General features: G+C 70.9%; 151 protein-coding genes, 3 tRNA genes, 4 pseudogenes and 2 riboswitches. Of the genes and pseudogenes, 97 read left to right on the plus strand and 61 right to left on the minus strand.

The features are described 5' to 3' along the window. The 6 genes and pseudogenes from BMX97_RS32185 to BMX97_RS18920 form a co-directional block, all read right to left on the minus strand. Positions 1–231: transposase family protein (locus BMX97_RS32185; RefSeq protein ID WP_143074655.1), on the minus strand; the 231-nt coding region annotated here is incomplete at its 3' end. A 102-nt stretch (positions 232–333) separates the two neighbouring features. Further along, positions 334–2,262, minus strand: a pseudogene (locus BMX97_RS34355) (diguanylate cyclase); the annotation flags it as partial. Between the two features lie 168 nt (positions 2,263–2,430). Further along, positions 2,431–3,717: an NAD(P)/FAD-dependent oxidoreductase gene (locus BMX97_RS18905; RefSeq protein ID WP_091752880.1), complete on the minus strand. Its 1,287-nt coding sequence runs from the start codon at positions 3,715–3,717 to the stop codon at positions 2,431–2,433. Between the two features lie 14 nt (positions 3,718–3,731). Next, on the minus strand, positions 3,732–4,463 hold the full coding sequence (locus BMX97_RS18910) for an amino acid ABC transporter ATP-binding protein (RefSeq protein WP_091752881.1): 732 nt from the start codon (positions 4,461–4,463) through the stop codon (positions 3,732–3,734). Next, the gene (locus tag BMX97_RS18915; protein WP_060845378.1) at positions 4,460–5,113 is read right to left on the minus strand and encodes an amino acid ABC transporter permease; all 654 of its coding nucleotides are present in this window, start codon (positions 5,111–5,113) and stop codon (positions 4,460–4,462) included. The genes BMX97_RS18910 and BMX97_RS18915 overlap by 4 nt, the downstream gene beginning before the upstream one ends. 16 nt (positions 5,114–5,129) lie before the next feature. Next, on the minus strand, positions 5,130–5,903 hold the full coding sequence (locus tag BMX97_RS18920; protein ID WP_091752882.1) for an ABC transporter substrate-binding protein: 774 nt from the start codon (positions 5,901–5,903) through the stop codon (positions 5,130–5,132). 103 nt (positions 5,904–6,006) lie between these two features. Here BMX97_RS18920 and BMX97_RS18925 point away from each other — a divergent pair, with 103 nt between their 5' ends. After that, positions 6,007–6,633 (plus strand): cupin domain-containing protein, encoded by a 627-nt coding sequence (locus BMX97_RS18925; protein WP_091752883.1) that lies wholly within the window; start codon positions 6,007–6,009, stop codon positions 6,631–6,633. Positions 6,634–6,840: 207 nt separating this feature from the next. On the opposite strand, the gene BMX97_RS18930 is transcribed toward BMX97_RS18925, so the two are convergent. From BMX97_RS18930 to BMX97_RS18940, 3 genes are read right to left on the minus strand one after another with little or no spacing between them, the layout of a single operon-like run. Further along, entirely contained in the window at positions 6,841–7,845 is a 1,005-nt protein-coding gene (locus tag BMX97_RS18930) for an ABC transporter substrate-binding protein (RefSeq protein ID WP_091752884.1), read from the minus strand. 29 nt (positions 7,846–7,874) lie between these two features. Further along, entirely contained in the window at positions 7,875–8,660 is a 786-nt protein-coding gene (locus BMX97_RS18935; RefSeq protein WP_060849145.1) for an ABC transporter permease, read from the minus strand. Between the two features lie 48 nt (positions 8,661–8,708). Continuing rightward, positions 8,709–9,536: an ABC transporter ATP-binding protein gene (locus BMX97_RS18940; RefSeq protein ID WP_177202282.1), complete on the minus strand. Its 828-nt coding sequence runs from the start codon at positions 9,534–9,536 to the stop codon at positions 8,709–8,711. A gap of 287 nt (positions 9,537–9,823) precedes the next feature. Here BMX97_RS18940 and BMX97_RS18945 point away from each other — a divergent pair, with 287 nt between their 5' ends. Beyond that, on the plus strand, positions 9,824–10,306 hold the full coding sequence (locus tag BMX97_RS18945; protein WP_091752886.1) for an MmcB family DNA repair protein: 483 nt from the start codon (positions 9,824–9,826) through the stop codon (positions 10,304–10,306). Positions 10,307–10,594: 288 nt separating this feature from the next. On the opposite strand, the gene BMX97_RS18950 is transcribed toward BMX97_RS18945, so the two are convergent. Then, on the minus strand, positions 10,595–11,170 hold the full coding sequence (locus BMX97_RS18950) for a PilZ domain-containing protein (RefSeq protein ID WP_244538524.1): 576 nt from the start codon (positions 11,168–11,170) through the stop codon (positions 10,595–10,597). 185 nt (positions 11,171–11,355) lie between these two features. Further along, entirely contained in the window at positions 11,356–11,961 is a 606-nt protein-coding gene (locus tag BMX97_RS18955) for a PAS domain-containing protein (protein ID WP_091752888.1), read from the minus strand. 475 nt (positions 11,962–12,436) lie between these two features. On the opposite strand from BMX97_RS18955, the gene BMX97_RS18960 reads away from it, so the two are divergent. Both BMX97_RS18960 and BMX97_RS18965 read left to right on the plus strand, forming a co-directional pair. After that, positions 12,437–13,249 carry a rhomboid family intramembrane serine protease gene (locus BMX97_RS18960; protein ID WP_091752889.1) on the plus strand — a complete coding sequence of 271 codons (813 nt, stop codon included), beginning with the start codon at positions 12,437–12,439 and terminating at the stop codon, positions 13,247–13,249. Between the two features lie 134 nt (positions 13,250–13,383). After that, on the plus strand, positions 13,384–13,815 hold the full coding sequence (locus BMX97_RS18965) for a CBS domain-containing protein (protein ID WP_091752890.1): 432 nt from the start codon (positions 13,384–13,386) through the stop codon (positions 13,813–13,815). An 18-nt stretch (positions 13,816–13,833) separates the two neighbouring features. Here BMX97_RS18965 and BMX97_RS18970 read toward each other — a convergent pair whose 3' ends face one another. Together BMX97_RS18970 and BMX97_RS18975 are read right to left on the minus strand one after the other, a co-directional pair. Continuing rightward, positions 13,834–14,886, minus strand: coding sequence for a patatin-like phospholipase family protein (locus BMX97_RS18970; protein ID WP_091752891.1), 1,053 nt, complete (start codon positions 14,884–14,886; stop codon positions 13,834–13,836). Positions 14,887–15,024: 138 nt separating this feature from the next. Beyond that, positions 15,025–15,516, minus strand: coding sequence for an Lrp/AsnC family transcriptional regulator (locus tag BMX97_RS18975; protein WP_091752892.1), 492 nt, complete (start codon positions 15,514–15,516; stop codon positions 15,025–15,027). Between the two features lie 121 nt (positions 15,517–15,637). On the opposite strand from BMX97_RS18975, the gene hppD reads away from it, so the two are divergent. Together hppD and BMX97_RS18985 are read left to right on the plus strand one after the other, a co-directional pair. Next, positions 15,638–16,768 carry a 4-hydroxyphenylpyruvate dioxygenase gene (gene hppD, locus BMX97_RS18980; RefSeq protein WP_091752893.1) on the plus strand — a complete coding sequence of 377 codons (1,131 nt, stop codon included), beginning with the start codon at positions 15,638–15,640 and terminating at the stop codon, positions 16,766–16,768. A 277-nt stretch (positions 16,769–17,045) separates the two neighbouring features. After that, on the plus strand, positions 17,046–18,773 hold the full coding sequence (locus tag BMX97_RS18985) for an ABC transporter ATP-binding protein (protein WP_091752894.1): 1,728 nt from the start codon (positions 17,046–17,048) through the stop codon (positions 18,771–18,773). Between the two features lie 43 nt (positions 18,774–18,816). On the opposite strand, the gene BMX97_RS18990 is transcribed toward BMX97_RS18985, so the two are convergent. The 8 genes from BMX97_RS18990 to BMX97_RS19025 all read right to left on the minus strand — a co-directional run bounded on the left by BMX97_RS18990 (position 18,817) and on the right by BMX97_RS19025 (position 26,268). Continuing rightward, positions 18,817–19,119 carry a hypothetical protein gene (locus BMX97_RS18990; protein ID WP_091752895.1) on the minus strand — a complete coding sequence of 101 codons (303 nt, stop codon included), beginning with the start codon at positions 19,117–19,119 and terminating at the stop codon, positions 18,817–18,819. Positions 19,120–19,524: 405 nt separating this feature from the next. Beyond that, positions 19,525–20,292, minus strand: a complete 768-nt coding sequence (locus BMX97_RS18995) for an SDR family oxidoreductase (RefSeq protein ID WP_091752896.1) — start codon at positions 20,290–20,292, stop codon at positions 19,525–19,527. Further along, positions 20,289–21,326 carry an ABC transporter substrate-binding protein gene (locus tag BMX97_RS19000; RefSeq protein WP_210187654.1) on the minus strand — a complete coding sequence of 346 codons (1,038 nt, stop codon included), beginning with the start codon at positions 21,324–21,326 and terminating at the stop codon, positions 20,289–20,291. Before BMX97_RS19000 ends, BMX97_RS18995 begins: the two co-directional genes overlap by 4 nt. Positions 21,327–21,331: 5 nt before the next feature. Continuing rightward, positions 21,332–22,081 (minus strand): ABC transporter permease, encoded by a 750-nt coding sequence (locus BMX97_RS19005; RefSeq protein ID WP_091752979.1) that lies wholly within the window; start codon positions 22,079–22,081, stop codon positions 21,332–21,334. Beyond that, positions 22,078–22,884, minus strand: coding sequence for an ABC transporter ATP-binding protein (locus BMX97_RS19010; protein WP_091752897.1), 807 nt, complete (start codon positions 22,882–22,884; stop codon positions 22,078–22,080). Before BMX97_RS19010 ends, BMX97_RS19005 begins: the two co-directional genes overlap by 4 nt. Next, positions 22,874–24,346 (minus strand): acyl-CoA reductase, encoded by a 1,473-nt coding sequence (locus tag BMX97_RS19015; RefSeq protein WP_210187655.1) that lies wholly within the window; start codon positions 24,344–24,346, stop codon positions 22,874–22,876. The genes BMX97_RS19010 and BMX97_RS19015 overlap by 11 nt, the downstream gene beginning before the upstream one ends. 11 nt (positions 24,347–24,357) lie before the next feature. Then, the gene (locus BMX97_RS19020; protein ID WP_091752981.1) at positions 24,358–25,434 is read right to left on the minus strand and encodes a LuxE/PaaK family acyltransferase; all 1,077 of its coding nucleotides are present in this window, start codon (positions 25,432–25,434) and stop codon (positions 24,358–24,360) included. A gap of 117 nt (positions 25,435–25,551) precedes the next feature. Continuing rightward, a riboswitch (TPP riboswitch) is annotated at positions 25,552–25,654 on the minus strand. Between the two features lie 47 nt (positions 25,655–25,701). Further along, the gene (locus tag BMX97_RS19025) at positions 25,702–26,268 is read right to left on the minus strand and encodes a TetR/AcrR family transcriptional regulator (RefSeq protein ID WP_091752982.1); all 567 of its coding nucleotides are present in this window, start codon (positions 26,266–26,268) and stop codon (positions 25,702–25,704) included. Positions 26,269–26,422: 154 nt separating this feature from the next. Between BMX97_RS19025 and BMX97_RS19030 the strand changes: the two genes are divergently transcribed. Next, a complete protein-coding gene (locus tag BMX97_RS19030) occupies positions 26,423–26,833 on the plus strand; it encodes a RidA family protein (protein WP_091752898.1) in 411 nt (136 codons plus the stop codon). Here the strand turns inward: BMX97_RS19030 and BMX97_RS19035 are convergent. The 4 genes from BMX97_RS19035 to BMX97_RS19050 all read right to left on the minus strand — a co-directional run bounded on the left by BMX97_RS19035 (position 26,799) and on the right by BMX97_RS19050 (position 33,122). Further along, positions 26,799–27,551: a GntR family transcriptional regulator gene (locus BMX97_RS19035; RefSeq protein ID WP_244538515.1), complete on the minus strand. Its 753-nt coding sequence runs from the start codon at positions 27,549–27,551 to the stop codon at positions 26,799–26,801. The two genes, BMX97_RS19030 and BMX97_RS19035, sit on opposite strands and share 35 nt — an antisense overlap. A gap of 632 nt (positions 27,552–28,183) precedes the next feature. After that, the gene (locus BMX97_RS19040; RefSeq protein ID WP_091752900.1) at positions 28,184–29,539 is read right to left on the minus strand and encodes an NCS2 family permease; all 1,356 of its coding nucleotides are present in this window, start codon (positions 29,537–29,539) and stop codon (positions 28,184–28,186) included. Beyond that, positions 29,530–32,277: a molybdopterin-dependent oxidoreductase gene (locus tag BMX97_RS19045; RefSeq protein WP_091752901.1), complete on the minus strand. Its 2,748-nt coding sequence runs from the start codon at positions 32,275–32,277 to the stop codon at positions 29,530–29,532. The genes BMX97_RS19040 and BMX97_RS19045 overlap by 10 nt, the downstream gene beginning before the upstream one ends. After that, the gene (locus BMX97_RS19050) at positions 32,274–33,122 is read right to left on the minus strand and encodes an FAD binding domain-containing protein (protein WP_091752902.1); all 849 of its coding nucleotides are present in this window, start codon (positions 33,120–33,122) and stop codon (positions 32,274–32,276) included. The genes BMX97_RS19045 and BMX97_RS19050 overlap by 4 nt, the downstream gene beginning before the upstream one ends. A 297-nt stretch (positions 33,123–33,419) precedes the next feature. On the opposite strand from BMX97_RS19050, the gene BMX97_RS19055 reads away from it, so the two are divergent. Further along, a complete protein-coding gene (locus BMX97_RS19055; protein WP_091752903.1) occupies positions 33,420–34,310 on the plus strand; it encodes a hypothetical protein in 891 nt (296 codons plus the stop codon). A gap of 139 nt (positions 34,311–34,449) precedes the next feature. Beyond that, positions 34,450–35,502, plus strand: a complete 1,053-nt coding sequence (locus BMX97_RS19060; protein ID WP_091752904.1) for a DMT family transporter — start codon at positions 34,450–34,452, stop codon at positions 35,500–35,502. Between the two features lie 147 nt (positions 35,503–35,649). On the opposite strand, the gene BMX97_RS19065 is transcribed toward BMX97_RS19060, so the two are convergent. The 3 genes from BMX97_RS19065 to BMX97_RS19075 all read right to left on the minus strand — a co-directional run bounded on the left by BMX97_RS19065 (position 35,650) and on the right by BMX97_RS19075 (position 42,162). Then, positions 35,650–37,938 (minus strand): putative bifunctional diguanylate cyclase/phosphodiesterase, encoded by a 2,289-nt coding sequence (locus tag BMX97_RS19065; protein WP_091752905.1) that lies wholly within the window; start codon positions 37,936–37,938, stop codon positions 35,650–35,652. A gap of 649 nt (positions 37,939–38,587) precedes the next feature. Beyond that, positions 38,588–40,015 carry a PepSY domain-containing protein gene (locus BMX97_RS19070; protein ID WP_244538516.1) on the minus strand — a complete coding sequence of 476 codons (1,428 nt, stop codon included), beginning with the start codon at positions 40,013–40,015 and terminating at the stop codon, positions 38,588–38,590. Positions 40,016–40,026: 11 nt separating this feature from the next. Continuing rightward, positions 40,027–42,162 (minus strand): TonB-dependent receptor, encoded by a 2,136-nt coding sequence (locus BMX97_RS19075; protein ID WP_091752907.1) that lies wholly within the window; start codon positions 42,160–42,162, stop codon positions 40,027–40,029. Positions 42,163–42,426: 264 nt separating this feature from the next. After that, a riboswitch (cobalamin riboswitch) is annotated at positions 42,427–42,628 on the minus strand. Positions 42,629–42,846: 218 nt separating this feature from the next. Between BMX97_RS19075 and BMX97_RS19080 the strand changes: the two genes are divergently transcribed. From BMX97_RS19080 to BMX97_RS19105, 6 genes are all read left to right on the plus strand, one after another. Next, entirely contained in the window at positions 42,847–44,061 is a 1,215-nt protein-coding gene (locus BMX97_RS19080; protein ID WP_091752908.1) for an ABC transporter substrate-binding protein, read from the plus strand. A 109-nt stretch (positions 44,062–44,170) separates the two neighbouring features. Then, positions 44,171–44,998, plus strand: a complete 828-nt coding sequence (locus tag BMX97_RS19085) for an aldo/keto reductase (RefSeq protein WP_091752909.1) — start codon at positions 44,171–44,173, stop codon at positions 44,996–44,998. A gap of 68 nt (positions 44,999–45,066) precedes the next feature. Next, entirely contained in the window at positions 45,067–45,504 is a 438-nt protein-coding gene (locus BMX97_RS19090; RefSeq protein WP_091752910.1) for an acyl-CoA thioesterase, read from the plus strand. Further along, positions 45,501–45,905 carry an ACT domain-containing protein gene (locus BMX97_RS19095; RefSeq protein ID WP_091752911.1) on the plus strand — a complete coding sequence of 135 codons (405 nt, stop codon included), beginning with the start codon at positions 45,501–45,503 and terminating at the stop codon, positions 45,903–45,905. The genes BMX97_RS19090 and BMX97_RS19095 overlap by 4 nt, the downstream gene beginning before the upstream one ends. Before the next feature lie 182 nt (positions 45,906–46,087). Next, positions 46,088–46,294 (plus strand): hypothetical protein, encoded by a 207-nt coding sequence (locus tag BMX97_RS19100; RefSeq protein ID WP_091752912.1) that lies wholly within the window; start codon positions 46,088–46,090, stop codon positions 46,292–46,294. Between the two features lie 11 nt (positions 46,295–46,305). Beyond that, entirely contained in the window at positions 46,306–47,070 is a 765-nt protein-coding gene (locus BMX97_RS19105) for a sulfite exporter TauE/SafE family protein (protein ID WP_244538517.1), read from the plus strand. A gap of 106 nt (positions 47,071–47,176) precedes the next feature. Here the strand turns inward: BMX97_RS19105 and BMX97_RS19110 are convergent, their stop codons facing one another. Next, a complete protein-coding gene (locus tag BMX97_RS19110) occupies positions 47,177–47,743 on the minus strand; it encodes a hypothetical protein (protein WP_143074654.1) in 567 nt (188 codons plus the stop codon). A 323-nt stretch (positions 47,744–48,066) separates the two neighbouring features. Here BMX97_RS19110 and BMX97_RS19115 point away from each other — a divergent pair, with 323 nt between their 5' ends. From BMX97_RS19115 to BMX97_RS19130, 4 genes are all read left to right on the plus strand, one after another. Continuing rightward, positions 48,067–48,276: a hypothetical protein gene (locus BMX97_RS19115; protein WP_091752914.1), complete on the plus strand. Its 210-nt coding sequence runs from the start codon at positions 48,067–48,069 to the stop codon at positions 48,274–48,276. Positions 48,277–48,390: 114 nt separating this feature from the next. After that, positions 48,391–49,152: a LamB/YcsF family protein gene (locus BMX97_RS19120; protein ID WP_091752915.1), complete on the plus strand. Its 762-nt coding sequence runs from the start codon at positions 48,391–48,393 to the stop codon at positions 49,150–49,152. Positions 49,153–49,157: 5 nt separating this feature from the next. Next, positions 49,158–49,880 (plus strand): 5-oxoprolinase subunit B family protein, encoded by a 723-nt coding sequence (locus BMX97_RS19125; RefSeq protein ID WP_091752916.1) that lies wholly within the window; start codon positions 49,158–49,160, stop codon positions 49,878–49,880. Beyond that, on the plus strand, positions 49,877–50,932 hold the full coding sequence (locus tag BMX97_RS19130; protein ID WP_091752917.1) for a 5-oxoprolinase subunit C family protein: 1,056 nt from the start codon (positions 49,877–49,879) through the stop codon (positions 50,930–50,932). Before BMX97_RS19125 ends, BMX97_RS19130 begins: the two co-directional genes overlap by 4 nt. Before the next feature lie 82 nt (positions 50,933–51,014). Here the strand turns inward: BMX97_RS19130 and pip are convergent, their stop codons facing one another. Continuing rightward, on the minus strand, positions 51,015–51,971 hold the full coding sequence (gene pip / locus BMX97_RS19135; protein ID WP_091752918.1) for a prolyl aminopeptidase: 957 nt from the start codon (positions 51,969–51,971) through the stop codon (positions 51,015–51,017). Positions 51,972–52,082: 111 nt separating this feature from the next. After that, positions 52,083–53,345 carry a serine hydroxymethyltransferase gene (glyA, locus tag BMX97_RS19140; RefSeq protein WP_091752919.1) on the minus strand — a complete coding sequence of 421 codons (1,263 nt, stop codon included), beginning with the start codon at positions 53,343–53,345 and terminating at the stop codon, positions 52,083–52,085. A 130-nt stretch (positions 53,346–53,475) separates the two neighbouring features. Here glyA and BMX97_RS19145 point away from each other — a divergent pair, with 130 nt between their 5' ends. Next, the gene (locus BMX97_RS19145) at positions 53,476–54,387 is read left to right on the plus strand and encodes a LysR substrate-binding domain-containing protein (protein ID WP_091752920.1); all 912 of its coding nucleotides are present in this window, start codon (positions 53,476–53,478) and stop codon (positions 54,385–54,387) included. Here BMX97_RS19145 and BMX97_RS19150 read toward each other — a convergent pair. The 8 genes from BMX97_RS19150 to BMX97_RS19185 form a co-directional block, all read right to left on the minus strand. After that, positions 54,380–54,901 carry a GNAT family N-acetyltransferase gene (locus BMX97_RS19150; RefSeq protein WP_091752921.1) on the minus strand — a complete coding sequence of 174 codons (522 nt, stop codon included), beginning with the start codon at positions 54,899–54,901 and terminating at the stop codon, positions 54,380–54,382. The two genes, BMX97_RS19145 and BMX97_RS19150, sit on opposite strands and share 8 nt — an antisense overlap. Positions 54,902–54,933: 32 nt before the next feature. Beyond that, the gene (locus BMX97_RS19155; protein ID WP_091752922.1) at positions 54,934–56,451 is read right to left on the minus strand and encodes a PAS domain S-box protein; all 1,518 of its coding nucleotides are present in this window, start codon (positions 56,449–56,451) and stop codon (positions 54,934–54,936) included. 276 nt (positions 56,452–56,727) lie between these two features. Beyond that, entirely contained in the window at positions 56,728–57,072 is a 345-nt protein-coding gene (locus BMX97_RS19160) for a DUF3088 domain-containing protein (RefSeq protein ID WP_091752923.1), read from the minus strand. Positions 57,073–57,099: 27 nt separating this feature from the next. Beyond that, positions 57,100–57,678 carry a cytochrome b gene (locus tag BMX97_RS19165; RefSeq protein WP_091752924.1) on the minus strand — a complete coding sequence of 193 codons (579 nt, stop codon included), beginning with the start codon at positions 57,676–57,678 and terminating at the stop codon, positions 57,100–57,102. 138 nt (positions 57,679–57,816) lie between these two features. After that, positions 57,817–58,584, minus strand: a complete 768-nt coding sequence (locus tag BMX97_RS19170) for a TetR/AcrR family transcriptional regulator (RefSeq protein ID WP_244538518.1) — start codon at positions 58,582–58,584, stop codon at positions 57,817–57,819. Positions 58,585–58,731: 147 nt separating this feature from the next. Then, entirely contained in the window at positions 58,732–59,562 is an 831-nt protein-coding gene (gene proC / locus BMX97_RS19175) for a pyrroline-5-carboxylate reductase (RefSeq protein ID WP_280142807.1), read from the minus strand. After that, positions 59,559–60,062: a type III secretion system chaperone family protein gene (locus BMX97_RS19180; protein WP_091752925.1), complete on the minus strand. Its 504-nt coding sequence runs from the start codon at positions 60,060–60,062 to the stop codon at positions 59,559–59,561. The genes proC and BMX97_RS19180 overlap by 4 nt, the downstream gene beginning before the upstream one ends. A gap of 303 nt (positions 60,063–60,365) precedes the next feature. Beyond that, a complete protein-coding gene (locus BMX97_RS19185; RefSeq protein ID WP_091752926.1) occupies positions 60,366–60,662 on the minus strand; it encodes an accessory factor UbiK family protein in 297 nt (98 codons plus the stop codon). A gap of 254 nt (positions 60,663–60,916) precedes the next feature. On the opposite strand from BMX97_RS19185, the gene BMX97_RS19190 reads away from it, so the two are divergent. Both BMX97_RS19190 and BMX97_RS19195 read left to right on the plus strand, forming a co-directional pair. After that, the gene (locus BMX97_RS19190) at positions 60,917–61,633 is read left to right on the plus strand and encodes a response regulator (protein WP_048427182.1); all 717 of its coding nucleotides are present in this window, start codon (positions 60,917–60,919) and stop codon (positions 61,631–61,633) included. Between the two features lie 34 nt (positions 61,634–61,667). Continuing rightward, positions 61,668–63,014 carry a sensor histidine kinase gene (locus BMX97_RS19195; RefSeq protein WP_244538519.1) on the plus strand — a complete coding sequence of 449 codons (1,347 nt, stop codon included), beginning with the start codon at positions 61,668–61,670 and terminating at the stop codon, positions 63,012–63,014. Positions 63,015–63,044: 30 nt separating this feature from the next. On the opposite strand, the gene ruvA is transcribed toward BMX97_RS19195, so the two are convergent. After that, a complete protein-coding gene (gene ruvA / locus BMX97_RS19200) occupies positions 63,045–63,671 on the minus strand; it encodes a Holliday junction branch migration protein RuvA (protein ID WP_060849083.1) in 627 nt (208 codons plus the stop codon). A 564-nt stretch (positions 63,672–64,235) separates the two neighbouring features. After that, complete coding sequence (locus BMX97_RS19205) at positions 64,236–65,612, minus strand: glycosyltransferase family 2 protein (RefSeq protein ID WP_177202278.1); 1,377 nt, start codon at positions 65,610–65,612, stop codon at positions 64,236–64,238. A gap of 884 nt (positions 65,613–66,496) precedes the next feature. Here BMX97_RS19205 and BMX97_RS19210 point away from each other — a divergent pair. The 4 genes and pseudogenes from BMX97_RS19210 to BMX97_RS19225 form a co-directional block, all read left to right on the plus strand. Next, positions 66,497–66,813, plus strand: a pseudogene (locus BMX97_RS19210) (transposase); the annotation flags it as partial. A gap of 326 nt (positions 66,814–67,139) precedes the next feature. Further along, positions 67,140–67,903: pseudogene (locus BMX97_RS33805) on the plus strand (DDE-type integrase/transposase/recombinase); the annotation flags it as partial. Positions 67,904–68,277: 374 nt separating this feature from the next. After that, positions 68,278–68,354, plus strand: a tRNA-Pro gene (locus BMX97_RS19220). 25 nt (positions 68,355–68,379) lie between these two features. After that, positions 68,380–68,688: an ETC complex I subunit gene (locus tag BMX97_RS19225; protein WP_060849082.1), complete on the plus strand. Its 309-nt coding sequence runs from the start codon at positions 68,380–68,382 to the stop codon at positions 68,686–68,688. A 114-nt stretch (positions 68,689–68,802) separates the two neighbouring features. Here BMX97_RS19225 and BMX97_RS19230 read toward each other — a convergent pair whose 3' ends face one another. Beyond that, positions 68,803–69,402 (minus strand): ActR/PrrA/RegA family redox response regulator transcription factor, encoded by a 600-nt coding sequence (locus tag BMX97_RS19230; RefSeq protein WP_091752930.1) that lies wholly within the window; start codon positions 69,400–69,402, stop codon positions 68,803–68,805. Between the two features lie 42 nt (positions 69,403–69,444). Continuing rightward, positions 69,445–70,821 carry an ActS/PrrB/RegB family redox-sensitive histidine kinase gene (locus tag BMX97_RS19235; protein ID WP_091752931.1) on the minus strand — a complete coding sequence of 459 codons (1,377 nt, stop codon included), beginning with the start codon at positions 70,819–70,821 and terminating at the stop codon, positions 69,445–69,447. A 342-nt stretch (positions 70,822–71,163) separates the two neighbouring features. Here BMX97_RS19235 and phaZ point away from each other — a divergent pair, with 342 nt between their 5' ends. After that, entirely contained in the window at positions 71,164–72,441 is a 1,278-nt protein-coding gene (gene phaZ / locus BMX97_RS19240) for a polyhydroxyalkanoate depolymerase (RefSeq protein WP_091752932.1), read from the plus strand. A 190-nt stretch (positions 72,442–72,631) separates the two neighbouring features. Beyond that, complete coding sequence (locus BMX97_RS19245) at positions 72,632–73,375, plus strand: M48 family metallopeptidase (protein WP_091752986.1); 744 nt, start codon at positions 72,632–72,634, stop codon at positions 73,373–73,375. A 30-nt stretch (positions 73,376–73,405) separates the two neighbouring features. Here the strand turns inward: BMX97_RS19245 and BMX97_RS19250 are convergent, their stop codons facing one another. After that, on the minus strand, positions 73,406–73,792 hold the full coding sequence (locus tag BMX97_RS19250; protein WP_091752933.1) for a hypothetical protein: 387 nt from the start codon (positions 73,790–73,792) through the stop codon (positions 73,406–73,408). Between the two features lie 306 nt (positions 73,793–74,098). Here BMX97_RS19250 and BMX97_RS19255 point away from each other — a divergent pair, with 306 nt between their 5' ends. The 4 genes from BMX97_RS19255 to BMX97_RS19270 are packed head-to-tail and all read left to right on the plus strand — an operon-like array spanning position 74,099 to position 78,874. Then, the gene (locus tag BMX97_RS19255; protein ID WP_091752934.1) at positions 74,099–74,596 is read left to right on the plus strand and encodes an invasion associated locus B family protein; all 498 of its coding nucleotides are present in this window, start codon (positions 74,099–74,101) and stop codon (positions 74,594–74,596) included. Positions 74,597–74,616: 20 nt separating this feature from the next. Next, positions 74,617–75,270, plus strand: a complete 654-nt coding sequence (locus tag BMX97_RS19260; protein WP_244538520.1) for a hypothetical protein — start codon at positions 74,617–74,619, stop codon at positions 75,268–75,270. Between the two features lie 8 nt (positions 75,271–75,278). Further along, on the plus strand, positions 75,279–77,252 hold the full coding sequence (locus tag BMX97_RS19265) for a glycosyltransferase family 2 protein (RefSeq protein ID WP_091752935.1): 1,974 nt from the start codon (positions 75,279–75,281) through the stop codon (positions 77,250–77,252). After that, positions 77,249–78,874: a glycosyltransferase family 2 protein gene (locus BMX97_RS19270; RefSeq protein ID WP_091752936.1), complete on the plus strand. Its 1,626-nt coding sequence runs from the start codon at positions 77,249–77,251 to the stop codon at positions 78,872–78,874. The genes BMX97_RS19265 and BMX97_RS19270 overlap by 4 nt, the downstream gene beginning before the upstream one ends. A 453-nt stretch (positions 78,875–79,327) precedes the next feature. Here BMX97_RS19270 and purC read toward each other — a convergent pair whose 3' ends face one another. Beyond that, the gene (gene purC / locus BMX97_RS19275; protein ID WP_048429422.1) at positions 79,328–80,122 is read right to left on the minus strand and encodes a phosphoribosylaminoimidazolesuccinocarboxamide synthase; all 795 of its coding nucleotides are present in this window, start codon (positions 80,120–80,122) and stop codon (positions 79,328–79,330) included. A 364-nt stretch (positions 80,123–80,486) separates the two neighbouring features. On the opposite strand from purC, the gene BMX97_RS19280 reads away from it, so the two are divergent. Continuing rightward, positions 80,487–81,269 carry an HpcH/HpaI aldolase family protein gene (locus BMX97_RS19280; protein ID WP_091752937.1) on the plus strand — a complete coding sequence of 261 codons (783 nt, stop codon included), beginning with the start codon at positions 80,487–80,489 and terminating at the stop codon, positions 81,267–81,269. Here BMX97_RS19280 and BMX97_RS19285 read toward each other — a convergent pair. Beyond that, complete coding sequence (locus BMX97_RS19285; RefSeq protein ID WP_091752938.1) at positions 81,266–81,946, minus strand: alpha/beta hydrolase; 681 nt, start codon at positions 81,944–81,946, stop codon at positions 81,266–81,268. The genes BMX97_RS19280 and BMX97_RS19285 overlap by 4 nt on opposite strands. An 80-nt stretch (positions 81,947–82,026) precedes the next feature. Further along, positions 82,027–82,728: a DNA-3-methyladenine glycosylase family protein gene (locus BMX97_RS19290; RefSeq protein ID WP_091752939.1), complete on the minus strand. Its 702-nt coding sequence runs from the start codon at positions 82,726–82,728 to the stop codon at positions 82,027–82,029. A gap of 6 nt (positions 82,729–82,734) precedes the next feature. On the opposite strand from BMX97_RS19290, the gene gluQRS reads away from it, so the two are divergent. Both gluQRS and BMX97_RS19300 read left to right on the plus strand, forming a co-directional pair. Further along, positions 82,735–83,577, plus strand: a complete 843-nt coding sequence (gluQRS, locus tag BMX97_RS19295; protein ID WP_091752940.1) for a tRNA glutamyl-Q(34) synthetase GluQRS — start codon at positions 82,735–82,737, stop codon at positions 83,575–83,577. A 118-nt stretch (positions 83,578–83,695) separates the two neighbouring features. Then, positions 83,696–84,364 (plus strand): DJ-1/PfpI family protein, encoded by a 669-nt coding sequence (locus BMX97_RS19300; protein WP_091752941.1) that lies wholly within the window; start codon positions 83,696–83,698, stop codon positions 84,362–84,364. 18 nt (positions 84,365–84,382) lie between these two features. Here the strand turns inward: BMX97_RS19300 and BMX97_RS19305 are convergent, their stop codons facing one another. From BMX97_RS19305 to BMX97_RS19315, 3 genes are all read right to left on the minus strand, one after another. After that, positions 84,383–86,425 (minus strand): M23 family metallopeptidase, encoded by a 2,043-nt coding sequence (locus BMX97_RS19305; RefSeq protein WP_091752988.1) that lies wholly within the window; start codon positions 86,423–86,425, stop codon positions 84,383–84,385. A 292-nt stretch (positions 86,426–86,717) separates the two neighbouring features. Beyond that, positions 86,718–86,794, minus strand: a tRNA-Pro gene (locus BMX97_RS19310). A gap of 87 nt (positions 86,795–86,881) precedes the next feature. Next, positions 86,882–86,958 (minus strand) — tRNA-Pro (locus BMX97_RS19315). A gap of 246 nt (positions 86,959–87,204) precedes the next feature. Between BMX97_RS19315 and BMX97_RS19320 the strand changes: the two genes are divergently transcribed. The 46 genes from BMX97_RS19320 to BMX97_RS32935 all read left to right on the plus strand — a co-directional run bounded on the left by BMX97_RS19320 (position 87,205) and on the right by BMX97_RS32935 (position 129,036). Next, entirely contained in the window at positions 87,205–88,893 is a 1,689-nt protein-coding gene (locus tag BMX97_RS19320) for a histidine kinase famiy protein (RefSeq protein ID WP_091752942.1), read from the plus strand. A gap of 149 nt (positions 88,894–89,042) precedes the next feature. Further along, a complete protein-coding gene (locus tag BMX97_RS19325; protein ID WP_244538527.1) occupies positions 89,043–90,395 on the plus strand; it encodes an esterase-like activity of phytase family protein in 1,353 nt (450 codons plus the stop codon). Between the two features lie 523 nt (positions 90,396–90,918). Continuing rightward, positions 90,919–91,452 carry a 50S ribosomal protein L10 gene (gene rplJ, locus BMX97_RS19330; protein WP_091752944.1) on the plus strand — a complete coding sequence of 178 codons (534 nt, stop codon included), beginning with the start codon at positions 90,919–90,921 and terminating at the stop codon, positions 91,450–91,452. A 51-nt stretch (positions 91,453–91,503) separates the two neighbouring features. After that, complete coding sequence (gene rplL / locus BMX97_RS19335) at positions 91,504–91,881, plus strand: 50S ribosomal protein L7/L12 (RefSeq protein ID WP_060849032.1); 378 nt, start codon at positions 91,504–91,506, stop codon at positions 91,879–91,881. Positions 91,882–92,235: 354 nt separating this feature from the next. Next, positions 92,236–96,360: a DNA-directed RNA polymerase subunit beta gene (gene rpoB, locus BMX97_RS19340; RefSeq protein ID WP_091752945.1), complete on the plus strand. Its 4,125-nt coding sequence runs from the start codon at positions 92,236–92,238 to the stop codon at positions 96,358–96,360. A 150-nt stretch (positions 96,361–96,510) separates the two neighbouring features. Then, on the plus strand, positions 96,511–100,716 hold the full coding sequence (gene rpoC / locus BMX97_RS19345) for a DNA-directed RNA polymerase subunit beta' (protein ID WP_091752946.1): 4,206 nt from the start codon (positions 96,511–96,513) through the stop codon (positions 100,714–100,716). Between the two features lie 433 nt (positions 100,717–101,149). Then, on the plus strand, positions 101,150–101,521 hold the full coding sequence (rpsL, locus tag BMX97_RS19350) for a 30S ribosomal protein S12 (protein WP_048429408.1): 372 nt from the start codon (positions 101,150–101,152) through the stop codon (positions 101,519–101,521). A gap of 132 nt (positions 101,522–101,653) precedes the next feature. Continuing rightward, positions 101,654–102,124, plus strand: a complete 471-nt coding sequence (rpsG, locus tag BMX97_RS19355; protein WP_060849029.1) for a 30S ribosomal protein S7 — start codon at positions 101,654–101,656, stop codon at positions 102,122–102,124. 57 nt (positions 102,125–102,181) lie between these two features. After that, entirely contained in the window at positions 102,182–104,257 is a 2,076-nt protein-coding gene (gene fusA / locus BMX97_RS19360; protein WP_091752947.1) for an elongation factor G, read from the plus strand. Positions 104,258–104,376: 119 nt separating this feature from the next. Then, positions 104,377–105,567, plus strand: a complete 1,191-nt coding sequence (tuf, locus tag BMX97_RS19365) for an elongation factor Tu (RefSeq protein WP_060845678.1) — start codon at positions 104,377–104,379, stop codon at positions 105,565–105,567. 80 nt (positions 105,568–105,647) lie between these two features. Next, positions 105,648–105,956, plus strand: a complete 309-nt coding sequence (gene rpsJ / locus BMX97_RS19370) for a 30S ribosomal protein S10 (RefSeq protein ID WP_048465591.1) — start codon at positions 105,648–105,650, stop codon at positions 105,954–105,956. A gap of 51 nt (positions 105,957–106,007) precedes the next feature. Further along, positions 106,008–106,748, plus strand: coding sequence for a 50S ribosomal protein L3 (gene rplC / locus BMX97_RS19375; protein WP_060849027.1), 741 nt, complete (start codon positions 106,008–106,010; stop codon positions 106,746–106,748). After that, a complete protein-coding gene (gene rplD / locus BMX97_RS19380; protein WP_060849026.1) occupies positions 106,748–107,368 on the plus strand; it encodes a 50S ribosomal protein L4 in 621 nt (206 codons plus the stop codon). The genes rplC and rplD overlap by 1 nt, the downstream gene beginning before the upstream one ends. Then, the gene (locus tag BMX97_RS19385) at positions 107,365–107,661 is read left to right on the plus strand and encodes a 50S ribosomal protein L23 (RefSeq protein WP_048425815.1); all 297 of its coding nucleotides are present in this window, start codon (positions 107,365–107,367) and stop codon (positions 107,659–107,661) included. Before rplD ends, BMX97_RS19385 begins: the two co-directional genes overlap by 4 nt. 25 nt (positions 107,662–107,686) lie before the next feature. Further along, the gene (rplB, locus tag BMX97_RS19390; protein WP_060849025.1) at positions 107,687–108,523 is read left to right on the plus strand and encodes a 50S ribosomal protein L2; all 837 of its coding nucleotides are present in this window, start codon (positions 107,687–107,689) and stop codon (positions 108,521–108,523) included. Between the two features lie 12 nt (positions 108,524–108,535). Then, entirely contained in the window at positions 108,536–108,814 is a 279-nt protein-coding gene (gene rpsS / locus BMX97_RS19395; protein ID WP_048425817.1) for a 30S ribosomal protein S19, read from the plus strand. A 1-nt stretch (position 108,815) separates the two neighbouring features. Beyond that, a complete protein-coding gene (gene rplV / locus BMX97_RS19400; protein WP_048425818.1) occupies positions 108,816–109,199 on the plus strand; it encodes a 50S ribosomal protein L22 in 384 nt (127 codons plus the stop codon). Positions 109,200–109,209: 10 nt separating this feature from the next. Then, positions 109,210–109,944 carry a 30S ribosomal protein S3 gene (rpsC, locus tag BMX97_RS19405; RefSeq protein WP_048425819.1) on the plus strand — a complete coding sequence of 245 codons (735 nt, stop codon included), beginning with the start codon at positions 109,210–109,212 and terminating at the stop codon, positions 109,942–109,944. A 40-nt stretch (positions 109,945–109,984) separates the two neighbouring features. Then, the gene (gene rplP / locus BMX97_RS19410) at positions 109,985–110,398 is read left to right on the plus strand and encodes a 50S ribosomal protein L16 (protein ID WP_048425820.1); all 414 of its coding nucleotides are present in this window, start codon (positions 109,985–109,987) and stop codon (positions 110,396–110,398) included. Between the two features lie 14 nt (positions 110,399–110,412). Beyond that, a complete protein-coding gene (gene rpmC, locus BMX97_RS19415; protein WP_048425821.1) occupies positions 110,413–110,628 on the plus strand; it encodes a 50S ribosomal protein L29 in 216 nt (71 codons plus the stop codon). Positions 110,629–110,641: 13 nt separating this feature from the next. Next, positions 110,642–110,896, plus strand: a complete 255-nt coding sequence (gene rpsQ / locus BMX97_RS19420; RefSeq protein WP_060849024.1) for a 30S ribosomal protein S17 — start codon at positions 110,642–110,644, stop codon at positions 110,894–110,896. Positions 110,897–111,181: 285 nt separating this feature from the next. After that, positions 111,182–111,550: a 50S ribosomal protein L14 gene (rplN, locus tag BMX97_RS19425; protein ID WP_048425823.1), complete on the plus strand. Its 369-nt coding sequence runs from the start codon at positions 111,182–111,184 to the stop codon at positions 111,548–111,550. Then, the gene (gene rplX, locus BMX97_RS19430) at positions 111,550–111,867 is read left to right on the plus strand and encodes a 50S ribosomal protein L24 (protein WP_048425824.1); all 318 of its coding nucleotides are present in this window, start codon (positions 111,550–111,552) and stop codon (positions 111,865–111,867) included. Before rplN ends, rplX begins: the two co-directional genes overlap by 1 nt. Continuing rightward, entirely contained in the window at positions 111,860–112,426 is a 567-nt protein-coding gene (gene rplE, locus BMX97_RS19435; protein WP_048425825.1) for a 50S ribosomal protein L5, read from the plus strand. The genes rplX and rplE overlap by 8 nt, the downstream gene beginning before the upstream one ends. A 40-nt stretch (positions 112,427–112,466) precedes the next feature. Further along, complete coding sequence (gene rpsN / locus BMX97_RS19440) at positions 112,467–112,772, plus strand: 30S ribosomal protein S14 (protein ID WP_060849023.1); 306 nt, start codon at positions 112,467–112,469, stop codon at positions 112,770–112,772. Positions 112,773–112,788: 16 nt separating this feature from the next. Beyond that, positions 112,789–113,184, plus strand: coding sequence for a 30S ribosomal protein S8 (gene rpsH, locus BMX97_RS19445; RefSeq protein ID WP_048425827.1), 396 nt, complete (start codon positions 112,789–112,791; stop codon positions 113,182–113,184). A gap of 36 nt (positions 113,185–113,220) precedes the next feature. Further along, the gene (gene rplF, locus BMX97_RS19450; RefSeq protein WP_048425828.1) at positions 113,221–113,754 is read left to right on the plus strand and encodes a 50S ribosomal protein L6; all 534 of its coding nucleotides are present in this window, start codon (positions 113,221–113,223) and stop codon (positions 113,752–113,754) included. A 9-nt stretch (positions 113,755–113,763) separates the two neighbouring features. Continuing rightward, complete coding sequence (gene rplR / locus BMX97_RS19455) at positions 113,764–114,126, plus strand: 50S ribosomal protein L18 (protein WP_048425829.1); 363 nt, start codon at positions 113,764–113,766, stop codon at positions 114,124–114,126. A gap of 158 nt (positions 114,127–114,284) precedes the next feature. Then, positions 114,285–114,866, plus strand: a complete 582-nt coding sequence (gene rpsE, locus BMX97_RS19460; RefSeq protein WP_048425830.1) for a 30S ribosomal protein S5 — start codon at positions 114,285–114,287, stop codon at positions 114,864–114,866. A gap of 12 nt (positions 114,867–114,878) precedes the next feature. Next, positions 114,879–115,070: a 50S ribosomal protein L30 gene (gene rpmD / locus BMX97_RS19465; protein ID WP_048431924.1), complete on the plus strand. Its 192-nt coding sequence runs from the start codon at positions 114,879–114,881 to the stop codon at positions 115,068–115,070. Positions 115,071–115,080: 10 nt separating this feature from the next. Then, positions 115,081–115,569 (plus strand): 50S ribosomal protein L15, encoded by a 489-nt coding sequence (rplO, locus tag BMX97_RS19470; protein WP_091752948.1) that lies wholly within the window; start codon positions 115,081–115,083, stop codon positions 115,567–115,569. A 132-nt stretch (positions 115,570–115,701) separates the two neighbouring features. After that, positions 115,702–117,039, plus strand: a complete 1,338-nt coding sequence (gene secY, locus BMX97_RS19475) for a preprotein translocase subunit SecY (RefSeq protein ID WP_058617275.1) — start codon at positions 115,702–115,704, stop codon at positions 117,037–117,039. Positions 117,040–117,292: 253 nt separating this feature from the next. Further along, positions 117,293–117,892: an adenylate kinase gene (locus BMX97_RS19480; protein ID WP_091752949.1), complete on the plus strand. Its 600-nt coding sequence runs from the start codon at positions 117,293–117,295 to the stop codon at positions 117,890–117,892. 208 nt (positions 117,893–118,100) lie between these two features. Continuing rightward, entirely contained in the window at positions 118,101–118,469 is a 369-nt protein-coding gene (gene rpsM / locus BMX97_RS19485) for a 30S ribosomal protein S13 (RefSeq protein ID WP_048425835.1), read from the plus strand. Between the two features lie 148 nt (positions 118,470–118,617). Further along, positions 118,618–119,007 (plus strand): 30S ribosomal protein S11, encoded by a 390-nt coding sequence (gene rpsK / locus BMX97_RS19490; RefSeq protein ID WP_015928609.1) that lies wholly within the window; start codon positions 118,618–118,620, stop codon positions 119,005–119,007. A 64-nt stretch (positions 119,008–119,071) separates the two neighbouring features. Next, complete coding sequence (locus tag BMX97_RS19495) at positions 119,072–119,956, plus strand: MBL fold metallo-hydrolase (RefSeq protein WP_244538521.1); 885 nt, start codon at positions 119,072–119,074, stop codon at positions 119,954–119,956. A 118-nt stretch (positions 119,957–120,074) separates the two neighbouring features. Beyond that, on the plus strand, positions 120,075–121,094 hold the full coding sequence (locus BMX97_RS19500; protein WP_048425836.1) for a DNA-directed RNA polymerase subunit alpha: 1,020 nt from the start codon (positions 120,075–120,077) through the stop codon (positions 121,092–121,094). 150 nt (positions 121,095–121,244) lie between these two features. Beyond that, the gene (gene rplQ, locus BMX97_RS19505; protein ID WP_048425837.1) at positions 121,245–121,667 is read left to right on the plus strand and encodes a 50S ribosomal protein L17; all 423 of its coding nucleotides are present in this window, start codon (positions 121,245–121,247) and stop codon (positions 121,665–121,667) included. 127 nt (positions 121,668–121,794) lie between these two features. After that, positions 121,795–122,058 carry a PepSY domain-containing protein gene (locus BMX97_RS19510; protein ID WP_060849019.1) on the plus strand — a complete coding sequence of 88 codons (264 nt, stop codon included), beginning with the start codon at positions 121,795–121,797 and terminating at the stop codon, positions 122,056–122,058. Between the two features lie 166 nt (positions 122,059–122,224). Then, positions 122,225–123,484, plus strand: coding sequence for an aspartate aminotransferase type Ic (locus BMX97_RS19515; protein WP_091752950.1), 1,260 nt, complete (start codon positions 122,225–122,227; stop codon positions 123,482–123,484). A gap of 368 nt (positions 123,485–123,852) precedes the next feature. Then, complete coding sequence (locus tag BMX97_RS19520) at positions 123,853–125,256, plus strand: alpha/beta hydrolase (RefSeq protein WP_091752951.1); 1,404 nt, start codon at positions 123,853–123,855, stop codon at positions 125,254–125,256. After that, positions 125,253–126,806, plus strand: a complete 1,554-nt coding sequence (locus BMX97_RS19525) for a GMC family oxidoreductase (RefSeq protein ID WP_091752952.1) — start codon at positions 125,253–125,255, stop codon at positions 126,804–126,806. The genes BMX97_RS19520 and BMX97_RS19525 overlap by 4 nt, the downstream gene beginning before the upstream one ends. After that, a complete protein-coding gene (locus BMX97_RS19530; protein WP_091752953.1) occupies positions 126,803–127,681 on the plus strand; it encodes an SDR family oxidoreductase in 879 nt (292 codons plus the stop codon). Before BMX97_RS19525 ends, BMX97_RS19530 begins: the two co-directional genes overlap by 4 nt. Positions 127,682–127,877: 196 nt before the next feature. Next, positions 127,878–128,432 (plus strand): DNA starvation/stationary phase protection protein Dps, encoded by a 555-nt coding sequence (gene dps / locus BMX97_RS19535; protein ID WP_060849014.1) that lies wholly within the window; start codon positions 127,878–127,880, stop codon positions 128,430–128,432. 197 nt (positions 128,433–128,629) lie between these two features. Further along, complete coding sequence (locus tag BMX97_RS19540) at positions 128,630–128,890, plus strand: hypothetical protein (RefSeq protein ID WP_091752954.1); 261 nt, start codon at positions 128,630–128,632, stop codon at positions 128,888–128,890. A gap of 2 nt (positions 128,891–128,892) precedes the next feature. After that, positions 128,893–129,036: a hypothetical protein gene (locus tag BMX97_RS32935; RefSeq protein WP_177202281.1), complete on the plus strand. Its 144-nt coding sequence runs from the start codon at positions 128,893–128,895 to the stop codon at positions 129,034–129,036. Positions 129,037–129,044: 8 nt separating this feature from the next. Here BMX97_RS32935 and ilvN read toward each other — a convergent pair whose 3' ends face one another. From ilvN to BMX97_RS19565, 5 genes are all read right to left on the minus strand, one after another. Continuing rightward, on the minus strand, positions 129,045–129,587 hold the full coding sequence (ilvN, locus tag BMX97_RS19545; RefSeq protein WP_060849013.1) for an acetolactate synthase small subunit: 543 nt from the start codon (positions 129,585–129,587) through the stop codon (positions 129,045–129,047). A 21-nt stretch (positions 129,588–129,608) separates the two neighbouring features. Continuing rightward, positions 129,609–131,387 carry an acetolactate synthase 3 large subunit gene (locus BMX97_RS19550; protein WP_091752955.1) on the minus strand — a complete coding sequence of 593 codons (1,779 nt, stop codon included), beginning with the start codon at positions 131,385–131,387 and terminating at the stop codon, positions 129,609–129,611. Between the two features lie 256 nt (positions 131,388–131,643). Further along, entirely contained in the window at positions 131,644–132,189 is a 546-nt protein-coding gene (locus BMX97_RS19555) for a biotin transporter BioY (protein WP_091752956.1), read from the minus strand. After that, positions 132,176–132,835: an energy-coupling factor transporter transmembrane component T family protein gene (locus BMX97_RS19560; protein WP_091752957.1), complete on the minus strand. Its 660-nt coding sequence runs from the start codon at positions 132,833–132,835 to the stop codon at positions 132,176–132,178. The genes BMX97_RS19555 and BMX97_RS19560 overlap by 14 nt, the downstream gene beginning before the upstream one ends. Further along, positions 132,832–133,506 (minus strand): energy-coupling factor ABC transporter ATP-binding protein, encoded by a 675-nt coding sequence (locus BMX97_RS19565; RefSeq protein ID WP_091752958.1) that lies wholly within the window; start codon positions 133,504–133,506, stop codon positions 132,832–132,834. The genes BMX97_RS19560 and BMX97_RS19565 overlap by 4 nt, the downstream gene beginning before the upstream one ends. Positions 133,507–133,742: 236 nt before the next feature. Here BMX97_RS19565 and BMX97_RS19570 point away from each other — a divergent pair, with 236 nt between their 5' ends. The 10 genes from BMX97_RS19570 to BMX97_RS19615 all read left to right on the plus strand — a co-directional run bounded on the left by BMX97_RS19570 (position 133,743) and on the right by BMX97_RS19615 (position 149,804). Continuing rightward, positions 133,743–134,234: a chemotaxis protein CheW gene (locus BMX97_RS19570; protein WP_091752959.1), complete on the plus strand. Its 492-nt coding sequence runs from the start codon at positions 133,743–133,745 to the stop codon at positions 134,232–134,234. An 8-nt stretch (positions 134,235–134,242) separates the two neighbouring features. Beyond that, positions 134,243–135,676 carry a CheR family methyltransferase gene (locus BMX97_RS19575; protein WP_244538522.1) on the plus strand — a complete coding sequence of 478 codons (1,434 nt, stop codon included), beginning with the start codon at positions 134,243–134,245 and terminating at the stop codon, positions 135,674–135,676. Then, positions 135,676–136,269 (plus strand): chemotaxis protein CheW, encoded by a 594-nt coding sequence (locus BMX97_RS19580; RefSeq protein ID WP_091752960.1) that lies wholly within the window; start codon positions 135,676–135,678, stop codon positions 136,267–136,269. The genes BMX97_RS19575 and BMX97_RS19580 overlap by 1 nt, the downstream gene beginning before the upstream one ends. Positions 136,270–136,304: 35 nt before the next feature. Then, on the plus strand, positions 136,305–137,981 hold the full coding sequence (locus BMX97_RS19585; protein ID WP_091752961.1) for a methyl-accepting chemotaxis protein: 1,677 nt from the start codon (positions 136,305–136,307) through the stop codon (positions 137,979–137,981). Between the two features lie 31 nt (positions 137,982–138,012). Next, entirely contained in the window at positions 138,013–140,328 is a 2,316-nt protein-coding gene (locus tag BMX97_RS19590; RefSeq protein ID WP_091752962.1) for a hybrid sensor histidine kinase/response regulator, read from the plus strand. Positions 140,329–140,345: 17 nt separating this feature from the next. Beyond that, positions 140,346–141,398, plus strand: coding sequence for a chemotaxis-specific protein-glutamate methyltransferase CheB (gene cheB / locus BMX97_RS19595; RefSeq protein ID WP_177202284.1), 1,053 nt, complete (start codon positions 140,346–140,348; stop codon positions 141,396–141,398). A 107-nt stretch (positions 141,399–141,505) separates the two neighbouring features. Then, positions 141,506–143,248 carry a response regulator gene (locus BMX97_RS19600; RefSeq protein WP_244538528.1) on the plus strand — a complete coding sequence of 581 codons (1,743 nt, stop codon included), beginning with the start codon at positions 141,506–141,508 and terminating at the stop codon, positions 143,246–143,248. Next, positions 143,245–145,158: a response regulator gene (locus BMX97_RS19605; protein WP_091752964.1), complete on the plus strand. Its 1,914-nt coding sequence runs from the start codon at positions 143,245–143,247 to the stop codon at positions 145,156–145,158. Before BMX97_RS19600 ends, BMX97_RS19605 begins: the two co-directional genes overlap by 4 nt. A gap of 204 nt (positions 145,159–145,362) precedes the next feature. Next, positions 145,363–146,589, plus strand: a complete 1,227-nt coding sequence (locus tag BMX97_RS19610; protein WP_091752965.1) for an efflux RND transporter periplasmic adaptor subunit — start codon at positions 145,363–145,365, stop codon at positions 146,587–146,589. Positions 146,590–146,633: 44 nt separating this feature from the next. Continuing rightward, on the plus strand, positions 146,634–149,804 hold the full coding sequence (locus tag BMX97_RS19615; protein WP_091752966.1) for an efflux RND transporter permease subunit: 3,171 nt from the start codon (positions 146,634–146,636) through the stop codon (positions 149,802–149,804). 155 nt (positions 149,805–149,959) lie between these two features. Here BMX97_RS19615 and ilvC read toward each other — a convergent pair whose 3' ends face one another. Next, positions 149,960–150,979 carry a ketol-acid reductoisomerase gene (ilvC, locus tag BMX97_RS19620; RefSeq protein ID WP_091752967.1) on the minus strand — a complete coding sequence of 340 codons (1,020 nt, stop codon included), beginning with the start codon at positions 150,977–150,979 and terminating at the stop codon, positions 149,960–149,962. Between the two features lie 214 nt (positions 150,980–151,193). On the opposite strand from ilvC, the gene BMX97_RS19625 reads away from it, so the two are divergent. Then, positions 151,194–151,742 carry a DUF924 family protein gene (locus BMX97_RS19625; RefSeq protein ID WP_091752968.1) on the plus strand — a complete coding sequence of 183 codons (549 nt, stop codon included), beginning with the start codon at positions 151,194–151,196 and terminating at the stop codon, positions 151,740–151,742. Between the two features lie 20 nt (positions 151,743–151,762). Here the strand turns inward: BMX97_RS19625 and BMX97_RS19630 are convergent, their stop codons facing one another. Together BMX97_RS19630 and BMX97_RS19635 are read right to left on the minus strand one after the other, a co-directional pair. Then, positions 151,763–152,410 (minus strand): glutathione S-transferase family protein, encoded by a 648-nt coding sequence (locus BMX97_RS19630; protein ID WP_091752969.1) that lies wholly within the window; start codon positions 152,408–152,410, stop codon positions 151,763–151,765. Between the two features lie 183 nt (positions 152,411–152,593). After that, on the minus strand, positions 152,594–153,421 hold the full coding sequence (locus tag BMX97_RS19635) for an FTR1 family iron permease (protein ID WP_091752970.1): 828 nt from the start codon (positions 153,419–153,421) through the stop codon (positions 152,594–152,596). Between the two features lie 399 nt (positions 153,422–153,820). Between BMX97_RS19635 and BMX97_RS19640 the strand changes: the two genes are divergently transcribed. Next, entirely contained in the window at positions 153,821–154,609 is a 789-nt protein-coding gene (locus BMX97_RS19640) for a transporter substrate-binding domain-containing protein (protein ID WP_091752971.1), read from the plus strand. 101 nt (positions 154,610–154,710) lie between these two features. On the opposite strand, the gene BMX97_RS19645 is transcribed toward BMX97_RS19640, so the two are convergent. Then, complete coding sequence (locus tag BMX97_RS19645; RefSeq protein ID WP_091752972.1) at positions 154,711–158,262, minus strand: molybdopterin cofactor-binding domain-containing protein; 3,552 nt, start codon at positions 158,260–158,262, stop codon at positions 154,711–154,713. Beyond that, positions 158,259–158,825 (minus strand): (2Fe-2S)-binding protein, encoded by a 567-nt coding sequence (locus tag BMX97_RS19650; RefSeq protein WP_210187656.1) that lies wholly within the window; start codon positions 158,823–158,825, stop codon positions 158,259–158,261. The genes BMX97_RS19645 and BMX97_RS19650 overlap by 4 nt, the downstream gene beginning before the upstream one ends. A gap of 225 nt (positions 158,826–159,050) precedes the next feature. Here BMX97_RS19650 and BMX97_RS19655 point away from each other — a divergent pair, with 225 nt between their 5' ends. From BMX97_RS19655 to BMX97_RS19670, 4 genes are all read left to right on the plus strand, one after another. Further along, complete coding sequence (locus tag BMX97_RS19655) at positions 159,051–159,284, plus strand: type II toxin-antitoxin system Phd/YefM family antitoxin (protein WP_091752974.1); 234 nt, start codon at positions 159,051–159,053, stop codon at positions 159,282–159,284. A gap of 8 nt (positions 159,285–159,292) precedes the next feature. After that, positions 159,293–159,664, plus strand: a complete 372-nt coding sequence (locus BMX97_RS19660; protein WP_244538523.1) for a type II toxin-antitoxin system VapC family toxin — start codon at positions 159,293–159,295, stop codon at positions 159,662–159,664. A 176-nt stretch (positions 159,665–159,840) separates the two neighbouring features. After that, positions 159,841–160,605 (plus strand): histidine phosphatase family protein, encoded by a 765-nt coding sequence (locus BMX97_RS19665; RefSeq protein WP_091752976.1) that lies wholly within the window; start codon positions 159,841–159,843, stop codon positions 160,603–160,605. Further along, positions 160,602–161,492 carry an NAD(P)H-hydrate dehydratase gene (locus tag BMX97_RS19670; protein ID WP_091752977.1) on the plus strand — a complete coding sequence of 297 codons (891 nt, stop codon included), beginning with the start codon at positions 160,602–160,604 and terminating at the stop codon, positions 161,490–161,492. Before BMX97_RS19665 ends, BMX97_RS19670 begins: the two co-directional genes overlap by 4 nt. A 55-nt stretch (positions 161,493–161,547) precedes the next feature. Here BMX97_RS19670 and BMX97_RS19675 read toward each other — a convergent pair. After that, positions 161,548–161,920, minus strand: a pseudogene (locus BMX97_RS19675) (methyl-accepting chemotaxis protein); the annotation flags it as partial.

A 161,920-nucleotide genomic window follows, 5' to 3' on the forward strand; every position in this document is an offset into this window, starting at 1 on the left:
GTCGTTGAGGGTATCGTGGGCGGGCAAGCCGCGCGCGTAAGGCAGAAAGCGACGCAGGAAGTCCAGGCGCTGGTCACCCCACAGCCGGATCTCGACGAAATCGTCCATGCCGCAGAGCGTGGCGCACAACACCAGCAGCAGGATCTCGGGCAGCGGGTAGATCACCCGCCAATGCTGGCGCGGATCCTCCAGGGCGGAGAAGTGGTCGAGGATCGACAGCGATGACGGCATGGGGCCTCGCAGAACGCCAAGCCCCAGGTGAACCACCATCCTCCGCCTCGCGCAGCCCAAACCCGCACCGAGGCTGAAGCGATTGCCCTGGCCGTTCCGCCCCGAGGCCTTGACCTGGTAGAGTGCCACGTCGGCCCGGCGCTGCAGCTCGGCGGTGGTGACCTCGCCGGTCTCGGTCGTCGCGATGCCGATCGAGGTGCCGATGCCGACCTCGTGGCCCTGGACCTCGAACGGCACGCGCAGGAGCCGCACGATCCGCTCGGCGAGCGCCGCGATCCCGGCCGGGTGGGAGGGCGCGCAGCGCATCACCGCGAACTCGTCGCCGCCCAGGCGCCCGACCAGGGCCGTGTCGCCGACGGCCTCCTTCAGGCGCAGGCCCACCTGGCGCAGCAGCTCGTCGCCGACCGCGTGGCCGTAGGTGTCGTTGACGTCCTTGAACCCGTCGAGGTCGAGGCAGAGCACGCTCACCGCCTCGTCCGCGGCCCGCCCGGCCAGCGCCGCGTCCACGCGCTCCTGCATCCGGGCGCGGTTCGGCAGCCCGGTCAGGGCATCGTGGCCGGCCATGTGGGCGATGCGCTGCTCGGCCCGGCGCTTCTCCGTCACGTCCTCGTGGGTGCCGAGCCAGCCGCCGCCGGGGACCGCCACGTGGACGATCGCGATCGCCCGCCCGTCGGGCAGGTCGCATGTATGGCTGGCGGAGACGCCGGCCGCGATCGCCGCGGGGGCGCCGCCGGCGGTGCGGCTGCAGGCCGTCACCAGCGCGTTCGCCGGCCCGCCATCCCTGCCCAGATGCTCGAGCAGGGCGGCCACCGGCGTGCCGCGCCGGCGCAGGGCGTCCGGCACGGCGTGCATCCGCGCGTAGCGCGCGTTCATCACGATCAGCCGGTCGTCGCGGTCGAACAGGCACAGGCCCTGGGTCATGTGGTCGAGGGCGATGCGGAACTGGGCCTGCTGGGCGTTCAGCTCCTGCTCGCCGCGCTCGCGCGCCTCGGCCGCCGCCCGGGCGGCCTCCGATTCGGCGAGGCGCACCTGGGCCCGCGCCTGGCGCAGGCCGAGCAGCACCATCCCGGCGAGGCCGAGATCGAGCACCAGGGCGCCCGCGCCGATGAGCCAGGCCTGCTGGCGCCAGGCGGCGAGCCCGGCCTCCGTGGTGCGGCTGACGCTCAGGATGAGCGGAAAGCGCGCCAGCGACCGGGTGGCGGCGATGCGGTCGCGCCCGTCGATCGGGCTGATCGTGCGGATCACGCCGCCGCTCGGGCTCGTGAGCGCGATGCGCAGGGCGGCGGCGTCCATGTAGCTCCGGCCGATGCTGCCCTCGCGCTGGGGATGGCGCACGAGGAGCGTGCCGTCGTCGCGGAAGACGGAGATCACGTAGTCGCCGGCCGGGGCGATCGCCGCGTAGAGGCGCTCGAGGTAGCCGAGCTCGACGGCACCGAGCACGAGGCCCAGGAACGCGCCGTCCGGCGCGCGCACCTTGTGGGCGATGTAGATCGTCCAGGCGCCGTCGCCGCGATTCTGGAACGGGCGGCTGATCGTCCGGTCGAGCGTCGGATCGGTCGCCATGGCCCGGAAATAATCCCGGTCGGCGATGTTGACCGCCGGGATCGGCCAGTAGCGGCTGAAGTTCAGGAGGCTGCCGTCGCGGTCGATCACCGTGACGGCGTTCGCCTGCGGCAGGGCGGCGATGCGCGTCCGCAGCGCCTCGTGCAGGGCCGGCCGCCTGGCCAGGGCGACGTAGTCCTCCGGGCGGGAGACCCCCGAGGCCTTGAACTCGCCGATCACGGTGTCCTGGACCAGCTCGATCGCCTGCAGCGCCCGCTCGGCCTGGTCGGCGAGGACGGTGGAAAGGCCGACGAGGTTGCGCTCGGTGTCGGCGACCGCCTGGTCGTGCAGGTCGCGCACGAGCAGCCCGGAGCCGGCGGCGATCACCGCCGCCAGCAGGCCGGCGGACACGGCCATCATCCAGAAGGAACGTCCGCGCTGGGCCGGGGCCGGCGCTGTCGTGTCGGTCGTCGGGCCCACGAGTCTCATCTGGTCGACATGGTCGCGGAGATGAGGCCGGTGTGCGCACGGGAAGTTTAAGAAGCCGTGAAAACGCCCGCGATCGTCCACCGGTCCAAGAGTTTCTTTAGAAAACCCTCAGATCGCGCCGTCCTCCGGACACGGGCGGCGGAGCGACCTCGCCGGGGGCGTCGGGTCCTACAGCCCTCCATCCTGCAGCCGGTACCAGGCCACCACCGCGGCGGCGTAGAGCCGGTGCAGGCCGTGCAGCGGCAGGGGCGTGATCGGGCTCGGGGCGAGCGGCAGCGCGTCGGCATCGTCCCGGGCGACGAACCGCGCGATCGCCTGACCCATCCGGGTCTGGAGGCCGACGCCGCGGCCCTGGCAGCCGATGTCGATGAGGAGGCCGGGCTCGGGGGCGTGCAGATGGGGCAGGTAGTCCCGGGTCACCGCGACCCGCCCGCACCAGCGATGGTCGAAGCCGATCCCGGCGAGCTGCGGGAAGAGCTTGGGGACGATCCGCTCCAGATGGGCCCAGTCCGCCGCCCCGCGCGGCTCGCGGAACGGCCCGCGCCCGCCGAGCAGCAGCCGCCCGGTATGGTCGAGGCGGAAATAGAGCAGCAGCTTGCGGGTGTCGGAGGAGACCTGGCCCTCGGGCAGCACCGTGCGGCGCAGGTTGTCGGAGAGCGGGACCGTGGCGACCTGGAAGGAGTTGGCGGCGATGATGGTCTGGCGGAGCTTCGGCCACAGGTCGCCGGAATAGCCGTTGGTGCACAGCACCACCCGCTCGGTGGTCAGGCTCGGGCCGCGGCCCGTCCGCACGGTCCAGGTCGTCCCCCGGCGCGACAGGCCGGCGACCGGGGTGTCGGTGTGGAGGACGGCACCCGCCGCGAGCGCCGCCTTCGCGAGGCCGCGGGCATAGGCGAGGGGCTGCACCGCGCCGCCGCGCCCGTCGAGCCAGCCGCCGCGATAGCGCTCGGAGCCGATCAGCCGGTCGGCCTCCGCCTTGTCGAGGAGGCGGGTCGGCGCCCCGCGCCGCGCCCATTGCTCGGCCCGGCGCTCGGCCTGCGCCAGCCCCTCGTCGGTGTGCGCGCCCTGGATCCAGCCGGTGCGGGTCCGCGGCACGTCCATCCGGTGCCGGTCGATGAGGTCGAACACCGCATCCGCCGTGCCGGCCCCGAAGGCGGCGAGGCGCTCGCCGCGCTCAGGCCCGAACATCGCCACCAGCTCGTCGGGATCGTGCTTGAGGCCCGGGATCACCTGGCCGCCGTTGCGGCCCGAGCCGCCGAAGCCGATCTCGCGGGCCTCCAGCAGCACCGGCTTCAACCCGGCCTCGGCGAGGTGGAGCGCCGTCGACAGGCCGCAGAACCCGCCGCCGATCACTACCACGTCGGCCCGGCCGGATTCCGTCAGCGGTGCGGTCGCCGGCGGGGGAGGGGCGGTGGTGGCCCACAGGGCGGGTCCGAGGGGGAAGGGCTCGGTCATCGGGGAACGCCTCGTCACAACGGGTTCAGCACGCGCCGCAGGAAGTCCTGGGTGCGGGGCTGCTGCGGGCGCCCCAGCACCTCGCGGGCGGCGCCCTCCTCGACGATCACCCCGCCGTCGAGGAAGAGCACCCGGTCGGCGACCTCGCGGGCAAAGCCCATCTCGTGGGTGACGACCACCATGGTCATGCCCTCCTCGGCGAGCCCGCGCATCGTGCCGAGCACGTCGCCGACGAGCTCGGGGTCGAGGGCCGAGGTCGGCTCGTCGAACAGGATCGCGTCGGGCCGCATGGCGAGAGCCCGGGCGATGGCGACCCGCTGCTGCTGCCCGCCCGACAGCTGGGGCGGGTGGGCGTCCTCCTTGCCGGCGAGCCCGACGCGGGCGAGCAGCGCCCGGCCGCGCTCGGTCGCCTCCCGGCGCGGCTCGCCCTTCACGTAGATCGGCCCCTCGACGACGTTCTCGAGCGCCGTGCGGTGCGGAAACAGGTTGAAGCGCTGAAACACCATCGAGACCTGGACCCGCACGGCCCGGATCGAGCGGTCGGCGCGGTCGACCCTCTGGCCGTTCACCGTGATCGTCCCGCCGTCGTAGGATTCGAGCCCGTTGATGCAGCGCAGGACCGTCGACTTGCCCGAGCCCGAGGGGCCGATGACGCAGACCACCTCGCCCCGGTCGACCCGCGCGGTGATGCCCTTCAGGACGGGCAGCGCCCCGAAGGACTTGCGGACGTCGTCGAGCACGATCATCGCCGGCGGGCCTGCTTCTCGAAGTGGCGCACGATCAGGATCAGGGGCAGGCTCAGGGTCAGGTACATCAGGGCGACCAGCGAGAAGACGCTGGTGTTCTTGAACGTCGCCGAGGCGACGAGCTTGCCCTGGAGCGCCAGCTCGGCGACCGTGATGGTCGAGGCCTGGGACGAGTCCTTCAGCATCATGATCATCACGTTGCCGTAGGGCGGCAGCGCGGTGCGGAGGGCCTGCGGCAGCAGCACCCGCCGCATGGTCAGCCCCCAGCCCATGCCGATGGTCTGGGCCGCCTCGACCTGGCCCTTGTCGATCGCCTCGATCGCGGCGCGGAAGTTCTCGGCCTGGTAGGCCGAGTAGGCGAGGCCGAGGCCCAGCACCGCCGCCTGCACCGCCGAGAACGACAGCCCGTAATCCGGCAGCACGAAGTAGATGTAGAACAGCTGCACGATGATCGGGATGCCCCGGATCACGTTGATGAAGGTCGCGGCGAAGAACGAGAGGGCGCGCACGCCCGAGACCCGCATCATCGCCCAGACGAGGCCGAGCGCGGTCGAGACCACGAGCGAGCCCGCCGTGATCAGGATCGTCAGCCAGACGCCCTGGAGCAGGATCGGCAGGAACTCGCGGGCGTCGGACAGGAAGCCGTCCATGGGATCGCGCGTCCGCTCAGGACGGGTTCACGGAGGGCTGCAGGCCCCACTTCTCCAGGATGCGCGCGAGCTCGCCGTTCTCCTTGATCTTGGACAGCCCCGCGTCGATCTTGGCGAGCAGGGCCTTGTCGTCCTTGCGCAGGCCGATGCCGACCGAGCCGACGACCACCGGCTTGTACGAGGCGACGAGGTGGGCGTTGGGGAAGTTGCCGCTCTTGAGGTTGTAGGCGGCGATCGGCGCGTCGGCGAAGATCGCCTTGACCCGGCCGGCATTCACGTCCCGCAGCATGTCCGGGAAGGTGTCGTAGACCTTCACCTCGCCGAACTGGCCCGACTTCTTCAGCGCGTCGACGAAGGCGGTGCCGACCTGGGCGCCCACGGTCTCGCCCTTGAGGTCGGAGAATGCCGTGTAGGCCTTCGTGTCGGCCTTCGGCACCACCAGGCCCTCGCCGTAGGTGTAGACCGGAGCCGAGAACGCGATCACCTCCTGGCGCGGCGGGGTGATGAACATCGCCGCCGAGATGACGTCGATCTTCTTGGCCGTCAGCGCCGCGATCAGCGTCGAGAACTGGAACGGCTCGATCTGCACCGAGAAGCCGGCTTCCTTCCCGATCGCCGTGATCACGTCCACCATCACGCCCTGGATGGTGTTGGTCTTGGTGTCGAGGAAGGTGAACGGCACCCCGGTCGGCGTCGAGCCGACCCGGACGGTCTCCTGCGCCAGGGCCGGCCGGGACAGGGCCCCCGCGAGCACCAGGGCCGCGCCCGCGGCCATCATCAGACGCTTCATCGTCCCCGCTCCCGTGCCGGGCGGCTTCGATGCCGCCGCGAAATTTCATTGACATGAACATCAGGGCATAATTCGCTGCATCACGCAATCCGATTTCACGCACATGAAACAGGCGACAGCCGGACCACGGAATGGGCAGGTTGCCCGGCAGGCAGCCGGGCCGATCGCGGCCGACCTCGCGGTCGGGCAGCGGCTGCGCGCCCTGCGCCAGGCCCGCAACCTGTCGCTGAAGGCGGTGGCGGCGGCGACCGGGCTGTCGATCGGCTACCTCAGCCAGGTCGAGCGGGGCCTGTCCTCGCCCTCGCTGCGGGTGCTGACCGGCGTCGCCGACCTCCTCGGCATCGGCCTCGGCGCCCTGTTCGACGGACCCGGCGCGGGCGGGGCCGAGGGGTTCGTCACCCGGGCCGGGGAGCGGGCGGCCCTCACCCTCTGGCGCGCCGGCATCACCAAGCAGCTGCTGACGCAGGGCGACGGGGCGCTCAGCCTTTTCCTGATGCAGCTCGCGCCGCTCGCCGGCACCGGGGACGAGCCCCTGGTCCATGACGGCGAGGAGGCCGGGCTGGTGCTGGAGGGCGCCCTCGTCCTGACGGTCGAGGGCACGACGGCGGAGCTCCAGGCCGGCGACAGCTTCCGCTTCGCCAGCCGGCGCCCGCACCGCTACCGCAACCCGCACCCCGACCGGCCGGCCGCGGTGCTGTGGGTCAACGCCGTGCCGCGGGCGGGGGAGTAGGGGCCGGAGCGTCACCCGATCGCACGGCGACCGGTCGACGCTCCAGGTCTCCAGTTTCGCAGCATTTTCTTTCGACGAACCGGTAACCGCGTCGTCGGAAAATGCTTTAGAGAGCTTCACGATCGCGTTGCAATCGCGAAGCTCTCTACGTCTTTGTTTTGTCGCATTTTCTCCGACGAACCGGTTTCCACTTCGTCGGAAAATGCTCTAGCCCATCGCCCGCTTGACGAACCGGTCCTCGACGGTGGTGGCGAGGTCGATCTTGGCGCTCTGCAACTCGGGATCGAGGGTACGCACCAGTTCCAGCACGCTCGCCATGCCCTCCTGGGTCGGGATGCCGGTGCGGGAATAGCTCTCGAGCGAGTTCTTCACCGCCTGCACGTAGAGCGGCTTGTCGCCGAAATGGTAGGCCGGCGGCACCGTGTCGGCGATCTCCTCGGGCGAGGCGGCGACGATCCACTTGAGCGCCTTGGCGAAGGCGTTGACGACCTTCTGGGTCGCGGCGGGGTGGTGCTCGATCCAGTCCTGCTTGGTGTAGACCACCGCGGCCGGGTTCGGGCCGCCGAACAGCGCCCGGGTGCCGGCCTCGGTGCGGGTGTCGATGATGACCGTGATGTCGCCGTCGGCCTCGAGCTTGGCGATCACCGGGTCGAGGTGGGAGATCGCGTCGATCTCGCCCTTCTTCATCGCCGCGATGGCGCCGGCGCCGCCGCCGACCCCGATCAGGGCCGCGTCCGAGGCCTTCAGCCCGGCCTTGATCATCGCGTACTGGGCGGTGAGCGAGGTCGAGGAGCCCGGCGCCGTCACGCCGATCTTGCGGCCCTTGAGGTCGGCGGCCGACTTCACCGTGCCGGCGAGGTCCTTGCGCACCCCGATCACGATGGCGGGGAAGCGGCCGAGCTCGCACACGGCGCGCACGTCCTGGCCCTTGGCCTGCATGCGGATCGTGTGCTCGTAGGCCCCGGTCACCACGTCGACCGAGCCGCCGATCAGCGCCTGGAGCGAGCGGGCGCCGCCGCCGAAATCGTTGATCTCGGCCTCGACGCCCTCCTCCTTGAAGTAGCCCTTCCGCTCGGCGATCGTCAGCGGCAGGTAGTAGAGCAGCGGCTTGCCGCCGACGCCGATGCGCACCTTCACGGTGTCGGCCCGGGCCGGGGCGGCGGGGGCGAGCGCCAGGGCGGCGGCGCCGGCGAGGAAGCTGCGGCGTTGCATGGGTGGTGTCCTCCCGTTGTTCCGGTCTCTCAGCCCTGGCCGCCGGCTTGCGGGCGCCAGACCAGGAGGCGGTTCTCGATCAGGGTGACGACCGTGTCGATCACGACGACGAACACGGTCAGGATCAGCATCCCGGCGAAGACGCCGGTGACGTCGAACACGCTCTCGGCCTCGTGGATCTTGTAGCCGAGGCCGGCCGAGGAGCCGAGATACTCGCCCACCACCGCGCCGACCAGCGCGAAGCCGACCGCGGTGTGCAGCGAGGAGAACATCCACGTCAGCGCCGAGGGCCAGTAGACGTGGCGCAAGAGCCCGCGCTCGCTCATGCCGAGCATCCGGGCGTTGTTCAGCACCACCGGGCTCACCTCGCGCACGCCCTGGTAGACGTTGAAGAACACGATGAAGAAGACGAGCGTGAAGCCGAGCGCCACCTTCGACCAGATGCCGAGGCCGAACCACAGGGCGAAGATCGGCGCCAGCACCACCCGGGGGAGCGCGTTCGCCGCCTTGATGTAGGGGTCGAACACCGCCGCGAGCAGCGCGTTGCGGGCGAACAGGAACCCGAAGGCGATGCCGCCGGCCGCGCCGAAGACGAAGGCCAGCACCGTCTCCTGCAGGGTGATCCAGAGATGGCCCCAGATCTCCGGGTTCGTCATCTCCATCCAGGTCCGCTTCAGGACCTCGACCGGGGTCGAGAAGAAGAACTGGATCTGCTTGGGCGCGCCGAGGATCGGGTAGACGGTCAGCACGTGCCAGATCGCGAGGCCGATCAGGCCGACGAGGATCTGCAGGGCGAGGAGGCCCAGGCGGTTCACGGGGCGGTTCACGGCAGGAATCTCCGATGAGGCGTCACGCCAGGGTCCTCACGCCGGACCGCTCGCGTAGGCGCGGGAGACCTCGACCCGCAGGCACGACCAGATCTCCTTGTAGAGGGCGTGGAATTGCGGCTCGAGGCGGATCTCGCTGATGTCGCGCGGGCGGGGGAGATCGACCTTGAACTCGCCGACGATTCTCGCGGCCGGGCCGGCCGAGAGCACCACCACCCGGTCGGACAGCGCGATCGCCTCCTCGAGGTCGTGGGTGACGAACATCACCGCCTTGCGGTTGGCCGCCCACAGCTCCAGCAGCAGGTTGCCCATGATCTGCCGGGTCTGCGCGTCGAGCGGCCCGAACGGCTCGTCCATCAGCAGGATCTCGGGATCGCGGATCAGCATCTGGGCGAGCGCCACGCGCTTGCGCTGGCCGCCCGAGAGCATGTGCGGATAGCGGTCGACGAAGGTCGCGAGCCCGACCTTGCCGAGCCAGTCGCGGGCCCGCGCCAGGGCTTCGGCGCGCGGCACGCGCTGCGGCTCCAGCGCCACCGCGACGTTGTCGAGGGCCGTCTTCCACGGCATCAGGGCGTCGGCCTGGAAGAGGTAGCCGGCGCGGGCGTTGAGCCCCGAGAGCGCCGAGGAGAAGACCGTGACGCTGCCCGAGGCAGGCTTGAGCAGCCCGGCGGCGGCGTTGAGCAGCGTCGACTTGCCCGAGCCCGTCGGCCCGACGATGGCGACGAACTCGCCCGGCATCACCCCGAGGTCGATCCCCTCGACGGCGACGTAGCGCTTGCCGCCCTTGAGGGTGAAGGCGATGCTGACGGTCTCCAGGCGCACCGCATCGCCGTGGGCGAGTGCCGTGCCGCCGACCAGGCGCATGCCGGACCGCCCTCCCTTACGCCCCTCGGCGGCGCGCTGCCCCACCATGCGTCCCGTCTCCCTCCCGTCGTCCCGGCCGTCTCGCGCGGCTCCCGGACGCGGCCGACCATCGGCGAGCGGGCCCGCGAGATCAACCACTCCATCCGTCGCGTATCCCGGTTTCGCGCCGGCCGACGGGGCCGGCACCTGCGACACGGGCCGCAGGTGACAACACCGCCCGAAGCTGGTCGGATGCCGTTCCCGATTCGATCTCGTTTGCAACCCGTCAGCCGGTCCGTTCCACAGCCTTGTCCGCCGCCCTCGCCCTCTCGCTCCCCGTCGACCGCCGCCAGTCGCCGACCGCCCTCGGCGTCCAGCGCGGCGTGCGGCGCCTCTTCGCCGAACTCGGCTTCGTCACGATCCCGGAATTCACCCTGGCCAACGGCCGGCGCGCCGACCTGATCGCGCTGGGGACGTGCGGCAAGCTGACGATCATCGAGATCAAGTCGAGCGTCGCCGATTTCCGCGCCGACCGGAAATGGCCCGACTACCGCGACTTCTGCGACCGCTTCTACTTCGCGGTGCCGGAGACCCTGCCGGTGGAGATCCTGCCGGACGACACCGGGCTCATCATCGCCGACGCCTTCGGGGCGGCGATCCTGCGCGATCCGCCCGAGCATCCCCTGGCCGGCGCCCGCCGCAAGGCCGTGACCCTGCGCTTCGCCCACGCGGCGGCGGGCCTGCTCCACGCGCTGGCCGATCCGGGCTCGATCCGGGAAGGGGCGCTGTAGGACTCGGCAGATTTGCGTTGTCGGGCCAACGCTTCGTCCGCTCAGATCTTTGCTTCGTCGGAGGCTTCTGCCGCGAAGCCGGCGACCACTCTTACGAAATCCGTCTAAGTGCACCTCACAAAACTCCCGCCGCCATGTCGCCGCCACAGCAAGCCGAGGCGGTGATCGGGAGTTTTGTGAGAGACACTAAGCAGACTTGCGTTGGCAGGCCAACACTTCGCCCGCTTAGATCCTTGTCTTGTCGCAGATTTTAGGCGCCGAACCGGTAACCACGTCGGCGAAATCTGCTTAGAGCACCAGATTCTCGTCGAACCGGTCCGGCGAGAGCGGCAGGCGGAACTCGATCGCGGCGCCGCCCTTGAACCGGCGCACCACCCGGCCGGGCGTGCGCCCGACGGTCAGGGAGATATCGAGCGGCAGGTCGACTTCGCAGGCCACCGCCGCGCCCGACAGCGAGATGTCGACGATGCGCGCGGCGATCTCGCGGCCGCCATCGAGATGCAGGGTGGTGAGGGCGCGGCGCGGCACCACGCGCTCGTGCCGGCGGTCCTCCGGCAGGCCGAGCTCGGTCCGGTTGGCGAGCCAGGTCAGCTGCGAGGCGATCTTGTCACGCTTGTGCGTCGTGGCGTTGATCGTCACGGCGATCCCGTCCGGCAGGATCCGGGCCACCGTCCCCTCGATCCGCCCGACATGCTCGAGGTAGATCACGATGCGCTCGCCGACCGTGCCGCCGACCGCGCAGGTCAGGCGCACCCCGCCGGGGGACATGTCGATGGTCTGGCAGGGATATTCCTGCCGATCGGACAGCATGTAGCGCCCGAGGAGCGCCACCGCGACGCGGGTGTGCCGGCGCTGCTCGGCCATCGCGCGCAGGGACAGGGCACGCGCGATCACCGAGGCCGGCCGGACCGCGGTGCCGCTCGGCGCGCCCTCCGCGGCGCTGCCCGTCGCGCTCGCCCCCACGCTCGCCATGACGCTCGACTCTCCCGGTCCGGAACCCGCCGCCCCGGACGATCATGCGTTCGAGTGGTTAACGAACCGCCGTGCCGTCAGGCCCGACCGCCGTGATGCACCACGAAGCGCTTGCGCCGCTCGGGCCCCGGCTCGTCGTTGGCCGCCGGCGGAGGGGATGCCAGCGGGGCGGCGATCGCCGCGTTGGCCTCCCCGGTAAGGATCCGCAGCGACACGGTGCGCAGGGCCACGATCGGGCGCAGGCCGAGCCAGGTCGGGATCACCGCCGGCGAGAGCGAGCCGATCACCCGGACCTGGGTCTTGCCGCGGTGGCGCAGGGGCAGGAGCAGCAATTCGAGGTCGAGGGTCTCGCCGGCCTCGGTCACCCCGACGAGCCCGACCACCACGCCGGCGGTCTCCTGGATCACCACCTCCACCAGCCGCCAGGGATCCGCCGCCGGGGCCTCGCCCCACAGGCCGCCGAAGGAGAGGCCCCGCAGCTCGGCCCCGAACAGGGCGCAGAGCCGCGTGCCGGCGAGGCGCACCGTGGCGGCCTGGGAGGCGGCGTCGATCTCCAGGATCAGGCTGTCGGCCAGCACGTGGCGGATCTCCCCGGGCTCGATCTCGCCCCGCTCCGGCGCCGCGCGGGCGCCGCGCAAGCCGTTCCAGTAGGCGTGGAGCATGCGGCTGGTCGGGTGCTTCATGGCGTCTCGGTCTGGCACGGTCGGGCGGACGGGCGGTCCCAGGGGGCTACCGGAGGTTGTCCCATCTCGGGACTGCCACCGGCGCGGCTGATTCGGTGGAGCAGACCCTATGCCGAACGCGAAGGGCGCGAGAGCGTAAGGTTCGGTTAGGGTTACCGGCCTCATGCTGTTGCGTTTGTCCCACACCCGGGCGATTGTGGAGAACGATGGCGGATTGGGGCTGGCCGGGCGCATCGCGGCGCCCTAAGCCCGCCCGCATGCAAAGGGATGAGGGCCGGATCCGGCCCGCGTCGTCACGGTCCTGACGACGTTCCGCGCGCGGCCGCGACGCGGCAGGCGCGATCATCCTCTTCGGGGAGAGCGGCAACGCTCTCCCTTTTTTTTCGGCCGCCCGGTCGTCTTTTCCCGGGTGCCCGCCAAGCCGCGGCGGCGCCCGCCCTTGCGGACGGCCCCCGCGCCCCGCAATGGTGCCCGCATGGATGCCACCCCCGACCTCCCGCGACCGCCGCGCGTGCCGGTGTTCAACATGCCCGCCGTGGTCACCGCCTCGGTCGGGATCCTGGTGCTGATCCACGCCGTGCGGCAGGTCCTGCCGGACGTCTGGGACATCACCCTGCTGCTCGACCTCGCCCTGATCCCGGCGCGCTGGACCCTCGCCCTCGATCCGGGCCGGGCCGCCGACGTGCTGCGCGCCGCCGCCGAGGGGGATGGCGGCGGCGTCGAGCTGCGCAAGGCCTTCGCCGCCTACCTGGTGGCGGACGCCGACGGGATGCCCTGGACCTTCGTCACCTACGCCCTCTTGCACGGCTCCTGGGCCCACGTGCTCCTCAACAGCGTCTGGCTCGCGGCCTTCGGCTCCCCGGTGGCGCGGCGCTGCGGCGCCTGGCGCTACGGGGTGATCGCGCTCGCGGCGACCGCCGCCGGCGGCCTGCTCCATGTCCTGATCGACCCCTTGAGCACCGTGCCGCTGATCGGCGCCTCTGCGGGCGTGTCGGGGCTGATGGCGGCGGCGGTGCGCTTCGCCTTCCATCCGCCCGAGCCCGCCGGCGCCGGCGCGGTGCCCTGGCAGCGCCCGGTGCCGACCCGGCTGCAGACGATCCCCGAGCTGTTCCGCAATCGCTCGGCGGTGGTGTTCCTCGTCATCTGGTTCGTCACCAACCTGTTGTTCGGCCTCGCCGCCCTGCCGCTCGGCCTGAGCGACGCGCCCGTCGCCTGGGACGCGCATCTCGGCGGCTTCGTCGTCGGGTTCCTGCTGCTGCCCCTGGTCGAGCGCATCGGGCGGCGCTGAGCCCGGCGGGGGTTGTTTCCCTTCGACTTCCGGGGTGCTTGCGTCCCGCGTCCCGCGGTCACACACTCGGCCTCGCAACCGAGAGTCCCGCCCGGACCGTCACGGCCGGCGGGGCCCGACCCTGGGAGGTGTTGATGACCGTCGCGCGCATCCTGTCGCAGAAGGGCCGCACCGTCGTGACCGTGCAGCCCCACCGCACCCTGGCGGAGGCCGCCGCGCTCCTGACCGAGAAGGGCATCGGCGCCCTGGTGGTGAGCGATGCCGGCCAGACCGTCCTCGGCATCCTGTCGGAGCGCGACATCATCCGGGCGGTGGTCCGCGGCGGCGGCGGAGCGCTCGAGGCACCGGTCTCCCGGCACATGACCGCCAAGGTGATCTGCTGCAGCCGCGCCAGCGCCGTCGACGAGGTGATGGAGCTGATGACCGACGGCCGCTTCCGTCACGTCCCCGTGGTCGAGGACGGCCGCCTCGTCGGGCTCGTGTCGATCGGCGACGTGGTCAAGCACCGGATCGAGTCGGTCGAGGCCGAGCACCAGGCGATGCGCGAGTACATCGCCACCGCCTGATGCCCGCCGGCGGCCGCGTCACGCCGGCGTGACGGCGGCCGCGATCATCTCGTGGATCTCCGGCAACATCCGCCGGGTGGCCTGGCGGCCGAGCTCGATGCACTCCTCGGCGCGGTGGAACTCGAACAGGCCCATCTGGGCGAGCTTCGGGTTGATCATCACGTCGGGCGGGTCGCCGGCCAGCCGCGAGCGCGAGATCCGGTCCTGCGTGATGTTGAAGGCGTCGACCATCACGCTGGCGATGCCGCTCGGCGCGCCGGATTCCGGGCGGGGCTTCGGCTTCGCCCGCCGCCCGCCGATCAGCGGCCAGCGCCGCGCCTCCTCGGCCGGCGCACCGGCGGCCTCGGCAGCCGCCTCCATCACCGCGTCCGCCCCTTCCGCCCCGTGCGACTGGATCACCGTGCCGCGCACCCGCATGTCGCCGTTGAGGTTGACGCAGAGCACCACGTCGGCCCCGAGCGCGCGCGCCGCGGTGACCGGCACCGGATTGACCAGCGCCCCGTCCATCAGCCAGCGCCCGGCGATCTTCACCGGATCGAAGATGCCGGGCAGCGCGTAGGAGGCCCGCACCGCCTCGACGAGGCCGCCGCGGGTGAGCCAGATCTCGTGCCCGGTGCCGAGCTCGGTCGCCACCGCCGCGAAGGTGAGCGGGAGATCCTCGATGCGGGCGCTGCCGAGGTCGCGCTCGAGCAGCCGCCGCAGGCGCTCGCCGGCGATCAGCCCCGAGCCGCTGATGTGGAAGTCGAGCAGGCCCATCACCCGGCGCTTGGTCAGGGTGAGGGCGAAGTCGCGCAACTCGCCGAGCTTGCCGGCGGCGTGGCAGGCGCCCACCGCCGCCCCGATCGAGCAGCCGGCCACCACGTCGATCGGGATACCGGCCTCCTGCAGCACCTCGATCGCCCCGATATGGGACCAGCCCCGGGCGGCCCCGCCGCCGAGCGCCAGGCCGACCTTGGCCCGCCGGGGCCGCTCGGGCTCACGCAGGGGAGGAACACCCGCGGCACCCAGCACGCCGTCCGCTGAGCGCCGCACGGGCGCGCCGGAGAAGAGTGCGATGCCGTCCCACATCATGGCGCCTGACCTCCGCCGGGCTTGTCCCGGATCGCAGTGTGGCCTGGAACCATCAAGCGTTCGTCAACGGTGGAGGTTGCATCGCCCTTTCGTTGGGGAATCGGGTGCGTGAGGATCGGGAGGCCCGGGACGGCGGGATCAGGCGGAGGAGGGCCCGCGCGGCAGCGGCAGGGCGGCCGCCTCCTTCAGCGTGTCGAGCACCACCGCGGAATGGACGTGCGCCACGCTCTCATGCGGCAGGAGCACGTCGTTGATCACCGCCGAGAGCGCCTTCAGGTCGGGCACGATCAGCTTGAGCAGGTAGTCGCTGTCGCCGGTCATCACGTGGGCCTCCAGCACGCAGTCGAGGCCGCGGACCAGCTCGGCGAAGCGGCGGGCGTTGTCGCGGTTGTGGGTGGCGAGCGCCACCTTGGTGAAGACCGTGACGGTGAGCCCGAGCGGCTCCGGGGCGAGCTCGGCCCGGTAGCCCCGCACCACCCCGCGCTCCTCCAGCCGCAGGCGCCGGCGCGAGCACTGGCTGGCCGAGAGGTGGACGCGCTCGGCGAGCTCCTGGTTGCCGAGGCGCCCGTCCTCCTGCAGCGCCGCGAGGATCTTCAGGTCGAACCCGTCGAGGGTGAGAGGATCGGTCATCGCCGGGCGTCTCCATGCACGATCCGTGCGCGGAGGCCGGGTCGGCGCCCGGATTTCGCACGCCCCGCGCGGGCCGTCCATGCTCTGATGGGGATCACGAACGCAGAGGAGGACGCGAACGATGGGCCCCTATCCGCACGACGCCCCGGCCGCCCAGGTCACCGTCGCCAACCCGATGGGCACGGACGGGTTCGAGTTCGTCGAATACGCCCATCCCGAGCCGCAGGCCCTGCACGACCTCTTCCGCGCCATGGGCTTTGCCGCTGTGGCGCGCCACCGCACCAAGGCGATCACCGTCTACCGCCAGGGCGACGTGAACTACCTCGTCAACGAGGAGCCCGGCAGCCACGGCCACCGCTTCGTCGCCGCCCACGGCCCCTGCGCCCCGTCGATGGCGTTCCGCGTCGTCGACGCCAAGGCCGCCTACGAGCGGGCGCTCGCCCACGGCGCCGAGCCGGCCGACCCGGCGGAAGGGGGCAAGACCCTCGACGTGCCGGCGATCAAGGGCATCGGCGGCTCGCTGCTCTACTTCGTCGAGACCTACGGGCGGAAGGGCTCACCCTACGAGGCCGAGTTCGATTGGCTCGGCGCGCGCGACCCCAGGCCCGAGGGCCTCGGCCTGTTCTACCTCGACCACCTGACCCACAACGTGCATCGCGGCCGGATGGGCGTCTGGGCCGGGTTCTATGAGAAAATCTTCAACTTCCGGCAGATCCGCTACTTCGACATCGCCGGCAAGCAGACCGGCCTGTTCTCGAAGGCGCTGACCTCGCCGGACGGCAAGATCCGCATCCCGATCAACGAATCGGCCGACGAGAAGAGCCAGATCGAGGAATACCTGCACGCCTATAACGGCGAGGGGATCCAGCACATCGCCTGCGGCTGCCGCGACATCTACGCGACGATCGAGGCGCTGCGGGCGGGCGGCGTCGCCTTCATGCCGGCGCCGCCGTCGGTCTATTACCGCCGCGTCGAGACGCGCCTGCCCGGCCACGGCGAGCCGCTGGAGCGGATGGAGCGGAACGGCATCCTGATCGACGGCGAGGGCGTGGTCGAGGGCGGGATGACCAAGATCCTGCTCCAGCTGTTCTCGGCCAACGCCATCGGGCCGATCTTCTTCGAGTTCATCCAGCGAAAGGGCGACGACGGCTTCGGCGAGGGCAACTTCAAGGCCCTGTTCGAGTCGATCGAGGAGGACCAGATCCGCCGCGGCGTGCTGGCGGATCACGGGCCGCGCGACGCGGCCGCCTGAGGTCGATCCGGGCTTCGTCGAAGAGCCGGGCATCGCCGCAGATCAGGCATGGCCCCGTCCCCCGGCCCGGGAGACGGGGCCTTCGTTTGCTTATATCTGGAATAATAACGAAGAAGGTGAGGGCGGACCTCCGCCCGGCCTGTCATTAGCCGGCGTCGGCGATCCGGGCCGGGGCGACTTCATGGCGCGAGCCGTCGCCTTGTCGCGCGGGCGGGTTCCCGCCTATCAGAGGCCCGCGCGCCGGCCCCGGCCCGCGTCCCACCGCCACCGGACCGTCATGCTCAAGGCCTTCCTCGCCTATTACCGGCCGTACCGGACCCTGTTCCTCGTCGATTTCGGCTGCGCCATCCTGTCGGGCCTCCTCGAGCTCGGCTTCCCGATGGCGGTCAAGGCCTTCGTCGACGTGCTGCTGCCGCGCCAGGACTGGAGCCTGATCCTGCTCGCCGCCGCGGGCCTGGCGCTCCTCTACGTCGCCAATGCCGGGTTGATGGTGGTGGTGACCTATTGGGGCCACGTGCTCGGCATCAACATCGAGACGACGATGCGCTCGCGCGCCTTCGACCACCTGCAGACGCTGTCGTTCCGGTTCTTCGACAACCAGAAGACCGGCCATCTCGTCGCCCGGGTGACGAAGGACCTGGAGGAGATCGGCGAGGTCGCCCATCACGGGCCCGAGGACCTGTTCATCGCCGTGATGACGCTGTTCGGCGCCTTCGGACTGATGCTGTACGTCCATCCGCCGCTGGCCCTGATGACCGCCGCGATCCTGCCGGTCATCGCCTTCGTCACCGTGCGCTACGGCGGACGGATGACGCAGAACTGGCAGGCGCAGTACGGCCGGGTCGGCGCCTTCAACGCTCGCATCGAGGAGAATGTCGGCGGCATCCGGGTGGTGAAGGCCTTTGCCAACGAGGCCCACGAGCGCCGCCTCTTCGCCGCCGACAACGAGCGCTACCGCGCCACCAAGCTCGACGCCTACAGGATCATGGCGGCGAGCCTGTCGCTCAACTACCTCGGCATGCGCCTCGTCCAGATCGTGGTGCTGCTCGGTGGCGCCGCCTTCGTGGTGCGGGGCGATCTCAGCCCCGGCGGCTTCATCGGCTTCCTGCTTCTCGTCGGGGTCTTCTACCGGCCGCTGGAGAAGATCAGCGCGGTGGTCGAGACGTATCCCAAGGGCATCGCGGGCTTCCGGCGCTACATGGCGCTGCTCGCCACCGCCCCCGACATCGTCGACCGGCCGGGCGCGGTGCCCGCGCCCCCCTTGCGCGGCGAGATCCGGTTCGAGGGCGTGCGCTTCGGCTACGGCGACGGGCGCGAGGTCCTGAGCGGCGTCGACCTCGCGGTCCGGGCCGGCGAGACCGTGGCCTTCGTCGGGCCGTCGGGGGCCGGCAAGACCACCCTGTGCTCGCTGGTGCCGCGCTTCTACGACGTCGAGGGCGGGCGCATCACCCTCGACGGCCACGACATCCGCGACCTGACGCTGGCCTCCCTGCGCGGCCAGATCGGCATCGTGCAGCAGGACGTCTTCCTGTTCGCCGGCACGATCCGCGAGAACATCGCCTATGGCCGGCTCGATGCGAGCGAGGACGAGATCCGGACGGCGGCCCACCGGGCGCGCCTCGACACCCTGATCGCGACGCTGCCCGACGGCCTCGACACGGTCGTGGGCGAGCGCGGCGTCAAGCTCTCCGGCGGGCAGAAGCAGCGCCTGGCGATCGCCCGGGTCTTCCTGAAGAACCCGCCGGTCCTGATCCTCGACGAGGCGACTTCGGCGCTCGACACCCAGACCGAGCGCGAGATCCAGCAGGCGCTGGCCGAGCTGACGCAGGGGCGCACCACGCTCGTCATCGCCCACCGCCTCGCCACCATCCGGCATGCCGACCGCATCGCGGTCGTGTCGGGCGGGCGCATCGTGGAGCAGGGCTCGCACGACGCCCTGGTGGCGGCGGACGGCGCCTATACGCGCCTGCACGCGGCGCAGGGCGAGGCGATGGCCGCGGAGTGATCCGCGGCCGTTCGATCGCGACGCGACCGGACGGGAAACGGCGTCAGTGCGCCGAGGTGTGGAGGGCCCAGACGTCCTCCTCGACGTCGAGCAGGGTCTCGTGGACCTGCCGCGCCAGGGCGAGCGCAGCCTCGTCGCTCGTCGCCGGGCCGGAGAAGCGGGCGATCACCGCCAGCATCTCGACCGTCAGCCCCTGCCGGAACCGGGCGAAGCCGCCCGGGCATTCCGCCTCGTAGGACAGGGCGAGGTCGCGCAGGACATGCGCGAGGAGGTCCGCCGCCGGGGCAGCGGCGGGAGCGGAGGCGCGGCTCTCGGCAGCCGGCAGCAGGTCGAGCGTCGAGATCATGCGGGCACAGATAGGGCCTGCAACGCCCGAGCAACATTCGGGCGTACAGCCTAGGTCTGACGGCATAAGACATCGCACCGGATCGTGCCCGGTGGCGCCTGCGTCGATCTGCATGGGCGGGTGCGTGCACGAAGCGTGGAACGGCCCCTGCCGTTGGGTTGAACACCACACCGCATCAATCGTGTCAATGCATCTGACGCAGCTATGATCGGAATGGACCTTTCCAATACCCGCGGCCGGTCCGGCGCTGCTCCCGTCCCGGATTGTCCAGTTCCCGACACTTGATCGGTTGCTTGCCCGGGTCGACGCGACTGCAACCCTCGCGTGACGGTGGGCGGCGGTGGGGAGATCCGGGGAATCGTCCCGCCCGCGCCGCGCCGCGCCGCTCCGCCCGGGGCCCCGGCCTCACCCCATCACCAGCCCGCCGTCGACGGTGAGCACCTGCCCGGTCATGAAGCGGCTGTCGTCGTGGGCGAGGAACAGCACCGGCCCGGCCACGTCCTGCGGCGTCGCGAGGCGGCGCAAGGGGGTCTGGGCGATCAGCGCCTCGCGCACGGCCTCCGGGGTGTCGCGGCTCGCCTGCGTCGGGACGACGAGGCCCGGCGCCACGCAGTTGACCCGCACGCCGACCGGCCCGAGCTCGGCCGCGAGGTTGCGGCTGAAGCCGACGAGCGCCGCCTTGGCGGTGGTGTAGTCGTGGTAGGGGATGCTCGGGCGCGCCACGAGGTCGCTCGCGAGGTTGACGATGCTGGCGCCGCTGCGGCGCGTCAGCAGCGGCAGCAGAGCGTGGACCACCTGGTAGGCGCCCCGCACCGTGCCGTCGAACTGGCGCTGGTAGGCCTCCCAGGGCAGGTCGCGGAAGCGGATGCGGTGGTCCGGATCGAAGCGGTAGGGGGCGAAGGCGTTGTTGACGACGGCGTCGAGACGCCCGACCTCCTCGCCGATCCGCGCGGCGAGCTCCGCCACCGCGGCGGGATCCGTCACGTCGGCGGCGACCGGAAGCGCCTGCCCGCCGAGCGCGCGGCAGCGATCCGCCACCGCCTCGGCGCCGGCCGCGTCGCTGCGATAGTTGACGATCACGATCGCGCCCTCGGCGGCGGCGGCGGTGGCGATGGCGGCGCCGATGCCCCGGCTCGCCCCCGTGACCAGGATCGCGCGGTCGCGAAACCTCACGGCGTGCCCTCCTTCGCAGGGCTCGCGGCGCTCTCCTTGCCGGGGATCAGGTCGGTCTTGACCACCTGGCCCATGTCGAGGGCGCGGGCGACGAGGCCGAGGCGCCGGAAGGTGTCGGCGCCCTGCTGCAGGACCGGCAGGTCGAAATGGCCCAGGCCCTCGCGCTCGGTCGTCGGCGACACGCTGGAGAGGTTGCGCAGGCGGATGACCTCGCGGTTGATCGCCTCGTCGCGGCCGTTGATCGCCCGAGTCACCGCGAGGCGGGCCGCCTCGTCGGGCCTGGCGATCATCCAGGCCGCCGAGTCGCGGTAGGCGGCGAGGAAGCGCTTCAGGAGCGGCTTTCTCGCCTCGTAGTCCTTGCGCGTCACCACGAAGATGTCGCTCGGCAGGTTGAGGTGGTCGCGCACCTCGATCACGTCGACCTCGCCGAGGCCCTTGGCCCGGCCGACGAGGAGTCCGGTATCGGTGGCGGCGGTCGCGTCGACCTGGCCCTGGATCAGGGGGGCGAAGTTGAGGAGGCCGGTGACCTCCACGGTCACGTCCGATTCCTTCAATCCCGCCGTCGCGAGGAGCAGGAGCAGGTGCTGGCGGGTGCCGCTCGCCAGGCTGTAGACGCCGACGCGCTTGCCCTTGAGGTCGGCGATGGTGCGGATGCCGCGGCTCTTCGGCGAGACGACGTTGAACACGTTCTGGGGATAGATGTCGTAGACCGCCACCAGGTCCGCGCCCTTGTCGAGGGCGAGGTAGAACGAGGCCGGGTCGGTGAAGGCGATGTCGGCCTGGCCCGCCAGCACGGCCTGGATCGCCGAGCCGCCGCCATTGCCCGGGACGTAGTCGAGGGCGATGCCGCGGGCCTTGAACAGACCGTGATCCGGCTCGGCGAGGAGGTTGGTGATCTCGCTGATCGGCTGGCTCCAGCCGCCGACCGTGACCTTGTCGAGGCCTTGCGCGGCGGCCGGGGGGCTGAGCCCCGCGAGAGCGAGCGCCGCGAGGGCGAGGAACGGCAGGGCATGCAGGCAACGGGGAAGCTTCACGACACTCAACCTCTCGGGTAGCGACGCAGGATCAGGGATTCGAGGGCGCGTGCGGCCTCGTAGACCGCCATCCCGAGGGCGGTGATGACGACGAACAGGGCGAGGATCAGGCTCGAATCCATCGTGCTCTGGGCGGCGATGATCGCGGCGCCGAGGCCCTGGCGCCCGCCGACGAACTCGCCCACCACCGCCCCGACCAGGGCGAGCACGATGGCGACCCGGAACCCCGCCAGGATCACCGGCAGGGCCGAGGGCAGCTTGAGCCGCCACAGGGTCCGGGCCCGGCTCGCGCCGAGCATCCGGAACAGCTCGCGCTTGCCCCCGTCGACCTGGTCGAGCCCGGTCAGGGTATTCTCGAGGAGCGGGAAGAAGCAGATCAGCGCGGTGATCACCACCGTCGGGGTCAGGCCGAAGCCGAACCACAGGATCAGGAGCGGGCCGAGCGCCAGCTTCGGGACCAGCTGGCTCGCCAGCACGTAGGGGTGGAGCACCCGGTGGAGCGCCGGCCACTCGGCGAGCAGGATGCCGGCGCCGAGGCCGAGGCCCGTCCCGGCGGCGAGCCCGAGCGCCATCTCGGTCGCCGTCACCCGCAGGTGCGGCCAGAGCCGGCCCGAGGCGACCTCGCCCCACAGGGTCTCGGCGACCGAGGAGGGCGGCGGCAGGACGAGGGCCGAGATCGCGCCCACGCGGCACCACGCCTCCCAGGCGCCGAGGAGCGCGACGAGGAGCAGGGCGGAGGCGAGGCGCGGCCTCATGCGGCGCACCCCGCGGCGGGGGAGGGGGCGTCCATGGCGGGGACGTCCATAGGGAGGGCGTCCATGGCGGCGCGCAAGGTCCGGCAGGCGGCGCCGAACGCGGCGGCGTAGCGGATGCCCGGGGGACGGGGCCGCGGCAAGGGGACCGCCGCCTCGTGGACGAGGCGCCCGGCCGCCATCACGCCGACCCGGTCGCCGAGATACGCTGCCTCGGCGATGTCGTGGGTGACGAACAGGGCCGCGGTGCCGCGCGCCGCGCAGAGCCGCAGGAGGTCGTCCTGCAGTTCCTCGCGGGTGAGCGCGTCGAGCGCCGCGAAGGGCTCGTCGAGGAGCAGGAGGTCGGGCGCGCCGATCAGCGCGCGGGCCATCGCGACCCGGCTCTGCTGCCCGCCCGACAGGGTGGCGGGGTGCCGGCCGGCGAGGGACCCGAGCCCCATCGTCGCCAGGAGGTCGCGGGCGGCGTCCCGGTCGGCCGCGCTGGGGCGGCGCTTGAGCGAGACCGGCAGCAGCACGTTGTCGAGGACGCTGAGCCAGTCGAGCAGGGTCGGGGCCTGGAACACGAAACCGACCCGCGGCGCCGGCCCGCGCACGATCGTCCCGCCGACCCGCACCTGCCCCTCGTCCGGCACGATCAGCCCGGCGGCGATCTTGAGGAGCGTGGTCTTGCCGCAGCCGCTGCGGCCGAGCAGGCAATGCACCGCCCCGGGGGGAATCGCCCAGTCGACCCCGTCCACCGTGGCGGCGACGTCACCCGGGAAGCGGTAGCGCACGCCCGTGAGCGCGAGGGTGGCGTCACTCGGCATAGGGCGCGACATCGTCCGCCGCGGCCTCGGCACTGGCCTCGATCTCCGTCACGGTGACGAGGTCGAGCAGGCTGAAGCGGCCGTCATGGTGCCAGCCGGCCTCCGGCGCGGTCATCCGGCCGAGCGCGGTGATGCGGGTGACCCCGGCCGCCGCGAGGTCTTCCGCCAGGGAGAACAGACGGGCGGGGGCGGCGGCGAGGCCCGCGCTCTGGAGATAGGCGCGGTGGGGCGCCACCAGGGCCGGCACCTCGGCGAGGTCGTCGACCGCCACCACCGCGACGGTGCGGTTGAGGCCGGACGGGCTCAAGGGCGCGGGCGCGTCGAGATGGACGACGCTCCAGGAATCCTCCGGATCGCCGAGGAGCACGGTGCCGGCGTCGTCGAGCGCCCGCATCTCGTGGCCGCTGCGCCAGGCCGCGATGGCGGCGCCCTCGCCCGGATCGAGGTGCCGGCGCGGGTGGCGGGCGGCCAGCGCCGCCAGCGCGTGGGCGAGGTGGCGGGCGAACTCGTCCGGCGCCACCGGCCCGCCGCGCTCGACGAACAGCATCTGCGGCGCGTAGCAGCCCTGCTGCTCGTAGCGCACCACGTCCAGGGCGGCGGCCAGCGCCGCGGCGCCGGCCCGGCGGCTGTCCAGCGCCTCGCGGCCGATCATGGCAAAGCCGATGCGGTGGCCGTGCGGCAGGAACCGGGTGGAGACCGGCACCCTGGCGCGCAACGCCGCCAGGGTGGCATCGCCGCCATACGCCATGACGCAGTCGGCGGCGCCGAGGAACGTCGCCTCGACGCCGCCCTCGCCGCCCTTCCACCAGGTCATCGCCAGGCACTCGCCGAGTTCGGGATCGGCCTCGGCGATCGCCCGCGCGAACCAGCCGGCGGTGAGCGGTTCGGCGGAGGCGAGCTTGCCGACCGTGCCGGCCTTGACCAGCAGCCCGGCGACGAGGCTCCACAGCGGCAGGGCCGGAACGTTGCCGGCCCAGACGTGCAGCAGCAGGTCGGGCCCCCGCGCCCGCACGAACCCGCCCTTCACCGCCGGCCGGAAGCCGTCGAGCACGCCCGGATCGGAAAAGTCCTCGGCGAGGAAGCGCAGGAGCTGCGGCCGCCGAAAGGTCTTGAGGTAGCGCGTCAGGCCGAGCCGCACGGTCTCGGCATCGTAGCCGGTGACGACCGGCAGCAGCGCCTCGGCCTTGCGGCGCGAGGGGTGGGTGCGGTCGAGGAGGCAGGCGCTCGCCCGGTCGATCGCCGCGACGATGCGGGCGGTCTCCATGCCCCGCAGGGTATCCTGTGCGCGGGCCCGGATATGGGCGCAGAGCGACCGGGCCCGGGTCTCGTCGAGCACCGGCAGGGCGACCGCGACCGTCTCGCCCCAGGCCCGGTGCACGACGACCCGCCGGCCGGCCATGCCGGCGAACGGCCCCGGCAGGTAGCCGGCCTCCTCGACCGCGCTCATCCCGCAATCGCTCATGCCTTCGTCGTTCATCCTTGCGCGGCGGCCAGGAACTCGGCCACCGCGACCGAGCAGCCGCGGGAGGCCGAGCCCTCGACCCGGCCGAGCAGCCGGAAGCCGCCCGGCACGATCACCCCGGCATCCTCGGTCAGGATCGCCGAGACCGAGTTGAAATGGGCGAGGTCGTGGTGGACCAGCACGCCGGTCTCGCCCTCGGGCAGGTCCCGGCCGGTCAGCGGATCGACGACGCGACTGCGGATCCAGTGCGGGCCGGACTTCACCGGCGGGCAGACCGCGTTGCCGTCGTCGTAGAACTGGGTGCTCAGCTCGGTCATGCCGTACATGTTGAGGCAGGCCTCGCGGGGCACTCCGAAGGTCCGCGAGAGTCCGTCGTAGAAGGCGTCGGGCTCGATCTCCCGCGACTGGCCCTTGAAGCCGCCTGTGTCGAACAGGAAGCTGCCGGGCGGCAGGGCGATGCGGCGGCCCTGCGCCGCGAGGGCGTCCATCACCGGCACGAAGGCGTAGGTCGCGCCGAGCAGCGCATAGGGCTCGCCCGAGGCCTCCGCCTCCGCGAGCGCCGCCAGCAGCCCGTCGAGGTCGAGCCCGCCGGGGCCGACGAAGACCGCGCTGTCTGGCGTCCCGAAACGCGCCTTGGCCAGGGCCAGGTAGTGGGCGAGCGACGAGTTCGGGAGCGTCGCCTCGTCGGGAAACAGCAGGCCCATGCGGATCGTGTCGCGCCCACGCATCACCCGGGCGGCGAAGCCCGCGAGCATCGAGCGGTCGTAGACCGCGAGCGTCGGGTGGTAGCTGCGGCCGCGCCCGCTGCCGGTGGTGCCGCTCGTCATGAACACCCGCTCGGCCTCGTCGGCCGGGCAGCAGCTCAGGGTGAGGTCCTTGAACGCCTTGATCGGGACCGCCGGGATGTCGCGCCAGCGCCGCACGCTGAGCGGCGTGCGCCCGCGCGCCTGGGCGAAGCGGCGATAGGGGGCGTTGTGCGCGTACTGGTGGGCGAAGAGCCGCAGCGCCATCGCCTCGAACTCCGCCTCGTCCGCCCCCGGCCGACCGATGAAGTCGACCAGGGCCTCGACGATCTCCGCTTGCGACATCACGGCCACCTCGCGCCCCATCGTGGGCGTCGGCCGTGCCGGGCGTGAGATCCTGCGCGAAAAGACGGCTGGCGGCAGCGCCCTCGTGGCGGCGCCATGGCGGCCGTGCCGGTCCCGCATCCCTCCGCCGGCATGACCCGGATCAGGTTCATAGGGTCACCGCGGCGCCCGGACGGGTCCGGGCCGGCGGAATCTCAGCCTCCTCGCGAGGCTCCCCTGGGAAGGCCGGACAGTGGGGGGCGGGGGGGCGGGTGTCAAGGCGAGGCCTTACGGCCGCGCCAGCCCCTCGGCGAGGCGCCGGAAGGCGTCGAGGGCCTTGGCCAGGGTCGCCTCCGGGGCGTCCGACGCCGCGACCCAGAGGGCGGCGTGGAGCGAGGCGCCGTTGAGGAGGCGCGCCGCCGCCTCCGGGTCGACGGGGGGGATCGCGCCGCCGGCGACGAGCGCCCGGATGCGGCGCGTCGTCTCGGTGAGGCACGCATTCTGGCTCGGCCAGGTCGAGGGATCGCCCAGCACCGCCGGCCCGTCGAGGAGCACGATGCGCTGGATCTCCGGCTCCAGCGCCATCTCGATATAGGCCCGGTACTCGTCGAGGAGGCCCTGCCACGGGGTCTGCGCCCGCTCGCCGACGACGGCCAGGCGCGCCGCCATCTCGGCGTCGATCCGGTCGATGACCGCCTGGAGCAGGCCCTTCTTGTCGCCGAAATTGTGATAGAGCGCGCCGCGCGTCAGCCCGGCCGCGGCGGTCAGGTCGTCCATCGAGGACGCGGCGAAGCCCCTCGCCGCGAAAGCCTGCCGGGCGGCCTCGATCAGCCTGGCCCGCGTCTCCTCCATCATCTGCGCGCGTCGTCCCGCCACCCGATCCGCCTCCATCGGCATACGCCGCGCATGTCATTTGGCATACGTCGCGTATGTGAATTGACATACGGCGCGTATCCATGCTCAATCGCATACGGCCCGTATATCAAATCGCGGTCCGGAGGAGCAATCCATGGCGCAGACCCGTTCGACCCGCGACGCGATCGTCCCGCCCGGCCGGCAGGCGCTCTACGACAAGCACCGCTACTCGGCGGCGATCCGCTCCGGCGACTTGCTGTTCGTCTCCGGCCAGGTCGGCAGCCGCGAGGACGGCTCGCCCGAGCCGGATTTCGAGGCCCAGGTCGCCCGTGCCTTCGCGCGGCTCGACGCCGTGCTGGAGGCGGCAGGCTGCACCTTCGACGACGTGGTCGACGTCACGACCTTCCACACCGACCCGGAGGCGCAGTTCGACGCGGTGATGCGGGTGCGCGACCGGGTGATCGGCGCGCCGCCCTACCCGAACTGGACCGCCGTCGGGGTGACGTGGCTCGCGGGCTTCGCCTTCGAGATCAAGGCGATCGCGCGGATTCCGGCGCGCGGCTGAGGCCCGGAAGGTCGGGGGCCTCGCGCATCGCCGTCCGGCCGCGCTCCAGGATGCGGACGGGATCGCCGAAATGGGCGTCCATCTCCGCCTCGGTCTCGTCCGGGTGTCCGTCGCCGATGAAGCGGGCGAGGCGCTCGTGCTCCTCGATGAGCGCGCGGTTCTGGCGATAGCCCGCCATCATGAGCCGCAGACAGAGGCGGGTCTCGGCCTGGAGCGTGTTGTAACCGCGCGACAAACGCTCGCTCCGGGCCTCCTCGACGATGCGCCGGTGGTAATGCAGGTCGAGGTCGGCGATCTCGGCCCAGTCGCCGCTGCCGAGGAGAACGGCCATCCGGTCGGTCAGCCCCATCAGCTCGTCCGCGAGGGCGATGCGGCGCGGATCGGCCATCACCCGCCGGATCGCCGCGATCTCGAGGGATTTGCGGGTGAAGTAGATGTCGACGATGTCGTCGTCGGCGAGATCGACGACGAAGACCCCGCGATGGGGCTCCGCGCGCAGGAGGCCCTCCTGGACCAGGCGCTGGATCGCCTCGCGCACGGGGCCGCGGCTCACGCCGAACTGGCCCGCGAGCGCCATCTCGTTCAGCTGCCCGCCCGCCGGAAACTGCCCGTCGAGGATGGCCGCCCGGATCTCCGAGGTGAGCTGGCCGGCCAGCGTGCTCCGGACGACGCGGCGCAGGCCCTTCGTCCGTTCGGGCGCTTCCGGGGCATTCGACACGATGATGGCTCTTCCGCTCCACGGGTCCCGGGGACGGGCGATCCGGCCCGAGCCGTCCCGCCGAAAGCCGCCCCGCCAAGTTGCCCCGCCAAGCTGCCCCGGGCGATACAGCACGAAGCGGGGGCTCCGTCGAGCATACAGGGAGCCTGCGCCCCGGTCTCCCGGTGGAAACCCCGGCGGGGTGTCTCGCGCCGGGGAAGGCGCTCCCGGACGGAACATCGGCCTGCGGGCAGGCGATCACCCGCACCATCGCATCCCGCACCGCCCTTCTCCGGTGGTCTCCGCGGGACCTCACGACCCGACGCGGGCAGCGACCCCCGTCCGGCTCGTCACGGGCGGCTCCACCGATGGGGGCCGCCGTGCGCGTCGAGCCGGGTGGAGAGATCGAGCAGGGCGGGCGTGGCGGTGGCGACGGTGCGCACCGCACGCCGAACCTCGCTGCCCTCGGCCGGGCGGATCGCTTGGCGCCGACGGTGTCCCCGTGGACGTCGAGGGCGGCGGCGCGGGCTCCCGTAGGACTCAGATCCAAACGACGCGCTCCGGGCTGGCCCGAGGACCGGCCCGAGACGCAAGCGAGGGGACCGACGAGGACCCAGGATCCAACCCATGGGGTTCGGGGACGGCGGCGCTCCTCAATGTGCGCTGCCGGTCGCCACGAACTTGAACAGGAACACGCCCGCGATCACCCACACCACCGGCTTCACCTCCCGGAAGCGGCCGGTGAGCAGCTTGATCACCGCATAGGTGATGAAGCCGAAGGCGACGCCGTTGGCGATCGAGTAGGTGAAGGGCATCAGGAGCGCCGTCACGCAGGCCGGCAGCACCTCGGTCAGGTCGTCCCAGTCGAGATCGACCAGCTCGTGCAGCATCAGGCAGGCGACGTAGAACAGGGCCGGCGCCGTGGCGTAGGCCGGGACCGAGCCGGCGAGCGGCGCGAAGAACAGGCAGGCCAGGAACAGGACCGCCACGGTGGCGGCGGTGAGCCCGGTGCGCCCGCCCTCCTCGACGCCCGACGCGCTCTCCAGATACGCCGTGGTGCTCGACGTGCCGAGGAGCGAGCCGACGAAGATCGACGAGGAATCGGCCATCAGCGCCTTGTCGAGGCGCTCCATCTTGCCTTGCGTGAGCAGTCCCGCCCGGTTGGCGACGCCCATCAGCGTGCCGGTGGCGTCGAACAACTCGACGAGGAAGAACACCAGGATCACGTTGAGGAGCCCGCCCGACAGCGCGCCCTTGATGTCGAGGGCAAACAGCGTCGGGGCGATCGAGGGCGGCAGCGAGGCGACGCCCTGGAAGGTGTTGTCGGCGACGATGAAGCTCAACGCCGTGACGGTCAGGATGCCGGCGAGCAATGCGCCGCGCACCTTGCGCACCGACAGCACCGCGACGATCAGGAAGCCCAAGACCGCCAGCACCGCGCTCGGCTTGTGCAGGTCGCCCAGCGTCACGAAGGTCGCGGGGCTCGCCGCCACCACGCCGGCGCTCTTCAGCGCGATGATCGCCAGGAACAGCCCGATGCCGACCGTGATGGCGATGCGCATCGACCGGGGGATGCCCTCGACGATGATCCGGCGCAAGCCCGTCAGCGTGACGACCATGAAGAGCAGGCCGGAGATGAACACCGCGCCGAGCGCCGCCTGCCAGGTGTAGCCCATCTGGAGCACCACCACGTAGGCGAAGTAGGCGTTGAGCCCCATGCCCGGCGCGAGCGCGATCGGGTAGTTGGCGTAGAACGCCATCACCAGGGAGCCGATCGCCGCGACGAGGCAGGTCGCGACGAACACCGCACCCTTCGGCATCCCGGCATCGCCCAGGATGTTGGGATTGACGAAGACGATATAGGCCATCGTCAGGAAGGTGGTCAGCCCGGCGAGCAATTCCGTGCGCACGGTGGTGCCGTGGGCCGAGAGCGCGAAGGTGCGCTCCAGGAACCCGCCTCGGGAGGAACCGCCCGGCCCGGTCAGGCCGTCGTCGCGCTTCAGGTCCATCGCTTCTCCTCGCCGCTCTGGGTCGTGGTGCCGATCTGCCGGTAGATCCGGTCGGGTGCGAAGGGCGTCGCGGTCAGCCGCGCGCCGGTCGCGTCCCGGATGGCGTTGGCGAGCGCCGCCGCCACGGGGTTGAACGGGCTCTCGCTCATCGACTTGGCGCCGAGCGGCCCGATCCGGTCATGGGTGTCGGCGAAGATCACCTCGGTGCGGGGCACGTCGGCGATCGCCGGGATGTGGTAGGTGCGGAAGGTCGGGGTCGCGACCCGGCCCTCGGCGTCGATCGCCAGGTCCTCGTACAGCGCGGCGCCGAGCGCCTGGGCGACGCCGCCCTCGATCTGGCCGCGGCACTGGACCGGGTTCATCACCCGCCCGGCATCGGCGGCGTGGACGCTTCGCAGGAGGCGCACCTCTCCGGTCTCGGGCCGCACCGCGACCTGGAAGCCCTGGACGTTGAACGCCACCGAGCGCGGGCTGCCGTCGGCGTGTCCCACGGCCTCCGCGGGTCCGAGATCGGCCAGGGGTATCCGGGCCTCTCCCGCGATGACCGCATCGCCGTCGAGCCGGCAGGCGGCGGGATCGACCCCGAGCCGGGCGGCGGCGCGCGCCCGCAGCAGCGCGGCCAGGCCGTCCGCGGCGCGCCACGTCGCCTGGCCGGCGACCACGATGCCGGTGCTGCCATAGGCGCCGGTATCATGCCCGACCGCATCGGTGTCGCCCTGGCGCAGGACGATGCGGTCCGGCGTGGTGGCGAGAACCTCCGCGGCGATCTGGCCGTGCACCGTCGAGGTGCCGTTGCCGAACTCCACCGTGCCGACGCGCAAGACGTAGCGCCCGTCCTCGATCGCGATCCGCGCCTCGGCGAAGTGGCCCCGCGGCGGGATGGTGTCGATCATGGACAGCGCCATGCCGGCTCCCGTGCGCCAGCCCGGCGGCGCCGGAGGCGGGGGCACGGCCAGGGCCTCGGCGACCCGGTCGAGGCACTGGTCGAGGCCGTAGCTGCCGTACCGCACGTCGTGCGGCTCCAGGCTCGTCGAGACCATCGGGTCGCCGGGGCGGACCACGTTGCGGCGCCGCAGCTCGAACGGATCGAGGTTCAGCGCCCGGGCGAGCTCGTCCATGGCGGATTCGACCGCGAAGATGGTCTGGCTCAGCCCGTACCCGCGGAAGGCGCCGGCCGGCAGGGTGTGGGTGTGGACGGAATAGCCGTCGACCCGCTTGTTGGCGCAGCGATAGACCGCGATCACCTCGTTGCAGCCGTGGTGCAGCACGCCGCCGGCATGGTTGCCGTAGGCGCCGGTATTCGACAGCACCTGGAGGTCGATCGCCGTCAGGGTGCCGTCGGCGCGCGCGCCGAGGCGCACCCGCACCCGCATCGGGTGGCGGGTGGTGGTGGCGGTGAACTGCTCGGTGCGGGTCAGCTCCCAGCGCACCGGCCGGCCGGTGGCGAGGACGGCGAGCGCCACCAGGTCCTCGGTCAGCATCTCCTGCTTGCCCCCGAAGCCGCCGCCGACCCGGCCGCACTCGACCCGGACGTTTTCGCGCGGGAGGTCGAACAGGGCGCAGAGGGCGTCGCGGGTGAGAAACGGCACCTGGGTGCTGGAGCGGATGACGAGGCGCCCGTCGGCGTCGCGCCAGCCCATCGCCGCATGGGTCTCGAGATGGGCGTGCTGGACCCGCTGCGAGCGGTAGGTGCCCTCGTGGACCACGTCGGCCGCCGCGAGTCCCGCCGCGACGTCGCCGATCTCGCCATGCGCCTCGGCGGCGAGGTTGGGGTGGGGATGGAGCGGCGGCGCGTCCTCGCCCGTCGGCCGCGCGCCGTGGACGAGCGGCGCGCCGGGGTCGAGCGCCCGCTCGGGATCGAGGCAGGCCGGCAGCACCTCGTAATCGACCCGAAGCGCTCGGCAGCCGGCGGCGGCGGCGGCCTCCGTCTCGGCGAGCACCGCGGCGACGCGCTGGCCGACGAAGCGCAGGACGGGATCGAGCACCCGCGTGTCGCTGGCGTCGTCGGCGGGGTTCTGGTGCCGGGCGGTGGAGAACAGCCGGTCCGGCGCGTCGGCATGGGTCAGCACCCGCACGACGCCCGGCACCGCCAGCGCGGCGGCGGGATCGATGCCCACCACCCGCGCATGGGGGTGGGGCGAGCGCAGCACCTTGAGGTGGAGCGCGCCCGGCAGGTCGTGGTCGAGGGTGTAGCGGGCGCGGCCGCTGACGATCGCGGCGCTGGCCGGGGCGGGGGCGACGTGGCGGCACGGCGGCGCGGCCGGGCCGTCGCGGCCCTCGATCGCGGATGCGATCCCTTCGATCGCGGATGCGATCGACAGATAGCCGGTGCAGCGGCACAGGTTGCCCTTCAGCGCCGCCGGCAGGTCGCGGCGCTGGCCCTGGTCGAGGGCGGCGGCGGTCATCACCATGCCGGGGGTGCAGAACCCGCACTGGAACCCTTGCGCGGCGACGAAGGCCGCCTGGACCGGATGGAGCGCGTCCGGCACGCCGTCGCCGGGGGCGCAGGGGCCGGCGAGGCCCTCGACCGTGGTGACCTGCCGCTCCGCCGCCCGGAAGGCCGGCACTAGGCAGGAATGCAGCGGCTCGCCGTCGAGATGGACCGTGCAGGCGCCGCAATCGCCCGCGTCGCAGCCCTTCTTGACGCCGAACCAGCCGAGTTCCCGCAGCAGGGTGCGCAGGGATTGGCCGGGCCGGGGCGCGACCTCGTGGCTCGTCCCGTTGACCGTCAGCCTCATGGCGCCCCTCCTGCGGCGTTCCCCGCGGCCTCTCCCGCCAGCTCGGCCCGGACCTCCTCGGCGAGGAGCCCGGTGACGTGGCGGCGCCAGTCGGGCGCGCCGTGGACGTCGTCGTACCAGAGCCCGTCGGGGATCGCGGCGGCGAGCGCGTCGCGCAACGCCTCCGCCCCCGGCGGGCCGGGCAGGTCGATCCGCACCGGGCGCCGGGTCGCCGCCGTCACCGTGAGGGCGAAGGCACCCGACGGATCCAGGGTGGCGATCGCGAGCGCGCCCGAGCGGCCGTTGGGGCTGAGCGACAGGCGCCGGAAGGCCGTGCGGCGGGCGAGCGCCGCCGCCGGCAGGTCGATCCGGCGCAGGATCTCGCCGGGGCCGAGCGCCGTCTCCTGCGGCCCGAGCACGAGGTCGCGGACGGGAAGGCGCCGCTCGCCGCCCTCCGGCGTCCAGATCAGGCCGGTCCCGTCGAGGGCGACCGTCAGGGCGATCATCGGCCCGGCCGGCAGCGCCAGGCACAGGTTGCCGCCGACGGTCGCGGCGTTCCAGACCTTGAACGAGCCCAGCAGCGCCCGGCAGCACTGACCGATCAGCGGGGCGGCGCGGAACGGCGGCGGGAGCACGAGCCGGTCGAGGGCGGCGATGGTGCAGGTCGCGGCGATCCGCAAGCCCGACGCATCCACCGCCAGCGGCTCCCAGCCGAGGGAAGGCAGGTCGACCAGCCGGGCGATCCCGTCCTGCGGCTCGGAGAAGAGCCAGGTCCCCCCGGCGAGCCAGGCGTCGCCCGGCCGCCAAGGCGGCAGCATGTCCCGGGCGCGGGGCGCCACCACCTCCGTGATGCTGTCGAGGTCCATGCGGGGTTCCTGCGATCCTCCCGGGGCGCGGCCCCGGCGGGGGCCTCCCTCACCATAAGGCAAGATCCTGTCCAGCGCGGCTGCGGCGTGGCGGCGTCCGCCGCCCGGCGCCGATCCTGAGCCGGCGAACATCAATTCACGAGATCGCGTTAACTATCCGTCAGCAATCTGTTTGACTCTAACAGTTCGTTAATACATTTTTCACGCATACCGAATGACGAACAGGTCGGCGCCATGTCCACCCTCGACAAGTTTAATTTAAATTATACTGTGCCGTCGGCAACCGAGGCGACAGACATGGAAACGAGCTACCCGAACGTCATCGATGCTCACGCGTCGGCGCCGGAGGCGGCTGAACTGACGGGGTCCAGTTCGACCCAGCGGCAGGGCCGGGGCTCCGGCCGGCCGGCTCAACCGCGCGGCAAGTCAAACGGCAAATTCAACCACAAGTCTGCGGCATCCAGGCCGGTCGACGCCGACGCGATCATCAAGGCGTTCAATACCTGGGCGTTCAAGCGCGAGCAGCCCGGCAACCCCGAGCGGCTGGTGCCGGCGGTCGATGCGGCGGCGCGTGCCGGGCGTCCGGTCGAGTTCGTCCTGTACTGGGGCAAGGGCCCGCGCGCCGAGATCGCCGCGCCGGACCTCGCCTGCCTCGACTATCTCGGCCAGCTCGCCGAGCGGGTGCGCCAGGTCTACGCACCGGGCGCGATCTTCCGGCTGATCTTCACGGACACCCATGCCACGCTGAACGGCCATCCGGCCGCGGCGATGAATGCCTATTTCGACGCCATCGATGCCGCCGCCCAGGCCCGCGGCTTCGCCAGCACCCGGCTCAGCGACGTCGTCGCCTTCGCCCGGGAGATCGGCGCTGGCACCGCCGAGGAGGAGCCGTCGGGCGAGATCCTGGCCAGCCTGATCGCCTGCGCGGCCAAGTGGTACCGCGGCGAGGGCTCCACCGAGCAGGGCGCCCTCGACTACCACCGCATGAACATGGTCGAGAAGCGCGCCGTCGCGGCGGCCTTCCCGGAGGCCCTGTTCGTCACCTTCAACGGCAGCGAGTTCCGGGACCTGTTCCCGGCCACGATGCCGATCTTCTACATGTACTCCCTGCGCCGCGGCGTCGGGGTGAAGCCCTGGTTCATGGACGCCCAGCCGGACGCCCAGCCAGCCGCGCAGACGACCGCCTGACCCGGCGACGGCCTCGCCAAGCAGATTCCGAAGTGGTTGCCGGTTCGGCGCCGAAAATCTGCAACAAAACAAGAGCCTAAGCGGGCGAAGCATTGGCCTGCCAACGCAAGTCTGCTCAGAGAGCCCCGGAGAAGCCCCCATGCAGAGCGCCGCCCGCCCCCAGGCCGCGGGGCGTCCCGACGTCGCCGGGCGTCCCGCCGACAACGTCCCCCTTGGCATCGCGCTCATGATCGGCGCGACCGTGCTGCTGACCCTGTCGAACGCGTTCTCGAAGCACCTCGTCGCGCATTATCCCGTCGGCGAGGTGATGTTCCTGCGCTCGTCGATCGCCTTCGGGCTGGTCTGCGCCTTCATGCTGCCGGCCACCGGCCTGTCGGTGTTCCGCACCGCCAAGCCCCGGGCCCACGTCGCCCGCGGCCTGTCGCAGGCGATCTCGCAGACGCTGACGGTGCTGGCGCTCGGCCTGATGCCGCTCGCCGGGGTCACGGCGATCGGCTTCTCGGCGCCGCTCTTCGCCGCCGTGGTGGCGATCCTCTGGCACAAGGAGGCGTCGGACCCGGTGCGCTGGGCCGTGCTTGTGGTGGGCTTCCTCGGGGTGCTCGTGGTGACCAATCCTGGCGCCGACTCGCTCCAGGTCGGCGCCCTGTTCGCGCTCGGCAACGCCGTGATGTACGGCACCGTCACGGTGGCGGTGCGGGGCATGGCCAAGACCGAGAAGCCCGGCACCCTGCTGATCTGGCAGATGGCGGTGATGACCGCCGCGCACGCCGCGCTGCTCGCCTTCGGCTTCCGCTGGCCGAGTCTGCCCGATGCCGCCCTGTTCGGGCTCCTCGGCGCCTCGAATGTCGGCGCGCAGTATCTCTGGACCCGGGCCCTGTCCGCGGCGCCGGCCACCGCGGTGTCGCCGTTCTACTACCTGATGCTGGTCTGGGGCATGGCCCTCGGCTATCTCGCCTTCGGCGAGGTCCCGAACCTGCACCTCGTCGTCGGTGGCGTGATCGTGGTGGCGGCCGGCGCCCTGCTGCTCTGGCACGAGACCTGGCTGCGGCGGGGGCACGAGACGCGGATGCCCCGCTGGCCCGCGGGCTGGATGCGCCGGCGCGACGGCGGGCCCCTGCGCCTGTCCCGCCCCGAGGTCCATCGTCTGCACAGGCCCGCGGCACTCGGCCTGTCCCGGGATTTCGCGGCCTGAGCCGGGGGCGCTGTTCCCCACGGCGATCCTGCGGCGGACCGGCCGCCGGTTCGGCGCAGGATTGTCGCCGCCCGCCCGGACGGACGCTTCTACGGGGACTCGGCGACCCCTAAGTGACGGGTCCGCCTTCCAGCTGGCAGGGGCCGATCACGCCGCCCGCGTCGCCGCGCGCCGCTCCTCGGGGCGCCAACGGGTGATCAGGGCCTGCGCCTCCTCGGCCGGGACCGGACGGCTGAACAGGTAGCCCTGGACCTCGTCGCAGCCGAGGAGCGACAGGACGTGCTGCTGGTCGGCGGTCTCGACCCCCTCGGCGGTGGTGCGCATGCCGAGCGCCCGGGCGATGTCGATGACCGCCCGGATGATCGCCGCGTTCTGGGCCCCGGAGCCGAGGCCGGTGACGAAGCTGCGGTCGACCTTGATGCGGTCGAAGGGGAAGCTCCTCAGGTAGTTGAGCGAGGAGTAGCCGGTGCCGAAATCGTCCATGGCGATGTGGAGGCCGAGCGCCTTGAGGTCGCGCAGGATCGCCAGCGTCGCCTCGCCGCTGTCGAGCAGCATCTGCTCGGTGATCTCGAGCTCGAGGCGGTGGGCCGGCAGGCCGGTCGCCTCCAGTACGCCCCGCACCATCCCGACGAGGTCGGGGCCGGCGAACTGCACCGGCGACAGGTTCACGGCGATCTTGAGCCGGTCGGGCCAGGTCGCGGCGCGACGGCAGGCCTCGGTCAGCGACCACTCGCCGATGGCATGGATGAGGCCGCATTCCTCGGCGATCGAGATGAAGGTCGCGGGCGGCACGTTGCCCCGCGCCGGGTGGCGCCAGCGCGCCAGCGCCTCGAACCCGGCGATCTCGCCGGTCTTGAGGATCACCGAGGGCTGGTAGTGCAACTCCAGCTCGTTCCGCTCGATCGCCCGGCGCAGGTCGGCCTCGATCTGGCGCCGGTCCTCGAGCCCCACGCTCATCTGCCGGTCGTAGAACAGGAAGGTGCCGCGTTTGCCCGCCTTCACGGCGTAGAGCGCGAGGTCGGCGGCGATCAGGAGGTCGTCGGCGGTCCCGCCGTCCCCGGGCGCGACCGCGATGCCGATGCTCACGCTCGAGCGGATCTGGTGGCTGCCGATCTCGAAGGGCGCCAGGACCGCCTCGGCGATGCGCTCCGCCAGGGCCTCCAGGGCCGCCCGGTCGCCGAGGCCCGGCACCAGCAGGGCGAACTCGTCGCCGCCCAGCCGCGCCAGCACCTGGCCCGGCGCCAGGGCGGCGGCGAGCCGCTCGCCCACCGCCTGCAGCAGGTCGTCGCCGATCTTGTGGCCGAGCGTGTCGTTGACGAGCTTGAAGCGGTCGAGGTCGAGGAACATCACCGCGTAGGGCGCGGCATCGGGGAGATTGCCCCTGGCCGCCTCGGCTTCGAGGGAGGCGCGGAACACCCGGCGGTTCGGCAGGTCGGTGAGGGGATCGAGCGAGGCGAGGCGCGCGACCCGGGCCTCCGCCTCCGAGCGCTTGGCCTCGATGCGCAGGAGCTTCTCGACCGCGATCCCGACGAGCAGGGTCAGGATCGCCGCCACGATGGCGTCGATCCGCAGGGCCGATTGCGCGTCCTTGTAGATCTCGACCTCCGGTACGCTGACGCTCACCCAGAGGGGCTGGTCGCGCACCTTGCGGATCGTCACCATCCGGTGCTGGCCCTCGTCGGGCATCGCGAGGGTGAAGGTGCCCGAGCGGCCGGAACGGATCTTCTGGAAGGTCTCGGTCCGCGACAGGTCGGCGCCGACCCCGAACCCGCCGCCGACGCCGCCGCTCGAGCGCACCACGCCGTCGCTGCCGATGAGCGAGATCGCGGCCGGGCTGCCGAGGTCGATCTTGTCGTAGAACTGGGTCAGGTGGCTGGGGTTGAGCGAGGCCACCACGACGCCGCCGAACCGGCCGTCCGGCCCCAGGAAGCGGCGGCTGACCTGCACCGAGACCCGGCCGCTCGCCCGCCCGATCACCGGGCGGCTGATGTAGAGGGCGTCGTCGGGGCTCTCGACGTGGGTGCGGAAATGGTCGCGGTCGCTGAGGTCGGTCGCCGGCGGCGGCTGCGGGCCGACATTGGTCGCCCGCATCACCCCGTCGCGACCGATGATCGCCACCTGCACGATGATCTCGCTCAGGAGGTCGGTCGTGTTGACGATCGTGCCGAAATCCTCGCGGCCGGCGCGGCTCTCGATGCTGCGCCGCATGTAGAGCAGCGCCTTGTCGATCTCGCCGATCGAGCGCAGCACGTTCTCCTCGAACACCATCGCGAAGTTGTGGGTGGTGCGCTCGGAATCCTGCAGCGCGCCGCGCAGGTCGTTGACGTGCTTGGCCCCGACGCCGAGCCAGAGCAGGACGACCACGATCGTGCCGAGGATCACCGGGCCGCGGCGCTCCGCCAGGAACCTGGGAAATTGCTTGAGGTACACCGCCATCCCGGCTCGTCCAGCGCATTCGTCCGGCCGAGCATGCACGGCGAACGTTATCGAGATCTGAATACGATCGTCCTATTCCGACATTTTCGCCTGTCCGTACAAAGGCATAGCTTTTCGGAGCGAGGGCCCCGGCGCCGAACGGGCTGGATTATCCCGCGTCTCCGTCCCGTATAGCCGCGTCCATTCCGGTCCAGGGCGGCGCGGCGACCGCCCGCGGCGCGTCCTGTCGCCGGATCATCGTCGCCTCGCCAAGTCGAGGCGGGGTGTTGCAACCGATGGTAGTGGAAAGCATCATGCCTTCGTCGGCGTTGCAAGGCCGCGAGAGGGTGGATCCGGTCGCTCTGGTCTCGGCTGTTCGGTTTCGCCCCAGTCGATCGCCCGGCGCGCGAGGCCTCGCCGCGGCGTCTGCACCCGGCGATCCGCCGGTTCGACACGAGTTTTTCCCCTTCGACTTGATCGCCTGTCCCGCCGGCGGGTCCAGCGTATTCGCATGAAGAGGCGAGTGCCGATCGTCCCTGCCTCGGTCATCCGGGCGTCTCCGGCCGGTTCTGGCAAATGAACATTCGGCTGCGGGTGCGGTCGATCCCGTCGCCGGCTTCCGATCGGCACCGACGACGGACAAACCCCGGCCGCGGGATCGGGTCGGGTCTCAGGCCCGGCGGCGGCGCAACCGGCGCCAGCCGAGGACCGTGCCGCTCGTCGCGACGACGAGGCCGAGCGCCGAGAGGGCGACGATCAGCGCCAGGCGCACGGCTGGGCTCCGGGCGAGGGGGCCGGCATCGAGGGTGTGGAGCGCGTCGAACAGCCAGCGGTTCGCCCGGCCGCTGCGGTCGGTCCGCCCCAGGATCGCCCCGGTGGCGGGGTCGAGGTGGAACCAGGTCCCGGCCGGGTCGTCGAAGGCGAGGCGCAGGACCGGCAGGGTCGGGGCGCCGTGGCGGTCGTACCAGTAGGCGTCCGGCGCCTCGAGGCGAGTGACCTCCCGCAGCCGGGCCGCCGGCAGCATCGCCCGGCCGGCGGCCACGATCGCCTCCGAGGTCAGCGCGGTGCCGCAGCACGGCGTGGTGCCCCCCGGGCCGGAGGCCAGGATGACGGGGCGCCCGCCGATCCAGGCGAAATCGAGCGCGACGGTCCCGGCGGGAGCCCGCGCCAGGGCGTCGAGGCCGAGCGGGAAGACCGGCGCCGCCTGCCCGGCATAGGCCGCCCGCATGGCGGCGTCGGGGCCGCGCGGCCCGAACCAGCCGCGCGGGTTCATCGACAGCCAGCCGCTGACGAGGAAGGTGACGACGACGAGGCCGCCCGCCACCCCGGCGAGGTGGTGCCAGGCGGCCCAGCCGCGATAGGGGGTCAGCCGGCCGCGCATCAGCCGCACGAAGCCCAGCACGTAGCCGCTCACGCCCGCCGCGAGCGCGATGCCGGAGACCCACAGCACCACGTCCTGCCACAGGCCCGCCCGCGCGCGCAGCGGCGTCAGGTAGATCCAGTGCGTGACGGCACCCGGCCAGTTCCACACCCGCTCGGCCCGGGTGGTGTCGAGGGCGAGCTCGCCCGTCGCCGCCGACAGGTAGAGTTCGGTCCCGGCCGGATCGCCGAGGGCGACCACGCGGAACGGCCGCAGGGGGTCGTAGCGCGCCGTCACCGTCCACTGGTCGCGGGTCACGGTGCCGAGATCGGCGACGGCGCGCGCCGCCGGATGGATGGCGGCGAGCGCCGCCGCGTCCGCCGCCGTCAGTTCGGGCACCGGATCGCCGGTCACCGCCGACAGGGCCTGCCGACGCCCGTCGGTATCGGCGATCCAGTAGGCCGGCGCGCCGCCCCGCATCGCCAGCGTCAGCCGGGCCGGGTAATGCGCGAGGCCCGCCCGCTCCAGGGCCGCCCGAGGGGTGACCCGCACCGAGGCGAGGTCGAGCGGCGGCAGGGCGCCCAGCCGCTCGCCCTCGGTGAGGGCCGGGAAGCCGACGCACAGCATCACCAGGCCGGAGCCGAACCAGAGGAGGATCAGGAGCCCGGTGGCGATGCCGAGCCAGCGATGGCCGAGATGCAGCCACCGCTTCAGCCGCTTGACGGCCGCCTTCGCCACCCTGCCGCGCATCAGAACACGACGTGGTAGGCGAGCTCGACCGAGCGCGGCCGGCCGAGCAGCCAGGAATTGGTGTTGCCCGAGACCGCGTAGATCTGGTCGGTGAGGTTGTAGCCGCGCAGCGACAGGCGCGAGGTCGGGGTGACCTGCCAGTCGAGCGTCGCGTTCACCAGCGTGTAGGCCGGCCGCTTCACCGTGTTGGCGAAGTCGCTGAACACCGGCCCGACATCGTTGACGCCGAGCCGCGCCACCCAGCCCGGCGCGAAGGCGTAGCTGAGCCAGACGTTGGTGACCCGCTGGGGCACGTCGACCGGGACCTTGCCGGCGAACGACACCAGGCCCGCATCGGTGTTCTGCGAGAAGCTGTCGTAACGCGCCCTGAGCAGGGCGGTGTTGGCCTCGATGCGCCAGGCGTCCGAGAGCTGGTAGGCCAGCGCCACCTCGACGCCGCGGGAAGACTGGCTGCCGACCTGCGCCACCTCGGTCGGCCGGTCGGGGATCGGCGAGAGCAGGTTGTCCTTGGCGATGTGGTAGGCCGCCACCGTCCACTCGCCGCGCCCGCCGTCGAACAGGCCCTTGGCGCCGGCCTCGACCTGCTCGCCGGTGGCGAGCTGGAACTGCGCTTGCGGGACGCTGGTGGTGATGAGGCTGCCGAGCGGATCGGCGGCGGTGGCGTACTGGGCGTAGAGCGCGAAGTCCGGCACCGGGGTGTAGACGGCGCCGACCCGGAAGCTCGTCGAATCGAACGTCTTCTCGAAGCGGCTGCCGGCCAGCGGCCGGCTCACCGCCACCGTCGGGGCGTCGTAGCGCACCCCCGTCACCAGGGCGAGCTGGGGCGACAGCTCGAGCCGGTTCTCGGCGAAGACCGAGGCCTGGCGGGTCCGCGACACGATGTCGGTGCGGGTGCCCGCGACGTTGATGAAGGTGCCCGGGACCGGGTTGAACGGATCGACCGTGCTCTCGCCGCCGAACGGCGCGTTGCTGTCGCGCCGGAAGGCGATGTAGTTGACGTCGAAGCCGACGACCGTCGTGGTCTTGAAGCCGAACAGGCTGCTCCGGAGCGTCGCGTCGAGGCGGTTGCCGATCTGCTCCTCGTGGTGGAGGATCTCGATGTAGTCGCTGCGGCCGATCAGGCCGGTCGCCGGCTGGTAGGTGTATTGCTCGACGTCGCGCCAGTGCCGCTCGGTCGAGAGCCGGTAGGCGGTGTTGCGCACCGTGATGTCGGCGCTCGGGTTCCACTCGGTGCGCAGCTGCGTCCAGTTGTCGAACCAGGCGATCTGCGAATCCCGGATGTTGTAGTTGATGAAGCGCAGGCGGTCGGGCACCCGGTTGCCGACGAGCGGCGAGCCCCAGTAGCGGGTCGGCTCGTTGTAGCCGAGGTCGTGCGAGAGCGTGACGCTCAGGTCGGGCGTGACCTGCCAGGTCATCGCCGCCGAGAGGGCGAGGTTGCGGAAGTCGCCGTCGGGCTTGACCCAGCCGTCGGCCCGGTTGCCGCTGAGGTTGATCCGGTAGGCCAGGTCCTCGCCGACCGGCCCGCCGCTGTCGAGGGCGAGCCGCGCCACGCCGTCGGAACCGATCGCCGCCCGCGCCTCGCCGAGGGCGGTGAAGACCGGCTTCTTCGGCACCACGTTGATGATCCCGCCGATCGCGCCCTCGCCGTAGAGCACCGAGGCGGGCCCGCGCAGAACCTCGATCCGCTCCGCCGACCAGGTGTCGAACGGGAAGGTCACGGTGCCGACCCCGACATAGAGCCGCGTGCCGTCGTAGAGCTGCTGCACCGAGCTCGGCCCGACGAAGCCGCGGCTGGCGAAGGAGAGGTTGCCGTTGCCCGGGGCGGCGACGCTGGTGATGCCGACGGCGTTCTGGGTCACCGCCTCCTCGACGGTGTTCTGGCCCCGGGCCCGGATCGTCTCGCCGGAAATGACGTCGAGGCTCGCCGGGGTCTCGAGCGGGGTGAGGCCCAGCCGGCTGCCGGAGCGCGCGGGCGTCGCGAGGTTGAGGCCGGGAGCGGCGACCTCCCGGTTCCGCCCGCCCGCCACGTCGATGGCATCGAGGGGCAGGTCCTCGGCGCCCGCGGGCGCGGCGGCGAGGAGCGGGGCGGCGAGGACGGCGACGGGAGCGAGGCGGCGGGCGCGACGGGGAGACATGCGGGTTTCCGGAGGAGGCGTGCGCACCGTCCGTAATGGACTCATCCAAAAATGTAACGTTATAAAGTTACATTCTCGCCATCCGGTCCGTCGCCGTGACGGGACGGCGCGCAGAGGGCGCGCCGCATCAGCGGATCGGGGGAGGACGGCGGGGGACATGGCGGGACGGGACGCGGCTGTGGCACGTCACCGCGAACGACGGCGCAACGGGGACCTTTCGCCCCCGTCCCGACACCCATCAGGACACCCCGCCCGACGTGCTCGCGTGTGACCACGGCTGACGGCAGGTCTCCTGGCTCACGGGTCGTCGCCTGCCATCGTCTTCCCAGGAACCGTGTCGGGTCCCCAGTGACATGAGTGATGGAAGGCTCGCCGCTTACAGTTGCGGGGGCAGCCGCGGCTTCGGGCGAACCCTCACCGCGTTCCCTTTTGATCCCCGGAGGGAACCGTCGGCGTAAAGCTTAGCCATTCGGCAACGAAGGAGCAACCGTCGTCGACGCGCGAGCGACGCGGAAGGCGATAACGGACGGCGCGACGGACACCGCCGATGCAACCCCCGGCTTTCTCAACCACGCCGCGCGATCCCGCATCGACGCCGCCCCGCACCCCTGACATACAGAGGCCCGAACGGCTCGATCGGGCCGCGAACAAGATCTGACAAAAGCTCCCTGGGAGGATCCCCCGATGTCGTTCCGCTCTCGGGCCGCCGGTCTCGCCGGCCTCGCCCTGTCGCTCGCGCTCGGCACCTCCGCGCTGGCGCAGGATTCCAAGGCGCCGATCAAGGTCGGCGTGCTCAGCGACATGAGCGGGCCCTTCGCCGACCAGGCCGGCACCGGCTCGGTCACGGCCGCGCAGCTCGCGGTGGAGGATTTCGCCAAGGAGGCCGGCGAGCTGAAGGTCGAGGTCGTCTCGGCCGACCACCAGAACAAGCCCGATATCGGGCTCGCCACCGCCCGCCGCTGGCTCGACCAGGAGGGCGTCTCGACCATCGTCGACCTGCCGAACTCGGCGGTCGCGCTGGCGGTCGCGAACCTGATGCGCGAGCGCCACCGGGTGGCTTTGGCCTCGAGCGCGCTCACTTCCGACCTCACCGGCAAGGCCTGCGCGCCGACGACCGTGCAGTGGGTGTCCGACACCTGGGCGCAGGGTTCGGCCACCGCGCGCGCCGTCGCCGGCCGCGGCGGCAAGTCGTGGTACTTCGTCACCGTCGACTACGCGCTCGGCCACGCGCTGGAGCGCGACGCCACCGTGGCGCTGAAGGCCGTCGGCGGCACCGTGAAGGGATCGACCAAGCACCCGCTCAATGCCGGCGACTTCGCCTCGCCGCTGCTCTCGGCCCAGGGCTCGGGCGCGCAGGTGCTGGCGCTCGCCGATACCGGCGCCGACATGATCAACGCCGTGAAGCAGGCGGCGGAGTTCGGGTTGATGCCCCAGATGCGGCTCGCCGCCCTGTTCGTGCAGCTCTCCGATACCCATGCGCTGGGCCTCAAGGCGGCGCAGGGGCTCCAGCTCGCCAGCGCCTTCTACTGGGACCGCACCGACGGTACCCGCGCCTTCGCCAAGCGCTTCGCCGAGCGGATGAACGGCCGGATGCCGACCGAGAATCACGCCGGCGTCTATTCCTCGACCCTGGCCTACCTGCGGGCGGTGCGCGACGCCGGCACGATCGAGGGCGAGAAGGTCGTGGCGGCGATGCGCGAGAAGCCGATCAACGATCCGCTCTTCGGCACCGTGACCGTGCGCCAGGACGGCCGCGCCGTGCACGACGTGTTCCTGTACGAGGTGAAGAGCCCGGCCGAGAGCAAGGGCCCGTACGACTACTACAAGCTCCTCGACACCGTGCCGGGCGACCAGGCGTTCCGGCCGATGGCCGAGGGCGGCTGCCCGCTGGTGAAGTAGGCGGGACGCGCCCGACCGCCGCCTCGACTTCGGCGGGGCCCGACCCAGATCAGGGGCTCGCACCCCTGCAGGGGCGCGAGCCCCTGTCAGGCCCTGCCGAGAGTGTCCCATGTCCGACGCCGTCCTGACCCTGAACGACGGGAAGCGCATCCCCCAGCTCGGCTTCGGGGTGTGGCGGCTCGAGAACGAGGAGGCCCCGGCGATCGTCGGGGCGGCGCTCGAGGCCGGCTATCGCTCGATCGACACCGCGGCGGTCTACGGCAACGAGGCCGGGGTCGGCCGCGCCATCGCGGCCTCGGGCCTGGCGCGCGAGGAGGTCTTCGTCGCCACCAAGGTCTGGAACGACCGCCACGGCTACGACGAGACCCTGCGGGCCTGCGAGGACTCGCTCGCCCGCCTCGGCCTCGACCACGTCGACCTCTACCTCGTCCACTGGCCGGTGCCGCAGCGCGGCGCCTATCTCGACACCTGGCGCGCCCTGATGCGCCTGCGCGAGGACGGCCGTGCCCGCTCGATCGGCGTCTCGAACTTCACGATCGAGCACCTGACGCGCGTCATCGACGCCACCGGCTCGACGCCGGCGATCAACCAGGTCGAGCTGCATCCGCGCTTCCAGCAGGCCGCCCTGCGGGCCTTCCATGCCGAGGCCGGCATCGTCACCGAAGCCTGGGCGCCGCTCGGCCGCGGCGGGGTACTCGACGATCCGGCGATCCGGGCGATCGCCGAGAAGCACGGCCGCACCCCGGCCCAGGTCGTGCTGCGCTGGCAGCTCGACATCGGCAACGTCGCGATCCCGAAATCCGCGACGCCTGCCCGCATCCGCGAGAACCGCGATGTCGCGGGATTCACCCTCGACGCCGACGACCTCGCGCGGATCACGGCTCTCGACGACCCGGCGGGCCGGATGGGGCCGGACCCGGAGACCTTCGGGGCGTGAGGCCGGCTTGATCGGCGGCGCCGGGCCGGCCTAGGCTCGACCCCCGATCATCATCGAGAGACAGCCCTTTGAGCGGCCGTACGCCCCCCGAGACCCGCGCCGCGTACCGGCGCTTCGTGCCGATCACCACCCGCTGGGCCGACAACGACGTCTACGGCCACGTCAACAACGTGGTCTATTACGCGTTCTTCGATACGGCGGTGAACAGCGTGCTGATCGCCGACGGCGCTCTCGACATCGCGAAGAGCGCGGTGATCGGCCTCGTGGTCGAGACCGGTTGCCGCTACTTCCGCTCGATGGCGTTTCCCGACCGGGTGACGGCGGGAATCCGGGTCGCGCATCTCGGCACGTCGAGCGTGCGCTACGAGGTCGGGCTGTTCCGCGAGGACGAGGAGGCGGCCTCTGCCCAGGGGCACTTCGTCCACGTCTACGTCGACCGGGCGACGCAGCGCCCGGTGCCCCTGCCGGCGGAGCTGCGCCGGGTGCTGGAATCGCTCACCGCATGAGCGGCGAGACCGACCTCGCGCGGCTCCTCGCCGGGATGCGGCCGGAGCGGCGGCCGGGCAGCTACGTCTTCGTCACACTGCCGGACGGACGGGTGCCGGCGGGGCTCGACCCGGTGATGCGCTTTCGCGAGGCCGAGGGGACGACCCTGATCCTGACCGGGGACGAGGCCGCGCGGGCCGGGCTCGCCGGCGCCTTCCCGTGCGGCTGGATCACGCTCGCGGTGCATTCCTCCCTGTCGGCGGTCGGCTTCCTCGCCGCCGTGACGGAGCGCCTCGCGGAGGCCGGCATCGCCGTCAACGCGGTCTCGGCCTTCCACCACGACCACCTCTTCGTCCCGGTCGCGCGGGTGGACGAGACGATGGCGCTGCTGCGCGACCTCGCCGGGCCGTCCCGGCCCTGATGCGACCGGCGTGCTCCGGCGGTCCCCTCGGACTGCGAGCCGCCCCGGGCCTGTAGCCGCCCCGGGCCTCTGGCCCGCACGGGCCTGTGGCCCGCACGAAGGCAACATTCGTCCCTTACGGCTTGTTACCCCCTTCGGCGCCGCCCAAGCTCGCGGGCGTCGCAACCGGAGGACGTTCATCCATGCCGCCGCGCATCCCGCTCAGCTCAGGTGGCCCCGGCCCGCTCGGGCTCGTCGCCCTCGCCCTCGCGATCCTCGCCGCCGGCCTCCTCCTCGAAGGGCATCCGGTCGACGCCTCGGTCCTGCCGCGGGTCGGGGCGCCGGAGATCGTCGTTTCGCCGCTGCCGAGCCAGGAATCGATGCTCCAGGACCTGGCCGGCCGCGATTGACCGGACCCGCCGTGACCGACCTCCTCGCCGGTACCGCCGGCCCGCTCGGCTGGGTGGTGATCCTCGCCACCTTCCTCGTCGCCGGCTTCGTCAAGGGCGTGATCGGTCTCGGCCTGCCGACGGTGGCGGTGGGGCTGCTCGCCACCGTGATGAGCCCGGCCCAGGCCGCGGCGCTGCTGATCGTGCCGTCCTTCGTCACCAATCTCTGGCAGCTTCTCGCCGGCCCGCGCTTCGGGGGCCTGGCGCGCCGGCTCTGGCCGATGATGGCGGCCATCGCCGTCGGCACCGTGGCGAGCGCCGGGCTGATCGCCGGGGCACGCGGTCCGGGGCCGGCGAGCGCGCTCGGAATCGCCCTCGTCGCCTACGCGCTCACCGGGCTCGCCGGCCTGTCGCTGCGGGTGCCCGCCCGGGCCGAGCCCTGGCTGTCGCCCCTCGTCGGGCTCGCCACCGGCCTCGTCACCGGGGCGACCGGGGTCTTCGTGATCCCGGCCGTGCCCTACCTCCAGGCGCTGAACCTCGACCGGGACGGGCTGATCCAGGCGCTCGGCCTCTCCTTCACGGTCTCGACCGTGGCGCTCGCCGCCGGCCTCGCCCGGGAGGGCGCGCTGCCGCTCTCCGCCGGGGCGGCGTCCCTCGTCACCCTGGCGCCGGCGCTCCTCGGCATGGCGGCCGGGCAGTGGCTGCGCGGCCGGGTCTCGGCCCCGACCTTCCGGCGCGCCTTCCTCATCGGCCTGCTGCTCCTCGGCACTCATCTCGCCCTGCGGCCGTGGCTGTGACGCGACCGGCGGCGCCCGATGGCGTCGCAACCGGGTGCTGCTCCACGTCCCTGATCCTACGGCATGTTCCATCGACGAGCCGGAACCCGCCTCGCCGGAGGATGGTCTAATCGTCCTCGTCGTCGAGGGGACGCAGGATCTGCATCCGCCGGCCGGCCGCGTCCTCGATCGTTGTGCGGCGCATCACCAGGTAGCCGCCGTCCCGAGCATTGCGAATCCGGTCGGCGCGGGCATCGATCCAGAGATCGGTGGGGCCCTGGAGATCCGGCGGCGGGGCATACCGCACCGGCCGGGGCGCGGCGGTTCGGGGCGGTGCCCCGGCGACGCGCCGGGCCGGCGATGCCGTGGCCCCGCGCGTTGCCCGCGCGGCGATCCGCGGCGGGCCGGCGCGCCGCTGCGCGGCCAGGCGCTCCCGCCCGGCGGGACGCGCCACGGCGGCACGGGGCTTCGCGACGGTCCGGGGTTTGGCCGCGAGGTGCGGGCTTCCGGCCGTCGCCGGCGCGGCGGGTCCCGCCGCCTGCGGGAGAGCCGGCGCTTCGACGGGCTTGACCGGCGGGTCGCTCCACGGACGGGAGCCGGATCGATCCCGATCCGGACCCTGGGCCAGCACCGGCATCCCGCACAGGAGGCCGAGCACCAGGGCGAGGCCGAGGCGGCGCATCCCGTCACGCATGATCGCACCTCCGGGTCGGCGGGCGAGGCCCGCCGGGCTCCGCGGCCGAGCCCGGTCGTTCGCGTCCCGGCCGTGTCCGGGAAAGGTAGCGGGCCGAGCCGGGGCCGTCCATTGCCAGGGACTAACGAATACTGCGGTCCGGGCGCAGAAAACTGTTTCTCCGCAATCCGGGATGCGGCATTGGGTCCTTGGGAATTTGTTAACCACACTCTTCCAGGCCGCACCGCAGGCGCTATATCGCGCGCGATTGAGTGGCAGGCGATGATTCGATCGGGCCCACCGCTTGCCACCCCGAGCTCATGACCTCACCGGGACCGACACCGATGATCCAGTTCGAGACGAATGCCTCCGTTGCGGGACAGCCGGCGGCCCGCGGCGCGTCATTCGAGGCCAGGCTGCGCCGCGCCGCCGTGATGCTGACGCTGATGGTCGGCGTGCCGCTGGTCCTGGTCTGGTTCGGGCTGATCGGCTGGGGCGTGCTCTGGCTCGCCCGCAACGCGCTGGAGCTGTCGGTGAGCGCCCTCACGCTCTGACGGGGCCCCGGAACGGCGGCGGAAACAACCCGGGCCGGCGCGGCCCGCGGGTTGCAGGGACGTGGACGCGGTGCCAGGAACAGAGGGCCGCAACCGTCCGCCCGGAGGCCCGCCATGCTGTCCATCGACCTCAACTCGGACCTCGGCGAGGGTTTCGGCGATTACCGCTGCGGCGACGACGCGGCGATGCTCGATGTCGTGACCTCGGCCAACGTCGCCTGCGGCCTGCATGCGGGCGATCCCGAGATCATGGCCCGCACCTTCGCCATCGCCCGCGAGCGCGGCGTCGCGGTCGGCGCCCATCCGGGCTACCCGGACCTATGGGGCTTCGGCCGCCGGGTGCTGCCCTTCACCCCCGGCGAGGTCGAGCGGCTGGTCGCCTACCAGGTCGGCGCCGCGGCCGGGCTCGCGGCCTATGCCGGCCACCGCCTCACCTACGTCAAGGCGCATGGCGCGCTCGCCAATCTCGCGGCGGTCGAGCGCCCGGTGGCGGATGCCATCGCCAAGGCGGTCAGGGCCGTCGACCCGTCGTTGTCGCTGCTCGCCATCGCGCTGACGGCCCAGGTCGCGGCCGGGGAGGCGCAGGGCCTCGACGTGCATCAGGAGATCTTCGCCGATCGCGGCTACACCGAGGCCGGGCTCCTGATCCCCCGCAGCCAGCCCGGCGCGATGATCACCGACGAGCGCGAGGCCGCCGACCGCGTGCTCGCGATGGTGCAGGAGGGAGCGATCATCGCGGCGAGCGGCCGGCGCCTGCCGACGCCGATCCGCTCGGTCTGCGTCCACGGCGATTCCGCCCATGCGGTCGCCACCGCCCGTGCCGTGCGCGCCCGGCTCGAAGGCGCCGGCGTGCGCCTCGCCCCGTTCCGGGCCTGATCCCGATGGAGAGCCCCCGCCTCCTGGATGCCGGCGAGGCCGCCCTGGTGGCGGAGTTCGGCACCACCGTCGACCCGGCGATCCACGACCGGGTGCTCGCCCTCGACGACGCGCTCCGCGCCGCGCCGCCAGACGGTCTCACCGAGACGGTGCCGACCTACCGCTCGCTGATGATCCACTACGATCCCGTGATCCTCGACCGCGACGACCTCGCCGCCCGGGTGACGGCACTGGCGGCCGGGCCCGCCTCGGCCCGGCCCGGCGCCGCCCACTGGACCCTGCCGTGCTGCTACGACCCGGCCTGCGCCGAGGATATCGGCGCGATCGCCCAGGCGACCGGGCTCACGGTCGAGCGCGTCGCCGCGCTTCACGCGGGCGCCGCGTACCGGGTCTACATGTACGGCTTCGCCCCGGGCTTCGCCTATCTCGGCGGGCTGCCGCAGGAACTGGCGGTCTCCCGCCGCGCCACACCGCGCCCGCCGCACCCGGCCAATGCCCTGCTGATCGGCGGCGGGCTCGCGGCTGTCGGCACCTTCCCGATGCCGACCGGGTGGTACGTGATCGGGCGCACGCCCGAGCGGCTCTACGCGCCGCAGCGGCCCGAGCCGTTCCCGGTCGCGGTCGGCGACACGCTCCGGTTCGAGGCGATCGACGCCGCCACCTTCGCGGATCTCGAAAACCGCGCCGCCGCGGGCGAGATCGTCGCCCGGCGCCGGGAGGCCGCATGACTTCGCGTCTCAGCATCCTGTCGGCCGGTCCCGGGGTGACGCTTCAGGATGGCGGCCGCCACGGCTACCTGCGCTACGGCATCACCGCCGCCGGGCCGATGGATCCGCTCGCCCACGCCACCGCCAACCGGGCGCTCGGCAACCCGCTCGGGGCCACCGCGCTCGAAGTCTCCCTCGGCGGCGTCGAGGTGACGGCGGAGGGCGGACCGCTCGGGATCGCGGTCGCGGGCGGCGCCTTCCGGCTCGCCCTCGACGGCGCACCCCTGCCGCCGGCCTGCGCGCTGACGCTCCACCCCGGCCAGAGCCTCGTCGTGCGGGCGGGCCGGGTCGGGGCGTGGGCGTATCTCGCGGCGGCGGGCCGGTTCGACCTTCCTCCCACCCTCGGCTCCACCGCCACCCATACCCGCTCCGGCTTCGGCGGGCTCGACGGCCGGGCCCTGCGGGCCGGCGACCGGCTGGCGGTGCGCGACGCCCGCCCCGGCCCGACCGATCCCCACGCCCTCACGGCCCCCTGGCTCGACCGGCCGCCGGAGGAGATCCGGGTGGTGCTCGGCCCCCAGGACGATTTCTTCTCGGACGACCAGATCGCCGCCTTCCTGGCCGGGCCCTGGACGGTGACCACCAAGGGCGACCGGATGGCCTGCTTCCTCGACGGGACGCCGCTCACCCACGCCAAGGGCTACAACATCGTCTCGGACGGCATCGCCATGGGGGCGATCCAGGTGCCGGGGGAGGGCTGGCCGATCGTCCTGATGGCCGATCGCCAGTCCACCGGCGGCTATCCCAAGATCGCGACCGTGATCGGACCCGATCTCGGGCGGCTCGCGCAAGCCCAGGGCGGCACGCGGATCCGCTTCCGCGCCGTCGACCGCGCCGAGGCGGTGGCGGCGCGCCGCGCCGAGGCGCAGGCGCTCGCCGGGCCGGTGGCGATGGAGCCCTTGATCCGCACCGATTTCAGCGCCGAGTTCCTGCTCGGGCGCAACCTGATCGGCGGCGTGGTGGATGGGGACGTTATTCCTTGGGAACAAAATCTTATCAGCTTGACCGTATAACTAACCGCTTCCGCCCCAAAATCGACCAGTAGGACGGAATGTGCACGCCCCGAAACCGGATGTTCGCAGCTTCAGCGCAAGCTCAGACCGCGAACCGATCCGTTGCACGGATGAGTTGGTCGAGGATGCCAGGCTCAGTGGTAGCGTGGCCAGCACCCTCGACGATATGGAATGAAGCATCCGGCCAAGCCTTGTGCAAGAGGTAGGCGTTCTTGACTGGGCACGGCATGTCGTATCGACCGTGGACGATCGCGCCCGGTATGCCCTTCATCCGTCCCGCATCACGCAGGAGCTGCCCGTTCTCCATCCAGCAGTTGTGGACGAAGTAATGGTTCTCCAGCCGAGCAAAGGCGAGGGCGAAGTGTCCATCGGCGTAAGCTGCCGAGAAGTCCGGGTTGGGCAGGAGCGTGATGGTCTCGCCTTCCCAGATGGTCCAAGCCTTCGCGGCTTCGATCTGAACGTCCGGGTCGTTGGAGGTCAGCAGCTTCCTGTAGGCCGAGATCATGTCGTCGCGATCCGACATGGCGACCGGAGCGATGAAGCGCTCCCACTTCTCGGGGAATATCTCCGACACGCCGAACTGATAGTACCAGTCTAGTTCGGCTCGCGTCAGCGTATAGACGCCGCGCAGGATCAGTTCGCTAACCCGTTTCGGATGAGTCTGCGCGTAGGCCATGGCGAGCGTCGAACCCCACGAGCCGCCAAGCACCAGCCATCGTTCCACACCCATGTGCTGGCGCAGCCGTTCCATGTCCGCCACGAGATGCCAGGTCGTGTTGGCGTCCAAGCTGGCATAAGGGGTCGAACGACCGCATCCCCGCTGATCGAACAGAAGCACATCGTACCGACTTGGATCGAAGAGGCGCCGGTAGATGGGATTGATCCCGCCACCCGGTCCTCCGTGCAGGAACACGGCTGGCTTGCCTCCTCGAGTCCCGACACGTTCATAATAGACCATGTGCCCGTCTCCTACATCGAGCGCGCCCGACTCGTAGGGTTCGATCGGAGGATATATGGTTCGAGCTAAATCAGCCGACATTGTCGGTTTTATCCTCCTGGATTATCGTTCCGTCTGGTGCAAGCAATAAGCAAGTGGTCTGGAAATATTCATCGACAGCCTTCCGGGCGGCCAAGATGACAGGGTTTGACACTAGCCGTAGATCGGAAACCTCCGGCACAGCGCCAGGACCTCCTCCCGGATCGCCGCAAGCCCGGCCGCGTCGTGCGGCGCTGCCACCACCCGGGCGATCCAGCGGCCGACCTGCCGGAACTCGTCGGTGCCGAAGCCCCGCGCCGTGCCGGCATTCGAGGACAGGCGCAGGCCCGAGGGCGCCTCGGGCGGGCGGGTGTCGAACGGGATCTGGTTCTTGTTGACCGCGAGCCCCGCGGCCTCGAGCGCCTTGGCGGCGACGTCCCCGGTCACGCCCTGGGGCGAGAGGTCGACCAGCATCAGACCGCAATCGGTGCCGCCGGCGACGAGGCGCATCCCGGATGCCGCGACGCTCTCGGCGAGCGCCCGGGCATTGTCGAGGACCGCCTGGTTGTAGGCCCGGAACTCGGGCCGCAGCGCCTCGCCGAAGCAGGCGGCCTTGGCGGCGACGGCGTGCATCATCACCGAGCCCTGCACGCCCGGGAAGACCCCGTAGTTGATCCGGTCCGACAGCGCGGCATCGTTCCACAAGACCAGCCCGCCCCGGGCCCCGCGCAGGGACTTGTAGGTGGTCGAGGTCACGATGTGGGCGTGCGGGAACGGGTGCGGGTAGAGCCCGGTGGCGACGAGACCGGCGAAATGCGCCATGTCGACCATCAAGAGCGCTCCGACCTCGTCGGCGATGGCCCGCAAGCCCGCGAAGTCCAGCGCCCGCGCATAGGCCGAGCCGCCGGCCACGATCATCTTCGGATTGTGCGCGCGGGCGAGCGCCGCGACCGCCTCCAGTTCCACCCGCTCGCTGTCGCGCGCCACGCCGTAGCGGACGATGGTGTAGTCGCGCCCCGTCAGGGTCGCCGGGTGGCCGTGGCTGATATGGCCGCCGGCCTCGACGCCCATCGACAGGATGGTGTCGCCGAGCTTCAAGAGCCCGAGGAAGACGCCCGCATTGGCGTTCGAGCCCGAATGCGGCTGCACGTTGGCGAAACGGCAGCCGAAGAGCCGCGTCGCCCGCTCCACCGCCAGGGCCTCGATGGCGTCGGCATGCTCGGCGCCGCCGTAGTAGCGGGCGTAGGCCAGCCCCTCGACGGTCTTGTTGGTGAGGACCGAGCCCTGCGCCTCCAGCACCAGCCGCGAGACGATGTTTTCCGAGGCGATCAGCTCGATCCCGTCCCGCTGCCGGGCGAGCTCTCCCCGGATCGAGGCGGCGAGTGCGGGGTCGGCGTCGAGGCCCCGGTCGAAATAGCCGTCGTGGAGGAGGCGCATGGTCGGGGGCTCGCTCGGTATCCGTCTGGTCCCGACTGTCGGGCTTGCCGGGCCGGCCCGCAAACGGGATAAGCTTGGGCTGAGGCCAAGCTTTCCTTGGCCTCGGGATCACCCTGCCGAAGGCTTCGCGATGGACCAGGGCGGCCGGCCCTCATCCCCCTCCCTCAACGCCCTGCGGGCCTTCGAGGCCGCGGCGCGGCACGGCGGCTATGTCGGCGCGGCGCGGGAACTCCACGTCACCCCGGCGGCGATCGGCACCCAGGTGAAGGGGCTCGAGGCCTGGCTCGGCCGGCCGCTCTTCCACCGCCTGCCGAACGGCCTCGTCCTCACCCCGGAGGGGCGGGCGGCCCTGCCTGCCTTGAGCGCGGCCTTCGATGCGCTCAACGGAGCGGTGCGGGGGATGCGAACGATCGGCCGGCCGCGCAGCCTGACGCTCGCGGCTTTGCCCTGCATCGCCCAGCTCTGGCTCGCGCCCCGGCTCCCGGCGCTCCAGGCCGCCTTCGACCTCGACGTGACGATCCTCACCCGGGACGAGCAGCCGGACTACGCCCGCGACCTCGTCGATCTCGGGCTCTACGTCGCCGAGGCGGCGCCCGCCGGCTGCGCTTCCGTGGTGCTCGCCCGCGACGACCTGTATCCGGTCTGCACCCCGGCCCTGGCGGCGGGCCTGCATCACCCGGACGACCTCGCCGGGGCGACGCTGCTGCACGATTCGGTCTGGCGCGGGGACTGGCCGCGCTGGCTCGCCGCGCACGGGCCCGGGGCGCTGCGGCCGGCCCGGGAGGCGGCGTTCTCGCTCTACAGCCTCGCCCTCGACGCGGCGCTCGCCGGCAGCGGCGTCCTCATCGGCCACAGCGTGCTCGTTGCCGGCGCGCTGGCCGACGGGCGCCTCGTCGCACCGTTCGGCGACCGGGCGGTGGCGGGGCCGCCGCTGCGGCTGGTCGTGCCGGCGGGCGGGGAGGGGGCGCGGCTCGCCCCGGTGATCGGCTGGCTGTGCGGGGCGGACGGATCCGGCCGGCGCGACGCCCCGCCGGTCACATGACCTTCTCGAACCGGAACGCCTCGCCGTCGCCGGGCAGGTCGCTCTGCCCGGGCCCATGCGGGTCCGGGTGATGCGCGCCGAAGAACTCGACGATCCGGAAGCCGCAGACGTTGACATAGAAGTGGATGTTGCGCTTCTCGAAATACGGCGTGTGCGTCTCCCAAACCCGCGTCTGCGGAAAGTGCCGCTCGATCGCGAACCAGGCGCGGCGCCCCAGGCCGCGTCCATGCGCGCCGGGCGAGATGAAGAACAGGTCGAGCGCGTTGCGGTGCGTCTCGCGATCGATCGTCACCACGGCGCCGCCGACCACCCGACCCTCGTGCCGGATCCGCAGGACGACGGCGCCCGTATGCGCGAGCGTGGCGTCGAGGTCGTCGTCGGAGGGAATCGGGCCGTCCGGCAGCGCCCCGAACTCCGCCACCACGGCGATCGCGAAGGCCTCCTGCAATTCCCGCTTGAAGGCCGGAAGATCGTCGGGATGCGCGGGGGCGAGGGTCAGCGTGCCGTTCGTCATGCCCCGCTTCTAGACCATCGCGGCCTCGCCCGTCAGGACGGGGGGCAGGCGGTCCGGCTCAGGTCGCGGTCGGTCCGGTCGTGTGCTTTCCCCACCGTCGGCAGCGGCGCCTCGACGGTCGCCACCACGCCGCGCGGGCGGTACTCGACCTCGGCCGTGCCGCCGAGCTCGGAGGCGAGCACCCGCTCGATCATTCGCGAGCCGAAGCCGCGGCGGGCCGGCTCGACGACCGGCGGGCCGCCGATCTCCTCCCAGCGCAACCACAGCCGGCCCGGGTCCGAGCCGTCGACGATGTCCCAGTTGAGGATCACCCGGCCCTGCGCGTTCGAGAGCGCGCCGTACTTCACGGCGTTCGTCGCCAATTCGTGCAGGGCCATCACGAAGGCCAGGGCCAGCCGCGGCGGCAGGCGGACGGGCGGACCGCCGGTCTTGAACCGGGTGCCCTGGCCGGTACGGAACGGGCGCAGGGACTCCTCGACGATCTCGGCCAGCGTCGCGCCCTCCCAGCTCTCGCGGGTGAGCACGTCGTGGGCGGCCGAGAGCGATTGCAGGCGCGCGTTGAAAGCGAGCCGCGCCTCGGGCAGGGAGGTGGCGTGGGTCAGGGTCTGGTTGGCGATCGACTGGATCGTCGCCAGGGAGTTCTTCACCCGGTGGTTCAGCTCCTCGGCCAGCAGCGCCCGGTGCTCCTCGCCGCGCTTGCGCTCGGTCACGTCGAGGGTCACGCCCGCCATGCTGAGCGGCTCGCCGTCGGCGTCGTAGAAGGGCTGGCCGCGGATCTCGAGCCAGCGCACCTCGCCGTCCGGCGTGCGGACCCGGTACTCGATATCGTGGTCGCTCCGGTTCTCGATCGACTCGCGGATCGCCGCCTGCATCCGGTCGCGGTCCTCCGGCAGGATCGCGGCGATCAGGTCCTCGAAGGTGAACGGGTCGCCCGGCTCGCGGCCGACGTCGATCTTGAACCGGTCGGAGGCCACGAGCCGCATGCCGTCGAGGTCGAGGGTCCAGGAGCCCAGCCGCGACGCCTTGAGGATGAAGCGCAGCCGCTCCTCGCTGCGTCGCAGGGCCTGCGAGCGCCGCTCGATCTGCTGCTCCAGGGCATCGCGGTCGCGCTGCAGGCGCACCAGCCGCTCGCGCTCCAGCGTCACGTCGAACTGCGAGGCGAAGAAGTAGGTCAGCTGGCCCTCGTCGTCGAAGACCGGCGAGACGAGTAGGCGGTTCCAGAACGTTTCGCCCGACTTCTTGTAGTTCTGGAGGTCGACCTCGATCGAGACCCGGCGCTCGATCGCGTCGCGCACCCGGGCGACGTCGTCGCGGTTGGTCTCGGGCCCCTGCAGGAAGCGGCAGTTGCGGCCCATGATCTCGTCGCGGGCGTAGCCGGTGAGCTTCGAGAAGGCGTCGTTGACGAAGACGATCGGGTTGTCGGCCTGGTGCGGATCGGTGACCAGCATCGGCATCCGCGTCGCCCGCACGGCCGCGGCGAACGGATCGGAGCTCGCGCCGACCCGTGTCAGCTCGGCGGCGATGCGGTTCTCTTCGCGGCGGTCGGTCACGCGTCCATCGCCCCTTGTGCGTCCATCGGAAGGTGCACGCCTGCCATCATCTCATGAGCAGCCGTCCGGTTCGACGCAACGCTCCGGACCGCTGCAAAAACGCGCATCTGGAGCCATTGGTTCAATCGTGCGCGATGGAATTTCGTGGGGCACGGGCCATCGCCGGTGTCCTTCGGTCAAGTCGTCGGGGCGGTCGTGGCGCGTTCCTGATCCACCCCGCAAGTCCACCGCGCAAGTCCACCGCGCAAGTCCACCGCGCCCGGACGGCCGCGGCACCTACGGATGCGCCTCCGGAAACCCGTGCCGCGCGTGGAGAGCGTGCAGGATCGCATCCTTGTCGTCGACGAAGCGCAACGCTCCCCGGCGGCCGGTGGCGAGGGCATCCGGGGCGTCGGGGGCGAGCACCAGCACGGGCAGCCCTTGGTGCGCTTCGCCGAGCTGCGCGACGAGGGCCTCCCGCGGCCGCGGCCAGGGCAGTCGCGTCACGTCGAGGCGCCGCGCCAGGTCGGGAAAGCCCGCCAGCACCCCTTCGATCAGCGCGCAGTGCCAGCAGTAGAAGCGCCGGCCCGGCAGGGCCGGGTCGGTGAAATCGGGGGCGAGCAGGTAGAGGTGGTCGCGCATCCGGGTCGATCCTCGAGGGGCCGAGGCTCAGACGTCCTGGCGCGGCAGCATCCGGTCGAGGAGGGCGTCGCGGCGCACGATCAGGTGCCAGGCGGTGGCGAGCAGGTGCAGCGACACCAGGGCGTAGACGGCGTACTGGCCGGCGAGGTGGATCTGGTCGGCGAGGTCGGCCACCGCCTTGTTCTTCTCGATGAAGGGCGGGATCGGGAACAGGAAGAAGTACTGCGTGGTGTTGCCGGCGGCCGCCGACAGAACGAAGCCGCTCGCCGGCATCAGCAGGAACACGGCGTAGAGCAACCAGTGGTTGACCCGGCCGAGCAGGGCCAGGCCCGGCGGCACGAAGGCCTCCCGCGGGGCCGGGTGCCAGGCCCGCCACAGGATGCGCAGGGCGACGATGGCGAAGATCGTGATGCCGACCGACTTGTGCAGCTGGAAGAAGAACCCCTTCGACGGGCTCGCCGGCAGGCTCGTCGCCACCCAGGCCAACGGCAGCACCGCCAGCACGAGGGCGGCGGTGAGCCAGTGCAGGGCCTGCGCGACGGGGGTGTAGCGCGGCTGCTCGACACGAGCGATCGTCGCCGGCGCGCGGGGGAACGGGTCGAGCATCCGAACGGGTCCTCGGGGATCGCCGCCGCGGGCCTGCGGCGGTCGTCCCGTCAGGCTAGACCGCTGGCGACCCACGGTCACCCTGGAATGTCTCGAAAGTCCCCAGGCGAGAGGCGCGGCGCCTCCGGGCGTCCGGCGTCAGATCGCCGCCGCCGGGTCGCCGCCGAGGGGGTTGCCCTCGTCCTCGTTGCGGTCGTCGTCCCGGCCGCGCCGGCGACGGCGGCGGCCGCCCTCGGCGAAGGACTGGGCCAGCGCCCGGAGCGGCGCCGTCAGGCGGCGCACGTCCTCGGCCCGCTCCATGAAGCGCTCGCCGTTGCGGATCTCGCGGTCGAGCGCCGCCATGGTGCGGGCGAGCGCCGGGTCCTCGTCCTCGAGCCACACCTCGGTCACCCGGGCGAAGGCGATGACGACGCCCTGGAGCTTGACGCGGCCGAGCGGGCCCTCGGTGCTGATCCCGGCCGAGGCCAGCATGAAGCGCTGCGAGTTCAGCGCCACCTGGTTGAGGGCGGCGAGCGACAGCGGATCGCCGCGCAGCGCGAAGACGATGCGGCGGAGCGCCGGCTTGTAGGGGTCCATCGCGTCGAGGCGGCGCATCAGCACGTCGAACAGCCGCTCGCGGGTCGGCTCGTCGTCGAGGTCGTCGCTGGCGCCGTCGAGCACCTGCTTGTCGATCATCCGGGCAAAGCCCCCGAGCACCGCGCCCTTAGAGGGGTAGCATTCGCGGAACTCGGCCAGGCTCACCCCGGCCTCGCGAGCGATGTCGCCGATCTCGATGTCGTTCCAGGGCTGCTCGGCGGCGAGGCGCATCAGCACCTCGACGATCGCCTCCCGCGGCGGCAGGCGGGTGGCGTGCGGCGTGTCGCCGGCGCCGTCGTGCTCGCCGGTCGTCTTGGGGTTGCGGGCCATTGGGGGCGCTCCGATACCGTAGGCTGACGGGCGCGCGCACCAGCCGTCGGGGCCGGGCCCGCCGCCGTCACCCCCTATCTAGGGACCGCACCGCTCGACGGGCAGGGGCCCGCGGCGACGCGGCAGGGCGCGGTTGCGGTGGGCGTGTCAGCCCGCCAGTTCCTCGGCCCGGGCTTTGGCCGCCGCCACGGCGTCGCGCATCAGCGGCGCGAGGCCGTCCCCGGCCATCAGCACCCCGAGGGCCGCCGCCGTGGTGCCGCCCGGCGAGGTCACGTTCTGGCGCAGCGTTCCCGGCTCCTCGGCGCTCTGCCCGAGGAGCTCCCCCGCTCCGGCCACGGTCTGGCGGGCGAGGCGGTCCGCCACCTCCGCCGGCAGCCCGGCGGCGACGCCCGCCGCCGCCAGCGCCTCTGCGAGGAGAAACACGTAGGCCGGCCCCGAGCCCGAGACCGCCGTCACGGCGTCGATCAGGTCCTCGCTGTCGAGCCACTCGACGAGGCCGACGCCGGACAGGAGCGCGTGGGCGGTGCGGCGCTGGGCCTCGCTCGTCTCCGGCGAGGCGGCGGCGCCGGTCGCGCCGCGGCGGATGCTCGCGGGCAGGTTCGGCATCGCCCGCACCACCGCGCGGGCCCGCGGCAGGCGGTCCTTGAGGTTCGCGATCGTCTTGCCGGCCAGCACCGAGACCACCAGGGTGCCGGGTCCGGCCAGCGCCGCCACCGCGGCGGCCGCGGCGTCGAGCCCCTGCGGCTTGACCGCCAGCACCAGGGCCTCGGGCTCGCCGGGCTCGGCCGGGTTGAGCGCGACGCCGTGGCGCTCGCACAACGCCACCATGGCGGGGGCGGGATTGGGGTCGATCACGGCGGCATGCGCGCCGGGCAGCCCGTCGGCGAGCCAGCCCTCGAGCAGGGCGCCGCCCATCTTGCCGGCGCCGACGAGGACGAGCGAGGCCGGCAGCGCCGCCCGGGAGCCGGCCTCGCTCACGCCTCGCCCTCGGTCTCGAACAGCACCGCGTCCAGCGCCTCGCGGGCGGTCTTGCCGGCCCAGATCACGAACTGGAACGCCTGGAAGTAGCGCTCGCAGGCCTCGACCGCGGTCTTCAGCATCGCTTCGCACTGGCCGTTCGTCGGCTCGGCGCCGCCGGTGAGCACCAGCGAGTGGCGGAACATCACCACGTGCTCGCTGTTCCAGAGGTCGAAATGACCGACCCAGAGCTGCTCGTTGACGAGCGAGACGAGGCGCAGCACCTCGTTGCGGCGCCGGTCCGGCACCTTGAGGTCGAAGGCGGAGGCGACGTGCAGCGCCTCGACGTCCTCGATCCAGGTGAAGGCGACGTGGTACTCGGCCCATCGTCCGGCCACCGCCACCGACATCTCGTCGGTCTCAGCGCGATCGAAGATCCAGTCCCGGAGGGAGGCGAGGCGCTCGACGACATCGAGCGGGTGCTCGGCGCGGGTCAGGTCGTCGATGGTGAGCTGGGTCATGGCGATCCAAGTTTGGCTCGTCCGAGCGGGATACAGCTACGTCAGCGGACGCGGCGGGTGTCGTCGTCAAGGCAGATCGCGACCCGGGCACGGTCAGGACGTGCCGGCGATAAGCTTAAGTTCCGACTTGTCTCCCCCTGGGCGACGGCGAATCAGTGCGTGACCCACTATAGCCCGGGCGAGTCGAGGGACTCAAAGCGGAAACCCGCGGGGCCGGCGGCAGGCCGCCGGCTATCCACCGAAGCTTCCTGTGCACAAGCGCCGGGCCTCCGGCGCCTGTCGCACGGTTCCGTGGCAGCGGCCTCAGGCGGTCGCGGCGCCAGGCCCGGCAGCCTTGGCACGGGCGGTGGGCTTGTTATCGGCCGGCTTGGCCTCCAGCGCCGCGACGCGGGCGGTGAGCGCCTCGTTCTGGGCGCGCAACGACGCGACGAGATCGCGCAGAACCTCGACCTCCTCGCGGGTGGCGACGTCCATGTCCCGCAGCATCCGCTCGATCTGCGCCTTGACCACGGTCTCGGCCTCGCGGCGCACGCCCTGGGCGGCACCGGCCGCGTCGGTCATCAGGCGGGCGAAGTCGTCGAACAGGCGATTCTGCTGCATGGGAAAAGATCCTGTGAGGGCGGGTCCGGCGCCCAGCACTAGTGCATTTCCCGGCAAAAGGGGCCCCGGCCGGACGAGAAATGCGCGTGCGGGCTTCGTCCTCGCCCGGGAATGCGGCACCATGACGGAAGCGGCGCCGTGCCGGGCATCCCGGAGCCGGTGTCTCGCGACGGTATCGCCGGGGGCGGCCAGCAACACACGGATGCACTTCGATGGCTTCAAGCAAAAGCCGGACTGCGGCATAAGGCGATCCCGTGAGCACGACACCGCACATCCTGATCGTCGAGGACGATCGCGAGATCAGCACGCTGGTCGCCCGCTACCTCCGCGGCAACGATTGCCGCGTCTCCATCGCCGGCGACGGCCGCGAGATGGATCGGCTGATGGCCGATTCCCGCGTCGACCTCGTCGTGCTCGACCTGATGCTGCCGGGGGAGGACGGGCTGTCGATCTGCCGGCGCCTGCGCGCCGCCTCCGGCATCCCGATCCTGATGCTCACCGCCAAGAGCGAGGAGATCGACCGGATCGTCGGGCTCGAGATCGGGGCCGACGACTACCTCGCCAAACCCTTCAACCCGCGCGAGCTGCTCGCCCGCATCCGCGCCATCCTGCGCCGGGGCGCGGCCGCGCCGGGACGCGACGACGAGGGCGTGCGCCGCCACGCCTTCGGGGGCTTCGTCCTCGATGCGGGCCTGCGCCAGCTCCTCAACCCGGAGGGCGCGCAGGTCGCGCTCACCGGCGCCGAGTTCGACCTCCTGCACGCCATGTGCCTGCGGCCGGGCCGGGTGCTCTCCCGCGACCAGCTCCTCGACCTGACGCAGGGGCGCGCCCCCGGCCCGTTCGAGCGCAGCATCGACGTGCTGGTGAGCCGCATCCGCCAGAAGATCGAGCGCGACCCGCGCAACCCCGAGATGATCAAGACCATCCGCTCCGGCGGCTACCTGTTCACGCCCGAGGTGGTCTCGACATGACCCGGCGGGCACCGGCATGAGGCGGTGGGGGCCCGTGCCGGGCCGCATCGCCGGGCAGCTCGCCCTCCTGGTGGTGGCGGCGATCGTGGTCACCCACGTCGTCGTCACGGTCGCCTTCCTGCTGCTGCGCCCGGAGCTGCGCCGCTCCGACGAGCGGCCGAACGCGCTCGCCAACCGCCTCGTCACGGTGGTCCACATGGTGGCGGCGGCGCCGGCGGAGGACCGGACCGACGTGGTGGCGGCAGCCCGCCGCAGCGCCTCGGCCCTGCACCTGACCCTGCTGCCGTCCAACGAGCCGAACGCCCCCCCGGCCGCCAGCGCCGAGGTGCCGGAGATCACCGGCCTGCGGGCGGCCCTGGGGGCGGGCTACGGCGTCTCGGCCGAGCACATGCCCGGCGGCGCCCTGCACCTGCGCATCGCCGGGCCGGCCGGCCTGCAGCTCTCCGCCGACCTGCCGCCCCTGCCGCTGCCGCACCCGCCGCTGACGAGCGCGGTGCTGATCACCCTGGTCTTCCTCGCGCTGTCGCTCACGCTGCTGTCGATCTGGGCGACGCGGGCGCTCACCGCGCCCCTCGCCCGGCTCGCCGAGGCCGCCGAGGCCTTCGGCACCGCCACCGAGGCCCGGCCGCTGCCCCAGCACGGCCCCGAGGAGGTGCTGGCGGTGTCCCGGGCCCTCGGCCGGATGCGCGATCGGGTGCTGCGCCTCATCGACGACCGCACCCACATGCTGGCGGCGATCAGCCACGACCTGCGCACCCCGATCACCCGCCTGCGCCTGCGGGCGGAATTTCTCGACGACGAGGTCCTGCGCCGGCAGTTCCTGCGCGACCTCGACCAGATGAACGCGCTGGTCGAGGCGGCCCTGTCCTTCGTGCGCGACGGCCAGTCGCGCGAGGGCCTCGGCCTCATCGACCTCGGCTCGGTGGTGCAGACGGTCTGCGACGGCTTCGCCGATATCGGCGAGGCGGTGCGGGCCGAGGAGGTGCAGAGCGAGGATCTCCGCCCGGCCCTGGTGCGCGGCTCCTCCGGCGAATTGCAGCGGGCGCTGACCAACCTCATCGACAACGCGGTCAAGTATGCCGGCGGCGCCACCGTGCGCCTCGTCGAGGCGGGGCCCGGCCGCATCGCGGTCGAGATCCTGGACGACGGCCCGGGCATCCCGGAGGCGGAGCGCGCCCTGATGCTCCAGCCCTTCGTGCGCGGCGACCGCGCCCGCACCCTCAACGAGGCCGGCGGCTTCGGCCTCGGCTTGTCGATCGCGAGCGCCATCGCCCAGTCGCATGGCGGCACGTTCAGCCTCGAGAACCGGGAACCGCAGGGCTTGCGCGTCCGCCTCGAACTGCCCCGGGCCCCGGGCGCGCCGGTGCGCCAGGCGGCCTGACGGGACGCCCGTCCGGACGGCCCCGGTGCGTCAGCGGGCCAGTTCGCGCAAGCCCAGGCGGATCAGGGTCTTGGCCTCCATCCCGGCCGCACCCTCGCCCGCGCCCTTGAGCGCCGCGGCCACCGCCGCCGAGGCCTGGACCTGGGCGTAGCCGAGATTGACCAGCGCCGAGATCGCGTCGGCCACCGGCTGGGGCGCGGTGTTGGCCTCGACCGCTCCGCTGAGCTGGATCAGCGCCGGATCGACGGGCGAGAAGGCCGGGGCCTTGTCCTTCAGTTCGGCGACGAGGCGGGCGGCGAGCCGCGGGCCGACGCCGGGCGCGCGGGCGACCGCGCCCTTGTCGCCGGTGGCGATGGCGGTGGCGAGGTCGCCCGGCTCCATCACCGAGAGCACGCCGAGCGCGACCCGGGTGCCGACGCCCTGCACGGTCTGGAGCAGGCGGAACCACTCGCGCTCCGCATCGGCCCGAAAGCCGTAGAGGCGGATCATGTCCTCGCGCACATGGGTCTCGATCGCCAGCTCCGCCGCCTCGCCGGTGGAGGGCAGGCGCTGCAGCGTGCGGGCCGAGCAATGCACCACGTAGCCGACGCCGTGCACGTCGAGGATCACGAAATCCTCGCCGTAGGAATCCACGACGCCCTTCAGCTTGCCGATCATGCCGTCCCGTCTCTGGCGGATCGCCCGGGCGGATTGCCCTGAGCGGACCCTGGCTCGGCCCTTACCCAGCCCGGGCCGGACCCACAAGGTGGAGCGATGCGGCTCGTCGCCCCGCCGACGGCGCTTCGCCCTAACCGGCAGGTCCGGATGGCATCGACCCTCAAGGCGGGCCTACCGCTGCGAGTCGTTCGCCACTTCGGTGTTTCGTCCCGGCCAGGGGCGGACGAAACGGCACCATCGCGGATCGCCGGCCTCGGTCAAGCCCCAGGCGGCGAGGCCATGATCCGTGCATAGTAGACCACTGCCGAGATACTTTCGCCTTGAAACGATCTCAAGCGGGCCCGCGCCCGGTAGGGCGGCCGCCCTCTCTGGGTTGTTCGATGACCCAACCCAGGATTCGGGAATGGAGACGAGGATTTGGTGTAACGGCCGGTGGTGTAACCGGGATCGCGAGGAGACGCGCCACGCACGGCACGTGGCCCCGCGAGTCGGTGAAACGCGCGCCTCTCGAATCGGTCTCGATCCCCGACGCTTCCGCGATCCTGGGCGGACTCTAGCTGATCTTTAGGCTTCGGAATACGTTCCAAAAATTTGTACTTTGTCAAGATGAAGCAATGTTGTTTCTTGCAGAGATAGCCTCACGAGGCGTGCTCGGACAGGAGCCTCGAGGCGAACAATCAGGGGATTGCCGTCTACGCCGCCAATCGGCACTTCCCAGTCATGAGAATGGATCAAATCATAATGAATTCCGTCGCCCGAGATTTCGATCACGAGACTTCTCAATCGCTTGATAGCACCTGGCTCGTCAAGTCTATTGAAAACGCGAAGTTCCGTGATATCACAAGTATGTTGCAGATCTGCCTGCCACCACGGACTGCGTTCTTCCGAAGTCGAGTGGCTATACGTCCCGGTTGGATGGCCTCTCAGCACACCGGCAGCGTCAGCCTCCAGGCTGCTTGGGTCGCGGGACCATTGTGAAACGGAGCTTTGTGTCGCAGCCGCTGACTCGGCGAGGTTCGCGCCTCTCGCAGGCGGCACGACAACGATATCATGGCTGCTTTGTGCTCTCTTGTCCCAGTAATTCACAAGACTATTGTCTTCGACTGCATTGATTTCGTTCAGGATATCAATATATCGCCCATTGCGACGCACCTCTGCCCACATGACCTGCCCGGTAAAATTCCCAACAGTTCCGCGGTCGACGCGAATCTGAAAATCCTCTTCCGATCTCATACAATAATGATGAATGATCGCGACGGACATAATTTTTTCTTGACGCCCGTCTTCTGCCAGAAATGCGATCGCAGCATCGGGAAAATTGTCGTAGTAATTGATCATATTTTCATTGATGACATTAATAACCCGACCGCCGCCGGTGGCGAATTTGTACCATCCATGCCAGAAATGCTTTGCGTGGAGCGCCTCGATTTCGAGCATCTCATCACGAACAAAGGCGGTACGGAAAATATTTTTTGTATATGGGTGTATAATATTACATCTTTTGTTGTAAGATCTCAATACGCTTTTATTGGTTCTGGTCTTAAATCCGGAAGTTCCAAAATAAATCCAATTAAAGTATATTGAAAAAACATCCTCATCGTATCTGTCGGTGAATTCCTTGATTGTCGCACCTCTCAAGTTCAAAAATTCATCAATGTCAATGAATGTCGCCCATCGAGTTTGATGGCGAAAATTTTGCAAAAAATGCCGATAGATAAAGGCTTGTTGCCCAAGATAAGGATAGTGCTTGAGTGTAACGAGCGGTTTTTCGGACCTTATATATGGAAGAAGAACTGGAAATATCTCTTCGAAATCATCATCATTGGAATATAGATAAATATGATCAAACCCGAGGGAAAGATGGTACTCGACCCATTCGACGATATATGATCTCTCCCACCGCGCGCAGGCAACGACTGCATGTTCGTATTTGTAGTTCATCTTTTTCATTTGCCTTTTGAAGTCAGCCTGATCGATAGGGCATGTATGCAATCAAAATATCTGCTAATTGCAAATATATTGCCTATTTCATGGTATATTAATTGACAAAATTACCACTATATATTAGGTCGTGATTATAATTACATATATTTTTTCGTCCCCAATTAACGAAATAATGCTTATTTATTCACCAAATGCCTTTTTAGCTGCTGATTTACTAAAGCGGCTTTTCGCCGTTTAGCGTGATTTGCAGTGCCTGTAAAGGTCTAGAGCCAGATGGGGTGGCGTGCTTCTGAGACACAGCGCATCGCCGTGAGGGCATGTCTCCTTGGCAGAGGGCAGGCTTCGGTGCCATTCACGGCGATAGATGTTTTCTAATCAAGCGGCTGTTGTGGGTGAAGGTAGCGGCGCGATGCCAAGCCGAATGAAGACCGGCGGAGGAGCTGCCTGCAAGACGCGGCTCGGTGGCTGGCGCCATCGCTGACGCTTCAAAGTCTTGCTGGGGCATGTATCGCCCGGCGTGGGTTGTCACATGCTGAGTGGAGACGCAAGTCAAGTGCGTAGGTAGGTTTCTTTGCGAGTAGATAGTCTTCAGGAGAAACAACATATAGCAGAAATTTAAATATAAATGAGTGATAAAATCATAAATATATTTGATATATATGACATATTATATTGAATATTATAGAAAAAGGATTTAGATCTTATAATAAATTATATTTAATTATATCATTTGCAGCCATTAGTAAGATTGTGCAAATTATGGTCAGCCCCATAGGAGTCGTCCGCTCTGAAGTATGGCTTTGAGCCGACAGAGGACGGACGCGATGGGAACGAAGAAGCACAAGTCGGAAGAGGTGGTAAGCAGGCTGCAGTAGGCGGACGTGCTGGTCTCGTAGGGGCGGAGCGTGGCTGATGCGATCCGGGCGAGCGGCGTGACCGAGATCGCATATTATCGCTGGCGCAAGGAGCTTGGCGGGTTCAAGTCCGACCAGACTCGCCTGATGAAGGAACTGGAGACCAAGAGCCAGCAGATGCGCAGAGCGATCGCCTATTTCACGCTCGACAAACTGATCCTGCAGGAGGCCGCCGGGGGAAACTTGTGAGCCCGGCGTGCCGACGCGCCTGCATTGAGCATGTCCGGGACGTCCTTCAGGTTCCCAAGCGGCGCGCTTGTCGCGCCCTCGGGCAGCATCCCTCATTCTGAGCCTGTCGACGGGTTGATGCAGCGCAAGGTGCTGTGGGAGAGAGACGATGAGAGCCTGTTTGACCGATCGACATGCTCTATCCCACGAGCAACCTCATCCTGAGGTGTCGGCAATCGGAGATCGCACGCGATCTGTGATCGACTGACCTCGAAGGAGGGCTCCAGAAGCCTTCGAGATCACTGGATCCCTGTTTCGAGGCTTAGCGATCTTCGATCGCCCGCGATCTATGATCGCCAGCACCTCAGGATGAGGTGGAGGGTAGGATAGAAAATCCCCTCGCGATTGTGCCGTCGCAAGTCAAACAGGCTCTGAGACGGTGTTGCTGGCCAACCTGGTCGAGTTGGCGCGTCGGTATGGCCGCTACAGCTACCGCAAGATCGCCGCCTTGCTGCGGGCGGCTGGCTGGTCAACGACAAGCGGGTCGAGCGTCTGTGGCGGCAGGAGGGGCTGAAGGTGCCAGCCTGCCAGCCCAAGAAGGGCCGGTTGTGGGATGGGAATGACGCCTGTGTCCGACTGCGGCCAGGGCACCGCGAGCACGTCTGGTCCTACGACTTCGTCGAGGCGCGCACGCATGACGGCCGCAAGGTCCGCCTGCTGAACGTCATCGACGAGTTCACCCGCGCGTGCCTGGACATCCGAGTGGCGCGTGAGCTCAAGGTCCGGGACGTGATCGGTGTGCTCCCGGACTTGTTCATCATGTGCGGCGTGCCTTTGCACGGTCGCTCCGACAAGGGACCGGAGTTCATCGATCAACCCGTGCAGAAGTGGATCGCCACCGTCGGCGCAAAGACGGCTTACGTGACGCGTGGCTCACCATGGGAGGGCGGCTACATTGAGAGCTTCGACGCGATTCTGCGGGACGAATTGCTGAATTGAGCGATACTCTACTCTCTGCGGGGGCTTGGATTCTGATCGAGAGCTGGAGCAAGGCCTTACAACGGGGTTTGGCTGCACGCCACCCTGGACTCCCGCCCGCCAGCCCTGCAGGTGTTCGTCCCCGCCCTGACCGCTTGGCCGGCTGCGCTCGCCCGATCGGCATCGCCGGCCAAGCTACCCGTGGCGGAAAGGCCCACGGTCCACTAAGATTCCTCTCGGGCCACCTCGTTGGGGCTGATCTCGACCCCACCGGCTTCGACGGGTCAGCGAGACAGGCAAAGGTCGCCCCGTCGAGCGCGTCGTCGGTGAGGAGCTTCTGCTTTTTAGGCCTCTCCGCCGGTCATCGGTCTCCCATATCGGGAACATGTTCGGCATCACCGAATGAGGACGGTGTTTGATAGGATAAGGGGAGATGGCTTGCTTCCGGACGTCCTAACTCGGTTGGTTAGGCCCAAGGAACAGGCAAAGAACGTCTTCTGGGACTTTGCGCGCCGACAGGGTTTTTTCGAGCACCCTGGCGCCCCTTCCGCCTTGCCGCTCGGCTTGCGCCACAGAGGGGATTCCACTAGGAAACGAGGCAGCGGGGCGTAGCGCAGTCTGGTAGCGCATCTGGTTTGGGACCAGAGGGTCGCTGGTTCGAATCCGGCCGCCCCGACCATCCTCTCCATGGATCAGAGCCCGCGATGTCGACCGCCCGCATCTTCCGCCCTGCCAAGGATCCGAGCCAGTCCGGCCTCGCGCGGACCAAGCAGTGGACGCTGGAGTTCGACCAGACGAGCCCGCGGGAGACCGAGCCGCTGATGGGCTGGACCTCGTCCTCGGACATGCTGCAGCAGGTGCGGCTCGAGTTCGACACCAAGGACGAGGCGATCGCCTACGCCACCCGCGAGGGGATCGCCTACCGGGTCGAGGAGCCGCAGGAGCTCCTGCGCCGCGGCCTCTCCTACTCGGACAATTTCAAGTACAACCGCACGATGCCCTGGACGCACTGACGGGATCGCGCCCGGGGGCCGGTCCGGCCGCTGGCGGCGGGTCTGCGGGCCATGAATGAAGAGAGCCCGGCGCCTCGCGGCACCGGGCTCTTCTCGTGTCCGCCGCCATCCGGGTCAGCGCGGGGCGCGCTTGGCCAGGATGCGCTGCAGGGTGCGGCGGTGCATGTTGAGGCGCCGCGCCGTCTCCGAGACGTTGCGGCCGCACAGCTCGTAGACCCGCTGGATGTGCTCCCAGCGCACCCGGTCGGCCGACATCGGGTTCTCGGGCGGGTCGGCCCGCTCGCCGGGCTCGGCCATCAGGGTGCCGTGGATCTCGTCGGCGTCGGCGGGCTTCGCCAGGTAGTCGAAGGCGCCGAGCTTCACCGCGGTCACCGCGGTGGCGATGTTGCCGTAGCCGGTGAGGATCACGCCGCGGGCCTCGGGCCGGCGCTCCTTCAGGCGGGCGATCACGTCGAGGCCGTTGCCGTCGCCGAGCCGCATGTCGATCACCGCGAAGGCCGGCGGCTGCACGTCGACCGCCGAGACGCCCTCGGCCACGCTTTCCGCCACGTGGACCCGGTAGCCCCGCGCCTCCATGGCCCGGGCCAGGCGGGTCGAGAACGGCTTGTCGTCGTCGACGATCAGCAGGCTGCGATCGGCGTGGTTGAGGAGGGCATCGCCCTCCGGGATGGTGCCGGGCGCGGCCTCCGGACTGAGTGTTCCGTACTGCGTCATCAATCGACGCTCCTTCAACTTTCGATCAGCAAGTTCAGGACTTTATATAGGAACGCCGGACGCCTGCGTCAGGGGTGCGGCGCCCCCCGCACCCGGGTTTCGGAGGCCTTTGGCCTCCCTCTCGAAAATGTGACGTGCCCAACCGATCCGCACCACGGCCCCGGTCGAGGGATCGACCGCGTTGGTGAGCGACAGCTGGGCGCCCGAGCGCTCGATCAGGGTCTTGGCGATGAACAGGCCGAGGCCGAGGCCCGTTCCCCCGTCGGTGCCGATCTTCGCGGCGCTGCGGGTGCTGACATAGGGCTCGCCGACCCGCAGCAGCACGTCGGGGGCGAAGCCCGGCCCGTCGTCGCGGATCTCGAGCGTGACCCGGTCGGCGCTCCAGCGCGCCTCGATCGACACGCAGCTCTCGGCGAAGTCGATCGCGTTGTCGACGATGTTGCCCAGCCCGAACATCACCCCCGGGTTGCGCCGGCAGGCCGGCTCCGGCCCTTCGCCCTTGGTGATCACGTCGAGAACGATGCCGAGGGCGCGCTGGGGCGCCACCAGTTCCTCGACGAGGTGGCTGAGGGTGATGGTCTCGATGAAGCCACCCTGGTCGGCGTCGAGCGAGGTGAGCTTGGCGAGGATGCCGCGGCAGCGCTCGACCTGGTCGCGCAGGAGCGCCAGGTCCTCGGCGACGCTCGGGTTCGCCGAGGGGCCGAGCTGGCGGTCGAGCTCCTTGGCCACCACCGTGATGGTGGCGAGCGGCGTGCCGAGTTCGTGGGCGGCGGCCGCCGCCAGCCCGTCGAGCTGCGACAGGTGCTGCTCGCGGGCGAGGACCAGCTCGGTCGCGGCGAGCGCCCGGGCGAGCTGGCGCGCCTCCTCGGCGACCCGCCAGGCGTAGACCCCCGTGAAGGCGGTGCCGAGCAGGATCGCGGTCCAGACGCCCGAGACGTACAGGAACGGCAGCTCCAGGGTCTCGCCGGCGAACCACGGCAGCGGCCGGTAGACGAGGGCCAGCATCGTCGAGAGGCCGACGGCGAGGAGCCCCAGCGCCAGGGTGTGGGCCGGGGGCAGCGCGGTGGCGGAGATCAGCACCGGCGCCAGGAAGAGCAGCGCGAACGGGTTCTGCAGCCCGCCGGTGAGGAAGAGGAGCGCGGCGAGCTGGATGATGTCGAAGGCGAGGAGCAGCACCGCCGCATCGTCGCTGAGCCGGTGGCTCGCCGGGTAGCGGATGCGCAGCGTCAGGTTGAGCCAGGACGAGGCCGCGACGACCAGGAAGCACCAGCCGAACGGCAGGGGCAGGCCGAGGCCGAGATGGGCGCCGGCCACCGCGGCGCCCTGGCCGGCCACCGCCAGCCAGCGCAGCCGCACCAGGGTGTCGAGGCGCAGGTGGCGGGCGTCCCGCACGGGATCGGTCTGCGAGGTGTCGAACATGGCCGAGACGATAGTGCGCCGCCGACCAAAGCCCAGGGCGGGACGGCGGAAACCCTCGCGGCCGCGACGCGTTCCTTGAGGGCTGCCGCGGCCTGCCCGGCGGGCAGGTCGACGACCGGGTACGCCGGGGACGGCCGGCGCGACTGCGCCCCCCGCATCGCAAGCTTGCGGGATACCCGCGGTAGTTGGGGTAAAAAGGGCACAGTGACGGGTTTCGACCGTTTCGTTTTCCCGAGATCTTGCCCTTCAATACCGATACTCTATTGTCTGGCTCCCAGTTGGGACAGGCGTCTCCTGGCGGCGGGTGCGCGCGTCGCTGGGTCAATCGTGGACGGTGGCGTCATGGATCTCTCGTATTTCTGGTATGAAGCAGCGCACTGGATGTTGACGCCCGCCCGGGCGGCCGCCGACGCCACGCAGCTCGTGTTCAAGAACCCCGCCAACCCGATCACCTACACGTCCTACGGGCGCACGGTCTCGGCCGCCTGCGAGATGTTCGAGCGCACCACGCGGCGCTACGGCAAGCCGGCCTTCAACCTGCCCACCACCACCGTCGAGGGGCTGGTCACCGACGTGACCGAGCGGGTGGTGTGGTCGAAGCCGTTCTGCCAGGTCATCAAGTTCGACCGCGCCCTGAAGCGCCCGACGGCCCAGGCCCAGCCGAAGGTGCTGGTGGTGGCGCCGATGTCGGGCCACTACGCCACGCTGCTGCGCGGCACCGTCGAGGCGATGCTGCCCGCCCACGAGGTGATGATCACCGACTGGATCGACGCCCGCATGGTGCCGCTCGAGGCCGGCCGCTTCGACCTCGACACCTACATCGACTACCTGATCGAGATGTTCCAGGCCTTCGGCCCGGACCTGCACGTCATCGCGGTGTGCCAGCCCTCGGTGCCGGTCTTCGCCGCCGTCGCCCGGATGGAGGCCGACGGCATGCCCGGCGTGCCGACCTCGATGACCCTGATGGGCGGCCCGATCGACACCCGCCGCTCGCCCACCGCCGTGAACTGCCTCGCCGCCGAGCGCGGCTCCGAGTGGTTCAAGCGCAACTGCATCACCGTCGTGCCGCCGGGCTATCCCGGCACCTGGCGCGAGGTCTACCCGGGCTTCTTCCAGCTCTCCGGCTTCATGGGCATGAACCTCGACCGTCACCTGACGGCCCACTGGGACATGTTCAAGCACCTGGTGCGCGACGACGGCGATTCGGCCGAGAAGCACCGCGACTTCTACGACGAGTACCTGTCGGTGATGGACCTGACGGCGGAGTTCTACCTCCAGACCGTCAACACGGTGTTCGTCGAGCACGCCCTGCCGAAGGGCGAGATGCGCCACCGCGACAAGACGGTCGACCCGACGGCGATCCGCCATTGCGGCATCCTGGCGGTGGAGGGCGAGAAGGATGACATCTCGGGCGTCGGCCAGACGCTCGCCGCCCTCGACCTGACGCCGAACCTGCCCGCGGAGCGCAAGAGCTACTACCTGCAGCAGGGCGTCGGCCATTACGGCGTCTTCAACGGCTCGCGCTTCCGCGCCAACATCGCCCCGCGCATCTCCGCCTTCATGCACGAGATGCAGGGCACCGCGCAGGACGGGCAGGGGGACCTGCGCCAGGCGTCCTGAGCGGCCGGAGGCCACTCGCCCGTTTCGATCCTCGCCTCCCGGCGCCCGACGGCGCCGGGATTTTTCGTCGGGTGCCCCGATGCCGTCGTCGCCCGCCCGCTCCCTGCGCGCCTGGTTCGCCGGCCTGCTCGCGCGGGTGGGACGCGGCGCGGCCCTGGCACGCCGGGGTCCTTCCCCCTACAAGGGCGGGATGCGAGTCGCGCTCCTGCGCCGGTCGGCGCCCGAACCCTCCCACCTCACGGTCGTCCACGCCGGCACCAGCTACCCGGTCGCCCTGCGCCGCCGCGCGGCGGCCCGGCGCATCACCCTGCGGGTGTCGAGCGCCACCGGCGAGATCGTCCTGACGCTGCCCGAGCGCATCGATCTCGCCGCCGCGCAGCTTTTCGCCGAATCGCACGGCGCCTGGATCGCCGCCCGGGTGGCGAAGCTGCCCGAGCGCGTCGCCTTCCTGCCCGGCGCCGTCGTGCCGTTGCGCGGCGTGCCGCACCGCATCCTGCACTGGTCGACCACCTCGGGCGCCACCGTCGCCACCACGGCGCCGGACGGCGCCCCGGTGATCGCGGTCTCCTGCGGGGAGCCCCACGTGGCGCGGCGGGTGCGCGACTTCCTGGAGGCCGAGGCGCGGCGCGACCTGACGGAGGCGGTGGCGCGCCATGCCGGCGCGCTCGGCCGTGCGCCCCGGCGCCTGACCGTGCGCGACACCCGCAGCCGCTGGGGCTCGTGCTCGGCCGCCGGCCACCTGAACTTCTCCTGGCGCCTGATCATGGCGCCGCCTTCGGTGCTCGACTACCTCGCCGCCCACGAGGTGTCGCACCTCGCCGAGATGAACCATTCGGACCGCTTCTGGGCGATCGTCGCGCGGCTCTACCCGGGCTACGACGAGCCCGAGGCCTGGCTGAAGCGGCACGGCACCGGGCTGCACCGCTACGGCTGACGGCCCCGACGCCCGCGGGGCCTCGCGAGGTCAGCCCTTGGTGCGCACCACCACCACGCGCTCCGCCGGCCAGGTCGGGCGCGGATCGACGTGCCCCGGATAGAGCGTGCGCGGCGCGATGCTGTCGCACAGCTCGCGCTGGCGCAGGATGATCTCGCCGTTCTCGCCCCGGCGCCGGATCACGCCGCCGTCGCGGCAGAAGCCGGCGATCTCGGCCGAGCGCGACGCCCGGCGCCCGCGCGGGTTGCGGGGCACCGGCGGGTGCTCCACCGTCAGCGTGGCGTCCCGGTTGAGCGAACGCTCGACATAGGTGGTCTCGTCGACCGGTAGCGGCTCGGCCGCCGCGGCTCCGGAGGCCAGCGCCGCGGCACCGGAGGCCAGGACCAGGAGGGCGAGGGAGGTGGCGGGAAGTCTCATCGGGGCGGCATCTCGCTGGGAAGGGGAGAGCGGGCGGGGTACGGGGAACGGGGCTCCTCGTGCTCCCGCTCCGTATGGGCGGGAACCGTGCGAAACCCCTAACGGCCGGAGAGCGCCGGGGGCATCGCCGCCCACGATAAAGCTAAGCCTGCTCGCGTGCACGGGTTCCGTCCGCCGGGCCCGGATCGGCGCCTCGGCTTGACAGCATCCTTGCCCCGTGGTCGGAACGCCCCCGGACCGGCGCGTGGCCGGGGCAGCGGAGCGGTGAGCGGCGTGGGAGACAGCGTGCGACGGATCGGACGCCGGGTGCGGGCCGCCGCCCTCGGGCTCGCCCTCGGTGCGGGCCTCGGCCTGCCGGCCGGCGGCGCCCTGGCGCAGGGCGCGGTCAAGCAGACCTTCGACGACTGGCAGCTGCGCTGCGAGACGCCCGCCGGCGCCAAGGCCGAGCAATGCGCCCTGGTGCAGTACGTCGCCGCCGAGGACCGGCCGAACCTGTCCCTGGTGGTCATCGTGCTGAAGACCGCCGACAACCGCGGCACGCTGCTGCGGGTGGTGGCGCCGCTCGGCGTGCTGCTGCCCTCGGGCCTCGGCCTCAAGGTCGACCAGGCGGAGATCGGCCGCACCTCGTTCGTGCGCTGCCTCTCCACCGGCTGCGTCGCCGAGGTGGTGATGGACGACAAGCTCATCACCCAGCTCAAGACCGGCCAGCAGGCCACCTTCATCGTCTTCCAGACGCCCGAGGAAGGGGTCGGCATTCCCCTGTCCCTCAAGGGGTTCAAGGACGGCTTCGACAGCCTGAAGTGATCGACGATCGGGAGAGGACCGTGACGGCTCGTTGTCTCCGCACACTCCGCCCCGGCGCGCTGGGTCTCGGCACGCTGGGCCTCGGCACCCTGGGCCTCGCCTTGGCGCTGGGGACGCTCGCCGCCCCGGCGCGGGCCCAGACCGCCGCGCCGCAGGAGGAGGGCAACCCCTTCGTCAACATCTTCAAGTATGGCAGCACCACGAAGCCGCCGGAAGCTCCGCCGAGCCTCGACGACGTCTACTGCCCGACCATCGACGTCACCGAGGGCGGCTCCTCGCTCCAGACCCTCGCCGGCGGCACGGTGCGCACGCAGATCCGCCTGGGCCAGCTCAGCCGCGCCTGCCGGCCGGGACCGAACGGCGGCACGGTCGTCTCGGTCGGCGTCCAGGGCGTCGTCCTGCTCGGCCCCGGCGGCGCCCCGGGCCGCTTCAACGCGCCCGTCACCATCACGGTGAAGAACGGCACCCAGATTCTCGCCCGGCGCACCCACCAGGGCGCCGTGACGATTCCCGCGGGCCAGGCCAGCGGCACCTTCACGGTGGTGGAGGACGGCATCGTCGTGCCGGCCGCCCTGGCGAAGGACTTCGACATCGAGGTCGGCCTCGGCGGCGTGGCCAAGCCGGCCCGGGCGCCGCGGCGCAAGCCCGCCGCGACGCCGCCGGCCGACGGTTGACCGCCCGGGTGGCATCCGATTCCTGCCGCCTCGTTCCCCATCCGGACCCGGACTTCACCCGCGCGCTGATCCCCGGGCGGCCGGCGGCCGGGCGCTGGCTTTCCCTCGACATCGCCCTCGACCGTTTCGCCGACCCGGTCCGCCCGCTCCTGCGCTTCGCGCGCGCCGATGGCGGCCACGAGGATGCGCTGCTGCCGGGCGCGGTGCTGGGGCGCGCCACCTGGCTCGGCCCGGTGCCGCCCGGCACGACCGCCATCCTGCTCGCCGCCCCGGCGGAGGGTTTCCGGGTCGCGGCGCGGCTCCTGTCCCGCCCCGCCATGCTGGCGCTCTGCGCCCGTCGGCGCCCGGACAAGCTGCCGGTCGCGCTCTACCAGTGGCTGCGCCGCGACGCGCGCCGCCTGCGCAACACCCTGCGCATCGCCGCCGGGGTGATGCCGATCGACCGCTACCCGGCCTGGAGGGCGGCCCGCACCCGGCCGGCCGAGCCCGGCTTCGACCGGCCGCCGTCCGGTCCGCTGCCCCGCCTCGGCCTGATCCTGGAGGCGGCACCCGAGGAGGCGCCGGCGGTGCGCCGCACGCTCGCCGCGCTCATGGCCCAGGATCACCGCGACTGGTGCCTCGCCCTGCGCTGGCGCGGCCCGTCGCCCGCCGGAATGCCCACCGATCCGCGGATCTCCGGCGATGTCCTGCCGGCGGGCCTCCCGGTCGGTCACCTGCGGCCCGGCGACGAGCTGGTGCCCGACGCGCTGACCCATCTCGCTGCGGCCTTCGCCGGCGAGGCGCCGGCCGACCTCGCCTATGCCGACAGCGAGACCGAGACGCCCGGCGGCCCGCGCCCGGCCCTCAAGCCGGGCTGGAGCCCGGACCTCGCCCTGACGACGCTCTATCCGGGCCGCCCGCTCCTGGTCGCCGCCGGTCTCGCGGCGCGCAGCGGCTGGAGGCCGGACGAGGGCGCCCGCGCGCTCCTCCTCGCCGCGACGCTGGCGGGGCCCGAGCGGGTCCGCCGCATCCCCCGCATCCTCTGCCGCACGGTGCCGGACGCGCCGGACCCCGACGGCCACGCCGCCGACCTCGCGCGGGCGCTGCACCGGGCGGGTGCCCCGGCGGTCGTGGCGCGCCGGGGCGACGTCCTCGACCTCGACTGGCCCTTGCCCGAGCCCGCCCCCCTGGTCTCGGTGATCGTGCCGACCCGCGATCGGCCGGACCTGCTGCGCGTCGCGGTCCGGGGCGTCCTGCATGACACGGACTATCCGGCGATCGAGCTCGTCATCGTCGACAACGGCTCGACCGATCCGGCGGTGGCGGCGCTCTACGCCGAATGGGCGGCGGACCCCCGGGTGCGCCGCCTCGACCGGCCGGGTCCGTTCAACTTCTCGCGCCTCGTCAACGACGGCGCCGCCGCCAGCCGCGGCGCGGTCCTGGTGCTCCTCAACAACGACGTCGAGGTGCTGCATCCCGATTGGCTCTCCGCGATGGTGCGCCAGGCCCTGCGGCCCGGGGTCGGCGCCGTCGGCGCCAAGCTCCTGTTCGGCAGCGGCCGGATCCAGCATGCCGGCGTGGTGGTCGGGCTCGGCGGCCGGGCCGGGCACATCCTGCGCAACCGTCCGGCCGACACGCCGGGCCACCTGCGCCGCCTCACCGTGGCGCACGAGGTGGCGGGCGTGACCGCCGCCTGCCTGGCAGTGGCGCGCGACAGGTTCGAGGCGGTCGGCGGCCTCGACGCCGAAGCCTTCCCGATCGACTTCAACGACATCGATCTCTGCCTGCGCCTCGGGGCGCGGGGCTGGACGTCGATCTGGACCCCGCGGGCGGCGCTCGCCCACCACGAATCGGTCAGCCGCGGCCCGAGCGTCGGCCCGGCCCGGGCCCGGTTCGAGGCCGAGGGCGACCGGTTCGCGGCCCGCTGGCGGGCGGTGATCCGCGACGACCCGTACTATCACCCGGCCTTCTCGGTCACGACCTTCGGGGAGGAACTGGAATGAGGCTCCCGCCTCATCCGGCCTTCGACATCCTGCGCTTCGCGCAGGGCGAGCCCGGGCCCGCCCGGCGCTGGCTCGTCCGGCTGCTCCTGGCGCTGAAGCGCCCGGGCGAGGCCCGGGACGTCGCCCGCGCGCTCCTCGCGGGCAAGCGCGTGCGGGCCCGCGACCGGGCGGCGATCCTCTGGGGCAGCCGCCACACCCTCCGGCCGCTGCCGCCGCTCCCGCCGGACGGGGACGAGGCGAGCCTGGATCTGCGCGTCGCGACCCCGGCCGAGATCCTGTCGGGCGGCGCCGGCACCGCCGCCCTCGTCGTGCTGACGGCACCGGGCCACCGGCTCGTGCCGGGCGCCACCACCGCGATCGCCGAGGCGTTCGCGGCCGATCCCGGCCTCTTTGCTCTCTACGGCGACGCGGTGGTCCTCGGGGCCGGGGGCGAGCCCCGGTTGCCGGTGCTGCGCCCGGCCTTCGATCTCGACTACCTGCTCGCCGCCGACTATGTCGGCCCGGTGGTCGCGGTCCGCCGGACGGCCCTGGACCGCCTCCGGCTCGATCCCTCGCTCCCGGGCGCCGAGGCCGCCGACCTGCTGCTGCGGCTCGCGGCCGAGGACCCGTCCGCCATCCGCCACCTTCCGCGCCTCCTCTCGACCTGGTCGCCCGCTGCGGCCCCCCCGCCCGAGGGCTGGGCGTCGTCGCGCCGGGCGCTGGCCGAGCGCCATCTCGCGGGCGCCGGCCGGGTCGAGGCCGCGGGCGGTCTCCTGACCCTGCGCCGCGACCTGCCCGCGCCGCCGCTCGCCAGCCTCGTCATTCCGACCCGCGACCGGGTGGAACTGCTGCGAGCCTGCATCGAGAGCATCCGGGCCCACACCGACTGGCCGTCCCTCGAGATCATCGTCTGCGACAACGACAGCCGCCACCCGCGCACGCTCGCCTATCTCCAGCGGCTCGCCGGGGAGGGGGTCAGGGTGCTGCCCTGTCCGGGCCCGTTCAACTTCGCGGCGATGAACAACCGGGCCGCCGCCGAGGCCAACGGCGCGCTCCTGGTCTTCGTCAACAACGACGTGGTGGCGCATCGCCCCGACTGGCTGCGGCGGATGGCCGAGGAGGCCCTGCGGCCGGAGGTCGGTGCGGTGGGCGCGAAGCTCCTCGACGTGCGGGAGCGGATCCAGCACGGCGGCATCGTGCTCGGCACCGGCGGCCTCGTCACCCATGCGCACCGCCATTTTTCCGGGACGGCGCCAGGCTACCTCGCCTCGCTCCGGGTCACGCACCGGGTCTCGGCGGTCACGGCGGCCTGCCTCGCGGTGGAGGCCGAGAAATTCCGGGCGGTCGGCGGCTTCGACGAGGCGGCCTTCGCGGTCGACTTCAACGACGTCGACCTCTGCCTGCGCCTCGACGCGGCCGGCTACCGGACCCTGATGGTGCCGGGCGCGGTGCTCCACCACCACGAGGCGGCGAGCCGGCGCTGGAATCCGGAGGCCCGCCTCCGCCACGAGGCCGAGGTGGCGGCGCTGCGGGCGCGCTGGGGGGAGCGGCTCGCCGCCGATCCCTGGTACCACCCGGGCTTCGATCCGCGGGCGGGGACGTATGTGCGGCTACGCGAGTGGGCGGGGGCGACATCGCGGTGAGGCCGGCCCCGGCCGGATCGATCCGGGACGAGGCGAGATTTCCCACCTCTCCGTGGGCGGCAAAGGAGATGACGCGGGAAGTCCCCCTCTCCCCGCGGGCGGGGAGAGGGCCGAACCTCTGTTCAGGAGGTGAGGCGAGCTGCGAACCGCAGGTTCGCCGCGAGGGTGAGGGGGTGTTTCCGGAGGAGCCTCACCCGTCGGCACCCCCTCACCCTCGCTTCGGCTTTCGCCTGCGCTTGTTTCATCGACAACGAGGTCGATGAAACCCTCTCCCCGCCCGGCGGGGAGAGGGGACGGCCCGTGTCTCGTGTCCCCGAACGGCCCCGCCCCGTGCGACAGGCGGGCACCTGATCCCGACTCCGTCATCGAAATCGCCTGCCGCCCAAACGGCGACGGGGCCGCTCCCTTTCGGAAGCGACCCCGTCACATCGGACCGGACGGTCGTGGAGGCGCCTACTGCACCAGGCGCGGCCCCCCGGTCTGCACCTTCTCGTTCTCGCCCAGGATGCCGAGGCGGCGGGCCACCTCGGAATAGGCCTCGATCAGGCCGCCGAGGTCCTTGCGGAAGCGATCCTTGTCGAGCTTGTCCTGGCTCTTGATGTCCCAGAGCCGGCAGGAATCCGGGGAGATCTCGTCGGCGACGACGATGCGCATCATGTCGCCTTCCCAGAGCCGGCCGGTCTCCATCTTGAAGTCGACGAGGCGGATGCCGACGCCGAGGAAGAGACCCGACATGAAGTCGTTGACCCGGATGGCCAGCGCCATGATGTCGTCGATCTCCTGCGGGGTCGCCCAGCCGAAGGCCGTGATGTGCTCCTCCGACACCATCGGGTCGTTGAGCTGGTCGTTCTTGTAGTAGAACTCGATGATCGAGCGCGGGAGCTGGGTGCCCTCCTCCAGGCCCAGCCGGGTCGCCAGCGAGCCGGCCGCCACGTTGCGCACCACCACCTCGAGCGGGATGATCTCGACCTCGCGGATCAGCTGCTCGCGCATGTTCAGCCGACGGATGAAGTGCGTCGGCACGCCGATGTCGTTGAGGTGCTGGAACACGAACTCGGAGATCCGGTTGTTCAGCACGCCCTTGCCGTCGATCACCTCGTGCTTCTTGGCGTTGAAGGCGGTCGCGTCGTCCTTGAAATGCTGGATGAGCGTGCCGGGCTCGGGACCCTCGTAGAGGACCTTCGCCTTGCCCTCGTAGATGCGACGGCGGCGGTTCATAGGCGTGTACCGTGGTTTGAGGAAGTCCATGGGGCCGAGGCTCCTGACGACGTGTGGGACCCGCGGCGCGGCGACCTCTCAGGAGAAGGTCGGGCCGGGGGATGCGTCGAGCGGGGGCGTCCCGGCGGCCGGCGGTAAAATACCCGAACCGCGAAGGCAGCACAACGCGTTGGCCGGAGCGCCCGGGAGGCGCCCGGCCGCCGCTGCGATGGATGGCGGTCGTTGGTCGCGACGATATGCGCACGGCGCTGCCCCGATGCAAGCGTGGCCGGAGGGGGCGGCATGTCGCGGGCGCGGGCGCCGTGCCTCGACGCCGCCGCCCGGCCTGACCTAAGCTCGCCCCCGCGGGCCGCGGCGAACGCGCGGCCGGCCAACCAGACCGGGAGGGACCACGATGGCGGAACGGGGTGGAGCGGTGGCCGCGCTGGCGGCGCGATTCCGCGAGGGCAAGCCGCTGATCACGGCCTGGTGCGGGATTCCCGAGCCCCTCGTGGCGGGGCTGCTCGCGGCCGAGGCGTTCGACGCCGTCACCCTCGACATGCAGCACGGCGCGCACGACTTCGACAGCATCAACCGCACGATCGCCCTGGTGGCGGCCCGCGGCAAGCCGACCCTGGCGCGGGTGCCGGTCGGCGGCTTCGCGACCGTGTCGCGGCTCCTCGATGCCGGGGTCTCGGGCGTCATCGCCCCGATGGTCAACACCGTCGAGGATGCGCGCCGCTTCGCAGGCCTCGCCAAGTACCCGCCGATGGGCGAGCGCAGCTGGGGGCCGAACCCGGCGCTGGCGCTCTCGGGCCTGGCGCCCGAGACCTACCTGCGCGAGGCCAACGGGATCTGCCAGACCCTCGCGATGATCGAGACCCGGGAGGCGCTCGCCGCCCTCGACGACATCCTGGCGGTGGACGGGATCGACGGCATCTTCATCGGCCCCTCCGATCTCTCGATCGCGCTGTCGAACGGCGCCGGCCTCGATCCGGACGGCACGGCGGTGCGCGACGCGCTCAAGCACGCCATGGCGCGCACCCGGGCGGCGGGCAAGCGGATCGGCATCTACGCCCTCTCGGCCGCCCGCACCCGCGAGCTGATCGCCGAGGGCTTCGACCTGATCGCGCTCACGGGCGATTCCGCCCTGCTGCGGGCCGGCGCCCAGGCGGCGCTCAAGGAGGCGCGGGGCTAACCGCGCCGCGCGGCTCGCGCGAAGCCCGCGGCGATGAACTGCCCGGCATGGTGCAGGGCGCCGTCGTCGATGCCGTGACCGATCCCGGCGGAGAGGTGCCACTCCGCCGGCACGTCGGCGGCGGCGAGCGCTTCCGCCGACAGAAACAGCGCGTCGACCGGGATCACCTCGTCCTGGTCGCCGTGGGCGAGCAGCACCGGCGGCACCGCGGTGACCGCCGGCGCCAGGCTCTCTGGGCCCTTGCCCTCTTCCATGACCAGCATGCCGGACAGGCCGACCACCGCCGCCACCGGGGCAGGACGGCGCAGGGCGACGTGCAGCGCCATCATGCAGCCCTGGCTGAAGCCGACCAGCGCGAGCTGATGCGGCCCGAGGCCGTGCGCCGCGAGCTCCGCGTCCAGGAAGGCGTCGAGCGTCGGCCCGGCCCGGTTCACGCCGCGCCAGCGCTCCTGAGGGTCGCGGAAGGTGAGCGAGAACCATTGCCGCCCGAAGCCCTGGATGCAGGGCTCGGGCGCGTGCGGCGCCACGAAGGCGGCGTCGGGCAGGAGCGGCTGCCATTCCTGCGCGAGGTCGATCAGGTCGTTGCCGTCGGCGCCGAAGCCGTGCAGCAGCACGACGAGCTGGCGCGGCGCGGCGCCGGAACGGGGCATCAGGCGCGGGCCGGTGAGGATCGGCATCGGGGATGGGCTCCGGTCGGTCAGAGGAAGAAAGGCGTGTCGCGCTCCGTCACGAAGACAGGGGGCGCCGTCGCGCGCCTTCAGGGAGACAACGGCGCGCCGTCGCGCGCCTTGGCCACGCGGTAATAGGCCCACAGGACCTTGGCGGCGACCCCGCGCCACGGGCGCCAGGCGTCGGCACGGCGCGTCAGCGCGGCGGCGCTCGGCCGGGTCTCCAGCCCGTCGGCGAGGCGCACGGCCTCCTGGAGGGCGAGGTCGCCGGTCGGGAAGGCGTCCGGGTGGCCGAGGCAGAACAGCAGGTAGACGTCCGCCGTCCACGGGCCGATGCCGTGCACCGCTACCATCAGCCGGTGGGCCTCGTCCGCCGGCAGCGCGTGCAGGGTGTCGAGCGGCAGCGTGCCGTCGAGGATTGCCGCGGCGGCGGCCCGCAAGGTGCGGATCTTCGGCGCCGAGAGGCCGGCCTCGCGCAACAGGCCGTCCGGCGCGGCCGCCAGGGCCTGCGGCGTCAGGTCCGGCAGGCGGGCGATGAGCCGGCCCCAGATCGCCGCGGCGCTCGCCGTCGAGATCTGCTGGCCCACCACGATGCCGGCCAGGCCCGCAAAGCCCGGCGGGCGCTTGCGCAGGACCGGTGCCGCGCCCTCCGCGGCGAGCCGCGCCATCACCGGGTCGAGGGCGGCGAGCGCCGCCACGCCCTCGCGCAGCACCGCCTCGGAATCGAGGAGCGGCCCGGTGACGCCGGCGGCGTCCGGGCTTATGGCTGGGAAAGTCCTCGTCGTCCGCATCCCGCCGTGTCGCCTCCCCGCCTGCGCTTCGCCCCGAGCCCGAACGGGCGCCTGCATCTCGGCCACGCCTATTCGGCGCTTCTCAACGCGGAGATGGCCCGGGCGCTGCACGGCACGCTGCTCCTGCGCATCGAGGACATCGATCCCCAGCGCTGCCGGCCGGAGCTGACCGAGGCGATCCTCGCCGATCTCGCCTGGCTCGGCCTGGGCTTTCCGGAGCCGGTCTGGCGCCAGTCCGCCCGGATGTCCACCTACCGCGCCGCGCTCGAGGCGTTGCGCGCGCGGGGCCTCGTCCATCCCTGCACCTGCACCCGCCGGGAGATCCAGGCCGCCGCCGGCAGCCTGCGCGACCCCGACGGGGCGCCGCTCTATCCGGGCACCTGCCGGGACGGGCCGGTCCCCGACGGCCCCCATGCCTGGCGCCTCGACATGGCGCGGGCGCTGGCCCTCTGCCCGGGCCCCTTCGCCTACACGGCCTTCGCGCCGGGGGAGCCGGAGACGGTTCGGATCGCCGATCCCGCCCGCTGGGGCGACGCGGTCGTCGCCCGCAAGGACGTGCCGACGAGCTACCACCTCGCTGTAGTCCTCGACGATGCCGCGCAGGGGATCACCCACGTCGTGCGCGGCCGGGACCTCGAAGCCGCCACCGACCTCCACGTCCTGCTGCAGCGGCTCTTCGGCCTGCCGACCCCGCGCTACCACCATCACGACCTCATCCGCGACGAGGCCGGCGACAAGCTGTCGAAGAGCCTGCGCTCGGAGGCGCTGGCGGCGTTGCGCGAGCGGGGGGTGAGCGCGGGCGAGGTGCGGGCGCGGCTCGGCTTCGGCGAGGCGCCGTCCCACGGGTGAGCCGGGGAGCGAGGGGCGCCGCCGGCTTTCTGCGAGGACGGATCGGTTCCCACCTTGGAAGCGCTTGCGGCCTCCCACGGCGCGTACGATCCTGCCGCCCAAACGGGAGGCACGCCCCTTGTCGCTCAGCTTCGGTATCCTCGTCTTCCCGCAGGTCCAGCAGCTCGACCTGACCGGGCCCTACGAGGTCTTCGCCTCGGTGCCCGACAGCGCCGTCCACCTGATCTGGAAGGACGGCGAGCCGGTGCGCTCGGCCACCGGCATCCCGTTCGTGCCGACCGCGACCTTCGCGACCTGTCCGCCCCTCGACGTGCTCTGCATCCCGGGCGGGGCCGGGGTGAACCCGCTTCTCGAGGACGAGGCGGTGCTGGATTTCGTGCGGGCCCGCGCCCGCGAGGTCCGCTACCTCACCTCGGTCTGCACCGGCGCGCTGGTGCTCGGCGCGGCCGGGCTGCTGACGGGCAAGCGCGCGACGACCCACTGGTACGCGCACGACTTCCTCGCCCGCTTCGGCGCCGTGCCGGTGCAGGACCGGGTGGTGCGGGACGGCACCCTGATCACCGCCGGCGGCGTGACCTCGGGCATCGATTTCGGGCTCGCGGTGGTGGCCGAACTGCTCGGCCGCGAGGAGGCCGAGACGGTGCAGCTCACGCTGGAATACGCGCCGGCCCCGCCCTTCGGCGCCGGCACCCCGGCGGAGGCGCCCCCCGCGGTGCTGGAGCGGGCGAGGAAGCGGCTCTGCGGTTCCCGGGCGGCCCGGGAGGCGATCATCGGGCGGATCACCTGAGCCCGCGAAGGCGCAGGGTCAGCGCATCGCCTCGCGCTGCGCCAGGGTGGTGGGCGCGCCGGATTTCTGGATCAGCCCGTCGATCTGGTCGCGCTGGCGCCGGAACTCGGCGAGCAGCCGACCGTCGAGCTCGCGGCCGCGGGGCACCCGGATCTTCATCGGGTCGACGAAGTGGCCGTTGATGATGACTTCGTAGTGCAGGTGGGCGCCGGTCGAGAGGCCGGTCGAGCCGACATAGCCGATGATCTGGCCCTGGCGCGCCTTGGTGCCGGTGCTGACGCCGCGGCCGAACCGGGACATGTGGTTGTAGGTGGTGACGTAGCCGTTGGCGTGCTGGATCTCGACCCGGCGGCCGTAGCCCGAATCCCAGTCGGCCTTGATGACCGTGCCGTTGCCGGCCGCGAAGATCGGGGTGCCGATGCGGATCGACCAGTCGACGCCGGTATGGAGCTTGGCGTAGCCGAGCACCGGGTGGCGGCGGTAGCCGAAGCCCGAGCTCATGTTGCCGTCGGCCACCGGCTTGCGCAGCAGGAACTTCTTCAGCGACCGACCGGCCTCGTCGAGGTAGTCGACGCTGCCGTCGTCCGGCGACTGGAACCGATAGATCCGCCGCGCCTCGCCGCCGAGGTTGAGCGCCGCGAACAGGATGTCAGGCCGCTCGGCCGAGCCGCCGGCCTCCTCGTCGTAGGTGTAGAACAGCTCGATCCCGTCGCCGGGGGCGACGCGGCGCTGGAAGTCGACGTCGTAGCCGAAGATCCGCACCAGGTCCTCGACGGTCGAGCGCGGCAGGTCGTAGCGCGCCGCCGTCTCGTAGAGGCTGGCATAGAGGCGCGCGCCCGTGCCCTCCTCGTCGTCCTCGGCCTCGGGCTTGGCGGCGGGCTTCTGGGCCACGCCCTCCGGCACCGGCGGGGCCACCGACACGAAGCCGCCGCGGTCGTTCATCGCGGCGATCGCCTCGACGCCCGACTCGCCGTAGAGGATCACCCGGGTGAGCTGGCGCGGGTCGCCGAGCTTGGGGCCGGGCCCGATCTGCAGCCGCATCTGCTGGCCCTCGCCGACCGCGCCGGACCGGACCCGGGTGCCCAAGGCCGCCAGGATCGGGCGGATCTGCTCGTCGAGGCCGCCATTGGCCTTGAGCACGCCCTCCAGGGTCTCGCCGCGCTTGATCGCGACGTCGCGCTCCTCGACCAGCGGCGCGTCGCGCTCGCGCTCCATCTTGGCGAGGTCGGTGACGTTCTCGCGCATCACCCGGACCTCGATCGATTTGAACGGGCCGGACGCGCCGCCGAAATCGGCCGTGCCGTCGAGGCCCGGCAGGGTCGTCATGCTGCGCAGCGTGCGCGAGAGCATCAGCTGCGGGGCGATGGGGAGCGCCGCGCGCCGCCCGGCCTCGGCGGCGAGGCGCCGCTCCTCCTCGATCTGCGCCGCCACGTCCTCGTCCGAGAGGGCGGGGGAGCCGGCCGGCACCGCGAGGTCGCCGAGGTCGCGCTTGACCACCGAGACCTCGGCGTCCGGCGCGTCGGCCGTCGCCGATTGGGCATCGGGCGCGCGCTCGAGCCCCGGATCGCTGAAGAACCGCATCGGGTCGAAGGGCGGGATGTCGGTCGCCGCCATGCCGGCGGTGGTCGAGAGCGCGGTGGCGATCCGCACGAAGGGCCGGACCTTGATGATCTCGCGCTCGCCCGCCCGCAGGGTGACGGGCGCCTTGAAGCTCTGCTTGGCGAGCGCCACCATCGGGTTGCGCACCAGCCGGTCGCCCTTGCGGGTGAGGTTGGTGCCGCCCTCGCTCGCCACCGGGCGCGGGGCCACCGCCACCGCCTGCGGCAGCTCCGCGAAGGTGACCTCGCCCTGGAGCGAGACCCAGATTGCCGAGCCGATCAGGCCGGCACCGGTCATGCCGGTGAGCACGCAGGCGGCGAGCCAGCGCAGGTTCACGTCCCGGCGGTCGGCCCGCGGCGAGGCGGCGCCCGTGAGGTCGAGGGGCGGCTCGCGGCCGGGATCGGCCGACCGGCCGCGCGGCGCCTGCTGGGATCCGACCGGGTCGAGGCGCGCGCGCTTCACCGTCACTCCTTACGCCTTCTCGTATCGGTGCCGCGACACGGCGCGATCTGGCGCCGCGGGGCCGGGCAGGGAGCGCTCCGCGCTGCCGCGACCATGCGTGGGCGACGCCTGGAAATCAACGGCGGGCGGGGCCGGCTCCCCAGGGGGATCCAGCCGGCTTCCTCGTCGGTCTCTCCGGCGCCAGGATGTCAGGATTGAGGCCGTTCCGCGGTCGGCGCCCGCAGGCAGGCATCGACGGCACCTCGCGATACGCGATCGGCGGGGAAGGGGTAATGCGATAGGCGGGAATGATTGGTCGGAGTGGCAGGATTTGAACCTGCGACCCCCACGTCCCGAACGTGGTGCGCTACCAGACTGCGCTACACTCCGACGCGCCCGAAGGCACGGGTATCATATCGTCACAGCATCTTGTTCAGATGTCTGTTGTCTCGGGAAGACTCAGGCTCGCGAGAGCGCTGGTCGGAGTGGCAGGATTTGAACCTGCGACCCCCACGTCCCGAACGTGGTGCGCTACCAGACTGCGCTACACTCCGAACGGTCGGCCGCCGGCCGACGAGGGGGCTTATAGCGAGGGCCTCCGGGGGCCGCAAGGCCGTTCGTGCGGCCCGGCCGAGTTTCTTGAAGCCGGCTCGGGTTCCGGGGTGCGGTCCCTCCCGGGCGGCCGGAGGGAGGAGCGAGGCGGGGAGGGTGCAACGGGCGCGGGCAGGAAAACCTTGCACGATCTGGTCTCGCCCCCCATTGTCGCGGCTCATAGGGACGGTCGATACCGGCGGGATGGCGTGAGCGAGGACGATCGGGCCGGGCCGATGCAGGCCGGGATGGCGGAGCCGGGCGAGAGCCACTCCGCCGAGGCGCCGTCCCTGGCGCATCTGAAATCGGCGACGATCCGCCAGCCCGGTCTCGACGACCGCGGCAGCGTGTTCTTCGCCGCGATCGAGATGACCCGGATGCCGATGATCCTGACCGATCCCCGGCAGCCCGACAACCCGATCGCGTTCGCCAACCGGGCGTTCCAGGACCTCACGGGTTACACGCAAGCCGAACTGATCGGCCGCAACTGCCGCTTCCTGCAGGGGCCGGAGACCAGCCGCGAGACCGTGGCCGAGCTGCGCCAGGCGGTCGCCGAGCGCCGGGCGATCGCCACGGAGATCCTCAACTACAAGCGCGACGGCTCGCCGTTCTGGAACGGCATCTTCATCGGCCCGGTCTTCGATGAGGCCGGGGAGATCGTCTACTTCTTCGCCTCGCAGCTCGACGTGACCCGGCGCCGGGTCTCGGAGCAGGCGTATCGCCAGGCGCAGAAGATGGAGGCGATCGGCCAGCTCACCGCCGGCCTCGCCCACGACTTCAACAACCTGCTGCAGGTCGTCACCGGCAATCTCGAACTGGCCCGGGGCTCTGTCACGAGCGAGCGGGCGCAACGCCAGCTCGCCAACGCGGCCGGCGCGGCGGAGCGCGGCGCGAAGCTGACGAAGCAGCTCCTGTCCTTCGCCCGCAAGGCGCGGCTCGAGCCGCGCCCGCTCAACCTCAACGCCCTGGTGCTGGCCTTCGCCGAGGTGGCGGAGAGCACGCTCGGCCGCAACGTCTCGGTGCGCCTCGACCTGATGCCGCGGCTGCCCGCCGTCACCCTCGACCGCACCAACCTCGAGATGGCGCTCCTCAACGTGCTCATCAACGCCCGCGACGCGATGCCGGCGGGCGGCACGGTGACGATCTCGACCGCGCCCGTCCACCTCAACGGCAACGGCAAGGCCCGCGCCCTGCCGCCCGGCGACTACGTCGCGCTCCGGGTCCGCGACGAAGGGGAGGGGATGCCGCCCGGGGTCGCCGAGCGGGCGACCGAGCCGTTCTTCTCGACCAAGGGCCCGGGCAAGGGCACCGGCCTCGGCCTCGCCATGGCGCACGGCTTCGTGCAGCAGTCGCGCGGCCGGCTGGAGATCGAGACCCGGCCGCGGTCCGCCGAGGCCGAGGGCGGCACCACCATCACGATGCTGTTTCCCGCCGGCCACGGCGCCTCGACCGAGGAGGAGCCCGCCGAACCGAAGGCGGTGCTGCGGCGCGGCGACGAGACCGTGCTGGTGGTCGAGGACAGCGACGACGTGCGGTCGCTCGCCCGCGAATACCTGGAGAGCCTCGGCTACGGCGTGCTCACCGCCCGCGACGGCGAGGAGGCACTCGAGATCCTGGGGCGCGAGGCGCGCATCGACCTCCTGTTCTCGGACATCGTGATGCCGGGCAGCGTCAACGGCCTGGTCCTGGCCGAGCGGGCCGGGCGCCTGCGGCCGGACCTGCCGGTGCTGCTCACCACCGGCTACAACGAGGACCTGGTGGCGCAGGGGCCCGCGACCCCGACCATGGACGTGCTCGGCAAGCCCTACCGCAAGGCCGAGCTCGCCGACCGCATCCGCTCCGCCCTCGACCGCGGCGCGAGGCGGATGCCGGCCCCGGGCGAGCCGCATCACGGCTGAGGCTGCGCCCGGATCGCACAGGCGCCGCCTGTCGTCACTGCCTGTCGTCACCTGCCTGACATGGGAGATCCGCAAGGAACGGGCGCGCTTAAAAGCCGCCCGAGGATTTTTTCATGCCGCGCCGTTCCGTTCTCGCTCTCACGCTGCTGATGTCGGTCGCCACCGCCGCCCTGGCGCAGACCCCGCAGGGTCAGGCGCAGCCCGCGCAGGCTCAAGCCGTCCCGACCTTCCCGGCGACGCTCGCCGGCCACGCGGTGCTGCCGGCCGATGGCGTCGCACCGCTGCCGGCGGACGCGCCCCGGGACCTCGCGACGCCGGGCAAGTTCACCACCGGGCGCCGGGTCGAGGCGGTCGGCACGGTCGAGGCGCAGTCGATGGGGCGGACGACCAGCATGAAGCTGCCCCTGCGCGGCCAGCCGCTCCAGGGCCATTCCGGCATCAAGCACATGCCGGACGGCACCTACTGGGTACTGACCGATAACGGCTTCGGTACCAAGGCGAACTCGCCCGACGCGATGCTGTACCTCAACCGCTACCGGATCGACTTCGACAAGGGCGGCGTCGAGCGCGTCGAGACGATCTACCTGCGCGATCCCGACCGGAAGGTGCCGTTCCGCATCGCCAACGAGGCGACCGAGAGCCGCTACCTCACCGGCAGCGACTTCGACCCCGAGAGCGTCCAGTTCGTCGGCGACCGGATCTGGATCGGCGACGAGTTCGGCCCGTTCCTGATCGAGGTCGACCGCAGCGGCAAGGTGCAGGCGGTGGTCGAGACCACGGCCTCGGGCAAGCCGGTGCGTTCCCCCGACAACCCGGCGGTCACCACCCCGGCGATGCCGGGCGGCACGGTCGCGTTCAACGCCCGCCGCTCCAAGGGCTTCGAGGGCATGGCGGCCTCGCCGGACGGGAGCCGGCTCTACGCGCTGCTGGAGGGCCCGCTCTGGGACGCCGACGCCAAGGCGTTCGAGACCCGCGACGGCAAGGAGGTGCTGCGCATCCTCGAATTCGACACCAAGGCCCGGGCCTGGACCGGCCGCTCCTGGCTCTACCCGCTGGACGCGAACGGCCACGCCATCGGGGACTTCAACCTGATCGACGCCACGACCGGCCTCGTGATCGAGCGCGACGACGGCGAGGGCACCGCCGACAAGGCCTGCCCGGCCGGCCAGAAGGGGCCGGACTGCTTCTCGGTCCCGGCCCGGTTCAAGCGCGTGTTCAAGATCGAGATGACCGACGCCAACCAGGGCGGACCGGTGCGCAAGATCGGGTCGATCGACCTGATGCGCATCGCCGACCCGGGCAAGAAGGCGCGCAAGCCCCTGACCGACGGGGCGCTCGCCTTCCCGTTCTGGACCATCGAGAACGTCGACCGGGTCAACGACACCCACATCGTCGTCGGCAACGACAACAATCTGCCGTTCTCGGCGAGCCGCGACCCGCACCAGGTCGACGACAACGAGTTCGTGCTGCTGGAGGTGGGCGACTTCCTGAAGGCGAGGTAGGAACGAGGACCCGGAGCCGGGGAACTCCCCTGCGACCGAATTTCCTCCCGGGCGGGCCGGATTTTCCCGTCCCGGGGTCTTGGCAGGCGGATTGCACGCCGCTATAGACCCGGCTCCACGTTTCCAAGTTCGAAAGGATTGGGCCGACCGGCCCGTCCTTGAGAGAGGCTCCCGGGCGACCGGGTGGCCGAAGTGGCCGGAAGGGCTCAGGGGGGAAACCCCTCGCGCCCCGTCCGGCCATGTCCTGTCCGAGACTGCAGGCGCCGGTTCGCCGGCTTAATAGCCGCCTGCACAGACGGGGAAGACCGAATTTCACCGCCCCACAGCCCATCCGGGCCGGCGGGGCGTCGGTTTGAACCAATCTCACCCGAGGCGCGGGGCCGCGAGGTTCTTCGTATCGGGGGCAGGGCCGTGAAAGCGTCGTTCAGGACGTCGCGGTCTTCTCGCAAGGCCCCGGCTCATCCTGGGCGGCAACTGCAACCGGCGGGGCCCATCCGGGTTCCGCCAACCGGAGAGAGCCAAGGTGGACAGAGCAGCAAAAGCTGATCTCGTCTCGACGCTCAACGGGGTGTTCACCAACACCTCCGTCGTCGTCGTGGCCCACTACAAGGGCCTCACGGTCGCCGACATGCAGAAGCTGCGCTCGCAGATGAAGCAGGCCGGCGCCACCGTGAAGGTCGCGAAGAACCGCCTCGCCAACATCGCTCTCGAAGGCACGGACGTCGCCTCCATCCAGCCCCTCCTGAAGGGCCCGACCCTGCTCGCCTATTCGAGCGATCCGGTCGCGGCCGCCAAGGTGGCGGTGGACTTCGCCAAGGCCAACGACAAGTTGGTGATCCTCGGTGGAGCCATGGGGACGACCGCCCTGAACCCGGACGGCGTGAAGGCCCTGGCCTCGCTGCCGTCCCTCGATGAGCTGCGCGCCAAGCTCGTGGGCCTTGTCCAGGCTCCCGCGACGAAGATCGCCCAGGTCGTCAACGCGCCGGCCGCCAAGCTCGCGCGCGTGTTCGGGGCCTATGCCAAGACCGGCGACGCCCAGGCCGACGAAGCGGCCTGACGGGCTGTTCGAGTCGAAACCGTTCAAACCGACAACATCAGGAAGTGAAAAATGGCTGATCTTGCCAAGCTCGTCGACGACCTGTCCTCGCTGACCGTTCTCGAGGCTGCCGAGCTCGCGAAGATGCTCGAGGAGAAGTGGGGCGTCTCGGCGGCTGCCGCCGTCGCCGTCGCCGCTGGCCCGGCCGGTGGCGCCGCTGCCGCCCCCGTCGAGGAGCAGACCGAGTTCACCGTTGTCCTGGCCTCGGCCGGCGACAAGAAGATCGAGGTCATCAAGGAGGTCCGCGCGATCACCGGTCTCGGCCTCAAGGAGGCCAAGGACCTGGTCGAGGGCGCTCCGAAGCCGGTCAAGGAGGGCGTGTCCAAGGACGACGCCGCCAAGCTCAAGGCCCAGCTCGAGAAGGCCGGCGCCAAGGTCGAGCTCAAGTAAGACGGTGGCGGGCCTTCCGGCCCGCCCCGCGCTCCGGATCCGGCCTCGGCCGGTCCGGGGCCACCAGCCCGCGGGCCTCGCGCTCGCGGGCTATGGTCGCTTCAAGTGCTTCTCATGAAACTCCCGCTGCGCCGACGTGGCCACAAGCGAGCGACGACGGTGGTCGGGAGTTTCATGAGGGACACTTGGCGCACCCCCTCGGGATCCGGGGCCCGGATCACCATATAGGTTTCAAGGGATGCGGGCGGCCGATCACGGGCGGCCCGCGCGGTCACGGCAGGTCTGATGCGGGTCCGATTCGGCCGGCGTCCCACCGGGGCCGTATAAGCGGTGGATGAGGAGCGAGGTCAACCCATGGCCAACACGCTGGTCGGTCGCAAGCGCATTCGCAAGTTCTTCGGCAAGATTCGGGAAGTCGCCGAGATGCCGAACCTCATCGAGGTCCAGAAGGCGTCATACGACCAGTTCCTTATGGTGGACGAGCCCGAGGGCGGGCGCGCCGACGAGGGCCTGCAATCGGTCTTCAAGTCCGTCTTCCCGATCTCCGACTTCTCCTCGACCGCGCTCCTCGAGTTCGTGAAGTACACGTTCGAGCAGCCGAAGTACGACGTCGACGAGTGCCGCCAGCGCGGCATCACCTTCGCCGCGCCGCTCAAGGTGACGCTGCGGCTGATCGTGTTCGATGTCGATCCCGATACCGGCGCCAAGTCGGTCAAGGACATCAAGGAGCAGGACGTCTACATGGGCGACATGCCCCTGATGACGGAGAACGGCACCTTCATCGTCAACGGCACCGAGCGCGTCATCGTCTCGCAGATGCACCGCTCGCCGGGCGTGTTCTTCGACCACGACAAGGGCAAGACCCACTCCTCGGGCAAGCTCCTGTTCGCGGCGCGCATCATCCCGTATCGCGGCTCCTGGCTCGACGTCGAGTTCGACGCCAAGGACATCGTGCACGCGCGCATCGACCGCAAGCGCAAGATCCCGGTCACCTCGCTGCTCTTCGCGCTCGGCCTCGACGGCGAGGAGATCCTCTCGACCTTCTACAACCGCGTCGCCTATGTGCGCGACGGCCACGACTGGCGCGTGCCCTACGACGCCGAGCGGCTGAAGGGCTTCAAGGCCACCACCGACCTCATCGACGCCGAGTCGGGCGAGGTGGTGCTCGAGGCCGGCAAGAAGCTGACCGCCCGCGCCGCCCGCCAGATCGCCGAGAAGGGCGTGAAGGCGCTGCGCGCCACCGACGAGGACCTGATCGGCCAGTACATCGCCGAGGACATGGTCAACTACAAGACCGGCGAGATCTACGCCGAGGCCGGCGACGAGATTAGCGAGAAGGTCCTCAAGGGCCTGACCGACGTCGGCATCGAGGAGATCCCGGTCCTCGACATCGACCACGTCAACATCGGTCCCTACATCCGCAACACGCTCGCGGTCGACAAGAACTCGGCCCGCGAGGGCGCGCTGTTCGACATCTACCGGGTGATGCGCCCGGGCGAGCCGCCGACCCTCGACACCGCCGAGGCGATGTTCCACTCGCTGTTCTTCGACGCGGAGCGCTACGACCTCTCGGCCGTCGGCCGCGTGAAGATGAACATGCGCCTCGACCTCGACGCGGCCGACACCGTGCGGACGCTGCGGCGCGAGGACATGCTGGCGGTCGTCAAGGCGCTGGTCGACCTGCGCGACGGCAAGGGCGAGATCGACGACATCGACCACCTCGGCAACCGCCGGGTGCGCTCGGTCGGCGAGCTCATGGAGAACCAGTACCGCCTGGGCCTCCTGCGCATGGAGCGCGCCATCAAGGAGCGGATGTCGTCGGTCGACATCGACACCGTGATGCCGCAGGACCTGATCAATGCGAAGCCCGCGGCGGCCGCGGTGCGCGAGTTCTTCGGCTCGTCGCAGCTGTCGCAGTTCATGGACCAGACCAACCCGCTCTCCGAGGTGACGCACAAGCGCCGCCTGTCGGCGCTCGGCCCGGGCGGTCTGACCCGCGAGCGCGCCGGTTTCGAGGTGCGCGACGTGCACCCGACCCATTACGGCCGCATCTGCCCGATCGAGACGCCGGAAGGCCCGAACATCGGCCTCATCAACTCGCTCGCGACCTTCGCCCGGGTGAACAAGTACGGCTTCATCGAGACCCCGTTCCGCCGCGTGCGCGACGGCGTGGTCACCGACGAGGTCGCCTACCTGTCCGCCATGGAGGAGGCCAAGTACCACGTCGCCCAGGCGAACGCGGTGATGGACGAGAACCGCAAGCTCACGGAGGACCTCGTGGTCTGCCGCCGGGCGGGCGAGGTCATCGTCGTCGGCCCCGAGCGGGTCGACCTGATGGACGTGTCGCCGAAGCAGCTCGTGTCGGTCGCCGCGGCGCTGATCCCGTTCCTCGAGAACGACGACGCCAACCGCGCGCTGATGGGCTCGAACATGCAGCGCCAGGCGGTGCCGCTGGTTCGCGCCGACGCGCCCTTCGTCGGCACCGGCATGGAAGCGGTGGTGGCGCGCGATTCGGGCGCCGCCATCGGCGCCCGGCGCGCGGGCATCATCGACCAGGTCGACGCGACCCGTATCGTCATCCGCGCCACCGACGAGGCCGACGCCTCGAAGCCCGGCGTCGACATCTACCGGCTGCAGAAGTTCCAGCGCTCCAACCAGTCGACCTGCATCACCCAGAAGCCGCTCGTGCGCGTCGGCGACGTGGTGAAGAAGGGCGACATCATCGCCGACGGTCCCTCGACCGAGTTCGGCGAGCTGGCGCTCGGCCGGAACGTGCTCGTCGCGTTCATGCCGTGGAACGGCTACAACTTCGAGGACTCGATCCTGCTCTCCGAGCGGATCGTGAAGGATGACGTGTTCACCTCGATCCACATCGAGGAGTTCGAGGTGATGGCCCGCGACACCAAGCTGGGTCCGGAGGAGATCACCCGCGACATCCCGAACGTCTCGGAGGAGGCGCTCAAGAACCTCGACGAGGCCGGCATCGTCTATATCGGCGCCGAGGTCCACGCGGGCGACATCCTGGTCGGCAAGATCACCCCGAAGGGCGAGAGCCCGATGACGCCGGAGGAGAAGCTTCTGCGCGCCATCTTCGGCGAGAAGGCCTCGGACGTGCGCGACACCTCGCTGCGGGTGCCGCCGGGCGTCACCGGCACGATCGTCGAGGTCCGGGTGTTCAACCGCCACGGCGTCGACAAGGACGAGCGCGCCCAGGCCATCGAGCGCGAGGAGATCGAGCGTCTCGCCAAGGACCGCGACGACGAGCAGGCGATCCTCGACCGCAACACCTACGCGCGTCTCGGCGACCTGCTGGTCGGCCAGTCGCCGGTGGCGGGGCCGAAGGGCTTCAAGAAGGAGACCACGCTCACCCGCGAGCTCCTGACCGAGTACCCCCGCTCGCAGTGGTGGCAGTTCGCCGTCGTCGAAGACCGTCTCATGACCGAGATGGAGGCGATGCAGAAGCAGTACGACGAGTCGAAGAAGCGCCTCGAGCAGCGCTTCCTCGACAAGGTCGAGAAGCTGCAGCGCGGCGACGAGCTGCCCCCCGGCGTCATGAAGATGGTCAAGGTCTTCGTGGCGGTGAAGCGCAAGATCCAGCCCGGCGACAAGATGGCGGGCCGGCACGGCAACAAGGGCGTCGTCTCGCGCATAGTGCCGATCGAGGACATGCCGTTCCTGGAGGACGGCACCCACGCCGACATCGTGCTCAACCCGCTCGGCGTGCCGAGCCGGATGAACGTCGGTCAGATCCTCGAGACGCATCTGGGCTGGGCCGCCGCGGGCCTCGGCCGGCAGGTCTCGCAGGCCGTGGACGCGTACCTGCGCACCCACGACATCGAGCCCCTGCGCGAGCGGATGAAGGCGATCTACAGCGAATCGGAACTGGCCGGCCTGACCGACCAAGACCTCGCCGAGGTCGGCAACAACCTGCGCCGCGGCGTCCCGATGGCCACCCCGGTGTTCAACGGCGCCAAGGAAGCCGACATCGAGACGATGCTGGAGATGGCCGGCCTCGACCGGTCGGGCCAGTCGACGCTCTACGACGGGCGCACCGGCGAGCCCTTCGACCGCAAGGTCACGGTCGGCTACATCTACATGCTGAAGCTGCACCACCTGGTGGACGACAAGATCCACGCGCGCTCGATCGGCCCGTACTCGCTCGTCACCCAGCAGCCGCTGGGCGGCAAGGCGCAGTTCGGCGGCCAGCGCTTCGGCGAGATGGAGGTGTGGGCCCTCGAGGCCTACGGCGCCGCCTACACGCTGCAGGAGATGCTGACGGTGAAGTCCGACGACGTCGCCGGCCGCACCAAGGTCTACGAGGCCATCGTGCGCGGCGACGACACCTTCGAGGCGGGCATCCCCGAGAGCTTCAACGTGTTGGTGAAGGAGATGCGGTCGCTCGGCCTCAACGTCGAGCTGCTGTCCTCCAAGCGCGCGGCGAACGACCAGCTCGAGGCACCCCCGGAGGCGGCCGAGTAGGCCTGCCCCGATACGACCGACTAAAGACGGCGGCGGGGTCCTCTTCACGAGGGCCCCGGCCGCCGAAGCCCGTTTCCCTCAGACGGCGGCCCGAATTCCCAGGCTCTTCGCCCGGCCCTTCGCGGCGCCCCGTCAGCCAAGGAGCAGATCATGAACCAAGAGGTCATGAATCTTTTCAACCAGCAGGCTCAGCCTCAGAGCTTCGACCAGATCAAGATCTCGATCTCGTCGCCTGAGAAGATCCTGTCCTGGTCCTACGGCGAGATCAAGAAGCCCGAGACCATCAACTATCGCACGTTCAAGCCGGAGCGTGACGGCTTATTCTGCGCCCGGATCTTCGGGCCGATCAAGGACTACGAGTGCTTGTGCGGCAAGTACAAGCGCATGAAGTACAAGGGCGTGATCTGCGAGAAGTGCGGCGTCGAGGTCACCCTCGCGCGCGTGCGCCGCGATCGCATGGGCCATATCGAGCTCGCCGCGCCCGTCGCCCACATCTGGTTCCTGAAGTCGCTGCCGAGCCGCATCGGCCTGCTGCTCGACATGGCGCTCAAGGACCTCGAGCGCATCCTGTACTTCGAGTCCTACGTCACCATCGAGCCGGGCCTCACCCCCCTGAAGGAGCGTCAGCTCCTCTCGGAGGAGGAGTACCTGCGCGCGCAGGAGGAGTACGGCGAGGACAGCTTCACCGCCATGATCGGCGCGGAGGCGATCCGGCGCATCCTACAGGAGCTCGACCTCGACAAGATCGCGGCCGACCTGCGCGAGGAGATCGCCACCACCACCTCGGAGCTGAAGCCCAAGAAGCTCCTGAAGCGCCTCAAGATCATCGAGGCGTTCCAGATGTCGGGCAACCGGCCCGAGTGGATGATCCTGACGGTCGTCCCGGTGATCCCGCCGGACCTGCGCCCGCTCGTGCCCCTCGACGGCGGCCGCTTCGCGACCTCGGACCTCAACGACCTCTACCGCCGCGTCATCAACCGCAACAACCGCCTGAAGCGGCTGATCGAGCTGCGCGCGCCGGACATCATCATCCGCAACGAGAAGCGGATGCTGCAGGAGGCGGTCGACGCGCTGTTCGACAACGGCCGTCGCGGCCGCGTCATCACCGGCGCCAACAAGCGCCCGCTGAAGTCGCTCGCCGACATGCTGAAGGGCAAGCAGGGCCGGTTCCGCCAGAACCTGCTCGGCAAGCGCGTGGACTATTCCGGCCGCTCGGTCATCGTGGTCGGCCCGGAGCTGAAGCTGCACCAGTGCGGGCTGCCCAAGAAGATGGCGCTCGAGCTGTTCAAGCCGTTCATCTACGCGCGCCTGGACGCCAAGGGCTTCTCGGCGACGGTGAAGCAAGCTAAGAAGCTCGTCGAGAAGGAGAAGCCGGAGGTCTGGGACATCCTGGACGAGGTGATCCGCGAGCATCCCGTGATGCTGAACCGGGCGCCGACGCTCCACCGGCTCGGCATCCAGGCCTTCGAGCCGAAGCTGATCGAGGGCAAGGCGATCCAGCTGCACCCGCTGGTCTGCGCCGCGTTCAACGCCGACTTCGACGGCGACCAGATGGCCGTGCACGTCCCGCTGTCGCTCGAGGCGCAGCTGGAAGCGCGCGTCCTCATGATGTCGACGAACAACATCCTGCATCCCGCGAACGGCGCGCCGATCATCGTGCCGTCGCAGGACATCGTGCTCGGCCTGTACTACCTGTCGATCGTCGCCGACGGCTCGCCGGGTGAGCACAAGCCGAACGATCCCAAGAACCCGATGCGGGGCGTGTTCGGCGATTTCGGCGAGCTCGAGCACGCGCTCGCGGCCCGCACCGTGACCCTGCACACCAAGATCAAGTGGCGCTGGAAGGGCCTGGATTCCGAGGGCAACGAGGTCTCGCGGATCTACGACACCACCCCGGGCCGCGTGATCCTGTCGAGCGTGCTGCCGCGCCACAAGCGCGTTCCCTTCGACGTCGTCAACAAGCTGATGACGAAGAAGGAGATCTCGGCGATGATCGACACCGTCTACCGCCATTGCGGTCAGAAGGAGTCGGTGATCTTCTGCGACCGCATCATGGGTCTCGGCTTCATCCACGCCTTCCGCGCCGGCATCTCGTTCGGCAAGGACGACATGGTGGTGCCGGACAACAAGTGGTCGATCGTCGACGAGACCCGCACGCTCGTGAAGGATTACGAGCAGCAGTACCAGGACGGCCTGATCACCCAGGGCGAGAAGTACAACAAGGTCGTGGACGCCTGGGCCAAGTGCTCCGACCGTCTCGCCGGCGAGATGATGAATCGCATCTCGTCCGTGCAGAAGGACGAGCACGGCGCCGACAAGCAGGTCAACTCGATCTACATGATGAGCCACTCGGGCGCCCGCGGCTCGCCGGCGCAGATGAAGCAGCTCGCGGCGATGCGCGGCCTGATGGCCAAGCCCTCGGGCGAGATCATCGAGACCCCGATCATCTCGAACTTCAAGGAAGGCCTCGACGTTCTCGAGTACTTCAACTCGACCCACGGCGCCCGCAAGGGCCTCGCCGATACCGCGCTCAAGACCGCCAACTCCGGCTACCTGACCCGCCGCCTCGTCGACGTGGCGCAGGATGCGGTGATCCGCGAGGTGGATTGCGGCACCGAGAACGGCATCCGGATGCGCGCGATCATCGACGCCGGCCAGGTCGTGGCCTCGCTGGCGACCCGCATCCTCGGCCGCGCGACGGCCGAGGACCTGGTCGCCAACGACGGCTCGATCATCGTCGCCAAGGGTGAGACGATCGAGGAGAAGCACCTCGAGCCGATCACCAAGGCCGGCATCCAGGAGGTGAAGATCCGCTCGGTTCTGGTCTGCGCGACCCGGAACGGCGTCTGCGCCACCTGCTACGGGCGCGACCTCGCCCGCGGCACGCCCGTCAACATGGGCGAGGCCGTCGGCGTCATCGCGGCGCAGTCGATCGGCGAGCCGGGCACCCAGCTCACGATGCGCACCTTCCACATCGGCGGCGCGGCCCAGATCGCCGACTCGTCCTTCATCGAGTCGAGCTTCGAGGGCACGGTCCGGATCCGCAACCGGGGTCTTGCCCGCAACTCGGACGGCGATCTCGTCGCGATCGGCCGCAACGTCGCGGTGGTGATCGTCGGGCCGGATGGGACCGAGCGGGCGGTCCACCGCCTGCAATACGGCGCCCGCGTCCGGGTCGACGAGGGCGACGCGATCAAGCGCGGCCAGCGCATCGCCGAGTGGGATCCCTACACCCGGCCGATCCTGACCGAGATCGACGGCATCGTGGCCTACGAGGACCTGATCGACGGCCAGTCGATCACCGAGACGACCGACGAGTCGACCGGCATCGCCAAGCGCGTCGTCATCGACTGGCGCGGCTCGGCGCGGACGGCGGACCTGCGTCCGGCGATCGCGGTCCACGACCAGAACGGCCGGGTGCAGAAGCTGCCGCGCGGCTCGGATGCCCGCTCGATCCTGCCGGTCGAGGCGATCATCGGCGTCGACCCGGGCACCCGGGTCAAGGCCGGCGACATCCTCGCCCGCGTCTCGACCGACAGCGCCAAGACCCGCGACATCACCGGCGGTCTGCCGCGGGTGGCGGAGCTGTTCGAGGCGCGCCGGCCGAAGGACGCGGCGATCATCGCCGAGAAGTCCGGCACGATCTCGTTCGGGCGCGACTACAAGAACAAGCGCCGCCTGAGCCTGACCCCGCACGACGGCTCCGAGCCGGTGGAGTACCTGATCCCGAAGGGCAAGCACATCCACCTGCAGGACGGCGACGTGGTCGAGCTCGGCGACTTCATCGTCGACGGCAACCCGGCGCCGCACGACATCCTGGCGATCAAGGGCGTGGAGGAGCTCGCGGCCTACCTCGTCAACGAGATCCAGGAGGTCTACCGGCTCCAGGGCGTGTCGATCAACGACAAGCACATCGAGGTCATCGTCCGGCAGATGCTGCAGAAGGTGGAGATCACCGACGGCGGCGACTCCGAGATCCTGACGGGCGACCAGATCGACCGGATGGAGCTGGCCGAGTTCAACGAGAAGCTGCTCGCCGAGGGCAAGAAGCCGATCCAGGGCGTCCCGGTCCTGCTCGGCATCACCAAGGCGTCGCTGCAGACCCGCTCGTTCATCTCGGCGGCCTCGTTCCAGGAGACCACCCGCGTCCTCACCGAGGCGGCGGTCAACGGCAAGGTCGACAACCTCGAGGGCCTGAAGGAGAACGTCATCGTCGGCTCGCTGATCCCGGCGGGCACCGGCGCGATGATCGCCGACATCAAGTCGATCGCGCGTCGCCGCGACGGCCTGATCATGGCCCAGAAGTCGGCGGAGAGCGGCGCGGCGGTCGCCGAGCGCCTCCCGGCGGCCGAGTAGGGCAGGGGCCTCCCGGCGGGCACCGTGCCCGCCGCACGGTCGAAACAGAGGCCGGCGCCCCGCGAGGGGCGCCGGCCTTTTCGCGTAAGCAGCCAAGCTTTAAAGGAAAGTTTCCGCTTGACGCCCCGGCCACCAGCCCGTAATAGGCCCTCCTACTGAACGGCTGGCCGTAGGCGACAGCTGATCGACGTGCCCCTCGTGCCTCGATCCAAGTCTCCTAAACGCGACCGAACTTCAAGCGACTGACACGTGTCAGACCGGCATGATCGCTGGGGCTTGTCCTCCGGTGGTCCTCTGCTCGCATGGCGCGCCAAAGGCTGGTTTCAGCCTGGGGCGCGATTTGCGTTGCGCTCCATTCCGGAGCGACGGTCGTTCAGACGAGATTTGAGAAACGACGGTCGCCAGGACGGCGACGCGTTGCGAGAGGAATGGCATGCCGACGATCAACCAGCTGATCGCCAATCCGCGGAAGGCGCAGAAGGCCCGCAACAAGGTGCCGGCTCTCGATGCCTGCCCGCAGAAGCGTGGCGTCTGCACCCGCGTCTACACCACGACCCCGAAGAAGCCGAACTCGGCGCTGCGTAAGGTCGCCAAGGTCCGCCTGACCAACGGCTTCGAGGTCATCGGCTACATCCCGGGCGAGGGCCACAACCTTCAGGAGCACTCCGTGGTGATGATCCGCGGCGGCCGCGTGAAGGACCTTCCGGGCGTGCGCTACCACATCCTGCGCGGCGTGCTCGACACCCAGGGCGTCAAGAACCGCAAGCAGCGTCGCTCGAAGTACGGCGCCAAGCGTCCGAAGTAAGCCTGTCCGACGTCAGTCGAGATACGGACCGGTACTCTATCGCCTGTCCTGCAAGGATGTCGCCGGCAACATGCTCAGGCGGCCTGCGCGGGGCACAACAGTTGATTTTTAGACGTCAAGACGGAGCGAGCGATGTCCCGCCGCCACAGCGCCGAGAAGCGCGAGATCATTCCCGACGCCAAGTACGGCGACATCGTCCTCACCAAGTTCATGAACTCGGTGATGTACGAGGGCAAGAAGTCGGTCGCCGAGACCATCGTGTACGGCGCGTTCGACATCATCGAGGCCCGCGCCAAGGCGAACCCGATCGAGGTGTTCCGCGCCGCTCTCGAGAACGTCGCTCCGGCGATCGAGGTCCGCTCCCGCCGCGTCGGCGGCGCGACCTACCAGGTCCCGGTCGAGGTCCGCACCGAGCGCCGCCAGGCCCTGGCGATCCGCTGGCTGATCCAGGCCGCCCGCTCGCGCAACGACCGCACCATGGTCGAGCGCCTGTCGGCCGAGCTGCTCGACGCCGCCAACAACCGCGGCAACGCCGTGAAGAAGCGTGAGGACACCCACCGGATGGCCGAGGCCAACCGCGCGTTCTCGCACTACCGCTGGTAAAAGCCGCTTCGCCGCCGCCCGTCTGGTGCGGCGGCCCCTACCTTCAGGAGCCCCCCGATGCCCCGCACGCACGCGATCGAGGACTACCGCAACTTCGGCATCATGGCCCACATCGATGCCGGCAAGACCACGACGACCGAGCGGATCCTCTACTACACCGGCAAGTCCCATAAGATCGGCGAGGTCCATGAGGGCGCCGCCACCATGGACTGGATGGAGCAGGAGCAGGAGCGTGGCATCACGATCACCTCGGCTGCGACCACCTGCTTCTGGCGCGACAAGCGCCTGAACATCATCGACACCCCCGGCCACGTCGACTTCACCATCGAGGTCGAGCGTTCGCTCCGCGTGCTCGACGGCGCCGTGTGCGTTCTCGACGGCAACCAGGGCGTCGAGCCGCAGACCGAGACGGTGTGGCGCCAGGCCGACAAGTACGACGTCCCGCGCATCGTGTTCGTCAACAAGATGGACAAGATCGGCGCCGACTTCTTCAAGTGCGTCGCCGACATCATCGACCGCGTGGCCGGCAAGCCGGTCTGCCTGCAGCTGCCGATCGGTTCCGAGAGCTCCTTCAAGGGCGTGATCGACCTGATCAAGATGAAGGCGATCGTGTGGTCGGGTGAGGCGCTCGGCGCCAACTACTCCGAGGAGGAGATCCCGGCCGACCTCGCCGACCAGGCTGCGGAGTACCGCACCAAGCTGGTCGAGGCCTGCGTCGAGATGGACGACGACGCCATGGCGGCCTACCTCGACGGCACCGAGCCGGACGAGGACACCATGCGCAAGCTCGTGCGCACGGCGGTGCAGCGTCGCGCCTTCCATCCGGTGCTGTGCGGCTCGGCGTTCAAGAACAAGGGCGTGCAGCCCCTGCTCGACGGCGTCGTCGACTACCTGCCGTCTCCCGCCGACCGCGGCGAGATCAAGGGCATCGACTACAAGACCGAGGAAGAGACGATCCGGCGTCCGCTCGACTCCGATCCCTTCTCCATGCTCGCCTTCAAGATCATGGACGATCCCCACGTCGGCACGATCACCTTCTGCCGCGTGTACTCGGGCAAGGTCGATTCGGGCGCGAACGTCATCAACTCGACCCGCGACAAGAAAGAGCGGGTCGGCCGCATGCTCCTGATGCACGCGAACAACCGCGAGGACATCAAGGAGGCGTTCGCCGGTGACATCGTGGCGCTCGCGGGTCTCAAGGACACCCGCACCGGCGACACGCTGTGCGATCCGGTCAAGGCCGTGATCCTCGAGAAGATGGAGTTCCCGGAGCCGGTCATCGAGATCGCCGTCGAGCCCAAGTCCAAGGCGGACCAGGAGAAGCTCGGCATCGCGCTCTCGAAGCTCGCCGCCGAGGATCCGTCCTTCCGGGTCTCCACGGACCAGGAGTCGGGCCAGACCATCCTGAAGGGGATGGGCGAGCTCCACCTCGACATCAAGGTCGACATCCTGAAGCGCACCTACAAGGTCGAGGCCAATATCGGCCAGCCGCAGGTCGCGTACCGGGAGAAGCTGACCAAGCGCACCGAGATCGACTACACCCACAAGAAGCAGACCGGTGGTACCGGCCAGTTCGCGCGGGTGAAGTTCGTGGTCGAGCCGAACGAGCCGGGCGCCGGCTACGCGTTCGAGTCGAAGATCGTCGGTGGCTCGGTGCCCAAGGAGTACATCCCGGGCGTCGAGAAGGGCCTCAACAGCGTGCTGACCGCCGGTATCCTGGCGGGCTTCCCGGTGGTCGACATCAAGGTGGAGCTGGTCGACGGCGCCTACCACGAGGTCGACTCCTCGGCGCTGGCCTTCGAGATCGCGTCGCGGGCCGCGCTCCGCGAGGCGCTGCAGAAGGGCGGCTCTGTCCTGCTCGAGCCGGTGATGAAGGTCGAGGTCGTGACCCCGGAGGACTATACCGGTTCGGTCATCGGCGACCTGAACTCCCGCCGCGGCCAGATCCAGGGCCAGGACATGCGCGGCAACGCGAACGTCATCAACGCGATGGTGCCGCTCGCCAACATGTTCGGCTACGTGAACCAGCTGCGTTCCTTCACCCAGGGCCGCGCGAACTTCACGATGCAGTTCGACCACTACGAAGAGGTCCCGCGCGGCGAGGCCGAGAAGGTGGTTGCCAAGTACGCCTAAGGCGAAACGACGCTTGATGAGACGGCCCGGAACCGGGCCGGCTCTCAGCTTCCGGTGCCCGCCCGGGTGGGCACCGATCCAGACACTTACGCACGCATTCGATCGACGGAGTATTGGCGATGGCCAAGGAAAAGTTTTCGCGGACGAAGCCGCACTGCAACATCGGCACCATCGGTCACGTCGACCATGGCAAGACCTCGCTGACCGCGGCGATCACCAAGGTGCTGGCCGAGTCCGGCGGCGCGACCTTCACCGCCTACGACCAGATCGACAAGGCGCCGGAGGAGAAGGCGCGCGGCATCACGATCTCGACCGCCCACGTCGAGTACGAGACCCCCAACCGCCACTACGCGCACGTCGACTGCCCCGGACACGCCGACTACGTGAAGAACATGATCACGGGCGCCGCCCAGATGGACGGCGCGATCCTGGTCGTGTCGGCGGCCGACGGCCCGATGCCGCAGACCCGCGAGCACATCCTGCTCGCCCGCCAGGTCGGCGTGCCGGCGCTGGTGGTGTTCATGAACAAGGTCGACATGGTCGACGATCCGGAGCTGCTCGAGCTCGTCGAGCTCGAGGTGCGCGAGCTGCTCTCGAAGTACGACTTCCCGGGCGACGACATCCCGATCACCAAGGGCTCGGCACTGTGCGCGCTCGAGAACCGTGAGCCGAAGATCGGCCACGAGGCGGTGCTCGAGCTGATGAAGACGGTCGACGCCTACATCCCGCAGCCGGAGCGTCCGATCGACCTGCCGTTCCTGATGCCGATCGAGGACGTGTTCTCGATCTCGGGCCGCGGCACGGTGGTGACGGGCCGCGTCGAGCGCGGGATCGTCAAGGTCGGCGAGTCGGTCGAGATCGTCGGCATCCGCCCGACCACGACGACGACGGTGACCGGCGTCGAGATGTTCCGCAAGCTGCTGGACCAGGGCCAGGCGGGCGACAACGTCGGCGTGCTGCTGCGCGGCACCAAGCGCGAGGACGTCGAGCGCGGCCAGGTCGTATGCAAGCCGGGTTCGGTGAAGCCGCACACCCGGTTCAAGGCCGAGGCGTACATCCTGACGAAGGAGGAGGGCGGCCGCCACACGCCGTTCTTCACCAACTACCGTCCGCAGTTCTACTTCCGGACGACCGACGTGACCGGCGTGTGCCAGCTCCCCGAGGGCACCGAGATGGTGATGCCGGGCGACAACGTGACCATGGACGTCACGCTGATCGTGCCGATCGCCATGGAGGAGAAGCTCCGCTTCGCCATCCGCGAGGGCGGCCGTACCGTCGGCGCCGGCGTCGTCGCCTCCATCACCGAGTAAGCGTCCAGGCGCTTCCACGAGCGGACAGGTGACGGGGCGGGCCTCGTGCCCGCCCCATCCCGTCGCGAGGTAGACATCACATGAACGGCCAGAACATCCGTATTCGCCTGAAGGCGTTCGATCATCGCATCCTGGATTCGTCGACCCGCGAGATCGTCTCGACGGCGAAGCGGACCGGTGCCACCGTGCGCGGGCCCATCCCGCTGCCGACCCGGATCGAGCGCTTCACCGTCAACCGCTCGCCCCACATCGACAAGAAGTCGCGTGAGCAGTTCGAGATGCGCACCCACAAGCGCGTGCTCGACATCGTCGATCCGACGCCCCAGACCGTGGACGCGCTGATGAAGCTCGACCTCGCCGCTGGCGTCGACGTGGAGATCAAGCTCTAGGCGATCCCGAGGGATCGCTTAGAGCTTCACTAGGCCGCGCGGGGGAGAACCATGCGCTCAGGAGTCATTGCACAGAAGGTCGGCATGACCCGCGTCTTCACGGACGCCGGCGAGCATGTTCCGGTCACGGTGCTCAAGGTCGATCAGTGCCAGGTGGTGGCCCACCGCACGGTCGAGAAGAACGGCTACGTCGCGCTCCAGGTGGGCGTCGGCAAGGCCAAGGTCAAGAACGTGTCCAAGGCCCAGCGCGGCCACTTCGCCGTCGCGAAGGTCGAGCCTAAGCGCAAGCTGGCCGAGTTCCGCGTCACCGAGGATGCGATCATCCCGGTCGGCGCCGAGATCACCGCGGACCACTTCCTGGAGGGTCAGTTCGTCGACGTGACGGGCACGACCACCGGTAAGGGCTTCGCCGGCGGCATGAAGCGCTGGAACTTCGGCGGTCTGCGCGCCACCCACGGCGTGTCGATCTCGCACCGCTCGATCGGTTCGACCGGTGGCCGTCAGGATCCGGGCAAGACCTTCAAGAACAAGAAGATGCCGGGTCATCTCGGTGTCGAGCGGGTCACGACCCAGAACCTGCGCGTCGTGCGCACCGATGTCGAGCGCGGCCTCATCCTGGTCGAGGGCTCGGTCCCGGGCGTCGACGGCGGCTGGATCTTCGTCCGTGACGCCGTGAAGCGCAAGCTGCCGGCCGACGTGCCGATGCCGGGCAAGTTCCGCGAGCAGACCTCTGCTCCGGCGGACAGCCAGGTCGAGGCTCCCGCGGCTCCGGCCACCGAGGAGAACGCGTGATGAAGTTCGAGATCACCACGCTCGACGGCGCCGAGGCCGGCTCGGTCGAGCTCGACGAGGCCATCTTCGGCCTCGAGCCCCGTGCCGACCTGCTGCAGCGCTGCGTCCGCTGGCAGCTCGCCAAGCGCCAGGCTGGTACCCACCAGACCAAGCAGCGCGGCGAGATCGCCCGTACGACGAAGAAGCTGTACAAGCAGAAGGGCACCGGCAACGCCCGTCACGGCGCGGCCTCCGCTCCGCAGTTCCGCGGCGGCGCCCGGGCTCACGGCCCGGTCACCCGCTCGCACGCCCACGACCTGCCCAAGAAGGTCCGGGCGCTGGCGCTGCGCCACGCGCTCTCGGCCAAGGTCAAGAGCGCCGAGCTGATCGTCATGGACGACGCCCGCCTCGATGAGGGCAAGACCAAGGCGCTCAAGGAGCGCTTCGGCAAGCTGGCTCTCTCGAACGCCCTGATCATCGGTGGCGCCGAGCTCGACCAGAACTTCGCCCGTGCGGCCCGCAACCTGCCGCAGATCGACGTCCTGCCGGTGCAGGGCATCAACGTCTACGACATCCTGCGCCGCGAGAAGCTCGTGCTGACCCGCGCCGCCGTCGATGCGCTGGAGGCGCGATTCAAATGAGCGCTGATCCGCGCCACTACGACGTGATCGTCTCCCCGGTCATCACCGAGAAGGCGACGAACCTCTCGGAGCTCAACAAGGTTGTGTTCCGGGTGGCCCCGAAGGCCACGAAGCCGCAGATCAAGGAAGCGGTCGAGAAGCTGTTCGAGGTCAAGGTGAAGAGCGTCAACACGCTCGTCACCAAGGGCAAGGCCAAGATGTTCCGCGGTCAGCGCGGTCAGCGTTCGGACGTGAAGAAGGCGATCGTCACCCTCGAAGAGGGCCAGACGATCGACGTCACGACCGGGCTCTGAGGGAACGGCGTAAGGAAACAAGCCAATGGCTTTGAAGACATTCAAGCCGGTCACGCCGAGCCTTCGCCAGCTCGTGATCGTGGACCGTTCGGAGCTCTACAAGGGCAAGCCGGTCAAGGCGCTGACGGTGGGCAAGTCGTCCACCGGCGGCCGCAACAACCTCGGCCGCATCACCGTCCGCTTCCGCGGCGGTGGCCACAAGCGGACGCTGCGCCTCATCGACTTCAAGCGGCGTGAGCACGCCGGCAAGGTCGGCACGGTCGAGCGGATCGAGTACGATCCCAACCGCACGGCGTTCATCGCCCTCGTCAGCTACGAGGGCGGCGCGCAGAGCTACATCCTGGCTCCGCAGCGCGTGAAGGCCGGCGACAAGGTCGTCTCGGGCGACCAGGTCGACATCAAGCCCGGCAACGCCATGCCGCTCGGCAGCATGCCGGTCGGCACGATCGTGCACAACGTCGAGCTGAAGATCGGCAAGGGCGGGGCGATCGCCCGGTCCGCGGGCAACTACGCCCAGATCGTCGGCCGCGACCAGGGCTACGTCACGCTGCGCCTGAACTCGGGCGAGCAGCGCTTGGTGCACGGCCAGTGCTACGCCACGGTGGGCGCGGTCTCGAACCCCGACCACATGAACATCTCGCTCGGCAAGGCCGGTCGGAACCGCTGGCTCGGCAAGCGCCCGCACAACCGCGGCGTCGCGATGAACCCGGTCGACCACCCGCACGGCGGCGGCGAGGGTCGCACGTCGGGCGGTCGTCATCCGGTCACGCCGTGGGGTGTCCCCACCAAGGGCAAGAAGACCCGCTCGAACAAGCGCACCGACACGTTCATCGTGTCGAGCCGCCACAACCGCAAGAAGTAGGGGCGTCGTCCCATGGCACGTTCAATCTGGAAGGGGCCGTTCATCGACGGCTACCTCCTCAAGAAGGCGGACGCCGCGCGCGGCGCGAGCCGCAACGAGGTGATCAAGATCTGGAGCCGTCGCTCCACGATCCTTCCGCATTTCGTTGGCCTGACCTTCGGGGTCTACAACGGGCAGAAGCACATCCCGGTCTACGTTTCCGAGGAAATGGTCGGTCACAAGTTCGGCGAGTTCTCGCCGACCCGTACCTTCCACGGTCACGCGGCCGACAAGAAGGCGAAGAGGCGCTAAGATGGGCAAGGCAGCAGCACCCCGCGCGCTCCCCGAGAACGAGGCCAAGGCCGTGGCGCGCATGCTGCGCGTCAGCCCGCAGAAGCTGAACCTCGTGGCTCAGCTCATCCGCGGCAAGAAGGTCTCGCACGCGCTCGCCGACCTGCAGTTCTCGCGCAAGCGGATCGCGGTCGACGTCCGCAAGTGCCTCGAGAGCGCCATCGCCAACGCCGAGAACAACCACGACCTGGACGTGGACGATCTCGTCGTGAAGGAGGCCTATGTCGGCAAGGCGCTGGTTCTCAAGCGCTTCCACGCCCGCGCCCGCGGCCGTGGCGCCCGCATCCTGAAGCCGTTCGCGAACCTCACCATCGTGGTGCGCGAAGTTCCGGCCGAAGTTGCCTGAGGAGGAATCGATGGGACAGAAAGTCAATCCGATCGGTCTTCGGCTCGGCATCAACCGGACCTGGGACTCGCGCTGGTACGCCAACAAGGGCGAGTACGCCCGCCTGATGCACGAGGACGTCGCGATCCGCAAAGCGCTGCTCAAGCAGCTCAAGCAGGCCGCGGTCTCCAAGATCGTCATCGAGCGCCCGCACAAGAAGTGCCGCGTCACCATCCACTCGGGCCGCCCGGGCGTGGTGATCGGCAAGAAGGGCGCGGACATCGAGAAGCTGCGCAAGCTGGTCAACTCGATGACCAAGGCCGACGTGACGATCAACATCGTCGAGGTGCGCAAGCCCGAGATCGACGCCACCCTGGTGGCCGACTCGATCGCCCAGCAGCTCGAGCGCCGCGTCGCCTTCCGTCGCGCCATGAAGCGCGCCGTGCAGTCGGCGATGCGTCTGGGCGCCGAGGGCATCCGGATCAACTGCGCCGGCCGCCTCGGCGGCGCCGAGATCGCCCGGCTCGAGTGGTACCGCGAGGGCCGCGTGCCCCTGCACACCCTGCGCGCCGACGTCGATTACGGCACGGCCACGGCGTTCACGACCTACGGCACCTGCGGCATCAAGGTGTGGGTGTTCAAGGGCGAGATCCTCGAGCACGACCCGATGGCCCAGGACAAGCGCGCGCACGAGGAGGGCGGCCGTTCGGGCGGACGTCGCGACCGTGAGCGCGGCGAGCGCGGCGGACGGGACGCGGCGGCCTAAGGGCCGCCCGTCTCCCGCCCTTCAGTTTTGAGAGGCTGCCATGCTGCAACCCAAGAAGACGAAGTTCCGCAAGCAGTTCAAGGGCCGCATCCACGGCGCCGCGAAGGGCGGAACCGATCTGAACTTCGGCTCCTACGGCCTCAAGGCCATGGAGCCGGAGCGGATCACCGCGCGTCAGATCGAGGCGGCCCGCCGCGCGATCACCCGCGAGATGAAGCGTCAGGGCCGGGTCTGGATCCGGATCTTCCCCGACGTCCCCGTGACCGCGAAGCCGACCGAGGTCCGCATGGGCTCCGGTAAGGGCGCGCCCGAATACTGGGCCGCCCGCGTGCATCCGGGCCGCATCATGTTCGAGATCGACGGCGTGGCCGAGGACATCGCCCGCGAGGCGCTGCGCCTGGGTGCCGCCAAGCTGCCGGTCCGCACGCGCTTCATCCAGCGCATCGCCGACTGAGGAGAATATTCGAGATGAAGTCGAGCCAGAGGCTGTCTGACCTGAGCGCGCTGTCGCCGGATCAGCTCGGCGAGGAGCTCCTGAACCTGAAGAAGGAGCAGTTCAACCTGCGCTTCCAGCGGGCCACGGGTCAGCTCGAGAACGTCGCCCGGGTGCGCGAAGTGCGCCGCGACATCGCCCGCGTCCGCACTCTGCAGCGCCAGAAGACGCTGCAGGCCGCGCAGGGCTAAGGGAGTTACCACCATGCCGAAGCGCGTGCTGCAGGGCGTCGTCGTCAGCGACAAGCAGGACAAGACCGTCGTCGTGAAGGTGGAGCGTCGCTTCACCCATCCGGTGATGAAGAAGACCATCCGCCGGTCGAAGAACTACCACGCCCACGACGAGAACAACGTCGCCAAGGTCGGCCAGACGGTGTTCATCGAGGAGTCGCGGCCCTACTCCAAGCTCAAGACCTGGAAGCTGGTCGAGGGCGAGGCCGCCGCGACCGTCGAGGCGTAAGTCGGGGGCCTGCGGGCCCGCGACGCCTCGGCCGGGCCGGGGCGCCCTTCGTGGCGCCCGGGCCTTGCCAGGACGGCCGATCCGTTGTAGACGGCCGGCCTCCACCGAAACATGAAGGGCGTGTGACGCGCCCCTCATCGCGTTCGTTGACCGCGCCAGCGCGAGCAATCGCGCTGCAGCGCGGTCTTTTAATGGACGGGGACGCGAGATCCCCATCAGGCTGCCGTCCGCCGGGCAATCGTGCCCGACGGAGACCTGCCTGAAACAAGGAAAGGGCGTTAGGCCGTGATCCAGATGCAGACGAATCTGGACGTCGCCGACAATTCCGGCGCACGTCGCGTGATGTGCATCAAGGTGCTCGGCGGTTCCAAGCGCAAGTATGCCGGCGTCGGCGACATCATCGTGGTGTCGGTGAAGGAGGCTATTCCGCGGGGCCGCGTGAAGAAGGGCGACGTCATGAAGGCGGTCGTCGTTCGCACCGCCAAGGACGTCCGTCGGGCCGACGGTTCGGTGATCCGCTTCGACCGCAACGCGGCGGTGCTGATCAACAACCAGAAGGAGCCGATCGGCACCCGTATCTTCGGACCGGTGCCGCGCGAGCTGCGTGCTCGCAACCACATGAAGATCATCTCGCTGGCGCCGGAGGTGCTGTAATGGCTGCGAAGGTGAAGAAGGGCGACAAGGTCGTCGTCCTGACCGGCCGCGACAAGGGTCGCACCGGCGAGGTCATCCAGGTGATGCCGAAGGAAGACCGGGCGCTCGTCCGGGGGATCAACCTGGTGAAGCGCCACACGCGCCAGACCCAGACCTCCGAGGGCGGGATCATCTCCAAGGAGGCGGCGATCCACCTGTCGAACCTGGCGGTCGCCGACCCCAAGGACGGCAAGCCCACCCGGGTTGGTTTTCGCATTCTGGAAGACGGGCGCAAGGTTCGCTTCGCGAAGCGCTCGGGAGATCTGATCGATGGCTGAGGCGCTCAAGGACGGGTACACCCCGCGGCTCAAGAAGCACTACGAGGAAGTGGTGCGTCCCAAGCTGATCGAGGAGTTCGGCTACACGAACCCGATGCAGGTGCCGACGATCGAGAAGATCGTCGTCAACATGGGCGTCGGCGAATCGACCCAGGACTCCAAGAAGGCGACCGTCGCCGCCGAGGACCTCGGCCTGATCGTCGGCCAGAAGCCGGTCATCACCCGGGCCCGCAAGGCGATCGCGACCTTCAAGGTCCGCGAGAACATGCCGATCGGCTGCAAGGTCACGCTGCGCAAGCAGCGGATGTACGAGTTCATGGATCGCCTGATCACCATCGCGCTGCCGCGCGTGCGTGACTTCCGCGGCCTGAATCCGAAGTCGTTCGACGGGCGCGGCAACTACGCCCTCGGGATCAAGGAGCACCTGGTGTTCCCCGAGATCAACTACGACAAGGCCCAGAACACCTGGGGCATGGACATCGTCGTGGCGACCACCGCCAAGACCGATGCCGAGGCCCGGGCGCTCCTGAAGCACTTCAACTTCCCGTTCCGGCAGTGAGGGCCGCCCGCCCCCATACGCGGACACTGGAGAGCTAGATATGGCTAAGACGAGCAAGATCGAAAAGAACAAGCAGCGGCGGGAGCTGGTGAAGCTCTACGCGCCGAAGCGCGAGGCGCTTCTGGCGACCGCCAACGACGAGTCGCTGTCGATGGAGGAGCGCTTCGAGGCGCGCCTCAAGCTGGCGGAGCTGCCCCGCAACTCCAGCGCGACCCGCATCCGCAACCGGTGCGAAATGACCGGCCGTCCCCGCGCTTACTACCGTAAGCTCGGCATCTCCCGCGTCGCGCTCCGCGACCTGGGATCCCGGGGTCTGATCCCCGGCCTGGTCAAGTCCAGCTGGTAAGGGGAGGGCGCCACAGATGATCAACGATCCCGTGGGCGATATGCTCACCCGCATCCGCAACGGCCAGATGCGTCGTCGCAACGTCGTGCAGACCCCCGGCTCCAAGCTGCGGGCGCGCGTCCTCGACGTCCTCAAGTCCGAGGGCTACATCCGCGACTACGCCACGACCGATTACGGCAACGGGCGCACCGAGTTCGCGATCGAGCTCAAGTACTTCGACGGCCAGCCGGTGATCCGCTCGATCGAGCGCGTCTCCAAGCCGGGCCGCCGGGTCTACTCGTCGGTCGATACCCTGCCGCGCGTCGCCGACGGCCTGGGCATCACCATCGTCTCCACCCCTCAGGGCGTCATGGCCGACCACGAGGCGCGCGAGCGCAACGTCGGCGGCGAGGTGCTCTGCAAGGTCTTCTGACCTGCAGACCCTGACAGCCGAAAAGGAAAGACGAGCATGTCCCGCGTAGGCAAGAAGCCCGTGACCGTCCCGGCCGGCGTGACCGCCACCGTCGACGGCCAGAACGTCAAGATCAAGGGCCAGAAGGGCGAGCTGCAGTTCCGGGTGCCCGACCAGGTGTCGGTCGCGCACGAGAACGGCGCGATCTCGGTCCAGCCCCGGTCGCAGTCCAAGGAGGCCCGCGCGATGTGGGGTCTCTCCCGCGCCCAGGTCTCGAACCTGGTCGAGGGCGTCACCAAGGGCTACGAGAAGAAGCTCGAGATCAACGGCGTCGGCTACCGCGCCGCGGTCGCCGGCAAGGTTCTCAAGCTGTCGCTCGGCTACAGCCACGACATCGAGTACGCGATCCCGGAAGGGATCTCGATCGCCACGCCCCGGCCGGTCGAGATCATCGTCACCGGGATCGACAAGCAGCGCGTCGGCCAGGTCGCGGCGGAGATCCGCGATTATCGCGGCCCCGAGCCCTACAAGGGCAAGGGCGTCAAGTACGCCGGCGAGTTCATCTTCCGCAAGGAAGGCAAGAAGAAGTAAGGACCGCCGATGTCTCGCAAAATCGAACTGCTCGACCGGCGGCGCGCGCGCGTCCGGCGGGCGATCCGCAAGGCGGCCAACGGTCGTCCGCGGCTCTCGGTGTTCCGCTCCTCCAAGCAGATCTACGTCCAGGTCATCGACGACGCGACCGGCCGCACGCTGGCCGCCGCCTCGAGCCTGGAGAAGGACCTGCGCGGCCGTCTCAAGACCGGCGCCGACAAGGCCGCCGCGACCGAGGTTGGCAAGCTGGTGGCGGAGCGTGCCAAGGCGGCCGGCGTGAGCCAGGTCATCTTCGACCGCTCGGGCTACCTCTATCACGGCCGGGTCAAGGCCCTGGCCGACGCGGCCCGCGAGGGCGGCCTGGACTTCTGATCCCGCGGCAGGGGAGGGCGCCTCGCGGCGCCGCCCCGCCCGGGCTCGGCACGATGTCCCATGAGGCGAGGGGGCCGATGAGGCTCCCTCTCTCGTTCCGGCGGATCGAAACTTTGCGAGCGGGACCGCCGCCCGCGTCAGTCAAATGGACATGACACATGGCACGTGAGCGTGAGGGTCGTCGCCGCGACGACCGTGAGGAGCGCGACAGCGAGTTCGTGGACAAGCTCGTCCACATCAACCGCGTCGCCAAGGTGGTGAAGGGCGGCCGTCGCTTCGGTTTCGCGGCGCTCGTCGTCGTCGGCGACCAGAAGGGCCGCGTCGGCTTCGGTCACGGCAAGGCCCGTGAGGTTCCCGAGGCCATCCGCAAGGCGACGGAAGCCGCCAAGCGCGGTCTCGTCCGTGTGGCGCTCCGCGAGGGCCGTACCCTGCACCACGACGTCCAGGGCCGTCACGGCGCCGGCAAGGTCATCCTGCGCGCCGCTCCGGCCGGTACCGGCATCATCGCCGGCGGCCCGATGCGCGCCGTCTTCGAGACGCTGGGCATGCAGGACGTCGTGGCGAAGTCGCTCGGCTCCTCGAACCCCTACAACCTCGTGCGCGCCACCTTCGACGCGCTGAAGAACGAGGATTCGCCCCGTTCGGTCGCGGCCCGCCGCGGTCTCAAGGTCTCGGCCCTCCAGGCCCGCCGTCGCGACGCCGACTCGGCCGCCTCGGCCGATTCCGCCGACGCGGCGTAAGGGAGGCACGAGATGGCTGAGAAGACCGTCCGCGTGCAGCAGATCGGCTCGCCGATCCGCCGCGAGGCCAGCCAGCGTCAGACGCTGATCGGCCTGAAGCTGAACAAGATGCACCGCATCGCCACGCTCGAGGACACCCCGTCTGTCCGCGGCATGATCGCGAAGGTGCATCACCTCGTGCGCGTTCTCGACGACGCGGCGTGAGGAGGGCATCATGAAGCTCAACGAAATCCGTGACAACGAAGGCGCAACCAAGAACCGGATGCGCGTCGGCCGTGGTATCGGCTCCGGCAAGGGCAAGACCGGCGGCCGCGGCGTGAAGGGCCAGAAGGCGCGCTCCGGCGTCGCCATCAAGGGCTTCGAGGGCGGCCAGATGCCGCTCCACCGTCGCCTGCCCAAGCGCGGCTTCAACAACCCGGGCGCGACCGACCTGAACGCGGTCAATATCGGTCGCATCCAGCAGGCGGTGGATGCCGGCAAGCTGGACGTCTCGGCTCCCGTGACCGTCGAGTCGCTCATCGCCGCCGGCGTGGTCTCCAAGGCCCGCGACGGCGTGAAGATCCTCGGCGTGGGCGAGCTCACCGCGAAGCTGACCTTCCAGGTCTCCCGGGCGTCGAAGTCGGCGGTCGAGGCGATCGAGAAGGCCGGCGGCTCGGTGACCCAGTCGCTCGCCGCCGCCGACGACGCGGTTGCGTCGGCCTAAGGCACACTTTAAGTCACCGATCATCGGCGGCGGCCCGTGCTTCCAGCGCGAGGCCGCCGCACGTGTTTTGGGGGATGCTCGTGCATCCCAGACCGCGCTCGTCGCGGACCCGACCCCGAGGACGCTTAACCCATGGCCTCTGCAGCCGAGCAGCTCGCCGCCAACCTCAACTTCGGCGCCATCGCCAAGGCCGAAGAGCTCAAGAAGCGGATCTGGTTCACGCTTGGCGCCCTGATCGTCTACCGGCTCGGGACCTACATCCCGCTGCCCGGCATCGATCCCGATGCGCTGCGCCAGAGCTTCGCCAACGCGCAAGGCGGCGTGCTCGGCCTGTTCAACATGTTCTCCGGCGGTGCCGTCGAGCGCATGGCGATCTTCGCGCTCAACATCATGCCGTACATCTCGGCCTCGATCATCGTGCAGCTGCTCACCTCGGTGGTGCCGTCGCTCGAGGGGCTGAAGAAGGAGGGCGAGTCCGGCCGCAAGGTCCTCAACCAGTACACCCGCTACCTCACGGTGGTGCTGGCGATCTTCCAGGCCTGGGGCATCGCGGTCGGCCTGCAGAGCTCCGGCGGCATCGTGCAGGATCCCGGGCCGTTCTTCCTGGTCTCGACCGTCATCACGCTGACCGGCGGCACGCTGTTCCTGATGTGGATCGGCGAGCAGATCACGTCGCGGGGCATCGGCAACGGCTCCTCGCTCATCATCTTCGCGGGCATCGTCGCCCACCTGCCCTCGGCCATCGCCGGCACCCTCGAGCTCGGCCGCCAGGGCGCGCTCTCGACCGTGGTGATCCTCGGCGTGGTGGTGATGGCGGCGGCCGTCGTCTACTTCATCGTGTTCATGGAGCGCGCCCAGCGCCGCCTCCTGATCAACTACCCCAAGCGCCAGGTCGGCAACCGGATGTACGAGGGCCAGACCTCGTTCCTGCCGCTCAAGCTCAACACCTCGGGCGTCATCCCGCCGATCTTCGCCTCCTCGCTGCTGCTGCTGCCCGCCACCGCCGCGAGCTTCCAGACCGATCCGAACGGCACCGGGATCATCGCCACCCTGGCGACCTATCTCGGCCACGGCCGTCCGCTCTACATGCTGCTCTACGCGGCGCTGATCATCTTCTTCGCCTTCTTCTATACGGCTGTCGTGTTCAACCCGCAGGAGACGGCGGACAACCTGAAGAAGCATGGCGGCTTCATCCCGGGCATCCGGCCGGGCGAGCGCACCGCTGAGTTCATCGACAAGGTCCTGTCGCGCATCACGGTGATCGGCGCGGCCTACCTGACGGTGATCTGCCTGATCCCGGAGATCCTGGTCTCCTACGCCTCGCTGCCGTTCTATTTCGGCGGCACCTCGCTGCTGATCGTGGTCTCGGTGACCATGGATACGGTGGCGCAGGTCCACGGCCACCTGCTGGCGCACCAGTACGAGGGCCTGGTTAAGAAGGCGAAGCTGCGCGGCGCCCGCCGGCGCTGATCCCGCGGTCCGCCCCCGCCCGGGCCCGTCCCGGACGGTGGACGGCCGCCCCTGCGAGACCGCCCTTGCGCCGGAGCCCGGCTCTGGCGCATGGTCGCGGGCCTTGCGCCCTCCGGGCATGCGTCGACGGGGGTCGGCGCCTTAGCGCATGGTCGGATTTCGGGTGCAACCGATCCCGGGCTACAACGAGCAGACAGGCCGCGCCGAGGACGAAGGATCCCAGGCAGAACGCGGCGAAGGGGAGAGACAGGTTATGCGGATCATTCTGCTCGGCCCGCCTGGCGCCGGGAAGGGCACCCAATCGGCGCGCATCGTCGAGCGGTTCGGAATCCCGCAGCTCTCGACCGGCGACATGCTGCGCGCCGCCGTCGCGGCCGGCACCCCGGTCGGCCTCAAGGCCAAGGCCCTGATGGAGAGCGGGGCCCTCGTCTCCGACGAGATCGTGATCGGCATCGTCGCCGACCGGATCGAGGAGGCGGATGCCCGCTCGGGCTTCATCCTCGACGGTTTCCCGCGCACGGTCGCCCAGGCGGTCGCCCTCGAGACGATGCTGTCGCAGAAGGGCCTGCGCCTCGACGCGGTGGTCGAGTTCAAGGTCGACGAGGACGCGCTGGTCGGTCGCATCGCCAAGCGCGCCGCCGAGACCGCCGCCCGCGGCGAGCCGGTACGCAAGGACGACACGCCGGAGGTGTTCAAGACCCGGCTCGAGGCCTACCGGGCCCAGACGGCGCCGCTCTCGGCCCATTACGCCGGCACCGGCCTCCTGCAGCAGGTCGACGGCATGGCGCCGATCGACGAGGTGACGAAGCAGCTGGAGGCCATGCTGGCCCCGTTCCAGGCCGTGTCCGCCTGAGGGCGGCTCGCGGTTGACAAGCCGGCGCGCCCGCGCTAGTGGGCGCTCCTTCGTTCAGACCCGGACGGCCCGGCGTGCCTCTCTGGAGGCCGCTCCGGGCCGATTTGCCGTCGGGACGGCGCGCAGGGGCCGGGCTCCACCGGACGCGCGCGACACCCAGAAGCATCGTCCCGGCCGCGGCCGCGGACGCGATGGAGAGCAGGACACCATGGCCCGTATTGCCGGCGTCAACATCCCGACCAACAAGCGCGTCGTCATCGCGCTCCAGTACATCCACGGCATCGGCGCCAAGAAGGCCGAGGAGATCACCGAGAAGGTCGGTATTCCGGCCGAGCGCCGCGTGAACCAGCTCACCGACGCCGAGGTGCTGCAGATCCGCGAGACGATCGACCGCGACTACGTCGTCGAGGGCGACCTGCGTCGCGAAGTCTCGATGAACATCAAGCGCCTGATGGATCTCGGCTGCTACCGCGGCCTGCGTCACCGCCGCAACCTGCCGGTCCGCGGCCAGCGCACCCACACCAACGCCCGCACCCGCAAGGGCAAGGCGAAGCCGATCGCCGGCAAGAAGAAGTAAGCCGCGATCCGCGTAGGATCGGCGGGTCCCGGGCCTCGGGCCCGGGGCCTGCCCGACACTGGCGGCGCGTCAGCGCCGCTCACGACACCCGCAAGACACGTCCCGAGCGCCTGGCACCACGGGCGCGCCTGAAGGATCGAAAGACAGTATGGCCAAGGAAGCAACCCGCGTCCGCCGTCGCGAACGCAAGAACATCGTGTCGGGCGTCGCCCACGTGAACGCCTCGTTCAACAACACGATGATCACCATCACGGATGCCCAGGGCAACACGATCTCGTGGTCGTCCGCCGGCGCCATGGGCTTCAAGGGCTCCCGCAAGTCGACGCCCTACGCCGCCCAGGTCGCCGCCGAGGATGCCGGCCGCAAGGCCGCCGAGCACGGCATGCGCACGCTCGAGGTCGAGGTCTCGGGCCCCGGTTCGGGCCGCGAGTCGGCGCTGCGCGCGCTGCAGGCCGCGGGCTTCACGGTGACGTCGATCCGCGACGTGACCCCGATCCCGCACAACGGCTGCCGTCCGCGCAAGCGTCGCCGCGTCTGATCGTCCCCACGTCCCGGGGGGCCCCTCGCGGGCTCCCCGGCCGACGGCCCGCGAAGAGGATTGCGTGTCGATAGCCCCCACCGCCGACTTCGCCCGGCCCGGCGTCCTTCCCTGGACGCTGGGCGATCGCGTTGTGGTCGCCCTGAACGACGGCCATCTCGTGGCCTCGCTCGGGCTGGTGCAGGGCATTCCCGCCGACGAGGCGGGGCGGCTGCAGGAAGAGGGGTTCCGCGACGCCGCCGCGCCGCGGATCACCGTCAACGCCTTCCTGATCCTCGGCGGGGACAAGCCCGTGCTGGTCGATGCCGGGATGGGTTCCGGCGGTCCCGAGACCCTCGGTCACCTGCCGGAAGCGCTCGCCGCCTGCGGCGTCGCGCCGGACGAGATCGGCACGGTGCTGGTGACCCACCTGCATTCCGATCACATCGGCGGCCTGATCGCACGAGACGGTGCCGTGGCGTTCCCGAACGCCGAGGTGGTGATCCCGGAGGCGGAGGCCGCCTACTGGCTCGCCGAGGGTGCCGAGGCGCGGGCTCCCGAGGGTGCCAGGGCGGGCTTCCGTCGCGCCCACGCGCTCGTCGCGGCCTATGGCGACCGGATCCGTCGAGCGGGCGAGGGCGAGGTGCTGCCGGGGATCGAGGCGATCCTGGCGCCCGGCCACACGCCGGGCCACACCGCCTACCGGGTCCAGTCGGGAGACAGCTCCCTGCTGATCTGGGGCGACGTGGTTCACCTGCCGGCGATCCAGCTCCCCCGTCCGGAGGTCGGCCTGACCTTCGACGTCGACCGCGAGGTGGCGGCCGCCACCCGCAAGCGCATCCTCGACCAGGTCGCCGCCGAGCGCAGCCTGGTCGCCGGGATGCATCTCGAGTTTCCGGCCCTCGGCTACGTACGGCGCGATGGCGCCGGCTTCGCCTGGGTCCCGGAGCAGTGGAGCGCGGCGTCCTGACCGCCCCTGCTTCGAACGTGTGAGAGGTCAGGACGGCGAGACTTCCCGGGCGCGGGAGGGATCGCGAGGGGAGGGCTCCTCGGAGCTGCCCCGGTGTAAGTTGGCGAGAGGTGCGAACGTGGTCATTCAGAAGAACTGGCAAGAGCTGATCAAGCCGAACAAGCTCGAGGTCACCCCCGGGCACGACCCGAAGCGGATCGCCACCGTGGTGGCCGAGCCGCTGGAGCGCGGCTTCGGCACCACCCTCGGCAACTCGCTGCGTCGGGTCCTCCTGTCGTCGCTCCAGGGCGCGGCCGTCACCGCCGTCCAGATCGACGGCGTGCTGCACGAGTTCTCCTCGATCCCGGGCGTGCGCGAGGACGTCACCGACATCGTCCTCAACATCAAGACGATCGCGATCCGCTCCTCGAGCGATACGCCCAAGCGCATGACCCTGCGCAAGACCGGCCCGGGCCTCGTCACCGCCGGCGACATTGCCACGATCGGCGACGTGCAGATCCTCAACCCCGACCTGGTGCTCTGCACGCTCGACGACGGCGCCGAGATCCGCATGGAGTTCACGGTCTCGGCCGGCAAGGGCTACGTCCCGGCCGACCGCAACCGTCCCGAGGACGCCCCGATCGGCCTGATCCCGGTCGATGCGCTGTTCTCGCCGGTCACCAAGGTGTCCTACCGCATCGAGAACACCCGCGAGGGCCAGGATCTCGACAAGGACAAGCTGACCATGACGGTCGAGACCAACGGTGCGGTCTCGCCCGAGGATGCGCTGGCCTACGCCGCCCGAATCATCCAGGACCAGCTCCAGATCTTCGTGAACTTCGAGGAGCCCCGCAAGGAGGAGGCCGCGCCGCTGGCGCCGCAGCTGCCCTTCAACCCGGCGCTGCTCAAGAAGGTCGATGAGCTCGAGCTGTCGGTCCGCTCGGCCAACTGCCTCAAGAACGACAACATCGTCTATATCGGCGACCTCATCCAGAAGACCGAGGCGGAGATGCTCCGCACCCCGAACTTCGGCCGCAAGTCGCTCAACGAGATCAAGGAAGTGCTGGCCGCGATGGGCCTGCACCTCGGCATGGACGTTCCCGGCTGGCCGCCGGAGAACATCGAGGATCTCGCCAAGCGCTTCGAAGAGCACTACTGAGCCGGGTCCGCGGCGCGGGACTTGTCGTCCCGCGCCGCCACTCCGGATGCGCCTCCATGACGGGCGCATCCGGAGTGGCGGTTCACTGCCCTCGCACCACAAAGGACGGCCGACCCGTGGCACGGCGGCCGAGAACCAAAGGAGAGAGCCATGCGTCACGGTTTCCGGGGTCGTCGCTTCAACCGCACCGTCGAGCATCGCAAGGCGATGTTCTCGAACATGTCGGCCGCGCTGATCAAGCACGAGCAGATCATCACCACCCTGCCGAAGGCCAAGGACCTGCGTCCGGTCGTCGAGAAGCTGATCACGCTCGGCAAGCGCGGCGACCTGCACGCCCGCCGTCAGGCGATCGCGGCCCTGCGCGGCGACGAGGTGATGGTCAAGAAGCTGTTCGACGTGCTCGGCCCCCGCTACGAGGGCCGTCCGGGCGGCTACTGCCGCATCATGAAGGCCGGCTTCCGCTACGGCGACAACGCCCCGATGGCGGTGATCGAGTTCGTCGATCGCGACGTCGACGCCCGCGGCAAGGATTCCGGCCCGGTCCAGGTCGCCGACGAGACCCCGGCGGAGTAATCCGCCCCCTCTCGACGCCTTCCAAGGCGGCCCTCGCGGGCCGCCTTTCTTGTTTGGGCGGAACCTCGCGCGCCGGCGCACGATCTCCCTGCGGCATCCACCGCCCACGAAGGGAGACGTGAACCCCATGACCAAGCTGACCATCCCGGCCGTCGCCGCCCTGATCCTCGCCGGCACCGGCACGGCGGCCCTCGCCGACAAGGTCGGGGCCGACTGGATGCCGATCGGCCAGGTGATCCAGAAGGTCGAGGCCGCCGGCTACACCCAGATCTCCGAGATCGAGGCCGATGACGGCCACTGGGAGGGCGAGGGGATGAAGGACGGTAAGCCGATGAAGTTCAAGGCCGATCCCCGCACCGGCGCCATCCTGTCGGAGAAGGCCGGCAAGTAGGCACTCGGCAAGGAAACGCCGGAAAGCGGAAGGGCCCCGGACGCTCCGGCCGGGCCTTGCCGGCCGGAGCATGCCGCAGGGGAGCCCTGTCGGCAAAACGCTGGATTCCCGCGGTCGGGAGGCGCAAAGGTGACGCGCCTTTTCGTCCACCAGCGAACGTCCGACCATGACCGCCATTCCTGCGCTTGCCGACCTCCAGGCCCGTTACGCCGACCTGCAGGGGCGCGGCCTCAAGCTCGACATGACCCGGGGCAAGCCGGCGCCCGAGCAGCTCGACCTGTCCGACGACCTGTTCACCCTGCCGGGCAACCGCGACCACCGCACCGAGAGCGGTGAGGACGCCCGCAATTACGGCGGCGTGCAGGGGCTGGCCGAGGTGCGGGCCCTGTTCGCGCCGGTGCTCGGCGCGTCGCCCGACCGGATCGCCATCGGCAACAATTCGAGCCTCGCGCTTATGCACGATTGCATCGCCTACGCGCTCCTGAAGGGCGTGCCCGGCGGGACGCGGCCGTGGGCCAAGGAAGAGGAGATCCGCTTCCTCTGCCCGGTGCCGGGCTACGACCGCCACTTCGCCCTGTGCGAGACCTACGGCATCGGCATGATCCCGGTGCCGATGACCGCCGACGGCCCCGACATGGACGTGGTCGAGCGCGAGGTCCGCGATCCCCGGGTGAAGGGGATGTGGGCGGTGCCGCAATATTCCAACCCCGGCGGCGAGACCTACTCCGACGCCACCGTCGAGCGCCTCGCCCGGATGGAGACCGGCGCGCCGGACTTCCGGCTGTTTTGGGACAACGCCTACGCGCTGCACCACCTGACCGAGCGCCGCCCGACCCTGCGCAACGTCCTCGATGCCTGCGCGGAGGCCGGCAACCCGGACCGGGCGATCGTCTTCGCGTCGACCTCGAAGGTGACGCTGGCCGGTGCGGGCCTGGCGATGCTGGCCTCCTCGGAGGACAACATCCGCTGGTACCTCGCCAATGCCGGCAAGCGCAGCATCGGGCCGGACAAGCTCAACCAGCTGCGCCACGTCCGCTTCCTGCGCGACCAGGGCGGTCTCGACGCGTTGATGGACGGCCACCGCCGCCTGCTGGCGCCGAAGTTCAAGGCCGTCACCGAGACCCTGGCCCGGCACCTTGGCGGCACCGGCGTCGCGCGCTGGAGCGAGCCGGAGGGCGGCTACTTCATCCTGCTCGAAGTGCCGGAGGGCTGCGCCACCCGCGTGGTCAAGCTCGCGGCCGCCTGCGGCCTCGCGCTCACCCCGGCCGGCGCCACCCATCCGTACGGCCGCGACCCGCAGGACAAGCTGCTGCGCCTCGCCCCGTCCTATCCGAAGCCCGCCGAGGTCGAGGCCGCGGCCGAGGTGGTGGCGGTCTGCGTGCTCCTGGCCGCCGCCGAGAGCCGCGAGGCCGGGGGCAGCGGCTAGGCGGCGGCGTAGGCGGCCCGCCGGATCTCCACCGCGCTCCGGCGGGCAGGGGGCTTTGCCCCGTCGTCCGTCGGGACCGATCGCCCGACCGGCGGCGCGTGCCGCCGGGCGGGCTGCCTGGTACGGAGCCACGGCCGATCGTGATGGCGCGGGATGCGTCGCGCTTCGGTCTTTCGAACCGAGCGTCAAATCGACGCCGATGGTGACGCTGTCGGCTGGCGGTTTGACGCTCCGCCCCGGGTACCGACGATACTCCGGCGCCATTGCCGACCCTTACGTTCACCACTCGACATAGCATCCCGGGGTGCTGCAAGGCGCCGCGGGCGGCGCGCCGTTGACGCAGCGCAGCACCGCGCGATGTCGCCGGCATGATTGACGAACCCGTCCTCTTCTGCCTGCACTTCCTCGGAGGCAGCGCCCGTGAATGGCGCCCGCTCGCCGAGCGTCTCGGGCCTCACGCGCGCTGCGTCGCCATCGACCTGCCGGGCTTCGGCGACGCGGCCGACCATCCCGGCGGCGACGTCGCCGCCATGGCCGACCATGTCGCCGCCCGCATCATGGCCGAGGACCCGTCCGGGCCCTGGCTCATCGCCGGCAACAGCATGGGGGCGAAGGTCGCCCTGGCGCTCGCCCGCCGCCACAAGGACGGCGACCCCGCCCTCGCGGGCCTCGCCGGGCTCGTCCTGATGGCCGGCTCGCCGCCTTGCCCTGAGCCGATGGCGGAGGAGCGCCGCCGGGCGATGATCGCCTGGATCGACGCCGACCCGGAGACCCGCCGGCGGGAGGCCGAGGCCTTCGTATCGGCGAATGTCGGCGCGCCGCTCTCGCCCGAGGACCACGCCCGGACGGTCGAGGACGTGCTGCGGGCCAATCCGCAGGCCTGGAAGGCCTGGCTCGCGGGCGGCGCCAACGAGGATTGGCGCGAGCGCATCGGCACCCTGCGTGTCCCGGCGCTGGTGGTGAGCGGGGCGCAGGACGGCGACCTCGGGCCGGAGGCGCAGGCCGCCCTGACCCTGCCCCACCTCGCCCGCCACCGCCACGTCGTGGCGCTCGGCGCCGGTCACCTGCTGCCGCTCGAGCGGCCGGACGAGGTGGCGGGACTGATCCGCGCCTTCCTGGCGGCGCCGCCGGAGACCGCCGAGGCACCGACCCTGCCGCCGGCCTTCGCCGCCCTGATCGGTTCGGAGCGGGTCAACACCCGCCTGCGCACGACGCTCCGCGAGCGGATGCGCGAGCCCGACGGCCCGTTCTGCTTGAGTGCGGAGGCGCGCGCGACGCTCGCCGCCTGCCTCGACCGGGTGCTGCCGCAGGCGGGTGCGGGGAAGATCGACCTCGCCCGCCGCATCGACGCGCGGCTGGCCTCCGGCGCCGGCGACGGCTGGCGCTTCGCCGCCCTGCCGCCGGACGCGGAGGCCTACGAGCGGGCGCTCCGCAGCCTCGACGCCGCCGCCCGCGCCGCCCATGGCCGCGCCTTCGCCGACCTCGACGACACCGACCGGGATGGTCTCCTTGAGGCTGCTGCGGCCGGGCGCCTGCCCGACAGCCCCGGCGTGCTCGCGCCCGACCTGATGACCTGTTGGTTCGAGGAATTGCGGGGCGAGGCGGTGCGCACCTTCCTCGCCCATCCGGCCGGCCTCGCGGCGATCGGCTTCACCGGCATCGGGGCGGGCGGCGACGAGGCCGAGGCCCTGCCCGGCTACCGCCTGACCGGCCTGAACGAACGCGAGCCCTGGGAAGCCCCGATCCTCGACACCGTGGGAGACGCCCGATGAACCTCTCGGGGCAAAAGCATTACAGCACCGACGAGGTCGTCGACGTCGTGGTGGTCGGCACCGGGGCGGGCGGCGGGCCGCTGCTGGCCGAACTGGCGGCCGCCGGCCTCAAGGTCGTGGCGCTCGAGGCCGGGCCGAACTTCGATCCGGCCGGGTACGGCTTCGACGAGACGCTGGCCGACGAGATCTACTGGACCGAGGAGCGCCTGAGCGGCGGCTCGACGCCGGAGGCCTTCGGGGGCAACAACAGCGGCACCGGCGTCGGCGGCTCGACCCTGCACTGGGGCGCCTTCGTGCCCCGGGCCGACCCGCGCGACTTCCGCCTCAACACCGAGAGCGGCGAGGGCTGCGACTGGCCGATCGACCACGCCGAGCTGGTGCCGTTCTACGACCGGGTCGAGGCCTTCATCGGCACGTCGGGCCCGACGCCCTATCCGTGGGACGAGGCCCGCCGCTTCCCGCTGCCGCCGGTCCTGCGCAACGGCCCGGCCCAGCTGATGGCGGCGGCCTGCGACCGGCTCGGCATCACCGCGACCGACGCGCCGGCGGCGGTGGTCTCGCGCGACTTCACCGTCGATCCGTCGGTGCCGGAGCGCAAGGCCTGCATCAATTGCGGCTTCTGCCATCAGGGCTGCCGCACCCGCGCCAAGGCCAGCATGGACGTGACCTACCTGCCGCTGGCGGTGGCACGGGGCGCCGAGATCCGCGCCGAGGCGAGGGTGCACGGGGTCGAGCGCGACAAGGCCGGGCGGATCACGGCCGTGATCTACCGCAGCGGCGGCCGCGATCACCGCCAGCGTTGCGCCCACCTGATCCTGTGCGCCGGCGCCGTCGAGACGCCCCGCCTCCTGCTCCATCTCGGGCTCGCCACCGGCAGCGGTCAGGTCGGGCGGAACTACATCGGCCACGTCGCCACGCAGGTCTGGGGCACCTTCGCCGACGAGGTCGGCATGAACCGGGGCTACCCGTCCTCGCTCATCACCGAGGACTACACTCGGCCTGAAGGGGCGGACTTCGCCGGCGGCTACCTGGTCCAGAGCCTCGGCGTCGAGCCGCTGACCTGGGCCAATGCCGTCGCCCGCGGCCGCGGCCTGTGGGGCGCGGCGCTCACCGACTACTTGAAGCGGTACAACCGTGTCGCCGGCATCGGCATCAACGGCGAGACCCTGCCGTGCGACGCGAATATCTTGACGCTCTCGGACGAGACCGACGCGATCGGGATGCGCAAGGCGCGGATCGATTTCGGCTACGGCTCGAACGAGGACCGCCTCAACGCCCACGCCACGAAGGTGATGCGCGAGATCTGGGAGGCGGCGGGCGCCAGCGACATCTGGGTGCTGGAGCGCGTCGCCCACACGCTCGGCACCTGCCGGATGGGACGGAACCCGGACACCTCGGTGGTCGATGTCGAGGGGCGCAGCCACGAGGTCGAGAATCTCTGGATCTGCGACGGGTCGGTCTTCCCGAGTTCGCTCGCGGCCAATCCGGCGCTCACCATCATGGCGCTCTCGCTGCGCACCGCCGGCGCGTTCCTGAAAGGCCCCCGATGAGCGACGATCCCCGCACGGCCTATCCCCGGCCGCCCTTCCCGGGCGCGCAGCAGCAGCCGCGCCCCGGCCTCACCGGGCCGATGGACCCGGCCCCGGACCACGGCGAGGAGAGCTACGTCGGCAAGGGCCTGCTGACCGACAGGATCGCGCTCGTCACCGGGGGCGATTCCGGCATCGGCCGGGCGGTCGCCATCGCGTATGCCCGCGAGGGCGCCCATCTGGCGATCTCCTACCTCGACTCCGAGGAGGAGGACGCGCAGGAGACCAAGGCCTGGGTCGAGAAGGCCGGCCGGCGCTGCCTGCTGCTCCCGGGCGACCTGCGTGACGAGGCGCATTGCCGGGCGATCGTGCAGAAGACCGTGGCGGAGTTCGGCCGTATCGACGTGCTCGTCAACAACGCCGCCGCGCAGGTGGTGAACGAGGGGCTCGACGACATCACCGTCCACGACGTCGAGGGCTCGTTCCGCGCCAACGTCTTCGCGATGATCTACCTGGCGCAGGAAGCGGTGCCGCACATGCGGCCGGGCTCGGCGATCGTGAACTCGACGAGCCAGCAGGCCAAGGTCGCGGATGCGAGCATGCTGGTCTACGCCGCCACCAAGGGAGCGATCAGCACCCTGACGGTCGGGCTGTCGAACCTGCTCGCGCCGAAGGGCATCCGGGTCAATTGCGTCGCCCCCGGCCCGGTCTGGACGCCGATCCAGCCGATCGTGAAGAAGCCCGAGCAGATGGAGCAGCTCGGCGCCGATACGCCGCTCGGCCGGGCCGGACAGCCGGCGGAGCTGGCCCCGGCCTACGTGCTGCTGGCCTCGCGGGAGGGCAGCTACATGACCGGCGCGCTCGTGCCCGTCACCGGCGGCCAGCCGATGCTCTGACGGAAGGTCAGGGTTTCGCCCGGCGGGGTGTCCGCCCGAGTACCCCGCCCTAGCTCCTTCGTCATCGGACGGGCCCGATACGGGACCATCCTACCGCCCCGGCGAAAAGCGCGGGACGGCCCATGAAACCTCGCCGCAGCATCGGAACGGCCGCCCCTCGGCCTCGTTGTTGCGGCAAATCCACGGAGTAATCGACATGGCGGATTCCAAGGGCAAGGCCGGCGAGCCGCGCCAGCACCGTACCCGTAACGACACCGACTCGAACGCCAAGCGCGTCTCGATCGAGACCCTGAACGCGCGCCTCGCCGACGGCATCGACCTGGCGCTCAACATCAAGCAGGCGCACTGGAACCTGAAGGGCCCGCAATTCATCGGCATCCACGAGATGCTCGACGGGTTCCGCACCGAGATCGACGACCTCAACGACAAGGTTGCGGAGCGGGCGGTGCAGCTCGGCGCCACCGCGCTCGGCACCGCCTCGGTCGTCGCCGCCTCCTCGAAGCTCGCCCCGTATCCGACCGACGTCTACGCCATCGCCGACCACCTCTCGGCCCTGATCGACCGCTACGCGGCCTACGCCAACGCCGTGCGCGAGAACATCGACCAGACCGACGAGGCGGGCGATGCCGGCACCGCCGACCTGTTCACCGAGGTCTCCCGCGCGGTCGACAAGCAGCTGTGGTTCCTCGAGGCCCACGTCCAGGAGCCGACCGGCGCGATGCGCGACGGGGACGGCAAGGGCGCGCGCTGAGCGAGGGGGCTATGCCCGGGGTCGCGGGGTAAGCCTGCCCTGGCTGCAAACTCCTTCGTTCGTCTGTTTGCGATGAAGAACGAAACCGTGATTCGCCTCCCCGTCCCTCGGGGAGGCGTTTTTTGTATGCAGCGACATCGATCGACGGCAGGGAGGCATTCGGTTGCTCTGGGTCATGTATCGATGGGGCGACGCGTGTGACCGAGGCAACGCCTAATGCGGCAGAGATTGCCGCGCGTCGCAAGCACGTGGCGAAACGCCTGAACGAGCACATCAAGCTGTTCGCAGCCTACGTAAACGCCATGGCGATCGCCGTCGCTGGTGCGGCTATCATCGTACCGCTGGTCAGCAACCCGAACGTAGCCTTCGGTCGGTCGCACCTCGCTTGGTTCGCAGGCTCTCTCGCCTTACAGTGTATCGGTCACGCGGTGATCCGACTTCTGCGCCGGGAGGAGTGACGATGCCCTGGGATGCCACCCTCGCGATGCTCGGCTTCGCCCTGTTCGTCTCGGTAACGGGCTTCGTTGCCCTCAGCTACGCCGTCTACCGCTTCGAGCGGAAGTACGGTCAGGCGGGGCGTACCGGCACCCCGCCCGCGGAGTAGCTTAAGCGCTACATCGGCTCCGCGCCGCGCCCCATGGCGGCGACGCCGGTGCGCGAGACCTCGACCAGCCCCACCGACGCCATCAGCTTGACGAAGCGGTCGATCTCCTCGGTTGAGCCGGTGAGCTCGAACACGAACGAGTTTAGCGTCGCGTCGAGGGTGCGGGCGCCGAAGGCGGCGGCGAGCCGCATCGCCTCGACCCGGTGGTCGCCCTTGCCGGCGACCTTCACCAGCGCCAACTCCCGCTCGAGCGAGTCGCCCTGAAGCGTCAGGTCGACCACCCGGTGCACCGGCACCAGCCGGTCGAGCTGCGCCTTGATCTGATCGATCACCGCGTTGGTGCCGGCCGTCACGATGGTGATGCGCGAGATGTGCCGGGCGTGCTCGGTCTCCGAGACCGTCAGGCTCTCGATGTTGTAGCCGCGGCCCGAGAACAGGCCGGCGATGCGCGCGAGCACGCCGGGCTCGTTGTCGACGATGACCGCGAGCGTGTGGCGGTTCACCGGCTCGACGCGGACCGGATCGGGGTAGTGGGTGTTCATGGCGTTCATCGTCCTCAAACCCTCGCCCGATCAGACCAGCATCTTGCCTTCGTCCGAGATGACGTCGCCCAGATCCGCCCCGGTCTCGCCGAGGTAGTCCGAGAGAAGCATCTCGTTGTGCGCCTTGCCCGACGGGATCATCGGGAAGCAGTTCTCGGTCTTGTCGACGATGCAGTCGAAGATCACCGGGCCGTCATAGTCCAGCATCTCGGCGATCGCCGCGTCCAGGCTGCCGGGGTCGGAGCAGCGGATGCCCTTGGCGCCGTAGGCCTCGGCGAGCTTGACGAAGTCGGGCAGGCTCTCGGAATAGCTCTCCGAGTAGCGCGAGCCGTGCAGCAACTGCTGCCACTGGCGCACCATGCCCATGTACTCGTTGTTCAGGATGAAGATCTTGACCGGCAGGCGGTACTGCACGGCGGTCGACATCTCCTGGATGTTCATCTGGATCGAAGCCTCGCCGGCGATGTCGATCACCAGCGCGCCGCGATGCGCCAGCTGGGCGCCGATCGCCGCCGGCAGGCCGTAGCCCATGGTGCCGAGGCCCCCCGAGGTCATCCAGCGGTTCGGCTCGTCGAACTTGTAGTATTGCGCCGCCCACATCTGGTGTTGGCCGACCTCCGTGGTGACATAGGTCTCGCGATCCTTGGTCGCCTCGTAGAGGCGCTGGACCGCGTATTGCGGCTTGATGGTGGTGCCCGACGGCCAGTAGCCGAGGCATTCCCGCGCCTTCCAGCCGCGGATCTTCGACAGCCACTCGGTCAGGCGGCCCTGGTCGGGCTCCGGCGTGATCGCGCGCCACTCGCGCAGCATGTCGGAGAGCACCGAGCCGCAATCGCCGACGATGCCGATATCGGCCTTGACGGTCTTGTTGATCGAGGAGGCGTCGATGTCGACGTGGATCTTCTTGGAGAACGGCGAGAAGGCGTCGAGCCGGCCGGTGATGCGGTCGTCGAAGCGGGCGCCGATGCAGATCATGACGTCGCATTCGTGCATCGCCAGGTTGGCCTCGTAGGTCCCGTGCATGCCGAGCATGCCGAGGAACTGCGGGTCCGAACCCGGGAAGGCCCCCAAGCCCATCAGCGTCGAGGTGACCGGGAAGCCGGTGGCGCGGGCGAGCTCGCGCAGCAGCTCGGAGGCCTCGGGCCCCGCGTTGATGACGCCGCCGCCGGTATAGAAGACCGGCCGGCGCGCACCCGCCATCAGCGCCACGGCGGCGCGGATCTTCTCCGGGTCGCCCTGCGTCTGCGGGTTGTAGGTCTTGTGGCTGTTGTCGACCGGGCGGCGGTAGACGCCGCTGGCGAACTGGATGTCCTTCGGCAGGTCGACGACGACCGGGCCGGGCCGGCCGTGCGAGGCGACGTAGAACGCCTCGTGCAGGATCCGCGGCAGGTCCTCGATCGATTTGACCAGGTAGTTGTGCTTGGTGCAGCTGCGGGTGATGCCGACCGTGTCGCATTCCTGGAACGCGTCGGAGCCGATCAGGTGGGTCGGCACCTGGCCGGTGATGCAGACGAGCGGGATCGAGTCGAGCAGCGCGTCGGTCAAGCCGGTGACGATGTTGGTGGCGCCCGGCCCCGAGGTGACGAGCACGCAGCCGACCTTGCCGGACGAGCGGGCATAGCCCTCGGCCGCGTGGACCGCGCCCTGCTCGTGGCGGACCAGGATGTGCTTCACGGATTCCTGGTGGAAGAGCGCGTCGTAGATCGGCAGCACCGCGCCGCCCGGATAGCCGAACAGGGTGTCGACCCCCTGATCCTGAAACGCCCGGATCACCATCTCGGCGCCCGTCATGACCTCGCCCGCACTCATCGTCGCGCTCCCGTTCCTTGGTCTCGTCCGCGCTCTCGGGTCCGTTTTACGCAACAAAAAAGGGCCCCGAAGGACCCTTGCACGCGCCACCCTTGGGATGCCGGGCTGTGTTAAGCCCGTCCCGTCGGTGGCGCTTCCGCTACAATAAGGACCGCACGCATGCTGTGAGAAAGCCTGCCCTTGAGAGAGTGGCGGGGACCCTACGCGCCTCGACTCGCAGGGTCAACCGGTTTCGGCAACGGCGGAAAGTCCGGGTCTAGCGGGCCCGGAGCGTCGGATAGGCCCGCCGCACGGCGCGCGCGATCAGCACGACGAGCACCACCTTCACGGCGTCGCCCGGCAGGAACCAGGCCGAGCCGAGCGCTGCCTTGGCGAGGTCGACCCGCGCCACCGCGGCGATCCACGGGATGCCGACCGCGTAGGTGAGCACGACGCCGCCGAGCACGAGGATCAGGACTTCCTTCCAGACCGTCAGCGTGCGCAGGGAGCGCTCGTACAGGTAGCCGATCACGAAGGCGGCGACCGGCCACATCAGCACGAAGCCGCCGCCCGGCCCCATGACGATGCCGAGCCCGCCGCGCCCGCCCGCCATCAGCGGCAGCCCGGCGCAGACCAGGACGACGAACAGGGCGAGCGCCGCCCCGCCGCGCACCGCGCCGGCCAGGGCGCCGGCCAGCATCACCCCCATCGACTGCGCGGTGATCGGCACGCCGACGACCGGAAGCGTCACGGGCGGGAACAGGCCGAGCGCGGCCGTGAGGGCGGCAAAGAGCGCGACGAAGACGATGTCACGGGTCGACATGGGGTTCCTTGGAGAGCCTCGTTCGAGGGGAGGGGGGCCGGCCGCCGGTTCCGTCCGGGTCGTAGGAGCGCGCGTCGATCGCCGCCGCGATGTCGTCGCTCATTTTCAGCATCCGCACCACGACCGGGACGGTCAGCGCCACGAGGCTGCGCTCCAGGCCGCGTGCCCGCTGCGCCTCGCGCACCTCCGCGGCGATGGCGGCCAGCACCGGAATGAACCGCAGGGTCAGCGCGATGGCGAGGCCGACCTTGGCGGGGTTGACCCCGACGAATCTCAGCCAGGCGAGGCCGCGTTGCAGCGCCTCGATGAGGTCGGCGCTGCGGGTCGTGAGCGTTACGAGCCCGGCGAGCAGCACCAGCGCGGCGAGGCGCGCGGCCACCATGAGCCCGGCGAGCCAGCCGTCGAGGGCGACCTGGACGAGGACCAGGACGGCGAGGATCCAGGCGAGCGGGCGCAGCTGGGCGAGGACGAGACGGGCCGGGATGCCGGCCACCCCGTAGAGCAGACCCGCAAGCCCGAGCGCCGCGAGCGCGAGGTCGAGCCGCGGCCATGCGAACAGCGCGCTGCCGGCACCGATGAGCAGGAGGATCTTGCGCCCCGGCGGGCAGCGATGGACCGGGCTATCCCCCGGGACGTACGGGGTCACGACATCATCGCGACGTAGGCCGGCAGGGCGACCGCGGGGCGGTCGTCGATCGCGACCCGGCCGTCCTCGAACACCAGAACCCGGTCGAAATGCTCCAGGAAGGCGATGTCGTGCGAGACCACGATCGCGCGCTGCGGCAGGGCGTCGATGGCCTGCGCGATCCGGCGCTTGTTGCGCAGGTCGAGCAGCGTCGTCGGCTCGTCGAACACGATCACCTCGGGCGCCATCGCCAGCACGCCGGCAATCGCCAGCAGCTGCTTCTGCCCGCCGCTGAGGAGGTGGGCCGGGTGGTCGCGCAAGGCCCGCAGGTCGTAGCGGTCGAGGGCCTCGTCGACGCGCCGGGCAATCTCGTCCTTCGGCAGCCCGAGGTTCTTCAGTCCGAAGGCGAGGTCCTCCGCGACCACCGGCAGCACGATCTGGTTGTCGGGGTTCTGAAAAACGAAGCCGACCTTGCGGCGCACCGCCTTGCCGTCGCGGCGCGTGTCGAGCCCGTCGACCCGCACGGTGCCGCTGTTCGGCACCAGGAGGCCGTTGAGCAGGCGGGCAAACGTGCTCTTGCCGCTGCCGTTGGCCCCCACCACCGCGATGCGCTGCTCGGCGAGGTCGAGGGTGAGGTCGCGCAGGACGGTGCGCTCCCCGAAGGCATGGCCGACCTGCCTGATCTCGATCACGACGCCACCGCTCCCACCCCGGTCCGGGCGGGCGCCTCTTAAGCATCATTCGCCTCGAGGGTCACCGGTTCGGCGACGAAAATGATGCGGTCGCGGGCCTCGACGCGCCGGTGCCCCGTGGCCTTGCGGCGCGGCCTTCCCGGCGCCGGCCGGCAGGGGCGCCCGCGCGGTTTGGAAACCGCGCCGGGCTCCCCTATGTGACGCAGCGGCGGTGTGGTCCGCCCGAGGGGGACGGGATGACGACCGGAACGGCCTACCTCCTGGTCGATGTCGCCGGGACGGAATGCGCCCTGCCGCGCCGGGCGGTGCGGGAGATCCTGCCCCTGCCGCGCCTGTGGCGCCCGCCGGGCGCCCCCCCGACGCTCGCCGGCTTCCTCAACCTCGCGGGCGCCGCGGTGCCGGTCCTCGACCTCGCGGCGTTGTTCGGCCTCGACCGGCCGGTCACGGCCCGCCAGGCGCTCTACCGCCACCTGGTGCTGCTCCACGGTGATTCGCCCCTGGCCCTGATGGTCGACCGCGTCGCCGACTTCGTCCGGGTCGCGCCCGATCGGGTCCGGCCGGTGGCCGACGGGGCGACGCTGAACGGCTGCGTCGCCGCCGAGATGCGGATCGGCGACCGGCTGGTCCACGGCCTCTCGGTCGACCGCATCCTGCTCGCCGAGGAGCGCGACCGGCTGGCCGCGCAGACCCGGGAGGCGCAGGCGCGCCTCGCCGAGTGGGCGGCCTGAGCCGGATCGTGCCGACCGCACGGCCGATCCCGGGGACGGCCCCGACCGCCGACCCGGCCTTCGCGGCGCTGAAATCGCGCCTCGTCGCCCGCACCGGCCACCATTACTACGCCGACAAGGACGACCTCCTGTGGGAACGGGTCGGCCGGCGCATGCGCGTGCGGGGCGTGCCCGATCCCGCCGGCTACCTCGCGCTGCTGGAGGAATCCGAGGCCGAATGGGCGGCCCTCGAATCCGAGATCACCATCGGGGAGACGTTCTTCTTCCGCTACGCCGAGCAGTTCGCGGCCCTGCGCGGCACGATCCTGCCCGAGCGCATCGCGGCGCGCAGCGACGAGCGGCGCCTGCGGATCTGGAGCGCGGGCTGCTCGACCGGCCCGGAAACCCACTCGGTCGCGATCGTGCTGCGCGAGCTTCTCGGCGAGCGCCTGCCCGACTGGCGCATCGGGCTGACCGGCACCGACATCAACCGCGACGTGCTGGCGGTGGCGCGCCGCGCCGTCTACGGCGCCTGGGCCCTGCGCACCCTCGGGCCCGAGGAGCGCGAGCGCTATTTCCGGCCGGGCCCGCGGGAGGGCACCTTCGCGCTGCGGCCGGAATACCGGGGCCTCGCCCGGTTCGAGCCGCAGAACCTGATGAGCCTGCTGGACGGTACCGCGTCGTTGGCGCTCACCGACTACGACCTCATCCTGTGCCGCAACGTCCTGATCTACTTCCACCCGGACGTGGTGCAGGCCCTGGTGCGGGCCCTGGCGCAGCGCCTGCGGCCCGGCGGCTGGCTGCTCCTCGGCCATGCCGAGCCGAACCCGGCCTTCGCGGAGTTCCTGGAGGCGGTCGCGCTCCCGGGCACCGCCGCCTACCGGCGCCCGGGGGAGGGCGCGGTGCCGGACCTGCCGCCGCCGCCGGCCCGGCTGGAGCCGGTCCCGGGCCCGGAGGCGGCCTGGGCGCCGCTGCTGCCGCCGGAGCCGGCCGCCCGGGAGGTCGGGGCTGCGCCGATCCGGCTCCGCGCGCCCCTCGCCGTCGCGCCATCCGTGCCGCCCGCCGAGGGAGGGCCCCTCGCCGCCGTGCGGGCGCTCGCCGATGCCGGCGACCTCGAGGCGAGCTGGCGGGCCTGCCGGGCGGCTCTGGCCGAGGCCCCGACCGATCCGCGCCTGCGCTACTACGAAGGTCTGCTCGCCCGCGCCCGGGCCCGGCCGGACGAGGCGGAACGCGCCTTTCGCGGCGCGCTCTACCTCGATAAGGGCTTCGTCATGGCGCACTACCATCTCGGGCTGACCCTCGTCGCCGCCGGCCGCACCGAGGCCGGCCGGCGCGCGCTGGCCAACGCCCTGCGGCTCGCCGCGGCCCTGCCCGCCGACGCGATCCTGCCCGAGGGCGACGGGCTCACCGCCGCCGAGCTCGCGGGGGCCGCCCGTCCGTTCCTCGGCAACGAGGCCGCCTGATGCCGCAGAACGCCGCCGCCGGCCCGGCCCTGCCCGGCGAGGCCGACCTCGACGCCGCCCGGATCGACGCGATCCTGGACGCCCGCACCCGCGCCCTCGCGGCCCGCGTCGCGGCGGCGCCGGCGCGCCCGACCCGGGCGCTGCTGCTCTGCCGCGCCGGCACCGAGCGGGTCGGCCTGCCGCTGGAAGCGGTCGCCGAGGTGTTTCCGTTCCGGCCCTGCACCCCGGTGCCGGGGGCGCCCGCGGCCCTGATCGGCCTCACCGGGCGGGGCGGCCTCCTCGTCAGCGTTCTCGATCTCGCGACGGCGCTGGGCCAGCCGGCCGGCGGGCGCCCGGAGGCGGCCGGCGGCCACGTCGTCGTCCTGCGCCGCGACGGCCCGCGCATCGGCCTCAGGGTCGAGCGGGTGCTGGCGGTGACCGACGCGGTGGTCGAGGCCGAAGGGCTGGGCAGGCGGGCGGTGGCGGGCTATGTCGACGCCGCGCCGACGGACCATCGTCAGGAATCGGACGGAACGGACGCGGGGTTCGCCGTGATCGACGTGCCGGCCCTGCTGGCGCCGCTCCTCGCCGCCGGCCCGTCCCGGCCGGCCTGAACACCCGCCGTCATTCCAACCACAGGGAAGCCCGCGTGTCGCTCTCGATCGGGAACCGCATCCTCCTCGGCTTCTCCGCCGTCGTCCTGGTGATCGTGGCGCTCGGCGTCTACGCGGTCGGGCAGATCGGCGAGGTGCGCAACGCCACCGACATCATCGTCACCCGCGACCTGACGGTGATGCACCAGCTCGAGAACATCCGCGAGGCGCAGCGCCGGATGAGCGACCTGCGCGACGAGGCCGCCACCCGCTACTACCTCCGGGCGCTCGGCCGCGAGCTGACGTCCAAGGAGGAGCCGACGGTGACCTGGCGCCGCAACGCGGCCTCCGCCGAGACCGCGCTCGCCGGAGCGATCACCACCGCCAACGACTACCGGGCCCAGTCGATCTCGGCCGACCGCGCCGCCGCCTGGCAGCGCATCGCCGAATTGCTGGTCGCGGCCGGCGCCGAGCTGCGCACCACCCGCACCGCCACCGAGCGCCAGTTCGAGGCGCTCGCCGCCAACGACGTGCCGGCCATCCAGGCGACGGAGACCGCCCTCGACCAGTCGGGCGAGAACTTCGTGCGCACCATGGGCAACGCCCGGGACGCCCTCGATGGGGCGATCGCCGCCGGCCAGCGCCGGGTCGGCGCGATCTACGAGGAGAGCCGTCTCTCGACCCTGGTGGCGCTCGCGGTCTGCGTGGTCATGGCCCTCGTCATCACGGTGCTGATCCGCCGATCGGTGGTCCAGCCCCTCGACGCCGTGATGGTCTTCGTCGGCAAGGTCGGGAGCGGCGACCTCACCGGACGCGTCGCCGAGACCAGCCGCGACGAGCTCGGGCGCTTGGGCGGCGTCCTCAACCAGATGGTCGAGGGCCTGCGCCAGCTCGCCAGCCAGAACCGGGCCTCGACCTCGAACCTCAACGCGGCGGCGGCCGAGATTCGCGCCTCGGCCCAGGAGCAGGCGGCGAGCGTCGAGGAGCAGTTCGCCGCCGTGCAGGAGACCGCCGCCACCGTCGACGAGATCACCCATGCGGGCGCCCAGATCGGCAAGCGCGCCCAGGAGGTCATCGCCACGGCGCAGGCCACCGCCCAGACGTCGAGCGCGGGGCTTCGCGCCGTCGACGAGACGGCGCGCGCCATGGACGCGATCCGCGAGCAGAGCGAGGCGGTGGCCGAGAACATCGTCAGCTTGAGCGAGAAGACGCAGGCCATCGGCGAGATCATCGCCACCGTCAACGACGTCTCGGAGCGCACGCATCTGCTCGCGCTCAACGCCGCCATCGAGGCCGCGGCGGCCGGCGAGAGCGGCCGCAGCTTCGCGGTGGTGGCTTCCGAGATGAAGGCGCTCGCCGACCAGGCCAAGGAGGCGACCGGCCAGGTGCGGGCGATCCTCGGCGACATCCAGCGCGGCATCAACGCCTCGGTGATGCTGACGGAAGAAGCGGTCAAGCGCGTCGCGGTGGGCAAGGAGCGCACCGACACCACACACGCGACGATCGAGGAGATCACCGCCCGGGTGCAGGAGAGCGTGCAGACCTTCCAGCAGATCGTCGCCTCGACCAACCAGCAGCAACTCGGCATCGAGCAGGTGATGGGCGCGCTCCAGAACATCCGCCAGGCGAGCCAGCAGACCGCCGCCGGCACCCGCCAGGTCGAGGCCGCGGCCGCCAACCTGAGCGAGCTCGCGAGCGCCCTTCTGGCGCTCGCCGAGCGTTACCGGCTCTGACGCGCCCACCCGAGGAACCCGGCCCGCGCCGATGGACGACATCCGCCAGCTTCTCCTCGCGGCCTTCGACGCCGAGCACCGCGAGCACATCGCGGCGATCCGGGTGGCCCTCGCCGCGGCCGAGACCGGCCGGCCCGCGGACTGGAACGACGTGTTCCGCCGCGCCCACAGCCTGAAGGGCGCCGCCCGGGCCGTGGACCTGCCGGCGGTGGAGGAGGTCGCCCACCGGCTCGAGGCCCTGTTCGACCGGGTGGTGCAGGGCCGGCACGGCCTCGACCGGGCGACCGCCGGCGTGGTCGACCTCGCCCTCGACCGGATCGAGGGCCTGGTGGCGGGCCTCGCCGAGACGCCGGAGCCGGAGGCACCGGCGGACGCCATCGCGGCCCTCGACGCCTGCCTGTCCGGCGCGCCGATCCCCGGGGCCGCGCCGCCGCCCGCGGCGGCGATGGAGCAGGCGCCCGAGCCGGCGGCGCCGGCAGCCCCCCAGGCTCCATCCGAAACGACCGCGCAGACGGCCATCCAGACACCCGCCCCGCAGGATGGGGCCGTCGCCTACCTGCGCATCGCCAGCGACCAGGTCGAGGCCCTGTCGAAGGCGGTGCACGACCTGAACGCGGCGCTCCAGGGCCAGGAGACCGTCGCCGCCGCGGTGGCGGGGCTCGAATCCGGCGCCCGGGCCCTGCGCCGCAGCGTCGACACGGTGCAGGGCCGCACCGGCGAGATGGTGGCGCTCGCCCGCCGCCTGCGCGAGGCCGGCGACCCGGCCGGCGCCGCCCTCGACGGCTTCGTCGACCGGGTCCGCCGCCTCGACGGCGACCTGCGCGGCGTGATCCGCGGCATCTCTGGCCTCGCCCGGGTGCAGAGCCGCAGCACCGGCGTGGTCGACGGCGCGCTCCGGCGCCTGCGCGACGATTCCGACCGCCTGCTCCTCGTCCCGGCCGAGACGGTGTTCGGCGGCTACGGCCGGATGGTGCGGGAGATCGCCCGCGAGGCCGGCCTCGCCGTCGAGGTGCGCCTCCACGGCCTTGACCTCCAGGTCGATCGCGGCCTGCTCCAGGCCCTCAAGGACCCGGTGCTGCACGCGCTGCGCAATACCATCAGCCACGGGGCGGAGCCCGCCCGAGCGCGGCGCGAGGCCGGCAAGCCGGAGGCGCTCGGCGTCACCCTGTCGGTCGCCTCGAAGGGCAGCCAGCTCGTCGTGACGATCCGGGACGACGGAAGGGGGCCCGACCTCGCCCGCATCCTCGAGACCGGCCGGCGCCAGGGGCTGGTCCCGCCGGGGGGCGAGCCCACCCCCGACGAGATCCTCGACCTCGTCTTCGCGCCGGGCTTCTCCACCGCCCCCGCCGTCGACCGGATCGCCGGGCGCGGCATGGGCCTGTCGGTGGTGGCGGAGGCCGCCCGGGCGCTGCGCGGCCGCGCGACCCTGCGGGCAGCCGCGCCCCACGGCGCAGAGGTCGTCATCACCGTGCCGCTCTCTGCCGCGCGCCAGCCGGTGCTGCTGGTCGAGGCGGCGCTGAGCCCCGGGGCGCCGCCGCAGACCTTCGGCCTGCCGAGCGGCGCCGTCGCGCAACTCCTGCGGCTCTCCGGCCGCGACCTCGCGTCCGTGGCGGGAGAGCCGGCGGCGAGGATCAACCAGGGGGGGAGGGACGTTGTCGTGCCGCTCGTTCCCCTCGCGTCTCTCCTCGGTTCCGGTGTCGCTCCCCTTCCTCTCCATGACGGCGTGGTCCGCGCCGTGCTGCTGCGCTGCGGCGCCTCGCTCTGCGCCGTCGCGGTCGACCGGCTGCTCGACGTGCGGGTGCTCCTCGTCGGGCCGGCCCCGCCGCTCGGCGGCGATCCCGCGCTGATGTCCGGCACCGTGATGCTCGCCGATGAGACCCCCGCCCTGGTGCTCGACCCCGAGGGCCTGTGCGTCCGCGCCCGGGCCGGCGGCCTAGTGGCGGCGCCGGTCGCGGCGCCGGAGCGCCGCAAGGCGCGGGTCCGCACCGTGCTCGTCGTCGACGATTCGATCACCACCCGCACCCTCGAGAAGAGCATCCTGGAGGCGCATGGCTACCGGGTCTTCGTCTGCGTCGACGGGCAGGACGCCCTCGACCGCCTGCGCCGGGACGGCGGCGACGTCGACCTCGTGGTCGCCGACGTCGAGATGCCGCGCCTCGACGGGTTCGGCCTGCTCCAGGCGGTCAAGGCCGATCCGGGCTTGACGCGGCTGCCGGTGATCCTGATGACCTCCCGCGGCGATCCCGCCGACATCCGCCGGGGCCTCGATCTCGGGGCCGACGCCTACATCACCAAGCAGAAGTTCGACCAGCGCGAGCTTCTCGACACGATCGGTCAGCTGCTGTGAGCACCCCCGTCCGCGTCATGCTGGTGGAGGATTCGCTGGTGGTGCGCCAGCTCCTCGCCCACATCGTCAGCCGCGATCCCCGCCTCGCCCTCGTCGCCGCGGTCGATTCCGGCGAGGAGGCCCTGCGCGAGATCCACCGGGTCCAGCCCGACGTGATCTCGATGGACATCCGCCTGCCGGGCATCGACGGCCTGGAGACCACCCGGCGGATCATGGCCGAGCGGCCGACCCCGATCGTCGTCGTGGCCGACGCGATCGAGGATTCCTCGCTCAAGATCTCGATGAACGCCCTACGGGCCGGCGCGCTCAGCGTGGTCGAGAAGCCGGTCGGCACCGGCCACCGCGCCTACGAGGCGATCGCCGACCAGATCTGCACCCAGCTGCGCATCATGAGCCAGGTGCCGGTGATCCGGCGCCGGCCGATCGGCGCCGAGCGCCTCGCCCGCTCCGACGCGCCCCGGGAGGAGTTCCGCGGGACGATTCCCGCCACCCAGGCCCCGAGCGTGCTGGCGGTGGCGGCCTCGACCGGCGGGCCGCCGGCCTTCGCCAAGCTGCTCGGCGCCCTCCCGGCGGATTTTTCCTTGCCGGTGCTCCTCGTCCAGCACATGGGCGCGGCCTTCATGGAGGGGTTCGCCGACTGGCTGAACGGCGTCGTGCCGCTCACCGTCGTCATCGCCCGCGAGGGCGTGCGGCCTCAAGGGGGCCACGTCTACGTGGCGCCGGGCGACCGCCACCTCACCCTCGGGGCCGGCGGGCTCCTTACCCTGGTCGACGAGCCGCCGGTCGGCGGCCAGCGTCCCTCGGCGACCGTGCTGTTCCGCTCGGTCGCGCGGGCCGCCGGGCCGCGGGGCCTCGGCGTGCTCCTCACCGGCATGGGCGAGGACGGTGCCGCCGGCCTCCTCGACATGCACGTCGCGGGGGCGGCCACCATCGCCGAGCACGAGAGCTCGGCGGTCGTCTACGGCATGCCGGCGGCGGCGGTGCGCCTGCGGGCGGCGGGCCACGTGCTGCCCCTCGACCTGATCGCCCCGCGGATCCTGCGGGCGCTGCAGCCGGGCCTCGCGCCGTGACGGCCGCGCAGCCCGGGCCGCTGCCCGACGCGCAAGGGGTTTCCCGGCAAGAGGTTTCCCCGCAAGGGGGCCCCGGGCCGGACCGCCCCCCGGCGCCCGCGACCCGCATCCTCCTGGTCGAGGATTCCGAGACCCAGGCCCTGCAGCTGCGCCTCTTCCTGGAGCGCAACGGCTTCGCGGTGACGCGCCACGCCACCGCCGAGGCCGCCCTCGAGGCGATGAACCACGGCCTGCCCGACCTCGTCGTCGCCGATTACCACCTGCCCGGGATGAACGGCGACGAGCTGACCCGGCAGATGCGCCTCGCCATGCGCACCCGGGCGACGCCGGTGCTGATGCTGACCGAGGCGAGCGGCCGCGACATCGAGCGCCAGGGGCTCGAGAGCGGCGCCGACGCCTACGTGCCGAAATCCGCCGACCGCGACCTCCTGCTGCTGCGCATCCGCGCGCTGCTCCGCGAGCGCGCCGCCGTGCCGGCGGGCGAGCCGGCCCGGGCGGCGAATTTCCGCCGCGCCCGCATCCTGGTCGTCGACGGCAGCGCGACCTTTCGGGCGTATCTCTCCGCCCTGCTGGCACAGGAGGGGCACGAGGTGGTGGCCGCCGACGGGCCCGACCAGGCGATGGCGGCGTTGCAGGCCCCGGGCGAGGGCTTCGACTGCGTCACCGTCGACCTCCTCGGCACCAGCTTCGACGCCATCGCGCTGTGCCGCCGGATCGACGCCCTGCGGGGTGCCGCGACGGGGGCGGGGGCGCCGGGCTTCTCCCTCGTCGGCATCGGCTCGGCGGCGGCCTCCAGCAAGGACCTCCTGGTCGAGGCGTTCTCGGCCGGGGCCGACGACGTGGTCGCCAAGGATGTCGGCGGAAGGGATCTGGCGGGCCGGGACGGAACCGGCCCGAAGGGCGCGGATGCCGACCTCCTGGCGATCCGGGTGCGCACCCTGGTGCGCCGCAAGCTCCTGGAGGAGGACGACCGGCGCGTCGCCGAGGAGGTGCGCCGCCACGCGCTCGCCGCCGAGCGCGCCAAGGCCGAGGCCGCCGCCGCCGAGGCCAAAGCCGCCCTGGCCGGCGCGCTGGCGCAGGCCAACCACGACCTCGAACAGGCCAATCACCGCCTGAAGGACACCCAGGCCAAGCTCGTCCAGGCGGCGAAGATGGCCTCGCTCGGCGAACTGGTCGCCGGCATCGCCCACGAGATCAACAATCCGCTCGCCTTCATCCTCGCCCACCAGGGCACGGTCGAGCGGCTGATCGGCGAGGTGGCGGCGACGGTGCCGGAGGGCGATCCCTCCCGCCGCCCCCTCGACAAGGCCCGCGACCGGGTCGGCGCGATGCGGCTCGGGCTCGCCCGGATCCAGGACCTCGTCGTCAACCTGCGCAAGTTCTCGCGCCTCGACGAGGGCGAGATGCAGACCGTCAACGTGCCGGACGCGATCGAGAACGTGCTCGCGCTGATCCAGCACAAGCTCGGCACACGCATCGCCGTGCACAAGCACCTCGCCGGCGCGCCCGAGATCCGGTGCTCGCCGGCCCTGCTCAACCAGGTGGTCATGAACATCCTCGGCAACGCCGCCGACGCGATCCCCGGCGACGGCGCGATCACGATCGAGACCGCGATCCGCGACGGGCACGACGTGATCCGGATCTGCGACACCGGCCCGGGCGTGCCGGAGGCGCTGCGCGAACGGATCTTCGAGCCGTTCTTCACGACGAAGCCCGTCGGCTCCGGCACGGGCCTCGGCCTCGCCATTGCATACAGCGTCGTGCAGGCGCATAGCGGACAGATCTCCGTGGAATCGGCGCCGGATGGAGGGGCCTGCTTCGTGATCAGCATTCCGAGGCGGGCCGCATGAGCGTGGGCATGACGACCAACGCGACGAAGCCGACCTTGCGCGGGACGATCCTGGCGGTCGACGACGAACCCGACATCTTGGTGGCCCTCGAGGATCTGCTCGAGGACGAGTACCGGGTGCTCACCACCAGCCGGCCGGCCGAGGCCCTGGAGATGATCGCGGCCGAGCCCGACATCGACGTCATCCTGTCCGACCAGCGCATGCCGGGCCTGACCGGCGACGCCCTGCTGGCGCAGGCGCGCGAGATCTCGGATGCGCAGGCGATCCTGCTCACCGGCTACGCCGACATCTCGGCGGTGGTCTCGGCACTCAACCGCGGCGGCATCACCGGCTACGTCACCAAGCCCTGGGACCCCTCCCTGCTGCGCAACGCGGTGCGGGCCGCCCACGAGCGCCACCGCCTGGCCCGCGAGCTTGCCACCGAGCGGGCGCTGCTGCGCGGCCTCCTCGACCATTCGGGCGACGCCATCGCCTTCAAGGACGCGCAAGGCCGCTTCCTGCGGCTCAATGCCCGCATGGCGACGCGCCTCGGCGCGCCCTCGGCCGAGGCCTGCCTCGGCCGCCGCGAGGCGGAGGTCGCCGGCCCCGGGAGCGAGGCGGCCGAGGCCGCGGTCGCTGCCGACCTGGCGGCGATCGACTCCGGCGCGCCGACCGAGACGATGGTGGCGGGCGGCCCCGAGGCGGCCCAGACCTGGAGCCAGGTGACCCGGGTGCCGATCCGCGACGCGGCCGGCGCGGTGGTCAACCTCGCGGTGATCGAGCGCGACGTCACCGAGCAGCGCCTGCTCGAGATGCGCCTGCGCCAGGCCGACAAGATGCAGGCGCTCGGGACCCTGGCGGGCGGCGTCGCGCACGACTTCAACAACCTGCTGACCGCGATCCTCGGCAGCCTCGAGCTCGCCCTGCCGAAGGTGGCGGGGGATGCCAGGCTGTCGCGGCTGATGACCAACGCCACCCAGGCGGCGCAGCGCGGCGCGGCGCTGACCAAGCGCCTCCTCACTTTCAGCCACCGCCGCGACCTCCAGGCCCGCGTGGTCGACCTCAACGCGGTGATCCGCGGCATGGACGACCTGCTCGGGCGCAGCCTGGGGGGCTTCGTGCAGGTCGAGCGCGCCCTCGACGACGAGGTGTGGCCGGCCCGCGTCGACCCCGACCAGCTCGAACTCGCGATCCTCAATCTCTGCATCAACGGCCGCGACGCGATGCCGGAGGGGGGCGTCGTCGCGCTCTCGACCCGCAACGAGACGGTGCGGACGAGCGCCGATCCGAACCTGAAACCCGGCGACTACGCGGTGATCGCGATCCGCGACACCGGCACCGGCATCCCGCCCGAGATCCTCGGCCGGGTGTTCGAGCCGTTCTTCACCACCAAGGGCGTCGGGCAGGGCACGGGGCTGGGCCTCGCCATGGTGTTCGGCCTCGTGCAGCAATCCGGCGGCACGATCCGCATCGACAGCGAAGTCGGCCACGGCACCACGGTGCTGCTCTACCTGCCGCGCTCCCACGATGCGGTCGAGCCGGTGCAGGCCGCGGGTGCCGCACCGGCGCCGGCACCGCGCCGGGCCCGCGTCCTGGTGGTCGACGACGACCCCCAGGTCCGCCACGTCACCGCGTCGTTCCTCAACGGCTTCGGCTACGACGAGGCCGAGGTGCCGAGCGGCGAGGCGGCGCTGGAGCGCCTCGCGGCGGAGCCGTTCGACCTCGTGGTCGCCGACCTGGCGATGCCGGGCATGAGCGGCCTCGACCTCGCCGAGGCGGTGCGGACGCACTGGCCGGCCCTGCCGTTCCTGCTCGTCACCGGCCACGCCGAGGCGGCCCGCATCCCGGCGGATTTCTCGGTGCTGGAGAAGCCGTTCCCCTCCGCCGACCTGGCGGCCCGGGTCGCGGCCCTGCTCACCCAGGACGGGTGAGAGGCGCGCCGTAGGCCAATCCAGAATGGTCGATCCCGTGCGGCCGAGTGTATCGCGGGCGGCACAGCCGGCCCGGAACTGTCGGGACGCGGCTTTCATTCACGCTTGCGTCAGCGAAAGTGGCTAGAAGTTGCCCGCGCGTTGCGGATCGGTCATCTCCGTCGCGCCAAAGCACTGCGCCCGCCGACGAAGAGTGTGACGCCCATGGCCCGGACGCTGAGACTGAGCACCCAAGTCGTCGTCCTGGCCGTCGCGGCCGCCGGCGCGGTCCTCGCCTACCCGTACCTGCGCCCGGCCTCCCGCCAGGAGCCGATCGTGGCCTTCGCGGACGTGCCGTCGCGGCCGCAGGCCGCCAAGGCCTTCACGCTCACCGCCTCCCAGCTCGCCTCGGTGTCGAGCGAGCCGGTGGTCAAGCGCCAGTTCTTCGAGGAGATCGCCACCGAGGGCAAGATCGGGGTCGACGAGTACCAGGCGACGCCGGTCTTCTCGCCCTATCCCGGCCGCGTCATCGCGATCTTCGCCCGCACCGGCGAGCAGGTGAAGCGCGGCCAGCCCTTGTTCTCGGTCCAGGCCAACGAGATGGTCCAGGCGCAGAACGACTACCTCGCCGCCCTCAACGTGCTGAACAAGAGCCGCTCGCAGCTCACCTTCGCGCAGGCCGCCGAGAAGCGCCAGCGCGACCTGTTCGAGACCCGTGCCACGACCCTGCGCGAGCTGCAGGTCGCCCAGAACGACCTCACCACCGCGACGAACGACAACCGCACCGCCGAGGTCGGGCTCGAGGCGGTGCGCAACCGCCTGCGCATCCTCGGGCTTCGCGACGAGGAGATGGCCGCGCTTCAGAAGGGCTCGGCGATCAACCCCGACACCCCGATCAACGCGCCGCTCAGCGGCACCATCATCCAGCGCAAGATCGGTCCGGGCCAGTATGTCGGGTCGAGCGGCGAGCCGTCCTACATCATCGGCGATCTGTCGAAGGTCTGGCTCATCGCCCAGCTGCGCGAGGCCGACGCCGCCAAGGTCGAGATCGGCGAGAAGATCACCTTCCGGGTGCCGGCCCACCCCGACAAGACCTTCGAGGGCCGGATCAACTTCATCGGCACCTCGGTCGATCCGGCGACGCGGCGCATCACCGTGCGGGCCGAGATCGGCAACAAGGACAGCCTGCTCAAGCCCGAGATGTACGCCAGCGTCCGCATCATCAACGAGCGCGAGAACCTGTCCCACGCCGTGCCCCGCGCCGCGGTGATCCTCGAGGGCAACAAGGCCAGCGTCTGGGTGCTGCGGGCCGACAACTCGGTCGAGAGCCGCCCGGTCCGGGCCGGCATCGTCGAGGGCTCCACCGTCGAGATCCTCGACGGGCTGCGGGAAGGCGAGCGGGTGATCTCCCGCGGCTCGCTCTTCATCGACCGGATGTCGACCCAGAGCTGACGCGCCCCCACCCTCATCGATCCCGCATACCCGGATAAACGGCCATGACCGGCATCGTCGGCCTCGCCCTGCGCCAGCGCGCCCTCGTCGTCCTGGCCTTCGTGGCCCTGATGCTCGGCGGGCTCGCGGCGTTCCAGAGCCTCAACATCGAGGCCTATCCCGACCCGACGCCGCCGATGGTGAACGTCATCACCCAGGCGCCGGGCCTCTCGGGCGAGGAGATCGAGCGCTACATCACGGTGCCGATCGAGGTCATCACCTCGGGGCTGCCCGACCTCAAGCAGGTCCGCACCGTCTCGCTCTACGGCCTGTCGGACGTGAAGCTGCAATTCGGCTTCGCCAACAGCTACCGCGAGGCCGAGCAGCAGGTGCTCAACCGGCTGGCCCAGCTCGACACCCTGCCGAACGGCGCCAAGCCCACCATCTCGCCGGTGAGCCCGATCGGCGAGATTTTTCGCTACAAGCTCGTCGCGCCGGACGGCTACAGCGTCCTCGACCTGAAGACGCTGCAGGACTGGGTGCTGCGCAAGCGCTTCCGCGCCGTGCCGGGCGTCATCGACGTGATCGGCTGGGGCGGCAAGACCAAGACCTTCGAGATCGGCGTCGACCTCGACCGGCTGATGGCCCACGGCCTCACCCTGTCGGGCGTGGTCAAGACCCTCAACGACAGCAACCTCAACGTCGGCGGCAACCGCATCACGCTCGGGAGCCAGTCGGCGGTGGTGCGCGGCGTCGGCCTCATCCGCTCGGTCGACGACATCGGCGAGACGGTGCTGTCGCAATCGGGCGGCGCGCCGGTGCTGGTGAAGGACGTCGCCACCATCACCATCGGCCACCAGCCGCGGCTCGGCATCGCCGGGATGAACGAGGACGACGACATCGTCCAGGGCATCGTGCTGATGCGCCGGGGCGAACGCTCGACCCCGTCGATCGAGGCGGTGAAGGCCGAGGTGGCGAAGATCGAGGCCGCCGGCATCCTGCCGCCGGGCGTCAGGATCGAGCGGATCTACGACCGCGCCGACCTCATCGCCGTCACCACCCACACCGTCCTGCACAACATGATGGTCGGCATCCTGCTGATCCTGGTGGTGCAGTGGCTGTTCCTCGGCAACCTGAGGAGCGCGCTCATCGTCGTCGCGACGATCCCCTTCGCGCTGTTCTTCGCCGTCATCATCCTGGTGGTGCGGGGCGAGTCCGCCAACCTGCTGTCGGTCGGCGCGCTCGATTTCGGCCTGATCGTCGACGGCACCGTCATCATGGTCGAGGCGATCTTCCGCCGCCTCTCGGGCCACGGGCCGCCGCTGGCGCCAGGGCTCGCCGGGGCCAAGGGCATGCCGCGAAAGCTCGGGCTGATCGCGCTCGCTTCCTCCGACGTCAGCCGCTCGATCGTCTTTGCCGCCATCATCATCGTCACCGGCTTCCTGCCGCTGTTCACGCTGTCGGGCGTCGAGGGCAACATCTTCGGGCCGATGGCCCAGACCTACGCCTACGCGCTCCTCGGCGGCCTGATCGCCACCTTCACGGTGACGCCGGTGCTGTCGGCCTACCTGCTGCCGGACCACATCCACGAGGTCGAGACGATCCTGGTGCGCGCCCTCGACCGGGCCTACCGGCCGGTGATCCGGGCGGCGCTCGCCCACCGCACCCTGACGCTGGGCTTGGCCGGCCTGATCTTCCTCGGCGTCGCCGTGGAGGGACGCAATCTCGGCCTCGAATTCCTGCCCAAGCTGGAAGAGGGCAACCTCTGGATCCGCGCCACCATGCCGGCGACGATCTCGCTGGAGGAGGGCAACCTCTACGTCAACCGCATCCGCCGGGTGATCGCCGAGGTGCCGGAGGTCGAGCGGGTGGTCTCGCAGCACGGACGGCCCGACGACGGCACCGACGCCGCAGGCTTCTTCAACGGCGAGTTCTTCGCGCCCCTGAAGCCCGCCGAGCAGTGGCGCGAGGGCATGTCGAAGGACGCGATGACCGGCGCGCTGCTGGAGCGGCTGCGCACCGAGTTCCCGGGCGTCGAGTTCAACCTGTCGCAGTATCTCCAGGACAACGTCGCCGAGGCGGTCTCGGGCATCAAGGGCGAGAACTCGTTCAAGGTGTTCGGGCCCGACCTGCAGAAGCTCACCGACGTGGCGCGCGAGGTCGAGGCGGTCTTGAAGCGCGTGCCCGGCGTCACCGATCTCGGCGTTTTCACCTCGCTCGGCCAGCCGACGGTGCAGATCAACGTCGACCGCATCCGGGCCGCCCGCTACGGCCTGACGCCGGGCGACATCAACACCACGGTCCGCACCGCCATCGGCGGCGATTCGGCCGGCGAGCTCTACGACACCGGCAGCGAGCGCCACTACCCGATCATCGTGCGGCTGGCCTCGCAGTACCGCCAGAGCGTGCGGGCCATCCGCGAGCTGCGCATCGCCGGCCAGACCCAGAGCGGGGCGAACGTCCAGATCCCGCTCAACGCCGTCGCCGACGTCGAGCTGGTGTCGGGGCCGGCCTACATCTACCGCGAGGGCCAGGAGCGCTACCTGCCGGTCAAGTTCAGCGTCCGCGACCGCGACCTCGGCAGCACCATCATCGAGGCGCGCGAGCGGGTGGCGCAGGAGGTCAAGCTGCCGCCGGACTACCGGCTCGAGCTCGTCGGCGAGTTCAACAACATGCAGGGCGCGCTCGCCCGCCTCTCGCTCACCGTGCCGCTGGCGATCCTGCTGATCGCGGTGCTGCTCTTCGTCAATTTCGGTTCGGTCGTCGACACGCTGCTTGCGCTCTCGGTGATCCCGATGGCGGTGGCCGGCGGCGTGGTGGCGCTCGCCGTCACCGAGACGCCGTTCTCGGTCTCGGCGGCGATCGGCTTCATCGCGCTCTTGGGCATCGCCGTGATGGACGGCATCATCGTGCTCACCCACTACAACGCGCTCATCGCCCGCGGCGAGGCGCGGGCCGAGGCGATGCTGAAGACCTGCTATACCCAGATGCGACCGGTGGTGATGACCTGCGTCGTCGCCGGCGTCGGCCTCCTGCCGGCGGCCTTCTCGCAGGGCGTCGGCTCGCAGGTGCAGAAGCCGCTCGCCCTGGTGGTGGTCGGCGGCATGAGCCTGGCGCCGGTCCTGATCCTGATCATCCTGCCGGTCCTGATCCTGCTGTTCTCCCGCCGCCGGCCGGCGCAGGCGCATCTCTCGGCCGAGCCGGAGATCGCGGCGCCTGCGGCGGCGATGCACTGACGAGGAGGGCCGGCGCGGTCCGCGCCGGCCATATCCCGAACGCGAGAAGGGCCGGTCCGACATCCGTCGAACCGGCCCTTCTCGTATCCGGACCAGGCCTCGCCCTCGACGCCCCGCGGTCCCTCCCGGGTCGCGGGGCGCTGGGCGCGGGGGTATTAGTTCTTGGCCTTGTCGACCAGGGCCTTCTCCTTGATCCACGGCATCATGCCGCGGAGGCGCTCGCCGACCTCCTCGATCGGGTGGGCGGCGTTGCGGGCGCGGGTCGCCTTGAACGAGGTCTGGTTGACCTTGTTCTCCAGCATCCAGTTGCGGGTGAAGGTGCCGTTCTGGATGTCGTTCAGCACCCGCTTCATCTCGGCCTTGGTCTCGGGCGTGATGATGCGCGGGCCGGTCACGTACTCGCCGTACTCGGCGGTGTTCGAGATCGAGTAGTTCATGTTGGCGATGCCGCCCTCGTAGATGAGGTCGACGATCAGCTTCACCTCGTGGAGGCACTCGAAATAGGCCATCTCGGGGGCGTAGCCGCCCTCGACCAGGGTCTCGAAGCCGGCCTTGATCAGCTCGACGAGGCCGCCGCAGAGCACGACCTGCTCGCCGAACAGGTCGGTCTCGCACTCTTCCTTGAAGGTGGTCTCGATGATGCCGGCGCGGCCGCCGCCATTGGCCGAGGCGTAGGACAGGCCGAGGTCGTGAGCGTTTCCGCTCGCGTCCTGGGCGATCGCGATCAGGGTCGGCACGCCGCCGCCGCGCAGGTACTCCGAGCGCACGGTGTGGCCTGGGCCCTTGGGGGCGACCATCAGCACGTCGAGGTCGGCGCGCGGCTCGATCAGGTTGAAGTGGACGTTGAGGCCGTGGGCGAACAGGAGCGCGGCGCCCTGCTTCATGTTGGCCTGCAGCGAGTCGCGGTAGATCTCGCCCTGCAGCTCGTCCGGGGTCAGCATCATGACGACGTCCGCTTCCTTGGCGGCGTCGGCGACCTCCATGACCTTGAAGCCCTCGGCCTCGGCCTTCTTGGCGCTGGCCGAGCCCTTGCGGAGCGCGATCACCACGTCCTTGACGCCGGAATCGCGCAGGTTCAGCGCGTGGGCGTGGCCCTGGCTGCCGTAGCCGACGATGACGACCTTCTTGCCCTTGATCAGATTGATGTCGGCATCACGATCGTAATAGACCCGCATGGCGGCTCCCCCTTGTACAGATGGCGAGAATCTCGAACGCTCCGGGCGCTGGAGCGGCCGTGCGACGGGCGGCTTGTAGCGGCGTGATTCGCGTCAGGGAATAGGCTATGCGCGTCGAGTCGCACATGGCTGCCAAGTTCGGTGCGCGCGGACGGCCGGAACGGCTGCGTCCACCGTGCGGGAAGGGCCGGTTCCGGCCGCGTTGGAGGCCGGCATGACGCAACGGGCGACGCCCGCCGAACTGGTGGAGTTCTGGCGCGGAGCCGGAATCGACCGCTGGTTCACCGCCGACCCGGCCTTCGACGACGCCTGCCGGGCCTACCGGTCGCTGCACGAGGCGGCGGCGCGCGGCGGGCTCGGGGCCTGGGAGGAGACGCCGGAGGGCGCGCTCGCCCTGGTGCTTCTCCTCGACCAGTTCGCCCGCAACCTCTTCCGCGGCACGCCCCGGGCCTGGGCGACCGACGCGGCGGCGCTGGCGGCGGCCGAGCGGGCCCTCGCCCGCGGCCACGACCGGGCGATCGAGCCGGCCCTGCGCATCTTCCTCTACATGCCGCTGACGCATGCCGAGGATATCGGCCTGCAGGAACACAGCGTCGCGCTCTTCGCCGCCCTCGGCCTGCCGGTGCACCTCGCCGCGGCGATCGAGCACCGCGACCTCATCCGACGCTTCGGCCGGTTTCCCCACCGCAACGCGGTGCTCGGCCGCCCCGAGACGGCGGCCGAGCGGGACTACCTCGCGGGGGAGGGCGCGTTCCGGGGGTAGGAGACCCGGCCGCGGCCTCCTCACGCCGGCAGCGGCAGCCCCTCGCGGGCGAAGGCGCGCTGCACCGCCGGGCGCGCGGCCATGCGACGGGCGTGATCGGTCCAGTACGGGAACTGGCGGGCCATGTCGTAGCCGAGCACCCGGCCGCCGCCCCAGGTCCAGAACACCAGCAGGTAGGGATCGGCGACGCTGTAGCGCTCGCCGGCGGCCCAGCCGCCGCGGGAGAGCCCGACCTCGATCATCGTCCACAGGTCGGCGCAGGTCTCGACGCCCTTGGCCTTCACGTCCTCGATCGCCGCCTCGTCGGTGGCGTAGCGCTCGGCCCGGCGGATATGGGCGTAGGCGGGGTGGATGGTGGAGGACAGCCAGGCCAGCCATTCGGCGCACCGGGCCTCCTCGCGCGGGTCCTCCGGCCACAGGCCCGCCTGGGGGACCTTGCGCGCGATGTAGCGCAGGATCGCCGGGTTCTCGGTCAGCACCCAGTCGCCCTCGGCCAAAGCCGGCACCCGGCCCTTCTGGTTGACGGCGAGGTAGCGGCCGCCGCGCTGCTCGGCCGTGGCGAAATCGATCTTCACCGCCTCGAAGGGCGCGCCGGTCTCCTCGAGGGCGATGTGGGGCGCGAGCGAGCAGGCGCCCGGCGAGTAGTAGAGCGTGAGGGTGTCGGACAAGGGGGCCTCCCGGCGCGAGCCGCCACACGCCCCGGTCGCGAGGGGCGGCGCCCCCTCCCTTAGAGCATTTTCTTCGACGAACCGGCATCCACTCCGTCGGAAAATGCTTCAGGTGTCCGGTCCCGGCATGCGGGACCGCCTCTCGGCGCCAAGCCTCGGCGGGAGGGCTTCAGCGGGAGCGTTTCAACGGGAAGCTTGCGGGCGGGACACCTGCGGACGCGCCGCCACGCCGGCTTCCGGGCGGGCTCGCTGCATCACCAGCCAGGCCAGCGCGCAGAGCACGATCACGCCCTGGACGGCAAGGGCCTCCCAGCTGCCGTTGAAGCCGAGCTCGGTGACGAAGTCCGGCACGCCGTCGTTGTGCACCGGCACCAGCACCTGCTCCTGCAACTCCTGGATCGCCGCGCCGACGAGGCGCAGGCCCATCACGAACAGGAAGGCCGAGGTGAGGAGGAAGACCGGGCGCAGGGGCAGCCGCAGGGCCAGCCACTGCATCGCCACGAACATCGCCGCGAGCGCGATGGCCGCCACCACGAGGCCGCCGAGCAGCGAGGCGTCGAACCCGCCGACGGTGCGGGCGAGCGCGTGGAGGAACAGAACCGTCTCGGCGCCCTCGCGAAACACCGCCAGGAAGGCGATGCCGGCGAGCGACAGCACCGTGCCGGCGCTCATCGCCCGCTCGGCCATGCGGTTGATCTCGGCCTTCCAGGCCGCCGGATCCTGGCGCAGGAAGAGCCAGCCGCTCATCGTGAACATGAGCCCGGCGGCGACCACGATGACGCCGGCCTCGATCAGGTCGTTGTGGTTGCCGTCGAAGAAGGTCTCGAACACCCAGGCGAGGCCGAAGCTCGCCAGCACGGCGAGGCCGGCACCGGCATAGATCGGGCGGATCTTCTCGGCCGCGCCGGCCCGGCGCAGGAAGGCCGCGAGCGCCGCCACGACCAGCATCGCTTCCAGGCCTTCGCGGAACAGGATGGTGAAGGCCTGCGCGAAGGTGGATCCGTCGGCCATGGGGGTACTCCTCGTTCGGCGCAGGGACAATCCGGGGTCGTCCGGACGGGCGCCGTCGCGCCGCGCATCCGGCGTCCTCTTAGGCGAGGCGGTCCCGGCTTTCAAACACAATATCCTTGTTTTGCATTGTTCTAAGTTGGATCGAAACAAACGGAAACTATCGGATCTGCGCCCCGTACGACGACGGTCGGCCCGTCTTCTCAAGTTGATCCGGCGAAAACTATTCGTGGCGGCAACCTCTGCACGAGTGCCGGAGGGGCCGTCGGATCGGGGCCCCGCACCGGGCGTCGGCGGCCATCCCCAGCGCTTGCCGGGGAGCCCCGACGGCAATCTGGACGCTCCCCCTCGGCGTCCTTACGGTTCCCTCACGCAGGATGCGTTCGACGGGGAGTGGGGTTCATGGAAGCGGGTTCGGTGAGGTCGCGCCTGGTGGCGGGCGCGATGCTGGTCCTCTCGGCGACGCGGGCCTTCGCGGCCGACGAGCCCTCGCGCCTCGACCAGGTCGTCGACCGCAAGGTCCTCAACATCTGCACGACCGGCGATTACCGCCCGTTCTCGTACCGCCCCGACGGCGCCAACGACTTCGTCGGCATCGACATCGATCTCGGCCGCTCGCTCGCCAGGTCGCTCGATGCCGAGGCGACGTTCGTCCAGACCAAGTGGTCGAACCTGCTCGCCGACTTCAAGGCCAAGTGCGACATCGCGATGAGCGGCATCTCCGTGACGCTGCCGCGCCAGCGCGAGGCCTTCTTCAGCGAGATGTACCTGGTGAACGGCAAGGCGCCGATCGTGCGGTGCGACGAGGTCGCGAAGTACCAGACGACCGACGCGATCAACCAGCCCTCCACCCGCGTCGTCGTCAATCCGGGCGGCACCAACGAGAAGTTCGCCCGCGCCAACCTGGCCAAGGCGCAGATCCAGCTCTTTCCCGACAACCGCGTGATCTGGCGGGAGATCGCCGAGAACCGCGCCGACGTGATGGTCGCCGAGTCCGTCGAGGTGAAGCTCCAGGAGAAGCTGCATCCGGGCCTGTGCGCGGTGAATCCCGACAAGCCCCTCCAGTACGGCGAGATGGGATTCCTGCTGCCGCGCGGCGACACGGTGTTCAAGGCCTATGTCGACCAGTGGCTGCACCTCATCAGGGCCTCGGGCGAGTTCGACCGGATCGTCGACGCCAACATGAAGTGACGGGCGGGCGCGCGGTGGCCGGGCCTCGCGCGCCCGAGATCCCACGGAGGCCCGCGGGGCAGCCTGGGTCCCGGTCCCGTCCGGCCCGGTCGGGCGGGTCCTCACCCGCCCGCGTGCGGCCTCGCGCCTCTGACGCGCGTCACCGCCGCCTCCAGCTCGCTCCAGGCCGGGGCGTCGGGCGCGTAGCGGGCGCGGGTGTAGGCGACGACGTCCGCCACCTGTCGGTCGGTGAAGGTGTCGCGGAAGGCCGGCATCGCGGCGGGCGGGGCGGCCGGATCGGGGGCCGGAAAGCGCTCGGCCGCCGCCGCGACCCCGTTGAGGACCGCCTGGATCAGGTTGTCGGGGTGCGCGCTATGAATTGAGGTGACGAGGCCGAGCGGCACGAGGTCGCCGCCGGCCCCGCCCTCGTGGCAGGCCGCGCAGGCGCCCCGGAACAGGGCGGCGGAGCCGGCCGGGGGCGCGGTCGCCACGGCGGCGGCCGGCCGGGGCGCCGGGGCCGCGCCGGCGAGGCTCGCGAGATAGACCGCCATGGCGCGGATGTCGGCATCCGGCAGGGGGCTCAGGGACGCGACCACGTCGGCCATCGGGCCGGCGGCGCTGCCGTGGCGGGTCGAGCGGCCCGTGCGCAGGTAGGCGAACAGGTCGTCCTCGGTCCAGGGCAGGGGGGAGCGGGACAGGGCGGTCAGGGCCGGCGCCTCCCACCCGTCGGCGAAGCCGCCGGCGAGGTGGGCCGCGCCCCGGCGCTCGGCGCCGAGGGCGTTGCGCGGGCTGTGGCAGGCGCCGCAATGGCCGAGCGCCTCGACGAGGTACGCGCCGCGGTTCCAGTCCGGCCCGCGGGCCGGGTCGGCGGTGGCGACCGGGCGGAGGAACAGTGCGTTCCAGTCCGCCATCAGCGGCCGCAGGTTGAAGGGGAAGCGCAGCACCGTCTCGGGCGCCGATGCCGCCACCGGGCTCTGCGCCATCAGGTACGCGTAGAGCGCCTGGAGGTCGCGCTCCGCGATCCCGGCGAAGCTCGGATAGGGGTGGGCCGGGTAGAGGTGGTGCCCGTCGCGCGACACGCCCTCGCGCATCGCCCGGGCGAAGGCCGGGTAGGACCATCCACCGATGCCGGTGCCGACGTTCGGCGTGATGTTCGAGGCGTAGACCGTGCCGAACGGCGTCTCAAGCCCGCGCCCGCCCGCAAAGCCCCGGCCGCCGGGCCCGGCATGGCAGACGAGGCAGGCGCCGGCCGCCGCGACGAGACGCCCCTGCGCGATCGTGGCGGCGGAATACGTGGACGGATCCGGCCGCTCGATCGACGGATAGGCCGGGCGCCAGGGCAGCAGGGTGGTGGCGAGCGCCAGCGCCCCGGCTCCGGCGCCGAACAGCCCGGCGAGGAAGCCGCGGCGCCGGCGCGGCCTGTCGTCCGGGCCGGCGATCCGCGGCGGGTTGAGGGCGGCGCGCACGGCCTCGGCCGTCAGCGGCAACTCGCGGAAGCGGATGCCGGTGGCGTCGAACAGCGCGTTGGTGATCGCCGCGGCACTCGGCACCGAGGCCGATTCGCCCGCACCCAGCGGCGGATCGTGCGGGCGGGGCACCATCAGCACGTCGATCTCAGGCACCTGCGGGAAGGCGAGGATCGGGTAGCTGCCCCATTCCCGGCTGGTGACGCCGGTGGCGTCGAACCCGACCGCCTCCTTCAGGACCCGGCTCGTCGACTGGATGACGTTGCCGTGGATCTGGTGGCGCACTCCGTCCGGATTGATCATCAGGCCGGAATCCTGGCCGACCACCACCCGGGTCACGGCCACCTCGCCGGTGACCCGGTTGACCGCGACGTCCGCCACCCAGGCCGCCCAGGCCGCGGCCTTTCCGGGAAACGGTCCGTGGACGTAGACCGCGTAGGCGAACCCGCGCCCGTACAGCACGTCGCCGGAGCCGCCATGGGTGCCGGGCCGGGTGTGCGGCACCCAGGCGGCGCGCTCGGCGACCGCGCGCACGAGGTCGGCGGCGCGGGGATCGGGGAGGTAGCGCAGGCGGTACTCGATCGGGTCGATGCCGGCGGCTGTCGCGAGCTCGTCGATGTAGGATTCGTGCGCGAAGGTGTTGGGCAGGGCCGAGACGCCGCGCATCCACGAGGCGCGGGCGATCGGCGGCATGTCGTGCACCGTCACCCGGGCGTTGCCGAAGGCGTAGGGCGGTACCGCCGTGCGGTCGCCCATCGGGTAGGTGGCGGGGGCCGCCGCCACCTTGCCGGTGAGGATCAGCGCGAGCGTCGGCGCGCCGTTCGAGGGGTAGCGGGTCTCGAAGTCGTAGGCTGCCGGCCCGCCCTCGGCATCGAGGCCGCCGCGCACGTCCATCACCTGCGCCGCACCCTTGGGCTCCCAGGCATGCTCCTGCTCGCGGGTGAGCTGCACCCGCACCGGCCGCCCCACCGCCCGGGCGAGCAGCGCGGCATCGGCCGCGACGTCGTCGGCGCAGTTGCGGCCGTAGCAGCCCGCCGCCTCGTGGCGCTCGATCGCGATCCTGTCCTCGGGCAGGTCGAGCAGGGTGGCGAGGTCGCTCCGCAGGACGTGCGGGTTCTGGGTGCCCGACCACACCACGAGGTCCCCGTCGCGAAACGCCGCCACGGCGCAGGACGGGCCGATCGAGCCGTGCATCTGGTAGGGCCAGACATAGGTGCGGTCGAGCCGCGCCTCGGCGTGGCCGAGCGCCCGCTCGACGTCGCCGCGGTCGAGAAGCGTCCTTCCCGTGGCGGGGTTGTCGCGCAGCGCCGCCTCGGGCCGGTTGAGGTCGGGCAGCGTCGCTCCGGGCCGCCAGGTCACCCGCAGCGCCCGCGCCGCCTCGGCGGCGTTCTCCTCGCGCTCGGCGACCACGCCGACGAAGTCGCCGCGCGTCACCACGGCGACGAGGCCCGGGATGTGGGCGACGGAGGCCTCGTCCACCCCGAGCAGGAGGGTGCCCAACGCCGTCTCGACGCCGGGGACGGGCGGCCGGACCACGCGGCCGTGGACCATGCCGGGCACCCGCACGTCGTGGACGTAGGTGAAGGCGCCGACGGCCTTGGCCGGGATGTCGACCCGGGGCACCGGCTGCCCGACGAGCGTATACTCCGCGACCGGCTTGACCGGCGCGTCGGGATCGAGGGTCAGCTCGGTGCGCCCGCCCCGCACGAGGTCGCCGTAGGCCACGGCGCGATCCGGCTCGCCCGCGACCCGGACGGTGCCGGCCGCGACGACGAGTTCTCCGGTGCCGCGGTTGAGCCGGCGCGAGGCCGCCTCGATCAGGTGCCGGCGGGCGGTGGCCGCGGCCTGGCGCAGCGGCACGGCGGCGATCTGGATCGTCTCGCTGGCGATCGTGCCGCCCTGGTCGGGGGCGGTGGCGGTGCTGCCGAGCTCCATGGCGACCCGGGCGAGGGGCACGTCGAGCTCCTCGGCGACGATCTGGGCCAGCGCCGTGCGGATGCCGGTGCCGAGATCGACGTGGCCGTTGAAGGCGGTGACCCGGCCCTCGACATCGACCGCGAGGTAGAGCGCGCGCTGCGGCCCCGCGGCCAGCGCGGCGCCGGGCGCGTCGCCGAGCCGGGGCGGGCGCCCCATCGTCTCGCGGTAGACGAGGAGGAGGTCGCCCGCCTCCTGCCAGTGGCGCCGGCGCGCCGCGGGAGAGTCGGTCATGCGGCGCTCCCCTGTGCCGCGGCGCTCCCCCGTGCCGTGGCGCTCTCCTGTGCCGCGGCGCTCGCGTGGGCCGTCCCGCGCAGCCGCGCGGCGGCGGCGCGCACCGCGCGCAGGATCTCGACATGGGTGCCGCAGCGGCACAGATTGGCCTGCAGACCGTCGCGGATCTCGGCCTCGCTCGGGTCGGGATTGGCGGCGAGCAGCGCCACGGTCGTCATGATCATGCCGTTGAGGCAGTAGCCGCATTGCGCGGCGTTCTCGGCGATGAACGCCGCCTGCACCGGGTGCAGCCGCCCGCCCTCCGCCAGCCCCTCCAGGGTGGTGATCCGCCGCCCGACCGCGGCCCGCAGCGGGATCGCGCAGGAGCGCAGCGCCCGCCCGTCGACCAGCACCGTGCAGCTGCCGCACTGGCCGAGGCCGCAGCCGTATTTCGGGCCGTTCAGTGCGAGGTCGTTGCGCAGCACGTAGAGCAGGCGGGTGCCGGGCGCCGCCTCCACGCTCACGCCGCGTCCGTTGACGTGGAGCCGGTGGCGCGTGGCCGCGAGCCGCGCGTCTTCGGCCATTGGCCGCCCCTCGTCCTGCATCGCTTCGTCCTGCCCCGAGACCCGACTTTTTGCCGGTTGCCTTGTTCTCACAGATTTCCGGACGGACCGGAACCCGGTCGCCGGGCTTGCAAAAGCTCGGCCAAGCGGGGCTCCGTGGGCGGAGCCTCCCGGGAATCCGTTCTTTCTTAGCTAAGTTGACTAAGTGGTGAGGTGATGCGACCTTTTCGGACCAGGAGCCGGCGCATGAAGCAATTCACCATTCACGCGGCCAAAACGAACCTGTCCAAGCTCATTGAGGCCGCGCTCGACGGCGAGGAGGTCGTGATCGCCAAGGGCGATAAGCCGGTGGTCCGACTGGTTCCGATCCGCCGAACGCCGTTCAAGATCGGCCTGCTCAAGGACAGACTCGGAGAAGGCCCGGACTTCTTCGAGCCGATGCCGGAGGACGATCTCGATTTGTGGGAAGGTGGGCGGTGAGTTCGGTTTTGCTGGACACGCATGCCTGGGCCTGGAGCCTGACCGGGGACAAGCGCCTGTCGATGCGTGCCGTCGATGCGATCACGGCGGCGGATCGGGTTTTCATCAGCCCGATCAGCATCTTCGAGATCGCCCAGAAGGTCCGTCTCGGAAAATGGCCCGAGATGGAATCCTACCTCCCGCAGCTGCCTATTCTCCTCTCGGAGCAGGGTGGCGTTGCGGCGGGGCTCGATCCCGACATCTGCATCGTCGCCGGGACGATGGCATGGGCTCATCGCGATCCCTTCGACCGATTGCTGGCCGCCACGGCGCAGCACTATCATGTCCCGCTCGTCTCGGCCGACGTCGCATTCGACGGCATCGTCCCGCGCGTATGGTGATCGGGATCTCGCTCGCCCGACGTTTCGACCGTGCCTTCCTGAACCGGAATTCGGTCCGATGACTTTGCGGCACGGGCTGGCTGGCCGGCCAAGTCCAACGAAAGCGCCGCAGCCACCGCCGCTTGCGGACCCTGCCGCCTCCGCTAGCTGACCCTCCCGGACACTCGGGGGGAGCAATGCAGCAGCGCTGGCCGGACCGGATCTGGATCGTGCGGCACGGCGAGAGCGCCGGCAACGTCGCCCGGGACGCCGCGCAGGCGGCGGGGCACACCCATATCGACATCGCCGGGCGCGACGTCGACGTGCCGCTGAGCGCCCTCGGCGAGCGCCAGGCCGCGGCGGTCGGACGGTGGTTCGCCGACATGCCCGCCTCCGAGCGGCCCGACGTGGTGCTGACCTCGCCCTATCGCCGGGCCGAGGCGACCGCCCGGCTGATCCGCGAGGCCGGCGGCGTCGCCGACCCGCTGCTCGATTTCGTCACCGACGAGCGCCTGCGCGAGAAGGAGTTCGGGATCCTCGACCGGCTCACCCGCGAGGGCATCACGCAGCTCCATCCCGAGCAGGCCGAGCTGCGCCAGCTGCTCGGCAAGTTCTATCACCGGCCGCCGGGCGGCGAGAGCTGGTGCGACGTGATCCTGCGGCTGCGCAGCGCCCTCGATACCGTGTCGCTGCACTATGGCGGGAGGCGGGTGCTGGTGGTCGGCCACCAGGTCGTGGTGCTATGCCTGCGCTACCTCATCGAGGGCATGACCGAGGACGAGATCCTCGCCATCGACCGGGAGGGCGACGTCGCCAATTGCGGCGTCACCGAATACGCCTTCGACCCGCGCCAGGGCAGCAGCGGCAAGCTCGTGCTGCGACGCTACAATGTCGTGGCGCCGCTGCGGCAGGCCGGCGCCCCGGTGACCGCCGAGCCCGACGCCACGGGGGCCGCCCGATGACCGTCACGATCGACGCCGCGACCCTGCGCGGCCGTCCCCTGCCGGATCCCGGCGCCGGCACCAAGGAGGCCCGCGGCAGCGCCCTCGTGGTCGCCGGCTCGGTCGAGGTGCCGGGCGCCGCGATCCTCGCCGGCACTGCGGCGCTCCGGGCCGGAGCCGGCAAGCTGCAGATGTCGATCGCCGCCGGCACCGCGCCGCACGCCGCCCTCGCGGTGCCCGAGGCCCTGGTGGTGCGCCTGCCCGAGGGCGAGGACGGCCATGTCGACCACCGGGTCGCCGCCGAGGTGCTCCTGCCCCGCACCGAGCGGGCCGCCGCGATCCTGGTCGGCGCCGGCATGACGGCCGGCGCGCCGACCCGGGCGCTCACCGCCGCGCTGCTCGCCGGCCCGGCCGAGGCGCCCTTCGTCCTCGACGCGGCGAGCATCGAGGGCCTGTGCGAGCAGGCCGAGGCGGTGCGGGCGCGGGCCGGCCGGGTGGTGCTCACGCCCCATGCCGGCGAGATGGCGCGCTGCCTCGGCTGCGAGCGCGAGGCCGTCGAGGCCGATCCCCTCGCGGCGGCACGCCAGGCCGCCGAGCGGTTGGGCGCCGTCGTGGTGATGAAAGGGGCCGAGACCTGGGTCGTCGATCCGGCCGGCGAGACCTGGCACTATGCCGGCGGCGGCGTCGGGCTCGCCACCTCGGGCTCGGGCGACGTGCTCGCCGGGATCATCGTCGGGCTGCTCGCCCGCGGCACGAAGCCCGGAGAGGCCGCGGCCTGGGGCGTCTTCCTGCACGGCGAGGCTGGGCGGCGGCTCGGCGAGAGCCGCGGCCCGATCGGCTTCCTCGCGCGCGAGCTGCCCGGGGAGGTGCCGGGGCTGATGCGGGACGTGGCCGACGGGACGCTCTGATCCGGCACCCCGCTCGCCCCGGCGGCGGCCCGCCGGGGCGAGCGGGCCGTTCAAGTCAGGCCGCCCGCACGGTGTCGAGGAAGCGGTGCACCTCGCTCGACAGGTGCTCGGACTGGCGCGACAGCTCGGAGGCCGAGGCGAGCACCTGGGAGGCGGCCGCACCGGTATCCTCCGAAGCGCGGGCGACGCCCGCGATGTTCGCGGTCACCTCGCTCGTGCCGCTCGCGGCCTGCGAGACGTTGCGGACGATCTCCTGCGTCGCCGCGCCCTGCTGCTCCACCGCCGAGGCGATCGAGACCGCCACCGTGCTGATCTCGCGGATCCGACCGGTGATCGCCCCGATCGCCGCCACCGCCTGATCCGTCACGCCCTGGATCTCGCCGATCTGCCCGGCGATCTCCTCCGTCGCCTTGGCGGTCTGGGTGGCG

The organism is Methylobacterium sp. ap11, assembly GCF_900110515.1.
GTDB lineage: Bacteria > Pseudomonadota > Alphaproteobacteria > Rhizobiales > Beijerinckiaceae > Methylobacterium > Methylobacterium ajmalii.

Coding starts and splice junctions, on each gene's coding strand:
- ilvN (WP_060849013.1), bottom strand. CDS start 129,587: ATGAACGCCATGAACACCCACTACCCCGATCCGGTCCGCGTCGAGCCG.
- ilvC (WP_091752967.1), bottom strand. CDS start 150,979: ATGCGGGTCTATTACGATCGTGATGCCGACATCAATCTGATCAAGGGC.
- BMX97_RS19165 (WP_091752924.1), bottom strand. CDS start 57,678: ATGCTCGACCCGTTCCCCCGCGCGCCGGCGACGATCGCTCGTGTCGAG.
- BMX97_RS18965 (WP_091752890.1), top strand. CDS start 13,384: ATGACCGTCGCGCGCATCCTGTCGCAGAAGGGCCGCACCGTCGTGACC.
- cheB (WP_177202284.1), top strand. CDS start 140,346: ATGCTGGTGGAGGATTCGCTGGTGGTGCGCCAGCTCCTCGCCCACATC.
- rpsH (WP_048425827.1), top strand. CDS start 112,789: ATGATCAACGATCCCGTGGGCGATATGCTCACCCGCATCCGCAACGGC.
- BMX97_RS18990 (WP_091752895.1), bottom strand. CDS start 19,119: ATGATCTCGACGCTCGACCTGCTGCCGGCTGCCGAGAGCCGCGCCTCC.
- BMX97_RS19555 (WP_091752956.1), bottom strand. CDS start 132,189: ATGTCGACCCGTGACATCGTCTTCGTCGCGCTCTTTGCCGCCCTCACG.
- BMX97_RS19285 (WP_091752938.1), bottom strand. CDS start 81,946: ATGCCGATCCTCACCGGCCCGCGCCTGATGCCCCGTTCCGGCGCCGCG.
- glyA (WP_091752919.1), bottom strand. CDS start 53,345: ATGCGCCTCCTCCACGACGGCTATTTCGACCGGGGCCTCGACGCCGAC.
- BMX97_RS19075 (WP_091752907.1), bottom strand. CDS start 42,162: ATGTCTCCCCGTCGCGCCCGCCGCCTCGCTCCCGTCGCCGTCCTCGCC.
- secY (WP_058617275.1), top strand. CDS start 115,702: ATGGCCTCTGCAGCCGAGCAGCTCGCCGCCAACCTCAACTTCGGCGCC.
- BMX97_RS18975 (WP_091752892.1), bottom strand. CDS start 15,516: ATGACCGATCCTCTCACCCTCGACGGGTTCGACCTGAAGATCCTCGCG.
- rpsS (WP_048425817.1), top strand. CDS start 108,536: ATGGCACGTTCAATCTGGAAGGGGCCGTTCATCGACGGCTACCTCCTC.
- BMX97_RS19270 (WP_091752936.1), top strand. CDS start 77,249: ATGAGGCTCCCGCCTCATCCGGCCTTCGACATCCTGCGCTTCGCGCAG.
- rplF (WP_048425828.1), top strand. CDS start 113,221: ATGTCCCGCGTAGGCAAGAAGCCCGTGACCGTCCCGGCCGGCGTGACC.
- rpsN (WP_060849023.1), top strand. CDS start 112,467: ATGGCTAAGACGAGCAAGATCGAAAAGAACAAGCAGCGGCGGGAGCTG.
- BMX97_RS19205 (WP_177202278.1), bottom strand. CDS start 65,612: ATGAACTACAAATACGAACATGCAGTCGTTGCCTGCGCGCGGTGGGAG.
- BMX97_RS19025 (WP_091752982.1), bottom strand. CDS start 26,268: ATGATGGAGGAGACGCGGGCCAGGCTGATCGAGGCCGCCCGGCAGGCT.
- rpmC (WP_048425821.1), top strand. CDS start 110,413: ATGAAGTCGAGCCAGAGGCTGTCTGACCTGAGCGCGCTGTCGCCGGAT.
- rplB (WP_060849025.1), top strand. CDS start 107,687: ATGGCTTTGAAGACATTCAAGCCGGTCACGCCGAGCCTTCGCCAGCTC.
- BMX97_RS19530 (WP_091752953.1), top strand. CDS start 126,803: ATGAGCGACGATCCCCGCACGGCCTATCCCCGGCCGCCCTTCCCGGGC.
- BMX97_RS19150 (WP_091752921.1), bottom strand. CDS start 54,901: ATGACGAACGGCACGCTGACCCTCGCCCCCGCGCATCCCGACGATCTT.
- rpsG (WP_060849029.1), top strand. CDS start 101,654: ATGTCCCGCCGCCACAGCGCCGAGAAGCGCGAGATCATTCCCGACGCC.
- BMX97_RS19510 (WP_060849019.1), top strand. CDS start 121,795: ATGACCAAGCTGACCATCCCGGCCGTCGCCGCCCTGATCCTCGCCGGC.
- BMX97_RS19245 (WP_091752986.1), top strand. CDS start 72,632: ATGCGAGTCGCGCTCCTGCGCCGGTCGGCGCCCGAACCCTCCCACCTC.
- rplV (WP_048425818.1), top strand. CDS start 108,816: ATGGGCAAGGCAGCAGCACCCCGCGCGCTCCCCGAGAACGAGGCCAAG.
- BMX97_RS19100 (WP_091752912.1), top strand. CDS start 46,088: ATGCCGCCGCGCATCCCGCTCAGCTCAGGTGGCCCCGGCCCGCTCGGG.
- pip (WP_091752918.1), bottom strand. CDS start 51,971: ATGTCGGCTGATTTAGCTCGAACCATATATCCTCCGATCGAACCCTAC.
- BMX97_RS19145 (WP_091752920.1), top strand. CDS start 53,476: ATGGACCAGGGCGGCCGGCCCTCATCCCCCTCCCTCAACGCCCTGCGG.
- BMX97_RS18955 (WP_091752888.1), bottom strand. CDS start 11,961: ATGAAGCACCCGACCAGCCGCATGCTCCACGCCTACTGGAACGGCTTG.
- BMX97_RS19115 (WP_091752914.1), top strand. CDS start 48,067: ATGATCCAGTTCGAGACGAATGCCTCCGTTGCGGGACAGCCGGCGGCC.
- rplR (WP_048425829.1), top strand. CDS start 113,764: ATGTCTCGCAAAATCGAACTGCTCGACCGGCGGCGCGCGCGCGTCCGG.
- rpmD (WP_048431924.1), top strand. CDS start 114,879: ATGGCTGAGAAGACCGTCCGCGTGCAGCAGATCGGCTCGCCGATCCGC.
- BMX97_RS19480 (WP_091752949.1), top strand. CDS start 117,293: ATGCGGATCATTCTGCTCGGCCCGCCTGGCGCCGGGAAGGGCACCCAA.
- BMX97_RS19515 (WP_091752950.1), top strand. CDS start 122,225: ATGACCGCCATTCCTGCGCTTGCCGACCTCCAGGCCCGTTACGCCGAC.
- BMX97_RS18930 (WP_091752884.1), bottom strand. CDS start 7,845: ATGCAACGCCGCAGCTTCCTCGCCGGCGCCGCCGCCCTGGCGCTCGCC.
- rpoC (WP_091752946.1), top strand. CDS start 96,511: ATGAACCAAGAGGTCATGAATCTTTTCAACCAGCAGGCTCAGCCTCAG.
- BMX97_RS19125 (WP_091752916.1), top strand. CDS start 49,158: ATGGAGAGCCCCCGCCTCCTGGATGCCGGCGAGGCCGCCCTGGTGGCG.
- BMX97_RS19590 (WP_091752962.1), top strand. CDS start 138,013: ATGGACGACATCCGCCAGCTTCTCCTCGCGGCCTTCGACGCCGAGCAC.
- BMX97_RS19570 (WP_091752959.1), top strand. CDS start 133,743: ATGACGACCGGAACGGCCTACCTCCTGGTCGATGTCGCCGGGACGGAA.
- BMX97_RS19030 (WP_091752898.1), top strand. CDS start 26,423: ATGGCGCAGACCCGTTCGACCCGCGACGCGATCGTCCCGCCCGGCCGG.
- BMX97_RS19670 (WP_091752977.1), top strand. CDS start 160,602: ATGACCGTCACGATCGACGCCGCGACCCTGCGCGGCCGTCCCCTGCCG.
- BMX97_RS19085 (WP_091752909.1), top strand. CDS start 44,171: ATGTCCGACGCCGTCCTGACCCTGAACGACGGGAAGCGCATCCCCCAG.
- BMX97_RS18905 (WP_091752880.1), bottom strand. CDS start 3,717: ATGACCGAGCCCTTCCCCCTCGGACCCGCCCTGTGGGCCACCACCGCC.
- BMX97_RS19615 (WP_091752966.1), top strand. CDS start 146,634: ATGACCGGCATCGTCGGCCTCGCCCTGCGCCAGCGCGCCCTCGTCGTC.
- BMX97_RS19010 (WP_091752897.1), bottom strand. CDS start 22,884: ATGCCGAGTGACGCCACCCTCGCGCTCACGGGCGTGCGCTACCGCTTC.
- BMX97_RS19110 (WP_143074654.1), bottom strand. CDS start 47,743: ATGCGTGACGGGATGCGCCGCCTCGGCCTCGCCCTGGTGCTCGGCCTC.
- BMX97_RS18925 (WP_091752883.1), top strand. CDS start 6,007: ATGAAACAGGCGACAGCCGGACCACGGAATGGGCAGGTTGCCCGGCAG.
- hppD (WP_091752893.1), top strand. CDS start 15,638: ATGGGCCCCTATCCGCACGACGCCCCGGCCGCCCAGGTCACCGTCGCC.
- tuf (WP_060845678.1), top strand. CDS start 104,377: ATGGCCAAGGAAAAGTTTTCGCGGACGAAGCCGCACTGCAACATCGGC.
- phaZ (WP_091752932.1), top strand. CDS start 71,164: ATGGATCTCTCGTATTTCTGGTATGAAGCAGCGCACTGGATGTTGACG.
- BMX97_RS19015 (WP_210187655.1), bottom strand. CDS start 24,346: ATGAGCGATTGCGGGATGAGCGCGGTCGAGGAGGCCGGCTACCTGCCG.
- BMX97_RS18985 (WP_091752894.1), top strand. CDS start 17,046: ATGCTCAAGGCCTTCCTCGCCTATTACCGGCCGTACCGGACCCTGTTC.
- rpsQ (WP_060849024.1), top strand. CDS start 110,642: ATGCCGAAGCGCGTGCTGCAGGGCGTCGTCGTCAGCGACAAGCAGGAC.
- BMX97_RS19045 (WP_091752901.1), bottom strand. CDS start 32,277: ATGAGGCTGACGGTCAACGGGACGAGCCACGAGGTCGCGCCCCGGCCC.
- rplO (WP_091752948.1), top strand. CDS start 115,081: ATGAAGCTCAACGAAATCCGTGACAACGAAGGCGCAACCAAGAACCGG.
- BMX97_RS19225 (WP_060849082.1), top strand. CDS start 68,380: ATGTCGACCGCCCGCATCTTCCGCCCTGCCAAGGATCCGAGCCAGTCC.
- BMX97_RS19650 (WP_210187656.1), bottom strand. CDS start 158,825: ATGGCCGAAGACGCGCGGCTCGCGGCCACGCGCCACCGGCTCCACGTC.
- rplD (WP_060849026.1), top strand. CDS start 106,748: ATGAAGTTCGAGATCACCACGCTCGACGGCGCCGAGGCCGGCTCGGTC.
- rpsM (WP_048425835.1), top strand. CDS start 118,101: ATGGCCCGTATTGCCGGCGTCAACATCCCGACCAACAAGCGCGTCGTC.
- BMX97_RS19645 (WP_091752972.1), bottom strand. CDS start 158,262: ATGACCGACTCTCCCGCGGCGCGCCGGCGCCACTGGCAGGAGGCGGGC.
- rplQ (WP_048425837.1), top strand. CDS start 121,245: ATGCGTCACGGTTTCCGGGGTCGTCGCTTCAACCGCACCGTCGAGCAT.
- BMX97_RS19080 (WP_091752908.1), top strand. CDS start 42,847: ATGTCGTTCCGCTCTCGGGCCGCCGGTCTCGCCGGCCTCGCCCTGTCG.
- BMX97_RS19640 (WP_091752971.1), top strand. CDS start 153,821: ATGGAAGCGGGTTCGGTGAGGTCGCGCCTGGTGGCGGGCGCGATGCTG.
- BMX97_RS19385 (WP_048425815.1), top strand. CDS start 107,365: ATGAGCGCTGATCCGCGCCACTACGACGTGATCGTCTCCCCGGTCATC.
- BMX97_RS18920 (WP_091752882.1), bottom strand. CDS start 5,903: ATGAAGCGTCTGATGATGGCCGCGGGCGCGGCCCTGGTGCTCGCGGGG.
- rpsJ (WP_048465591.1), top strand. CDS start 105,648: ATGAACGGCCAGAACATCCGTATTCGCCTGAAGGCGTTCGATCATCGC.
- BMX97_RS19525 (WP_091752952.1), top strand. CDS start 125,253: ATGAACCTCTCGGGGCAAAAGCATTACAGCACCGACGAGGTCGTCGAC.
- BMX97_RS19130 (WP_091752917.1), top strand. CDS start 49,877: ATGACTTCGCGTCTCAGCATCCTGTCGGCCGGTCCCGGGGTGACGCTT.
- BMX97_RS18950 (WP_244538524.1), bottom strand. CDS start 11,170: ATGGCCGAGCAGCGCCGGCACACCCGCGTCGCGGTGGCGCTCCTCGGG.
- BMX97_RS19230 (WP_091752930.1), bottom strand. CDS start 69,402: ATGACGCAGTACGGAACACTCAGTCCGGAGGCCGCGCCCGGCACCATC.
- rplC (WP_060849027.1), top strand. CDS start 106,008: ATGCGCTCAGGAGTCATTGCACAGAAGGTCGGCATGACCCGCGTCTTC.
- BMX97_RS19290 (WP_091752939.1), bottom strand. CDS start 82,728: ATGCGGACGACGAGGACTTTCCCAGCCATAAGCCCGGACGCCGCCGGC.
- BMX97_RS19060 (WP_091752904.1), top strand. CDS start 34,450: ATGCAGAGCGCCGCCCGCCCCCAGGCCGCGGGGCGTCCCGACGTCGCC.
- rplX (WP_048425824.1), top strand. CDS start 111,550: ATGGCTGCGAAGGTGAAGAAGGGCGACAAGGTCGTCGTCCTGACCGGC.
- BMX97_RS19120 (WP_091752915.1), top strand. CDS start 48,391: ATGCTGTCCATCGACCTCAACTCGGACCTCGGCGAGGGTTTCGGCGAT.
- BMX97_RS19550 (WP_091752955.1), bottom strand. CDS start 131,387: ATGAGTGCGGGCGAGGTCATGACGGGCGCCGAGATGGTGATCCGGGCG.
- BMX97_RS19605 (WP_091752964.1), top strand. CDS start 143,245: ATGAGCGTGGGCATGACGACCAACGCGACGAAGCCGACCTTGCGCGGG.
- BMX97_RS19610 (WP_091752965.1), top strand. CDS start 145,363: ATGGCCCGGACGCTGAGACTGAGCACCCAAGTCGTCGTCCTGGCCGTC.
- BMX97_RS18960 (WP_091752889.1), top strand. CDS start 12,437: ATGGATGCCACCCCCGACCTCCCGCGACCGCCGCGCGTGCCGGTGTTC.
- BMX97_RS19020 (WP_091752981.1), bottom strand. CDS start 25,434: ATGTCGCAAGCGGAGATCGTCGAGGCCCTGGTCGACTTCATCGGTCGG.
- BMX97_RS18940 (WP_177202282.1), bottom strand. CDS start 9,536: ATGCGCCTGGTCGGCGGCACGGCACTCGCCCACGGCGATGCGGTGCGC.
- rplE (WP_048425825.1), top strand. CDS start 111,860: ATGGCTGAGGCGCTCAAGGACGGGTACACCCCGCGGCTCAAGAAGCAC.
- rpsL (WP_048429408.1), top strand. CDS start 101,150: ATGCCGACGATCAACCAGCTGATCGCCAATCCGCGGAAGGCGCAGAAG.
- purC (WP_048429422.1), bottom strand. CDS start 80,122: ATGGACTTCCTCAAACCACGGTACACGCCTATGAACCGCCGCCGTCGC.
- BMX97_RS19055 (WP_091752903.1), top strand. CDS start 33,420: ATGGAAACGAGCTACCCGAACGTCATCGATGCTCACGCGTCGGCGCCG.
- BMX97_RS18970 (WP_091752891.1), bottom strand. CDS start 14,886: ATGATGTGGGACGGCATCGCACTCTTCTCCGGCGCGCCCGTGCGGCGC.
- rpsK (WP_015928609.1), top strand. CDS start 118,618: ATGGCCAAGGAAGCAACCCGCGTCCGCCGTCGCGAACGCAAGAACATC.
- BMX97_RS18915 (WP_060845378.1), bottom strand. CDS start 5,113: ATGGACGGCTTCCTGTCCGACGCCCGCGAGTTCCTGCCGATCCTGCTC.
- BMX97_RS19040 (WP_091752900.1), bottom strand. CDS start 29,539: ATGGACCTGAAGCGCGACGACGGCCTGACCGGGCCGGGCGGTTCCTCC.
- BMX97_RS32935 (WP_177202281.1), top strand. CDS start 128,893: ATGCCCTGGGATGCCACCCTCGCGATGCTCGGCTTCGCCCTGTTCGTC.
- BMX97_RS19005 (WP_091752979.1), bottom strand. CDS start 22,081: ATGAGGCCGCGCCTCGCCTCCGCCCTGCTCCTCGTCGCGCTCCTCGGC.
- BMX97_RS19050 (WP_091752902.1), bottom strand. CDS start 33,122: ATGGACCTCGACAGCATCACGGAGGTGGTGGCGCCCCGCGCCCGGGAC.
- BMX97_RS19625 (WP_091752968.1), top strand. CDS start 151,194: ATGACGCAACGGGCGACGCCCGCCGAACTGGTGGAGTTCTGGCGCGGA.
- rplL (WP_060849032.1), top strand. CDS start 91,504: ATGGCTGATCTTGCCAAGCTCGTCGACGACCTGTCCTCGCTGACCGTT.
- BMX97_RS19280 (WP_091752937.1), top strand. CDS start 80,487: ATGGCGGAACGGGGTGGAGCGGTGGCCGCGCTGGCGGCGCGATTCCGC.
- rpsC (WP_048425819.1), top strand. CDS start 109,210: ATGGGACAGAAAGTCAATCCGATCGGTCTTCGGCTCGGCATCAACCGG.
- rpoB (WP_091752945.1), top strand. CDS start 92,236: ATGGCCAACACGCTGGTCGGTCGCAAGCGCATTCGCAAGTTCTTCGGC.
- BMX97_RS19520 (WP_091752951.1), top strand. CDS start 123,853: ATGATTGACGAACCCGTCCTCTTCTGCCTGCACTTCCTCGGAGGCAGC.
- BMX97_RS19580 (WP_091752960.1), top strand. CDS start 135,676: ATGCCGCAGAACGCCGCCGCCGGCCCGGCCCTGCCCGGCGAGGCCGAC.
- rpsE (WP_048425830.1), top strand. CDS start 114,285: ATGGCACGTGAGCGTGAGGGTCGTCGCCGCGACGACCGTGAGGAGCGC.
- BMX97_RS19160 (WP_091752923.1), bottom strand. CDS start 57,072: ATGCGCGACCACCTCTACCTGCTCGCCCCCGATTTCACCGACCCGGCC.
- BMX97_RS19235 (WP_091752931.1), bottom strand. CDS start 70,821: ATGTTCGACACCTCGCAGACCGATCCCGTGCGGGACGCCCGCCACCTG.
- BMX97_RS18910 (WP_091752881.1), bottom strand. CDS start 4,463: ATGATCGTGCTCGACGACGTCCGCAAGTCCTTCGGGGCGCTGCCCGTC.
- BMX97_RS19185 (WP_091752926.1), bottom strand. CDS start 60,662: ATGCAGCAGAATCGCCTGTTCGACGACTTCGCCCGCCTGATGACCGAC.
- BMX97_RS19655 (WP_091752974.1), top strand. CDS start 159,051: ATGAAGCAATTCACCATTCACGCGGCCAAAACGAACCTGTCCAAGCTC.
- BMX97_RS19180 (WP_091752925.1), bottom strand. CDS start 60,062: ATGACCCAGCTCACCATCGACGACCTGACCCGCGCCGAGCACCCGCTC.
- BMX97_RS19170 (WP_244538518.1), bottom strand. CDS start 58,584: ATGGCCCGCAACCCCAAGACGACCGGCGAGCACGACGGCGCCGGCGAC.
- BMX97_RS19635 (WP_091752970.1), bottom strand. CDS start 153,421: ATGGCCGACGGATCCACCTTCGCGCAGGCCTTCACCATCCTGTTCCGC.
- dps (WP_060849014.1), top strand. CDS start 127,878: ATGGCGGATTCCAAGGGCAAGGCCGGCGAGCCGCGCCAGCACCGTACC.
- rplP (WP_048425820.1), top strand. CDS start 109,985: ATGCTGCAACCCAAGAAGACGAAGTTCCGCAAGCAGTTCAAGGGCCGC.
- fusA (WP_091752947.1), top strand. CDS start 102,182: ATGCCCCGCACGCACGCGATCGAGGACTACCGCAACTTCGGCATCATG.
- BMX97_RS19095 (WP_091752911.1), top strand. CDS start 45,501: ATGAGCGGCGAGACCGACCTCGCGCGGCTCCTCGCCGGGATGCGGCCG.
- BMX97_RS19325 (WP_244538527.1), top strand. CDS start 89,043: ATGTCGGTCGCCACCGCCGCCCTGGCGCAGACCCCGCAGGGTCAGGCG.
- BMX97_RS19250 (WP_091752933.1), bottom strand. CDS start 73,792: ATGAGACTTCCCGCCACCTCCCTCGCCCTCCTGGTCCTGGCCTCCGGT.
- BMX97_RS19065 (WP_091752905.1), bottom strand. CDS start 37,938: ATGGCGGTGTACCTCAAGCAATTTCCCAGGTTCCTGGCGGAGCGCCGC.
- BMX97_RS19665 (WP_091752976.1), top strand. CDS start 159,841: ATGCAGCAGCGCTGGCCGGACCGGATCTGGATCGTGCGGCACGGCGAG.
- ruvA (WP_060849083.1), bottom strand. CDS start 63,671: ATGATCGGCAAGCTGAAGGGCGTCGTGGATTCCTACGGCGAGGATTTC.